The sequence below is a fragment of the Streptomyces sp. SAI-135 genome (genome assembly GCF_029893805.1).
GTDB lineage: Bacteria > Actinomycetota > Actinomycetes > Streptomycetales > Streptomycetaceae > Streptomyces.
The window spans coordinates 6,507,273-6,737,958 of record NZ_JARXYP010000002.1 but is presented as its reverse complement, the minus strand read 5'-3'; the positions used below and the strand labels follow the sequence as shown (position 1 = coordinate 6,737,958).

At 70.1% G+C, this 230,686-nt stretch carries 184 protein-coding genes, 1 tRNA gene, 3 rRNA genes, 3 pseudogenes and 1 riboswitch (2 of these 192 only partly in view); of the genes and pseudogenes, 69 read left to right on the top strand and 122 right to left on the bottom strand.

The features are described 5' to 3' along the window. The 5 genes from M2163_RS35045 to miaA form a co-directional block, all read right to left on the bottom strand. A protein-coding gene (locus tag M2163_RS35045) for a M1 family metallopeptidase (RefSeq protein WP_280895960.1) crosses the window boundary here: on the bottom strand, positions 1-1,391 show its 5' portion. Its footprint begins 166 nt before the window's first position; 1,391 of the gene's 1,557 nt are visible here — the first part of the coding sequence; its start codon is at positions 1,389-1,391; its stop codon lies beyond the left edge, outside the window. Positions 1,392-1,600: 209 nt separating this feature from the next. Beyond that, positions 1,601-3,952 (bottom strand): HD domain-containing protein, encoded by a 2,352-nt coding sequence (locus M2163_RS35040; protein ID WP_280895959.1) that lies wholly within the window; start codon positions 3,950-3,952, stop codon positions 1,601-1,603. A gap of 287 nt (positions 3,953-4,239) precedes the next feature. After that, positions 4,240-5,109, bottom strand: a complete 870-nt coding sequence (dapF, locus tag M2163_RS35035; protein ID WP_280895958.1) for a diaminopimelate epimerase — start codon at positions 5,107-5,109, stop codon at positions 4,240-4,242. Between the two features lie 747 nt (positions 5,110-5,856). Beyond that, positions 5,857-6,360, bottom strand: coding sequence for a hypothetical protein (locus M2163_RS35030; RefSeq protein ID WP_280854071.1), 504 nt, complete (start codon positions 6,358-6,360; stop codon positions 5,857-5,859). 108 nt (positions 6,361-6,468) lie between these two features. After that, positions 6,469-7,407, bottom strand: a complete 939-nt coding sequence (gene miaA / locus M2163_RS35025) for a tRNA (adenosine(37)-N6)-dimethylallyltransferase MiaA (RefSeq protein WP_280848927.1) — start codon at positions 7,405-7,407, stop codon at positions 6,469-6,471. 183 nt (positions 7,408-7,590) lie between these two features. On the opposite strand from miaA, the gene M2163_RS35020 reads away from it, so the two are divergent. Further along, entirely contained in the window at positions 7,591-7,938 is a 348-nt protein-coding gene (locus M2163_RS35020; protein WP_280895957.1) for a hypothetical protein, read from the top strand. Positions 7,939-7,963: 25 nt separating this feature from the next. Continuing rightward, entirely contained in the window at positions 7,964-8,230 is a 267-nt protein-coding gene (locus tag M2163_RS35015; RefSeq protein WP_280895956.1) for an antitoxin, read from the top strand. A 146-nt stretch (positions 8,231-8,376) separates the two neighbouring features. On the opposite strand, the gene M2163_RS35010 is transcribed toward M2163_RS35015, so the two are convergent. Genes M2163_RS35010 through miaB form a run of 3 tightly spaced genes read right to left on the bottom strand, consistent with a single transcriptional unit; the run spans position 8,377 to position 10,948 of the window. Continuing rightward, positions 8,377-9,084: a class III extradiol dioxygenase subunit B-like domain-containing protein gene (locus M2163_RS35010; protein WP_280895955.1), complete on the bottom strand. Its 708-nt coding sequence runs from the start codon at positions 9,082-9,084 to the stop codon at positions 8,377-8,379. A 10-nt stretch (positions 9,085-9,094) separates the two neighbouring features. Then, positions 9,095-9,394 carry a hypothetical protein gene (locus tag M2163_RS35005; protein WP_280895954.1) on the bottom strand — a complete coding sequence of 100 codons (300 nt, stop codon included), beginning with the start codon at positions 9,392-9,394 and terminating at the stop codon, positions 9,095-9,097. 27 nt (positions 9,395-9,421) lie between these two features. Then, complete coding sequence (miaB, locus tag M2163_RS35000; RefSeq protein WP_280895953.1) at positions 9,422-10,948, bottom strand: tRNA (N6-isopentenyl adenosine(37)-C2)-methylthiotransferase MiaB; 1,527 nt, start codon at positions 10,946-10,948, stop codon at positions 9,422-9,424. Between the two features lie 119 nt (positions 10,949-11,067). On the opposite strand from miaB, the gene argG reads away from it, so the two are divergent. The 3 genes from argG (at position 11,068) to M2163_RS34985 (ending at position 16,262) form a co-directional block, all read left to right on the top strand. Continuing rightward, entirely contained in the window at positions 11,068-12,522 is a 1,455-nt protein-coding gene (argG, locus tag M2163_RS34995; protein ID WP_280848933.1) for an argininosuccinate synthase, read from the top strand. A 290-nt stretch (positions 12,523-12,812) separates the two neighbouring features. Then, the gene (locus M2163_RS34990) at positions 12,813-15,701 is read left to right on the top strand and encodes a SpoIIE family protein phosphatase (RefSeq protein WP_280895952.1); all 2,889 of its coding nucleotides are present in this window, start codon (positions 12,813-12,815) and stop codon (positions 15,699-15,701) included. 99 nt (positions 15,702-15,800) lie between these two features. Then, on the top strand, positions 15,801-16,262 hold the full coding sequence (locus tag M2163_RS34985; RefSeq protein WP_280848935.1) for a hypothetical protein: 462 nt from the start codon (positions 15,801-15,803) through the stop codon (positions 16,260-16,262). Here the strand turns inward: M2163_RS34985 and M2163_RS34980 are convergent. Then, complete coding sequence (locus M2163_RS34980; RefSeq protein ID WP_280848936.1) at positions 16,249-16,902, bottom strand: response regulator transcription factor; 654 nt, start codon at positions 16,900-16,902, stop codon at positions 16,249-16,251. The two genes, M2163_RS34985 and M2163_RS34980, sit on opposite strands and share 14 nt — an antisense overlap. Further along, entirely contained in the window at positions 16,902-17,849 is a 948-nt protein-coding gene (locus M2163_RS34975) for a HAMP domain-containing sensor histidine kinase (RefSeq protein ID WP_280848937.1), read from the bottom strand. Before M2163_RS34975 ends, M2163_RS34980 begins: the two co-directional genes overlap by 1 nt. 161 nt (positions 17,850-18,010) lie before the next feature. Between M2163_RS34975 and M2163_RS34970 the strand changes: the two genes are divergently transcribed. The 3 genes from M2163_RS34970 to M2163_RS34960 all read left to right on the top strand — a co-directional run bounded on the left by M2163_RS34970 (position 18,011) and on the right by M2163_RS34960 (position 21,169). Beyond that, complete coding sequence (locus tag M2163_RS34970; protein ID WP_280895951.1) at positions 18,011-18,496, top strand: TrkA C-terminal domain-containing protein; 486 nt, start codon at positions 18,011-18,013, stop codon at positions 18,494-18,496. 5 nt (positions 18,497-18,501) lie between these two features. Beyond that, positions 18,502-19,731 carry a cation:proton antiporter gene (locus tag M2163_RS34965; protein ID WP_280895950.1) on the top strand — a complete coding sequence of 410 codons (1,230 nt, stop codon included), beginning with the start codon at positions 18,502-18,504 and terminating at the stop codon, positions 19,729-19,731. A gap of 442 nt (positions 19,732-20,173) precedes the next feature. Continuing rightward, entirely contained in the window at positions 20,174-21,169 is a 996-nt protein-coding gene (locus M2163_RS34960) for a TAXI family TRAP transporter solute-binding subunit (RefSeq protein WP_280895949.1), read from the top strand. Here the strand turns inward: M2163_RS34960 and M2163_RS34955 are convergent. Together M2163_RS34955 and M2163_RS34950 are read right to left on the bottom strand one after the other, a co-directional pair. After that, on the bottom strand, positions 21,159-22,541 hold the full coding sequence (locus M2163_RS34955) for a HAMP domain-containing sensor histidine kinase (protein WP_280848941.1): 1,383 nt from the start codon (positions 22,539-22,541) through the stop codon (positions 21,159-21,161). The two genes, M2163_RS34960 and M2163_RS34955, sit on opposite strands and share 11 nt — an antisense overlap. Before the next feature lie 332 nt (positions 22,542-22,873). Then, a complete protein-coding gene (locus M2163_RS34950; protein ID WP_123991996.1) occupies positions 22,874-23,560 on the bottom strand; it encodes a response regulator transcription factor in 687 nt (228 codons plus the stop codon). Positions 23,561-23,872: 312 nt separating this feature from the next. On the opposite strand from M2163_RS34950, the gene M2163_RS34945 reads away from it, so the two are divergent. From M2163_RS34945 to M2163_RS34920, 6 genes are all read left to right on the top strand, one after another. Further along, entirely contained in the window at positions 23,873-24,649 is a 777-nt protein-coding gene (locus tag M2163_RS34945) for an amino acid ABC transporter ATP-binding protein (protein ID WP_280848942.1), read from the top strand. 61 nt (positions 24,650-24,710) lie between these two features. Continuing rightward, positions 24,711-25,556 carry a glutamate ABC transporter substrate-binding protein gene (locus tag M2163_RS34940; protein WP_280848943.1) on the top strand — a complete coding sequence of 282 codons (846 nt, stop codon included), beginning with the start codon at positions 24,711-24,713 and terminating at the stop codon, positions 25,554-25,556. A gap of 108 nt (positions 25,557-25,664) precedes the next feature. Continuing rightward, positions 25,665-26,333: an amino acid ABC transporter permease gene (locus tag M2163_RS34935; RefSeq protein WP_280848944.1), complete on the top strand. Its 669-nt coding sequence runs from the start codon at positions 25,665-25,667 to the stop codon at positions 26,331-26,333. Beyond that, the gene (locus M2163_RS34930) at positions 26,330-27,244 is read left to right on the top strand and encodes an amino acid ABC transporter permease (protein WP_280895948.1); all 915 of its coding nucleotides are present in this window, start codon (positions 26,330-26,332) and stop codon (positions 27,242-27,244) included. The genes M2163_RS34935 and M2163_RS34930 overlap by 4 nt, the downstream gene beginning before the upstream one ends. A 188-nt stretch (positions 27,245-27,432) precedes the next feature. Beyond that, on the top strand, positions 27,433-29,037 hold the full coding sequence (locus M2163_RS34925) for an FAD-dependent monooxygenase (protein WP_280895947.1): 1,605 nt from the start codon (positions 27,433-27,435) through the stop codon (positions 29,035-29,037). Positions 29,038-29,291: 254 nt separating this feature from the next. Then, on the top strand, positions 29,292-29,828 hold the full coding sequence (locus M2163_RS34920) for a cysteine dioxygenase (RefSeq protein WP_280895946.1): 537 nt from the start codon (positions 29,292-29,294) through the stop codon (positions 29,826-29,828). 110 nt (positions 29,829-29,938) lie between these two features. Here the strand turns inward: M2163_RS34920 and recX are convergent, their stop codons facing one another. Both recX and recA read right to left on the bottom strand, forming a co-directional pair. Beyond that, on the bottom strand, positions 29,939-30,886 hold the full coding sequence (recX, locus tag M2163_RS34915) for a recombination regulator RecX (protein ID WP_280895945.1): 948 nt from the start codon (positions 30,884-30,886) through the stop codon (positions 29,939-29,941). 4 nt (positions 30,887-30,890) lie between these two features. Beyond that, entirely contained in the window at positions 30,891-32,015 is a 1,125-nt protein-coding gene (gene recA, locus M2163_RS34910) for a recombinase RecA (protein WP_280848949.1), read from the bottom strand. A gap of 505 nt (positions 32,016-32,520) precedes the next feature. Here recA and M2163_RS34905 point away from each other — a divergent pair. Further along, positions 32,521-32,733, top strand: coding sequence for a hypothetical protein (locus M2163_RS34905; protein ID WP_280848950.1), 213 nt, complete (start codon positions 32,521-32,523; stop codon positions 32,731-32,733). After that, the gene (locus tag M2163_RS34900) at positions 32,730-33,533 is read left to right on the top strand and encodes a hypothetical protein (RefSeq protein WP_280854072.1); all 804 of its coding nucleotides are present in this window, start codon (positions 32,730-32,732) and stop codon (positions 33,531-33,533) included. Before M2163_RS34905 ends, M2163_RS34900 begins: the two co-directional genes overlap by 4 nt. A 19-nt stretch (positions 33,534-33,552) precedes the next feature. Here M2163_RS34900 and M2163_RS34895 read toward each other — a convergent pair whose 3' ends face one another. After that, a complete protein-coding gene (locus M2163_RS34895) occupies positions 33,553-34,812 on the bottom strand; it encodes an AI-2E family transporter (protein ID WP_280848951.1) in 1,260 nt (419 codons plus the stop codon). A gap of 124 nt (positions 34,813-34,936) precedes the next feature. Next, on the bottom strand, positions 34,937-35,131 hold the full coding sequence (locus M2163_RS34890) for a DUF3046 domain-containing protein (protein ID WP_037708609.1): 195 nt from the start codon (positions 35,129-35,131) through the stop codon (positions 34,937-34,939). Positions 35,132-35,211: 80 nt separating this feature from the next. On the opposite strand from M2163_RS34890, the gene M2163_RS34885 reads away from it, so the two are divergent. From M2163_RS34885 to M2163_RS34870, 4 genes are all read left to right on the top strand, one after another. Next, positions 35,212-36,126, top strand: coding sequence for a hypothetical protein (locus tag M2163_RS34885; protein WP_280895944.1), 915 nt, complete (start codon positions 35,212-35,214; stop codon positions 36,124-36,126). 223 nt (positions 36,127-36,349) lie between these two features. Further along, positions 36,350-41,266: an ATP-dependent helicase gene (locus M2163_RS34880; RefSeq protein ID WP_280895943.1), complete on the top strand. Its 4,917-nt coding sequence runs from the start codon at positions 36,350-36,352 to the stop codon at positions 41,264-41,266. A gap of 325 nt (positions 41,267-41,591) precedes the next feature. Continuing rightward, positions 41,592-42,446 carry a DNA-formamidopyrimidine glycosylase family protein gene (locus M2163_RS34875; protein ID WP_280895942.1) on the top strand — a complete coding sequence of 285 codons (855 nt, stop codon included), beginning with the start codon at positions 41,592-41,594 and terminating at the stop codon, positions 42,444-42,446. 32 nt (positions 42,447-42,478) lie between these two features. Next, positions 42,479-43,243: an SDR family NAD(P)-dependent oxidoreductase gene (locus M2163_RS34870; RefSeq protein WP_280895941.1), complete on the top strand. Its 765-nt coding sequence runs from the start codon at positions 42,479-42,481 to the stop codon at positions 43,241-43,243. On the opposite strand, the gene M2163_RS34865 is transcribed toward M2163_RS34870, so the two are convergent. The 9 genes from M2163_RS34865 to M2163_RS34825 form a co-directional block, all read right to left on the bottom strand. Further along, positions 43,191-43,523 carry a hypothetical protein gene (locus tag M2163_RS34865; RefSeq protein ID WP_280895940.1) on the bottom strand — a complete coding sequence of 111 codons (333 nt, stop codon included), beginning with the start codon at positions 43,521-43,523 and terminating at the stop codon, positions 43,191-43,193. The two genes, M2163_RS34870 and M2163_RS34865, sit on opposite strands and share 53 nt — an antisense overlap. Before the next feature lie 204 nt (positions 43,524-43,727). Next, positions 43,728-44,108, bottom strand: a complete 381-nt coding sequence (locus M2163_RS34860) for a helix-turn-helix transcriptional regulator (RefSeq protein ID WP_007385114.1) — start codon at positions 44,106-44,108, stop codon at positions 43,728-43,730. 109 nt (positions 44,109-44,217) lie between these two features. Then, the gene (locus M2163_RS34855; RefSeq protein ID WP_280895939.1) at positions 44,218-44,763 is read right to left on the bottom strand and encodes a CinA family protein; all 546 of its coding nucleotides are present in this window, start codon (positions 44,761-44,763) and stop codon (positions 44,218-44,220) included. After that, positions 44,760-45,584, bottom strand: coding sequence for a CDP-diacylglycerol--glycerol-3-phosphate 3-phosphatidyltransferase (gene pgsA / locus M2163_RS34850; RefSeq protein WP_280895938.1), 825 nt, complete (start codon positions 45,582-45,584; stop codon positions 44,760-44,762). Before pgsA ends, M2163_RS34855 begins: the two co-directional genes overlap by 4 nt. After that, complete coding sequence (gene rimO / locus M2163_RS34845; protein WP_280848959.1) at positions 45,581-47,074, bottom strand: 30S ribosomal protein S12 methylthiotransferase RimO; 1,494 nt, start codon at positions 47,072-47,074, stop codon at positions 45,581-45,583. Before rimO ends, pgsA begins: the two co-directional genes overlap by 4 nt. 92 nt (positions 47,075-47,166) lie before the next feature. Further along, positions 47,167-48,003, bottom strand: coding sequence for a helix-turn-helix domain-containing protein (locus M2163_RS34840; RefSeq protein ID WP_280895937.1), 837 nt, complete (start codon positions 48,001-48,003; stop codon positions 47,167-47,169). Between the two features lie 245 nt (positions 48,004-48,248). After that, positions 48,249-50,993, bottom strand: a complete 2,745-nt coding sequence (locus M2163_RS34835; RefSeq protein ID WP_280848961.1) for a DNA translocase FtsK — start codon at positions 50,991-50,993, stop codon at positions 48,249-48,251. Between the two features lie 155 nt (positions 50,994-51,148). Next, the gene (locus tag M2163_RS34830; protein ID WP_280848962.1) at positions 51,149-51,829 is read right to left on the bottom strand and encodes a response regulator; all 681 of its coding nucleotides are present in this window, start codon (positions 51,827-51,829) and stop codon (positions 51,149-51,151) included. A gap of 244 nt (positions 51,830-52,073) precedes the next feature. Beyond that, entirely contained in the window at positions 52,074-57,545 is a 5,472-nt protein-coding gene (locus M2163_RS34825; RefSeq protein ID WP_280895936.1) for a HAMP domain-containing protein, read from the bottom strand. 396 nt (positions 57,546-57,941) lie between these two features. On the opposite strand from M2163_RS34825, the pseudogene M2163_RS34820 reads away from it, so the two are divergent. Continuing rightward, positions 57,942-60,696: pseudogene (locus M2163_RS34820) on the top strand (SpoIIE family protein phosphatase). 47 nt (positions 60,697-60,743) lie between these two features. Here the strand turns inward: M2163_RS34820 and M2163_RS34815 are convergent. The 8 genes from M2163_RS34815 to thyX form a co-directional block, all read right to left on the bottom strand. Then, positions 60,744-60,819: transfer RNA gene (locus M2163_RS34815), tRNA-Thr, on the bottom strand. A 75-nt stretch (positions 60,820-60,894) separates the two neighbouring features. Further along, the gene (locus M2163_RS34810; protein WP_280854073.1) at positions 60,895-61,557 is read right to left on the bottom strand and encodes a DegT/DnrJ/EryC1/StrS family aminotransferase; all 663 of its coding nucleotides are present in this window, start codon (positions 61,555-61,557) and stop codon (positions 60,895-60,897) included. A gap of 116 nt (positions 61,558-61,673) precedes the next feature. Next, positions 61,674-61,790, bottom strand: a 5S ribosomal RNA gene (gene rrf / locus M2163_RS34805). A gap of 69 nt (positions 61,791-61,859) precedes the next feature. Next, positions 61,860-64,980 (bottom strand): 23S ribosomal RNA (locus M2163_RS34800). A 284-nt stretch (positions 64,981-65,264) separates the two neighbouring features. After that, positions 65,265-66,790, bottom strand: a 16S ribosomal RNA gene (locus M2163_RS34795). Together the 16S, 23S and 5S rRNA genes form the textbook arrangement of a ribosomal RNA operon. A gap of 500 nt (positions 66,791-67,290) precedes the next feature. Continuing rightward, complete coding sequence (locus M2163_RS34790) at positions 67,291-68,976, bottom strand: ribonuclease J (protein WP_280848965.1); 1,686 nt, start codon at positions 68,974-68,976, stop codon at positions 67,291-67,293. Positions 68,977-69,131: 155 nt separating this feature from the next. Further along, a complete protein-coding gene (gene dapA / locus M2163_RS34785) occupies positions 69,132-70,031 on the bottom strand; it encodes a 4-hydroxy-tetrahydrodipicolinate synthase (RefSeq protein WP_280895935.1) in 900 nt (299 codons plus the stop codon). 211 nt (positions 70,032-70,242) lie between these two features. Further along, the gene (gene thyX / locus M2163_RS34780; RefSeq protein ID WP_037708746.1) at positions 70,243-70,983 is read right to left on the bottom strand and encodes an FAD-dependent thymidylate synthase; all 741 of its coding nucleotides are present in this window, start codon (positions 70,981-70,983) and stop codon (positions 70,243-70,245) included. A 190-nt stretch (positions 70,984-71,173) separates the two neighbouring features. Here thyX and M2163_RS34775 point away from each other — a divergent pair, with 190 nt between their 5' ends. Both M2163_RS34775 and M2163_RS34770 read left to right on the top strand, forming a co-directional pair. Further along, positions 71,174-71,413, top strand: a complete 240-nt coding sequence (locus M2163_RS34775; RefSeq protein WP_280854074.1) for a hypothetical protein — start codon at positions 71,174-71,176, stop codon at positions 71,411-71,413. A gap of 123 nt (positions 71,414-71,536) precedes the next feature. Beyond that, positions 71,537-72,091 carry a phage holin family protein gene (locus M2163_RS34770; RefSeq protein WP_280848967.1) on the top strand — a complete coding sequence of 185 codons (555 nt, stop codon included), beginning with the start codon at positions 71,537-71,539 and terminating at the stop codon, positions 72,089-72,091. Between the two features lie 69 nt (positions 72,092-72,160). Here M2163_RS34770 and M2163_RS34765 read toward each other — a convergent pair whose 3' ends face one another. The 6 genes from M2163_RS34765 to eccD all read right to left on the bottom strand — a co-directional run bounded on the left by M2163_RS34765 (position 72,161) and on the right by eccD (position 79,332). Continuing rightward, on the bottom strand, positions 72,161-72,616 hold the full coding sequence (locus M2163_RS34765; protein ID WP_280895934.1) for a hypothetical protein: 456 nt from the start codon (positions 72,614-72,616) through the stop codon (positions 72,161-72,163). Continuing rightward, on the bottom strand, positions 72,616-73,368 hold the full coding sequence (gene dapB, locus M2163_RS34760) for a 4-hydroxy-tetrahydrodipicolinate reductase (protein WP_280895933.1): 753 nt from the start codon (positions 73,366-73,368) through the stop codon (positions 72,616-72,618). Before dapB ends, M2163_RS34765 begins: the two co-directional genes overlap by 1 nt. A 25-nt stretch (positions 73,369-73,393) precedes the next feature. After that, positions 73,394-74,773 carry a pitrilysin family protein gene (locus M2163_RS34755; protein WP_280848969.1) on the bottom strand — a complete coding sequence of 460 codons (1,380 nt, stop codon included), beginning with the start codon at positions 74,771-74,773 and terminating at the stop codon, positions 73,394-73,396. After that, entirely contained in the window at positions 74,770-77,004 is a 2,235-nt protein-coding gene (locus M2163_RS34750; RefSeq protein WP_280848970.1) for a polyribonucleotide nucleotidyltransferase, read from the bottom strand. The genes M2163_RS34755 and M2163_RS34750 overlap by 4 nt, the downstream gene beginning before the upstream one ends. A gap of 322 nt (positions 77,005-77,326) precedes the next feature. Next, positions 77,327-77,614, bottom strand: a complete 288-nt coding sequence (gene rpsO, locus M2163_RS34745; RefSeq protein WP_020138875.1) for a 30S ribosomal protein S15 — start codon at positions 77,612-77,614, stop codon at positions 77,327-77,329. A gap of 254 nt (positions 77,615-77,868) precedes the next feature. Beyond that, positions 77,869-79,332 carry a type VII secretion integral membrane protein EccD gene (gene eccD, locus M2163_RS34740; RefSeq protein ID WP_280848971.1) on the bottom strand — a complete coding sequence of 488 codons (1,464 nt, stop codon included), beginning with the start codon at positions 79,330-79,332 and terminating at the stop codon, positions 77,869-77,871. 260 nt (positions 79,333-79,592) lie between these two features. Between eccD and eccCa the strand changes: the two genes are divergently transcribed. After that, positions 79,593-83,531 (top strand): type VII secretion protein EccCa, encoded by a 3,939-nt coding sequence (eccCa, locus tag M2163_RS34735; RefSeq protein WP_280895932.1) that lies wholly within the window; start codon positions 79,593-79,595, stop codon positions 83,529-83,531. A gap of 157 nt (positions 83,532-83,688) precedes the next feature. Here the strand turns inward: eccCa and M2163_RS34730 are convergent, their stop codons facing one another. The 6 genes from M2163_RS34730 to M2163_RS34705 form a co-directional block, all read right to left on the bottom strand. Beyond that, positions 83,689-84,558: a hypothetical protein gene (locus M2163_RS34730; protein ID WP_280895931.1), complete on the bottom strand. Its 870-nt coding sequence runs from the start codon at positions 84,556-84,558 to the stop codon at positions 83,689-83,691. Between the two features lie 14 nt (positions 84,559-84,572). Then, positions 84,573-85,694 (bottom strand): hypothetical protein, encoded by a 1,122-nt coding sequence (locus M2163_RS34725; RefSeq protein WP_280895930.1) that lies wholly within the window; start codon positions 85,692-85,694, stop codon positions 84,573-84,575. A 5-nt stretch (positions 85,695-85,699) separates the two neighbouring features. Beyond that, positions 85,700-86,950 carry a putative T7SS-secreted protein gene (locus M2163_RS34720; RefSeq protein ID WP_280895929.1) on the bottom strand — a complete coding sequence of 417 codons (1,251 nt, stop codon included), beginning with the start codon at positions 86,948-86,950 and terminating at the stop codon, positions 85,700-85,702. A gap of 51 nt (positions 86,951-87,001) precedes the next feature. After that, positions 87,002-87,289 (bottom strand): hypothetical protein, encoded by a 288-nt coding sequence (locus M2163_RS34715; protein WP_280848976.1) that lies wholly within the window; start codon positions 87,287-87,289, stop codon positions 87,002-87,004. Between the two features lie 112 nt (positions 87,290-87,401). Continuing rightward, positions 87,402-88,169, bottom strand: coding sequence for a hypothetical protein (locus M2163_RS34710; protein WP_280895928.1), 768 nt, complete (start codon positions 88,167-88,169; stop codon positions 87,402-87,404). Between the two features lie 153 nt (positions 88,170-88,322). Next, on the bottom strand, positions 88,323-89,045 hold the full coding sequence (locus M2163_RS34705) for a DinB family protein (RefSeq protein ID WP_280848978.1): 723 nt from the start codon (positions 89,043-89,045) through the stop codon (positions 88,323-88,325). Positions 89,046-89,249: 204 nt separating this feature from the next. Between M2163_RS34705 and M2163_RS34700 the strand changes: the two genes are divergently transcribed. The 6 genes from M2163_RS34700 (at position 89,250) to M2163_RS34675 (ending at position 97,903) form a co-directional block, all read left to right on the top strand. After that, on the top strand, positions 89,250-90,977 hold the full coding sequence (locus tag M2163_RS34700; protein WP_280895927.1) for a nucleic acid/nucleotide deaminase domain-containing protein: 1,728 nt from the start codon (positions 89,250-89,252) through the stop codon (positions 90,975-90,977). A 53-nt stretch (positions 90,978-91,030) separates the two neighbouring features. Beyond that, the gene (locus M2163_RS34695; RefSeq protein WP_280848981.1) at positions 91,031-91,603 is read left to right on the top strand and encodes an SUKH-4 family immunity protein; all 573 of its coding nucleotides are present in this window, start codon (positions 91,031-91,033) and stop codon (positions 91,601-91,603) included. Positions 91,604-91,608: 5 nt separating this feature from the next. Then, a complete protein-coding gene (locus M2163_RS34690; protein ID WP_280848982.1) occupies positions 91,609-92,385 on the top strand; it encodes a nucleic acid/nucleotide deaminase domain-containing protein in 777 nt (258 codons plus the stop codon). Between the two features lie 17 nt (positions 92,386-92,402). After that, entirely contained in the window at positions 92,403-94,214 is a 1,812-nt protein-coding gene (locus tag M2163_RS34685) for a hypothetical protein (protein WP_280895926.1), read from the top strand. 252 nt (positions 94,215-94,466) lie between these two features. Further along, a complete protein-coding gene (locus M2163_RS34680; RefSeq protein WP_280895925.1) occupies positions 94,467-95,975 on the top strand; it encodes a hypothetical protein in 1,509 nt (502 codons plus the stop codon). Beyond that, the gene (locus M2163_RS34675; RefSeq protein WP_280895924.1) at positions 95,975-97,903 is read left to right on the top strand and encodes a PQQ-binding-like beta-propeller repeat protein; all 1,929 of its coding nucleotides are present in this window, start codon (positions 95,975-95,977) and stop codon (positions 97,901-97,903) included. The genes M2163_RS34680 and M2163_RS34675 overlap by 1 nt, the downstream gene beginning before the upstream one ends. Positions 97,904-98,007: 104 nt before the next feature. Here the strand turns inward: M2163_RS34675 and M2163_RS34670 are convergent, their stop codons facing one another. Genes M2163_RS34670 through M2163_RS34660 form a run of 3 tightly spaced genes read right to left on the bottom strand, consistent with a single transcriptional unit; the run spans position 98,008 to position 99,994 of the window. Continuing rightward, positions 98,008-98,370, bottom strand: a complete 363-nt coding sequence (locus M2163_RS34670; protein ID WP_280848986.1) for a hypothetical protein — start codon at positions 98,368-98,370, stop codon at positions 98,008-98,010. Beyond that, complete coding sequence (locus tag M2163_RS34665) at positions 98,370-99,629, bottom strand: amidase domain-containing protein (protein WP_280848987.1); 1,260 nt, start codon at positions 99,627-99,629, stop codon at positions 98,370-98,372. The genes M2163_RS34670 and M2163_RS34665 overlap by 1 nt, the downstream gene beginning before the upstream one ends. Before the next feature lie 2 nt (positions 99,630-99,631). Next, positions 99,632-99,994, bottom strand: coding sequence for a type VII secretion target (locus M2163_RS34660; protein WP_280895923.1), 363 nt, complete (start codon positions 99,992-99,994; stop codon positions 99,632-99,634). A 230-nt stretch (positions 99,995-100,224) separates the two neighbouring features. Between M2163_RS34660 and M2163_RS34655 the strand changes: the two genes are divergently transcribed. After that, positions 100,225-100,809, top strand: coding sequence for a hypothetical protein (locus M2163_RS34655; protein ID WP_280848989.1), 585 nt, complete (start codon positions 100,225-100,227; stop codon positions 100,807-100,809). Positions 100,810-100,984: 175 nt separating this feature from the next. Here the strand turns inward: M2163_RS34655 and M2163_RS34650 are convergent, their stop codons facing one another. The 18 genes from M2163_RS34650 to M2163_RS34560 all read right to left on the bottom strand — a co-directional run bounded on the left by M2163_RS34650 (position 100,985) and on the right by M2163_RS34560 (position 120,587). Next, the gene (locus M2163_RS34650) at positions 100,985-102,436 is read right to left on the bottom strand and encodes a hypothetical protein (protein WP_280848990.1); all 1,452 of its coding nucleotides are present in this window, start codon (positions 102,434-102,436) and stop codon (positions 100,985-100,987) included. Next, a complete protein-coding gene (locus M2163_RS34645; RefSeq protein ID WP_280848991.1) occupies positions 102,433-103,563 on the bottom strand; it encodes a WXG100 family type VII secretion target in 1,131 nt (376 codons plus the stop codon). The genes M2163_RS34650 and M2163_RS34645 overlap by 4 nt, the downstream gene beginning before the upstream one ends. Further along, positions 103,560-103,883, bottom strand: coding sequence for a hypothetical protein (locus M2163_RS34640; protein ID WP_280848992.1), 324 nt, complete (start codon positions 103,881-103,883; stop codon positions 103,560-103,562). The genes M2163_RS34645 and M2163_RS34640 overlap by 4 nt, the downstream gene beginning before the upstream one ends. 420 nt (positions 103,884-104,303) lie before the next feature. Next, a complete protein-coding gene (locus M2163_RS34635) occupies positions 104,304-105,299 on the bottom strand; it encodes a hypothetical protein (RefSeq protein WP_280848993.1) in 996 nt (331 codons plus the stop codon). A 59-nt stretch (positions 105,300-105,358) separates the two neighbouring features. After that, a complete protein-coding gene (locus M2163_RS34630) occupies positions 105,359-106,048 on the bottom strand; it encodes a hypothetical protein (protein WP_280848994.1) in 690 nt (229 codons plus the stop codon). Beyond that, a complete protein-coding gene (locus M2163_RS34625) occupies positions 106,021-107,091 on the bottom strand; it encodes a DUF6571 family protein (RefSeq protein ID WP_348542161.1) in 1,071 nt (356 codons plus the stop codon). Before M2163_RS34625 ends, M2163_RS34630 begins: the two co-directional genes overlap by 28 nt. 1,231 nt (positions 107,092-108,322) lie before the next feature. Beyond that, positions 108,323-108,754, bottom strand: a complete 432-nt coding sequence (locus tag M2163_RS34615) for a hypothetical protein (RefSeq protein WP_280848996.1) — start codon at positions 108,752-108,754, stop codon at positions 108,323-108,325. A gap of 270 nt (positions 108,755-109,024) precedes the next feature. Beyond that, positions 109,025-109,789, bottom strand: a complete 765-nt coding sequence (locus tag M2163_RS34610) for a hypothetical protein (protein ID WP_280895920.1) — start codon at positions 109,787-109,789, stop codon at positions 109,025-109,027. A gap of 782 nt (positions 109,790-110,571) precedes the next feature. Then, positions 110,572-111,081 carry a hypothetical protein gene (locus M2163_RS34605; protein WP_280895919.1) on the bottom strand — a complete coding sequence of 170 codons (510 nt, stop codon included), beginning with the start codon at positions 111,079-111,081 and terminating at the stop codon, positions 110,572-110,574. Between the two features lie 385 nt (positions 111,082-111,466). Continuing rightward, a complete protein-coding gene (locus M2163_RS34600) occupies positions 111,467-112,810 on the bottom strand; it encodes a S8 family serine peptidase (RefSeq protein ID WP_280895918.1) in 1,344 nt (447 codons plus the stop codon). Between the two features lie 95 nt (positions 112,811-112,905). Beyond that, on the bottom strand, positions 112,906-114,222 hold the full coding sequence (locus M2163_RS34595) for a S8 family serine peptidase (RefSeq protein WP_280895917.1): 1,317 nt from the start codon (positions 114,220-114,222) through the stop codon (positions 112,906-112,908). 89 nt (positions 114,223-114,311) lie between these two features. Then, complete coding sequence (locus M2163_RS34590; RefSeq protein ID WP_280895916.1) at positions 114,312-115,736, bottom strand: hypothetical protein; 1,425 nt, start codon at positions 115,734-115,736, stop codon at positions 114,312-114,314. Between the two features lie 39 nt (positions 115,737-115,775). After that, positions 115,776-116,090, bottom strand: coding sequence for a hypothetical protein (locus M2163_RS34585; RefSeq protein ID WP_020122655.1), 315 nt, complete (start codon positions 116,088-116,090; stop codon positions 115,776-115,778). A 5-nt stretch (positions 116,091-116,095) separates the two neighbouring features. Continuing rightward, complete coding sequence (gene mycP / locus M2163_RS34580) at positions 116,096-117,277, bottom strand: type VII secretion-associated serine protease mycosin (protein WP_280849001.1); 1,182 nt, start codon at positions 117,275-117,277, stop codon at positions 116,096-116,098. A gap of 250 nt (positions 117,278-117,527) precedes the next feature. After that, positions 117,528-117,821: a WXG100 family type VII secretion target gene (locus M2163_RS34575; RefSeq protein ID WP_053850322.1), complete on the bottom strand. Its 294-nt coding sequence runs from the start codon at positions 117,819-117,821 to the stop codon at positions 117,528-117,530. 70 nt (positions 117,822-117,891) lie between these two features. Beyond that, positions 117,892-118,212: a WXG100 family type VII secretion target gene (locus tag M2163_RS34570; protein ID WP_053850321.1), complete on the bottom strand. Its 321-nt coding sequence runs from the start codon at positions 118,210-118,212 to the stop codon at positions 117,892-117,894. Between the two features lie 378 nt (positions 118,213-118,590). Continuing rightward, positions 118,591-120,156 (bottom strand): type VII secretion protein EccB, encoded by a 1,566-nt coding sequence (gene eccB, locus M2163_RS34565; RefSeq protein WP_280895915.1) that lies wholly within the window; start codon positions 120,154-120,156, stop codon positions 118,591-118,593. Positions 120,157-120,419: 263 nt separating this feature from the next. Then, positions 120,420-120,587: a hypothetical protein gene (locus M2163_RS34560; RefSeq protein WP_280897440.1), complete on the bottom strand. Its 168-nt coding sequence runs from the start codon at positions 120,585-120,587 to the stop codon at positions 120,420-120,422. Here M2163_RS34560 and eccE point away from each other — a divergent pair. The 4 genes and pseudogenes from eccE to M2163_RS34540 all read left to right on the top strand — a co-directional run bounded on the left by eccE (position 120,514) and on the right by M2163_RS34540 (position 126,278). Further along, positions 120,514-121,693 (top strand): annotated as a pseudogene (gene eccE / locus M2163_RS34555) (type VII secretion protein EccE). The gene M2163_RS34560 and the pseudogene eccE overlap by 74 nt on opposite strands. Continuing rightward, entirely contained in the window at positions 121,693-122,520 is an 828-nt protein-coding gene (locus M2163_RS34550) for a hypothetical protein (RefSeq protein WP_280849003.1), read from the top strand. The pseudogene eccE and the gene M2163_RS34550 overlap by 1 nt, the downstream one beginning before the upstream one ends. A gap of 137 nt (positions 122,521-122,657) precedes the next feature. Beyond that, the gene (locus M2163_RS34545) at positions 122,658-123,002 is read left to right on the top strand and encodes a DUF397 domain-containing protein (protein ID WP_280895914.1); all 345 of its coding nucleotides are present in this window, start codon (positions 122,658-122,660) and stop codon (positions 123,000-123,002) included. A gap of 294 nt (positions 123,003-123,296) precedes the next feature. After that, positions 123,297-126,278 (top strand): SCO5717 family growth-regulating ATPase, encoded by a 2,982-nt coding sequence (locus M2163_RS34540; protein ID WP_280895913.1) that lies wholly within the window; start codon positions 123,297-123,299, stop codon positions 126,276-126,278. A 56-nt stretch (positions 126,279-126,334) separates the two neighbouring features. Here the strand turns inward: M2163_RS34540 and M2163_RS34535 are convergent, their stop codons facing one another. The 9 genes and pseudogenes from M2163_RS34535 to rimP all read right to left on the bottom strand — a co-directional run bounded on the left by M2163_RS34535 (position 126,335) and on the right by rimP (position 138,316). After that, positions 126,335-127,285: a bifunctional riboflavin kinase/FAD synthetase gene (locus M2163_RS34535; protein WP_280849006.1), complete on the bottom strand. Its 951-nt coding sequence runs from the start codon at positions 127,283-127,285 to the stop codon at positions 126,335-126,337. Between the two features lie 146 nt (positions 127,286-127,431). Further along, positions 127,432-130,774, bottom strand: a pseudogene (locus tag M2163_RS34530) (S1C family serine protease). Positions 130,775-131,321: 547 nt separating this feature from the next. Beyond that, positions 131,322-132,227 carry a tRNA pseudouridine(55) synthase TruB gene (gene truB / locus M2163_RS34525; protein WP_280849008.1) on the bottom strand — a complete coding sequence of 302 codons (906 nt, stop codon included), beginning with the start codon at positions 132,225-132,227 and terminating at the stop codon, positions 131,322-131,324. Further along, positions 132,224-132,676, bottom strand: a complete 453-nt coding sequence (gene rbfA, locus M2163_RS34520) for a 30S ribosome-binding factor RbfA (protein ID WP_280849009.1) — start codon at positions 132,674-132,676, stop codon at positions 132,224-132,226. The genes truB and rbfA overlap by 4 nt, the downstream gene beginning before the upstream one ends. Before the next feature lie 32 nt (positions 132,677-132,708). After that, positions 132,709-133,002, bottom strand: coding sequence for a DUF503 domain-containing protein (locus M2163_RS34515; RefSeq protein WP_280849010.1), 294 nt, complete (start codon positions 133,000-133,002; stop codon positions 132,709-132,711). 134 nt (positions 133,003-133,136) lie between these two features. Beyond that, the gene (gene infB, locus M2163_RS34510; RefSeq protein WP_280895912.1) at positions 133,137-136,268 is read right to left on the bottom strand and encodes a translation initiation factor IF-2; all 3,132 of its coding nucleotides are present in this window, start codon (positions 136,266-136,268) and stop codon (positions 133,137-133,139) included. Between the two features lie 163 nt (positions 136,269-136,431). Continuing rightward, complete coding sequence (locus tag M2163_RS34505; protein ID WP_280895911.1) at positions 136,432-136,713, bottom strand: YlxR family protein; 282 nt, start codon at positions 136,711-136,713, stop codon at positions 136,432-136,434. 116 nt (positions 136,714-136,829) lie between these two features. Further along, complete coding sequence (nusA, locus tag M2163_RS34500) at positions 136,830-137,816, bottom strand: transcription termination factor NusA (protein WP_125193731.1); 987 nt, start codon at positions 137,814-137,816, stop codon at positions 136,830-136,832. 2 nt (positions 137,817-137,818) lie between these two features. Further along, a complete protein-coding gene (gene rimP / locus M2163_RS34495) occupies positions 137,819-138,316 on the bottom strand; it encodes a ribosome maturation factor RimP (protein ID WP_280849013.1) in 498 nt (165 codons plus the stop codon). 175 nt (positions 138,317-138,491) lie between these two features. Here rimP and M2163_RS34490 point away from each other — a divergent pair, with 175 nt between their 5' ends. Genes M2163_RS34490 through M2163_RS34480 form a run of 3 tightly spaced genes read left to right on the top strand, consistent with a single transcriptional unit; the run spans position 138,492 to position 140,435 of the window. Then, positions 138,492-139,031 (top strand): hypothetical protein, encoded by a 540-nt coding sequence (locus tag M2163_RS34490; RefSeq protein ID WP_280895910.1) that lies wholly within the window; start codon positions 138,492-138,494, stop codon positions 139,029-139,031. Further along, on the top strand, positions 139,028-139,507 hold the full coding sequence (locus M2163_RS34485) for a ferritin-like domain-containing protein (protein WP_280895909.1): 480 nt from the start codon (positions 139,028-139,030) through the stop codon (positions 139,505-139,507). Before M2163_RS34490 ends, M2163_RS34485 begins: the two co-directional genes overlap by 4 nt. Before the next feature lie 28 nt (positions 139,508-139,535). Next, the gene (locus tag M2163_RS34480) at positions 139,536-140,435 is read left to right on the top strand and encodes an aminoglycoside phosphotransferase family protein (RefSeq protein WP_280849017.1); all 900 of its coding nucleotides are present in this window, start codon (positions 139,536-139,538) and stop codon (positions 140,433-140,435) included. Positions 140,436-140,478: 43 nt separating this feature from the next. Here the strand turns inward: M2163_RS34480 and M2163_RS34475 are convergent, their stop codons facing one another. The 8 genes from M2163_RS34475 to M2163_RS34440 form a co-directional block, all read right to left on the bottom strand. Next, a complete protein-coding gene (locus tag M2163_RS34475; protein WP_280895908.1) occupies positions 140,479-142,182 on the bottom strand; it encodes a proline--tRNA ligase in 1,704 nt (567 codons plus the stop codon). A gap of 76 nt (positions 142,183-142,258) precedes the next feature. Then, positions 142,259-142,789, bottom strand: coding sequence for a GNAT family N-acetyltransferase (locus M2163_RS34470; RefSeq protein WP_280895907.1), 531 nt, complete (start codon positions 142,787-142,789; stop codon positions 142,259-142,261). Positions 142,790-142,821: 32 nt separating this feature from the next. Next, on the bottom strand, positions 142,822-143,670 hold the full coding sequence (locus M2163_RS34465) for a GNAT family N-acetyltransferase (RefSeq protein ID WP_280849020.1): 849 nt from the start codon (positions 143,668-143,670) through the stop codon (positions 142,822-142,824). Positions 143,671-143,902: 232 nt separating this feature from the next. Further along, positions 143,903-145,060 carry a flavodoxin-dependent (E)-4-hydroxy-3-methylbut-2-enyl-diphosphate synthase gene (gene ispG / locus M2163_RS34460; protein ID WP_280849021.1) on the bottom strand — a complete coding sequence of 386 codons (1,158 nt, stop codon included), beginning with the start codon at positions 145,058-145,060 and terminating at the stop codon, positions 143,903-143,905. A 293-nt stretch (positions 145,061-145,353) separates the two neighbouring features. Beyond that, complete coding sequence (locus M2163_RS34455; RefSeq protein WP_280895906.1) at positions 145,354-147,186, bottom strand: recombinase family protein; 1,833 nt, start codon at positions 147,184-147,186, stop codon at positions 145,354-145,356. Between the two features lie 181 nt (positions 147,187-147,367). Then, positions 147,368-148,660, bottom strand: coding sequence for a site-2 protease family protein (locus M2163_RS34450; protein ID WP_280897359.1), 1,293 nt, complete (start codon positions 148,658-148,660; stop codon positions 147,368-147,370). 8 nt (positions 148,661-148,668) lie between these two features. Further along, positions 148,669-149,925, bottom strand: a complete 1,257-nt coding sequence (gene dxr / locus M2163_RS34445) for a 1-deoxy-D-xylulose-5-phosphate reductoisomerase (RefSeq protein WP_280849023.1) — start codon at positions 149,923-149,925, stop codon at positions 148,669-148,671. A gap of 75 nt (positions 149,926-150,000) precedes the next feature. Beyond that, positions 150,001-151,932, bottom strand: a complete 1,932-nt coding sequence (locus M2163_RS34440) for an acyl-CoA dehydrogenase family protein (protein WP_280849024.1) — start codon at positions 151,930-151,932, stop codon at positions 150,001-150,003. 494 nt (positions 151,933-152,426) lie between these two features. On the opposite strand from M2163_RS34440, the gene M2163_RS34435 reads away from it, so the two are divergent. Then, positions 152,427-153,440 carry a LacI family DNA-binding transcriptional regulator gene (locus M2163_RS34435; RefSeq protein ID WP_280849025.1) on the top strand — a complete coding sequence of 338 codons (1,014 nt, stop codon included), beginning with the start codon at positions 152,427-152,429 and terminating at the stop codon, positions 153,438-153,440. Between the two features lie 97 nt (positions 153,441-153,537). Beyond that, the gene (locus tag M2163_RS34430; protein WP_280849026.1) at positions 153,538-155,586 is read left to right on the top strand and encodes a TIM-barrel domain-containing protein; all 2,049 of its coding nucleotides are present in this window, start codon (positions 153,538-153,540) and stop codon (positions 155,584-155,586) included. A gap of 64 nt (positions 155,587-155,650) precedes the next feature. On the opposite strand, the gene M2163_RS34425 is transcribed toward M2163_RS34430, so the two are convergent. The 8 genes from M2163_RS34425 to M2163_RS34390 all read right to left on the bottom strand — a co-directional run bounded on the left by M2163_RS34425 (position 155,651) and on the right by M2163_RS34390 (position 167,219). Continuing rightward, positions 155,651-156,271: a chorismate mutase gene (locus tag M2163_RS34425; RefSeq protein ID WP_280895905.1), complete on the bottom strand. Its 621-nt coding sequence runs from the start codon at positions 156,269-156,271 to the stop codon at positions 155,651-155,653. 35 nt (positions 156,272-156,306) lie between these two features. Next, positions 156,307-157,017 carry a hypothetical protein gene (locus M2163_RS34420; RefSeq protein WP_280849028.1) on the bottom strand — a complete coding sequence of 237 codons (711 nt, stop codon included), beginning with the start codon at positions 157,015-157,017 and terminating at the stop codon, positions 156,307-156,309. 37 nt (positions 157,018-157,054) lie between these two features. Beyond that, positions 157,055-159,277 (bottom strand): glycoside hydrolase N-terminal domain-containing protein, encoded by a 2,223-nt coding sequence (locus M2163_RS34415; RefSeq protein ID WP_280895904.1) that lies wholly within the window; start codon positions 159,275-159,277, stop codon positions 157,055-157,057. Next, the gene (locus M2163_RS34410) at positions 159,274-161,256 is read right to left on the bottom strand and encodes a beta-galactosidase (protein ID WP_280895903.1); all 1,983 of its coding nucleotides are present in this window, start codon (positions 161,254-161,256) and stop codon (positions 159,274-159,276) included. Before M2163_RS34410 ends, M2163_RS34415 begins: the two co-directional genes overlap by 4 nt. Continuing rightward, positions 161,253-163,445, bottom strand: coding sequence for a sialidase family protein (locus M2163_RS34405; RefSeq protein WP_280895902.1), 2,193 nt, complete (start codon positions 163,443-163,445; stop codon positions 161,253-161,255). Before M2163_RS34405 ends, M2163_RS34410 begins: the two co-directional genes overlap by 4 nt. A gap of 98 nt (positions 163,446-163,543) precedes the next feature. Beyond that, positions 163,544-164,470, bottom strand: a complete 927-nt coding sequence (locus M2163_RS34400) for a carbohydrate ABC transporter permease (RefSeq protein ID WP_280849032.1) — start codon at positions 164,468-164,470, stop codon at positions 163,544-163,546. Then, positions 164,467-165,528: an ABC transporter permease subunit gene (locus tag M2163_RS34395; protein WP_280895901.1), complete on the bottom strand. Its 1,062-nt coding sequence runs from the start codon at positions 165,526-165,528 to the stop codon at positions 164,467-164,469. Before M2163_RS34395 ends, M2163_RS34400 begins: the two co-directional genes overlap by 4 nt. Beyond that, positions 165,528-167,219, bottom strand: coding sequence for an extracellular solute-binding protein (locus M2163_RS34390; RefSeq protein ID WP_280849034.1), 1,692 nt, complete (start codon positions 167,217-167,219; stop codon positions 165,528-165,530). The genes M2163_RS34395 and M2163_RS34390 overlap by 1 nt, the downstream gene beginning before the upstream one ends. A 327-nt stretch (positions 167,220-167,546) precedes the next feature. Here M2163_RS34390 and M2163_RS34385 point away from each other — a divergent pair, with 327 nt between their 5' ends. Beyond that, positions 167,547-170,384 (top strand): glycoside hydrolase family 3 C-terminal domain-containing protein, encoded by a 2,838-nt coding sequence (locus M2163_RS34385; protein ID WP_280849035.1) that lies wholly within the window; start codon positions 167,547-167,549, stop codon positions 170,382-170,384. Positions 170,385-170,565: 181 nt separating this feature from the next. On the opposite strand, the gene M2163_RS34380 is transcribed toward M2163_RS34385, so the two are convergent. The 3 genes from M2163_RS34380 to M2163_RS34370 all read right to left on the bottom strand — a co-directional run bounded on the left by M2163_RS34380 (position 170,566) and on the right by M2163_RS34370 (position 176,023). After that, a complete protein-coding gene (locus tag M2163_RS34380; RefSeq protein ID WP_280895900.1) occupies positions 170,566-172,011 on the bottom strand; it encodes an aldehyde dehydrogenase family protein in 1,446 nt (481 codons plus the stop codon). Positions 172,012-172,119: 108 nt separating this feature from the next. Then, positions 172,120-173,760 (bottom strand): PucR family transcriptional regulator, encoded by a 1,641-nt coding sequence (locus M2163_RS34375; protein ID WP_280895899.1) that lies wholly within the window; start codon positions 173,758-173,760, stop codon positions 172,120-172,122. A 127-nt stretch (positions 173,761-173,887) separates the two neighbouring features. Further along, a complete protein-coding gene (locus M2163_RS34370) occupies positions 173,888-176,023 on the bottom strand; it encodes an ATP-binding protein (RefSeq protein ID WP_280895898.1) in 2,136 nt (711 codons plus the stop codon). Between the two features lie 254 nt (positions 176,024-176,277). Here M2163_RS34370 and gabT point away from each other — a divergent pair, with 254 nt between their 5' ends. The 4 genes from gabT to M2163_RS34350 all read left to right on the top strand — a co-directional run bounded on the left by gabT (position 176,278) and on the right by M2163_RS34350 (position 182,412). Then, positions 176,278-177,612 carry a 4-aminobutyrate--2-oxoglutarate transaminase gene (gabT, locus tag M2163_RS34365; protein ID WP_280895897.1) on the top strand — a complete coding sequence of 445 codons (1,335 nt, stop codon included), beginning with the start codon at positions 176,278-176,280 and terminating at the stop codon, positions 177,610-177,612. A 165-nt stretch (positions 177,613-177,777) separates the two neighbouring features. Continuing rightward, the gene (locus M2163_RS34360) at positions 177,778-178,593 is read left to right on the top strand and encodes a phosphatase PAP2 family protein (RefSeq protein ID WP_280895896.1); all 816 of its coding nucleotides are present in this window, start codon (positions 177,778-177,780) and stop codon (positions 178,591-178,593) included. 44 nt (positions 178,594-178,637) lie between these two features. Further along, positions 178,638-181,121 carry an AAA family ATPase gene (locus M2163_RS34355; protein ID WP_280895895.1) on the top strand — a complete coding sequence of 828 codons (2,484 nt, stop codon included), beginning with the start codon at positions 178,638-178,640 and terminating at the stop codon, positions 181,119-181,121. Between the two features lie 4 nt (positions 181,122-181,125). Then, entirely contained in the window at positions 181,126-182,412 is a 1,287-nt protein-coding gene (locus tag M2163_RS34350) for a hypothetical protein (RefSeq protein WP_280895894.1), read from the top strand. Between the two features lie 3 nt (positions 182,413-182,415). Here M2163_RS34350 and M2163_RS34345 read toward each other — a convergent pair whose 3' ends face one another. From M2163_RS34345 to M2163_RS34310, 8 genes are all read right to left on the bottom strand, one after another. Further along, positions 182,416-184,221: a glycoside hydrolase family 18 protein gene (locus M2163_RS34345; protein WP_280895893.1), complete on the bottom strand. Its 1,806-nt coding sequence runs from the start codon at positions 184,219-184,221 to the stop codon at positions 182,416-182,418. A 102-nt stretch (positions 184,222-184,323) separates the two neighbouring features. Continuing rightward, on the bottom strand, positions 184,324-184,779 hold the full coding sequence (locus M2163_RS34340; RefSeq protein ID WP_280849043.1) for a hypothetical protein: 456 nt from the start codon (positions 184,777-184,779) through the stop codon (positions 184,324-184,326). 119 nt (positions 184,780-184,898) lie between these two features. Beyond that, positions 184,899-186,317 (bottom strand): FAD-dependent oxidoreductase, encoded by a 1,419-nt coding sequence (locus M2163_RS34335; RefSeq protein WP_280849044.1) that lies wholly within the window; start codon positions 186,315-186,317, stop codon positions 184,899-184,901. 36 nt (positions 186,318-186,353) lie between these two features. Beyond that, on the bottom strand, positions 186,354-187,154 hold the full coding sequence (locus M2163_RS34330) for an ABC transporter permease (RefSeq protein ID WP_280849045.1): 801 nt from the start codon (positions 187,152-187,154) through the stop codon (positions 186,354-186,356). Continuing rightward, a complete protein-coding gene (locus M2163_RS34325) occupies positions 187,155-188,084 on the bottom strand; it encodes an ABC transporter permease (RefSeq protein ID WP_280849046.1) in 930 nt (309 codons plus the stop codon). After that, entirely contained in the window at positions 188,084-189,250 is a 1,167-nt protein-coding gene (locus M2163_RS34320) for an ABC transporter ATP-binding protein (protein WP_280849047.1), read from the bottom strand. Before M2163_RS34320 ends, M2163_RS34325 begins: the two co-directional genes overlap by 1 nt. Further along, positions 189,247-190,494, bottom strand: coding sequence for a spermidine/putrescine ABC transporter substrate-binding protein (locus M2163_RS34315; RefSeq protein WP_280895892.1), 1,248 nt, complete (start codon positions 190,492-190,494; stop codon positions 189,247-189,249). Before M2163_RS34315 ends, M2163_RS34320 begins: the two co-directional genes overlap by 4 nt. A 56-nt stretch (positions 190,495-190,550) precedes the next feature. Beyond that, complete coding sequence (locus M2163_RS34310; RefSeq protein WP_280895891.1) at positions 190,551-192,086, bottom strand: gamma-aminobutyraldehyde dehydrogenase; 1,536 nt, start codon at positions 192,084-192,086, stop codon at positions 190,551-190,553. Positions 192,087-192,297: 211 nt separating this feature from the next. Between M2163_RS34310 and M2163_RS34305 the strand changes: the two genes are divergently transcribed. After that, entirely contained in the window at positions 192,298-192,867 is a 570-nt protein-coding gene (locus tag M2163_RS34305; RefSeq protein WP_280895890.1) for an NADAR family protein, read from the top strand. Positions 192,868-192,913: 46 nt separating this feature from the next. On the opposite strand, the gene M2163_RS34300 is transcribed toward M2163_RS34305, so the two are convergent. Next, entirely contained in the window at positions 192,914-193,564 is a 651-nt protein-coding gene (locus M2163_RS34300; protein ID WP_280849051.1) for a DUF4190 domain-containing protein, read from the bottom strand. A 635-nt stretch (positions 193,565-194,199) separates the two neighbouring features. Between M2163_RS34300 and M2163_RS34295 the strand changes: the two genes are divergently transcribed. Then, a complete protein-coding gene (locus M2163_RS34295) occupies positions 194,200-195,270 on the top strand; it encodes an adenosine deaminase (protein ID WP_280849052.1) in 1,071 nt (356 codons plus the stop codon). A 26-nt stretch (positions 195,271-195,296) separates the two neighbouring features. After that, the gene (locus M2163_RS34290; protein ID WP_280849053.1) at positions 195,297-195,986 is read left to right on the top strand and encodes a glycerophosphodiester phosphodiesterase; all 690 of its coding nucleotides are present in this window, start codon (positions 195,297-195,299) and stop codon (positions 195,984-195,986) included. 67 nt (positions 195,987-196,053) lie between these two features. On the opposite strand, the gene M2163_RS34285 is transcribed toward M2163_RS34290, so the two are convergent. The 3 genes from M2163_RS34285 to M2163_RS34275 all read right to left on the bottom strand — a co-directional run bounded on the left by M2163_RS34285 (position 196,054) and on the right by M2163_RS34275 (position 198,865). Next, complete coding sequence (locus M2163_RS34285; protein WP_280895889.1) at positions 196,054-196,581, bottom strand: hypothetical protein; 528 nt, start codon at positions 196,579-196,581, stop codon at positions 196,054-196,056. Between the two features lie 63 nt (positions 196,582-196,644). Then, entirely contained in the window at positions 196,645-197,070 is a 426-nt protein-coding gene (locus M2163_RS34280; protein ID WP_280849055.1) for an SRPBCC family protein, read from the bottom strand. A gap of 355 nt (positions 197,071-197,425) precedes the next feature. Beyond that, positions 197,426-198,865: a gamma-aminobutyraldehyde dehydrogenase gene (locus tag M2163_RS34275; RefSeq protein WP_037708557.1), complete on the bottom strand. Its 1,440-nt coding sequence runs from the start codon at positions 198,863-198,865 to the stop codon at positions 197,426-197,428. A gap of 182 nt (positions 198,866-199,047) precedes the next feature. Between M2163_RS34275 and M2163_RS34270 the strand changes: the two genes are divergently transcribed. The 7 genes from M2163_RS34270 to M2163_RS34240 all read left to right on the top strand — a co-directional run bounded on the left by M2163_RS34270 (position 199,048) and on the right by M2163_RS34240 (position 205,810). Further along, complete coding sequence (locus M2163_RS34270; RefSeq protein WP_280849056.1) at positions 199,048-199,590, top strand: Lrp/AsnC family transcriptional regulator; 543 nt, start codon at positions 199,048-199,050, stop codon at positions 199,588-199,590. A 19-nt stretch (positions 199,591-199,609) separates the two neighbouring features. After that, positions 199,610-200,974, top strand: a complete 1,365-nt coding sequence (locus M2163_RS34265) for an aspartate aminotransferase family protein (RefSeq protein ID WP_280895888.1) — start codon at positions 199,610-199,612, stop codon at positions 200,972-200,974. A 190-nt stretch (positions 200,975-201,164) separates the two neighbouring features. Continuing rightward, entirely contained in the window at positions 201,165-201,905 is a 741-nt protein-coding gene (locus M2163_RS34260; RefSeq protein ID WP_280849058.1) for an ATP-binding cassette domain-containing protein, read from the top strand. An 855-nt stretch (positions 201,906-202,760) separates the two neighbouring features. Next, entirely contained in the window at positions 202,761-203,309 is a 549-nt protein-coding gene (locus M2163_RS34255) for a hypothetical protein (protein WP_280895887.1), read from the top strand. An 83-nt stretch (positions 203,310-203,392) separates the two neighbouring features. Continuing rightward, entirely contained in the window at positions 203,393-203,812 is a 420-nt protein-coding gene (locus M2163_RS34250; RefSeq protein ID WP_280849060.1) for a VOC family protein, read from the top strand. 36 nt (positions 203,813-203,848) lie between these two features. Continuing rightward, complete coding sequence (locus M2163_RS34245; RefSeq protein WP_280895886.1) at positions 203,849-204,970, top strand: LOG family protein; 1,122 nt, start codon at positions 203,849-203,851, stop codon at positions 204,968-204,970. Between the two features lie 147 nt (positions 204,971-205,117). Next, complete coding sequence (locus M2163_RS34240; RefSeq protein WP_280895885.1) at positions 205,118-205,810, top strand: LAETG motif-containing sortase-dependent surface protein; 693 nt, start codon at positions 205,118-205,120, stop codon at positions 205,808-205,810. A gap of 62 nt (positions 205,811-205,872) precedes the next feature. Here the strand turns inward: M2163_RS34240 and M2163_RS34235 are convergent, their stop codons facing one another. From M2163_RS34235 to rlmN, 5 genes are all read right to left on the bottom strand, one after another. After that, entirely contained in the window at positions 205,873-206,649 is a 777-nt protein-coding gene (locus M2163_RS34235; RefSeq protein ID WP_280895884.1) for a maleylpyruvate isomerase family mycothiol-dependent enzyme, read from the bottom strand. A 24-nt stretch (positions 206,650-206,673) separates the two neighbouring features. Continuing rightward, positions 206,674-207,699: an ABC transporter ATP-binding protein gene (locus M2163_RS34230; protein ID WP_280895883.1), complete on the bottom strand. Its 1,026-nt coding sequence runs from the start codon at positions 207,697-207,699 to the stop codon at positions 206,674-206,676. Next, entirely contained in the window at positions 207,699-209,300 is a 1,602-nt protein-coding gene (locus M2163_RS34225; protein WP_280854078.1) for an iron ABC transporter permease, read from the bottom strand. Before M2163_RS34225 ends, M2163_RS34230 begins: the two co-directional genes overlap by 1 nt. Before the next feature lie 44 nt (positions 209,301-209,344). Continuing rightward, on the bottom strand, positions 209,345-210,427 hold the full coding sequence (locus M2163_RS34220; RefSeq protein ID WP_280895882.1) for a thiamine ABC transporter substrate-binding protein: 1,083 nt from the start codon (positions 210,425-210,427) through the stop codon (positions 209,345-209,347). Then, a riboswitch (TPP riboswitch) is annotated at positions 210,424-210,531 on the bottom strand. (Overlaps the previous gene by 4 nt.) 23 nt (positions 210,532-210,554) lie before the next feature. Continuing rightward, the gene (gene rlmN, locus M2163_RS34215) at positions 210,555-211,661 is read right to left on the bottom strand and encodes a 23S rRNA (adenine(2503)-C(2))-methyltransferase RlmN (RefSeq protein ID WP_125193662.1); all 1,107 of its coding nucleotides are present in this window, start codon (positions 211,659-211,661) and stop codon (positions 210,555-210,557) included. Positions 211,662-211,994: 333 nt separating this feature from the next. Here rlmN and M2163_RS34210 point away from each other — a divergent pair, with 333 nt between their 5' ends. Next, on the top strand, positions 211,995-213,248 hold the full coding sequence (locus tag M2163_RS34210) for a RelA/SpoT domain-containing protein (RefSeq protein ID WP_280895881.1): 1,254 nt from the start codon (positions 211,995-211,997) through the stop codon (positions 213,246-213,248). 396 nt (positions 213,249-213,644) lie between these two features. On the opposite strand, the gene M2163_RS34205 is transcribed toward M2163_RS34210, so the two are convergent. The 3 genes from M2163_RS34205 to M2163_RS34195 form a co-directional block, all read right to left on the bottom strand. Next, positions 213,645-214,130 carry an NUDIX hydrolase gene (locus M2163_RS34205; protein ID WP_280895880.1) on the bottom strand — a complete coding sequence of 162 codons (486 nt, stop codon included), beginning with the start codon at positions 214,128-214,130 and terminating at the stop codon, positions 213,645-213,647. An 18-nt stretch (positions 214,131-214,148) separates the two neighbouring features. Continuing rightward, positions 214,149-215,366, bottom strand: coding sequence for a helix-turn-helix transcriptional regulator (locus M2163_RS34200; RefSeq protein ID WP_280895879.1), 1,218 nt, complete (start codon positions 215,364-215,366; stop codon positions 214,149-214,151). A 251-nt stretch (positions 215,367-215,617) separates the two neighbouring features. Next, positions 215,618-215,989, bottom strand: a complete 372-nt coding sequence (locus tag M2163_RS34195; protein WP_062043675.1) for a winged helix-turn-helix domain-containing protein — start codon at positions 215,987-215,989, stop codon at positions 215,618-215,620. A 150-nt stretch (positions 215,990-216,139) separates the two neighbouring features. On the opposite strand from M2163_RS34195, the gene M2163_RS34190 reads away from it, so the two are divergent. From M2163_RS34190 to M2163_RS34140, 11 genes are all read left to right on the top strand, one after another. Next, positions 216,140-216,493 carry a hypothetical protein gene (locus tag M2163_RS34190; RefSeq protein ID WP_280895878.1) on the top strand — a complete coding sequence of 118 codons (354 nt, stop codon included), beginning with the start codon at positions 216,140-216,142 and terminating at the stop codon, positions 216,491-216,493. Positions 216,494-216,495: 2 nt separating this feature from the next. Next, complete coding sequence (locus tag M2163_RS34185; protein ID WP_280895877.1) at positions 216,496-217,851, top strand: FtsK/SpoIIIE domain-containing protein; 1,356 nt, start codon at positions 216,496-216,498, stop codon at positions 217,849-217,851. 82 nt (positions 217,852-217,933) lie between these two features. Beyond that, on the top strand, positions 217,934-218,137 hold the full coding sequence (locus M2163_RS34180) for a hypothetical protein (protein ID WP_280895876.1): 204 nt from the start codon (positions 217,934-217,936) through the stop codon (positions 218,135-218,137). Further along, complete coding sequence (locus M2163_RS34175; RefSeq protein WP_280895875.1) at positions 218,137-218,820, top strand: DUF2637 domain-containing protein; 684 nt, start codon at positions 218,137-218,139, stop codon at positions 218,818-218,820. The genes M2163_RS34180 and M2163_RS34175 overlap by 1 nt, the downstream gene beginning before the upstream one ends. Positions 218,821-218,840: 20 nt before the next feature. Next, on the top strand, positions 218,841-219,032 hold the full coding sequence (locus M2163_RS34170; protein WP_280895874.1) for a mobile element transfer protein: 192 nt from the start codon (positions 218,841-218,843) through the stop codon (positions 219,030-219,032). A gap of 12 nt (positions 219,033-219,044) precedes the next feature. Further along, positions 219,045-219,200 (top strand): hypothetical protein, encoded by a 156-nt coding sequence (locus M2163_RS34165; RefSeq protein WP_280895873.1) that lies wholly within the window; start codon positions 219,045-219,047, stop codon positions 219,198-219,200. A 23-nt stretch (positions 219,201-219,223) separates the two neighbouring features. Then, positions 219,224-219,541 carry a SpdD-like protein gene (locus M2163_RS34160; protein ID WP_280895872.1) on the top strand — a complete coding sequence of 106 codons (318 nt, stop codon included), beginning with the start codon at positions 219,224-219,226 and terminating at the stop codon, positions 219,539-219,541. Positions 219,542-219,630: 89 nt separating this feature from the next. After that, the gene (locus tag M2163_RS34155; RefSeq protein ID WP_280895871.1) at positions 219,631-219,822 is read left to right on the top strand and encodes a hypothetical protein; all 192 of its coding nucleotides are present in this window, start codon (positions 219,631-219,633) and stop codon (positions 219,820-219,822) included. Next, positions 219,815-221,191, top strand: a complete 1,377-nt coding sequence (gene repSA / locus M2163_RS34150) for a replication initiator protein RepSA (RefSeq protein ID WP_280895870.1) — start codon at positions 219,815-219,817, stop codon at positions 221,189-221,191. Before M2163_RS34155 ends, repSA begins: the two co-directional genes overlap by 8 nt. Positions 221,192-221,243: 52 nt before the next feature. Further along, a complete protein-coding gene (locus M2163_RS34145; protein ID WP_280897358.1) occupies positions 221,244-221,390 on the top strand; it encodes a helix-turn-helix domain-containing protein in 147 nt (48 codons plus the stop codon). Next, positions 221,390-222,619 carry a site-specific integrase gene (locus tag M2163_RS34140; protein ID WP_280895869.1) on the top strand — a complete coding sequence of 410 codons (1,230 nt, stop codon included), beginning with the start codon at positions 221,390-221,392 and terminating at the stop codon, positions 222,617-222,619. Before M2163_RS34145 ends, M2163_RS34140 begins: the two co-directional genes overlap by 1 nt. Before the next feature lie 253 nt (positions 222,620-222,872). On the opposite strand, the gene M2163_RS34135 is transcribed toward M2163_RS34140, so the two are convergent. Next, on the bottom strand, positions 222,873-223,193 hold the full coding sequence (locus tag M2163_RS34135; RefSeq protein WP_280895868.1) for a hypothetical protein: 321 nt from the start codon (positions 223,191-223,193) through the stop codon (positions 222,873-222,875). Positions 223,194-223,846: 653 nt separating this feature from the next. Between M2163_RS34135 and M2163_RS34130 the strand changes: the two genes are divergently transcribed. Beyond that, positions 223,847-224,236, top strand: a complete 390-nt coding sequence (locus M2163_RS34130) for a hypothetical protein (RefSeq protein ID WP_280895867.1) — start codon at positions 223,847-223,849, stop codon at positions 224,234-224,236. 69 nt (positions 224,237-224,305) lie between these two features. Here M2163_RS34130 and M2163_RS34125 read toward each other — a convergent pair whose 3' ends face one another. The 5 genes from M2163_RS34125 to rpsB all read right to left on the bottom strand — a co-directional run bounded on the left by M2163_RS34125 (position 224,306) and on the right by rpsB (position 229,030). Then, complete coding sequence (locus M2163_RS34125; RefSeq protein ID WP_280895866.1) at positions 224,306-225,475, bottom strand: phosphatidate cytidylyltransferase; 1,170 nt, start codon at positions 225,473-225,475, stop codon at positions 224,306-224,308. Further along, positions 225,475-226,032 carry a ribosome recycling factor gene (gene frr, locus M2163_RS34120; protein WP_280849067.1) on the bottom strand — a complete coding sequence of 186 codons (558 nt, stop codon included), beginning with the start codon at positions 226,030-226,032 and terminating at the stop codon, positions 225,475-225,477. The genes M2163_RS34125 and frr overlap by 1 nt, the downstream gene beginning before the upstream one ends. Before the next feature lie 147 nt (positions 226,033-226,179). Further along, on the bottom strand, positions 226,180-226,938 hold the full coding sequence (gene pyrH / locus M2163_RS34115; protein WP_280849068.1) for a UMP kinase: 759 nt from the start codon (positions 226,936-226,938) through the stop codon (positions 226,180-226,182). 188 nt (positions 226,939-227,126) lie between these two features. Continuing rightward, the gene (gene tsf / locus M2163_RS34110; protein ID WP_280849069.1) at positions 227,127-227,963 is read right to left on the bottom strand and encodes a translation elongation factor Ts; all 837 of its coding nucleotides are present in this window, start codon (positions 227,961-227,963) and stop codon (positions 227,127-227,129) included. 158 nt (positions 227,964-228,121) lie between these two features. Further along, the gene (rpsB, locus tag M2163_RS34105; protein WP_280849070.1) at positions 228,122-229,030 is read right to left on the bottom strand and encodes a 30S ribosomal protein S2; all 909 of its coding nucleotides are present in this window, start codon (positions 229,028-229,030) and stop codon (positions 228,122-228,124) included. Positions 229,031-229,302: 272 nt separating this feature from the next. Here rpsB and M2163_RS34100 point away from each other — a divergent pair, with 272 nt between their 5' ends. After that, complete coding sequence (locus M2163_RS34100; protein ID WP_280895865.1) at positions 229,303-229,875, top strand: M23 family metallopeptidase; 573 nt, start codon at positions 229,303-229,305, stop codon at positions 229,873-229,875. Positions 229,876-229,957: 82 nt separating this feature from the next. Here the strand turns inward: M2163_RS34100 and M2163_RS34095 are convergent, their stop codons facing one another. Together M2163_RS34095 and whiG are read right to left on the bottom strand one after the other, a co-directional pair. Next, positions 229,958-230,515: a TetR/AcrR family transcriptional regulator gene (locus M2163_RS34095; protein WP_280854080.1), complete on the bottom strand. Its 558-nt coding sequence runs from the start codon at positions 230,513-230,515 to the stop codon at positions 229,958-229,960. 104 nt (positions 230,516-230,619) lie between these two features. Beyond that, positions 230,620-230,686, bottom strand: partial view of an RNA polymerase sigma factor WhiG gene (whiG, locus tag M2163_RS34090; RefSeq protein ID WP_280849072.1) — the 3' end only. The gene runs 776 nt beyond the window's last position; only the last 67 of its 843 coding nucleotides appear in the window; its start codon lies off the right edge, out of view — the gene reads right to left on this strand; its stop codon occupies positions 230,620-230,622.

The following is a 230,686-nucleotide window of genomic DNA, read 5'->3' as shown; positions in this document are numbered from 1 at the left end:
GCGGTCCCGTCCCGGTGTTCCTGCACCCAGGCCCGTTCCAGCTCCTCGAAGGACGTGCGGCCCAGTTCCTGGCGCAGGGCGTACAGGACCAGGGCGCCGCCGTCGTAGACGTTCGGCCGGAAGATGCTGATCTTCTGGCCGGGGTTGGGCGGCTTGGGCGCGGCGGGTGGCCCCCCGGCGGCGCGCCAGCGGTCGGAGGCCCCGTACGCGGCCTTCATCCGGGCCTCAAGGGTGCGGCCCGCCTTCTCCTCCGCGTAGAGGGCCTCGTACCAGGTGGCGTGTCCTTCGTTGAGCCACAGGTCGGACCAGGTGCGGGGGCTGACGCTGTCGCCGAACCACTGGTGGGCGAGCTCGTGGACCATGATCGACTCGACGTACCACTTGGGGTAGGCGGGTTCGGTGAAGAGGTCCTTCTCGAAGAGGGAGAGGGTCTGGGTCTCCAACTCGAAACCGGTGTCGGCGGCGGCCATGAGGATGCCGTACGTCTCGAAGGGGTACGGCCCGACCTTGTCCTCCATCCAGGAGAGCTGGCCGGGGGTCTTCTTCAGCCAGGGTTCGAGCGCGGCGCGGTCCTTCGTGGGCACCACGTCCCGGACCGGCAGCCCGTGCGGGCCGTCGCGGTGCAGCACGGTGGAGCGCCCGATGGAGACCTGTGCGAGCTCGGTGGCCATGGGGTGCTGGGTGCGGTACGTCCACGTCGTCGCCCGGGCGCCCCGGTCCACGTCGGTCGGCAGGCCGTTGGCGACGGCCGTGTAGCCGTCCGGCGCGGTGACCCGGATCGTGAACATCGCTTTGTCGGAGGGGTGGTCGTTGCACGGGAACACCAGGTGGGCGACGTCGGCCTGGTTGGCCATGGCGAGCCCGTCCGCGGTGCGCACCCAGCCGCCCTCCCGGTCCGCGGCGGAGACGGGGTCGCTCGTGTGCCGGACGGTGATCCGCATCCAGCTGCCGGCGGGCAGCGGTTCGTCGGGCGTGACGACGAGGTCCTCACCTGCGCCGGTGAAGGCCGCGGGTCGGCCGTCGACCTGCACCGACCGGACCTCGCCGTGCGCGAAGTCGAGGTTGACGCGGTCGAGTTCGGTCGTCGTCCAGGCGTCGATCGTGGTGACGGCGGTGAGCGGCTTGCTGTTGCTGCCGGAATAGGTGAAGGAGAGGTCGTACGACGCCACGTCGTAGCCCGGGTTGCCGAGGTGCGGGAAGAGGCGGTCGCCGACGCCGAGCGGCGCGGCCGGGGCGCTCGCGGCGAGCAGGCACACGGAGACGGCGGAGGCGAGCAGCGCGGCCGCCTTGCGCCTTCGGGCGCTTCCGGTACGGCGGTGGGGGGCGTCCGGGGCGGACCGGTCGGCGCGGGCGAGGGTGGGCCCGGTGCGGATGTGGGGGGTGAGCGGCATGCACCACCGCTACCAGCGCGCGCGTGCCCCACGTCGACGACGCGCGACCGGCCCACTCGAACGGGGTCCTCCGGGCCCGTTGCGGAGACGCGGGCGGTCGTGGACATGAGATCTGTCCGAGTCGAACGAGCCCTCAAGGACGTAGGCGCCGGGGACGCCCGAAGGCCCTGGGTCCAGCCAGGCCCCACCCCCGTCCCCCAAGCCGCCCCTCATGCCCCAGGCGTCTGCGCCCTGCTCACGTCGTAGACGCCGGCCACGTTCCGCATCGCCCTCATCAGCGCGGGCAGCTGGGCCGCGTCCGGGAGCTGGACGGTGTACGTGTGGCGCACCCGCTGCTGGCTGGGGGGTTCGACCGTCGCGGAGACGATCTCGGCGCCCTCGCCCGCCATGGCCTCGGTGAGGTCGGCGAGGAGGTGCGGGCGGCCGAACGATTCCGCGAACAGAGTGACCCGGCACTCCGCGGTGTCACCCCAGCGCACGTCGACCTCGCCGCGCCCGGTGCCCTTCATACGGGCCACCGCGGCGCACTCGACGCGGTGCACGGTGACCACTCCCCCGCGCACGGAGAAGCCGGTGATCTCGTCGGGCGGTACGGGCGTGCAGCAGCCGGCCAGCCGTACGGTCGCGCCCGGCTGGTCGACCAGCGCGACGGCGGCACCGGAGCGATCCGCGGCCTGACCGTCGGAGGACCGGTCGCTGGAAGCCCGGTCGTCCGAGGCCCGGTCGTCGGAGGCCCGGTCGTCGGAGGCCCGGTCGTCGGAGGCCCGGTCGTCGGGTGTTCGCGGCTCGGAGACGGTCCGACCCGCGCTGTCGGGCGTGTCGGCAGTCGGCGGCTCCGCGGCGGAGGCCCGGAAGGGGTTCGCACCGTCGGCCGTCGCGGCGGCCTTCACGTCGGCCGCCGTACCGGTAGTGCCGTTCCCCTCCCCCGTCTGCTGCCCTGTCCGCCCCGTCTGCCCCGTCTCCCCCTGCGTCTCGTGCGAGGGATGTGTCGCGATCCACCGCTGGATGGCGATCCGGGCGGCGGGAGTGTGTGCGTGCTCCAGCCACTCCTTGGACGGCTCGGCGGCCGGATCCTGGCCCATGAGGAGCTGGACGGTGTCGCCGTCCTTCAGGACGGTGCTCAGGGTCGCCAGACGCCCGTTGACACGAGCACCCAGGCACGCGTGCGCGTCCTCGCCGTACTGCGCGTACGCGGCGTCCACACAGGTCGCGCCCTCGGGCAGGCCCAGGGTGCCGCCGTCGGGCCGGAAGACGGTGATCTCGCGGTCCTGGGCGAGGTCCTCGCGCAGGGTGGACCAGAAGGTGTCGGCGTCGGGCGCGGCCGCCTGCCATTCGAGGAGCCGGGAGAGCCAGCCGGGCCGGGTGGGGTCCACCCGCTCGCCGTCGGCCGCACTGGGCTCGTCCGGCGGACCCACGTACGGATTGCCGAGGGCCACCACACCGGCCTCGGCGACCTTGTGCATCCGGTGGGTGCGGATGAGGACCTCGACGACCTGGCCGTCGCCGCGGGCCACGGCGGTGTGCAGCGACTGGTACAGGTTGAACTTCGGTACGGCGATGAAGTCCTTGAACTCCGAGACGACCGGCGTCATACAGGTGTGCAGTTCACCGAGGACGCCGTAGCAGTCCGCGTCCTCGGCGACCAGGACGAGCAGCCGGCCGAAGTCCGCGCCGCGCAGCCTGCCGCGCTTGCGGGCCGTCCGGTGCACGGAGACGAAGTGCCGCGGCCGGATGACGACTTCGGCCTGGATGCCGGCCTCGCGCAGCACCCCCCGGACCTCTTCGGCGATCTCGGCGAGCGGGTCGTCCGCGCGGGAGGCGTTGTCGACGATCAGCTCGCGTGTGTGCTCGTACTCCTCGGGGTGGAGGATCGCGAAGACCAGGTCCTCCAGTTCGGTCTTGAGGGCCTGCACGCCGAGGCGTTCGGCGAGCGGGATGAGGACGTCGCGGGTGACCTTGGCGATGCGGGCCTGCTTCTCGGGGCGCATCACGCCGAGGGTGCGCATGTTGTGCAGCCGGTCGGCGAGTTTGATCGACATCACGCGGACGTCGTTGCCGGTGGCGACGAGCATCTTGCGGAAGGTCTCGGGCTCGGCGGCGGCGCCGTAGTCGACCTTCTCCAGCTTGGTGACGCCGTCGACGAGGAAACGGACCTCCTCGCCGAACTCCTCACCGACCTGATCGAGCGTCACCTCGGTGTCCTCGACGGTGTCGTGGAGCAGGGAGGCCGTCAAGGTCGTGGTCTCGGCGCCGAGTTCGGCGAGGATCAGCGTCACGGCGAGCGGGTGGGTGATGTACGGCTCACCGCTCTTGCGCATCTGACCGCGGTGCGAGGACTCCGCCAGGACCCAGGCGCGGCGCAGGGGTTCGAGGTCGGCGTCGGGGTGGTGGGCGCGGTGGGCCTCGGCGACGTGGCCGATGGCGTCGGGCAGCCGGTCGCGGGCGGCGGGGCCGAGCAGCGCGGCGCGGCCGAGGCGGCGCAGGTCGATCCGCGCCCGCCAGCGGGCGGCCGGGCCTGCTACCGGACCTGGGGTCGCGGGGTTCGTCGCCTCCGCACTCATGGGCACCTCCGGCTGCGTGGACCGGCGGACGGGGTGCCCCATGGCGGACACGGCTCAGGGGATGGCATCTGTCCCCCGTCCGGGCCGGTGCTTGATGCTACCGAGCCCATCACGCCCGGCTGACCGCCTCTCGGCGAGCGTGAAACGGATCACCCATTCGAGCGAAGGTCTGTAGGTTTACGATTTTGCGCCACCTGACCTGCGACTGACTGCGGTTCTGCATCGCACAACGGGTCGGAGGCCGCAGTTCCACGCCTCCGAGGCTGTGATCGTTTCGATTCACAGGGTCAACGGACCGCGTTTTCAAGCCAGTCGGCGTCGATCTCGCCCTCGGCGACGATCACCGCGGGGCCGGTCATCTCGATCTCGCCGTCGGGCCGTTCGGTGATCACCAGGGTGCCGCCGGGCACATCGACGGTGTACGTCGCCGGGCTGCCGGTGGCCGCGGGGTCGGCGCCGTCCCTGCGTGCCGTGGCGACGGCGACGGCGCACGCGCCGGTGCCGCAGGAGCGCGTCTCGCCCGCTCCGCGCTCGTGCACGCGCATGGCGACGTGGCGGGGGCCGCGGTCGACCACGAACTCGACGTTCACCCCGCTCGGGTAGGCGGCGGCCGGGCTGAAGGGCGGCGGGGAGTACAGGTCGCCGGCGTGCGCGAGGTCGTCCACGAAGGCCACGGCGTGCGGGTTGCCCATGTTCACGTTCCGTGCGGGCCAGCTGCGGTCGCCGACGCTCACCGTGACGTCCCCTTCGGGGAGCAGCGCCTTGCCCATGCCGACGGTGACGTCACCGTCCTTCGCGATGTGCACGCTCTTCACACCCCCGCGCGTGGCCACCGCGAGGTCGCCCTCGGTGACGTGCCCGGCGCGCTGGAGATAGCGGGCGAAGACGCGTACGCCGTTGCCGCACATCTCCGCGACGGAGCCGTCGCCGTTGCGGTAGTCCATGAACCACTCGGCCTCCTCGGCCAGGTGCCTGGCCTCGGGGTGCTCGGCGGACCGTACGACGTGGAGCAGGCCGTCCCCACCGATGCCGGCCCGACGGTCGCACAGCGCGGCGACGGCGGCGGGGGGCAGGTCGAGGGCGTTCTCGGGGTCCGGGACGATCACGAAGTCGTTCTCGGTGCCGTGGCCCTTGAGGAAGGCGATCCGGGTGCGCATCCTTCGATCGTAAGGGAACGGGGGTTGTCGGCCGCGGGCCGGTGGAGGTCGGCGGCGGGCCGATGGATACCGGTGGGACCGGTGGATACCCGGTGGGCACCGGCCGCGGGCCGACGGAGGCTGCCGCGGACCGGATGGGGACTGGCCACAGGCCCCCAGGACGCTGATCGCGGCGGCCTCCGTCGGCCCGCGGAGCGACGGGGCCGGAAGAGGCAATTCACCGGGCGGTGGACGCTGGACGCCGGCCATCAGGGACCGGTCTCGGCCGGGTGCAGGCTGACGCGAACCGGTGAAGGCACCTCACAGGACGCTGAGGCCGCCGCAGGCCGACGGAGAGGGCCGCAGGACAGCAGAGGCCGACGCGGGCCGGAGAAGGCCCGCCACCAGACACCGGGGACTGCCGCCGGCCGAAGGAGAGTAGCCGCTAATCGGCGGCGACCAGCCACAGAGCGGCAGAGGTCGGCCGCGAGACGGCAGAGGCAGCCGCAGGCCAGTAGGGACCGGTCACGGCCCGGGGAGGCTGACGCGGACCAGTGAAGGCCGACCGCGGGACGGCGGAAGCCGCAGGCCGCAGGCCGAATCGGGATCGATCTCGGACCGGTAGGACCTCGCCGTAGGTCAGCAGGGCCGGTCGCCGCCCGGCAGGGCAACCCGGATCGGTGGACGTCGGCCGCAGGGGCCGGTCTCACCGCACCGCCCCACACCGCAGGCGTCACCGCAGTCGTGCCACCCGCCACACCGCACGCGTCACCGCAGTCGTGCCACCCGCCACACCGCGAGGACCACCACCACGGCCACCAGCAGCACGTACCCGGTCACGATCCGCCAGTCCGCGCGGCGGGCGGACCCCCGCTGCGGCAGCCCCGGCCACGTGTAACCAACGCGGCGCGCGGCCATCATGCCCCAGCCGGCCGCGCAGAAGCAGATCAGCAGGCCCAGCATCGCGATCACCGCTCCGCTGTCGCCGAAGTCGAAGGCCAGGGGGAAGGCGAACATCAGGGAGCCGACCGCGGCCAGCGTGACGATGGGGGCGAGCTGCCAGATGCGCAGACGGCGCTGCGGGCGCAGCTCGACCTCGACCTCTTCCCCGGCCGCGAACATCTCCTCGGGCTCGGGGCCGTCGTCGGTCACACCGTCCGGCACCTCGTCGGGCCCGTCGGGGCTCAGACGGATCCCGTCCTGCTCCGGTTCACCGCTCTCGGCGGTACGGGGCTCAGTGCCTTGTGCGGTGTCGCGAGGGCCGGCCTCCATCGCCACGCGCCCTCCCAACTCGGACTCCACTTGGTCGATCGAAGCTCGATGATGGCACGGCGCCGGAGGCCGGGATGACGGCCGGAGCGTCCCGATGCCAGGACGTGATCAGGCTGTAACCGGTCGTTCGACCAACGCCAGTGCGAGCTGGGGAAGTTCTGTGAGATCCGCCGCAGCCCCACTCAACCAGTGCACCCGCGGGTCGCGCCTGAACCATGAATCCTGACGGCGCGCGAAGCGTTTCGTGGCACGGACGGTCTCGGCCCGCGCGTCCTGCATCGTGCACTCCCCCGAGAGCGCCGCGAGTACCTGCTGGTACCCGAGCGCGCGGGAGGCAGTGCGCCCCTCTCGCAACCCTCGCGCCTCCAGCTCCCGCACCTCGTCCACGAGACCCGCCTCCCACATCCGGTCGACCCGGCGCGCGATGCGCTCGTCGAGCTCGGGCCGGGCGACGTCGACGCCGATCTGGACCGTGTCGTAAATGGAGTCGTGTCCGGGGAGGTTGGCGGTGAACGGTTTGCCGGTGATCTCGATCACTTCGAGAGCCCGGACGATGCGGCGGCCGTTGCTGGGCAGGATCGCCTGCGCCGCACCGGGGTCGGCGGCGGAGAGGCGGGCGTGCAGCGCGCCGGAGCCGCGCAGCACGAGTTCCTCCTCCAGCCGGGCCCTGACCTCGGGGTCGGTGCCGGGGAACTCCAGGTTGTCGACGGCCCCGCGGACGTAGAGCCCGGAACCGCCGACGAGGATCGGCCAGCGGCCCTCGGCGAGCAGCGCGTCGATCCTGGCGCGGGCCAGCCGCTGGTACTCGGCGACGGACGCGGTGACGGTCACGTCCCAGATGTCCAGGAGGTGGTGCGGGACGCCGTGGCGTTCCGCGGGCGTCAGTTTGGCGGTGCCGATGTCCATCCCTCGGTAGAGCTGCATGGAGTCGGCGTTGACGACCTCGCCTCCCAGTCGCTGGGCGAGGAAGACGCCCAGATCGGACTTTCCGGCCGCAGTGGGTCCGACGACGGCGATGACGCGGGGGGCGGGGGGTGCGCTGCTCACCGGCCCAGTCTCGCAAACCTTGGGACACCACCTCGAACGAGTTACGTGACGGCCCGGTTCGGGCGTCGTTGCCAGTTGCGTGGTTTCCGCCGCCCTGTTCCCGGAGGCGGCGATCTGGACGGCGCAAACGGGCGCACCGGATGAAGCGGGATTTCCCCCGCACGAGTAGCGTATGGAGTGGATATGGGCGTTTTCGCACGACTTCTCCGCAGGTCGAAGGCCACGGAGGAGGCGTCAACCGCCGAGGCGCAGGCCGACACCCGGACGGCCGAGTCCGCGGCGGACGAGACGGCAGTGGCGAAGGAGCCGACGGAGGCGAAGGCCGACGAGAAGGCCCGTACGGCGGCCGGTCCCGAGGCCGACGAGAAGGCCGGAGCCGAGGCCGGTACGGCGGCCGGAGCCGAGGACACGGACGCTTCGACGGCGACGGAGGCCGTCGAGGAGGCCGCCGCCGAGGACGTCGAGATTCCCAAGCAGCAGTCCGCCGAGGACGCGGCCGACCGTGAGGCCGGCGAGGGCGCCCGCACGTAACTGCCCCCGCGCGGGAAGGTGAACGATGGGTCTCCTGGACAATTTCAAGGCCAAGCTCAACCCGGCGAAGGACAAGGCCTCCGGCCTCGCGCAACAGCACGGGGACAAGATCCAGCACGGCCTCGACAAGGCCGCGAAGGTCGTGGACGAGAAGACCAAGGGCAAGTACAGCGGCAGGATCCAGACGGGCACGGGCAAGGCCAAGGACGCCATGGACCGACTCGCGCACAGGGACGGCACGGAGGGGCCCGGCGGCACCACGCCACCGGCCTCACCGCCGCCCGCTTCCTGAACGGCGGCACGGCACACCGACGGACGGCCCCGGGGCAGACGCCCCCCGGCCGTCCGCCGTTGTCCAGGCGCTCCCGGCCCCCTACCGCTCTTCCACGACCGTCACGAGCGCCACGACCGTCACGAGCGCCACGACCGTCACGACCGTCACGACCAGGTCGCGACCATGTACCCCACGCCGTACGGCGCGCCCTCGTACAGCAGTGAGCCGCCCAGGCCGGCACCCTCGGCCGCCCCCGCGAGGACCTGCCAGGGCGCCCTGCCGGAGGCCTTCAGCTCGTACGCCAGCTCGGTGTCCAGCGCGCGCAGGGCCGCCACGTCGGCCGCGCCCAGCGCCCTGGCGACCTCCGCGTCGAAGGGGGCCGCGCGCTCGTCCAGGTAACCGGGTGCCTTGAGCGTGCGGCAGGCGCTGGCGTCGCCCATCACCAGCATCGCCACCCGCTCGGCCCGGTCTGCGATGTCCCTCCCGGTCTGAATACACCGCTCGGGCTCCAGCGGTTCCCCCACGCCGAGTCCCTCGATCGGGGCGTCGGACCAGCCGGTGCGCTTCAGCAGCCAGGCGGCGACGGCGAGGGAGACCGGAAGCTCACGCCGGGAGTCGGCGTCCCTGCCGAGCCGTACGTCGAGATCCACTCCGAAGCCCCGGAAGGACCCGCGGCTGCCCTCCGGGAGCACGCCGCGCCCGCTCTGCTCGGCGGGCCCGACGACCACGAGGAGTTCGGGCCGCGCGGCGGCGAGCACGCCGAGCGCGTCCGTGCAGGCGGCTCGGGCGGCGTCCAGCTCGGGCGCGGCGCCCGCGGCGACCTCGGGCACGAGGAGGGGAGGACACGGGCATACGGCGGCGGCGACCAGCATGATCGGGAGCCTACCGCCAAGGGCGCTTCTGTTCGGGGCCCGTGCTCCACACCAGCTCGGCCAGCCGGTACGTGACGAGGAACGTGCTCACCCTGCCCTTGATCCGGGTGTAGTAGGCGTCCCCGTCACCGATCCGGTAGACCTCGCGGGCCTGCTGACGCAGTGCCTTGCGGGGCAGATGGGTGCAGGCGATCTCGTAGAGGCGGGCCCGGGCCCGGTCGCCGGTGTCCTCGAAGCGGGTGACTTCTTCGCAGACGTAGTCGTCCACGCCGTCGTTGCCGAACTGGACGATCACCACCCAGTGCGCCATGTGCGTCCGCCCCCCGTCGGTATGCGCTCAGTGCGCCGCGCAGCCGCCCGTCGCCGCCGGGAGCGGCTCGGGAACCCCGATCTTCGGCAGCCCCAGCATGACACCGGCCGACGTCGCGGCCTCCGCGGTGTTCCGCTTCTCCCACGCGTCCCCCGCGCGCGTGCGGCGCACATCGAGGACGGCGCCCTCGGCGAGGAGGTGGTGCGGGGCGGCGTAGGTGATCTCGACCGTGACCACGTCGCCGGGGCGGACCTCCTGGTCGGGCTGGGTGAAGTGGACCAGGCGGTTGTCGGGGGCGCGGCCGGAGAGGCGGTGGGTGGCACCGTCCTTGCGGCCCTCGCCCTCGGCGACCATCAGCTCCAGGGTGCGGCCGACCTGCTTCTTGTTCTCCTCCCAGGAGATCTCCTCCTGGAGGGCGACGAGACGCTCGTAGCGCGCCTGGACGACCTCCTTGGGGATCTGGTTCTCCATGGTGGCGGCCGGGGTCCCGGGACGCTTGGAGTACTGGAAGGTGAAGGCCTGCGCGAAGCGGGCCTCGCGGACGACGTGCAGGGTCTGCTCGAAGTCCTCCTCGGTCTCGCCGGGGAAGCCCACGATGATGTCGGTGGTGATCGCCGCGTGCGGGATGGCGGCGCGGACCTTCTCGATGATGCCCAGGTAGCGGTCCTGGCGGTACGAGCGGCGCATCGCCTTCAGGACGGTGTCCGAGCCGGACTGCAGGGGCATGTGCAGCTGCGGCATGACGTTCGGCGTCTCGGCCATCGCGGCGATCACGTCGTCGGTGAAGTCGCGCGGGTGCGGGGAGGTGAAGCGGACGCGCTCCAGGCCCTCGATCTGCCCGCAGGCGCGCAGCAGTTTGCTGAACGCCTCGCGGTCGCCGATGTCGGAGCCGTACGCGTTGACGTTCTGGCCGAGCAGCGTGATCTCGGAGACGCCCTCGCCGACCAGCGCCTCGATCTCGGCGAGGATGTCGCCGGTGCGGCGGTCCTTCTCCTTGCCGCGCAGGGCCGGGACGATGCAGAAGGTGCAGGTGTTGTTGCAGCCGACGGAGATCGACACCCAGGCCGCGTAGGCGCTCTCGCGCCGGGTCGGCAGCGTGGACGGGAACGCCTCGAGGGACTCGGCGATCTCGACCTGCGCCTCCTCCTGCACGCGCGCGCGTTCCAGCAGGACCGGCAGCTTGCCGATGTTGTGCGTGCCGAAGACGACGTCCACCCAGGGCGCCTTCTTGACGATGGTGTCGCGGTCCTTCTGCGCGAGGCAGCCGCCGACGGCGATCTGCATGCCGGGCCGCGAGGCCTTGCGCGGGGCGAGCCGGCCGAGGTTGCCGTAGAGCCGGTTGTCGGCGTTCTCGCGGACCGCGCAGGTGTTGAAGACGACGACGTCGGCGTCCCCGTCGGAGCCCTCGGGAGCGGGCACGTATCCCGCCTCCTCCAGCAGACCGGACAATCGCTCGGAGTCGTGGACGTTCATCTGGCACCCGTAGGTACGGACTTCGTAGGTCTTGGGTGATCGAACGTCCACTGCCGGGCTCCGGTCGCTGCTGCTGGTCATGGCTCAAGGGTAGGTGCTCGCGGTGCCGCGCCTGACTTGTCGGTCCGGATGACGTGAATCACGCGCGGAGCGACACCAGGGGCTTTGCATGACCATACGCAGTCATGCATAATCTTCCTATGTCCAAGGTCCTCACGTCCCTCCCCGCCGGCGAACGCGTCGGCATCGCCTTCTCCGGCGGTCTCGACACCTCCGTCGCGGTCGCGTGGATGCGCGACAAGGGCGCCATCCCGTGCACCTACACCGCGCACATCGGCCAGTACGACGAGCCCGACATCGACTCGGTGCCCGGCCGCGCGAAGACCTACGGTGCCGAGATCGCGCGCCTGGTCGACTGCCGGGCGGCGCTGGTCGAGGAGGGTCTGGCCGCGCTCACCTGCGGGGCGTTCCACATCCGCTCGGGCGGGCGGGCGTACTTCAACACCACCCCGCTGGGCCGTGCCGTCACCGGCACGCTCCTGGTGCGGGCGATGCTGGAGGACGACGTCCAGATCTGGGGCGACGGTTCGACCTTCAAGGGCAACGACATCGAGCGGTTCTACCGCTACGGCCTGCTCGCCAACCCGAACCTGCGGATCTACAAGCCGTGGCTGGACGCGGACTTCGTGACCGAGCTCGGCGGCCGCAAGGAGATGTCGGAGTGGCTGGTCGCGCACCAGCTGCCCTACCGGGACTCCACGGAGAAGGCGTACTCCACCGACGCCAACATCTGGGGCGCCACGCACGAGGCCAAGACGCTGGAGCACCTCAACACCGGCATCGAGACCGTCGAGCCGATCATGGGCGTCAAGTTCTGGGACCCGTCGGTCGAGATCGCGCCCGAGGACGTGACGATCGGCTTCGACCAGGGCCGCCCGGTGACCATCAACGGCAAGGAGTTCGGCTCCGCCGTCGACCTGGTCATGGAGGCCAACGCGATCGGTGGCCGGCACGGCCTCGGCATGTCCGACCAGATCGAGAACCGGATCATCGAGGCGAAGAGCCGCGGCATCTACGAGGCGCCCGGCATGGCCCTGCTCCACGCGGCCTACGAGCGTCTCGTCAACGCGATCCACAACGAGGACACGGTCGCCCAGTACCACAACGAGGGCCGGCGCCTGGGCCGTCTCATGTACGAGGGCCGCTGGCTGGACCCGCAGGCCCTGATGATCCGCGAGTCGCTCCAGCGGTGGGTCGGCGCGGCGGTGACGGGTGAGGTCACCCTGCGGCTGCGGCGGGGCGAGGACTACTCGATCCTCGACACGACCGGGCCCGCGTTCTCCTACCACCCGGACAAGCTGTCCATGGAGCGCACCGAGGACTCGGCCTTCGGCCCGGTCGACCGGATCGGTCAGCTGACCATGCGCAACCTCGACATCGCCGACTCCCGCGCCAAGCTGGAGCAGTACGCCGGTCTCGGTCTCATCGGCACCGGCAGCCCCACGATCGGCGCCTCCCAGGCCGCCGCGACCGGGCTGATCGGCACCATGCCGGAGCTCCCCGAGGGCGGCGCCGAGGCGATCGCCTCCCGCGGCGAGGTCTCCGAGGACGAGGCGCTGCTGGACCGGGCGGCGATGGAGTTCGGCACGGACTGACGCCTGGTGGACGCAAAGCCATGACCGGGAGGCCGGTCCGGTGCCCGACAACGGCACCGGGCCGGCCTCCCGGCCGTCCGGCGCCGATGAGCACCGCTGCGGACACCCGCCAGGGGCGCGGGGAACCGCGCGATCAGCCCCCACCAACCCGCACCGGCCCACGACCGAACCCGGAAAGCCCCCAACTTCCTGCGTGCTAGAGGCAGTTGAGGTGACGGAGTGCCGGAGTTCAGGCCGTCGGAATGTGTGAAGCAGGTTTCGAACGGAAACGGGAACGATAAGTTCCCTGCATGAACGCGCGGCTCGCTCTCCTCGGCACGGTCACCCCGGGTGCGACCGAGAGCGAGGTCTTCCGGCTGGCGCTCGGGCACGCGGTCGGTGAGCTGGGCGCGCTCGGCGGGACCGTGCACCTGCGCGGCCCGATGTCCGCCCTGCGCCTGGTGTCGTCGGTCGGTCTGCCGCCCGCCCTCACCCGCTCCTGGGAGATCGTCGACCAGGAGGGCCCCCTGGCCCCGGCCCGCGCGCTCCAGCAGGGCAGCGGTGTCTGGGTGCCGCTGCCCCAGGACCCTCCGCAGCAGGACCCCTGGCCGGGCACCGGCCTCGCCGCACTCCCGGTGTTCAGCGGCCGGCGCAGCATCGGCGCGCTGACCGTCCTGGCCGGTGAGGAGGGCGAACCCACCTCCGGGCACTGGGACTTCCTGCGGGACGTCGTCGCCTGGACCGAGGACCGGATGGCCCAGGCACCGCCCCCGTCGGGGCCCACCCAGGCGGAGCTGGGTGGCGAGCGGCTGCGGCAGGCGCTGAAGGAGGTCCAGGTCGGTTCGTGGGACTGGGACATCCGCAGCGGCGACCTGATCTGGGACGAGGCGGCGATGGGGCTGTACGGCACGCGGCCCGCCGACTTCACCGGCCGGATCGACAACTGGATGCGGATCGTCCACCCCGACGACCTCGCCCCCACCCTCGCGGCCGCGCAGCGCGCGATCCTCGACCACTCCGTCTACGAGGCCGAGTACCGCGTACGGCGCCTGGACGGCACCTGGGGCTGGACGCAGGCCCGTGGCCGGGCGACCTACGACGAGCAGGGCGAGCCCCTGCGGATGATCGGGGTCGGCTGGGAGAGCAACGAGTCGCGCACCGCCCGGGACGCCCTCGGCCGGGCCCTGAGACACATGAGCGACGGCTTCCTCGCGGTGGACGACGAGTGGCGGATCACCTTCGCCAACCTGGAGGCCGAACGCTTCCTCGGCTTCTCCGAGGAGGAGCTGTTCGGACGTCTGCTGTGGGACCTGCCGGCCGCCCGTCAGGTCCCGGGCCTGAAGGAGGGCTGTCTGAAGGCCGGGGCCGAGGAGAAGTCCGCCGGGTTCGACGTGTACGTCGCGGACTGCCGGCGGCGGCTGCACGTACGGCTGGTGCCGGGGCCCGACGGCCGCACCCTGTACTTCCAGGACGTCACCGAGAAGCGCCGGCTGGCGCAGGAGCGGCAGGCGACGGAACGGGCCGCGGCCGAGCGTGCGGTGCGGATCGCGGAGCTGACCACGGAACTCGCCAAGGCGACGACGTCCCGGGACGTGGTGGAGGCGGTCGCCCGCCGGGTACTGCCGCCGTTCGCCGCCTCCGGACTGATGGTCCAGGTCAGCGAGGGCGACCGGCTCCACCACGTGGGCGCGGTCGGTTACCCCAGGGACTTCGTGGCCCTCCTCGACAGCCGCCGCCGGGCGTCGACCGGCGACCCCGCCTGGGACACGATCGCCTCCGGCCTCCCGCTGTTCCTCTCCTCGGCGCGCGAGTACGCCACCCGCTATCCCGAGCTGGCCGACTTCCCCGCCCTCGGCGACAAGAAGTCCTGGGCGTTCCTGCCGCTGACGGCGTCCGGGCACACCTTCGGCGTCTGTGTGGTCTCCTTCGACCGGCCCCGGATCCTCGACGACGAGGAACGCGCGCTGCTCACCACGATCACCGCCCTCGTCGCCCAGTCCCTGGAGCGGGCACGGCTCTACGACGCCGAGCACACCCGGTCCCGGGAACTCCAGCGCAGCCTGCTCCCCCAGGCGCTGCCCGACCTGCCCGCCTGCACGGCGGCCGCCCGCTACCTGCCGGCCGGCCAGGGTGCCGACGTGGGCGGCGACTGGTACGACATCATCCCGCTGTCCGGCGGACGGGTCGCGCTGGTCGTGGGCGACGTGATGGGCCACGGCCTGCCGGAGGCGGCCACCATGGGCCGGCTGCGCACCGCGGTGCACACCCTGGCCGACCTGGAGCTGCCGCCCGACGAGATCCTCGGCCACCTCAACGACATCGTCGGCGGCATGGGCGAGGCGTCGTACGCCACCTGTCTGTACGCGCTCTACGACCCGACCACCCAGGTGTGCTCCCTCGCCCGGGCCGGCCATCCGCCGCCCGCCCTGGTACGGCCCGACGGAACCGTGCACTTCCCCGAACCGGACGCCGATCCCCCGCTGGGCGCGGCCAAGCCGCCGTTCGGGACGGCCGAGCTGGCGGTGCCCGAGGGCAGTCTGCTCGTGCTGTACACCGACGGACTGGTGGAGTCGGCGACACGGGAGATCGACGAGGGCATGGCCGAGCTGGCGCGGCTGCTCGGCGCCGCCCACGCCGACGGGACCGCCACGGATCTTGAACGGCTGTGCGACACGCTGACGGCCGGTCTGCTGCCCGCGGACCAACAGGCGGCGGACGACGCGGCGTTCCTGGTGGCCCGGCTGCACGCGCTGCCGGCCGACCGGATGGCCGCCTGGTCGCTGCCCCAGGACCCGAAGGCGGCGAGCCAGGCCCGCCGCCATGTCCGCGAACAGCTCGCGGCCTGGGCCCTGGACGATCTGTCCCCCACCACGGAACTCCTGGTCAGCGAACTGGTGGGCAATGTGGTCCGGCACGCCCGCGGCCCGGTCCTGCTGCGTCTGCTGCACACCACCGAGCTGATCTGCGAGGTCTACGACGGCAGCCAGACCATGCCCCGGATCCGGCACGCCGCGGACACCGACGAGGGCGGCCGGGGTCTGCAACTCATCTCGGCGCTCTCCCACCGCTGGGGCGCCCGGTACACCCCGACGGGCAAGTGCATCTGGACGGAACAGTCCCTGCGGGGTCCGGCCGAGCCGGCGGAGGTGCTGTTCCTGAACCCGGCGGACTTCGACGAGGACTGGGAAGCGCTGCTGTGAGACGCGAGCCCGTTCGGCCCAGCTCCACGGGCCGGATGCCGGGCGCGTCCCTAGATTCGCGGTGACGGCTGTTCCGGCCCCGCCCGAAAGGCACGACCCATGGCAATACGCATCACGCTCACCGGCGCCGCACTGGCCGTCCTGGCCACCGCCGGACCGCTGACCGGCGTCGCCCACGCCGAAAGCGACCTGGACTGCGCGGACTTCGTCTACCAGGAGGACGCGCAGGCGCAGTTCGACCTCGACCGCACCGACCCCGACCGGCTCGACGAGGACCGGGGTTCCGACGACGGCGTCGCCTGTGAGGCGCTGCCCAGAAGAGACACCGCCGAGGTGAGTGTCGCCACGCCGGTGATCACACCGCTCACCACCCCGTCGGCCACGCCCCTCGTCACGCCCGTTCCGACGCTCGGTGTCCAGGGCGGCTCCGGGGGCAGTGTGGGCCCGGCGGGTTTCGAGCGGGCGATCGGAGTGGCCCTGGCACTCGGCGGGGCCGGCCTCGCGGGGGCGTACGTGGTGCGGCGACGCCGTGCCACCCACGCCCGTCTCAGGGATCGATGAGCCCCGCCCGTATCGCGTACCGCGTCAGCTCCAGCCGGTCCCGCATCCCCAGCTTGTGCAGCAGGTTCGCCCGGTGCCGCTCGACGGTCTTCGCGCTGATGAACAGCAGCTCGCCGATCTCCTTCGTGGTGTGACCCTCGGCGACCAGTTTGAGGATCTCCTCCTCGCGTTCGGTGACGGCCCGCGCCGGCAGGCCGTCACCGCGCCGCAGCCGGTCGAGGTAGGAGCGGACGAGGGCACGCTCGGCCCCGGGGTAGACGAAGGACTCGTCGCGCACGGCGGCCCGGCACGCCTCGACGAGATCGCGGTCGGCGACGGACTTGAGCACGTATCCGCTGGCCCCGGCCTTGAGCGCCTCGAAGAAGTACTGCTCGTTGTCGTACATCGTCAGGATCAGGATCCGCAGGTCCGGCAGCCGCCGGGAGAGCTCCCGGGCCGCCTGGAGCCCGGTCATCCGCGGCATGGCGATGTCCAGGACCGCGAGATCGACCTCCCGCGCGCGGGCGAGCTCGACCGCCTCGGCGCCGTCCCCCGCCTCGGCCACCACCGTGAGATCCGGTTCCCCCTCCAGGATCAGCCGGACCCCTCGCCGTACGAGGGTGTGGTCGTCGGCGAGCAGTACCCGGGTCGGCCCGGCCATCAGCGCACCCCCGCCGGAACCGGTACGCGCAACCGCACGTCCGTCCCCCGCCCCGGACCGTCCTGCACCGAGAACACCGCCCCCACCAGCAGCGCCCGTTCCCGCATCCCCTGGATCCCGGCCCCTTCGGGCGCCCCGCCCAGTCCCTTGCCGTTGTCCCGTACGAGCAGCTCGACTCCCCCCGCGACCGGCTGGAGCCGGACTTCGGCGCGGTCGGCGGCGGAGTGGCGCGCGGTGTTGGTCAGACCCTCCTGGGCGACCCGGTAGACCACCAGTTCCGACTCCTCGGTCAGCCGGGGCAGCTCGCCGCCGACGTGATGGCGCACGGTCAGCCCGTGCGTGGTGAACTCACCCGCCAGAGACCGCAGCGCGCTGGACAGCCCGAGCTCCTCCAGCACCCCGGGCCGCAGCCGTCGCGCGATCCGGCGGATCTCGTCGAGCCCGGCGCGGGTCGCCTCCTGCGCCTGCCCCACGTCCTCCCGCAGCTCCTCCGGCGCCCGGTCGGCGACCCGCTTCAGCTGGAGCAGGACGGCCGTCAGCGTCTGCCCCACCTCGTCGTGCAGTTCGCGCGCGATGCGCTGCCGCTCCCTCTCCTGCGCGGAGAGCGCACGGGCCGCTCCGGTCGCCCGCTCGGCCTCCAGCCGGTCGAGCATGGTGTTGTACGTCGTGATCAGCGCGGCCGTCTCGGAGGGACCGGAGACGGGGGCGCGCACCCCGGGGCGCAGCAGATCGGCGGCGGCCATGGCCCGCCCCAGCCGCTGGAGCGGCACGAGTCCGACCCGCAGCACCAGGGCGTTGGCGACCAGCAGCAAAACGAGTCCGCCGAGGACGACGACGGCCTCCCCCCGCCGCACCGGAGTCGACACGGTGACGGGCCCGAGCAGCAGCGCGGCGGCGACGACGAGGCCCGCGGCGTTGAGCGAGAAGATCCGCCAGAACAGCGACACGGCCCTGCCCTCACTCCTCCCGTACGACGCCCGAGGTCCCACCCTCGCCGGTCGCCGCCGCTCGCGTATATCCGTCACGTCACCCATGTCGCCACCGTACGGGGGCCTGGCAGCATGCGAACCCGGCACCCGTGATCACTCGAACCACAAGGGGAAGAAACGTGTCTGCTCCACGCCTGAGGGCGACGCCGCTACCGGGCATCGGGGTCCAGTACGACCTCGTGACCCGCGAGGACCGCCATCTCTCCGTGGTGGCGCACCGCGACGGTGCCCGCACGGTGAGCGTGTACCGGGCCGACGACCCCGACTCCTGCGCCCAGTCGCTGCGCCTGACCGGCGCCGAGGCGGGCGCCCTGATCGACGCGCTGAAGCCCTCCCACCACAGCGCGAGCCTCCTCTACACCTCCGACCTGGGCCTGGTGGCCGAGCGCATCGAGGTGGCGGCCGGCTCCCGCTGGAACGGCCGGGTCCTGGGCGACACGAAGATGCGCACCGACACCGGAGCCTCCGTCGTGGCGGCCCTGCGCCGGGCCGAGGCGATCCCGTCCCCCGCGCCGGACTTCCGCCTGGCGGGCGGCGACATCCTCATCGTCGTGGGCACCCGCGAGGGCGTGGACGCGGCGGCGGCGATCCTCGGTCGGGAGTAGATCGCATGCACTCCGCGGTCCTGCTGATCGAGTTCGGCTCGATCATCCTCGGCCTGGGCCTCCTCGGCCGCTTCGCCGCCCGTTTCCGCCTCTCCCCCATCCCGCTCTACCTCCTGGCCGGCCTGGCCTTCGGCGAGGGCGGACTGCTCCCGCTCGGCGCGAGCGAGGAGTTCGTCTCGATAGGGGCGGAGATAGGAGTGATCCTCCTGCTCCTGATGCTCGGCCTCGAATACACGGCCAGCGACCTGGTCACCAACCTCAAGGCCCATTACCCCTCGGGCCTGGTCGACGCCGCCCTCAACGCCCTCCCCGGAGCGGCGGCCGCCCTGCTGCTGGGCTGGGGCCCGGTGGCAGCGGTCGTCCTGGCCGGCGTCACCTGGATCTCCTCCTCGGGCGTCATCGCGAAGGTCCTCGGCGACCTCGGCCGAGTGGGCAACAGGGAGACCCCGGTCATCCTCAGCGTCCTGGTCCTGGAGGACCTGGCCATGGCGGTGTACCTGCCCATCGTCACCGCCCTCGTGGCCGGCGCGGGCCTGCTGGCCGGGAGCCTGACCCTGGCCATAGCCCTCGGCGCGGCGGGCCTGGTCCTCTTCGTCGCCGTCCGCTACGGCCGACTGATCTCCCGTTTCGTGTCGAGCGACGACCCGGAGAAGCTCCTCCTGGTCGTCCTCGGGCTCACGATCCTGGTCGCGGGCGTGGCCCAGCAGCTCCAGGTCTCCGCGGCCGTGGGCGCGTTCCTCGTGGGCATAGCCCTCTCCGGAGAGGTGGCCGAGGGCGCCCACACCCTGCTGAGCCCCCTGCGCGACCTGTTCGCCGCGGTCTTCTTCGTCTTCTTCGGCCTCCACACGGACCCGGCGAGCATCCCCCCGGTCCTGCTCCCCGCCCTCGCCCTGGCCCTGATCACCGCGGCCACGAAGATCGCCACCGGCTACTGGGCGGCCCGCCGGGCCGGGATCTCCCCCAAGGGCCGCTGGCGCACGGGCGGCGCACTGGTGGCCCGCGGCGAGTTCTCGATCGTCATAGCGGGCCTCGCGGTCTCGGCCGGCATCGAGCCCTCCCTCGGCCCCCTGGCCACGGCCTACGTCCTCATCCTGGTCATCCTCGGCCCCCTCACGGCCCGCTACACAGAACCCCTCGCCACGAGACTGACGTCCCGCCGCGAGCCCTCTGGGAGCACATCCCGAGCCACGGAGCCGTCGGCGGACGGCGCCAAGGTGCTTGAGCGGGGCGCCTAGGGGGGTGCCGGGTTCGGTTGTGGGGCGGGTGCGGGCCGGTGGGGGCCGCTCGCGCAGTTCCCCGCGCCCCTGGGTAGGCGCAGTCACGCACGCCACGACGAACCGTTCGCCAGACCGCACGCCACGACGGCCGGTTGGCCGCGTACGGCGCGAAGGGGACGGGGTGGGGGGTGTCCGCCCGCAGCGGCCGGCGTCCGTTACCGAGGACAGATGGAGCAGCCGAGCCGCCGGACCGAGGACGGACACCCCCCACCCCGGCACCGACCCACCCACCGGACCGCACGCGCTACACAAGCCCCCACCGAAGCCGTCACGGGTCGCCGCAGGCATTCAGGGGCGCGGGGAACTGCGCAAAAACGCCCGCCCCCACCCAACCCGCACAAGAAGCGGCCCAACCGCCGGAGGTGGCCAGCCCCCCACACCCCCTGGCAGGATCACCGCCATGCCCAAGCCGTTCCCCCACCTCAGCCGCCGCCAGGCGCTCCAGACCGCGGTCGCCACCCTCGTGGCCCTCGGCCTGCTCCTGTGGTGGCTGCTCCCGCTGGGTGAGAGCCCCCCGACCGGCACGATCACGTTCAGCACGGGCACGAAGGCAGGCGTCTACCAGAAGTACGGCGAACTCCTGCGCGACGAGATCCACAAGGACATGCCGGACCTGAAGGTGGAACTGGAGACCAGCGCCGGCTCCCAGGAGAACGTCCGACTCGTGGCGATCGGAAAGTCCGACTTCGCCATCGCCGCGGCCGACGCGGTGGAGACCTACCAGCAGAACGGCGACCCCGGCGCCGACCAGCTCCGCGGCCTGGCCCGCCTCTACGACGACTACGTCCAGCTCGTCGTCCCCGCCGACTCGGACATCCGCACCGTCGCCGACCTGAAGGGCAAGCGGGTCTCCATCGGCGTCCGCAACTCCGGCGTACGACTGATAGCGGACCGGGTGCTCAGGGCCGCCGGCATCGACCCGGACAAGGACATCCAGCCGAGGGCGGAGGGCATCGACACCGGCCCCGAGCTCCTCGGCCACGGCCTGGACGCGTTCTTCTGGTCCGGTGGCCTGCCCACCGACGGTCTCAAGCAGCTGGCCGAACGCTCCGCGTTCCGCTTCGTCCCGATCGAACCGTCCCTCGTGGCGAAGCTGCACGCCGAGGGCGAGCCGACCCGCTACTACCGGGCCACCAACATGCCGGCGTCGGCGTACCCGTCCGTCCAGAACGGCACGACCGTCCCCACGATGGCCGTCTCGAACCTGCTGATCACCCGCAAGGACATGGACCCCGAGCTCACCGAGTGGCTCACCCGGACCGTGATCAAGAGCAGGGACGGCATCGGCCGGGACGTCCACTCCGCCCAGCTGGTGGACGTACGCACGGCGATCTACACCGACCCGGTCCCCCTCCACGAGGGCGCCCGCCGCTACTACCGCTCGGTCAAGCCGTAGGACGGCTGCGCGGCACGGCCACGGTGACGACCAGCCCGTGCGGCTCCTGGTGGCCGTACGAGATCGAGCCGCCCCCCGCGGCCAGCAGCGCCCGCGAGATGGACAGCCCGAGGCCGGAGCCCTTGATGTTCTGATGCCGCCCGCTGCGCCAGAACCGGTCGCCGACCCGCGCGAGTTCCTCGTCGGTGAGCCCGGGTCCCCGGTCGGCGACGACGACTGTCGAGGTGTCCCCGTCCGCGGCAACCGTGACCTCGACGGTCTCGTCCTTCGGCGTGAACTTGAGCGCGTTGTCGATGACCGCGTCGAGGGCGCTGGACAGGGTGACGGGGTCGGCCCAGGCGGTGGTCGGCGGGCAACTCCCCACCAGGCGTACCCCCTTGGCCTCGGCGGTCGGCGTCCACGCGGCGACGCGTTCGGCCGTGAGCTCCCCGATGTCGGTGACGCTCAGGTCCGCCTCGGTGTGCTCGGCGAGGGCGAGGTCGAGGAGGTCGTCGAGGACCTGGGCCAGTCGTTTGCCCTCCGCCTGCACGGAGGCGATCTCAGTGTTGCCCTCGGGCAGTTCGAAGGCGAGCAGCTCGATGCGCAGCAGCAGTGCGGCGAGCGGATTGCGCAACTGGTGCGACGCGTCGGCGACGAAGGCGCGCTGCTGCTCCAGCACGTCCTCCACGTTGTCCGCCATCTCGTTGAACGACTTCGCCAGGCGTCTGAGTTCGGGCGGTCCGCCGGCCACCGCCACCCGGGACTTGAGCCGTCCGGTGGCGATGTCGTGGGTGGTGGCGTCGAGGACCCGTACGGGCCGGAGCACCCAGCCGGTCAGCCGCAGCGCGGCGCCCACGGCCAGCAGCATTGCGGCGAGTTCGCCCGCGAAGATGACGAGCCAGTCGTGCAGGATCCGGGAACGCATCGGCCCGGTGGGCGAGTCGGTGACGACGACCGCGACGACGTCTCCGTCCCGGATCACCGGGGAGGCGACGACCAGCCGGCCGCGCTGCCAGGGCCACACCTGCTTGGGGTCCTGGCTGCGGCGGCTGAGGAGGGCTTCGCCGAACGCGTCGCGCACCTCGCCCTCCCTGGGGAGGAACCACCCCCGGGGCGCGGTGGCCATGGGCACATCACCGTCGTAGAAGACGCCGGCGCGGATGCCGTAGACCTGGTAGTAGCTGGCGAGTTCGCTCTCCAGGGTCTCCAGGCGCTCGTCGGAGGAGCCGGTGACGAACTGGGCGAGTGCGGCGAAGTGCGCGGTGTCGTCGATCCGGTCGACGACGACCTTCTGCTGCTCCGCGGAGGCCACTCCGATGGCGAGCGGCACGCCCAGGGCCATGAGCACGGCGGCCATGAGGACGATGAGCAGCGGAAGAAGACGGGTACGCACGACGCCTACGCCCCGCCCCGCGCCTGAGAGACCCGCCCCGCACGAGCACGGCCGGACACGGCCACAACCGCCCGATCGGATTGACCTGCCGGGCGGCAGGGTCGTCCCGCACCGCACGTCTGCACCGGGACTCCGTCCGGCCCCGCCGCGCCCCGCCACGACCGGCCACCGTCACCGCACACGCGGGCTCCCCGACCGCCCCGCTCACCCGCGCCCACAGCCACCGTCCCTCACCCGACCCGTCTCCGTCCCCCGAGCCTCGCACAGCTCCTCGCCCCGCACGTCCACCCCGGACCTCACGGCAGCCGCCGAGCCTCGCCGCCGCGCGGCCCTCAGACCCCGGGGGCCACCAGCCGGTACCCCACGCCCCGTACCGTCTCGATCAGCGCGGGCATCCGCAGCTTCGCGCGCAGGGACGCCACATGCACCTCCAGCGTGCGGCCGGTGCCCTCCCAGCTGGTGCGCCAGACCTCGCTGATGATCTGCTCGCGACGGAAGACCACCCCGGGCCGCTGGGCGAGCAGCGCGAGGAGGTCGAACTCCTTGCGGGTGAGCTGGACGACCGTGCCGTCCACGGTGACCTGACGGGTCGGCAGTTCGATGCGCACGGCCCCGAGGACCAGTGCCGTGTCCGCGCCGCCGGGCGCGTCCTCGTGGACGGTGCGCCGGCTGACGGCGTGGATGCGGGCGAGGAGCTCGCCCGTGTCGTACGGCTTGACCACGTAGTCGTCGGCGCCGAGGTTCAGGCCGTGGATGCGGGAGCGGACGTCGGAGCGCGCGGTGACCATGATCACCGGCGTGCTGGTGCGCTTGCGGATCTTGCCGCACACCTCGTAGCCGTCCTGGTCGGGCAGACCGAGGTCGAGGAGCACGACTCCGAAGCCGTTGCCCTCGGGGACGAGCGCCTGGAGTGCCTCCTCGCCGCTGCGGGCGTGCGTGACGTCGAAGCCGTGCCGGGCGAGCACCGCGGACAGCGCGGCGGCCACGTGGTTGTCGTCCTCGACGAGGAGAAGTCTCACCCCGGCCCCCTTTTATCCATCGGACGTACTATCTGTATATGCAGTGAACAGGTACAAATGTGCGAGCGCACGCGCGCGTGCGCACCGTGCAGTCATGCTGATGGATGAGGACGGCGTCAAGAGCGTTCCGGTTGCGCCGCGCTTCCGTTATCCGGCCGATACGCACACCGGATGCGCACTGGTGACAAGTGCTACGACACGTGTCTGATTGCTATCGGATCGTGATGCTCAGATTCCCCTCAAGACTGATGACGCTGGTCGCATGGGGTTACTACTGTCCTCCGAAACCGAGGAGGACGGAGCCAGAGAGCGATGACCGAAGTATCGGCGGCCAAGGAAGATGTGGCCGCGACCGGCGAACTGGTCGTCCTGAAGAGCGTCAACAAGCACTTCGGCGCGTTGCACGTGCTCCAGGACATCGACCTGACGATCGCCCGCGGCGAGGTCGTCGTGGTCATCGGACCCTCCGGGTCCGGGAAGTCCACCCTGTGCCGCACCATCAACCGCCTCGAGACGATCGACACGGGTTCGATCGCCATCGACGGCAAGCCGCTGCCCCAGGAGGGCAAGGAACTGGCCCGGCTGCGCGCCGACGTCGGCATGGTCTTCCAGTCCTTCAACCTCTTCGCGCACAAGACCGTGCTCGAGAACGTGATGCTGGGCCAGATCAAGGTCCGCAAGGCCGACAAGAAGCAGGCCGAGGAGAAGGCGCGCGCCCTGCTCGACCGGGTCGGCGTCGCCACGCAGGCGGACAAGTACCCCGCCCAGCTGTCCGGCGGCCAGCAGCAGCGTGTCGCCATCGCCCGGGCCCTGGCGATGGACCCCAAGGTCATGCTCTTCGACGAGCCCACGTCGGCGCTCGACCCCGAGATGATCAACGAGGTGCTGGAGGTCATGCAGCAGCTCGCCCGTGACGGCATGACAATGATCGTCGTCACACACGAGATGGGTTTCGCACGATCGGCCGCAAACCGCGTGGTGTTCATGGCGGACGGACGGATCGTCGAGGAGGCTGCGCCCGACCAGTTCTTCAGCAACCCGCGCAGCGACCGCGCCAAGGACTTCCTGTCGAAGATCCTGCACCACTGACGTGCCACCCGGATCGACCACCGACGGCTCTCCTGTCTTCACCACCCAAAGGATGTTCACCATGAAGCTCCGCAAGGTCACCGCCGCCTCGGCCGCCGTCCTCGCCCTCGCCCTGTCCGCGACCGCCTGCGGCGGCGACAGCAAGGACGACAGCTCCAGCTCGGGCTCCGGCGGCGGCGGCAAGATCAAGATCGGCATCAAGTACGACCAGCCCGGTCTGGGCCTGAAGGAGCCCGACGGCTCCTTCTCCGGCTTCGACGTGGACGTGGCGACGTACGTGGCCAAGCAGCTCGGCTACGACGCCGACCAGATCGAGTTCGTCGAGACCAAGAGCGCCGACCGTGAGAACGCGCTCGCCCGTGGCGACGTGAAGATCATCGCGGCCACCTACTCGATCACCGACGAGCGCAAGCAGAAGGTCGACTTCGCGGGCCCGTACCTGCTGGCCCACCAGGACCTGCTGGTCAAGAAGGACTCCAAGATCAGCGAGGCCACGGACCTCAACGGCGAGAAGCTGTGCTCCGTGACCGGCTCGACCTCGGCCCAGAACGTCAAGGACGACTTCGCCCCGAAGGCCCAGCTGAAGCAGTACGGCGGCTACTCGGAGTGCATCGCCGGCCTGCAGAGCGGCGCCGTCGACGCGGTGACCACGGACGACTCGATCCTCGCGGGCTTCGCCTCGCAGGACAAGTACAAGGGTCAGTTCAAGCTCGCCGGCCTCAAGCTGAGCAACGAGAACTACGGCATCGGCGTGAAGAAGGGCGACTCCGCGACCCTGAACAAGGTCAACGCCGCCCTGGAGAAGATGGTCAGCGACGGCTCCTGGCAGAAGGCGGTCGACGAGAACTTCGGCCCGGCCGACTACAAGAACGAGCCCGCCCCGAAGGTCGGCGTCATCGTCAAGTAACGCAGGGGTTCACCGGCGCGCCGCCGCCCGCCGCGATCAGGGCGGCGGCGCGCCGCGCCCGTCCACGTACGCCACACACACGCCACACACCCGGAAGCGCGGGAGATCGTGTTCGACTTTCTAGAAGGTTATGACGTCCTCGGGGCGTTCTGGATGACGGTGAAGCTCACCGCCCTGTCCGCCGTCGGCTCCCTGATCTGGGGCACCCTGTTGGCCGCGATGCGGGTCAGCCCGGTCCCGTTGATGCGCGGCTTCGGCACCGCCTACGTCAACATCGTCCGGAACATCCCCCTGACGGTCATCATCGTCTTCACCTCGCTCGGCCTCGCCGACATCTTCGGGGTGACGATGGGCGCGGCCGACAACTTCGACGTCCAGGGCTTCCGGCTGGCGGTACTCGGTTTCATCGCCTACACCGCGGCGTTCGTCTGCGAGGCGATCCGCTCCGGCATCAACACGGTGCCGCTCGGCCAGGCCGAGGCGGCCCGCGCGATCGGCCTCAACTTCAGCCAGACCCTGCGTCTCATCGTGCTTCCGCAGGCCTTCCGCGCGGTCATCAACCCGCTGGCCAACGTGCTGATCGCGCTGACCAAGAACACCACGGTGGCGGCCGCGATCGGCGTGGCCGAGGCCGCCCTCCTGATGAAGGAAATGATCGAGAACGAGGCTCAGACGCTCGCCATCGGCGCGGTCTTCGCACTCGGCTTCGTGGTACTGACCCTGCCGACCGGCCTCCTCCTCGGCTGGCTCGCCAAGCGACTGGCGGTGAAGCGATGAGCTCGGTCCTCTACGACACTCCCGGACCCCGCGCGAAACGGCGCAACGTCCTCCTGTCCGTCGTCTTCACCCTGCTGCTCCTGCTCGTGCTGTGGTGGGTGTGGCAGAAGATGGACGACAAGAACCAGCTCGAGTGGAACCTCTGGGAGCCCTTCACCACGGGTGCCGCCTGGACGACCTACCTCCTGCCCGGCCTCGGCAACACCCTCAAGGCCGCGGCGATCTCCATGGTCATCGCCCTTCCGCTGGGCGCGGTCTTCGGCATCGCCCGCATGTCCGACCACGCCTGGGTCCGGGGCGCCGCCGGCACGGTGGTCGAGTTCTTCCGGGCGATCCCGGTCCTGCTGCTGATGCTGTTCGCCAACGAGTTCTACGTCCGCTCCACGGACATCTCCAGCGAGCAGCGCCCCCTGTACGCCGTCATCACCGGCCTGGTGCTCTACAACGCCTCGGTCCTCGCCGAGGTCGTCCGGGCCGGCATCCTCTCGCTGCCCAAGGGGCAGACGGAGGCGGCCTACGCGGTCGGACTGCGCAAGGGCCAGACGATGACCAACATCCTGCTGCCGCAGGCGGTCACCGCGATGCTGCCGGCGATCGTCAGCCAGCTCGTGGTCATCGTGAAGGACACCGCGCTGGGCGGCGTGATGCTCGGCTTCCCCGAGCTGCTCAACTCGCGCCAGACCCTGGCCGCCAACTACGCCAACGTCATCCCCAGCTTCATCGTCGTGGCGATCGTCTACATCGTCCTGAACTTCCTCCTCACCAGCTTCGCGAGCTGGCTGGAGCAGCGGCTGCGGCGCAGCAAGAAGAGCACGGGGGCGGTGCTGGGCGAGGACACGGTGGAGGTCAACCCGGCCGCGGTGCGCGGCACCTACGGGACCGGCGAGAACACCGGTGGCGGCGGATTCTGACAGTCGGTCAATCGGCATGAACCGCATGTGAGAACGACACGGAGGCAGTGGCATGATCGCCACTGCCTCCGTCACTTGACGCAAGCACCGGCAATGGGTTGCATACGTTCTGTGATCGTGCACCCTGCTCCAACCTCCTGTTCACATACGTTCCCAGGGACTCCGCCGCGGGCAGGGGGCGCCGCGTCGTGGACCCGGTGATCATCGTCGGAGCGGGGCCCGTCGGGCTCACGCTCGCCCTGGCGCTGGCGCGTCAGGAGGTCCCCTCCGTGATCCTCGACGAGGGCCCCGGCAAGGACGAACCCCGCCTGGCCCGTACCGCCGTACTGCACGAGGACACCGCCGCCCTCATGTCCCGGCTGACCGGAGTGCCGGTCGCCGAGCTGGGAGTGCACTGGGCCGGATGGCGGTCCATGCGCCGCAAGCAGGTGATGCGCGAGGTCGACTTCGAGGAGGCCGGGGACGCCCCCCTGCATCTCGCCCAGCACGTCCTGACCGGCGCGCTGCGTGCCGCCCTCGCCGAGGAGCGGCTGGTCAAGCTCACCTCGGACAGCCGCCTCGACACCATCGAGCAGGAGCCCTCGGGCGTCACCGCCCACACCCGCGGCCCCAAGGGCACGTGGTGGCGCGGGAGTTACCTGGTCGGCTGCGACGGCACGCGCTCCACCGTGCGCAAGCTCAAGGACATCCGGTTCCCGGGCCGTACGGCCGTGGAACGCCACGCGGTCGCCGCGCTGCGCACGGAACTCCCCTGGGAGGACCGGGCGTTGCTCCACCGGATGCCGCCGTGGCGGACCTCGGGACCCTCCGCCGGGGAGATCACCGCCCGCCCTCTCCCCGAGGGCGTCTGGCGCCTGGACTGGCTGCTGCCGCCCGGCAAGGACCTGGTCACGCCCGAACTCCTGGTCACCCGCGTCCGGGAGACCCTCGCGGGCTGGACCGGCGGCCCGACACCGCCGTACGAACTCCTCGACACCGGAGTCCACACCGTGCACCACCGGCTGGCCCGCCGCTGGCGCGCCGGCCGGGTCTTCCTCGCCGGGGACGCGGCGCACTGCCTCGGGGCGCTGGGCACGCAGGGACTCGACGAGGGCCTCAGGGACGCCGACAACCTCGCCTGGAAACTGGCTCTGGCCTGGCACCACGGCCCGCACGAGGCGCTTCTCGACAGCTACCAGACCGAGCGGCGCGCGGTCGTCGCCGGACGGCTGCGCGCCGCCGACCAGGCGCTGCCGGTGCTCCGCGGCGGCGGGGGGCTGCGCTCGGTGGTCCCCGGCTCGGCGCGCGGCCACGACGCGCTGCTTACGGACGGTCACTTGGGGCGCGGCCCGCTCGGTGCGCCCGGGGCGTACGCCGACTCGCCCCTCGCGCCCCGGCACCTCGAAGGAGAGGTACCGGTCGACACGCTCCCGGGGTCGCCGGTGACGGACGTACGGGTCACCGCCGAGGACGGCACCTTCGTACGGCTGCGCGAGCGCCTCGGCCGAGGAGCGCTGCTCGTCGTCCTGATCGCGCCGGGCACCGGGGTGTGGGAGCGCAAGCACTGGGTGACCGCGGGAATCATGCCCCGCCTGGCCGCGGCGGTGAGCGCGCTCCCGCGCCCCGCCGAGCTCCTGGTCGCCGAGGAGTACCCGGGCGCGGCCCCGCACACGGTCCTTCTCGTACGGCCCGACGGTCACCTCGTCACGGCGCTGAGCGGGGTCCGCCCGGCCGATCTGTACTCGGCGGCCGAGACGGCGCTCGGCGGGCCTCCGGCGAAGACCGAGGCGAACGCGGGGGCCGGTTCACGTTGACGTGCTCACTGTCACTGTGCGTCCACATAGTGACAGTGAGTTGAAACAGCCGTCGGCGCCATGGTGTACTCCGGATCGTGACCGACACCTGTGTGCGCCTGTGGCGGAGGGTCCATATGGACCTCGTCCGCTATGCGGGCTGCGTGTGTCGCCCGTCCTGCTGAATTCGCCTTCTTCTCCCTTTGCGTGCCGCGCTCGTGCGTCGACCGGGCATCGACGGCACGCTCTCGCGAACTCTTCACAGGACGGTACCCGTGTCTGTCTCCCCCGCCCTCCCCTCGGTCTCCTCCGCCGTCGCGCCGCCCACCCAGGCCGAACTCCTCGACTTCGTACGGCGCACCGCCGCCGACACCGAGCTGATCGACTCACTCCCGCTCGACCCCGAGGGCCGCACCTGGGTGCGCCTGGAGGGGCCCGGCGGCAGCGAGGCCTGGCTGATCGGCTGGCCGCCCGGCACCGGCACCGGCTGGCACGACCACGCCGAGTCGGTCGGCGCCTTCATCACCGCGGCCGGGGAGCTCAAGGAGAACTCCCTCGCCGCCCGGCTGCCCGCCGACGGCTGGAAGACCCTCGAACTCTCCGACGACGTGGACCGCGAGCGCCGGCTGCCGGCCGGCAAGGGCCGTTCCTTCGGACAGCACCATGTCCACGAGGTCCTCAACGAGTCCACCGAGCTCCACGCGATCTCCGTGCACGCCTACTACCCGCCCCTCCCCCAGATCCGCCGCTACAGCCGCACGGGCCCGATCCTGCGCCTGGAGCACGTGGAACGCCCGGAGGACTGGCAGTAGGCGCGCCGCGTTCGTCGGCGGCACGGCCGTCGGGCGGGCAGGAGAGCGGTGCCGTGTCCCGGTGACTCGCGCCGGTGTCGGCCCGATGGCCCCGTGCGCGCACCCCCGCGTCAGAACCTCTCGTTCCCGAGGAACTCCGTCTCCTCCCCCTCCTCCTCCAGCGCCTGACGGACGACCCGCAGGGCCATCCCCTCGGAGTACCCCTTGCGGGCGAGCATGCCGGCGAGGCGGCGCAGCCGCTTGTCGCGGTCGAGGCCACGCGTCGCACGCAGCTTGCGCTCGACGAGCTCGCGGGCCGTCGCCTCCTCCTGATCGGAGTCCAGCTGTGAGACGGCCGCGTCGATCAGCGTGGAGTCGACGCCCTTGGTGCGCAGCTCCTGGGCGAGCGCGCGCCTGGCGAGCCCTCGGCCGTGGTGCCGGGACTCCACCCAGGCGTCCGCGAACGCGCTGTCGTTGATCAGGCCGACCTCCTCGAACCGCGACAGCACCTCCTCCGCGGCGTCGTCCGGGATCTCCCGCTTGCGCAGAGCGTCGGCGAGTTGCTTCCGCGTACGCGGGGTCCCGGTGAGCAGGCGCAGACAGATCGCCCGCGCCCGCTCCACCGGGTCCGCCGGAGGCTCCCCCTTCTCGGCCCTCGACAAGGAGGGGCCGCCTCCGTCCTCTCCGGGCGGTTCCCCAAAGCCGCGCCGGCGCTGCCGACGCCCTCGGGAGCCGCCCTCGCCGGGTGCTCCGCCGCCTCGACGCGTGCTCCGGCCGAACGCCCCGGAACCACGCGCCGCCCCGTCACCGGACTCGTCGCCGTACGTCTCACCGTCACTGTGGGAGCGCTCGCCGCGGCGGGACCGCCCGGAGCCGTGCGTGAATCCGTCGCCGAACGCTGCGTCGGCGTACGACACCGAACGGCCGTGTCCCCCGTCCGTTCCGTGCCCCGTGCCGTCGCCCCCGTACCCGGCGCCCCCGTACCCGTCGCCGCCCGGCCCGGCAGAACCCCCGTCGCCTTCACCGCCCCAGCCTCGCGGAGCGTCCTCGTACTCGGCCCAGTCGGTTCGCCGTGTCACAGGATCAGCTCTTGGCGGCCGGGGCCTTGGCCTTCGTCGCCTTCGTGGCCGCCGGAGCGGGCACCTTCACGGTGTCGTCCGCGGCAGCGGTCACCGCGGCGTCCGCACCCGGCTCGGCGGCAGGCTCCTCGGGCCGCACGCCGACACCCAGCTTCTCCTTGATCTTCTTCTCGATCTCGTTGGCCAGGTCGGGGTTGTCCTTGAGGAAGTTGCGCGCATTCTCCTTGCCCTGGCCGAGTTGGTCGCCCTCGTACGTGTACCAGGCGCCGGCCTTGCGGACGAAGCCGTGCTCCACGCCCATGTCGATCAGACCGCCCTCACGGCTGATGCCCTGGCCGTAGAGGATGTCGAACTCGGCCTGCTTGAAGGGCGGCGCGACCTTGTTCTTGACGACCTTGACCCGGGTGCGGTTGCCGACCGCGTCCGTGCCGTCCTTCAGGGTCTCGATACGGCGGATGTCCATGCGCACCGAGGCGTAGAACTTCAGCGCCCGGCCACCGGTCGTGGTCTCCGGGGAGCCGAACATCACGCCGATCTTCTCGCGGAGCTGGTTGATGAAGATCGCGGTGGTCTTGGACTGGTTGAGCGCGCTGGTGATCTTCCGCAGGGCCTGGCTCATCAGGCGGGCCTGCAGACCGACGTGGCTGTCGCCCATCTCGCCCTCGATCTCCGCGCGCGGGACGAGGGCTGCGACGGAGTCGATGACGATGAGGTCGAGGGCGCCGGAGCGGACCAGCATGTCCACGATCTCCAGGGCCTGCTCGCCGTTGTCCGGCTGGGACAGGATCAGGTTGTCGACGTCGACGCCGAGCTTGCGCGCGTACTCGGGGTCGAGGGCGTGCTCCGCGTCCACGAAGGCCACCTGGCCGCCGGCCCGCTGTGCGTTGGCCACCGCGTGCAGGGTCAGGGTCGTCTTGCCGGAGGACTCCGGTCCGTACACCTCCACCACTCGGCCGCGCGGGATGCCGCCGACGCCGAGCGCGACGTCGAGCGCGGTCGACCCGGTGGGGATGACCTCGATGGGCTCGTTCGGCCGCTCGCCCATGCGCATGACCGCGCCCTTGCCGAACTGCCGTTCAATCTGTGCGAGCGCGGCGTCGAGCGCCTTCTCGCGGTCGGTTCCTGCCATGGGTTCCACCCGATTTGCTTGAGTCGATCGCTTCACGTCAAAGACGCTAACGCCTGCCACTGACAATGCGCCCCGACGCCCGTCCGGCCTGTGGATAACTCGGGTACTTCTCCATGCAAACCATGTCGAAACGCCCGCCGTTGGCTTCGCCGGAGCTTCCATATGAATGGATGTTCGATTTTCGTGTCAAGCGCACCACGCGGCACCCGGGCCACTTCCTGCGGCCCTCCCGGGCGACTCCGCCCTGCCCCACTGGGGCGACTCCGCCCAGCCCCACTCGGCCGCCACCCAGGCCCGCGCGGAGGACCTCGTCGGGGCCGCCCGGGCAACCTTCCCAGGCCCGCGCGGACGAACCTCGCAGGCCGCTACGACGACCTCCTCATGCCCGCTCCGGCGACTTTCCCCGCCCCTCTTTCGCTTCCCCCTCCGGCTACTTCCCGCGGCGTACTCCAGGTGCCTTCGGCGGTACGACGACCGGCCGGCCCGTGGTCGCGAGTCTTGGGGCATGGAGACCACTACGAACACCCGAGAAGCGACCTCGACCACCCAACGGCGCCGGCGCTACCGCGGGACGACACGCCACCCCGCCGTGTTCGCGACCCTGTCCGCGCTGCTCCTGTCGGCCGCGTCCATCGCGGGCCGGATCAGGGCGCGTGGCCGCGGGCGGCGGCGTCCTGGTGATGCTGCCTGTCTCGCCCGAAAGGCAGCCCGCACCTGATGGAACCGACTGCGACGAATGCTCCCCCGGTGCCGGACCGGACGTCGCCCCCGCGGGCCGTCCCCGCCCGCCGCGTGGAGCGGCTCTGTCACGCCACCGGTCTTCTCCTGGTCCTCTCCGGGCTCGCGCACCTGGTGGTGTTCGCCGTGGACGGCGGCCCCTGGGACGGGCCGGTCTCCTGGCGCAAGCCGGTGACGTTCGGGGTGTCCTTCGGGGCGACCCTGATCGCGGTCACCTGGGTCACGTCGTGTCTCCGTATCGCTCCGCGGCCACGCGCCCTGCTCCTCGCGGTGTTCGCGGCGGACTGCGTGGTGGAGGTCGGTGGCATCACCCTTCAGGCGTGGCGCGGGGTGCCCTCGCACCTCGACATGGAGACCCCCTTCGACACGGCGGTGTCCATGACGCTCGCGGTGGGCGGCGGCGTCCTGGTGGTGCTGCTGACGGTGTTGGCGGTCGCCTCGTTCCGCCACCGGCCCTCGGGCCCGGCGGGCATGGACCTCGCGGTGCGGTCGGGGTTCGCGATCCTGCTGGTCGCGCTCGCCTCGGGCGCCGCGATGGTCGCGCGCGGTGTGGTCCTCACCCGCACCGGCCACCAGGAGGCGGCCTACCGCTCGACGGCCCCGCTCAAGCCGCTGCACGGCGTGAGCCTGCACGCGGTCCTGGTCCTGCCCGCGCTGGCCTGGCTGCTGTCGCGCACCTCCTGGAGCGAGCGGCTGCGGCGCCGGATCCTGTACGCGGCGATCGGCTCCTACGTCACGGCCGTCGTCGGCGCCGCGGTGTGGGCCGCCCTCACGTACTGAGCCCGGTGCCTGCCCGCCCTCAGGCCGACTCGTCGCCGTCGGTGGAGTCCCGCGCTCCCCGCCGTCGGCGCTCCCACAGCGCACGCACACGCGTGACCGGCGAGGGCCCTTCACCCCGCTTCCGGTGCCCGTGGACCCGCGGGTCGTCGGTGACGGCGTACCGCTTCACGTAGGCCCCGAGGAACGCCTGGAGCGTGGCGACCGCCGGAATGGCGATCAGGGCACCGACCGCGCCGAGGAGGGCGGTGCCCGCGATGACCGAGCCGAAGGCGACCGCGGGATGGATGTCGACGGTCTTCGAGGTCAGCTTGGGCTGGAGCACGTAGTTCTCGAACTGCTGGTAGATCACCACGAAGACCAGCACCCACAGCGCGTACCAGGGATCGACCGTGAAGGCGATCAGCATGGGCAGGGCGCCCGCCAGGTAGGTGCCGATGGTCGGGATGAACTGCGAGACCAGGCCGACCCACACGGCGAGCACGGGCGCGTACGGCACGTCCAGGGCCTGGAGCAGGACGAAGTGCGCGACTCCGGAGACGAGGGCCATCAGACCGCGCGAGTAGAGGTAGCCGCCGGTCTTGTCCACGGCGATCTCCCACGCGCGCAGCACCTCGGCCTGGCGGGCGGGCGGCAGGACGGAGCAGATCGCGCGGCGCAGCCGTGGGCCGTCCGCGGCGAAGTAGAACGAGAACAGCGCGATCGTCAGCAGCTGGAAGAGGCCGCCGAGGACCTGGGCGGAGACGTCCAGGACGCCGGTGGCGCTGTTCTGCACGTAGTTGCGCAGCCAGTCGGAGCGCAGCAGTCCCTCCTGGACGTCCACCCGCTTCAGCTCGGTGTGGAAGTGCCCGTTGATCCAGGCGATGACGGAGTCGAGGTAGTCCGGGAAGTCCTCGACGATCTTGATGATCTGTCCCGCGAGCATCGAACCGAGCAGCGTCACGAACCCGGCCGTCACGATCAGCACCCCGAAGAACACGAGGAAGGTGGCGAGCCCCCTGCGCATGCCCCGCGCGGCCATCTTGCTCACCGCGGGTTCGATGGCCAGGGCCAGGAAGAACGCGATGAGGATGTTGATCAGCAGGCCTATCAGCTGGTGGAAGACCCAACTGCCGAGCTGGAAGACGGCGATGAGAGCGAGCGCCAGCACCATGGCGCGCGGCAGCCAGCGCGGCATGCGGGCGTTCGGCCCGGCACCGTCGGCCGGAGGCCGGGCGGGGGGCGTCGTGCCGAGCGGAGATGTCTGCTGGGCTGCCTGCCCGGACTCGTCAGTGGGTGCCACGGTGCAAGTCTCGCCCACGCGACTGACAATGGCTGCCGTCCTGCGATCTTCGTGACCGGCCAGTGCCTCTTTCGTGAGATGTTCACACGAACTCGGCACTTCTCACCGGAACGTCCACGCCGTCTCAGTGCCGTTCGCCCGGAACGTTCATCACGGTGCAGACCACACGCCACACGTCCTTGGCGTCCCAGCCGGAGTCCAGTGCCTCGTGCACCGTGCGCCCACCGAGCTCGGCCATCACATGATCGCGCGCGAAGGTGTCGGCGTACCCCGGACCGAAGTGTTCCGCCATCCGCTGCCAGAAGACCGTCAACCGCATGACTCCAGTATCCCGCCCCTGGGGGTGGGCCTGGGCCGGGACCGCTCGTCGAGACCGCTTTCCGCCCTACGGTCTGTCGCATGCCCGAAACAGGAGCCTCCCCACTCCCCCAGACGCCACCGGCGCACTCCCCGCTCTTCCGCGCCGAGCACTTCGTCTGGCTCACCGCGCGCGTGCTGGAACAGCGTCTGTTCGCGTACCACTTCCTGAACGGCGGCCCCGACCCGGTGGAGACGGCCCTGGACGCCTACCGCAACACGGACGGCGGCTACGGCCACGCCCTGGAACCCGATCTGCGCGGTCCCGTCAGCCAGCCCCTGCACACCGCTCACGCCCTGCGGGTCCTGGACGCCGTCGGACGCTGCGGCGGACAGCGTGTGGAGCGCGTGTGCCGCTATCTCACCTCGGTGTCCACCCCGGAAGGCGCCCTCCCGACGGTCACTCCCGCCCAGCGGGGCTATCCGACGGCCCCTTTCCTGCCGGTGACGGACGCCCCTCCGAGCGACCTGCTCACCACCGGCCCCGTGGTCGGCCTGCTGCACCGCAACGAGGTGTGGCACGCCTGGCTGTTCCGGGCCACGGACTTCTGCTGGCAGGCGGTGGAGTCCCTCCAGGTGTCCCGCCCGGACGAGATCCAGGCCGCCCTGACCTTCCTGGACGCCGCTCCCGACCGCTCGCGCGCGCAGGCGACCGCCGACCGCCTCGGCCGCCTGGTACGCGACCAGGGCCTGGCCTCGCTGGACCCCTCGAACCCCGCCCCGGGCGCGCACCACTTCCCGCTCGACTACGCGAGCACGCCGGACTCCCTCGCGCGCGCATGGTTCACGGACGACGAGATCTCCCGCTCCCTGGACTTCCTCGCAGCCGCACAGCAGGAGGACGGCGGCTGGCCGACCCACCGCCAGTGGGCACCCACCGTCGCCCACGACACACGCCCCATGGTGACCATCACGGCCCTGCGGACCCTGCGCGCATACGGCCGCGAAGTGGGCTGACCCCCACGACGGACCGGCAGTCGCGCACGGCGGCAAGGGGACGAGCCCCCCCACCGGACCGCAACGGGCCGCCGCAGGCATTCAGGGGCGCGGGGAACTGCGCAGAAACGCCCGCCCCCACCGAACCCGCAGACGACCGACAACCGCACCCGCCCAACCACCGGAGCCCCCGCCCGACCGCCGGAGGCAACCCGTTGTCAGTGCCCGGAGGCAAGATGGACGCATGGTCAGCCCAGCACACCGAGCCCTGAACGGCTTCTCCCCCGCCACCCGCGGCTGGTTCACGGGTGCGTTCGACGCGCCCACCACCGCCCAGGCCGGCGCCTGGCAGGCCATCGCCGAGGGCTCGGACGTGCTGGTCGTCGCCCCCACCGGCTCCGGCAAGACCCTGGCCGCCTTCCTCGCCGCCCTGGACCAGCTGGCCTCCACGCCCCCACCCGCGGACCCCAAGAAGCGCTGCCGGGTCCTGTATGTCTCCCCCCTCAAGGCCCTCGCCGTCGACGTGGAGCGCAACCTCCGCAGTCCCCTCACCGGCATCCGCCAGGAATCCGTCCGCCTCGGCCTGCCCGAGCCCGAGGTCAAGGTGGGCATCCGCTCCGGCGACACCCCTCCGGCCGAGCGCCGGGCCCTGTCCACCCGCCCCCCGGACATCCTGATCACCACCCCGGAATCCCTGTTCCTGATGCTGACGTCGGCGACCCGGGACGCGCTGACCGGCATCGAGACCGTGATCCTCGACGAGGTCCACGCCGTGGCCGGCACCAAGCGCGGCGCCCACCTGGCCCTCTCCCTGGAGCGCCTGGACGAGCTCCTGGCGAAGCCGGCCCGCCGCATCGGCCTGTCCGCCACGGTCCGCCCGGTGGACGAGATCGCCCGCTACCTCTCCCCGCAGCGCAAGGTGGAGATCGTCCAGCCGAAGTCCGGCAAGGAGTTCGACCTCTCGGTCGTGGTCCCGGTGGAGGACCTCGGTGAGCTCGGCGGCTCCCCGGTCGCCGAGGGCAACGAAGGCGCGGAGCGCCCCTCCATCTGGCCGCACGTGGAGGAGCGGATCACCGACCTCGTCCAGTCGCACCGCTCCACGATCGTCTTCGCGAACTCCCGTCGCCTCGCGGAACGCCTCTGCAACCGTCTGAACGAGATCGCCTACGAGCGTGCCACCGGCGAGCCCCTGGAGGAGCACCACGCCCCGGCCGACCTCATGGGCGGCTCGGGTGCGGCCCAGGGCGCGCCCCCGGTCATCGCCCGGGCCCACCACGGCTCGGTCTCCAAGGAGCAGCGCGCCCTGGTCGAGGAGGACCTCAAGGCGGGCCGCCTCCCGGCCGTAGTGGCGACGTCCAGCCTCGAACTCGGCATCGACATGGGCGCGGTGGACCTGGTGATCCAGGTCGAGTCACCCCCCTCCGTCGCCTCCGGGCTGCAACGCGTCGGCCGCGCGGGCCACCAGGTCGGTGCGGTCTCCACCGGCGTGGTCTTCCCGAAGTACCGGGGCGACCTGGTCCAGGCGGCGGTCGTCACGGAGCGCATGCGGACCGGTTCCATCGAGTCCCTCAAGGTCCCCGCGAACCCCTTGGACGTCCTCGCCCAGCAGATCGTCGCGATGACCTCGATGGACACCTGGCAGCTCGACGACCTCCTGGCCACGGTCCGCAGGGCGGCCCCCTTCGCCTCCCTGCCCGAGTCCGCCTTCACCGCCGTCCTCGACATGCTCGCGGGCCGCTATCCCTCCGACGCCTTCGCCGAACTGCGCCCGCGCGTGGTCTGGGACCGCATCGCCGGCACGGTCACCGGCCGGCCCGGCGCCCAGCGCCTCGCCGTCACCTCCGGCGGCACCATCCCCGACCGCGGCCTCTTCGGTGTCTTCCTCGCCGGCTCCGACCCCAAGAAGGGCGGCGGAAGGGTCGGCGAGCTCGACGAGGAGATGGTCTACGAGTCGCGCGTCGGGGACGTCTTCACGCTCGGCACCAGCTCCTGGCGCATCGAGGACATCACCCGCGACCGGGTCCTGGTCTCCCCCGCCCCCGGCGTCCCCGGCAGGCTCCCCTTCTGGAAGGGCGACCAGCTGGGCCGCCCCCTCGAACTGGGCCGCGCGGTGGGCGCGTTCCTCCGCGAGGTCGGCTCCCTGTCCAAGGAGGACGCCCGCCTGCGCCTGCTCACCGCGGGCCTGGACGCGTGGGCCGCGGACAACGTCCTGGCCTACCTGGAGGAACAGCGGGAGGCCTGCGGCCACGTCCCGGACGACCGCACGATCGTCGTGGAGCGCTTCCGCGACGAACTCGGCGACTGGCGGGTCGTCGTCCACTCCCCCTTCGGTGCCCAGGTCCACGCCCCCTGGGCCCTCGCCCTCGGCGCCAAGCTCTCCGAGCGCTACGGCATGGACGCCCAGGTCATGCACGCCGACGACGGCATCGTCCTGCGGCTGCCCGACGCCGACATGATGAGCCTTGACCTCCTCGACCGGGAACCGTCCAGGACCGGCACGGAGTACGACGCCGAACAGGCTCCGGTGGGCGCAGCGGACGTCGTCTTCGACAAGGGCGAGGTCGACCAGGTCGTCACCGACCAGGTCGGCGGCTCGGCCCTGTTCGCGTCCCGCTTCCGCGAGTGCGCCGCCCGGGCACTCCTCCTCCCACGCCGCAACCCCGGCAAGCGCACACCGCTGTGGCAGCAGCGTCAGCGCGCCTCCCAACTGCTCCAGGTGGCGAGCGAGTTCGGTTCGTTCCCGATCGTCCTGGAGGCGGTCCGCGAGTGCCTCCAGGACGTCTTCGACGTCCCCGGTCTCGTCGAGCTGATGGGCGACCTGGAGTCCCGCAGGGTCCGCCTGGTCGAGGTCACCACCCCCGAGCCCTCCCCCTTCGCCCGCTCCCTCCTCTTCGGCTACGTCGCCCAGTTCCTGTACGAGGGCGACTCCCCCCTCGCCGAGCGCCGGGCGGCCGCCCTCTCCCTGGACTCGCGTCTGCTGGCCGAGCTGCTGGGCCAGGCGGAGCTGCGCGAACTGCTCGACGCCGAGGTCCTGACCGAGCTCGAGCGGGAGCTCCAGTGGCTCACCGAGGACCGCCGGGTCAAGGACGCCGAGGGCGTCGCCGACCTCCTCCGCGTCCTCGGCCCGCTCACCGACGCCGAGCTGGCCGAGCGGGGCGCCGAGCCGCACTGGGCCCAGGATCTCGCCGGAGCCCGCCGCACGATCAAGGTCCGGGTCGCCGGCGCCGACCACTGGGCGGCGATCGAGGACGCGGGCCGTCTGCGCGACGCCCTCGGCACAGCGCTTCCGGTCGGTGTCCCGGAGGCCTTCACGGAACCGGTCAAGGACCCTCTCGGCGACCTCCTCGCGCGCTACGCCCGTACCCACGGCCCCTTCACCTCGGCGACGGCCGCCGCCCGCTTCGGCCTGGGCACGGCGGTCACCGAGGGCGCGTTGCAGCGCCTGGCGGCGAGCGGACGCGTCGTACAGGGAGAGTTCCACCCGGCGGGCATCGGACAGGAGTGGTGCGACGCGACCGTGCTCCGCCGTCTGCGCCGCCGCTCCCTGGCGGCCCTGCGGCACGAGCTCGAACCGGTGCCTCCCCAGGCCCTCGCCCAGTTCCTGCCCCAGTGGCAGCACATCGGCAAGGGCCACTCCCTGCGCGGCATCGACGGGCTGGTGCGTGCCGTGGAGCAGTTGCAGGGCGCCTCCGTGCCCGCCTCCGCCCTGGAGAAGCTCGTCCTGCCGTCCCGCGTCACGAACTACGCCCCGGCCATGCTCGACGAGCTCACCGCCGCCGGAGAGATCGTGTGGGCCGGAGCGGGCGCCCTGCCCGGCAAGGACGGCTGGGTCTCCCTGTATCTGGCGGACGCGGCCCCCCTGCTCCTGCCCCCGCCCCACCCCTTGGAGCTGACGGCACTCCACCAGTCCGTCCTGGACGCACTGACCGGCGGCTACGGCTTGTTCTTCCGCCAGATCGCCGACCAGGTGCGCGCCACCACCCACCCCGACGCCACCGACCCCCAGCTCGCCGACGCCGTCTGGGACCTGGCCTGGTCCGGGCGGCTCACCAACGACACCCTCACCCCCATGCGCTCCCTGCTGGGCTCCGGCCGCACCGCAGGTTCCACCGCCCACCGCGCCAAGCGCACGATCCCGCGCGGCCGCTACGGCTCGCTCACCGCGGCCGCCCGCAGTGCCTCCCGCACCGGCCCGCCGACCGTCGCCGGCCGCTGGTCCCTGCTCCCGCCGCGCGAGGCCGACCCGACCGTGCGCGCCCACGCCCTGGCCCGCACCCTCCTCGACCGGCACGGAGTGGTCACCCGGGGAGCCGTGTCGGCCGAGGGCGTGGAGGGCGGCTTCTCGGCGACGTACCGCATCCTCTCCGCCTTCGAGGACAGCGGTCAGGCCCGCCGCGGCTATGTCGTGGAGGGCCTCGGCGCCGCCCAGTTCGCCATGGACGGCGCGGTCGACCGCCTCCGCGCGGTGTCCAACGCCCGCGACCGCGGCGAGGCGATGCCGGAGACCGGCGCTCCCGACATCTGGGGCTCGGACCCGGCACCGGCCGACCCCGCGGCCGAGGACCGGGACTGGACCCGCGCCTTCGACACCCCGGACGGCCCCGGCGGCGAAGCCGGCCCGGACTCCCGGTCCGGGCCCCCGTCCCCCGCCTCCCGCGACGAGTACATCTCACCGCGCGACTACCCGCCCCAGCCCGCCCCCCAGCACTGGCAGGGCACCCCCGCGTACGGTTCCGGCTTCGGCAACCGCGGGCAGCACGCCTCGGACGCCTCCCGAGCCGTCGTCCTGGCCGCCGCCGACCCCGCCAACGCCTACGGTGCCGCCCTCCCCTGGCCCGACCCGCCGACCGAGGCAGGCCACAAGCCGGGCCGCAAGGCGGGCTCCCTCGTGGTCCTCGTGGACGGCGAGCTCACGCTCTACATGGAGCGGGGCGGCAAGACCCTCCTGGCCTGGCCCTCCGCCCCCGACAACACCCCCACCGACGACCCCCGCCTCCGCGCGGCGTCCGAGGCCCTCGCAGCAGCTGCCAAGGCCGGCTCCCTGGGCACCGTCACGGTGGAACGCATCAACGGCACCTCGGCCCTGACCTCCCCCCTGGGCACCCTCCTGGAATCAGCAGGCTTCATCGCCACCCCAAGGGGCCTACGCCTACGCGCCTGACCCCTCACACGATGCGAACGTCCCACCGACACCCCCAGCGCCCTCCCCGCACCCGCACCCGCACCCGCACACCAACGCCGCCCCACCCACACCCGCACGGGCGCCCCCACCCCACCGGGGGCCACCCGCACCCGCCGACGGCGAACCCGCCCCACCGGGGCCACCCGCACCCGACCACGATTCCCGCACGGGTGGTGCGGGTGGGACCACCCTGGCCGAAGGCGAAGCCGAGGCCGAGCCACGACCACCCCGCACCTGCACCCGCACCCGCACCCGCACCCCGCCGCACCCCACCCACCCCCTCCCCCCATGACACCCTTGACCCATGCCCGAAGGAGACACCGTCTGGCAAGCCGCGAAGCGGCTCCACACCGCCCTCGCGGACAAGGTGCTGACCCGCAGCGACCTGAGGGTGCCGAAATTCGCCACGGCCGACCTCACGGGCCGCAGAGTCCTCGACGTCACCGCACGAGGCAAACACCTCCTCACCCGTATCGAGGGCGGCCTGACCCTCCACTCCCACCTCCGCATGGACGGCTCCTGGAGGATCTACACGGAGAACCAGCGCTGGACAGGCGGCCCCACCCACCAGATCCGCGCGATCCTGGCCAACACCGACCGCACAGCCGTCGGCTACCGCCTCCCCGTCCTCGAACTGCTCCGCACCACGGACGAGCCCAAGGCGGTCGGCCACCTCGGCCCCGATCTCCTCGGCCCTGACTGGGACCCCGAGCGCGCCCTCGCCAACCTCCTCCAGGACCCCGCCCGCCCCCTCGGCGAGGCCCTCCTGGACCAGCGCAATCTCGCCGGCGTCGGCAACGTCTTCAAGAGCGAGATCTGCTTCCTGCTCGGCGTCACCCCCTGGCTCCCCGTCGGCGCCCTCCCCGCGGACCGCGCCGCCCAGCTCCCCGCGCTCGCCAAGAAGCTCCTGGAAGCCAACCGCGACCGCCCGATCCGCAACACGACCGGCCGCCGCGGCCCGGACGTCTTCGTCTACGGCCGCGCTCCCCGCCCCTGCCTGCGCTGCCGCACCTCCATCCGCGTCGCCGACCAGGGCGACGGCTCCCGCGAACGCCCCACGTACTGGTGTCCGAGCTGCCAGATCGGCCCCGCCCCGAGCCCACAGCGCCGGGCACCGGGTGGAGCGCGCCCCGGAACCTCACGCCGTACGACCAATTGACGACCCGTCAATAACGCTCGTACCGTCGCCCCATGGCCGTCAGCGCGTACGACCTCACCGGACGCACCGCGTTCGTCACCGGCGCCGCCGGCGGCATCGGCCGCGCGACCGCCGTCCTGCTCGCCGAGGCGGGCGCCACCGTCCACTGTGCCGACCTCGACGCGGTCGGACTGCACGAGACCGCGACCCTGATCAAGGACGCCGGCGGCACCGCGACCACCCACCCTCTCGACGTCACCGACCGCGAACAGCTCCACCGGGCCGTCTCGTCCTGCGAGCGCCTGGACGTGCTGGCCGCGATCGCCGGGATCATGCACAGCAGCCCGGTCCTGGAGACCCGGGACGAGGACCTGGACCGCGTCCTGAACGTCAACTTCAAGGGTGTGCTCCACGCCTGCCAGGAGGCGGCCCGTCTGATGCTCGACCGGAGGACCGCGGGCAGCATCGTCACGATGGCCTCCGGCGCCGTGGACACGGGCGGCGCCGGCCTGCTCTGCTACGGCGCGGCCAAGGCAGCCGTCGTACAGCTCACCAAGACTCTGGCCACCGAGGTCGGCCGCTACGGCATCCGGGTCAACGCCGTCGCGCCCGGGTGGATCCGCACCCCCATGACCGACCGCCACGACGAGGACGCCCAGGCCCACACCGAGGCCCTCATGTCCCGCATGTCACCGCTCAAGCGCGTGGGCGAGCCGCAGGACGTGGCGCACGCCGTGCTCTACCTGGCCTCCGACGCCTCGTCCTTCATGACGGGCCAGATCCTCCGTCCGAACGGCGGGGTGGCAATGCCTTGGTGAGCAGCTCCGCCCGCCCCACCTCACCGTGCCGCCCGGCACGCCTGGCCCCCGAGGGTCCCCCCACCCGCCACGCCTGACGCCACCGCCCCGCGGCCACGGCTCCCGCGGCCCGCGCCTTCGGCACACAGTGCACCGGCAGCAGGCTCAGCCCCCAGCCTCCCGCCGCAACAGCCCCTTCGAGGGCCCCGGCGTCCGGCGCCAGTACCAGCCGCGCCGCGGCCCACCACCACAGCGCCCCGAACCCGAGAGCCATGCCCCGGCGTACTGTCGGCCCCGCCATGCAGCCACCTCCAGCCCGGACGCTAGACGGCCGCCCCATCTGGGGGGAGGGCGCACCGAGGGCACACGGACGCATCGACGCGGCCGTCGCTCCAAGATGCACGAAAACCCCGACCGGCGCCTCTCCAGACCAGCTGGAGAAACCCGTCCGGGGCCTCGCGGACTTCCTCTCGGCGAGCCGTCGACGGCACACCGAGCGCGAGCGTCACGCCGCTACGACGTCCACCGCTTCGCTCGGCGCCTTGATGGTCACTCGTTCCGGTGGCACACCCTTCACCGACACGGAACCCAGCATCGGGCGCACGGGCGCCGGTACGGGCTCGCTGGGGGTGGCCGCAGCAGACTGGGCCAGCTCGGCGAGAGCGAGCTCGTCGCTCACTTCTCGCATGAGCTCGGACATCCGTACGTCCAACGCGTCGCAGATCGCGGAGAGCAGTTCGGAGGAAGCCTCCTTCTGCCCCCGCTCCACCTCGGAGAGATAGCCGAGTGAGACTCGGGCGGACGAGGAGACTTCGCGCAGAGTACGGCCCTGGCGCTGGCGCTGCCGACGCAGCACGTCACCCAGCAGGCGACGGAGCAGAATCATCGGTGGCTCCCTCCTCGGACCGCGTAGCCGCATCCTTCACGCCCCACCGTACCGCCTTGCGCCGCGGCCGTGCGGGGAGCGATGTCGTGTTCACTCAGGGCTGCAAACATCAAAACCCCCCGTTCCGTTCCGTATCCTGTGCCCGCTCATTTCCGGTCTGTTCGCTCGCGATCTCCTCCAGGAGGAGTGCGAGTACGCTCCGTACACTCTCCATACGAATTTCCGCGCGGTCGCCGTTCAACCGCAGCGCGGCCACTTTCCCGCCACCCGCTGCCTCGGAAGCGTCCGCGGAGGGCCCGTCCACGGCCACGTAAACCGTCCCGACGGGCTTGCCGTCCTGCGGCTCCGGACCCGCGACCCCGGTGGTCGCGATGCCCCAGTCGGCGCCGAGCGCCTTGCGCACCCCGGCCGCCATCTGGGCCGCTACCTGCGGATCCACCGCACCTCGCTGGTCCAGCAGGGTGGCGTCGACCCCCAGCAGCTCATGCTTCAGTTCGGTGGCGTAGGCGGTCACCGAACCCCGGAACGCCTGGGACGCGCCGGGGGCCGCTGTGATTTCCGCCGCAACCAGCCCACCGGTGAGCGACTCGGCGACCGCGAGCGTCTGACCCTTCACGGTGAGTAGTCGCACCACTTGAGCGGCTGGGGAATTCACGCTTCCGTCTCCTCCAACGCCGCCTTGCGCTCGGCGATTCCCTGCCTGCGCAGCACAATGGCCTGTCTCACATAGTCCAGCCCGGTCGCGACGGTCAGCACGACCGCCACAGCCATCACCCAGAACCGCGCGGTGGCCAGCCACCCCGTCAGCGCCAGGATGTACATCCCCACCGCGATGCCCTGGCTGAGGGTCTTGAGCTTGCCGCCCCGGCTCGCCGGGATCACGCCGTACCGGATGACGAGGAAACGCAGGAGGGTGATCCCGAGTTCCCTGCCGAGGATGACGATCGTGACCCACCAGGGCAGGTCACCGAGCCCGGAGAGACAGATCAGCGCCGCCCCCATGATCGCCTTGTCGGCGATGGGGTCGGCGATCTTCCCGAAGTCGGTGACGAGGTTGTAGGTGCGCGCCAGGTGGCCGTCGAACAGGTCCGTGATCATGGCGATCGCGAAAGCCGCCCAGGCGAACGAGCGCCACGCGGGGTCGTACCCGCCGTCGGCCAGCATCAGGGCGACGAAACCCGGCACGAGGAGCAGCCGGAGCATGGTCAGCAGATTGGCGATGTTCCAGACGCTGGCCTGGTTGACGGCGGCGGCCGCGATCTTCTTCCCGCGCGCGGGCCTCGCGTCGGAGTCGACGTCGGCATCCGAAGCCGCTCCGGCCACGACCCCCACTCCGGGGACGACGGCAGCCGTACCGGAGACCACGTCCGAGGGGGCGCTCGGTGCCGGGCCGGAAGCGGCACCCGCGACCGCGCCCGCCGGTCCGCCCTTCGCGGCGGAGGGGCCACCCGCGGCGGACGCCGGAACTCCGGTCATCTGCCCGCCTCCTCACTACACGCGAGCGAGCCGTCGAGCGGCTCGGCCACCAGGTCGACACCTTCCGTACCGACCACCTTCGCCTCGACCATACGACCGACACTCAGACCTTCGCCGCTCGTGAGCAGCACCTGGCCGTCGGTCTCCGGCGCCTGGTGCGCGCCGCGGCCGTACACACCCTCCTCGTCGACGGACTCGACCAGCACGTGCACGGTCTCGCCGACGCGCTCCTCGGCGCGCTGCGAGACGAGTTCCTCGGCGAGCCGGGAGACCCGTGCCAGCCGCTCGGCGACGACGTCCTCGTCCAGCTTGTTCTCGTACGTCGCCGCTTCGGTGCCCTCCTCGTCGGAGTACCCGAAGACACCGATGGCGTCCAGTCGCGCGCCGTTCAGGAAGCGCTCCAGCTCGGCGAGGTCGGCCTCGGTCTCGCCGGGGAAGCCGACGATGAAGTTGGAGCGCACGCCGGCCTCGGGGGCCTTGCCGCGGATGGTGTCGAGGAGCTCCAGGAAGCGGTCGGTGTCGCCGAAGCGGCGCATCGCGCGCAGCACGCCGGGGGCGGAGTGCTGGAAGGACAGGTCGAAGTAGGGCACGACCTTGGGCGTGGAGGTGAGCACGTCGATCAGACCGGGCCGCATCTCGGCGGGCTGGAGGTAGCTGACGCGCACCCGCTCGAGGCCGTCCACCTCGGCGAGCTCGGGCAGGAGGGACTCCAGCAGACGGATGTCGCCGAGGTCCTTGCCGTACGACGTGTTGTTCTCGGAGACCAGCATGATCTCCTTGACGCCCTGCTCGGCCAGCCAGCGGGTCTCGTTGAGGACGTCGGAGGGGCGGCGGGAGATGAAGGAGCCGCGGAAGGACGGGATGGCGCAGAAGGAGCAGCGCCGGTCGCAGCCGGAGGCGAGCTTCACCGAGGCGACCGGGGAGCCGTCCAGACGGCGGCGCAGGGGCGCGCGGGGGCCCGAGGCCGGGGCGAGGCCGTCGGGAAGGTCGGCGGGAGCGGGGACGACCTCCTCGGCCGGACCATGGCCGGGCAGCGCGACGGACGCCGCCGACTGCTGCCGCTCGGCCGGGCTGATGGGCAGCAGCTTGCGCCGGTCGCGCGGGGTGTGCGCGGCGTGGATGCCGCCGCTGAGGATCGTCTGGAGACGGTCGGAGATGTCGGCGTAGTCGTCGAAGCCGAGCACCCCGTCCGCTTCGGGCAGCGCCTCGGCGAGGTCCTTGCCGTACCGCTCGGCCATGCAGCCCACCGCCACGACGGCCTGGGTTCTGCCGTGCCCCTTGAGGTCGTTGGCCTCCAGGAGGGCGTCGACGGAGTCCTTCTTGGCGGCCTCGACGAAGCCACAGGTGTTGACGACGGCGACGTCCGCCTCTGCGGCGTCCTCCACGAGATCCCAGCCGTCCGCCTCCAAACGGCCTGCGAGCTCCTCCGAGTCCACCTCGTTGCGGGCGCAGCCAAGAGTGACGAGTGCGACGGTACGGCGTTCAGGCATGGGCTCAAGACTACTTCGTCCCGCTGACACCCCATGTCGAAGGGGTTGGCCGATCCCGGCCAACCCCTTCGAAACGGAAACCGAACAGCTGCCTAGCCGACCTGCGGGTCGCCCTTCGTGTACGTCAGGCGTTCCACGGCGCCGGGCTGCCAGTCGTCGTCGATCTTCTTGCCGTTCACGTACAGCTGGATCGCACCGGCGTCACCGAGGACGAGGTTGATCTTGTCGCTGTCCTGGAAGGTCTTGGTGTCGCCCTGCTTGAGCAGTCCGTCGAAGAGGGTCCGGCCGTTGTGGTCCTTGGCGAGGATCCAGCTCTTGCCGTCGTCGGCGCTGATCTGCACGGTGACCTTGTCCTGGGGCGCCGCCGCGATGGCGCTGTCGGACGGCGTGGGCTTCGGGTCCTTGGTGGTCTTGTCGGACTTGGGCGTCGGGGACTTGCTGGTGGAGGGTGTGGTGCCGTCGGCCACCTGGGTCGTCCCACCGTCGTCGCCGCCCTTGAAGGCGGTGAACCCCACGAAGCCGACCACGGCGACGATCGCGGCGACCATGGCCGCGGTCCAGTTGGGTCCGCGCCGCTCGGGACGGATGCGTTCCGCCTCGAACAGCGGCGCGGCCGGGGTCGGGGCCGGACGTCCGCCGCCGTGATCGGCGGCGTACTGGTCCAGAAGGGGGGCCGGATCCAGGTGGACGGCCTTGGCCAGGGTCCGGATGTGACCCCGGGCGTACACGTCGCCACCGCAGGGGGCGAAGTCGTCCGCCTCGATGGCGTGCACGATGGCGATGCGGACCCTGGTGGCGTTGCTGACGTCGTCGACGGTCAGCCCGGCCGCGATCCGCGCCTGTTTGAGGGCGCGGCCGACGGAGAGGTGGGCTTCCTGCGGGTCGTCTTCGAACGGACGCTCGTCTTCAGGGGAGTTGCCGATGGACACGGGGGCGCCTTTCGAGCGTTTAAGCCACCTGTGCTGGAGGTTCAGTCTAGGGGGGGTGCGAAAGGGTGGGGCAACCGGGCGGTGGGACTTTGTACGCCATCGGAATGGCCGAACACGCCGATGGTGGGGCAGCAGCTTTTCGCTTCCCTCAACTTGACGTACGCCGAAGGGAAACGGTTGCTCAATGATCCCTTACGGGTGAGTCACGATCGAACATCGGTGGCCGCACCCGCTCCGGGCTCCCCTTAAGCCTCCCCGCGGATCACCGCGAGCACTCCGTCCAGCTCGTCAGCCTTCACAAGAACGTCACGAGCCTTCGACCCCTCACTGGGTCCGACGATGCCCCGGGACTCCATCAGGTCCATCAGCCGGCCCGCCTTCGCGAACCCGACCCGCAGCTTGCGCTGGAGCATGGACGTCGACCCGAACTGCGTGGAGACCACCAGCTCGGCCGCCTGGCACAGCAGGTCGAGGTCGTCGCCGATCTCCTCGTCGATCTCCTTCTTCTGCTTGGTGCCCACGACGACGTCGTCCCGGAAGACCGGCGCCATCTGGTCCTTGCAGTGCTGGACGATCGCCGCGACCTCGTCCTCGGTCACGAAGGCGCCCTGCATACGGGTGGGCTTGTTGGCGCCCATCGGCAGGAACAGCCCGTCGCCCTTGCCGATCAGCTTCTCGGCACCCGGCTGGTCGAGGATGACCCGGGAGTCGGCGAGCGAGGAGGTCGCGAAGGCGAGCCGGGAGGGCACGTTCGCCTTGATCAGACCGGTCACGACGTCCACCGACGGCCGCTGGGTGGCGAGCACCAGGTGGATGCCGGCCGCGCGCGCGAGCTGCGTGATCCGCACGATCGCGTCCTCGACGTCCCTGGGCGCGACCATCATCAGGTCGGCGAGCTCGTCGACGATCACCAGCAGATACGGGTACGGCTGGAGCTCGCGCTCACTGCCCTCGGGCAGTTTGACCTTGCCGTTCCTGATGGCCTCGTTGAAGTCGTCGATGTGCCGGAATCCGTACGCCGCCAGGTCGTCGTAGCGCAGGTCCATCTCCCGTACGACCCACTGGAGCGCCTCGGCGGCCCGCTTCGGGTTGGTGATGATCGGCGTGATCAGGTGCGGGATGCCCTCATAGGCCGTCAGTTCCACGCGCTTGGGGTCGACGAGGACCATGCGCACGTCCTCGGGGGTCGCGCGCACCATGATGGAAGTGATCAAGCAGTTAATGCACGACGACTTACCGGAACCGGTGGCTCCGGCGACGAGCACGTGCGGCATCTTCGCCAGGTTGGCCATCACATAGCCGCCCTCGACGTCCTTGCCGAGCGCGACCAGCATGGGGTGCTCGTCCTCCGCCGCCGCCGCGAGCCGCAGCACGTCACCGAGGTTGACCATCTCCCGGTCGGTGTTGGGGATCTCGATGCCGACCGCGGACTTGCCGGGGATCGGGCTGATGATCCGCACGTCCGGGCTGGCGACGGCGTACGCGATGTTCTTGGCCAGCGCGGTGATCCGCTCGACCTTCACGGCGGGTCCGAGCTCGACCTCGTAACGCGTGACCGTCGGCCCGCGCGTGAAGCCGGTGACGGCGGCGTCGACCTTGAACTCCGTGAAGACGGTCGTCAGCGAGGCGACTATGGCGTCATTGGCCGCGCTGCGCGCCTTGCCGGGCCCACCGCGCTCCAGGAGGTCCAGGGAGGGCAGCGCGTAGGTGATGTCGCCGGACAGCTGGAGCTGCTCCGCGCGCGCGGGCAGTTCGCTCGGCGCCTCGGGAGCGGGCTTGGTGAGGTCGGCGACCTCGACCTTGAGCTTCTCCTGCTTCGGACGAGCCTCCTGCTTCGGACGGGCCTCCTGCTTGGGCCGCGCGGCCGGGACCGGGGTGGGCACGGGCGTCGTCTCCACCCGGTCGCCCACGCTCACGCCCTGGGTGAGGTCCGCGACCAGCGGCGAGGGCGGCAGGCCGTGCATGACGACGCCGTCCAGGTCCGCGGCGGCGGCCGCCGCGATGTCCACGGCGTCCCTGCGCCGGTCCGGCGCGGGTTGCGGCACCGCGGACCGCCGGGGGCGCCCACGGCGCTGCGAGAGGGCCTCCTGCTCCGCTCCGTCGGGGTCGTAGGCGTCGGGCGCGGGCGCCGGGCCGCGCCTGCGTCCGCGCGCGGGCAGCGCCTCGCGCCACTGCTCGTCGTAGCGCTCGTCGTCCTCGCCGAACTCGTCCACCGGTTCGGGGAGGATCCCGAGCCGCACACCGAGCTCCCGCAGCCGCCGCGGGATGGCGTTGACCGGGGTGGCGGTGACGACGAGCAGTCCGAAGACCGTCAGCAGCACGAGCAGCGGTACGGCGAGGACCTCGCCCATGGTGTACGTCAGCGGCGTCGCCGCTCCCCAGCCGATGAGGCCGCCGGCGTCCCTTATCGCCTGCATGCCGTCGCTGCGGGCGGGCGAGCCGCAGGCGATGTGCACCTGGCCGAGCACGCCGATGACGAGCGCGGACAGACCGATCACGATCCGGCCGTTGGCCTCGGGCTGCTCGGGGTGGCGGATGAACCGTACGGCGATGACCGCGAGCAGTATCGGCACGAGCAGGTCGAGCCGGCCGAAGGCGCCGGTCACGATGATCTCGACGAGGTCACCGACCGGCCCGCGCAGGTTCGACCAGGTACCGGCGGCCACGATCAGACCGAGGCCGAGCAGCAGGAGTGCCACGCCGTCCTTCCGGTGGGCCGGGTCGAGGTTCTTCGCGCCCTGCCCTATCCCGCGGAACACCGCGCCGACGGCATGCGCGAGGCCGAGCCAGAGGGCGCGGATGAGGCGGAGGACGCCACCGGTCGGGCTGGGCGCCGGCCTGGGCGGCACGGCCTTCTTGGCCGCGGCCTTCCTGGCGGGCGCCTTCTTGGCCGGTGCTCTCTTGGCAGCGGCCTTCTTCGCCGGACCCTTCGCGGGAGCGGCAGCCTTCTTGGCGGGCTGCTTCTTGGCTGCGGAGGGACGTGAGGCCATAGGTGGGAGATTACCGGTGGAGGAGGCAACGGACACGTGTGCCCGGTGCTTCACCCGTTCGTGTCGCTTCCGAGAAGGTGCCGAGCTGACGCGGGCTCACTCGCGGGAGGCGCGGGAACACTTGCGCCGGCCGTCCGTCCGCTCGGTGGGTCCGGTCAGTTCTGCGAGGACACCGAAGGCGCGCTCCCGGTGCCCGGCTCCAGCGCGTCCAGCGCCCGCCGCAACCCCGTGAGTTTGCGTTCGAGATGGGCCGCGGTGGCCACCGCGGCCGCGTCCGCGGACTCGTCGTCCAGCTGCTTGGACAGCGCCTCCGCCTGCTCCTCGACCGCCGCGAGGCGCGCCGACAGCTCGGCGAGCAGACCCGCCGGCTCCTTCGCGTCCCCGACCGCCGCCTTGCCGCCGCCCTCCAACTGGAGCCGCAGCAGCGCCGCCTGCTCGCGCAGCTGGCAGTTCTTCATGTAGAGCTCGACGAACACCGAGACCTTCGCGCGCAGCACCCACGGGTCGAAGGGCTTGGAGATGTAGTCCACCGCGCCCGCCGCATACCCCCGGAAGGTGTGGTGCGGACCGTGGTTGATGGCGGTGAGGAAGATGATCGGGATGTCCCGGGTCCGCTCCCGCCGTTTGATGTGCGCCGCGGTCTCGAAACCGTCCATGCCAGGCATCTGGACGTCCAGCAGAATCACCGCGAAGTCGTCCGTGAGCAGCGCCTTGAGCGCTTCCTCCCCGGACGATGCCCGCACCAGTGTCTGATCGAGCGCGGAGAGGATGGCCTCCAGCGCCAGCAGATTCTCCGGCCGGTCATCGACCAGGAGGATCTTGGCCTTCTGCACCATGGCCCGCCCTCCTCGCCCCGGATGTGCACCGGGTGCCGCCCCTGGGGACGACTCCCTTTCGCCGCCCGTCCTTGTGCCGGTCATCGTAGCCGCACCCTGTCTGTCACCACACCCTGTCACCGTGATGTCACTGTGCACGTAGCAGAAACGTAGCGGGAGACCAGAAGGTTCCCCGAATCCCGTACTTCTACACGGCGTCGGGCACACTCAGTCAGCAACTCCGCGTGAACTTCGATGATTCCCCTCACTCCCCCCGCATCCACTGCTGCATGACCGAGAGCAGATGATCGGGATCGACCGGCTTGGTCACGTAGTCGGAGGCGCCCGACTCGATCGCCTTCTCCCGGTCGCCCTTCATCGCCTTGGCGGTCAGCGCGATGATCGGGAGCCCGGCGAACTGCGGCATCCTGCGGATCGCGTTGGTCGTCGCGTACCCGTCCATCTCGGGCATCATGATGTCCATCAGGACGACCGCCACGTCCTCGTGCTGTTCCAGCACCTCGATGCCCTCACGGCCGTTCTCCGCGTAGAGCACCGACAGTCCGTGCTGTTCGAGGACGCTCGTGAGCGCGAAGACGTTGCGGATGTCGTCGTCGACGATCAGCACCTTCTCCCCGCCGAAGCGGATGCCCCGGCGCGGCTGCGGCGCGGACTGGTGCTCCACCGCCGACCACTGGTCCGGCTGTCCGATCCGCTGTTCGAGGGCCGGTGCGGTCCTGCGCCGGCGCCGGAAGAGGGCCGCGGGACCGTTCTGCGTCTCCTGGTACGACTTCACCTCGGCCGGCGTCTCGACCTCGACGCCGGACATCCCGTTCTCCGACGTGGACGCCACCAGGTCACCGGCCTCCAGGGCGGGCATGGACTGCTGGTAGCCCTGCGGCGGCAGTTCGCTGGGGTGCAGCGGCAAATACAGCGTGAACGTCGATCCACGCCCCGGCTCGCTCTGCGCGTGGATCTCACCGCCGAGCAGCTGCGCGATCTCCCGCGAGATCGACAGCCCGAGACCGGTGCCGCCGTACTTGCGGCTGGTCGTCCCGTCGGCCTGCTTGAACGCCTCGAAGATCACCCGCATCTTGCTGGCCGCGATACCGATGCCGGTGTCGGTCACCGAGAACGCGATCAGGTCGGCGTCCGGGTCGCGCAGCGAACCCGCCTCCAGCAGCTGCTCCCGGATCGCCACCGGCACATCCCGGCCCGCGGGCCTGATGACCAGCTCCACGGCCCCGGAGTCGGTGAACTTCACCGCGTTGGACAGCAGGTTGCGCAGCACCTGGAGCAACCGCTGCTCGTCGGTGTGCAAGGTGGCGGGCAGCTCGGGCGAGACCCGCACGGACAGGTCGAGGCCCTTCTCCGCGGTCAGCGGCCGGAAGGTGGCCTCCACGTAGTCCACGAGCTGCACCAGCGCGATGCGCGTCGGGGAGACGTCCATCTTGCCCGCCTCGACCTTCGACAGGTCGAGGATGTCGTTGATGAGCTGGAGCAGGTCGGAGCCCGCGCCATGGATGGTCTCGGCGAACTCGACCTGCTTGGGGGTGAGGTTGGAGTCCGCGTTGTCGGCGAGCAGCTTGGCGAGGATCAGCAGCGAGTTCAGCGGTGTCCGCAGCTCGTGCGACATGTTGGCCAGGAACTCGCTCTTGTAGCGCATCGACACGGCGAGCTGCTCGGCGCGCTCCTCCAGGACCTGCCGCGCCTCCTCGATCTCGGTGTTCTTGACCTCGATGTCGCGGTTCTGCTGGGCCAGCAGCTCGGCCTTCTCCTCCAGCTCGGCGTTGGACGCCTGGAGGGCCTTCTGCCGGTTCTCCAACTCGGCCGACCGCTCCCGAAGTTGCTCGGTGAGCTCCTGCGACTGCTTCAGCAGCACCTCCGTCTTGGTGTTGACGGAGATGGTGTTGACGCTGGTCGCGATCATCTCGGCGATCTGGTTGAGGAAGTCCTTCTGGATCTGCGTGAAGGGGGTGAAGGACGCGAGCTCGATGACACCGAGCACCTTGCCCTCGAACAGCACCGGAAGGACGATCACCTGCGCGGGCGGCGCCTCTCCGAGACCGGAGGAGATCTTCAGATAGCCGCTGGGCGCGTTGTCCACCAGGATCGTGCGCTTCTCCTCGGCGGCCGTCCCGATGAGCGCCTCCCCCGGCCGGAACGACGTCGGCATGGAGCCCATCGAGTAGCCGTACGACCCCAGCATCCGCAGCTCGTACTGGTCCTCGGCCTCGGCGCTCATGTCCTTGCCGTCCAGGAGCGGCATCGCGACGAAGAACGCGCCGTGCTGCGCGGTCACCACCGGCGTCAGCTCGCTCATGATCAGCGAGGCCACGTCCTCCAGGTCCCGGCGGCCCTGCATGAGCGCCGAGATACGGGCCAGGTTGCCCTTGAGCCAGTCCTGCTCCTTGTTGGCGATCGTGGTGTCGCGCAGGTTGGCGATCATCTTGTTGATGTAGTCCTGGAGCTCCTGGATCTCGCCGGACGCGTCCACGTCGATCTTGAGGTTCAGGTCGCCCCTGGTCACCGCGGTCGCCACGCGCGCGATGGCTCGCACCTGGCGAGTAAGGTTTCCTGCCATTTCGTTCACGGACTCGGTCAGGTCGCGCCAGGTGCCGTCGACGTCCCGCACGCGTGCCTGGCCGCCGAGCTGTCCTTCGGTGCCCACCTCGCGGGCGACCCGGGTGACCTCCTCGGCGAAGGAGGACAGCTGGTCGACCATCGTGTTGATGGTCGTCTTCAGCTCCAGGATCTCGCCGCGCGCGTCGATGTCGATCTTCTTGGTCAGGTCACCCTTGGCGATGGCCGTGGTCACCATGGCGATGTTCCGCACCTGACCGGTCAGGTTGGACGCCATCTGGTTCACGGACTCGGTGAGGTCCTTCCAGGTGCCGGCCACGCCCGGCACCCGCGCCTGGCCGCCCAGGATGCCGTCCGTGCCCACCTCACGGGCCACCTTGGTGACCTGGTCGGCGAACGAGCTCAGCGTCTTCACCATGGTGTTGAAGGTGTCGGCAAGCTGCGCGACCTCGCCGCGCGCCTCGATCGTCACCGTCCGCGTGAGGTCACCGTTGGCGACCGCGTTGGCGACCTGGGAGATGTTGCGCACCTGCATGGTCAGGTTGTTGGCCATCAGGTTCACGTTGTCGCTGAGGTCCTTCCAGATGCCCGTGACACCCGGAACCCGCGCCTGACCGCCCAGCTGCCCCTCGGTGCCCACCTCACGGGCCACTCGGGTCACCTGCTCGGCGAAGGAGGACAGCTGGTCGACCATCGTGTTGACGGTGGTGACGAGCTCGAGGATCTCGCCCTTCGCGTCGACGGTGATCTTCTTCGACAGGTCACCCTTGGCGACCGCGGTGGTGACCTCGGCGATGTTGCGCACCTGAATGGTCAGGTTGTTCGCCATGAAGTTCACGGACTGCGTGAGGTCCTTCCAGGTGCCGGAGACACCCTGCACCTCGGCCTGTCCGCCGAGGATGCCCTCGGTGCCCACCTCACGGGCCACCCGCGTCACCTGGTCGGCGAAGCTGGAGAGCTGGTCCACCATCGTGTTGAGGGTGTTCTTCAGCTCCAGGATCTCGCCCCGGGCGTCCACGTCGATCTTCTGGGAGAGGTCACCCCGGGCCACGGCGGTCGCCACCTGGGCGATGTTCCGCACCTGGGCAGTAAGGTTTCCTGCCATTCCGTTCACGGAGTCGGTCAGGTCACGCCACACACCGGCGACCCCGGGCACCTGCGCCTGTCCCCCGAGACGGCCCTCGGTGCCCACCTCGCGGGCGACCCGGGTCACCTGGTCGGCGAAGGCGGAGAGCTGGTCGACCATCGTGTTGATGGTGTTCTTCAGCTCCAGGATCTCGCCCCGGGCGTCCACGTCGATCTTCTGGGAGAGGTCACCCCGGGCCACCGCCGTCGTCACCTGGGCGATCTGCCGCACCTGCGAGGTGAGGTTGCCACCCATGAAGTTGACGGAGTCCGTGAGCTCCTTCCAGGTACCGGAGACCCCCGGCACGACGGCCTGACCGCCCAGCCGGCCCTCGGTGCCCACGTCCCGGGCCATCCGCGTCACCTGGTCGGCGAACGCCGACAGCTGGTCCACCATCGTGTTCACGGTGTTCTTCAGCTGGAGCATCTCACCGGAGACGTCCACGGTGACCTTCTGCGACAGGTCACCGTTGGCCACCGCCGTCGTCACCTGCGCGATGTTCCGCACCTGCCCGGTGAGGTTCCTGAACGCCGTGTTGACGGAGTCGGTCAGGTCCTTCCAGGTACCGGCCGCCCCGGGCACCTGGGCCTGACCGCCCAGCTCACCCTCGACACCGATCTCACGAGCCACACGCGTGACCTCGGCACCGAACGCCGACAGCTGGTCCACCATCCCGTTGACGGTGTTCTTCAGTTCCAGCATCTCGCCGGCCACGTCCACGGTGACCTTCTGCGACAGATCACCGTTGGCCACAGCCGTGGTCACGGCGGCGATGTCGCGCACCTGCGTGGTGAGGTTGCGGAAGACCGTGTTCACCGAATCGGTGAGGTCCTTCCACGTGCCCGCCGCGCCCGGCACGTTCGCCTGCCCGCCGAGCTGTCCCTCGGCACCGACCTCGTTGGCGACGCGCGTGACCTCGTCCGCGAAGATCCGCAGCGTCTCGGTCATCTGGTTGATCGTGTCGGCGAGCTGCGCGACCTCGCCGCGCGCGGAGACCGTCACCTTCTGCGACAGGTCACCGCTGGCGACCGCCGTCGTCACCTGGGCGATCCCGCGCACCTGGGCCGTGAGGTTGCCGGCCATCAGGTTCACCGAATCGGTGAGGTCCTTCCACACGCCGGCCACACCCGGCACCTGCGCCTGGCCGCCGAGCTCACCCTCGACACCCACCTCGCGCGCGACGCGGGTCACCTCGGAGGAGAAGGAGGAGAGCTGGTCCACCATCGTGTTGACGGTGTTCTTCAGCTCCAGCATCTCGCCGGCCACGTGCACCGTGACCTTGCGGGACAGGTCGCCCTTGGCCACCGCGGTCGTGACCAGCGCGATGTCCCGCACCTGAGCCGTCAGCCGGTAGGCCATCGTGTTGACGGACTCGGTCAGGTCCTTCCAGGAACCCGACATGCCACGCACGCGTGCCTGCCCGCCGAGCTTGCCCTCGGTCCCGACCTCGCTGGCCACGCGGGTGACCTCGTCGGTGAAGGTCGACAGCTGATCGACAAGGTTGTTTACAGTCCGCCCGACCTTCAGGAACTCCCCGCGCAGCGGATGCCCCGTCCCGTCCGGCGCCTGGGTCCTGAGCTCCATCCGGGGCGACAGGTCGCCCTCCGCCACCGCGGACAGCACCCGGCCGACCTCGGAGACCGGCCGCACGAGATCGTCCACGAGCGCGTTGGAGGCGTCGATGGCGGCGGCCCAGGAGCCCTCACAGGCACCTGTTTCCAGCCGTTCGGTGAGCTTGCCCTCACGGCCCACCATCCGCCGTACCCGGGACAGCTCACCCGTCAGATGCAGATTGCGGTCGGCCACCTCGTTGAAAACCGCCGCGATCTCCGACATCGGGCCGTCGCCGGACACCGTGAGCCGCTTGCGGAAGTTCCCGTCACGCATCGAGACCAGCGCCGTGAGCAGCCGGTCCAGGGCGGCCGTGTCCACCGCGGTGGTGCCGCCCCGCGGTTTGCGCTGGCCGCTCGGGGACTGTCCGTCCTTCGCGCGCGTCCTAGTGCCCCGCGTCGCTGCGCCAGACTCCACTGTGTCCCTCCCGCAGGGGTCGACCATTACTGCTGTGCTCGGGTGGTACCGCGCGGCGCACCGTTGCTGCCGCGTTCTTCTGCTTACTACAGAGATATGTCAGCCAGGCATGCAGAGCCGCACGACGGGCTGCTGCCCGCCGTACGCGCAAGCCACTCGGCCTGCCCGAACCTTCTTCAGGAGCTTGCCCAGTGTTTCACCCCGGTTGAACCCGGCCATAACAGTTCGGCAGCTTCGCACATCGTCCGCACACCCTCCGGACGGAAACACTGCAGACCGGCATCCGCATGGCCGTCGAAGGTAAGTAACCTTGCATGCGGCTGTCCAGCCGAGCCGGTCCTGTCCGGCCTGGGCGGTGGCACGAGCACGAGCGGGCATCGGAGGGCGGCCGCACACATGACCACCGGACTGATCCCCGGGGGACAGAACCCGGATCCCCGGCCGACGGGCGGTCTGCCGCATCAGCGGCACGAGCCGGTCGGCCAGGCAGCCCTGCACGTCGACAACCGGTCGAGGAGTTCTGTGATCACCGCGCGCGCGGCCGCTAGCTTCGAACCCCTCGGACGATCGGTCGCGACCGCCCGCTCCTTCGTCCGGGACACCCTCCAGGGCTGGGGCTTCGCCGACATCGTCGACGACGCGGTGGTCCTCACCAGCGAACTCGTCACCAATGCCGTGGTCCACGCGGGCACCTCCGCCGACGTCCTGTGCCTGCGCAGCGACGACGGCGTACGGATCGAGGTGGCCGACCACTACCCCGAGCGGGAGATCCCCCTCCAGGGCCAGGCCGTCAACATGGGCAGCCTCGACCGCGAGGGCGGCCGCGGCCTCCAGCTCTGCGCCGCACTCGCCGCCCGCTGGGGCGTCGAGTACACCCCCACCCACAAGCAGGTCTGGTTCCAACTCGACCTGCCCGAAAGGCCGGTGGGCACCCGCACGGCAGGTCCCTCGCTGCCCGCGGACCTCCTCCCGCTGGCCGACGGCCGCGTCCGCGTCGCCGTCGTCCAGATCGACCGTACGTGCGCCATCACCTCGTGGAACGAGGACGCCGAGGAACTCTTCGGCTACGCCGCCGAACAGGTCATCGGCAAACCCCTCACCGACCTCGCGGCCTGGCCGCACACCCCGGGCACCGGCACCGGGATCGCCGAGGCACTGCAACTGTCCCGCTGGGAGGGCAGCTACGGCATCAGGGCAGCCAACGGCCGCGTCACCTCGGTCTACGCCTCCCACCTGCGCGTCCGCGACACCGGCGGCGAGCCCTCCACGGTCTGCCTCCTGGTGCGAGACCACGAACGCGCCGTACTCCAGACGCCGTTGCGCGTCCCCGCCTCCGACACGACCACCTCCGTCGACGGCCAGAGCACCGACCCCTTCGAGGTGTTCATCGGCTCCCCCGCCCCGGACGACCTCGACGGACTGCTCCAGCGCACGGTCGAACGCGCGCGCGACATGCTCGACGGCGACTCCGCCTTCCTGCTCCTCGCGACCGACGACGAGACGGAGCTGGAGGTCCGCGCCTCCACCGGCCTGCCCTCCGCCCGCCAGCGCTTCGCGCGCGTGCCCGTCGAGGGAGGCCCCGGCCGCTACGGCTCCGCCCGCATGCGCGGCCGTCCACGACGACCTGTCCGCCGTACCCGGCGCCGTGCCCCTCCTGAGCGGCACCGGCATGCGCTCGGTCGTCACGGTCCCGCTGAAGGTCGAGGGCCGCCTCACCGGCTCCCTGGGCGTGGCCGCCGAGGGCCCCGGCAGATACTCGAACGAAGAGGCCCTGCGCCTTCAGTTCGCCGCCGACCGCATCGCGCTGGCCGTCGAGTCGGCCCGCCTGGGCGAACTCGAACGCCTGCGCCGCGGCTCCCTGAGCTTCCTCGTCGAGGCCTCCGACCTCCTCGCCGGCACCCTGGACCGCGACCAGACGCTGGCCCTCATGGCCCAGATGACCGTCCCCACCCTGGCCACCTGGTGTGCCGTCTACACGATCGCCGACCAGGCCTCGGATCCCTATCTGTCGTACGTCCTGCACGAGGACGAGGAACTCATCGACGGCATCAAGTCACTGCTGTCGAAGATTCAGCCCCCGGACCCGGTCCCGACCCCCGGTGCCCGCGTCTGGTCGGCCCCCGGCGAAGCCGCCCACCAGGCGGCCCTGCGCAGCTCCATGCGCAGCCTCGGCCTCAGCGGGGGCCCCACCCACCAGATCGCCTCCGGGATCGGCCCCACGCTCGCCACGGCCTCCGCGGTGGGCGGCGAGACCGTCGTCCTCCCCCTGGTCGCCCGCAACCGCGTCATCGGCATGCTGACCCTCGGCAAGCCCACCGACGAACACTTCCGCCAGGAAATCCTGGAACTGGCCGAGGACTTGTCCCGCCGGGCCGCGCTCGCCCTCGACAACGCCCGCCTCTACTCCGAGCGCACCGCGATCAGCCAGTCCCTCCAGCGCAGCCTCCTGCCGCCCGAGCTCCCCCAGATCGACGGCGTCGAGGTCGAGGTCATCTACCGCGCGGCCGGCGAGGGCAACGAGGTCGGCGGCGACTTCTACGACGTCTTCCCCATCAGCGACGGCGCGTACGGCTTCGCCATCGGCGACGTCTGCGGCACGGGCCCGAACGCGGCGGCGGTGACCGGCCTCGCACGGCACGCCCTCCGCCTCCTGGCCCGGGAGGGCCTGAGCGGCCCGGCCGTCCTGGAGCGCCTGAACTCCGCGATCCTCGACGAGGGGGCCCGCAGCCGCTTCCTGACCCTCCTCTACGGCGAGCTGTGGCCGCAGGAGGACGGCAGCGCCCACCTGAAGGTCGTCTGCGCCGGCCACCCGCTCCCGCTCCGCCTGCGCCAGGACGGCACCGTCGAACCGGCAGCCGAACCCCAGCCGCTCCTCGGCGTCATGGACGACCTGGAGCTCTACGAGGAGACGGTCACCCTGGATCCGGGCGACGTCCTCCTCTGTGTCACGGACGGCGTCACTGAACGCCGCGAGGGCACTCGCATGCTCGGCGACGACGGCCTCGCCGACGTCCTCACCACCTGCACGGGCCTGACGGCCGGAGCGGTCGCGGCCCGCATCATGCGCGCGGTCGAACGCTTCGCCTCCGACGCCCCGTCGGACGACATGGCGATCCTGGCCATGCGCGTCCCGGGCCTGCAGAACGACTGAGAGAAAACACGAAAAGGCCCCGCCCGAATGGGCGGGGCCTTTTCGACTGGAGCCCCCTAACGGAATCGAACCGTTGACCTTCTCCTTACCATGGAGACGCTCTGCCGACTGAGCTAAGGGGGCCTGTCGCCTTTTCGAGGTTTCCCTCGCGGCAACGGAATAGATCATACCCCGAACAGACCCGTGCTCCCAACTCACTCAGAAAGCGGGCTGAAGCAGTCCCCCCAGCGCATTGCAGGCGGCCACCACGCGCTGCATGTCCCGCTTGGTCAGCGAGGCGTCCACGGGCAGCGCAAGCGTTTCGTCGGCGGCCAGCTCGGTCTCCGGCAGCGACACACAGCGCCGGAACTCCGGCAGCCGGTGCACGGGCGTCTTCACCGGCACACGGCACTCAACTCCCTTGCTCCGCAGGGCTCGTGCGAACGCGTCACGGTCCGGCCGCCCGTTGCCGGGTACCCGCACGACGTACTGCTGGTAGGTGTGCCCGTCTCCACCATCGGGCGTGCGCACCCCGCGCAACTTCCCGTCGAGATAGCAGGCCCGCTCCCGACGCTGAGCGATCTCGTCGTACGGCGCCTCGGACTCGCCCTCCTGCAGCACCAGCAACCCGTGCCGCTGCCCGATCGCCAGCAGCCGCGCCATGTCGGCCGGCCGCCCGAAGCGATGGACGACAACGACGGCCGCCGTGCGCGGAGTTACGGCCGCTTCGACGGCGGACGCATCAAGGCAGTAGCTGACCGGATGTATGTCCGCGAACACCGGAAGCGCACCCGCGAGTGTCACCGCCTCGGCGACCTCGACGTTCCCGAAGGCCGGTACGACGACCTCGTCACCGATGCCGACGCCGGCGGCCCTGAGCATTGCAGCAGTACCCATGCTGCGGATGGTGGTTGCGCAACGTGAACTTCAAGTGACGCCCAACAAAAAAGGGTTGGACCCCGAACCGAAGTTCAGGATCCAACCCTTTTTGAATAATTGTTCGGCGGTGTCCTACTCTCCCACAGGGTCCCCCCTGCAGTACCATCGGCGCTGTAAGGCTTAGCTTCCGGGTTCGGAATGTAACCGGGCGTTTCCCTCACGCTATGACCACCGAAACACTATGAAACTAGACCGGAAAAGACACGGTCATTGCCTCAGAACTAACACAGTGGACGCGAGCAAATATGGACAAGCCCTCGGCCTATTAGTACCGGTCACCTCCACCCCTTACAGGGCTTCCAGATCCGGCCTATCAACCCAGTCGTCTACTGGGAGCCTTAACCCCTCAAAGGGGGTGGGAATACTCATCTCGAAGCAGGCTTCCCGCTTAGATGCTTTCAGCGGTTATCCCTCCCGAACGTAGCCAACCAGCCATGCCCTTGGCAGAACAACTGGCACACCAGAGGTTCGTCCGTCCCGGTCCTCTCGTACTAGGGACAGCCCTTCTCAATATTCCTACGCGCGCAGCGGATAGGGACCGAACTGTCTCACGACGTTCTAAACCCAGCTCGCGTACCGCTTTAATGGGCGAACAGCCCAACCCTTGGGACCGACTCCAGCCCCAGGATGCGACGAGCCGACATCGAGGTGCCAAACCATCCCGTCGATATGGACTCTTGGGGAAGATCAGCCTGTTATCCCCGGGGTACCTTTTATCCGTTGAGCGACGGCGCTTCCACAAGCCACCGCCGGATCACTAGTCCCGACTTTCGTCCCTGCTCGACCCGTCGGTCTCACAGTCAAGCTCCCTTGTGCACTTACACTCAACACCTGATTACCAACCAGGCTGAGGGAACCTTTGGGCGCCTCCGTTACTCTTTAGGAGGCAACCGCCCCAGTTAAACTACCCATCAGACACTGTCCCTGATCCGGATCACGGACCCAGGTTAGACATCCAGCACGACCAGACTGGTATTTCAACGACGACTCCACAACCACTGGCGTGGCTGCTTCAAAGTCTCCCAGCTATCCTACACAAGCCGAACCGAACACCAATATCAAACTGTAGTAAAGGTCCCGGGGTCTTTCCGTCCTGCTGCGCGAAACGAGCATCTTTACTCGTAGTGCAATTTCACCGGGCCTATGGTTGAGACAGTCGAGAAGTCGTTACGCCATTCGTGCAGGTCGGAACTTACCCGACAAGGAATTTCGCTACCTTAGGATGGTTATAGTTACCACCGCCGTTTACTGGCGCTTAAGTTCTCAGCTTCGCCACACCGAAATGTGACTAACCGGTCCCCTTAACGTTCCAGCACCGGGCAGGCGTCAGTCCGTATACATCGCCTTACGGCTTCGCACGGACCTGTGTTTTTAGTAAACAGTCGCTTCTCGCTGGTCTCTGCGGCCACCCCCAGCTCACCGAGTAAATCGGATCACCAGTGATGGCCCCCCTTCTCCCGAAGTTACGGGGGCATTTTGCCGAGTTCCTTAACCATAGTTCACCCGAACGCCTCGGTATTCTCTACCTGACCACCTGAGTCGGTTTAGGGTACGGGCCGCCATGAAACTCGCTAGAGGCTTTTCTCGACAGCATAGGATCATCCACTTCACCACAATCGGCTCGGCATCAGGTCTCAGCCTCATGTGCGACGGATTTGCCTATCGCACGGCCTACACCCTTACCCCGGGACAACCACCGCCCGGGATGGACTACCTTCCTGCGTCACCCCATCACTCACCTACTGCAAGTCTGGTCCGTCGGCTCCACCACTCCCCTTTGCCCGAAGGCTCCGGGGCGGCTTCACGGACTTAGCATCGCCTGGTTCGATGTTTGACGCTTCACAGCGGGTACCGGAATATCAACCGGTTATCCATCGACTACGCCTGTCGGCCTCGCCTTAGGTCCCGACTTACCCTGGGCAGATCAGCTTGACCCAGGAACCCTTAGTCAATCGGCGCACACGTTTCCCACGTGTGTATCGCTACTCATGCCTGCATTCTCACTCGTGAACCGTCCACCACTGCCTTCCGGCGCAGCTTCACCCGGCACACGACGCTCCCCTACCCATCACAGCCTCCGTTGGGAGTATTGCTGCAATGACACGACTTCGGCGGTACGCTTGAGCCCCGCTACATTGTCGGCGCGGAATCACTAGACCAGTGAGCTATTACGCACTCTTTCAAGGGTGGCTGCTTCTAAGCCAACCTCCTGGTTGTCTCTGCGACTCCACATCCTTTCCCACTTAGCGTACGCTTAGGGGCCTTAGTCGATGCTCTGGGCTGTTTCCCTCTCGACCATGGAGCTTATCCCCCACAGTCTCACTGCCGCGCTCTCACTTACCGGCATTCGGAGTTTGGCTAAGGTCAGTAACCCGGTAGGGCCCATCGCCTATCCAGTGCTCTACCTCCGGCAAGAAACACACGACGCTGCACCTAAATGCATTTCGGGGAGAACCAGCTATCACGGAGTTTGATTGGCCTTTCACCCCTAACCACAGGTCATCCCCCAGGTTTTCAACCCTGGTGGGTTCGGTCCTCCACGAAGTCTTACCTCCGCTTCAACCTGCCCATGGCTAGATCACTCCGCTTCGGGTCTTGAGCGTGCTACTGAATCGCCCTGTTCGGACTCGCTTTCGCTACGGCTACCCCACCCGGGTTAACCTCGCAACACACCGCAAACTCGCAGGCTCATTCTTCAAAAGGCACGCAGTCACGAGGCAAGCACAAGTGCTTGCCCGACGCTCCCACGGCTTGTAGGCACACGGTTTCAGGTACTATTTCACTCCGCTCCCGCGGTACTTTTCACCATTCCCTCACGGTACTATCCGCTATCGGTCACCAGGGAATATTTAGGCTTAGCGGGTGGTCCCGCCAGATTCACACGGGATTTCTCGGGCCCCGTGCTACTTGGGTGTCTCTCAAACGAGCCGCTGACGTTTCGACTACGGGGGTCTTACCCTCTACGCCGGACCTTTCGCATGTCCTTCGCCTACATCAACGGTTTCTGACTCGTCCTGTCGCCGGCAGACGACAGAAGAGAGATCCCACAACCCCGCATGCGCAACCCCTGCCGGGTCTCACACGCATACGGTTTGGCCTCATCCGGTTTCGCTCGCCACTACTCCCGGAATCACGGTTGTTTTCTCTTCCTGCGGGTACTGAGATGTTTCACTTCCCCGCGTTCCCTCCACATACCCTATGTGTTCAGGTATGGGTGACAGCCCATGACGACTGCCGGGTTTCCCCATTCGGAAACCCCCGGATCAAAGCCTGGTTGACGACTCCCCGGGGACTATCGTGGCCTCCCACGTCCTTCATCGGTTCCTGGTGCCAAGGCATCCACCGTGCGCCCTTAAAAACTTGGCCACAGATGCTCGCGTCCACTGTGCAGTTCTCAAACAACGACCAGCCACCCATCACCCCCAACCTGAGCTGGAGTTCACTGGGGCCGGCATCGAAGCACAACCTTGCGGCCGCTACTTCAGACACCCAACAGCGTGCCCGACACCCTCGCCACTCGTGATCAGCGTTCCACGCTCCGAAGAGCAGTACTGGCAGCCCGAGATGACTGAAAGTGCCGAATAATCAACGTTCCACCCATGAGCTGACCGTGCAGAACATTTGCCTGCAATCGGTACTGTGCTCCTTAGAAAGGAGGTGATCCAGCCGCACCTTCCGGTACGGCTACCTTGTTACGACTTCGTCCCAATCGCCAGTCCCACCTTCGACAGCTCCCTCCCACAAGGGGTTGGGCCACCGGCTTCGGGTGTTACCGACTTTCGTGACGTGACGGGCGGTGTGTACAAGGCCCGGGAACGTATTCACCGCAGCAATGCTGATCTGCGATTACTAGCAACTCCGACTTCATGGGGTCGAGTTGCAGACCCCAATCCGAACTGAGACAGGCTTTTTGAGATTCGCTCCACCTCACGGTATCGCAGCTCATTGTACCTGCCATTGTAGCACGTGTGCAGCCCAAGACATAAGGGGCATGATGACTTGACGTCGTCCCCACCTTCCTCCGAGTTGACCCCGGCGGTCTCCTGTGAGTCCCCATCACCCCGAAGGGCATGCTGGCAACACAGGACAAGGGTTGCGCTCGTTGCGGGACTTAACCCAACATCTCACGACACGAGCTGACGACAGCCATGCACCACCTGTACACCGACCACAAGGGGGCGCCCATCTCTGGACGTTTCCGGTGTATGTCAAGCCTTGGTAAGGTTCTTCGCGTTGCGTCGAATTAAGCCACATGCTCCGCTGCTTGTGCGGGCCCCCGTCAATTCCTTTGAGTTTTAGCCTTGCGGCCGTACTCCCCAGGCGGGGAACTTAATGCGTTAGCTGCGGCACCGACGACGTGGAATGTCGCCAACACCTAGTTCCCACCGTTTACGGCGTGGACTACCAGGGTATCTAATCCTGTTCGCTCCCCACGCTTTCGCTCCTCAGCGTCAGTAATGGCCCAGAGATCCGCCTTCGCCACCGGTGTTCCTCCTGATATCTGCGCATTTCACCGCTACACCAGGAATTCCGATCTCCCCTACCACACTCTAGCTAGCCCGTATCGAATGCAGACCCGGGGTTAAGCCCCGGGCTTTCACACCCGACGTGACAAGCCGCCTACGAGCTCTTTACGCCCAATAATTCCGGACAACGCTTGCGCCCTACGTATTACCGCGGCTGCTGGCACGTAGTTAGCCGGCGCTTCTTCTGCAGGTACCGTCACTTTCGCTTCTTCCCTGCTGAAAGAGGTTTACAACCCGAAGGCCGTCATCCCTCACGCGGCGTCGCTGCATCAGGCTTTCGCCCATTGTGCAATATTCCCCACTGCTGCCTCCCGTAGGAGTCTGGGCCGTGTCTCAGTCCCAGTGTGGCCGGTCGCCCTCTCAGGCCGGCTACCCGTCGTCGCCTTGGTGAGCCGTTACCTCACCAACAAGCTGATAGGCCGCGGGCTCATCCTTCACCGCCGGAGCTTTCAACCACCACGGATGCCCGTGGCAGTGCTATCCGGTATTAGACCCCGTTTCCAGGGCTTGTCCCAGAGTGAAGGGCAGATTGCCCACGTGTTACTCACCCGTTCGCCACTAATCCCCACCGAAGTGGTTCATCGTTCGACTTGCATGTGTTAAGCACGCCGCCAGCGTTCGTCCTGAGCCAGGATCAAACTCTCCGTGAATGTTTACCCGTAATCGGGTTCGCACATCACGAGAGCGGAACCGCCACCGGAATAAGGCGGCAGTCCTCAGCGTCCTCGCTGTGTTTTCTTCAAAGGAACCTCGCCCCAGCAGATGCTGGAGACGGGGTATCAACATATCTGGCGTTGATTTTTGGCACGCTGTTGAGTTCTCAAGGAACGGACGCTTCCTTTGTACTCACCCTCTCGGGCTTTCCTCCGGGCTTTTCCCTTCGGTCTTGCGTTTCCGACTCTATCAGACCGTTTCCGGTTCCGATTTCCTCGGTGCTTTCCAGGTTCCCGCTTCCGCGTTTCCCTTTCCGGCGGCTCCGACTTTATCAGAAGTTCTGAGTCGGAATTCCCGCCCCCGGAGGCTGGCCCCGGAGCACGAAGCTGGCCGGGTTCCCCCTCGGGCGGAGCCGTAAACGTACTGGAGCGGGGCGCCTCGATGCAAATCGAGGCGCCCCGCTCCTGGTTCACTCGGACGGATGTCCGATGGTCCGTCAGACCTCCACGACCACAGGGAGGATCATCGGCCTGCGGCGATACGTGTCGGAGACCCACTTGCCCAGGGTCCTCCGCACCAGCTGCTGCAGCTGGTGGGGTTCGACCACACCGTCCTGGGCCGAGCGCTCCAGGACCTCGGTGATCCTCGGGATCACGTCGGCGAAGGCGGAGTCCTCGATACCGGAGCCGCGTGCCTGGATGTGCGGGCCACCCGTGATCTTGCCGGTGGACGAGTCGACGACGAGGAAGACCGAGATGATGCCCTCGTCGCCGAGGATCTTGCGGTCCTTGAGCGCCGGCTCGCCGACATCGCCGACCGAGAGGCCGTCGACGTAGACGTAGCCCGCCTGGACCTTGCCCGAGATCTTCGCCTTGCCCTCGACGAGGTCGACGACCACGCCGTCCTCGGCGATGACGATGCGGTCGTGCGGGACGCCGGTCAGGGCGCCGAGCTCGGCGTTGGCGCGCAGGTGGCGCCACTCGCCGTGGACCGGCATCAGGTTCTTCGGGCGGCAGATGTTGTAGAAGTACAGGAGCTCGCCGGCGGACGCGTGGCCCGAGACGTGCACCTTGGCGTTGCCCTTGTGGACGACGTTGGCGCCCCAGCGGGTCAGGCCGTTGATCACGCGGTAGACCGCGTTCTCGTTGCCCGGGATCAGCGAGGACGCGAGGATGACGGTGTCGCCCTGGACGATCCGGATCTGGTGGTCGCGGTTGGCCATGCGGGACAGGGCGGCCATCGGTTCGCCCTGCGAGCCCGTGCAGACCAGGACCACCTCGTGGTCCGGGAGGTCGTCGAGCGTCTTGACGTCGACCACCAGGCCCGGGGGGACCTTCAGATAGCCGAGGTCGCGCGCGATGCCCATGTTGCGGACCATCGAGCGGCCGACGAAGGCGACGCGGCGGCCGTACTCGTGGGCCGCGTCCAGGATCTGCTGGATGCGGTGGATGTGACTGGCGAAGCTGGCCACGATGATCCGCTTGCGGGCGCCCGCGAAGACCTGCCGCAGGACGTTCGAGATGTCCTTCTCCGGCGGGACGAAGCCCGGGACCTCGGCGTTCGTCGAGTCGGAGAGGAGGAGGTCGATGCCCTCCTCGCTCAGGCGCGCGAAGGCGTGCAGGTCCGTGAGGCGGCCGTCCAGCGGGAGCTGATCCATCTTGAAGTCGCCCGTGTGCACGACCATGCCGGCCGGGGTGCGGATGGCGACGGCCAGGGCGTCCGGGATGGAGTGGTTGACCGCGACGAACTCGCAGTCGAAGGGGCCGATGCGCTCGCGGTGTCCCTCCGCCACCTCGAGGGTGTACGGGCGGATGCGGTGCTCCTGGAGCTTCGCCTCGATGAGCGCGAGGGTCAGCTTGGAGCCGATCAGCGGGATGTCCGGCTTCTCCCGCAGGAGATAGGGCACGCCGCCGATGTGGTCCTCGTGGCCATGCGTGAGGACGATGCCCTCGATGTCGTCGAGGCGGTCCCTGACGGACGAGAAGTCCGGCAGGATCAGGTCGATTCCGGGCTGCTCCTCCTCCGGGAACAGCACTCCGCAGTCGACGATCAGCAGACGGCCGCCGTACTCGAAGACCGTCATGTTTCGGCCGATCTCGCCGAGACCGCCGAGTGGGGTGACCCGCAGGCCGCCCTCGGGAAGCGGCGGAGGCGGGGCCAGTTCAGGATGCGGATGACTCAAAAGACTCTCCTCACCACGCACGCCACGTACCGGTGGGGCACGTGGCGTGCGTGACGTTCGTGCGTGTAGCAGTTGTCGTTGTGGTGTGCAGGCACCGGTGGCCTGCGTATTCAGTTGTTGAGTCCGGTTGCGCGTCCGGCGCGCGAAGTCTGGTGTTAGAGCTGTACCCCGCCGGCGGCAAGATCGATCTTGAGCTGCTCGGTCTCTTCGGGTGAGAGCTCGACCATGGGAGCGCGCAGGGGCCCGGCGGGGAGGCCCTGGAGGGTGAGCGCCGCCTTGGTCGTCATCACGCCCTGGGTGCGGAACATGCCCGTGTACACGGGAAGCAGCTTCTGGTGGATCTCGGTGGCCTTCTGCACCTCACCCGAGATGAACGCCTCGACCAGGGCGCGCAGGTCCGGGGTGACGACGTGGCCGACGACCGAGACGAAGCCGACCGCGCCCACGGAGAGCAGCGGGAGGTTCAGCATGTCGTCGCCGGAGTACCAGGACAGGCCCGAGCGGGCGATGGCCCAGCTGGCCCGGCCGAGGTCGCCCTTGGCGTCCTTGTTGGCGACGATCCGCGGGTGCTCGGCGAGCCGGACCAGCGTCTCGGTGCTGATCGGGACACCGCTGCGGCCCGGGATGTCGTAGAGCATGACGGGCAGCTCGGCGGCGTCGGCGACGGCCTTGAAGTGCCGGTACAGGCCCTCCTGCGGAGGCTTGTTGTAGTACGGCGTCACGATCAGCAGACCGTGTGCGCCGACCTTCTCGGCGGACCGGGCCAGCTCGATGCTGTGGCGGGTGTCGTTGGTGCCGACGCCCGCGACGACGTGGGCGCGGTCGCCGACCGCCTCCAGTACGGCTCGTACCAGGTCCGATTTCTCCGCGTCACTGGTGGTGGGGGACTCGCCGGTGGTGCCGTTGATGATCAGGCCGTCGTTGCCTGCGTCCACCAGGTGGGTGGCGAGCCGCTGGGCGCCGTCGAGGTCGAGTGCGCCGTCCGCCGTGAAGGGCGTGACCATGGCGGTGAGGACCCGCCCGAAGGGGGTCTGCGGAGTGGAGGTCGGAGCCATGGGTAACACGCTACTCGTTGCGCAGGGCGGGGTCTGCTCTAGGGGGGCACGGAAAGTCCGGACAAATGCGGAGCCCGGCACTGCCTGCTCGGGGGTTCAAGCAGTGCCGGGTCCGTTTGATCAGGCTAGATGAACTTCTCTAAATGCCGCAATACGGACACTTCGCGAGGTGGACCCGCACATCTGTGCCCTGCGGGGAAACAGGCGTCCGTTACGGCGCCACTCGGCCGTTCGCATTGAAGGCCGCGTAGGTGAGCGGCATGAGCTTCGCCCACTCCGCCTCCATCTTCTCGCCGACCATCTCGATCTCCCGCTGCGGGAAGGACGGCACCTTCGCCTGTTCGTGCTGGGTGCGCAGACCGAGGAAGTGCATCAGCGAGCGGGCGTTGCAGGTGGCGTACATCGACGAGAACAGGCCGACGGGCAGGACCGAACGGGCGACCTCGCGGGCCACGCCCTGGGCGAGCATCTCCTGGTAGGCGCGGTAGGCCTGGCGGTACGACTCCTCCATGGCGCCGCCGACGGCCGCGTGCTGCTCGGGAGTGCCCTCCACGAAGACGTACTTGCCGGGGCGGCCCTGCTGGACGAGCTTGCGGTCGGGGCCCGGGACGTAGAAGACGGGCTGCAGCTCCCGGTAGCGGCCGGACTCCTCGTTGTACGACCAGCCCACGCGGTGCCGCATGAACTCGCGGAAGACGAGGATGGGGGCGCTGATGAAGAAGGTCATGGAGTTGTGCTCGAAGGGGCTGCCGTGCCGGTCCCGCATGAGGTAGTTGATGAGGCCCTTGGAGCGCTCCGGGTCCTTGTTCAGCTCGTCCAGGGACTGCTCTCCGACGGTCGACACCCTGGCGGCGAACAGCACGTCGGAGTCGGCCGCGCTGTGCTTGACCAGTTCGACGGTGACGTCGTCGCGCAGCTCGATCTTGAAATCGTCGTCGGGGGTGGGGGTCACGGTTCGGGGGGTCCTTCCCAGGTCGTTCGGTGGCGACGCCACTCTACGACCCGCCAAACGGGACTTTCAGTGGCGTGACCGAGTTAAGTCGGCGAAACCGGGCACCTTTTGCGGCAACCGCTCGTCTGTACAGACAGCAGCGATTCGTTCGCTCCCGCATTCGATCCCTGAAGGGAGAAGTACCCCCATGCTGTTGCGTCGGCGCGAACCCGTACCGTTCGCCTTTGTCGCCGAAGCCGACAGGTTCCGCAGCAATGTCACTCCTCCGCCCCCTGAGCGGGCGTCCGCCGGTGAGTTGGCCGGGCGCTGGCTGATGGGGCTCACCATCGTCGCCGGGCTCGTGGGATCCCTGGTCCTCGGGATGCCGGCGCTGTCGCAGGATCAGGCGCCGTCGCAGACACAGCAGTCCCAGGCATCCCAGGGACGCTGACTCGTCCCCCACCGGCCGAATGGCGTGGGAGGCACCCCCATCGGCCCCCGAAGGTGGCTCGCGGGGACACCGGCGGATAGCCTCACCGGCACAGCCCACGCATGGACCGAGTGAGGACCCGCCGTGCCCCTGCCCTTCCTGACGGCCGACCGCGCATTCGACACGACGGACGACGTCGCGCTGCCGTTCGACAACCGTGACCGCTGGCGGCGCCCCTACCGGCCCGGTCCGTGGCGGGTGGGGGTGGCGGCGGTTCTCCTGCTGCTCGCCTCGTACGTGTTGTTCGCCGCGGTGATCATCGCGCTGACCGACTCGCCGTCCGAGGCCGCGCTGGTGCTCGGCATCGCGATGCTCGTCATCGTCGGCGCGCTGCGGCTGCTGCGCATGGGGGTGTGGGTGAGCGCCCGCGGGGTGCGCCGGGTGGGCTTCCTGCTCACTCGCACGGTGTCCTGGGATCAGGTCGTGGCCGTGCGGACGGCACAGCAGCCGGTGCGCTGGCTCGGACTGCCGCGCACGGTCCAGGGCCAGGCCCTGACCCTCGTACGACAGGGGCGCGGGCCGGAGGACCTGCCGCCGCTGCTGACCACGCACAACGCGGACTTCCTCGCCCGCGGCCAGGCGTTCGACCGGGCCGCGGACGCGGTGGAGGCCTGGGCGGCGGAGCACGCTCGGGGCTGATCCGACAGGGACAGACGAAGCAGGGGGCCGGTCCGTGACAGGACCGGCCCCCTTCGACGTGCCGGGGCCTCAGAGCTGCTGGACGGACCTGCCGTCGTGCAGTGCTATCGCGCGCTGCATGGCCTTGCGGGCCCGTGGGGTGTCACGGGCGTCGTGGTAGGCCACGGCGAGCCGGAACCAGCTGCGCCAGTCGTCGGGGGCCGTCTCGGTCTCGGCCTTGCGCCGGGCGAAGACCTCGTCGGCCGAGTCGCGGTCGATCCGGCCGGAGGGCGTGCGCTTGAGCTCGTCGACCGGGAGGCCGCCCTCGGCGTCCAGTTCGGCGGCGAGGGCGTTGGCCCGGCGGACGAACTGGGTGTTCTTCCACAGGAACCACAGACCGATCACCGGCAGGACCAGCACCGCGACGCCGAAGGTGACGGTGACGAGGGTGCCGGACTGGATCAGCATGACGCCGCGGCTGCCGACCAGGACGAAGTAGAAGACCAGGACGGCGGCCGTGAGGAGGTAGGACAGCTTGGCGCGCATCAGCCCAGGTCCAGGAAGTTCTCCAGGCCGAAGGTCAGGCCCGGGGTCGTGACCACGCGGCGGGCGCCGAGCAGGATGCCCGGCATGAAGCTGCTGTGGTGCAGCGAGTCGTGGCGGATCGTCAGGGTCTCGCCCTCGCCGCCGAGCAGGACCTCCTGGTGGGCGAGGAGACCGCGCAGCCGGACCGAGTGGACCGGGACGCCGTCGACATCCGCGCCGCGCGCGCCGTCCAGGGCCGTCTCCGTGGCGTCCGGGGCCGGAGCCGTGCCCGCCTCCGCGCGGGCCGCCGCGATGAGCTGGGCCGTGCGGGAGGCGGTGCCCGAGGGGGCGTCCACCTTCTTCGGGTGGTGGAGCTCGATGACCTCCACCGACTCGAAGTACGGTGCCGCGATCTGCGCGAACTTCATGTTCAGGACGGCCCCGATGGAGAAGTTGGGCGCGATGAGCACGCCCGTCTGCGGGGAATCGGCGAGCCAGCCCTTCAGCTGCGCGAGGCGCGCGTCGGTCCAGCCGGTGGTGCCGACGACGGCGTGGATGCCGTGGCCGACGCAGTACTCCAGGTTCTCCATCACCGAGGCGGGCGTGGTCAGTTCGACAGCGACCTGGGCGCCCGTCTCGGCGAGGGTCTCCAGCTTGTCGCCCCGGCCGAGAGCGGCGACCAGCTCCATGTCCTCGGCGGCCTCGACGGCCTTGACCGCCTCGGAACCGATCCGGCCCCTGGCACCGAGGACCGCCACGCGCAGCTTGCTCATCTTCTTGCTTCCTTAAGGGGAGGGCTTACGCGACCGCTTCGTGCAGTCGGGCCGCCTGCTTGTCCTTCAGCGGGCCGATGACCGACAGCGACGGGCGCCGTCCCAGGATCTCGCGGGCGACCTCGCGGACGTCGTCCGGGGTGACCGACGCTATGCGGGTCAGCATGTCGTCGACGGACATCTGCTCGCCCCAGCACAGCTCGCTCTTGCCGATGCGGTTCATCAGCGCGCCGGTGTCCTCCAGGCCGAGGACCGTGGAGCCCTTCAGCTGGCCGACGGCGCGGCCGATCTCGTCGTCGGTCAGGCCGTGCTCGGCGACCTGGTCGAGTTCGTCGCGGCAGATCTTCAGCACGTCGTGGACCTGCGAGGGCCGGCAGCCGGCGTACACGCCGAACAGGCCGCAGTCGGCGAAGCCGGAGGTGTACGAGTAGACGCTGTACGCCAGTCCGCGCTTCTCCCTGACCTCCTGGAAGAGGCGGGACGACATCCCGCCGCCGAGCGCGGTGTTCAGCACGCCGAGGGCCCAGCGGCGGTCGTCCGTGCGGGCGAGGCCGGGCATGCCGAGGACGACGTGGGCCTGCTCGGTCTTGCGGCCGATCAGCTCGACGCGGCCCGCGGTGCGCAGGACGCGCCGGCCGTCACGCGGGGCGATGGGCGTGGCGTCGGGGCTCTTGAGCGCGCCGGCCTTCTCGAAGGCGGCGCGGACCTGTCGTACGACCTTGTCGTGGTCGACGTTGCCCGCGGCCGCGACCACGAGGTGCGTCGGGTCGTAGTGCTTCTTGTAGAAGCGGCGGATGCGGTCGGCGGTCAGGGCGTTGACGGTGTCGACCGTGCCGAGGACGGGGCGGCCGAGGGGATTGTCGCCGAACATGGTGTGCGCGAACAGGTCGTGCACGCAGTCGCCCGGGTCGTCCTCGGTCATGGCGATCTCTTCGAGGATCGCGCCGCGCTCGACGTTGACGTCCTCCTCGAGGATCAGGGAGCCGGTCAGCATGTCGCAGACGACGTCGATGGCGAGCGGCAGGTCGGCGTCGAGCACGCGCGCGTAGTAGCACGTGTACTCCTTCGCCGTGAACGCGTTCATCTCGCCGCCGACCGCGTCGAGGGCGGAGGAGATGTCCAGGGCGCTGCGCTTGGCGGTGCCCTTGAAGAGGAGGTGCTCCAGGTAGTGCGTGGCGCCGTTCAGCGAGGGGGTCTCGTCGCGGGAGCCGACGTGCGCCCAGATGCCGAAGGTCGCGGAGCGGACCGAGGGGAGGGTCTCGGTGACGATGCGCAGGCCACCGGGGAGGGTGGTCTTGCGGACGGTGCCGATGCCGTTCTCACCCTTGATGAGGGTTTGGGTACGGGCGACGGCCCGCGCCTCCGAGGAGGTGCGGGCCGTCGCCTTGGAGCCACGGGACGTCACTGGTCGGCGTCGTCCTTCTTCTCGTCGGAGGAGCCGCTGTTGGACTCGGCCTCACCCTCGATCACGGGGATCAGGGAGAGCTTGCCGCGGGAGTCGATCTCGGCGATCTCGACCTGGACCTTGGCGCCCACACCGAGCACGTCCTCGACGTTCTCGACGCGCTTGCCGCCGGCCAGCTTGCGGATCTGCGAAATGTGCAGCAGGCCGTCCTTGCCGGGGAGCAGCGAGACGAACGCACCGAAGGTGGTCGTCTTGACGACCGTGCCCAGGTAGCGCTCGCCGACCTCCGGCATGGTCGGGTTGGCGATCGAGTTGATCGTGGTGCGGGCGGCCTCGGCGGCCGGGCCGTCGGCGGCACCGATGTAGATGGTGCCGTCGTCCTCGATCGTGATCTCGGCGCCGGTGTCCTCCTGGATCTGGTTGATCATCTTGCCCTTGGGGCCGATGACCTCACCGATCTTGTCCACGGGGATCTTGACGGTGATGATCCGCGGGGCGTTCGGGGACATCTCGTCCGGCGTGTCGATCGCTTCCATCATCACGTCGAGGATGTGGAGGCGGGCGTCGCGGGCCTGCTTGAGGGCCGCGGCCAGGACGGAGGCGGGGATGCCGTCCAGCTTGGTGTCGAGCTGGAGGGCGGTGACGAACTCCTTGGTGCCGGCGACCTTGAAGTCCATGTCGCCGAAGGCGTCCTCCGCACCGAGGATGTCGGTGAGGGTGACGTAGTGCGTCTCGCCGTCGATGTCCTGCGAGATCAGGCCCATGGCGATACCGGCGACGGGGGCCTTCAGCGGCACACCGGCGTTCAGCAGCGACATGGTGGAGGCGCAGACCGAGCCCATGGACGTCGAGCCGTTGGAGCTCAGCGCCTCGGAGACCTGGCGGATCGCATAGGGGAACTCCTCGCGGGTCGGCAGGACCGGGACCAGGGCGCGCTCGGCGAGGGCGCCGTGGCCGATCTCGCGGCGCTTGGGGGAGCCGACGCGGCCGGTCTCGCCGGTGGAGTACGGCGGGAAGTTGTAGTTGTGCATGTAGCGCTTGCGGGTCACCGGGGAGAGGGTGTCCAGCTGCTGCTCCATGCGGAGCATGTTGAGGGTGGTGACGCCCAAGATCTGGGTCTCGCCACGCTCGAACACCGCGGAGCCGTGCACGCGCGGGATGGCCTCGACCTCGGCGGCGAGCGTACGGATGTCCGTGACGCCACGGCCGTCGATGCGCTTCTTCTCCTTGATCACGCGCTCGCGGACGAGCTGCTTGGTCAGGGAACGGTACGCGGCGGAGATCTCCTTCTCGCGGCCCTCGAACTCCGGGAGGAGCTTCTCGGCGGCGAGCGCCTTGACGCGGTCCAGCTCGGCCTCGCGCTCCTGCTTGCCGGCGATGGTCAGCGCGGAGGCGAGCTCCGGGCGGACGGCGGCGGAGAGCGCCTCCAGGACGTCGTCCTGGTAGTCGAGGAAGATCGGGAACTCGCCGGTGGGCTTGGCGGCCTTCGAGGCGAGGTCGGCCTGGGCCTTGCAGAGGACCTTGATGAAGGGCTTCGCGGCTTCCAGACCGGCGGCGACGACCTCCTCGGTCGGGGCCTCGGCGCCGCCCTTGACGAGCTGGATAGTCTTCTCGGTGGCCTCGGCCTCGACCATCATGATCGCGACGTCGCCGTCCTCCAGGGTGCGGCCCGCGACGACCATGTCGAAGACGGCGTCCTCGAGCTCGGAGTGCGTCGGGAAGGCGACCCACTGGCCGTTGATCAGCGCGACGCGGACGCCGCCGATCGGGCCGGAGAAGGGCAGACCGGCCAGCTGGGTGGACGCGGAGGCGGCGTTGATCGCCACGACGTCGTACAGGTGGTCGGGGTTGAGCGCCATGATGGTGGCGACGACCTGGATCTCGTTGCGCAGGCCCTTCTTGAAGGACGGGCGCAGCGGGCGGTCGATGAGGCGGCAGGTGAGGATGGCGTCCTCGGAGGGGCGGCCCTCACGGCGGAAGAAGCTGCCGGGGATCTTGCCGGCGGCGTACATCCGCTCCTCGACGTCCACCGTCAGGGGGAAGAAGTCGAGCTGGTCCTTGGGGTTCTTGGAAGCTGTGGTGGCCGACAGCACCATGGTGTCGTCGTCCAGGTACGCCACGGCGGAGCCGGCGGCCTGCTTGGCGAGGCGGCCCGTCTCGAAGCGGATGGTGCGGGTGCCGAAGGAGCCGTTGTCGATGACGGCCTCGGCGTAGTGGGTCTCGTTCTCCACTAGGTGCTCTCCGTTACTTTTCGTCTGCGTATCGTCTTTGTCCCGATCCGCCCGTGTGGCGGGGGGACGTGCGCGGAGAAGCGCTCCATCTGGTGCGGGCCGGTCTTCGATCGAAGCACCCGGGTTCGCAAGGCCCGGGGGCCACTACCGAGGACCGGCGGCGGCGAGGCGCACTTCTCCTCGTGGTTCTGCTTGCTACTGCGTTGTGCTACCACACTACAAAGCGGGTGTGACACTGCGCACGTTTCCGTACGTGCGGTGAGCACGTACGGCAAAGGGAGCGGCCCCCGATCGCTTCGGGAACCGCTCCCCTCACGGCGTCCTACTTGGCGCCCGCCGCACCGCGGCGGATGCCGAGGCGGTCGACCAGCGTACGGAAGCGCTGGATGTCCTTCTTCGCCAGGTACTGGAGAAGGCGACGGCGCTGACCGACCAGGATCAGCAGACCACGACGGGAGTGGTGGTCGTGCTTGTGGGTCTTGAGGTGCTCGGTCAGGTCCGAGATACGGCGCGAGAGCATCGCGACCTGGACCTCGGGGGAGCCGGTGTCGCCCTCCTTGGTACCGAACTCGGTGATGATCTGCTTCTTCGTAGCGGCGTCGAGCGACACGCGTACTCCTCGTAGTCTCTTGGGTAGCCACCGAGTGCCCCTGGTCCACTTCTCAGGGGAGCTTCCGTTACTCGGGAGGCGGGGATCCGCTGGGCGCGGCCTCCAGGGCGATCAGCTCCGGGGGTGCGTACACAAACGGCCGTCAGCCAGGGTATCAGCCCGGCGGTGGTGCCCCGGCCCCGCCGTCCTCGTACGGACGGCGAAGCGGCTGCCACCCGTGTGGGTGACAGCCGCTGTCAACGGTCGGAGCGGGGTCAGCTGGTCATGCCGCGGGCCGCCGCGTACAGGTCGAGGACCGCGAGGCACAGCGGGACGAGGGAGAGCAGCACCGCGCCCTCGCTCAGGTCGAGCATCCGGCCCCAGAACGGGGTGACGCCCTTGCGCGGCACGATCAGCGCGATGGCCACCAGGAGGGTGGCACCGAGGGCCACCGCGGCGGACAGCCAGACGGTGCGGATGTCGAGCGGAGCGCTGTTGTGGTCGTAGACGAGCTCCTTGATGATGTCGGCCGGCGGGTTCAGGGCGAGGCCCAGGACCAGCAGGCTGACCGTGATGATGCCCGACAGCATCAGGGTCACGACCTGGGACGTGTACAGGAAGAGGCGGGCCCGCATCAGCATGGCGAGGCCGGCCGCCAGCGACAGGAGCTGGGCCCAGCCGCTGCTGGAGAAGCCGAGGACGACGCCCGCGGAGGCGACACCGGTGACCGCGCAGCCGCCGACGAGGCCGAGCAGCAGTTCGTGGCCGCGGCGGGCCTGGTCGGTGATGAGCTGGTAGTCGACCGGCTCCTGCTCCTGCTGGTCCTCGGCGCGGCCGCGCTTGGCGATCTGGTCGGGCGAGCGGAAGCCGATGGGCAGCCGGGAGAAGCGGGCGGACCAGCCGGGCAGGAAGCCGATGACGGCGACCATGACGACGGCGGTGACGGCGGCGCTCTCGCGCGGCTCGGCCTCGGAGACGATCGCGGCGAAGGTGGCGAGGACACCGATGCCGGCGCCGAACGCGGCGGCGATGAAGGGCGCGTCGTTCTGCGGCAGCATCAGGACGAGCAGGACGGCGGCGACGAGGACGACGGCGAAGCCGACGAGGAGGTTGAGCCGCCCCGGGCCCTCGCCCGCGTCCAGGCCCATGACGCCGGAGCCGCCGACCATCAGGTGCGGCAGCGAGGCGAGTCCGAGGGCGACGGCCGCGTGGTGGTCGTCGTAGACACGCGCGCGTACGGAGGCCAGCGCGACCAGGACGACGCCGGTGACGCCGGCGATGACGCCGGGCAGGCCGTGCATGTCGTGGCGCAGCGGCTCGGAGAACCACAGAGCCAGCGCCATCATGGTCAGCAGCAGCGCGCCGGCGGTCAGGCCGACGACGCGCATCATGCCGTCGTTCCAGCTGCGCCGGTCGGCCTCCACGACGGCGGCCACGGCGTCGACGACGTCGTCGAAGACGGCGGGCGGCAGCGAGTCCGCGAACGGCCGCAGAAGCAGCAATTCGCCATCGCGTATCTGCTGTTCGGCGAGCGAGCGGCCGTCGTCGAGGACCGAACCGTCCCTGCGTACGAGGTTGTACCCGGTGGGCGCGGCCTCTTCGGGAGTCTGTCCCGACAGCCGCAGGATCTCCGGGTAGACGTCAGAGAGCGGCACGTCCTCGGGAAGTGCCACGTCGATCCGGCTGTTCGGTGCCGCCACCGTGACCCGGCAGAATCCGGTTGCTGAAACCGTACTCACCTGACGGTTCCCCCTAGTCCAGTACTCGGTGATTCGTCGCGGTTTGCCAGGGCGATTCCCGCTCCGCGCTTCGTTTGGAGCGTCACCCTACCGTCCCCTTGCGGCATCTCCTCATCCCCTCCCGGCTCAACGGGCCCGCAGAACAGTAGGATCAACGCCCGACTCATGAGTGGGCCGAGCCCCATGAGTCGATGAACGTACGGGGGCCGTCACGACGGGGGCGGTTCGACATTGCTATCGCGTGAAGGACTGGTGGATCGGTGAGCGTTGTCATCGTCAAGCGCCCGCCGCGGGTTTACCCGCCGGAGGTGCCGAGTGAGGAGGTCAAGCTCGAGTCCCCTCCCGAACTCCCTCGTACCGAGGACGACAGCCTGCTGATGAACCTGCTGCCCATGCTGGGCATGGGTTCGTCGGCGGCGTTCTTCTTCATGCCCGGTGCTCAGGGCTTCATGAAGATCATGGGCATGCTGATGATGGCGTCCACGGTCGCCATGCTGGTCGCCCAGATAGTGCGGGCCCGCAAGGGACCCTCCGGTCAGATGGCCGAGGCCCGCCGCGACTACCTCAAGTACCTGGCGCAGAAGCGTCGTGAGGTGCGGCGCACGGTGCACAAGCAGCGTGACGCCCAGTACTACCTGCACCCGGCGCCGGAGCAGCTGTGGGCGCTGGTCGCCGAGGGCTCGCGGCTGTGGGAACGCCGTTCCACGGACCCGGACTTCGCACAGGTGCGCATCGGCCTCGGCCCGCAGCAGCTCGCCACCCCGCTGGTCGCCCCCGACACCGCCCCCGTGGACGAGCTGGAGCCGCTGACCGCGCACGCGATGCAGCAGTTCATCGCGAGCTACGGCACGCTCGGCGAACTGCCGCTGGCGATCGGGCTGCGCTCCTTCTACCACGTGACGATCTCCGGCGACGCCGAGACGGTCTACGGCCAGACCCGTTCCGTCATCGGCCAGTTGGCCTCGCTGCACTCGCCCGAGGACGTGGTGATCGCGGTCGTGGCCTCGCCGGGCGCGGCGGTGGACTGGGAGTGGACCAAGTGGCTGCCGCACATGCAGCACAAGGAGTCCGACGGGGCCGGCAGCCGGCGTCTGCTCTGCTACGACCTGGGCGAGCTGGAGGAGATGATCGCCCACCAGCTGGAGGGCCGCCCGCGCTGGAGCCGGGACGGTTCGCCGGTGCTCGACCAGCCGCACGTGGTCGTCGTCCTGGACGGCGGCGGGGTGCCCGCGGACTCGGTGCTCGCCTCGGCGGAGGGCCTGCAGGGCGTGACCATCCTCGAGGTGGTGCCCGGTGAGCTCGACGAGGCGCGTGGCTCGCTGTCGGTGCGGGTGTGGCCGGACGCGATGGAGCTGGAGGCGGGTACGGGTGTGTTCACCGGCACCCCGGACGTGCTGTCGCAGGCGCAGGCCGAGTCGCTGGCCCGGCAGCTCGCGCCGCTGCGTCTCGGTGCCGCCGACGCGGACGAACCGCTGCTGGCGAACCTGGACTTCACCGACCTCATGCAGATCGGCGACGCGGCGAGCGTGGACGTCTCACGCACCTGGCGGCCGCGCACGCTGCACGAGCGGCTGCGGGTGCCGATCGGTCTCGGCGAGAACGGCGAGCCGGTCATGCTGGACATCAAGGAGGCCTCGCAGGAGGGCATGGGCCCGCACGGCCTGTGCGTCGGCGCCACCGGTTCCGGAAAGTCGGAGCTGCTGCGCACGCTGGTGCTGGGCCTCGCGGTCACGCACTCCTCAGAGACGCTCAACTTCGTCCTCGCGGACTTCAAGGGCGGTGCGACCTTCACCGGCATGGGCTCCATGCCGCACGTCTCCGCGGTCATCACCAACCTGGCCGACGAGCTCACCCTGGTCGACCGCATGCGCGACTCCATCACCGGTGAGCTGACCCGCCGCCAGGAGCTGCTGCGGACGGCCGGCAACTACGCCAACATCACCGACTACGAGAAGGCCCGGGCCGCCGGTGCCGCGCTCGACCCGCTGCCCTCGCTCGTCCTGATCATCGACGAGTTCAGCGAACTGCTGGCCGCCAAGCCGGACTTCATCGAGATGTTCATCCAGATCGGCCGGATCGGCCGTTCGCTGGGTGTGCACATGCTGCTGGCCTCGCAGCGGCTGGAGGAGGGCAAGCTGCGCGGCCTCGACACCTTCCTGTCGTACCGCATCGGTCTGCGCACCTTCTCGGCGGCCGAGTCCCGTACGGCGATCGGCGTGCCCGACGCCTACCACCTGCCCAACGTGCCCGGCGCGGGCATCCTCAAGTACGACACCGAGACGATGGTGCAGTTCAAGGCCGCGTACGTGTCGGGCACCTACCGGCCCAACGGCCCGATGGCGCAGGGCGGCGGGCGGATCGACCGCTCCCCCGTGCTGTTCACCGCGGCACCGGTGCCGGTGCGCATCCTCGCCGAGCCGGAGCCGGAGACCCGGAGCAACCAGATCGACGACGCGCTGGCCGACACCGTCCTCGACGTCATCGTCAGCCGTCTGGACGGTCAGGGTCCGCCCGCCCACCAGGTGTGGCTGCCGCCGCTGGACGAGCCGTTCAGCCTCGACCAGGTGCTGCCGGCCCTCAACATCAGCCCGGAGCGCGGTCTGCACGCCGAGGGCTACCACGCGCAGAGCAAGCTGATCGTCCCGGTCGGTCTGGTCGACAAGCCCTTCGAGCAGCGCCGTGACGTCATGTACGCGGACCTGTCGGGGTCCGCCGGTCACGCGCTGATCGTGGGCGGTCCGCAGTCCGGCAAGTCGACCCTCGTGCGCACGATGATCACGTCGTTCGCGCTCACCCACACTCCGGCCGAAGTGCAGTTCTACGCCCTCGACTTCGGCGGCGGCGGCATGCTCGCGCTGGAGAACCTGGCCCATGTGGGCGGCGCCGCCTCGCGTCTGGACCAGGAGAAGGTGCGCCGTACGGTCGCGGAGGTGCACGGCATCCTCAACGCCCGTGAGGAGTTCTTCCGCTCGAAGAGCATCGACTCCATGAACACCTTCCGCTCCCGCCGGGCGCAGGGGCACTACCCCGACCAGCAGTGGGGCGACGTCTTCCTCATCATCGACGGCTGGGGGACGTTCAAGAACGACTACGAGATGCTCGACCCGGTCATCGCGGACATCGCGACCCGTGGTCTCGGCTTCGGTGTCCACCTGATCATCACCGCGACCCGGTACACCGAGATGCGGCCGGCGCTGCGCGACCAGATCCTCAGCCGGCTCGAACTGCGGCTCGGTGACGCGATGGAGTCGGAGTTCGACCGCAAGCGGGCCGAGAACGTGCCGATGGGCAAGCCCGGCCGCGGCCTGTCCCCGGAGAAGCTGGACTACCTGGCCGCGACCCCCCGGATCGACGGGTCGACGCAGGTGGAGGACCTCGCCGACGGCATGGCGAACCTCGTGCAGAGCGTCAACAACGCCTGGCAGGGTCCGACGGCCCCCAAGGTGCGGATGCTGCCGACGATGCTGCACGCCTCCGAACTGCCCGGCGGCGGCGACTTCGGCAGCCGCGGCATCGCGATCGGCGTGGACGAGCTCACCCTGTCCCCGGTGTTCGTGGACTTCGAGACCGACCCGCTGTTCGTCATCTACGGCGAGAGCGAGTCCGGCAAGTCCTCGCTGCTGCGGTTCATGGCCAAGCAGATCTCGGAGCGGTACCAGCCCAGCAAGGCGCTGTTCGTGGTCTCGGACTTCCGGCGTGCGCTGCTCGGCCAGGTGCCCGAGAGCCACATGTACAAGTACTGCGCCTCGGGTCCGCAGCTCCAGGAGGTCATGGAGTCGCTGGCCGGCTCGATGAGCCGCCGTATGCCGGGCCCGGACGTGACACCGGACCAGTTGCGCAACCGCTCCTGGTACAACGAGCCCGACGCGTTCATCTTCATCGACGACTACGACCTGGTCGCCACGTCGATGGGCAACCCGATGTCGGTGCTCCTGGAGTACCTGCCGTTCGCGCGTGACCTCGGTCTGCGGATCATCCTGGCCCGCAGCACCTCGGGGGCCTCGCGCTCGTCCTTCGAGCCGGTGCTCACCCGGATCAAGGAGCTCGGCGCGCAGGGCATCGTCCTGTCCGGCGACCCGTCGGAGGGGCCGGTGTTCAACAACATCAAGGCCACTCCGCAGCCGCAGGGCCGGGGCCAGTTCATCTCGCGCCGGTCGAGCGGTCAGCTCGTCCAGACGGGGTACCTGCCGGAGAGCTGAGCCGGCAGTGGTGAAGGGGCGGGCCGTGTCTGCGGCCCGCCCCTCTCGTTTCGGCCGCGACCGGACCGGGACGGCCGTGCGGAGACGACCGGAGATGCCGATACGGCGACGGCGGCACCCGGAGAGGGTGCCGCCGTCGCCGTCTGTGTGCCGCGGGTCAGAGTCGTGTGTCCAGCAGCTTGCGCAGAGGTGGGGAGAGCTCGTGCACGGGTGCGCCGGCGGCCTGCGACCTGGTCAGCTCGTCGAGGTACCGGCGGGCCGCGCGGGACAGCTCCTGCTGCCGTCTGCCGAGGCGGTGGCCGGCGATCCAGGTCAGGATGCCCAGACCGACGAGGAGGACCGACGCGTACGCCGCGGGCAGGTCCTCGGCCACGGCGTAGCCCACACCGACGGCTCCCGCGACGACGAGGGTCCAGCCCGCCTCGTCGTGCCAGCCGCCGTGCTCGGCGATCCGCTCGTACTCCTCGACCTCGGCCGGCTTGGGCGGCGGGGCCACCGGGGCGGTCCCTTCGCGCGTGGACGGTGCGCCGGCCGGAGCGGCGTACGACGGCAGCGGGGCGACGTCGAGCTGTGCGCCGCCCCGGCCGGTCAGCCAGGCGGGCACGAAGGCCACGGGGGCACCGTGGGCGAGCGCCGCCGCGAGGACGTGCCGGTAGCCCTCCAGGAAGGGGTGGCGGAGTCCGCGCCTGCCCTGGAGGTTGACCTGGACGAAGGCGGCGAGCGCCAGGACCAGGACGGCGGCAGGGGGTGCCACGGCGACGGCCATGTCGTCCGGTGTTCGGGTCGCGGCCCACACCAGCCAGACGATTCCGACCGCGGCCGCGAGGGAACCGGCCCAGACCAGCCCTCCGCGCCCGAGCCGTCGTAGGGCGGCCCGGTGTTCGGCGAGGGTCCTTGCGACCGCCGCGTCGTCGAAGTAGTCGTAGCCGTAGGTGCTGCCGAAGTCCCTTACGGCCGCGGCGAGTCGGGGGTCCGCGGACAGTGCGTGGGCACCGACCGGGAGGAGGTCGCCCGGGTGGTCCGTCATGCGGGGCCGCTCCCCTATCCGAAGACGGAGTCGCCCGGCCCGCGCACCGTGCGGGTGCAGGGGGCGACGACCTCGACGACGAGCCGCTGCCGGCCATGGATCACCGTGACGTTGACCCGGTGGCCCGCGCCGCTGTCCGCGGCCAGGGACACGCTCTCCCCCGGTGCGCCCGCCAGCTTGAGCCAGCCCTGACTCTGCAGAGCCGTGTCCAGTCGGCCGACGGCGGCGGCGAGTTGCTCGTCCGGGACGCCGTCGATCTGCCAGAGATGGCGGGCCGTGCACACGGTCGTCAGGCCCTTGGACCAGCAGTCGGCGCAGGTCACCGAGGACACCACGTTGCCCTCGTCCATCCTGCCGCGCACACCGAGGCCGTCCAGGACCCGGCTGGAGAAGGAGTAGAGCTCCTGGACGACGGCCGGTTCCGGTGCCACGTCCGGGACCGGCTGGGCCTGGGAGAGGGCGGCCTCCATCTCGGCCTGCTCCTCCGTCGCCCAGTCCAGCGTCCGGACGATCGTCGCGAAGAGCTCCGAGTAGAAGTCCCAGTCCTCCATGCAGGGCGTGGACAGCTCGAACGCCAGCAGGTCCGCGTTGTTCGGCAGCGGGATGTACACCTGGATCTGGCCGCGCGGCACCTGAAGGGGCTCCCCGGTGGGAGAGGCCTCGGCGGTGAGGGTGAAGGGGGCCTGGCCGATCCGTACGACGGCCCGGGCGTCGCCCTTGCCGGAGGGCAGGGTGCTGATCCGGACGTCGTCGTCGGGGTAGGCGCGCTGGAGGCCGGTGAGGGCCTCCGAGAGCACGTCCTCGGCGGTGATGTCGTGCAGCGGCATGCGGTAGACGGCGACGGTGGCCGTGCTGGGGCGGCCGTCGAAGTCCAGGTTGCAGAAGCCCGCGTACACCGCTCCGGCGTTCCGCAGGTCGTCGAGGATGCCGGCGTAGGTGACGAACATGCGGAACCGGTCCTGGTCGGTGCCGCCCGGCAGGACCCTGTGGACCGTGGCGTAGAGCTGCTCGCCCGCCTCGTCGACGTCGTCCGTCCCCAGGGGGAGTTCGTGGAAGAACGGCGGGACCACCCAGCCCACGTGGAGCCCTGGCTTCTCCGCCTCCGTGGCCGGGGCGGCGGTGATGGTGTCGGTCATGGTGCTCAGGCCGCCAGGGTCTGGTGGAACTTGTCACCCGAGGCCGGCCACGGCATCGTCGTGACCTGGGGTTCGGGCCGGGGCTGACCGGTGGCAGGGGCCGGCTGGGTCGAGACCTCGGGCCGGCTGCCGCCCTCGTCCCCGCCGGAGATGAGGTGGCCGAGGCCGAAGCCGGTGGAGAAGCCCTTGACGCCGCCGGTGATGAGGGAGGGGTCGACGGCCTTGCCGAACTTGCCGAGCCCCCAGTTGATGACCTTCGTGCTCATCGGGTTCTTGATCTGGTTCATCATCGTCTTGGCACCGGAGGCGATCGCGCCGGCCTCCCGGGCCCCGGTGAAGAGTGCCTTGCCGCCGGAGAACAGCGCCTTGCCCGCGCCGCCGACACCGGGAATGACACCGAGCGCGTCGAGGCCGACCTTCCACATCGGAGCGCCGCCCATCCAGTGACCGGCCATCGCCGCGCCCGCGAACGCGACCGAGCCGGCACCCAGGATGGCGGACGCGACCTGACCGCCGACCGGGATGACGTTGACGACGATGGCGGCTGCGGCGAGCGCGGCGGAGATCGTGGAGAACAGGTCCGCGTTGTCGATCAGGAAGTTCTTGAAGCCGTCCCAGGCGCCCTTGAGACCGTCCGTGATCTTGTCCCAGATGCTGATGTCCGGCGGCCGGTTGTTCGCGGCCTCACGAATGGCCTTCTCGGCCTTCGCGGCCTGCTCTTCCCAGTACTTGCGCAGCGCCTCGCCGTTCTCGATGAGGAGCTTGAGGTCGGTCGCGGCGTCCTGGGCCGCGCGCGAGGCGGAGTCGGCCTCCTCGGAGAGGGCCTTGGCCTGCTGCTCGGTGAGCTGCTGGAACTGCGCGCCCTCGATCTTGACGTTGACCCGGTCGACGTCGGCGTTCTTCTGGTCGAGCCGCTTGCGGGCCTCGACCGCGCGCTCCTCCAGGTTCTTGGCCTGGCGCTGCATGGTCTCCAGCTCGTCGTGCCAGCCCCTGAGCGCCCGGGAGCAGGCGTTCATCGACTCGTGGCCCTGCTGGAGGTACTTGGGCAGTTCGCCGATCTTCTCCTGGAACTTCTTGGCGGCCTCGCCGTCCCAGATGCCGTCCGTCCGGCCGATGTTGACGAGCATCTCGCGCATCTCGTCGAGTTCGTCGCCGACCGTCTTGACGTCGTACGCCAGCGACTCGATCGTGTGCAGGTCACCCTTGGCCGGGTTGAACGTCAGTCCGGGCCAGCTGGGATCGTCGAACATCCCCATCGTCTTCTCCCCGTTGTGTGCGTGTGCGAGTTGTCGGTGCGGCGCTGCGGGCTACTTCTGGCTGAAGCCCTTCTGCAAATCCTGGTCGGTCGTCTGATACGCCTCGAGCGTCTTCTGGAGTCCCTCGTGCAGCTGCTTGGCGCCGTCGGCGATCCGCTTGATGCCGTCGCCCCAGTCGTCCTGGAAGTCGTCGCAGGCGTTGTCGAGACCGTCCGTGCCCAGACCCTTGGGGCCGACCTTGTTCAGCCGCTCCTGGGCGCCGCGCATCCGGTCGTCCACCTGGTCCAGCCGGTTGATCAGAGTCTTCATGCGATCGACATCGATCTGGAAGTCCGCCATCGCCGTGTGCCTCCCCGTAGCGTGGTCCGTGATCGCCGGTCAGACTATCGGAGCAGCAACTTCCGGCCCACCCGTCGATGTTCGCTGTCGCCAATCTGTGGCATGCGCACGCTCACCTACGGTCCCACACGTGCAGGACGGCCTGCGCATAGGCCAGCCTGGGGTCCAGCCGGGGTGAGGCGAGCCGGTACTTGCGGCCCGTCTGGTACTCGATGGCGGCCTCCGCGGCCCCGGCCTGACGCCAGCGCGTCCACGTCGGGGGCTCCATCTCCCAGGCGGCCTCCTTCTTCGCCTCGCCCTTCTCGCCGAGGAGCAGCCAGATCGCCCCCTGCGCGGCCATCACCGCCCAGCACACGAAGTACAGAGGGGAGATCAGCACGAACACCGTCCATGCCTTGCGGGTGCCGACCTCGCCCGCCAGCGGTTCACCGCCCTGAGCGGGCTGCACGCTCCAGTGCACGCGCCGCGGCCACGGCAGGGTCCGGCCGCCGCGCCGGGTGATCCTGCCGATCGGGGCGCCGTCACCGCCGTAGACCTCGTAGACGCCTGACCCGGCGGAGCGCACCGAGCTGAGCGGCTGGCCGTTCGGGGCGGTCACCGTGAAGGACGGCCGGGCCCGGCGTCCGCCCTTCGGGGCGTCCCGGGGGACGTGGACGTACGCGAGCGGCTCGCCGTTCGTGCCGGGGCCGGCCCGCCGGATCGTGACCGTCTGCTCCCCCGGCTCGACCTTGTCGTACCTGTGCAGCCTCTTGTTGGGGACCTCGATGACGGTCTCCACCGGGTTGTGGGCATGCTCGTACGGTCCCGGGCGCTGCGGGGGGTACTGCGGCTGCCCCGGCCGCTGGGCCTGGGAGGACCGTTCCTGGCTGCTGTGGTTCATGGCCGCCCAACTGTCGATGCCGTTGACGATGACGGGCGCCAGAATCTCAAAAGTGGGTCGGCCGTGTCGCGGGGTGGTCGATGTCGCGCCGCACGACGACTCGTCCACCGGACGTTCACGGAACCTCCCCGTAAGGGTTTCTCCGTGGAGGCGTTACAGCGACGCCCGGTCGCCCCGCGCCTGCCACAGATCCCGCAGCAGCGCGATCTCCGCCATGTGATGGATGAGTTCCAGGTTCGAGCCCCACAGCACGGAGATGTACGGCTCGTCAGGCGCCGAGCCGTACGGGTACTGGGAGAAGCCGATGGTGTCGAGCTGTTCCTCCGTCACCTTGCCGACCTCCTCGCGCCAGCGGTCGAGCAGCGGCCAGAACCGGTCGAGGGCGAGGGACGCGGAGGGCGTGAAGTCGACCAACTGCTTGGGATCGCGGCGGCGTTCACCGAAGGTCCACTCGTACTCGCCGGCGAAGCAGGAGTGCAGGTGCCCCAGCCGCCAGGCGATGGTCGTGACCGGCGTGACGTCGGGTTCCACCGGGCCGGTGTGCGCGAGGACCTCCTCGACCCGTTCGACGCTCACGCTCCAGTCCTCGGCGATCCTCTCGACGCTCATGCCGTCGGCGGCCTGCCGGGCGACCTCGGCGTACTCGCCCGCCGGGATGTCCGGGGCGCCCTGGTCGAGCAGCCACTCGCCGGGGCCGTACGCCCTCGGGGTGACGGCCTCGCTGCGGCGCCGGACCGACCAGCAGCCGGGGACCGGCTCCCAGAGGTACTCCTCGTCGCCGAGCCCCTCCAGCCGGACCTGCGCCCGCTCGCGCACGCAGTCGAACTGGTCCAGCAGTACGCCCAGTCGGTCGGTCCGTATCCGTCCCGTCTCCATGCCCGGCTCCCCTCACGGTCCCGTCCGCGCGGAGGCTAGCCGCCCGCCCCCAGCAAGCGCGACGGATTTACGCGGCCCCCGGTTCCACGCGGAAAGGTCTGCGCCAACTGAGCCTCAGATCAAGTCATGTGACACCGGTTCAACTTGTTTCATCGAATCGATCAAAGTTACGTTGCCCCGAGAAACTTTCGAACGGGGGTCCCTGTGGGTGTAGTCCTGCCGAGCGAGCTGGATGCGGCCCTGGACCTGATAGGCATCAACTGGCCCAACGTCGACGAGGACGACTACCGGGACATGGCCCAGGCCATGCGGGAGTTCGCCGACGACATCGACGACGGCGCCGCCGACGCGCACCGGGCGATCACCGATCTGATCGGCGGCAACGAGGGCCTCGCGATCCAGGCGCTGGAGAGGCACTGGGACCTCGTCAAGGGCAAGCACCTGACCAACCTCGCCGAAGCGGGCCGCGTGGCGGCGACCGCGCTGGACGCGGTCGCCGTGCTGATCGAGGGCGCGAAGATCGCGGCGATCGCCCAACTCGGCATCCTCGCAGCCGAGATCGCGGCTGCCATCGCGGCCGCGCCGGTCACCTTCGGGCTGTCCACGCTGGGCGGCATCGCGGGCACGCAGGCCACCCGGATCGCGGTGAAACGCATCTTCCAGGAGGTGTGCGAGGAGATCGCCTCGCGGATCATCGAGGTGGCGACGGGCCCGATATTCCAGGCCCTCGGCGCGATGGCGGGCGACCTGGTCCTGCAACTGGGCGGCAACGCCCTGGGGACGCAGAACGGCGTCGACCTCGGCCAGACCGCGAAGGCGGGCCGGGAGGGCCTGGACGAGGGCGTCGACAGCCTCAAGTCGGGCGGGGGCATGCAACTGGCCAGCGCGGGCGGGAGCTCGGGCGGTTCGATGCAACTGGCCGGTGCGGGTGGGGACGGCGGGTCCAGCAGCGGTGGCGGCGGCGGCCAGTTCAGCATGGACCTGGAGTCCTACGACCGCGCGGGCAACGGGCTCAAGAGCGCGGGCGGCAAGATCCGCGACGGAGCCGGCAGCAAGCTGGACCGCGCGAAGTCCTCGCACGGCCGCGCCCGGGGCAAGGACGCGCTCACCAACCTCCTCGACCCCATGGTCGACGAGCTCATGGAGGGGATCGGGAAGGGCGTCAAGCGCTCCGCGTCCCACCTCGACGAGAGCATGACCGGCGGCCTCAAGCAGATGGCCAAGCGCCACAAGGACAACGACGACGAGACCGCCCTGTCCTTGAAGCAGCTCCAGAAGGGCAACGACGGCAAGACGCCGATGTACCTCATGAGCGACGACGGCACGCTCAAGAGGCTGCGGACGGACGGCGGGACCGACAAGCTGACCCAGGACGACCGGGACCGCATCGGCCTCAATCTCACCGGCGACAACGCGGGCCGGCCGCTGCCGGGCGAACCGAACCTCAAGCTGCACGGCAAGCAGCGGCCGCGTCCCCTCAGCAACTCGGAGCAGGTGGAGCTCGGGAGCACACCCCTCTCCCAGGCCGTACAGCTCGCCCGGCACTCGGACAAGAGCTACGGCAACCACAAGCAGGTCAACGGGCAGGACAAGTTCGAGAGCAACAACTACGCGGCCGCCCGGTTCGACAGCGCCAAGAAGGACGACGGCAACTTCATCATGGTCGCCCGCAGTTCGGGATTCCGTCACTCCGAGCGCATGATCGGGTTCCCGGTCCTCCGCGACGGCGCCGGTGGCCGGATGACCGAGCTGTACACGGAAAGGGCTCCCTGTTCGTCCGCGCCGAACTGCAGCGCGTGGATGAAGGAAAGACTTTCCCACGTCGACGTGACGCACAGCATCGATTACGGGAACACCAAGGAATCCAGAGCCCAGGGCAACGCGGAAATGATGGATTATCTGGACCGCCTCAAGGCGAACCGGCACAAATAGGCACATGCTAGCATCGGGCACTCCGATCATTCGCAAGGCAGGCAGGTCACGAGATGACGTCCCCCATCGACCGGGAGACCCTGGAATCCGAGTTCGATCCGGAGGAGCTCACCACCTTTTCCGCGGCGGCGGTGGCAGGCGTCCGGCACGGGCCGAGTGCGGACTTTCTTCGCAATGTCGGCATCCCGGCCCGTCCGAATCCCTGGTTCGACCTCGTGGACGGTTCTCCGGAGCAGGTCAGGACGCTCGGGGACGCCTATGACGACCTGCGTGAGCGATGGACGGACCTGCCCGAAGGCGCCGAGGGCTGGCTGCTGCTGGGCATGGTGCCCTACGACGACATCGCCCTGGACGTGACCTCCGGAGTCGTGTACTGCCTTCCCGGCGACGAATCCGAGATCTATCCGCTGAACAAGGATCTCCCCTCCTTCGCCCACTTTCTCTATCTGCTGGAGAAGGAGCGCCCGAACTACGACTTCGAGTCGGAGCTCGAGGATATCGACCCGGAAAGTGCGGCGGCCCGCCTCACCGAGCGGATGCGGGAAATCGACCCGGCCGCACTTGACGTGAGCAATTCCCGCTGGCACGACATCCTGGAGTATGTCGCCGAACCCGAGGCGAGGTAATGGCGATGAACGGCAGCGATATCCGGCACATCGGGGAGATCGCCCTGCCCCTGACCGTCGGCCCGTATTTCACGACGGCCGCGTCCGACCCCGTCCCCCTCGCCGAGTTCGCCGGGTCCGTCGGGCGTACGGTCGTGCTGGACGAGTGCCGGGAGTGGGCGCGGTTCGGGTCGGACCGCGGGTTCGAGATCTGTGCCGACCAGGAGGGCGTCGTACGCGCCGTGCTGCTCGACTGGACCGAGGAGTCGCGGTTCGTGAACGCGAGCGCGGAGGCCTTCGCCCAGTCGCTCACCGCGCTCGACCAGGCCCTCGCCGCGATCCTCGGCACCGACGAGCCGCAGGAGGCGGCCGCCGCCTTCGCGGAGTTGGAGCAGCGGCTGCGGACCCTCGACCCACGGGCCTTCGAGGGGCGGGAGCACTGGTGGCCCCTCGTCCTCGACGACATCCGGGACACCGCGAGCGCGCAGTGGTTCACCGCCTTCGAGTTCGTCAACGACCAGGGCGAGAAGCAGATCGTCACGCAGGCCGGTGACATCGGCGTCCACCCTGAGGAGCGGCTGTGGGCCCGGTTGCGGGCCGCGGGTGTGCAGCCGGAGCAAGTGCTCCGGGTCCACACCGAGTTGGAGGCCTGCTTCATGCCGGGGCACTACTGCTCGCTGTGGCTCGGGCAGGTCTTCCCCGAGGCGCAGCTGACCCACAACTTCCCCTACGGGGAGACGGCCGAGTCCCGCGCCGAGGGCATCCGGCAACTGCGTGAGGCAGCGGCCCAGCAGCCGCAGTAGAGGGGATCCAGCACATCATGACCGTCGGTACCGTCCCGCCGGACATCGCTTCCTGGCCGCCGTTGGCCGACGACAGGCGGGCCGTGGGGCAGCAGTTGCTCGACTGGGCCGCCGACGGCGACGGACCGCGGCTGTGTCTGCTGCGGGGCGCCGCGGGCAGCGGCAAGAGCGGACTGCTCGCCTGGTTCCTGGCCGGGACCGTCGGCCGTCCGGGGCTCACCGTCCATGCCACCGTGCCGTCCGAGGGGCTGACGACCGAGAGCTTCGCCTGGGAACTGGGACGCCAGCTCGGTTACGGCCCCCTCTCCCCCGGCCGACTGCTCGACCAGGTCCGTGCGGACGAGCGACCGCTGCTGATCCTCGTGCCCGATCTGCACCGGGCCGGGGCCGGCCCCGCGGACCTGCCGGCGGCGGCACCGCAGACTCTGGTGGCCGAGCTCCTCGAGCCGTTGCTGGCCCTGCCCCATCTGCGCGCGGCCGTCGAGATAGGGACGTCGGGGTTGCTGGCCGCGGACGGCGCCGAGGTCGTCGATCTGGGCGCCGGGGACGGCGCGAGCGCCCCGCCGGCCACGTACACCGAGCTCGTCGCCGCCGTCCCGCACACGGCCGACGGCCGCCCCGACTGGTCCCAGGCCCCCGACACGGTGCTGCGGCACGTCCTCGGCGCGGCGCTGCGCACCGACGGCCCTTACGGCCAAGGAGGCGCCGTGCGCGGCCTGCTGGCCGACCCGGGGTTCCTGGTGCACGGCTCGGCCACCGCGCTGACCGCCGTCCTCGCCGACGAACGCGTGCCCGTGCCCGGGCGGCTGCGCGAGGTGTGGAAGCGCGCCGCGCCCGAACTGACGGCATATCACACCGACAGCGCCGAACGGGCCGCCCTGCTGCACGCCGCCGCCGTCGACACGGACCCGGATCTCACCGAGTACCTGCGGCCGCTGGCCCGGCAGCACTGGTGGTCCACGGTGTGGGCCCGGCGGGACCTCCCGGTGAACGCGCTGGCCCTGGTGCCGGGCGTGGAGCGAGGACTGCTGACCGCGGACCCGACGGGACGGCTGCGGACGTACGACGTAGGGAGCGGTGCGGCACTCCCCGCGCCCGGCGGGGACGCGCCGTCGTCGGTCGGCGCGTCCGACGGAGCCGCGGCACCCTCCGCCCGCTCCGCCTCCGTACGGCCGCGCTCCCTCGCCCCTCGTGACGCCCGCTCGGCGCTGCTGCTCGACCGGTCCGACGCGCTGCTGCCGCTCGTGACCGAGGACGACCCGACCGCCGCGTTCGCGCTCGAGCGGATCGCCGAGTACCACGGTTCGGCCGCGCTCGCCGGGGAGGAGTCCCTGGTCACCGCCCTCGGCAGCGGCGGCACCACGAGTCCGTACGCGGTCGTCGGCGACCGGGGCGGCACGGTGCACGTGTGGTCCCTGGGCGAGTACCAGGACGTGCCGCACTCCTGCCGTGTGCACGAACACCCGGTCACCGCCGTCACCTGTGCCGGCACCGCCGACGGGCTGACGCTCACCTTCAGTGCCGGGGCGGACGGCTCGGTACGGCTGTGGGAGACCTCGGCCGAGCCGATGCCGGTGCCGGTGCAGCAGCGCCGGTACCGGACCACCGCGCTCGCCGCCGCGGACACCCCCGCAGGTCCGGTGCTCGCCGTGGCCTGGGACGACGGCGAGCTGCATCTGTGGCACGTGCTCACCGGCAGGGTGCGCGTACTGCCCTGGCTGCGGGGCTGCGACGCCCTCGCGCTGACCCCCGAGGGCCTGCTGGCCGTCGGGGACACCACGGGGACGACCGCCGTACGGCTGCGGCTGGACGTGCTCTGGGAGCAGTGAGACGCCCTGCCGGTCAGTGAACCTCCGAACGCACCGGGGCGCCATCGGCCGGAACCGGCGTACTTGTAGGGTGTCATGAGCATTACGGGGGAGCTGTTGATCAGTTGAGCGCAATGTTCCATTTCGCTGCGGGCTCCCCCCTGTCATCGACACTCATGGGGGACCTAGTTCATGTCTTACCCTCCGCCGCCCGGAGGGCCGGGCGGCACGTATCCACAGGGGCAGGGAGGGTGGCCGCCGCAGCAGACCGGCGTGCCGTATCCGCCGCAGGCCGCGCCGGGTCCGTACGGCTATCCGCCGCAACCGGCCGCCCCGGTTCAGGGCTGGCCCGGCCCGCCCCACACGCCGTACCCGCAACTGCAGCCGCAACCTCAGCCTCCGGGCGCAGGCGGCGGTAGCGGTGGCCAGGGCGGCAGCGGTCTGAAGAAGGCCGTCATCGGGGTCGTGGTCCTGGCCGTCCTCGCGGTGCTCGGGATCGGCGGTCTCGCCGCCTACCGGGCCTTCGGCGACGGCGAGTTGCCCATGGCGGCCGGTGGTGCGCAGGGCGAGCAACTGCTCGACGAGGACGACATCGAGGAGTTGCTCGACGGCCGCAGTCAGGCGCTGAGGAGCGGTGACGAGGACACGTATCTCGCGCCCTTCACCGGTGCGGCCAAGGACACGCAGAAGAACCTCTACGAGAACCTGCGCAAGATCCCCTTCGCGCAGGCCGAGTACTCCGTCCTCAGCAAGACCGGTACGGGCACCGACGAGTACGGCGACGGAGCCACGGTCGCCCTGGACGTCGCCTTCGTCCACAAGATCCAGGACGTGGACGTCCGGCCGGTGTCCGAGTGGTACCGGTGGATCATCAAGCGGGACTCGAAGGACGCGGAGCCCCGGATCACCAAGGTGGGGCCCGCGCCCGGTGCCTTCGGTGCGAAGAACTACGTGTTCTATCCGGCGCCCTGGGACCTCTACGCGGACATGCACGTCGTCAAGAAGGCGCACACGCTCACGATCTCGGACAAGAAGCACGCCGCCGACACGGACCGCTACGCGCCGTACATCGAGAAGGCCGCCGCCGACGACATCGCGCTGTGGAAGGCGGACGGCCCCGAGGACACCGAGACACCCACGGGATTCGTGACCGTCCTCGAACCCGACCGCAAGACCTACTCCTCCCTGTACGGCTCGCCGTACGTCGAGTGGGAGGCCGGACAGAGCGTGGCGATGCCCACCTTCGACGCCGGCTTCGGCGGGGACAAGAAGGATCTGGAGTACGGCGGCGCCCGGATCAAGATGGACATGTCCGGGAGCCGCTTCACCAACGCGACGTACTGGCCCAAGCTCGTGAAGGAGATCTCCCACCACGAGTTCGCGCACGCCATCGTCCAGCCGCTGGAGGCCGCGTCCGGCGGGTTCGCCGCCGAGTCCAACACCCGCTGGTGGGTCGTGGAGGGCTTCGCCGACTACATGGCGTTCCGCTTCGACACCGAGCTCGGCGAGTGGAACGTCCGCAACGACGTCACCGGCAAGGAGTTCAGCGGCAAGCTGCCGGGCTCACCCGGATTCGGGGACGAGGTCGGCACGGGCTACACGGTCAGTTACCTGGCCATCCGGTTCATCGCCGAGAAGAACGGCGACACAGCGGCGCTGCGGTTCGTCGCCGAGCACTACCGCGCCCCCGGCCGGCTCGACCAGCAGCTGCGGGAGGCCACGGGCATGGGGGAGAGCCAGTTCCAGGCCGCCTGGGCGAGTTATGTGAGGAGCCACAGCTGATGAGCACAGACGGCATGCAGGGGGCCGCCGGCGGAGGCTACGGCCATGAGCCCGGGACGGGGACCCCGCAGGTGCCTCCGGCGGCGCCGGTGCCGGGGCATCCGGCGGGGTCGCCTTCCGGGCCGGTGCAGGGGCCGCAGCCGGGGTACGGCTATCCGCAGCAGCCGCCGGCCCCGCCGCAGGGGGCGGTGCCGCAGGGCCCCGGGCCGCAGGGATCGACGCCACCGGGCCCGGGGCCGCAGGGTTCGCCGCCGCAGCCGTACGGCTACGGGTACGGCGGTCCGCAGCCTGCCGCGCCGCCGCAGGCACCCCCCGCCGGGTACGGCGCCCCCGGGTTCGGGGCCCCGCAGGCGCCGCAGGCACCGTCGCCGTCGCCGTCGCCGGGGTACGGTCCGCCGCAACAGCCGCCGCCGGGTTACGGGTTCCCGCCGCAGCCTCCGCAGCCCGCGCAGCCGTACGGTCAGCCCGCGCAGGGATACGGTCAGCCCGGTCCGGCGTACGGCCAGCCTGCGCAGGCGTACGGCGGGCCCGCGCAGGCGTACGGTCAGCCCGGCTCGGTGCACGGCGGGCCCGTAGGGCCGGTAGGCGCGCCGCAGCCGGGGGCCGGGCGCAAGAAGCCGGTCGGGATGATCGTGCTGCTCGTGACGGCCGTGCTCGTGCTGAGCGGGGCCGGCTTCGGGGCCTGGTACATGCTCGTCGGCTCGGCGAGCAACAACGTGCTGTGGAGCGTGGCCGGCAAGAAGAACGGCGACGACACCGCGGCGGTCCTCGGCGCGAAGACGCGCGGCACGTGGTTCACCGACAAGGCGGTGATCCAGACCATGCCCGACGGTGTGAAGGCGTACGACCTCGCCAGCGGCAAGCAGATGTGGGCCACCGCGCTCCCCGGCGACAGCAGCGAGGCGTGTGTCGCACCCGAGAACTCCGCCGGCGACATCGGGATCGTCGCCTACGGCGAGGGCAAGGCCTGCGACCACGTCGTGGCCTACGACCTCGACTCGGGCAAGGTGCTCTGGGACAAGGACCTCAAGCCCGGCGACACCACGTCGAAGGACCAGGTCTCGGTCGCCCGGGCCGGCGATGTCGTGGTGATCAACGCGGCGAAGGTGACGCTGGCCCTGAAGGCGGCCGACGGCACCACGGCCTGGGATCCGAAGAAGTTCGCGACCGAGGACTGCCCCAGCGGCGAGTTCACCGGCGGTAAGGCGCTGATCCGGGTCCGCGGCTGCCAGATCAACGACTTCGACGACCCCGACTGGGGCCGGAACTGGGACGAGGTCTCACTGATCGACCCGGCCACCGGCCGGCCGCGCTGGACGTACCACCACAAGGTCCCCGAGGACAGCTTCGGCGAGCTCGACGGGCGTGACGTCGTCTCGACCTCCCCCGTCGTCCTGATCCGGCACGGCGACGACGGGGAAGCCCTGTTCTCGCTCGACGACGAGACGGGGAAGGTGCGCAGCCAGTTCTCCCCCGCCACACCGTCCGAGTACGTCATGACCAGCGACTCCCGGGGCGGCCCCTGGTCGGAGGCGGGCACCTTCGGGAACACCTTCGTCATCAGCACGTCCGGCAAGAAGAGCGAGCACCTGCTGGCGGCCTACGACCTCGACAGCGGCAAGCAGCTGTGGAAGACCGACGCGGTCGAGTTCCGCTCGTTCTACCCGCTGCCGGCGGCCGGCGGCGACCGGATCCTGGCCTACAAGTCCAGCGACTCCAGCGACAAGGGGCCCGAACTGGTCCAGTTCGACGCCGAGGACGGCACGATGAAGACCGTCGTCGAGTACCCGGTCGACATCCGCAAGGGCATGTCCATCACCGCCCGGCCGTACTGGCACGACGACCGCCTCTACGTGTCCGAGCCGAACCCGTCGGTCGTCTACGGGGAGACGCCGTACACCCTGGTGGCCCTGCCCACCACCGACTGAGCACCGGCCGCGGTACGGCGGAAGCTCCCGTCGCCCGGTCCTTTCGGACTGTCGGCGACGGGAGCTTCCGCGTACGTCACTCGGGACGTCGGCCTCACCTCACCTCAGTGGTGAGCGGTGATGCGCGTCAGCCCCGAGCAGTCCTGCCCACCGGCCGGGTCCGGCTCGTACACCCAGTACAGGGCGGCGAGTTGGGCCAGCAGAAGGACGGGGACGAGACAGGCGGCGGCCAGGGCGGGTCCTCCCGGTCGCCGCCCGCGCCGGCGCAGCAGCACCAGTGTGAGCAGGGCCGCGAGGGCACATGCGGGGGCGGCCCAGGCGGTGACGTACATGCGGGTCGAGGGGCCCAGGTAGCGGCAGTTCTGGAAGGTGTCGCCGTCGAAGGAGAAGTGGGCGGCGAGGAGGCCCGCCGAGGCGAGTACCAGGGCCGGGACCGCCCAGGACCCTCGTCGGGTGGGAGTGCTCATCAGTACCAGTCCGGGTTGGGTCGGACGATCCGGATGTTCTGCTGGCCTTCGTGCTGCTCGGTGGCGGGGAGCCGCCCCTCCAGGCTGACGTTCTGGTACGAGTCGCTGTGCTGGGTGTACTTGATCTCGCCGTCCGGCATCACCGCGGTGACGATCGCCGCGTGGTGCGTGTTGCCCTTCTCGATGGAGTCGTTGGGCCCGGACTGCTCGTAGTAGATGATGTCGCCGGGCTTCACGTCGGAGCGCGGGACCTCGCTGCCGCCGTGCTTCAGCATGAAGTTCTGGTTGTTCTCGGCTGCGGCCCAACTGTCCGAGTAGGCAAGGCGCTTGTCGACGCCGTCGGCGCCGGTGCGGTTGCCGATCATCCAGGAGTCGTCGTCGGACGTGCCCCAGATGCTGGTCTTCTCCTTCATCCCCGCGTGCAGCAGGGCGTTGGAGACGAAGTTGGTGCAGTTGTTGCCGAAGTCGGTCGGGTCGTCCTTGTCCCAGTTCGCGAGGGCGTACTCGACCAGCTTGACCCGGTCGTACTTGCCGTTGCCGCGCAGTTCCTGCCGTACGTCGGCCGGAATGCCGTCGAGGTTGGCGACGGCGACGGGCTGGGCGAGCATGAAGTCCTTGCGCTGCTGTGCGCTGAGGCCGTTCCACCACTGCCGGACGGTGGTCGGGTCCTCGCCGACCGGGATGTCGCCCGCGAGCATCTGCATCTGGACGTGCGAGGCGTGCGTCTGGAGGTCGTTCAGCGCCTTGCCCGGATCGGTGAGTCCGGTCTGGCCGCCGAGCTTCGTGAACTCCTCGGCCGCCAGCCTGTCGGCGGCGGTGACCTGTTCGACGGCCTGGTCGACCAGGTCCTGCACCTGGGCCCTGTACGGCCCCATCTCCTCGGCCTCGGTACGGCTGCGCGGCGGGGGCCCCGTGACCGTCCCGTCGACGCCGATCTCGAGGCCGTACCGGGCGGCGAGATCCACGGCGGCACGCATGGTGCTGTGCGCGGTCTCGATGGTCGTCGTCATCCCGTCGGCGACCATGTTGACGGACAGGAGGATGTCGTAGGCCGCCTCCAACTGGTTGGCGAGCAGCTCGAATTCGGCGGCTGCGGCGGCGCCGACCTCGTCGGTCCAGTTGTCCTTCAGCGGCTTCGCGCCGTACTCCCGCAGGTCCTTCGCCGCGTCCAGGGAGTACTTGGCGAGGGCGTGCCACTCGTCGGCCGCCGTCGCCCAGGTCTTGGGGCGGGCGTTGTTGATTCCTTCGTACGACACCATGGTCAGGCCCTTCCGAGATCGTTCAGCCCGGACCGCAGCCGCGACTCGGCCTCGGCGTCCGCGCGGTCGTAGCCGTCGACGGACTCCCGCAGTTTCCGGCTGAGTTCGCCCATCCGCCGGGCGAGGGAGACCATGTGCTCCTCCCACTTCTCGGCACAGACCTTGAGCCGCACGGGGCTCTCCCAGCCGTTGCCGAGGTGGGCGCCGTACACCTCGTCGCTGGTGTCGAGCGAGTGGCTGAGACGCTTCATCGTCTGCTGGGACAAGGACTCGGTGTCATCGGCCGCGGCGCGTACGCGCACGGCGTCGATGTCGATGTCGGCCATGGACAACTCCCCCGATGTGAACTGGCTGTCGACGATCATGTTACGTCCGCGCCGGGACCCTTCACACGGCCTGCTCCCTCCTCCTACGCGCTCCCCTTGATCCGGCGGATACGCTCCTTCCCCTGTTCTTCTTCTGCTTGTTCTGTTCGAGAACCTCGGGGGATCCCATGAACCAGTCACCGTTTCCACCACCGCCGCAACAGCAGCCGCCGCAGGGGGCGCACGGAGCGCAAGGGGCGCAGGGGGCGCAGGGTTTCCACAACCCGTACATGCAGCCCGCTCCCCCGCAGCCGGGCTTCGCACCGCCCCCGGCCTACGGGCAGCCACTCATGCACCCGGCCCCGTCGTCGTTTCAGCCACCGCCGCACCCCTCCGGCCACCAGCCGAGCACCCGCGGCAACCCGGTCGGCGCGATCGTCCTCGGGCTCGCGGCCTCGGTGGTCGTCTCGCTGCTCTACACCGGTCTGATCGCGGCCACGTACAGGGACCAGACGGTCCCGGTGGCCAACACCCTGTACCTGGCCCATGCGTTGCTCAACGGAGCGGTCGTAGGTGCCCTGATCGGCAAGACGGCCGGTGGCACCCTCGGCACCCGGTTCGCCGCACCGGCCATCGCCGCCCTCGGCACGTTCTTCGGCTACACCAACGCTCTTCCCCTGATCATCGCCATCGAGGAAACCCCCCTCGCCGCCTGGCACTTCCTCCAGGCCAACCCCTTCTTCCCCACGAAGGCATGGTGGAACGACGAGGCCTCCGGCGGGGTGGACTGGTTCTCCCCGCTGGGTGTTGTGGTCGCGGGGGTGGTGGCGTGGGGGTTGGCGCATGTGATCAGCGGGAGGCGCCGAGAGGGGTGACGCCCGGCCGGGGTACGGCGACCCGGTTGCGGTCCGGGTGGCCGGCGTGCCCCGGCCACGCTTCAGAGCCCGCTCCGGTGTCCTGGAGCGGGCTTCCGGGCGTCACGCCGGTGGTGCACCCGTTAGGGACTGCTCTTCCGACGGCGGTAACGCCTGCTCTTTCCCCCGGTGTCCCTCACCCGCCGGCCGTGTCCCCACCGCCGTGCTCCATCCGCGCCACGGCCTGAACGGCGAAACCGACAAGGGGCGCCAGGACGCCCGCCACGGCCGTCCACACCCGCCAAGCACCGCCGTCCGGGACGAGCAGGAGTCCGGCGAGACACCCCAACGCCACGGCGAACCCCACCACGACGGGCCAGGACGCGGTCACGAGCCAGCCGGCGCCGAGATCCAGGGTCCGGACCCGCCGCTCGGGGTCCGGCTCGGCGGATTCCATGACGCCGGCTGCCTCGACCCGCTCGGCCATCTGGACCGGGACGGCACCGGGCAGCTGCCAGCCGTCATCACCGACGAACTCGGCCAGCACGTCCCGGCCGCGCCGCTGTTGCGGGTGCCAGAGGAGCCAGCCTTGAGCGCCGGTGAGGACGGCACCTGCGGCTTCGGCCGCCATCTGGGAGTGGAAGGGAACCTCCTGTCCACAGCCCTCCAGCACCAAGGACCGCAGCCGTCGGGTGTTCTCCCGGCGCTTCTTCTCGTCGGCCGCCTCCGGACTGCCGGGCGGGGGCGCGTCGATGTGCAGGCCGGATCCGGTGACGGAGACGCGCAGCGCCTTCCAGCCGGGGCCGACGGTGCGCTCGGGGCGACGCATGCTCTCCTTCCTCCACCAAAAGCCGAGTGGGCCGAGAGTCGCCAGCGCCCAGAAACCAGCGATCGCCCACGCGTCGCCGACCTGTACTGCTCTCCCCGCCAGTTGACGCTCCACATCCGCACGCTGATCGTCACCGATGGCACCCAGTTCGGGATGCCCGGGGACGTAGGCCACGTAAAGTTCGCTGCCGACTTCCCGACGGTAGTTCGTGGTCGCTTCGAAACCCGCGGGCACACCCTCACCTGTCGGCGAAGGAAGCAGAACGGTGAAGTCCGCTGTGGCATCGGCGGTGCTGTGACGACTCGCGGCCACCTCGTTCTCGATCCTCACGATGGTGCGCTGCTCAATCACCGCACCGGCCTCGGCCAGCACTGCACCGGTACCGGTTCCCCGCATGTCGACGGCGGCGAGGGTCACCCACAGAGCCAACATCGCGGGAACGGCAACCATGGCGCCGGCGAGACGGGCGGACATCCAGCGCGTGCCGCCCAGCCGCAACGGCACCGCACGCGCACCGCGGTCCGGGGTGGTCGAAGCGGTGCGCACAGCCCACCGGTAGGTCTCGCGACTGGTCTGTCCGCCCCCACGCACCACCGCCACGCCCCAGAGCACCAGACAACCGGTCAGAAGCACCGGCGCACCCCACACGACAGCCGCGCGCACCGGCGTGGCCCCCAGGAAGAGCCAGGCTGCCGTCGACGCCACGAGTGCGATCGGAGCAACTGCGGCGATGAACCTCCCGCAGCGGGGGAAGACGCGCAGACCGGCGACATCGGCTGCGTCGTTCGCGTCCTTGTCCATGGTCCATTCAGTGCTCACCCGAACGCTCCATACCTCTGCGGGTCGGGTCCTGCCCGCAGCGTGCCGACGTCGTCTCCAGCGTCTCTCTTCGCGTCGGCGACTGCACCGGGACGGTCCTTGCCCTCCTCCGCATTGGGATTGCCGTTGACCAGTCCGTCCACGTCCTTGGAGATGTTGCCTCCTGCTCCCAGCCCGAAGCTGATGGGAGCGTTGGTGGCCACATCCCCCACCAGCTGGTGCGCCCCGGAGAACGTCCGTCCCTCCGTGGCGCGATGTACGGCCGCGCTACCGGAGCCCCCGGTCAGCCCTCCGGCCACGGCTCCGAGGGCCATCTGAGAGGCGTCGAACCGCTCTCTGCCGTGAAGGTTGTTCAGGGTGTCACCGACGACCGAAGAGGCGGCCCCCACCACCGCGCCGTCGGCGGCCACGGCCCAGGCACCGCCCCCCAGCCTCGGAGCCAGCAGACCAGCCCCGTACTTCCCGCCCAGTGCACCCACGAAGCCGTTGACTGCGTTGTTGGCGAGCTCCGGATCCTTGCCCATGGCCAGGTTGGTGGCGATTCCCGTGCCAGTCCCCGCGCCCCACTGCACGCCCAGCTCGACGATCAGCCGCCATGGCCCGTTGCTCCTGGCCAGCCCGCGAACGTACCGGAACAACCGAGCGGCGCTACCGAGCAGGCGCCCCAACCTGGACGCTGCACTTCCCGCCTGCGCCGCCAACCGCACCGCATTCGCCGCCCCCGCCGCCGCCGAGAACCCGACCGTGACGAAGGACAGCGCGACGGACGCCGCGATCGAGACACCGATCTCGAGGTAGATCTGATGGATCTCGTCATTGATCTCCTCGATGTTGTCGGCGGCCTCCTCAAGCCCCCTGGCCGCCTGCTCGAAGAGCGGCACGGTCTCCTCGACCGCCCGGCCGACCTTCTCCCAGTACGCGCGGAAGGCCTCGGCGGACTCCCCGCGCCAGTGCTCACCGAGTACGCCCCGCACCCGCCGGTCGAGCCCTCCGTACGCCTCCTCCAGCTCCTCCCCCATCGTGCGCCACCCCTTGGCCGCCGCACGCAGCACATCGGGACGGCCGCCGGGATTCACCACCTCGATCCCGGCCTCGTAGACCTTCTCGGCGACGCTCTCCTCGCTCACCTCTTCCCGCCCTTGAACAGCCCGGCGAGAGCGTCGTCCGCCGCGGCGGAGTTCCTCGCGTTGTCCTTGACTGCCCGGCTCAACTCGTCGAAGTTGCGGGCCAGGTTGCCCAGGGACTCGACCATCCCCGCAGCCAAGTCGACGTAGGCCGACGTGACTTCCTCGGACTCCGTCAGAAACCCGAACCCGTCATGGATCTGCTCCGCCCCCGTCGTCCGCTCAAATGCCCTGACGGCACTCGCCATGTCATGGGCCCGCGTCTCGAACGCACCGGCCAGTCCTGCCATTTCGCGCGGGTCCAAGTAGAAGTCACCAGTCATGCGTCGCTCCGTACACCCATCCCTCGACGACCTTTGACGTGCACTTCCGCAACCGCACACCGCCCGAAGAGTCACGGACCGGCACACGATGGGGGGATACGGTCAACTCGGCTCCAGTGGGCCGTCGGGCCGACGGCGGCTGGTGCTCGGCACGCCCTGCTCTGAGCTCCGGGGCAGCGCAGTCGTTCTCATCACCTGGACGGCGTCGGCCGGCTGTGCACCTCGCCCTCGGGCCCATTCGGTGAGACGTTCCTCAGGTCGCCACCGACGTCCGGCAGCAACCCGCCGCGGGCACGGCTGGACTGCGCTTGAACAAGACGATCGGCAGCCCGATGAGCTGCCGATCGCCCGACCTGTCACGTCCTCTGGCCCACTGCCACCCCGCGACGCCTGCGGATTCGCCGTTTCTGAATCAAGGAATCAGGAGGGCACGGCCTCCGGTGCGCCGCAGCCGTGGCGGGCCGCCGACTGTTCCGCGAAGTGCCTCAGATCCGCCCGCTCCTTCTCGGTGAGCGGGTCGGACGTGAACCTCCGGACGCTGCCCCCGACCGGCGAAGCGTGGTAGTAGCCGGTACCCAGGGCGCCCGGGCAGGTGGCCGACGTCCAGGCCGTGGACCTGTCGATCCCCGAGGGCTTGTCGTTGCCGCCGTACTTGCCGTTGACGACGGCTGCGGACGCGTCGCTGAACGGACCGTATGCGGCGACGAGCCGCAGATCGTCCACGAGAACGCACGCCTCCACCGGCGATTTCGCAGCGGCCGTCTCGCGCACCGTCGGCGCCGACGTCATCCCTTCACAGGTTCCGGTGGCGGCGCCGGCCGACACGGTCCGTGCGCCGGCCGCAGGAGCGGTCACCTTGCCCGCATCCCCCGGCTCAGTCTCGCAGCCGGTCTTGTCCGCCGCGCGCTGCGCCGTTGCCGTAGCGGCCCGGGCGAGCTTGAGCCGTATGGCTTCCGTGACCTCGACGTCGAACGGCGAATCGGCCGTCACGAGGATTCCGCTGCCCTCGTTCGGTGACCAGTTCCTGCAGCTGAGGAGCACCGACGCGGTCGCCTCCTCGCCGTCGGTGACCATGAGCCCCTGCCATCCGCCGCTCAGCGGTACGGGAGAGGCCTTCTCATCGTCCTGATAGGCGCCGTACGCGTTCTGGGCGCCGGCCGTGGTCTCGACGGCGATCTCGATGCCGTCGACCATGCAGCGCGTCGCCAGGCCGGCAGGCTCCTTCACATCGCCCGACACGTCGAACTTCCTGCTGGAAACGTCGAATCCGAGACCGAGCACGGACAGCCCCGACTTCCCCGCGAGGTCCAGTACCGGGTCGGCCGCGAGCATCCCACTGCACGCCCTTGCGGTCCTGGCTGCCGGGTACTGGAGCTGGAATCCGTAGTACCCGGCCCCCAGGACGGCCAGCGTCACCGCGGATCCGACAAGCCGCCGCGTCCTCCCGCCGAACAGGGGCGATCTTGCTGAGTCACTCACGTCGACGCACTGCCCGAAGGGCTCGGGGAACTCGATCCGAGGCTCTCCGTGGGGTGCATCGCGGCGCACTTGAACACATCGCCGCCGATATACCGCGCGGCGATGGTCGCGGCGGAGGCGAACGTCTCGCGCTGACCACTGTCGAGGGTCCGGCTCGGCGGCATGTTCGCCACCTCGACCTCGAGCAGTTCGTGCTTGCTCACCGACCGCCCCTCGAAGGCGCAGGGGATGGCGACAAATGCGCGGTTCTTCTCCACGTACCCGACCGCCGAGTCGACCTTGAACGACTTGACGGTGGAGGCGTTGGGCGACCGGTACCTGTCGAGGTCGTCGAGGTCGTCCGAGTGCCAGAGATAGTCGATCCGGACGGAGTCCTCCTTGCCGTAGAGCTCGCACCTCCCCGCAGCCGTCCACTTCGCGGGAGAGAACTTGCTGGTCTTCTCCGAGACGACGCCGTCGTCACCCACCAGCGTCGCGAAGACCTGCCCCTTGAGGGTGCCGTCGCACACCGAGGTGCTGCGTTCGTCGACGCTGTCGCCACCTTGGCCACTGCACCCGGCCGAGACCAACACCGCCACTGTGACGACGGCCAGCGCCCTGAGGCGCTGTCGAAGTCCACGGGCGGCACCCTGCTCACGAGGACTCAGCACCGTCGACATCATCGTCCGCTCCCGGAAGAGTTCCACGTCGCTCCCGTGGTGTGCCCGTCGTCCGCCGCCCGCGCCGCGGACTCGGCCAGTGTGTCCAGCTTCTGCGGGGGCATGTCCACCCCCGCGTTCCTGATGGCTTCGCGGAGCGAATCCGCAGTGGAGTCCCGCACGGCAGCCCTTCCTTCCGCGTACCTGGTGTACGCCTCTTTCTGGGCCTCGTCGGTGGTGTCCTGCTGGACCTGGCCCACCACCATCGCCTGGATGTCCTCGACGGCCCAGCCCGCGATGATCCCGACGATCGGAGCCGCTGTCCCCGTCGCCGCGCCGACCGCCATGCCAAGGCCCCGCCCGGCCCACTTGTCGCCGGTCGCCACGGCATCGTTGAAGTCCTTGTCGGACGCCGAGTGCTCCTCGAAGATCGCCTGATCGCGGGCGTCGCTGAGGATCCCGGCGACGATGCCGCCCGGATGCGCCACGTTCTCCATCGCGGGAGTCATCTCGTCGTAGCCGGGGTGCTGCTTCGCCACCTCTTGCATCCAGATGGCAGTGTTGGCCTGCGAGGACTCGCTGATCGCGACATAGGCGTCCGGGTCGCGCCCGACGTTGGCGAGGAAGGGCACGAGGGTGCCGGTCTCGAATCCCTTGGGCGGATTGACGGGTTCGCCGAAGGGCTTGATCGTGCCCTGCTCGTTCCCGAACGCGGCTTGGACGTCCGCCATGTACTCGGCCGTCATGTTGCCCAGGCTGTCCCGCATCTCGTCCCGGGGAGAGCCACTGATCAGGTCAGGGTCGCCGCCGATGGTGTTGACGAGTTCGTTCATCAGCGCCGCGCGCTCGGCGGTGTGCTTCACCGGGGCTCCGTCGCTGTCGAAGGGGCGACCCGAGGTGGCGGATTCCATCGCGTGGCCCAGGTTGTTGTAGCCGCTGGGGTTCCCGGAGTCGCCCGTGTAACCGGCCCCCTCCGGCCAGTGCCGGTCCTTCAGCAGGTAGTCGAGGTGATCCACCTTCTCGCCGTCGATGGTGGCCTCGGAGGTGAGGAACTCGGTGGAGGCCTCCGGGTTGTGCCCCAGGGCGTCCATGAACCCGGTCATGGGGTCGAGCGCCCCGATGTTCGTCGAGCCCAGTGTCCGCGGGTACCCCCCAGTAGGCGTCGGGGTTCTGCCCGGCATTGGCGCCGTTCTTCTCCGCGGTGATCAGCGCGTCGCCGTAGTCCTGGAGGAAGTCCTTGTCCCACTTGCCCTCGCTCATCAGGCTGCTGGTGAGCTGGTAGCCGCTGAGGCCGTACGGCGACTCGGTGGGGTTGGCGTTGAAGTCGCGCTGGCCCGCCTTGAGGAGGTCGTTCTGGAACTTGGTGATCTCCGGGTCGGGGCCGCCCTTGCGGTGGTCGTCCGACGTGGTCGCCGTGCCGATGGTGGTGCCCAAGTTGGACTTGAGCTCCTTGAGTTGTGCGAGCTGCGCCTTGGAAAGCGTGGTGCCGGCGGGCGGGCTCATGAGCTCGTTGTACTTGCCGAGCATGTTCTCGCCACCGGTCTTGACCGCGAACTCCCGGGAGAACTCGGGGTTGTTCTTGTTGGCGGAGAGCAGCAGGTTGAGCTTGGTGATCTCGGCGTCGGAGAGCCGGCCCTTCTTGTTCATCAGGGCGGCTGCCTGGTCGGCCTCGACGGCGTCGAGGGTGGTGTAGACGCTGGTGTTGAAGCCCTGACCGTCCCCGTTGGCGTCGCGCTCCAGGGCCGAACTGGCCGCCTCGTCCGCCGCGGTGGCCGCCTCCAGGACGCGTGTCAGGCGGGAGACCAGCGAATCCAGCTTCGTCTTGCGTTCCTTGGCGAGACCCGGCGAGGCGGAGGCCGTCGGACTGTCCCACCGCGGGTCCACGTCCTCGACACGGCCGTCGTCGTAGACCTTGTAGTGGTCGTTGCGGGCCTCGTCGAGCAGGGCGTGCAACTGCCGCTGAGATGCGGCGAATTCACCGTGCGCGTCCAGCAGCAGCTTGGCGATGCGCTCCGCCTCGGTGGCGGCGTTCTCGTACTCCGTGCGGGCCTTGCCCATGGTGGTGAAGGCGGCCTCGGCCGCGTCCCCCTCCCAGTGGCCCTTGAGGTGGTTGACGACCCGCTGCTCGAACTCCCGCTGCAAGGCCTCGTACTTGGCCGGCAGGGCTTTCCAGGATGCGGCGGCATCGGCCAGTGGGGCGAGGTCGGCCTTGTCGAGGTAGGGGATGGAGACCATGTGCGACTGCTCCTTGTGAGGGGGTTCCGGTACGACTCGGCGGCTCGCCCGGTCGCCGCGCCACGGCGACGTCCCGGGCGGCCCAACTCACCCGAAGGGCGTGCTGATCGAGCGCTGCCGGGCCTGCTCCTCCTGCTCGGTGCGGGTGTAGTGACCCGTGGTGGTGTGGAGCTTGTCGCTGATCTCCTGAAGCAGGCTCTTGAGATGAAGGACCTGGGAACCCCAACGGACGTCCATCGTCACCAGGGAGCCCGCGGTCGCCCAGGAGCCCGCCTCGGCCATGCCCCCGGCGCTGTGCTTGTTCAGCCCCCTTGAGGCGCTCAGGCAGTCGTCGTCGGCACCGTTGTCCACGTTCTCGGTGTCGCCGCGCAGTTCTACGAGCGCGTTGGCGGCCTCGTCGAGGCGCTGGGTGTCGACGTTGGTACCGCCGCCTCCTCCGCCTCCGCCGCCTTCCGCGGGCACGGAGTTCAGCCGCGTGTGAGTGGATCCGCTGTGCGGCGCATCGAAGGGAGTACTCATCCCTTGTCCCATCCCCGTTGTGAAAGTGGCGGACATGCCCGGTTCGCCCACTCGAGCACGGAGGCCGTTGCGCCCGTACGACGTGAGATGCCCACTCCGGCCGAGCCTCGCGCCCGGCGACCTAGGCAAGGACATGCCAATCAGCAGGCCGAAAGATACCGGACCTTCCTTTGCGTGGCCCACCGCGGGCCGCAGTGTGGGACGCGCCGGTGCACGCAAACGGCTCGGCGGGCCGCCTGCCCACCGAGCCGTCACCCGCTCCACTGATCCTCAGCCCTTCGGTGCCTCGCCAACCTCCCCCGACGGCGCCTTCGCACCCACCGCCTCGCCGAAGTCGGAGTCCGTCAGGTCCTGCATGTCGTCTCGGCTGCTGTCCTGCTTGATGAAGTAGGGCTTGCCGGTACTCGCCACGTACCAGGTGACGGACTCCCCCTTGCCCGCCAGCACGACCGGTACCGCCTGCTGACCGTCCACCGTCGTGACCTTGCCCTTGGTCGCCTTGCTGCCGGCGTCGAGCGTGTCGGGGGCACTGAGCTGCTCCTGGTGACACCAGCCGGCGAGCTTCGCCATAAGCGCGTTGCTCGACGTGCCGTGGGTCCACTTCTCGGTGGAGAACGACTCCTCCCCGAGCGCGGAGTTCATGCCGCCGGCGAATGTCGCATCGGGCTTGACCCAGATGTCCTTGCGGATACGAATGACCTCGAAGGAACCCTTCTCCGCGATGTCGACTGTGCCGACACATTCGGAAGCGGAGAGCCGCAGATCACTCTTTCCGCCCCCGCTCTCCATCTTCTCGTGGAACGATCCCGCCTTGGCATTGGTCTTCATGCCCGTGTCGTAGATCTCCTTCGCGGACAGCTTCTCGATGCCGTTCGGCTCCGCGGCGGGACTGGCCTCCGAGGTCTTGGAGGGCGTGGCACCGGCTGCGCTCCGAACTGCATCACTGCCGCCTCCGCAAGCCGTAAGTGCCACGACCGCCGCGGCGCAAGCGAGGGAGGCGGCCGCACGGCGGGCAGACAGAATGTGTGTCTTCATAGGAAACCCCGTGAGTAATCCGTTTTCGGGCGAACTCCGTGATCATCTACCAACGATCACCCGCAACGCCAACTCGCCCCCACTCCGGCGCAGTTACCGTGGGCGCCCTGCAGGGCTACTTCTCCCGTACGCACGTTTGGAATCCCGCAGCGCGGCTAGCACTGCGGTCCGAGAATCGCCCTGCGGAGAGACCCCTACCGAATATCGACGCGACCAGTGACCGCGGATCCCGTGGATTGACGCCCGGTCCGACGTCCCCTGTGTCCTCCGCGACGGCGCCCCGAAAGACGAGGCTTTGGTCGCGGAGTGGCGGTTGCCGGAGCCGGCGTGGCAGACCTTCTTCGTCCAGTCCCAGCTGTGGCGCACCATCCGCATCCGCATCCGCATGCGCCCGGACCCACAGGTCCCCTTGGTACGCGCACTGGAAGAAAGCTGGGGGGCAGCCGCGTTGGGAACCTGCCGAGGCTCAAGGCTTCATCGCACTACACACGCGAACCGAGCAGGACCGTCTCCACCCCCTGGAGTCCCCGGTGAGGAGGCGACGACAGGTCGGCAGCGACGCAGACCTTCCACCTCAACAGCGCGGACCTGGTCGATCCTTTGCGAGACACCGACCTCGCGGCAGGCTGGATCTGGCGGGGGAGGGGTCTTCGGCAGACTGCGAGGCCGAACGGCCCTGGTGGACCCGTATCGACCGCACCGACGCACACGGGGCGTCCCTCACCCGCGAGACGGGGACACCGGCACCGACACCGTCACGGCCTGGTCGGCGGCCGACAAACTCATGGGCACCGCAGCTGCAACCACCCCGGCAGCTTCTTCTCAAAACCATCAGCCGGCACCCAGCCGTACTCGTGATGGGCGATGTCCAGAGCTCGCCTCGCGCCCAGGAGACGGTAGTAGCAGTCATCGATGCCCAGTCGATGCTTGCCCCCCGAGCAGGGAATCGGCGCAGGCACCCCAGGTCGCGGCGGCACACAGTTCAGGCGATGGTCGGCGAGGAACTGCCGCAACTCGCGCTCCTGCACCTGTGGGTCACGGATCCGTTCAAGACGCAGACGTTCCCTGTCCACCCAGATTCGGCGCCGCCAACGAGGTTTCCTGGCACGCCCGGTTACCGAACTCGGCACGTCGACCTCGAGAACAGCCAACAGAAGGAGCGGAATACGCGCCAGCACCCAGACCGGCGGGCCCCAGAGCCATTGCAGGAAATAGCGCGTCCACACACGCGGCACCGATTTGGGCGGCCTTGGGCCCCACTCTGCACCGGAACCGCCGGGAATTGCGCTCATCCGAATGCTCCAAGACCTCGATCGGGTATTTCCTTCGATTTGGATAAGCCGCACCGCATCAGCTGGGCACGTTGAGACTCTGCTTTGTAGCTGCTACCGAGGCGACCACTATCCGTGAGGCAGAGCCACTCTGTCGCATCTGCCGCTGACATGAATTCTGCTGCGGAGGATGAGACTGCTGGCCTTTCCATTTACGATGACACCGGCCGGACGCGTCGCATCCGACCTCGCCAGGATGACCACGCTTATCAATACCGTGTCACCTGCAGTGCGCACCATTCACGTGAAACCCATTCAATTCCCTAGACCCAACAAACTAGGCGTGACCGTAAGGCCACGCCTACTCAAGCTCAAGACAATCTTTGCGGAAACACAGTCCGCACCTCTACTGCTGCGGAGGCCATTGGCCGGGGGGCGGGGTGGGCTGCTGTTGGTACGGATTTTGCTGGGCCGCAGTAGGCTGCTGGTACGGGTTCTGCTGTGGCGGGGCGAACTGCTGGCCGCATTGCACGTGTCCGGGCGGGCCACCCGTGCCGTCGTTCTTATTCCTGTTGCGTTGGGACAGTTTCACGATCAGAAGAACGATCAGACCAAATACAACCAGTGCGACGACACCAAGGACGATGAAGAAAATCATCTGCTTTTGGTCTGCTTTCTCTTGTTCTGCAGAGTTCTCCATACCGGGCGTATTTGCAGTTGCCGCAGCAGATGGGCTGTCAGACCCTGCCCCCGGCACCTTGAGCGGTCCGTACTGAGAACCTGCGGGAATGTCATCCGTCAGCGCTGCGAGGGGACGAATGGTTCCATAACCATACTTCTCGTCCGGGAGGGAACTCTGCTTGACGGAATGCGGCAGGACGGCGGTCTTGACGAGACGATTCGCGATCTGCCCAGCCGTGAGATTAGGAAATTTTGATCGAAGCAGGGCAGCTGACGCTGACACGAAGGCGGTAGCATCTGAAGTCCCGTCCCCGATGGAGAGCTTATTACCGGGCCACGCTGCATGCACAATATCAGTGGCAGGCGCGCTCAGCATAACTTGGGGACCATAGTTGGAATCTCCCCAGACAGTACCGCTTTTGGTTACCCCTCCTACAGCCAAAACGCCGGGAGCTCTAGCGGGGAACGCGACACTATACTTCCCGTCATTCCCCGAGCCGGCCACAATCAAAACGTCATGCTTTAGGGCGTAGGAGATAGCTTCCAGATCTTCAGGCGACCCTCCGGCCGCATACAATTGATCAGTAATATCCATCGAAATATTAATGACGGATGCCTTCTGATCCACTGCATAGCGGATCTCGTCGGCGAAACTCGCAAGATCCGCGCGAATGGGGAGAATTTTTGCTTCCGGCGCAAGTCCCATAACCCCGTCCGCTGATCCCGGCCCGTGCCCGTGCCCAGCAATCAGCGAAGCCATCGCCGTACCATGCGAGGCTTGATCATCCGTAGCCTCCGGCGAGGCATCGTCATCCCCGTCGACAAAGTCCCTGCCCTTGAGCACATTGTTTTGCAGATCAATGTGCTCGGCATTTACACCCGTGTCGATGACGGCAACGGTAACGCCTTTACCCTTCGAAATCGTCCAGACAGAATCCGACTGCAGTGTTGTAAGCGCCCACTGGTCACGTCTGGTTTGGTCGGCAGAGGCAACAGGAGCCGCCGCCAGGATCAGCGCGCCCATCAATGTTGCGGCGCTCAAGGCACGCACCGTTCGCGTGATGGCCATTCCATCTTTCCTCTCCCGTACCGAACGTGGGCGCGGCCCGAAGGCCACGCCCACGCAGATTCAATCACAACAGCCACAGCGAACTAATGCGTCACCTATTGCTGAGGCGGCCACTGCTGCTGATACGGGTTTCCGTGAGAATTAGCGTCCTGCTGGTACGGGTTCTGCTGCGGAGGCAAGGGCTGCTGCCCATACTGCGGATATGCGGTAGGCCCATCAGGCCTGCCGTTGTTTTTCTTGTTACGACGGGACAGTTTAATGATCAGCAGAACGAGTAGACCGATCACGACCAGGGCTACAACTCCGAGGACCACAAAGAAGATCATTTGCTTCTGATCTGCTTTCTGTTGTGCTGCAGAATCCTCGGAATCAGACGATCCATTCGTTGCGGCAGCGGATGGGCTTTCAGATCCTGTGGTGGAAACCTTCAGCGGCCCATACTTCGAACCTGCAGGGATGTTGTCAGTCAATGCGGCCAGCGGGCGAATTTCGCCGTACCCGTACCTTTCATCGGGCAGCGAAACTCCCTTGGCCGAAGTGGGGAGCGCGGCAGTCTTAACAAGCCGGTTGGCAATCTGACCAGCCGTCAATTCTGGGTACTTCGAGCGCAACAAAGCCGCCGCACCGGAAACGAACGCGGTCGAGTTTGATGTTCCGTCTGAAATTCGAAGCTTATTTCCAGGCCAACCAGCGCTCACGATCCGAGTAGCGGGGGCCGACAGCAGGACTTCTGGCCCGCTGTTTCCACCGTCCCAACTCGTCCCATCCTGTGTCACTCCGCCAACGGCCAGAACGCCGGGATACTTTGCAGGGTACTGAATCAGTGGGTCTTTGTTTTGGTTCCCTGCCCCGGCCACAACCAAGACATCGTGTTCCAGTGCATAAGCAATGGCTTCACGATCGGCGACGTTGTCTTTGGTAGTGAACCCCGAAATATTGATGACCGAGGCATCATGGTCCACTGCGTAGCGAATTTCATCAGCGAAACTGAAGTCGCGGTCGGTGTCGTCCCTGATTGGTAGAATCTTGGATTTCGGGGCCAACCCCATCACACCGTCATTGCCGTCTGCCCCATGGCCGTGGCCAGCAATAACCGCCGCCATTTCAGTGCCGTGTGAAGGGTCGTCCTCGGAAGCGTCAGGCGATGCATCGTCGTCGCCGTCAGTGAAGTCTTTCCCCTGGAGGACATTTCCCTGCAAGTCCACATGCTCAGAATTCACGCCAGTGTCGATTACAGCAACGGTGACACCATTACCTTCTGAAATCTTCCACGCATCCTCGGCCTGCAGCGTTTGCAGGGCCCACTGAGCCTGTCTCGTCTGGTCGGCGGAAGCAGCGGGAGCCGCTGCCAGGACCAGCGCGCCGGTCAGTGCAGCGGCGCTCAGTGCGCACATCTTTCGCCTGGAGGCCATTACCGTCTTCCCTCTCCCAGTGACGAGCGTGGGCGTGGCTTTGTAGCCACGCCCACGCATCTTGTCACGTGCCCGTGAGCACCTAGCGACTACTCAATCACTCGAGGCGCCGCGTTGGTCTGCGGAGTCCAGGTCTCCTCGTCCTCGACCAGGTAATCCGGACGCTCGCCCTCGTGCTGCTCGTCTTCCTTGCGTCGCCCGGTGCGGGCCCCGGGCGCACCCGCAATGCCGCCCTTACGGACAGCGCTGGCTCCCTTTCCTGCGGCCCCGCGACTGCTGTGCAAACCCGAGCCGCCGGCGGTGCCCCTACCGGCGCCCGCACCGGACTTGGGCGTGCCACCCACTACGCCACCACGAGCCGTGCCGCCGACACGTCCGGCCGCGCCCTTGGCGGCACCCGCGCCACCTACACCGCCGGCACCGGCGCGTCCGGCCATGCCACCGGCGCCAGCGCCTGCGGCGGCTCGACCAACCATGCCGCCACGGGCTGCGCCAGCTCCAGCCGCTCCGCCAACCGCACCGCCGACAAAACCAGCACCCCCTCCGATGCCCCCTCCGCCAGCCGATCCGCCAGCGACTGGGCCGACACCTCCAGTCGAAGGTGCACCTGCGCGACCACCGGAAATGCCGTCAATCGCGGTGTTGACTTGAGGTTGCGTCGTGGACGGCTTGTGTGCGCCGCCCGTGATGCCGGAGGGCGGAGCTACAGACTTCGAGGAGCCGATTGCGCCAACCTGACCGCTGCGAGCGGTGCTTGAGGCTACGGCCTTCGGGCTTCGCGGAGTCGCCTCCGTTGGCATGATCACAGGAGCGGGTGCCACACCACCCGGATCACCAGGCCAGTCATCGCCATCGCTGATGGTGCCTGCGCCCGGCTTGGACGACGTCTTCCAAGACCCCATCTCCGCAGCCCGACTGTTATAAGCCGCCCCCAACGCCTCCATCTTCACAGCCATCCGAAGCTGCGCCTCGCGCCCCTCCGACAAGCTGCCCGCGTTGCCGTCGAGGGCCTCCTGGGAGCCGGCGCCGCTCTTGAGGGCGTTGTTCGCGCCCGAGTCGTCGCGGTCGCCCATGTTGCCGACGTAGTCGAGGGCGCTGGAGACCTTGCCCGGCTTCTCCATCGCCAGGACTTCGGGCTTGATCTCTTCCAGCTTCGCGGCGGCACCCCGCAGGGAGACCGACGTGTTGGTGGCGTACTTCGAGCTGTCCGTGATCTTCTTGCCGATCACCTGCGCCCGCGCCCTGAACAGATCCGCGCTCTGTCCTTCCCAGTGGGCGAGAACGTGCTCGACAGCAGCGTCGAGGCTCTCCTTGATCCCACCCGGCCCGACCAGGTCCTTGCTGAGAGCCTCCCAGGCCGTCGCGACCCTCTTCACGGTGCCCGGGTCGGCGTCACGGACCATGTCCTTCATCTGGTCCATGTCGTAGTTGAGCCCGAACGGCGTGGTGTGCTTCGCCGAAATGCACTGGTTCGTCTCGACGTACTCGAAGTCGTCGATGTCCTTGTCGCCCATGTCTACAGCCCCCTCGTATCCCCGTAGCAGGACATCCCGTTACTTCCTGTTGAACGCCGCATAGTTCTCCGCCTCAGCATCGCTGAACGCGTCATGCGTCCTCTTCGTCTTCTTCCCGAAGTCGTCCAGCACGTCTTCCAGGTGCGCGACGATCTCGTAGAGACGCTCCTTCATCGCTTCGTGGGCGTCGTACAACGCCTTCGCCTCACCGAAGCCCGTACCCAGCGCGCCCTGCGGCAGGTACGTGTTGCCCATGCAGCTCGACTTGGACGTCGTCATGTCCCTGATGACGCCGTTGAGCTTGGTGATCGTCCCCTCGATCTCACTCAGATCGACCTTGTACTGCTCAGCCATAATGCTCAGCTCCCCGTTGACTCCACGTTGTTACCCACACCCTGCTTGCGCCGCCAGTCGCTCAGGACCCGTCCGCCTCCGAACAGCAGCAGCACCAGGGCGAACCCCGCCGCCAGGACGTACAGCGCGTACCGTTCCGTGCGTTGCTGCTCCGACTCGCCGAGGACCAGTGTCGCGGCCTGGACGTTGGCGGAGTCGCCCGCGGGGCCGACCGAGTCCGGCTTCGGGCCGTCGGCCGAGGGCGTCGTCGTGTCGTCGTTGACCGCGGCGGCCGGGTCGATGACACCCCAGCCCACGAAGTCGTCGCGGCCCGCCTTGGTCCGGTCCGCCGTCTGCTCGATCTGCGTGATGACCTGCTCGTAGCTCCACTCGGGGTGCTTGGCGCGGATCAGCGCCGCAACCCCCGAGACGTACGGGGCCGCGAAACTCGTGCCCTGGTCCACGCAGTTGCCGCCGACCGGGACGGTCGAGACCATGTCGATGCCCGGTGCCGCGACGCCCACGAACGGGCCCGACTGGGAGAAGGGGGCGCGGGCGTTGTTGCGGTCGGAAGCCGCGACCGCCAGCACGCCCGGGTACGCCGCCGGGTACGTCTCCTTGACCTTGCCGTCCGCGCCGTCGTTGCCGGCCGCCGCGACGATCAGGGCGTCCTTCTGCTCCTGGGCGTACTTGATGACCGCCCGGAAGGCCGCGTCGACCGTCGGGTTCATCTTCGAAGCGGTGTCCTGCGAGATGTTGATGACCTTGGCGCCGGCGTCGGCCGCGTACTTGATCGCCTGGATCATCGTGCCGACGTTGCCGCTGCCCTGGTCGTCGTTCTGACGGACCGGGATGATCGTCGCTTCCGGGGCGAGACCGACGAATCCGGTGCCGTCGAGCTTCCTGGCCGCGATGATGCCCGCCACCTTGGTGCCGTGGCCCACCTTGTCGGTTCTGCCGTTGCCGCCGGGGTGCAGGTAGTCCTTGCCGTTGGCGACGGCGCCGCCCTTGAGCTGCGCGTTGACGGTGTCGACACCGGTGTCGATGACGGCGACCTTGACGCCCTTGCCCTTGGTGTCCTGCCACAGCTGGTCGAGGACCACGCGCTGCAGCGACCAGGGCGTCCCCTTGATGATGTCGGACGGGAACGAGCAGCTGGTGTCGTCGACCTGGAAACGTACGTCGTCGTCGGCCAAGGTGGTCCGCACGCGCTCGGCGGCGATGCTCGGTGTGGCCCCCGCCAAGGGCAGCCCACAGGCCAGAACCGCCACGGCGGCGGTGCCTGCGGCGCTCCGACGCGCGACGCGCGATGCCCCGGATCCCACTGTCTTACGTCCTCCCGTTTTGTTCCTGTCCAGGACGCATGAACCGGCTATGAGCGGAAAAGTCCATACGCCCCGTGAACCGCCGATGGGGGCGGGTGCGCGACAGCGCACCCGCCCCCATCAGGCGATCACGTCAGCCGCCCCAGATCTGGGCGTTCTTCGACTCGGTCGCCTGGTAGTTCTGGGCGGCACCGTCGAGGGCCTTGGCGATGGCCTCCAGCGTCTGCTGCATGGAGGCGGCGCGCTGGTCCCACTCGGCCTGCTTGGCGCGGTAGGCCTCCTGCGCCGAGCCTTCCCAGCTGGTCGAGATCCGCTTCACGCCGCTCTCGAGGTCGTCCAGCTGCTGGCGGATCTTCCCCGCCGTGCTGCGGACGTCCTGCGCGGCCTGGGAGATCGTGGCGAAATTGACAAGGATCTGCCCGGACATGTCTTTGTTGTCTCCTCAGTTGTGGGAATGGTCGGTCATACGACACGCACGCCGAAGCGCACGGGACCGATCATCCGAACGGGGACTGCGCAGCGATGTTCTGGATGGACGCGCGCTGCTCTTCTTCCGACGCCGCGTAGGCCTTGGTGCTCTGGTCGATCGCTTCCTTGATGTCGCCCAGGATCTGGTTGATCTTGGTCGCATCCTGGTTGACCTGGTTCTGCAGGTTGTTGTACGCGGTGGCCGCCGAACCCTTCCAGCCGCCCGTGATCGTGTCGATCACGGTCTGCAGCCGGCGGATCTCGGACTGAATCGAGGAGCTGACCGTGGAGATCTGGCCGCTGAACGCAACCATCTCCTCCTCGGTCATGGTGAACTGCTGTCCAGCCATGCTGTGTCCCCCATGAGACGTAGGAGTTCTAGGTAGACCCACACCTGGAGCGCCACCGCCGAAGGGCGGCAGGCGTACCCAGTCTGGTCCGGCACCACTCTAGTCGCATCCGCCGACAGAACGAACATCCGAAGGGTTCTGTAGCAAGATCGCGATGAACTCAACTCACCTTTTTCACAAGTTGTTTGCTACGCGCGCGCGACGCGCGTGATCCACGACGAGGGGCGCTCGACCAACCGCGCTGACTCACGCCGGACCCCTCCCGCAGGCACCGGAACACACCACGAGGGGCCCTCCCCCGGCCCAACCGGCTGAAGCAGAGCCCCTGAGGCAACAAGCGGCAACGCGGTGCAGCGGTGCCCCGGCGATGCCGCCCGTCTACGACCCCTGCGCCTGCTCCGCGTTGCCGCTGCTCAGTTCCGGGCCCGCCGCCAGCAGGTCCGCCCACGCCGCCGGTACCGCCACCGGCTTGATCTTGCCGTAACCGAGCCTGACCTGGGCGGTGTTGGTCTGCTGGGTGTCGGCCTTCTCGCCGCCGGTGACCGCGCTGTCGTTGCGTGCGGGAACCGAGTAGCGCAGGCCCGTGTCGGTGACGAGGAAGGTGCTGCCGCCACCGGCGTTGGCGCCCGTCAGGCGCTTCAAGAGCAGGCCGCTGCCGGGCGAGACGTAGGTCCGCGAACCGCTCTGGGAGAGGTCCTTCGGGTAGTCCTGGCCGGACCACACCGACATCAGCGGCAGACCGGTCCGCTCGTTCTTGGCACCGCCGTGCCAGACGCTGCACGAGATCTTGTTGCCGCCCTGCTCCCAGTGCGTGTTGGCCTGCACCACCGGCTCCTCGGGCCACCGCATCTCCTGCATCCACTCACCGGTCTCCGGGTGGATGTCGTTGAAGCCGACCTCGACCGCCTCCGGCTTCCGGCTCGCGTACACGGAGCTGATGAAGGGGCTGCGCAGCCACATCTGTGCCGCGAAGTCGGACACCGGCTGCACCTTGTTCTTCAGCACGATGTACTTCTGCTCGCCGGCGCCGGAGCCGGCTTCGAGGACCATGCCGACCTTGGAGAGATCGGGAGCGAGGCCGTCGACGTTCGCGTCCGCCCCCGCCTCCTCCGCCATGTTGGGGAACTCGAGGGTTCCCGCGACGTTCAGCGTCTTGAGGAAGTCCGGGCTGACGCTCTGCGGCTGCTTCCCGTCGCCGAACACCGCCCGCTCGATGTCCTGGAGGGAGTTCTTGCTGGCGAGCCGCCAGGCCTTGCCGCCGACCAGATAGGCGCTGCCGTCCGCGGTGACCATGTACCGGGGGCCGTTGCCGCTGAGCGAGGTGGGGTCCTTCGGGCCCTCGATGTAGAGGACCTCGCGCTGGTTCAACTCGCCCTTGTTGTGCAGGAGTTTGTTGTAGTCACCCTTGTCCAGCACGTAGGTCGCGCTGACGGGCTGCCCGTCCTGCCCGGGCGACTGGCACAGCGCCCAGGTCTTGACGGTCTCCGCGTCCGAGGCGGACGGCAGCCGGTCAGGGGCGAAGGGGATGCCGACGGTGGCGCCCATCGGGTACTTGCTGTTGTCGAGCACCGACTCCTTGATCTTCATGACCTGGGGGTTCTCGCCGTTCAGCAGGAGCTTGGCGGACGCCAGGTTGAGGACCGGGTGCAGGCTGAGCTTGTTCTCGCCCTTGGTCTTCACCAGCACGTAGCGCGTCGTCGACTCGCTGCCGACGAGGATGTTCTTGCCCTGTTCGTCCCAGCCCTTCGGCGCGGTCGGGCTGAGCATGCCCCAGGCGCCGAATCCGATGAGCACCAGCGCAGCCACCCCGAGACTCGGCAGGACCGTCTTGAGCGGACGCGGCGCGGCCTCTTCCGAACCGTGCGGGGACGGCTGAAGAAACGCCGCCACCGTGCGCCTGCGCGCGAAGGAGTAAGCGTTCAGCTCATCCCGACGTGTCGCCATCGATGGGTCAACTCCCCGTTTTTTCGCTTTGTTGCCGAATGCGGAACTCCCCAGGGCCGCCCGGTACTCCGTGGCGTTTGCTCCTGCAGGGGCCTCTACTATGCCGTGTGACGATCGCACCGTACGGTACGGGGTACGGTGATCCGCCGCCAGCTCGAGTCGCGGCCAGACAATGCAAAGGGGTTGTACCGGGGGATGAGCACTGCGACCAGGTCCCGGCGCCATAACGGCAGCCGTCGTACCCAGGAGAACCAGGGGCCCGGTCAGGTGCCCGAACCGGCACAGCCGGCCCCGGCCCGGAGGCCCTCCAGTCCGGCCTCGCCGTCGCTCGCCCGGCGCCCCGGCAGCATCGGCCCCATCCGGGTCCAGCAGCTGGTCGGCTTCGAACTGGCCGCCGCGGTCCTGCTGATCGGCTGGCTGCTGCGCCCCATCGGACTCACCGTCGGCATCGTGCTGGCCGTACCGCTGGTCCTGGCCGGACTGCTGCGCCGGCGCGGGCCGCCCGCTGCCCGAGTGGTTCAGCACCGCCCGCGCGCTCCGCGACCGCCGCAAGCGCAACGCCGAGCCCGTACCGCCCGGCACCGACCCCGGATTCGCCCCGGCCGTCGAATGCGACCCGGCGCTGCGCACCTACAGCTTCCAGGACCGCGAACAGCGCGAGATCGGGATGCTCGGCGACGGCACCTTCCTCACCGCGCTCGTCCAGGTGCAGGCCGCGGACACCCCCCTGCGTCCTTCCTACGGCACCGGCGACATCTCCCTCGACCTGCTCCAGGGCCTGCTGGAGGTGGACGACATCCGGCTCGCCTCGGTCCAGGTCGTCCAGCACACCCAGCCCGCGCCCGCCCCGCACCTGCCCCCGCAGGCCATGGCGGTCCGTTCCTACGGGCCGCTCCAGGCCCAGAGCATGACACCGGGGCTGCGCATCACCTGGGTCGCGCTCAAGCTCGACCCGGAGCTGTGCCCGGAGGCCGTGGAGGCCCGCGGCGGCGGCATGCAGGGCGCCCGGCGGGCGCTGCTGCGCGTCGCCGACCAGCTGGCGAGCCGGCTCATGGGGGCCGGTATGCAGGCCAAGGTGCTGAGCGAGGCGGACATCTGCGGGGCCATCGCGACCTCGGCCTGCGTCAACCCGATGGCCACGACCGGCGGCGCCGCCCTGGACGGCAGCCGCTCGGGCCGCCGTACGGCCGAGACCACCCGTACCTGGCGCTGCGACGACCGGCTGCACACCACCTACTGGGTCTCCAAGTGGCCGCAGTTCGGCGGCGGCGGACCGGCGTTCCCCCGGCTGGTCGGCGCGCTGACCTCCGCGCCCACGCTCGCGAGCACCTTCTCGCTCACCATCAGCAGGCGGCGGGGCAAGGTCCTCGCCCTGTCCGGACACGTCCGCCTGACCGGTCGCGGTGAGAACGAACTGGGCGAGGCCGCACAGCACTTGGAGCGCGCGGCGTCCGCGTTCAAGCTCGGTCTCGTCCGGCTCGACCGTGAGCAGCTGCCCGGAGTCCTGGCCACCCTGCCGCTGGGAGGTACCCGCTGATGTCCACTCCCACCATGCGTCCCTCGGGCCGCTCCGGCTTCGGGTCGTCCACCCCGGGCTTCCCCGGGCAGCGTCCCGGGCATCTGCCCCGTTCCCCCGAGCCCGCCCGGCTGGGCCCCGAACGGCGTCTGCGCGCGGCCTTCGGTCTGCTCGGTCCTCGCCGTGAGCGCCATCTCGTCGACGCGGACGTGCTCGCGCAGCTGACCCTGCCGGTCGGCGACGACGGTCTGATCCTCGGCATCGATCCCGACAACCGGCCCGCGGTGCTGGGGCTGTGCCGTCCCACCCGGCTGGACATGGTGCTGGTGGGCGGCACCTGGCTGGCCCAGGTCATCGCCCTGCGGGCGGCGGCGATCGGCGCCCGCGTGGCCGTGGAGACGGCCCGCCCGCAGCTGTGGGCGCCGATGGCGCAGGCGGCCGGCGGCGGCCAGCAGTGCGTGACGGTCCACCAGGTGGGGCGGATCGCCCCGCAGGGCCCGTCCCCGGCCAGCCCGGTCCTCATCATCCGCGACCTGGGCATCCGTCCGCCGCGCAGCCGTCTCACCACGGCGCCCTGGCAGTCGGTGCTGACCCTGCTCCCCTATCTCGGCCCCACCGCGCCGCGTCTGCTGGCCAACGCGGACGTCGTCGGCGTCCAGCGGATCTCCCCGCAGGAGTCCGAGGTCGTGGGCAAGTCGATGCGGTTGCCGCAGGGGGACGCGGCCTCCCTGCCGTCCCTGTCCGACAACGTCGCCCTGTGGTGCACGCAGAAGCACCGGCAGTACGTGATGACCCAGCCCACCGACGCGGAGACCGGCCTGCTCGGGGCTCCCCGCCGCATGGACTGACGGGCGGCCTCGGGGTGCGGCCAAGGTCTCGGCCCCTCACGCGAGTTCGTGATCGAACCGTTGCGCCGTGTGAGGGGCCCCAGGCCAAGTAGGGTGCTGCTGCACGAGGTTCGCTCATGAGAAAGGGCCCGCCGACCATGACTGACGCGGACGACATCGCCGCAAAGACACCGGACGAGGACGTCAGGGCGCGAAAGGCGAGGGAACGGGACGAGCTGTACGGCCTGGACATCTCCGGCGTCGAATGGCACAGCGCGCCCGGCACCGAGGAACACGAGGAGCGCGTCGAGATCGCCTACCTCCCCGAGGGCGCGGTGGCCATGCGGTCCTCCCTGGACCCGGACACCGTGCTGCGGTACACGGAGGCGGAGTGGCGGGCCTTCGTACTGGGCGCCCGCGACGGCGAGTTCGACCTGGAGCCCGCCCCGCACCAGGGCGGACCCGCCACCGAGCAGGCCGAGCAGGCCGAGCAGGCGCAGTAGACAGTCCGGGGCCGGGACGGAGCCGGCCGTCCCGGGCCGCCGGAGACAGACAACCGTCACAAGGGCGACATCAAGGCAGGCACCGCTCCGTCGCGTGCGAGCGCACAGCGGACGGGCCTGCCCCGCCGAAGCCTGTGGCGTTTACGCTTGATGCGGGTGCGGCGTAGGAACCCACGGGTGGGTTGTTCGCGTCCAGGGGACTCAGTGGGATCGGACAACAGGAACGGTCGCCCCCAGCCCGGCACATGAGTGCCCCCACACGGCACGAGGGTGCTCGACCAACCAGGAGGAATTGTGCAGAGCGATCGGGACGGGCTGCGCGCGGGCTGGACCACGCCCAGCGACGACCAGTCCGACGCGGAGTCCGCCACCGAGATGACGGGCGAGTTCACCATCGACTACGCCGCCCCTGCCTGGTACACGCAGAGCGCGGCGCCCGAGGCCGAGCCGGCGCCTCCCGCGCCCGCCCCTGCCCCCACCGCGCCTGCACAGCACCCCGGTTACCCCGATACGTCCGGTTCCGCACCGTCGGCTCCCGCTCCCGGCCCGCAGCTCGACCCGTCCGCGGGCACGTCCGGTGCGACCCCGCCGCCTCCGCCGCCGTGGGCGGGAAACCCCACGGCCCCGCAGCCGCCGGCTCCTCCGAACCCCCAGAGCGGCTACGGCTACCCACAGCCGCCCGCCCCCCCGAACCCGCAGGCCGGGTACGGCTACCCGCAGCCCCCCACACCCCCGAACCCCCAGAGCGGCTACGGCTACCCACAGCCGCCCGCTCCCCCGGTGCCCGCGGCCCCCGCGCCCCCTGTGGCCCCGGCGGCCCCCACTCCTCCCGCGACCCCCGCGCCCGCCACGGCGTCGGCGACGCCCGCGCCTCCGGTCGCCCCCGAGCCGCCCACGGCCCCCGTGCCCCCCGCGCCCCCGGTCGCCCCCGAGCCGCCCACGGCTCCCGTGGCGCCCGCGCCCCCGGGGCCGCCCGCCGCTCAGAGCGGCACCGACACCGCCGCGCCGTCGACCGGCGAGGCCGCGGAAGGCCGTACCGACACCCCGTCCGCCGCCGCTACGACGGCGAGCGCCCCGCAGCCGCCCGCCGCCCCGTCGGCGGACGCGTCCACCGCACCCGAGCCGACGTCCTCCGGCGAGGCTCCGCAGGCGACCCCGGAGGCAGGCAGCCCTGCCCCCACCTCGGGTGAGACGGCATCCGGCGCCGACGACGAGAGCACGGACACCGCCCTGACCCCGTCCGGCGCCGAGGCCACGGACCCGGAGCCCCCGGCCTCCGCCGACGACACCGGAACCGGCGCGGACCCGCGGACCCCCGCACCGGAGGCCCCGGCCGCCCCCGCTGCCCAGACGGCCGCTGCGGAACAGCCCCCGGCCGCCCCGAACTCCGCTCCGGAGCAGCCCGAGGCCGCGCAGCCCCCCGTACCGGAGCAGCCGGAAGCCCAGCAGGACGGCTGGCGGCCGCCGCCGGCCCCGCAGGGTGCCGTCCCGCCGCTGCCGCCCCAGTTCGCGTCGGCGGACTCCGGTGCGGCGCCGCCGTCGGCCCCGGAGTGGACGACGGGCGGACAGCCTCAGCCGGCCGCCGCGCAGCCCGGCACCCCGCAGCCGCCCGCCCAGCCGACCGCCGCCCCTGCCCAGCCCCAGGCGCCGCAGCCCGCGCCCGCCGGCTGGCCGGCCACCCCGCCGCAGCCCGACGGCCCGGCGGCACAGGGCGGTTACGGCTTCCCGCAGCCTCCCGCGCCCCAGCCCCCGCAGAGCGGCTACGGCTTCCCGCAGCCGCAGCCCCCGGCCCCGCAGCCCGGCCAGAGCGGTTACGGCTACCCCCAGCCGCCCGCTCCCCCGAACCCGCAGGCCGGGTACGGGTTCCCGCAGCCCACCCCGGGCGGTTACGGCTACCCGCAGCCCCAGCAGCAGGCCCCCGGCCAGCCCGTGCCGCCGGCCCAGCCCGTGCCGCCGGCCCAGCCGGGACAGCAGCCGCAGCCCCCGCAGGCGCCCCAGCCGAACCCCTACGCGGGCGCCCCCGGCCAGCCCGGCGTGGACCCGCGCACCGGTGCCGCCTGGCCCGCCGCCGTCCAGCACGACCAGCGGCAGCAGGTCGCCGGCGCGGGCGCTCCGCTCGGTTACAACGCCGCGGTCGAGCTGACCTCGGACAGGCTGGTCAACAGCAAGAAGCAGAAGGCGAAGAGCAGCCGTCCCACTCCCGGTGGGTCGAAGTTCAAGCTCGGCGGCAAGAAGGAGGAGCAGGAGAGGCAGCGCAAGCTCGACCTCATCCGCACCCCGGTGCTGTCCTGCTACCGGATCGCGGTGATCAGCCTCAAGGGCGGCGTGGGCAAGACGACCACGACGACCGCGCTGGGCTCGACCCTGGCCACCGAGCGGCAGGACAAGATCCTCGCCATCGACGCCAACCCGGACGCCGGCACGCTCGGCCGCCGGGTGCGGCGCGAGACCGGCGCGACCATCCGTGACCTCGTCCAGGCGATCCCGTACCTCAACTCGTACATGGACATCCGCCGGTTCACGTCCCAGGCGGCCTCGGGTCTGGAGATCATCGCCAACGACGTCGACCCGGCCGTGTCCACGACGTTCAACGACGAGGACTACCGGCGCGCGATCGACGTGCTGGGCCGCCAGTACCCGATCATCCTCACGGACTCGGGCACGGGTCTGCTCTACAGCGCCATGCGCGGGGTGCTCGACCTCGCCGACCAGCTCATCATCATCTCGACGCCGTCGGTGGACGGCGCGAGCAGCGCCAGCACCACGCTGGACTGGCTGTCGGCGCACGGGTACGCGTCCCTGGTGTCGCGGTCCATCACCGTGATCTCGGGTGTGCGCGAGACCGGCAAGATGATCAAGGTCGAGGACATCGTCACCCACTTCGAGCAGCGCTGCCGCGGTGTCGTCGTCGTGCCGTTCGACGAGCATCTGGCGGCCGGTGCCGAGGTCGACCTCGACATGATGCGGCCGAAGGTCCGGGAGGCGTACTTCGACCTCGCCGCGATGGTGGCCGAGGACTTCGTGCGGGCCCAGCAGGAGCAGGGCCTGTGGACCGGGCAGGCCGGCCACCAGCCGCCGACCATGGCTCCCCCGATGCCGGGCCAGCCGCAGCCCCAGGCCCAGTCCCCGGCCGCGCAACCGCCGTTCCAGGGCTTCCCCGGCGCCCAGCCCGGCCAGCCGTGGCAGACCGGTCAGCCGGGTCACCCCGGTCAGCCGCAGCCCGGTTTCCCGCAGCCGCCGTACGACCCGAACGCGGGTCAGCCGCCGCAGCAGTAGCCCACGAAGAGGGGGCCGGCACCTTCACGGTGCCGGCCCCCTCTTCCATGCCTTGCTCAGACGTCCGCTTCCTCGATCAGCTCCCGGCACCGCTGCACATCGGCGGCCATCGCCTCCAGCAGCGCGTCCAGCGAGTCGAACTTCTGCTGCCCGCGCACATAGGCCAGGAAGTCCACCGCCACGTGCAGCCCGTACAGGTCGAGCCCGACGCGGTCGATGGCGTACGCCTCCACCGTGCGCTCGGTGCCGTCGAACTGCGGGTTGGTGCCGACGGAGATCGCGGCCGGCATCGCCTCGCCCTGTGTGTGCAGCCAGCCGGCGTAGACGCCGTCGGCGGGGATGGCGGTGTGCGGGAGGGTCTCGACGTTGGCGGTGGGGAAGCCGAGTTCACGGCCGCGCTGGGCGCCGCGGACGACCACGCCCTCGACCCGGTGCGGACGGCCCAGGATCTCCCCTGCGCCCTCCACGTCGCCCTCGGCGACCAGCCGCCGGGTCAGGGTGGAGGAGAACGGCTCGCCGCCGCCCGCCGCGCCGGTCACGTACAGGTCGACGACCTCGACCTCGAAGTCGTACGTCTTGCCCTGCTCGACGAGGAAGTCGACATTGCCCGCGGCCTTGTGCCCGAAGCGGAAGTTGGGGCCCTCGACGACCGCCTTGGCGTGCAGCTTGTCGACGAGGACCTTGACGACGAACTCGGCGGGCGAGAGCTTCGAGAACTCCGTGGTGAACGGGAGGATCAGCAGTGCGTCCACACCCAGCTCGGCCATGAGTTCGGCGCGGCGGTGGTGCGGGGCGAGCAGCGGCGGGTGGCTGCCGGGGCGCACGACCTCGCTGGGGTGCGGGTCGAAGGTGACGACCACGGACGGCACGCCCAGCTCGCGCGCCCGGTCCACGGCATGCCGGATGATCAGCTGGTGCCCGCGGTGGACCCCGTCGTAGGAACCGATGGTGACGACGCTGCGCCCCCAGTCCTCGGGGATGTCCTCCAAGCCACGCCAGCGCTGCACTGTGACCGCTCCTCGTCGAACCCGTGTCCGTATTGACTCTTAAGACTTGCGCAGGTCTAAGGGTGCCATGCCGCGTGCCCGTCGCTCGCATCGGCATGGGGGCTGTGACCCGACGCACGCGCCCGTGGGGCTTTCGCGTCACCGGCTCAGGCCGGGACCCGGACCCCCGCGAGGTTCTCGATCATCCGCCGGGTGCCGGGGCCGACCACCGCCGCCCACTCCCGCGGGCACTCGGCGAGCCAGCCGGCCACCAGCCCGGCGAACCCGGGGACATGCCGGCCGAGGTCGACGAGACCGCGGTCGAAACGGTCGGCGCCGTCCGGGGTGCGGACGAGGAGGAGGCCGATGCGGTGGACGAGGTCGCGGACGTCGGCGTCCGCGCGGGCGGCGACCGCGGGCAGCAGGGCGACCAGGACCGCGGGCTCGCTCTCGTGGTCCATGAGGAGGTCGAGGAGTTCCTGGCGCAGCGGGCGGGAGGCGGGGGCGCCGGGCCCGGCGAGTACGGCCGCCAGCGCGGCGCGCACCCCTTCCGGACCGCCGTCCAGCAGACCGGTGACCAGCGGGAGCAGCACGGCCCGGGCGGCGGGCCCCTGGTCCAGACGCCGGTCGACGTACGCGGCCACATCGCCCGCGGTCTCCGGGCGCCGCTCCACCACCTCCCGCACGAGCCCGGCCACCCGGCGGGCCAGCGCGGGCGTGGTGACGTCGGCGAGCGTGCGCAGCGCGTCCCCGGCGCCCGGCCTGCGCAGCCGCTCCCGGAAGGCTTCCAGGACCGGACCGGGGTCGGTGGCGAGCGCGGGGACCAGTGCGCTCGGCGGGAACTGCGGGTCACCGGCGGCGAAGTGCCCCAGTGCCTGCGGGAGATGACGGGCCCGCGTGCGGGGATCGCGGACCAGCAGGGCGAGCGCGCCGCCGTGCAGGGTGCAGTCCTCGGGGCGGGCCAGCAGGGCGAGGGCCGTGTAGCGCAGGAGTTCGCGGTCGGCGTCGGTGCGCACGTGCGGGGCGGCACGCAGTCCGTAGGCCACCGCGGCCACCCTTCTGGCGGGCCGCTCGTCGTGCGCCCACCGGTCCACGGCCCGGCACACCGCCGACGGCTCGTCCTCGGCCAGCACGGCGAGCAGTTCGTCGGCCCGCCGGTGCGCACAGCCGACGAGCACCTCCGCGAGGTCGTCCAGGGCCCGGCTCCGGTGCGTGTGCAGCAGCGCCTGCGCGGCCTTCGCCACGGTCGCGTGCGGAGTCGCGGGCAACGGCCGCTCGTCGTCGAACCAGCGGGCGAGATGCGGCTGTACGGCGGTGGGGTCGGCGGCGAGCAGCTCCGCGACGGCGTCCAGGAACCGGGGGCCGGGTTCGTGCGGCGGCCCGTCGGCGAGGAGGAGACGGCGCAGCAGCTCGAAGCGGGTGCCCGGCGAGAGCCGCAGGGCGGTCCAGAAGGCGGGCCCGAACACGGGCGGGACCGGCTCCTCCTGGCGGCGCCGGGCCACGAGGCGGTCGGCGAGCTGCCTCAGGACGTCGGTGTACGGCGTCGCGTCGGGCACCCGCAGCAGAGTCTCGGCGAACAGGCGGGCCGCCCACCAGGACTGCGGGTCGGCGTCGAGGGCGTGCAGCAACTCCTCCAGCCGGTACGCCAGTTGCGGTGTGCCGTGCTGGCGGGCGACCAGGAGCAGGGCCTGGACGACGGGACCGATGCGGTGGTGCGGGACGGGCAGGGGGTGGGCGGGGCCGGTGCGGCGGCGGTGGACCAGGACGCGCAGGGCCTCGTCCAGGTCCAGGTGCATGCCCTGGATCCAGTCGGCGAGCTCCTCGTGGGCGAAGCGGTAGCCGCTGCCGGCGGGGACCAGGAGGCCCTCGGCGAGGACGGCGGAGGCCCAGCCGGTGCCGCCGAGCCGCTTCGGGGCCCGGCCCCAGGGGAACACCGCCTCGAACGACTCCCGGTCCAGTGCGCCCTGGCCCGGGCCGAGGCTGCGGCGGGCGGCCTCGTGGACCTGGCCGGAGACCTTCGCGGCGAGCCGGCGGACGGCGGTGCCGCGCAGACCGCTCGGGCCGGCCAGGCGTACCGCGATGCGCAGGCACATGAGGTCGAGGTGGGCCTCGAAGACCTGGTCGCGGTCCACGGGCGGGTGGGGGGCGTGCGGGAGGGCGGCACGGACCTCGGAGAGGAGGCGGAGGGTGAGGGGGTGGCGGGCGTCGGAGGCGGTGAGCGCGCCGTCGGGGAGGGCGTGGCGGGCCCGGGCCCGGCGGGCCTCGTCGTCGGAGAGGTCGCCGAGCCGTACACAGGGCGGGACGTGCCCCTGCGGCTCGCCGTACAGCAGCTCCTCCGGGAACCCGGCCCCCTCCCAGTACTCCGCCCGGCACGCGACCACCAGCCCGCGCTCCGGTCTCCTCCAGCCATGTCGCCGTGCCCTTCGTCCACTCGGCAAGGCGGTGGGCGAGGACCGGGGGCATCTCCTCAGGGCCGTCGAGGAGGAGGAACAAGGGGCGGCCGGCCGTGCGGGAGAGCCGGGCCAGCCGCTCGGGGGTGGTGTCGCCCAGGTCGGCGGGGGCGGTGTCCGCGGCGGCCGCCACGATCCGGGCCGCCCTGGTGAGCGCGCGGCGGGCCGCGTCGGCCACCGAGGTGTCGGTGTCCTCCAGGTCGGCGCCGCGCAGCCAGAGCGTGGGTGCCGGGGCGGGGCCGCGGTGACGGCGGGCGGCGAGGGCCGCGAGCTGTGTCGTGCGGCCGCTGCCGGGTGGTCCGACGAGGCCGAGGACGGGGCTCTGGCCCTCGGTGAACGAGGTGAACTCCCGTGTGATCGCGGCCCGTTCGACCGGCTCCGCCGTGTCCGCGCGGCCCGCGAGGGTGCCCGGCGGGCCGTCCTGGCCCACTGAGGTGGCCGTCAGTTCCAACACACCGGCGAGGTTGAGGTCGGCGCCGTACGCCGGGACGGTCGTGGCGTTCTCCGCGAGCAGGTCGGCGAGGGGGCCGGTGCGGACGGGACCGAGCGGGACCGCGTAGCCGCTGTCGCGGTGGCCGCTGTGCAGGGCGGTGCCGAGGACGGCGACCACCGCGCCGGTGTCGGCGTCGAGCACGGGTCCCCCGGCGGCCCCTCCGCCCAGCCGCAGGGCGTCCCGGCCCGCGGTGCCGATCGCCAACTCCAGGGCGTCGTCCAGGAGATGGAAGCGGTCGGTGGCCGCGTACGTGACGGAGGCGGCACCGAGCACGCGGGCCTCGCGCCAGCAGCCGGCGGGCAGCCGCACATAGGCGCCGGGCCCGACGGTGTCACGCACGGAGACGGGCAGCGGGTCCACGCCGAGCCCCTCGGTCCGCACGAGCGCCAGGTCCAGCTCGGGCAGCGGGGTCACCGCGTCGGCGCTCACCACACAGCTGCGGTCACCGGCGCGCAGGACCAGCCGGGACAGCCCGTCGACGGTCTCGTGACTGGTGACGAGGGTGCCGTGGTGGTCCCCGACGAAGCCGGTCCCCCGCAGTCGTCCCGCCAGATCGTGGATCCGCACGAGTTCCGGGTCCCGCACGGCCCCGGACGAGAGCTGCTCCCCGGGTTCGCCGCGGCGATCCCGCGCGGGCTGATCTCGCTCGCCACGGCGACCCCACCGGTGCCTCTCACACCCCGTCAGCGGCTGCCCGTCCTCCGCGGTGGCCGCCCGGCCGCCCCACCGGGCCCACGGACCTGCCCCGCGCCCCTGCGGCCCGGGCATCTCCCGCGCACCTGTGACGTCCCGCCCCGAGCCCTGCGTGCCGGAGACGGACGGCACGGCTCCGTCGACGGAGTCACCCCCTGCCGCCATGGCCGAACCTCCCCGCCGTACGCACGTTCCTGTGCTCGACGGTAGGCGTGCGGTGATCGGCGGGACAGATCGCGTGGTGAAAGCGCCCCCTTCCACTCCCCCGGTTCACTCCGAGCGCCTGCCCGGGCGGGTGAATGGAAGGGGGGCGGCGGATACACCCTAGGGGTGGGGGAACCGAGGGGGGACCGTGGAGCGGCGGCACAACCCCGTGATCGCCGCTCCACGGGCAGACGCCCTCGGCCCCCACGGCCCGGCCTCAGCCGAAGACGGCGAGGCTCTTCGCCTTGCCCTTCTGTTCCTCGACCAGCGCCAGGAACCGGCCCTCGGGATCGAAGACGGCCACCGTACCGGCGCCCGCGTACTCCTCGGGCATCTCCAGCCGTACGCCGTTGAGGAGCAGCTTGGCCCGGCGGCCGTCGACGTCCCAGCGCCGGAAGGCGGCCGCGGCGGCCTCGGCGATCGGCATCACCGTCAGCTCCTGCTGGAGCTGGTCGAGGGTCCTGGCCGAGTCCAGCTTGTACGGGCCCACGCGGGTGCGCCGCAGAGCCGTCAGATGGCCGCCCACGCCCAGGTCGGCGCCCAGGTCACGGGCGAGGGCCCGGATGTAGGTGCCGGACGAGCAGACCACGGAGACCACCAGGTCCAGGACCGGGGTGCCGTCCTCGGCGACCGCGTCCCGGACGTCGTGGACCGCGAAGGACGAGACGGTGACCGGCCGGGCGGGGATCTCGAACTCCTCGCCCTCACGGGCCCGCTTGTACGAGCGCACCCCGTCGATCTTGATGGCGCTGACCTTGGACGGCACCTGCATGATGTCGCCGGTCAGCTTGGCGATCCCCGCGTCGACGGCGTCACGGGTGACCTTCGAGGCGTCCACCGACCCCGTGATCTCGCCCTCGGCGTCGTCGGTCAGGGTCGTCTGGCCGAGCCGGACCGTGCCCAGGTACTCCTTCTCGGTCAGCGCGAGGTGCCCCAGCAGTTTGGTCGCCCTCTCGACGCCCAGGACCAGCACCCCCGTCGCCATCGGGTCGAGGGTGCCCGCGTGTCCGACGCGGCGGGTCCTCGCGATCCCGCGCATCTTGGCGACCACGTCGTGCGAAGTGAAGCCCGACGGCTTGTCGACGATGACAAGGCCGTCGGGCGTCCGGTTCTTCTCGGTCATTCGGCGGCGTCGTCCGTCTCGTCCTCGTCGCCCGGCTTGCGGTACGGGTCGGCTTCGCCGGCGTACTTGGCGCCGGCCGAGACCTCGCGCACCTTCTCGTCGGACTGCCGGGCCTTGTCGAGCAGGTCGTCGATGGTCCTGGCGGTGTCGGGCAGCGCGTCCGCGACGAAGGTCAGCGTCGGCGTGAACTTCACGCCCGCCGCCGCCCCCACGGCGGACCGGAGGACGCCCTTGGCGCTCTCCAGCCCGGCGGCCGCGGCCGCCCGCTCCTCGTCGCCCCCGTACACCGTGTAGAAGACGGTCGCCTCCCGCAGGTCGCCCGTGACCCGGGTGTCCGTGATGGTGACGTGTGAGCCGAGCCGCGGGTCCTTGATCCCGCGCAGCAGCTTCTGGGCCACCACCTCTCGGATGAGGTCCGCCAGCCTCTTGGCGCGCGCGTTGTCGGCCACTGGTCCGTCTCCTTAAGTACTTACTTGTTGCTTCAGTCTTCGTCGCTGTGGAGCCTGCGTCGAACCGAGAGCAGTTCCACCTCGGGCCGCGCGGCGACCAGCCGCTCGCAGCGGTCCAGTACGTCGGTGAGGTGTCCCGTGTCCCCGGACACCATCGCCAGCCCGATCTCGGCCCGGCGATGGAGGTTCTGGTTGCCCGTCTCCGCCACGCTCACCGCGTACTTGCGCTGGAGCTCGGCCACGATCGGACGGACGAGAGAGCGTTTCTCCTTCAGCGAGTGCACGTCACCGAGGAGGAGGTCGAAGGACAGAGTCCCCACATACATGTGTGTCCGGATGTCCCGCCGGTTCGGGGTACGGGCGCCGCGTCGACGCCGATACGGGAACCGTACACGCAACGGCCGGGGCCGATCGACGGATATTACGTCCGCCGACCGGCCCCGATCGCGTGCTGTGCAGGTCAGCCGCGCGGCTTCTCGCGCATCTCGTACGTCGCGATGACGTCGTCGACCTTGATGTCGTTGAAGTTTCCGAGGTTGATACCGCCCTCGAAGCCTTCGCGGATCTCGGTGACGTCGTCCTTGAAGCGACGCAGACCCTCGATGTTGAGGTTCTCCGCGACCACCTTGCCGTCGCGGATGAGGCGCGCCTTGGTGTTGCGCTTGACCTCGCCGGAGCGGATGAGAACACCCGCGATGTTGCCCAGCTTGGACGACTTGAAGACCTCGCGGATCTCCGCCGTGCCGAGCTCGACCTCTTCGTACTCCGGCTTGAGCATGCCCTTGAGGGCCGCCTCGATCTCCTCGATCGCCTGGTAGATGACCGAGTAGTACCGGACGTCCACGCCCTCGCGCTCGGCCATCTGCTGCGCACGCCCTGCGGCGCGCACGTTGAAGCCGATCACGATGGCGTCCGAGCCCATCGCCAGGTCGATGTCCGACTCCGTGACCGCACCGACACCGCGGTGCAGGACGCGGATGTCGACCTCTTCGCCGACGTCCAGCTGGAGCAGGGAGGACTCGAGCGCCTCGACGGAACCAGAAGCGTCACCCTTGATGATGAGGTTGAGCTGCTGGACCTCGCCGGCCTTGAGCACCTTGTCCAGGTCCTCGAGGGAGACGCGGCGCGTGCGCTTGGCGAAGGCCGCGTTGCGCTCGCGGGCGGCACGCTTCTCGGCGATCTGACGGGCCGTACGGTCCTCGTCGACCACCAGGAAGTTGTCGCCGGCGCCCGGGACGTTGGTCAGACCCAGCACCTGGACCGGCGTGGACGGACCCGCCTCGGCGACGTTGTTGCCGTTGTCGTCGAGCATGGCGCGGACACGGCCGTAGGCGTCGCCCACGACCATCGTGTCGCCGACCCGCAGGGTGCCTCGCTGGACGAGGACCGTCGCCACGGCACCGCGGCCGCGGTCGAGACGGGACTCGATCGAGATGCCCTGCGCGTCCTGGTTCGGGTTGGCCCGCAGGTCGAGCGAGGCGTCCGCGGTCAGGACGACCGCTTCCAGCAGGGAGTCGATGTGCAGACCCTGCTTGGCGGAGATGTCGACGAACATGGTGTCGCCGCCGTACTCCTCGGCCACCAGGCCGTACTCGGTCAGCTGACCGCGCACCTTGGTCGGGTCGGCGCCCTCGACGTCGATCTTGTTGACCGCGACGACGATCGGGACCTCGGCCGCCTTGGCGTGGTTGAGCGCCTCGACCGTCTGCGGCATGACGCCGTCGTTGGCCGCGACGACCAGGATCGCGATGTCCGTCGACCGGGCACCACGGGCACGCATGGCGGTGAACGCCTCGTGACCCGGGGTGTCGATGAAGGTGATCGCACGGTCCTCGTCGTTGACCTGGGTCGAGACCTGGTAGGCACCGATGTGCTGGGTGATGCCGCCGGCCTCGCCCGCGATGACGTTCGTCTTGCGGATGGCGTCGAGGAGTCGGGTCTTACCGTGGTCGACGTGACCCATGACGGTCACGACCGGCGGACGGACGACCAGGTCCTCGTCGTCGCCCTCGTCCTCACCGAACTCGATGTCGAAGGACTCGAGCAGCTCGCGGTCCTCCTCCTCGGGGCTGACGATCTGAACCTCGTAGTTCATCTCGCCCGCGAGGAGCTGCAGCGTCTCGTCGGAGACGGACTGCGTGGCCGTGACCATCTCGCCGAGGTTCATCATGACCGCGACGAGCGACGCCGGGTTGGCGTTGATCTTCTCCGCGAAGTCGGTGAGGGAGGCACCGCGCGACAGGCGAATGGTCTCGCCGTTGCCGCGAGGCAGCATCACACCGCCGACCGACGGGGCCTGCATGGCCTCGTACTCCTGGCGCCTCTGCCGCTTCGACTTGCGACCGCGACGCGCGGGACCGCCGGGACGGCCGAAGGCGCCCTGCGTGCCACCACGACCGCCCGGACCACCGGGACGACCGCCGAAGCCGGGACGACCGCCGCCGCCACCGCCGGGACCACCGGGACGGCCGGCGAAGCCGCCGCCACCGCCACCGGGACCACCCGGACGGCCGGCGAAGCCGCCGCCACCGGGACCGGCCGGACGACCGGCGAAGCCGCCGCCACCCGGACGACCGCCGCCGCCACCGGGACGACCGCCGCCACCGGGACCGCGGCCGCCGGGGCCGCCGCCGGGACGCGGGCCGGCAGCCGGACGCTGCGGCATCATGCCGGGGTTGGGACGCGGGCCGCCGGGGCCGCCGCCGGGACGGGGACCGCCCTGCGGACGGGGCATGCCGCCCGGGGTGGGACGGGCGCCGCCCGGAGCCTGCGGACGGGGACCGCCCGCCGCGCCCTGGGGACGGGGACCGCCCTGGCCCTGACCCTGCGGACGCGGGGCGCCGCCGGGAGCGCCACCGGGGCCACCAGGACCGCCGGGACGCGGGGCACCGCCCGGACGGGGCGCCTGGGGGCGCGCCATGCCGGTGGAGCCACCAGAGGTGAACGGGTTGTTGCCCGGACGGGGACCGGCCGGACGAGCACCGGGACGTGCGCCCTGGCCGCCCGGACGCGGAGCGCCGGGACGGTCGCCGCGGTCACCACGGCCCTGGCCGCCACCCTGACCGGGAGCACCGGCCGGACGCGGAGCGCCCGGACGCGGGGCCTGGCCGGCCGGACGCGGAGCACCCGGACGCGGGCCGGAGCCCTGTCCCTGGCCCTGCGGGGCCGGGGCGGCGGGAGCCGACGGCGGTGCCGTGAACTCGGGCGTGGTCGGAGCCGGGGACGCCGGGGCGGGCCGCGGCGCGGGCTTCGGGCCCGGAGTGGGACGGGGGCCGGGAGCGGCCGGGGCGGCGGGAGCCGCGGGCCTCTCGGCGGCGGCCGGCTTGGGAGCCGGCGGGCGCGGGGCGGCCGGACGGGCAGCCTGCGCCGGGGAGGGGGCTGCCGGCCTGGCCGGGGCAGCCTTGCGTGCGGGGGCGGGCTTGCCGCCTCCGTTGCCCTGCTGGAGGGCGTCCGTCAGTTTGCGGACGACGGGCGCTTCGATGGTCGAAGACGCCGAACGGACGAATTCACCGAGTTCCTGGAGCTTGGCCATGACGACCTTGCTCTCCACACCGAACTCCTTGGCGAGTTCGTATACCCGGACCTTAGCCACTTCGCTCCTTTTAGGTCCGGGTTGCGTCCGGACCGTCGCTACTTCATGGGCGTACTCATCGCGTGCTCATCGAGTGCTCATCGCAATCTCGACCTACTTCCAACTCGCGGGGTACCTGGGCCGCACGGGGGTTCCGCGCGACGCTTCTTACGGTGTTGCCTGCTCAGCAACTGTCTGTCTGCTCGACGTACTGGCGCAACGCCTTTGTGTCGAGCGTTCCCGGGGCGCGCAACGCCCGCGTGAACGCCCGGCGGCGTACCGCCTGGTCGAGACAGACCAGGGCGGGGTGGATGTACGCACCCCGGCCGGGCAGCGTACCGCGAGGATCAGGGACGCATGCGTCCTCGATCACCACGATGCGCAGCAGATCGGTCTTGGCCGCTCGCTGCCTGCATCCCACACAGGTGCGTTCAGGGCATGCTCGGGCGGGCGTCCGGCCAGACACTCTTAAGTCTACCTCCCCGTACCGACCTCACCCCTTGGGGGCAGCGATCGAACGGTTGTTGTCGTGATCTAAGCCACCTGCGGCTTGGATCTATTCCCCTGCGCTGTTCCGCAGCGCTACTCGGCGGCCTGCTCGGTGTCCGGACGGATGTCGATCCGCCATCCCGTGAGCCGGGCCGCGAGCCGGGCGTTCTGCCCTTCCTTGCCGATGGCGAGGGAGAGCTGGTAGTCGGGGACGGTCACGCGCGCGGAGCGGGCGGCCATGTCCACGACCTCGACCTTGGAGACGCGGGCCGGCGAGAGGGCGTTGGCCACCATCTCCGCCGGGTCGTCCGACCAGTCGACGATGTCGATCTTCTCACCGTTCAGCTCGCCCATGACATTGCGCACACGGCCGCCCATGGGGCCGATGCAGGCGCCCTTGGCGTTCAGGCCCGAACGGGTGGACCGTACGGCGATCTTGGTGCGGTGACCGGCCTCGCGGGCGATCGCGGCGATCTCGACGGAACCGTCGGCGATCTCCGGCACCTCCAGGGCGAAGAGCTTCTTCACCAGATTGGGGTGCGTGCGGGAGAGGGTGACGGACGGACCGCGCACACCCCTCGCCACGCGTACGACGTACGACCGCAGCCGCATGCCGTGCGGATAGGTCTCGCCGGGCACCTGCTCCTGCACCGGCAGGATGGCCTCCAGCTTGCCGATGTCCACCAGCACGTTCTTCGGGTCGCGGCCCTGCTGGACCACGCCCATGACGATGTCGCCCTCGCGCCCCGCGTACTCGCCGAGCGTCGCGTCGTCCTCGGCGTCGCGCAGCCGCTGCAGGATGACCTGCTTGGCGGTGGTGGCGGCGATACGGCCGAAGTCGGACGGGGTGTCGTCGAACTCCCGGGGCTCCTGGCCCTCTTCGAGCTCCTCGGGGTCCTCCTTCGCCCACACGACCACGTGTCCGGAGTCCCGGTCGAGCTTCACGCGCGCGTGGCGGTGGCTTCCCTCGGTGCGGTGGTAGGCGATGAGGAGGGCCGACTCGATCGCCTCGACCAACAGGTCGAAGGAGATCTCCTTCTCCCGTACCAAGCCCCGCAGGGCACTCATGTCGATGTCCACGGCTACGCCTCCTCTTCGTTCTTGTCCTTGCGGCTGAACTCGACCTGCACGCGTGCCTTGTCGAACTCGGAGAAGGCGAGCCGGCGGGCGGTGGCCTTGCGGCCCTTCACACCGGGCACCTCCAGGTCCAGGCCCTCGTCGTCGACCTTCAGGATCCGGGCGACCAGTTCCCCGCCCTCGGTGAGCTGGAACTTCACCAGGCGGTCCACGGCACGCTCGTAGTGCCGGTGTTCCTTGAGGAGGCGTTCTGCGCCCGGGGTGCCGACCTCGAGGGTGTACTCCCCTGCGCCCATCGCGTCGGTCTCGTCGAGCTTCGCCGAGAGCGCGCGGCTCACATCGGCGATCTGGTCCAGGTCGGCCCCGGTGTCGGAGTCGACGACCACGCGCAGCACCCGCTTTCGTCCTACGGAGTCCACTGCGATCTCTTCGAGATCCAGGCCCTGGGCGGTGACGAGCGGTTCCAGGAGCTCTCGCAGCCTCTCGCTCTGGGTGGTGCTCATCCGGGTGACTCCTCGGCCGCGTGTGCTGTTGTGGGTAGGTCGCGTGTCTGGTCAAAGGGTATCCGCTCGCGGAGGGTGTTGCTTCCAGGTGACCGCGGATGCGCGGGTACCGTGATCGCCGGCGGGCCCGACCTCCCGCCCGTGTGTTCGTACGAGCTTCCTGAGGACGTCTGCCGTGCCGTACCCGCCTCCGTCGCGCGTCCCCCCGGGGCCGCGGAGAAGATCCCTGCTCGCCTCGGTCGCCGGGGGCGCCCTCCTCGTGGGGTGCTCCGACGGGTCCGGAAGCGTCGAGGACGGAACCGCCGGAAGTCCGTCCGTCGTCGAGCGGGTCCGCGTGGGCGCGGCCCGGGACAGCCGGGGGATCGTCGAGCGCTACGACGCCGTCCTGGCCGCCCATCCGGCGCTCGCGGAGCGGGTGGGGCCGTTGCGCGCGGAGGCGGTGCGGCACGCGGAGGCGTTCGGGGAGTCGGTCACGGCGGGCTCCGCTGCGAGTCCGTCGGGCAGCGCCTCGCCCGCGCCATCACCGTCGCCGTCGGTCGTCGTGCCCGCGACCGAGACGGACGCCCTCGCCCAGCTCGCCGCCGCCGAGCGCGAGCTCGCCGACCGGCGGGCCAGGACCCTGCTGGAGGTGCCGGGCGAGCTGGCCCGGCTGCTGGCCTCGGTGGCGGCGGCCGGCGCGGCGCACGCCTATCTGCTGACGGAGCGTGCCCGATGAGCGAGAAGCAGGAGCTGGCGGCCCTCCAGAAGGCGCTGGCCGCCGAGCACGCCGCCGTCTACGGCTACGGCGTCGTCGGCGGCCGGATCGACGAGGGCCGGCGCGCGGAGGCCAGGGCCGCCTATGACGCCCACCGGGCCCGCCGGGACGCCCTCGTGCGTGCGGTGCGCAGCCTGGGCGGGACGCCGGTGGCCGCCGCGGCGGCGTACGCGCTGCCCTTCCCGGTGCCGGACCCGGCCGCGGCGGTACGGCTCGCCGCCGGCCTGGAGGACCGGGTGGCCGGGGTGTACTCCGACGTGGTGCGGGCAACCGGGGGCGGGTGGCGGAGCAGGGCCGCCGAGGCGCTGCGGGAGGCCGCGGTGCGGGCCGTGCGCTGGCGCGGCGAGAGCGTAGCCTTCCCTGGGCTCGCCGAGCGGGCGGACACGGGGTCGTCCCCGTCCCCGACCTCGGTCTCCTCGGCGGCTCCCCCGGCGTAACGCGGTACTGGAAGGGAACGACTCGCGCATGGCTTTCGAACCACCGCAGCGGCTGGTGCGGGCGCTCGGCGAGAGCGGACCGGACGCCGACGACTGGGTGGACGAGTTGCCCGGGACCGCCGGACAGGCCGTCGCGCTGCGCGAGTTGACCGTGGAGCGGGTCCAGGTGCCCGGCGGCCGCAGCAGCCTCGTCGTGCTCGTGCGGCGGCCCGACGGGACACCGGCCGTGCTCAAGCTGGCCCCGCCCCGGGCCCGTCCGGAGAGCGAGCGGGCGGCTCTCGCGCACTGGGACGGGCGGGGGGCCGTACAGCTCCTGGAGCCCTTCGTCACGGAGGGGGCGCTGCTGCTCGAACGGCTGCATCCCGATGTCTCCGTGCGGTCGCTGCCGGAGGCGAAGGCGTTGCTGGAGGCGGCCGGGACCCTGCGGCGGCTGTGGGTGGAGCCTCCCGGCGACGACAACGCCCATGTCTTCGAGACGGTGGCCGAGCGGACCGGACGGCAGGCGGCGGCCATGCGGAGCGCCTCCGCGGAGGTGGCGGGGCTGGTGAGCGCGGCTCTGGACGCGCGCGAGTCGTTGCTGGCCGCGCCGCCGGAGGAGCGGCTGCTGCACGGCACGTTCCGGCAGAGCAAGGTGCTGGCGGGCACCCGGGCCCCCTGGCTGGCCGTGGGTCCCGACCCCGTGGTCGGCGAGTGCGCGTTCGATCTCGCCCGGCTGGTGCGGGACCGCGTGGAGGACCTGATCGCCTCGCCCTCGGGGGCGGCGACCACCCGGCGGCGCGTGAAGCGGCTCGCGGAGTCGCTGGAGGTGGACCAGGAGCGGCTGCGCGGGTGGACGCTGTTCCGGGCCGTGGAGTCCGGGGTGCGGGCGCTGCGGGTCGGGCGGCCCCGGGACGCCGAGCTGCTGCTGGAGTTCGCCGGGTGGCTGTGAGGCGGCGCCCGATCACGCCGCCCCACCCTGTGCCGGTTTTCCCCTAGGCGGTCAGGCGGGCGATCGCCTCGTCCACCGTCAGCTCCTCGCGCTCACCGGTGCGGCGGTCCTTGAGCTCCAGGACCCCCTCGGCGGAACGGCGGCCCGCGACCAGGATCTTCGGTACGCCGATGAGCTCGGAGTCCGTGAACTTCACGCCCGGGGAGACACCGGCGCGGTCGTCGACGAGGACCCTCAGGCCCGCCTCGCGCAGCTTCTCGGAGACGTCGAGGGCCAGTTCGATCTGGAGGGCCTTGCCGGCGGCGACGACGTGCACGTCGGCCGGGGCGACCTCGGCGGGCCAGCACAGGCCCTTGTCGTCGGCGGTCTGCTCGGCGAGGGCGGCGACCGCGCGGGAGACGCCGATGCCGTAGGAGCCCATGGTCACGCGGACCGGCTTGCCGTTCTGGCCGAGGACGTCGAGCTTGAGGGCGTCGGCGTACTTGCGGCCGAGCTGGAAGATGTGGCCGATCTCGATGGCGCGGTCCAGCTTGAGGCCGGTGCCGCACTTCGGGCACGGGTCGCCCTCCTGGACGACCACGACGTCGACGTACTCGTCGACCTCGAAGTCACGGCCGGCGACGACGTTCTTCGCGTGCGTGGCGTCCTTGTTGGCGCCGGTGATCCAGGCCGTGCCGGGCGCCACCCGCGGGTCGGCGATGTACTTGAGCTTCTCCTGCCGGCCCTGCGGACCGAAGTAGCCGCGGACGAGGTCGGGGCGGCCGGTGAAGTCCTCCGCCGTCACCAGCTCCACGGTGGCCGGCGCGAAGTGCGCCTCGACCTTGTCCAGGTCGACCTCGCGGTCGCCGGGGACGCCGACGGCCACGATCTCGCCGTCGACCTTCACGAGAAGATTCTTGAGGGTGGCGGAGGCCTCGACGCCGAGGTGGGCGGCGAGGGTCTCGATGGTGGGGGTGTCCGGGGTGGGGATCTCTTCGAGGGCGGGCACGGCGGAGCCGTCCACCGGCTTCAACTCGTAGGTGATCGCCTCGGTGTTGGCCGCGAAGTCGCAGTTCGGGCAGTCGGCGAAGGTGTCCTCGCCGGCCTCGGCCGGGGCCAGGAACTCCTCCGACTTGGAGCCGCCCATCGCACCGGCGGTCGCGGCGCAGATGCGGTAGTCGAGGCCGAGGCGCTCGAAGACCTTCTGGTAGGCCTGGCGGTGCAGGGCGTAGGACTGGGCCAGTCCCTCGTCCTCGGTGTCGAAGGAGTAGGAGTCCTTCATGAGGAACTCGCGGCCGCGCAGGATGCCGGCCCGCGGGCGGGCCTCGTCACGGTACTTGTGCTGGATCTGGTAGAGGATGACCGGCAGGTCCTTGTAGGAGGACGCCTGGTCCTTCACCAGCAGGGTGAAGATCTCCTCGTGGGTCGGGCCGAGGAGGTAGTCGCCGCCCTTGCGGTCCTGGAGCCGGAACAGCTCGGCGCCGTACTCGTCCCAGCGGCCCGTCGCCTCGTAGGGCTCGCGCGGCAGCAGGGCGGGGAGCAGCACCTCCTGGGCGCCGATCGCGTCCATCTCCTCGCGGACGATCCGCTCGACGTTGGCCAGCACCTTCTTGCCCAGCGGCAGCCAGGACCAGATGCCGGCGGCGGTCCGGCGGACGTACCCGGCGCGCACGAGCAGCTTGTGGCTGAGGACCTCGGCGTCCGCCGGGTCGTCGCGCAGCGTCTTCGCCATCAACTGGGACATGCGCTGGACCGGTGCGTTGGCCATGATTCTCGTACTCCTGCCGGGAAAGGGTGATGGCTAGGAGGTTAGCCGGGCGCGCGGTGGGGGCGGAAATCCGGTGTCAGCGGCGCCGCAACGGCAGCGGGGCGCCCATCACGGCGTACGGCTTCGGGGCGCTCGGGAAGAGGACCTGGCGGGCGAGGTCCTGGTAGCCGAGCGAGTGGTAGAGGCCGCGGGCCGGGCTGTCGGTGTCGATCGCGGAGAGGATCGAGCGGGGCTCGGTGGCGCTGTCGGTGATGGCGGTGATCAGGGTGCGTCCGATGCCGCGGTTCTGGTGGTGCGGGTGGACGTGCAGCTCGGTGATGACGAAGGAGTCGTCGAGCCAGATGTCGTTGTGCCGGGCGCGGAGGTAGGGCTCCACGACGGTGGACCACCAGTGGGTACGGTCGTTGGGCATGCCGTAGACGAATCCCACGAGCTCGCCCTCGACCGTGGCGCCGAGTGCTCTGGCGCCCGGGTAGGACATGTGGCGCAGGACGATCTGGCGGCGGACCGCCACCTCGTCGGCGCCGAGACCGAAGGCGACGGCCTGGACCGCGAGGGCCTCGTCCACGTGGGCGGACAGGTCCAGGGGGCCGATGACGAGGTCCATGCGGGGAGCGTACAGGCAGGCGGCCGCGGACTTCAGAACAGGACGCTCATGAACGCGCCCACCTCCTGGAAGCCCACCCTCGTGTACGTCCTTCTCGCCGCCGTGTTGAAGTCGTTGACGTACAGGCTGACCACCGGGGCGACGTCCGCGAGGGCGTAGCGCAGCACCGCGGCCATGCCGGGCGCGGCCACCCCCCTGCCCCGGTACTCGGGGGCCACCCACACGCCCTGGATCTGGCAGGCCCGGTCCGTCGCGGCGCCGATCTCCGCCTTGAAGACGACCTTGCCGTGTTCGTCGAGGCGGGCGAAGGAGCGGCCGGCGCCGACCAGTTCGGCGACGCGCGCCTGGTAGAGGAGGCCGCCGTCACCGGCCAGCGGGGAGACGCCCACCTCCTCGGTGAACATCGCCACGCAGGCCGGCATGATCGTCTCCATCTCGTCCTTGCGGACGCGGCGGACGTACGGATCCGGGGCGATGTCGGCGGGCATGCGGTCGGTGACCATGAGGGGCTGGTGGGCGCGGACGTCCCGGGCCGGGCCCCAGCTGGGTTCGAGCAGCCGCCACAGCTGTGCGGTGGGTTCGGCGGGGCCGACGATGGAGGAGCAGCGGCGGCCGGCCCTGCGCGCCCGGTCGGCGAAGGCGCGGACGGCTCGGGGGGTCGCGCAGATCGGGACGAGGTTGGCGCCGGCGTAGCAGAGGGACGTCAGCATGCCGTCCTCGTACCAGCCCCACATCTCGCCGCCGAGCCGCCACGGGTCGAGGCCGGCGACCTGCACCCTCGACGTCACGAAGGCGTTCGCGACCGGCTCGCGGTCCAGGACGGCGAGCGCGGCGTCCAGGTCGCTCGGTTCGAGGACCCGGGAGGTCGTCTGGGTCAACACGGGCGGGGCCTCACACTGGGGTCTGCTGATCTCCGCACTGTACCTGCGGAAGCTGAGCCGTGCCGAGCCGCGTCAGGGTGCCGTTTCCCTTCCGGTGACCGTAGACCCACCGTGCCGTCCCTGGGGGCTGCGCCCCCAGACCCCCATCGGCCTGAACGGCCTCGTCCTCAAACGCCGGACGGGCTGAGTGGACTGAACCGGCGTTGAGGAGCCCCGGCCCCGAAAGGGGCCGTCAGCCCGCCACCGACACCGACGGCTCGCCCGACTCCACACCCGCGTCCTGCATCTGCTCGGCCAGCTTCATGGCCTCCTCGATGAGGGTCTCCACGATCTTGGACTCGGGGACGGTCTTGATGACCTCGCCCTTGACGAAGATCTGGCCCTTGCCGTTGCCGGAGGCGACGCCGAGGTCGGCCTCGCGGGCCTCACCGGGGCCGTTCACCACGCAGCCCATGACGGCGACGCGCAGCGGGACGTCCATACCGGTCAGGCCCGCCGTGACCTCCTCGGCCAGCTTGTAGACGTCGACCTGGGCACGGCCGCAGGACGGGCAGGAGACGATCTCCAGGCCGCGCTGCTTGAGGTTCAGGGACTCCAGGATCTGGTTGCCGACCTTGACCTCCTCGACCGGCGGAGCGCTCAACGACACCCGGATGGTGTCGCCGATGCCCTGGGAGAGGAGGGCGCCGAAGGCGACGGCCGACTTGATGGTGCCCTGGAACGCCGGGCCCGCCTCCGTCACACCGAGGTGCAGGGGGTAGTCGCACTGCGCGGCCAGCTGCTTGTACGCCTCGATCATGACGACCGGGTCGTTGTGCTTCACCGAGATCTTGATGTCCCGGAAGTCGTGCTCCTCGAAGAGGGACGCCTCCCACAGGGCCGACTCGACGAGCGCCTCGGGCGTCGCCTTGCCGTACTTCTGGAGCAGACGGCGGTCCAGGGAGCCCGCGTTGACCCCGATGCGGATCGGCGTGCCGTGGTCGCGCGCGGCCTTCGCGATCTCCTTGACCTTGTCGTCGAACTGCTTGATGTTGCCCGGGTTGACGCGGACGGCCGCACAGCCGGCCTCGATGGCCGCGAACACGTACTTGGGCTGGAAGTGGATGTCCGCGATCACCGGGATCTGCGACTTGCGGGCGATGGTCGCGAGCGCGTCCGCGTCGTCCTGCGTGGGACAGGCCACACGCACGATCTGGCAGCCGGACGCGGTGAGCTCGGCGATCTGCTGGAGGGTGGCGCCGATGTCGGACGTGCGGGTCGTCGTCATCGACTGGACCGAGACCGGGGCGTCGCCGCCGACCGCGACGGTGCCCACCTGGATCTGCCGGCTCTTGCGGCGCTCGGCAACCCTGGTCGGAACGGACGGCATGCCGAGAGAAATCGCAGTCATCTGCTGTGCAACCCCAAGTCGTGGATCAAGGTCCAGGTCCCGTCAGCGGCGGGCTCCAGGCTTCGAGATTACGGCACCGACCGGCCCACGAGCACATCGCGGCCGTCAAACCCACCCAATGGAGAACGGCCCGGCACGCAATGCGCCGGGCCGCCTCGAACGCCGTATGGCTAGGAGATTCTCACCGGGTTAACCGCGCGGTCACCCAGCGAAATACCCGACTGCGTCCCAGCGATCCGACCCGAGCAGATGGACAGTGCCGGAGCGGTTGCGTGGCTCAGTACAGGAGTGCCTTACCCCTCCTCGCTGAGGATCTCCACGATCTCCGCCCACACGCCGTCCGCCAGCCAGGTTCGCTGCCGCAGCCGGACCTTCCCAGCGGCGCCGAAGCGCTCTGGAAGATCACGCCACAGGATCCCCGTGCGCAGACGATGGAGCATCCCCGTGAGCGCAGCCCGCAGATCGAGCGGCGAACGGAAGTGGTGTGGCCGGTACCTGGAGCGGAGCAGCCCGTCGACGCGGGCCCACGAACTGTCTGTGGGATCGGCAGGAACAGGCACCCCTGTGCGCTCGTGCCACTGGGCGGCCGAGCACTTCGTCCCCTCGCGGTACCGGAACTCGGCGTCCACGATGTCGACGCGCACCTGGAGCTGCCCGATCAGGCTTCGCTGCTCCGAAGGCAGCAATGCCTGACTGTCCGGTGCGGCTGCCCCGAGGACATCCGTGAGCCGGACATCCCTGAGGACTCGGGCCTCAAGCTCCGCCCGCCAGTCCCGCGCGTGGGCGAGGACTCGCTCCAACGCTCTCTGGTCAGCATCAAGCTGCCGCAGCGCAGCTGCAACGACACGACTGTTCTGGGCCTGGCACCGCAATCCTTCCAGTTCTTCCGCGCACTGCGCCGCAAGCCGCTCCAGGAACCTCACTCGCTCGGCATGCAGGTCCAGTCGCCTCTGCGTCTCGGAGGCGGCGGGAAGCATCGGCCGAGCATGGGGTGGCATGGATGCAAGCAGAGCATTGACGTGCTGTGCCACCTGTGGCTCGACATGATCAGCCCGCAGAAAGACACAGCCGCAGGACACGGTTGCCTGCCATCCCGAACAGCGGTACGTCCGCACTGCGTCGTCGCTGCGGAAGCACCCGACATAGGGCCGTCCGCACGGCCCGTGGATTCGCCCGGTGAGTGGATACTCCCCCAGGGGAATCCTGCGCGGTCGGGCCAGCTCGGCCAGTTCTTGCTGAAGGGCACGGGTCCGGTCAGCCGAGAGGATCGGAGGCAGCGGGATCACCACACTCTCGCCGTACAGGGGCCTTCCGGAACCATCGAGCCTGGTGCAATGGCCACCCCATTGCTTGTCGGAGCGGCGAAAGACGACTGCTCCGAGAAACGCCGCGCTCTTCAGCCGGCGATGGAGATTCGTCGGCGTCCAGCGCTTTCCGCTGCGGGTGAGAATCCCTCGCCGGTTCAATTCCCCGGCAATGTCCGTGACAGTGCGACCGCCCTCGATCACCAGATCGGCCACAAGCCTGACCACAGCCGCCTCCGCTGGATCGACTGCGAGAGTCGAGCCAAAAACGCCCTTCCCGCTGATCCTGTATCCGTAGGGAGCCGGACCACCTGGCCAACCGCCATCGACTGCCTTCAGCTGCCGACCTGCCTGTGTTCGCGCGACAATGCGCAGGTAGTCGGTTTCCACACTTCGCGCGAGCCGGTCGATCGTGAGCCATCTGTCGAGGCCCGGTTCTCCCAGAACCTCGTTGCAGCACTCGACCTCTGCGCCGGCATCCTGGATCTGCCAGATGCAACGCCAGATGGCGGCTTCGGTCCGGCCCAGACGGTCAAGGCTATGCACAACAACGACGTCGGCTCGACCTGCGGAGATCTCCCTGAGCAGCTGATCGAGCCCAGGCCTGGAATCCGTCGAGCCTGATTCGCCGGCGTCTTCCCAGGAACCTGCGAGTCGCCACGTCGCCCGCTTCTCCAGGAACACCTCAATGGCGTCGGCCTGAGCCGGAATCCCGTACTTGCCTCTCTGTTCCGCTGTTGATACCCGCATGTACGCGGCGACGGCGATCGGCTTGGAGTCGCTGCTCTTGTCTTCTGCGCACGGCACAGTACCTTGCTGCATGTCAGTCCCTTCCAGACTGGCCAGACCCCAGGGTGTTGGCGCACCGCTGGGGTCACCCATGAACAGCAACAAACGTACGAAGCCCGCGCATACGTCGTATCGACAAGCCTCGCCTTTCACTCGTCCGAGGTAGACGAGCGAAAGGCGCAACCTCTCACACGTGACAGAAAATGACCGATTCTCAGCTGATCCGGACCGGATTAACGACATCCGCGATCAAAACGAGGACGGTAAAGCAAATGAAGATCCCCGCCACCACATAAGCCACCGGCATCAGCTTCGCCACGTCGAACGGGCCCGGGTCCGGGCGCTTGAGGATCCTGGCCAGGTTGCGGCGCAGGGACTCCCACAGGGCTCCGGCGATGTGGCCGCCGTCCAGGGGGAGCAGCGGGAGCATGTTGAAGAGGAACAGGGAGAGGTTGAAGCCCGCGACCAGCATCAACGCCATGGCGAGTTGCTGGGTGGGCGGGATGTCCAGGGTGAAGATCTCGCCGCCGACCCGTGCCGCGCCGACCACGCCCATCGGGGAGTCCGGCTCACGCGGGGCGTCGCCGAAGGCCGCGTTCCACAGGGCCGGGATCTTGCCGGGGAGGGCGGCGAGGGAGTCGACGGCCTCGCCTACGCGGTCGCCCATCCAGACCACGGAGTCGCCGAAGTCCTGCTTGACGATGCCGGTGGCGGCGCTGAAGCCGAGGAAGCCGGCGGTGACGTACTCGCCCTGGACGTACTGGCCGCTGGAGTCCTTCTTGGCGACCTGGTTGCTGGCGATCTTCGCCGTCAGGGTGAGGTCCTTGCCGTCGCGCTCGACGACGATCGGGACGGTCTTGTCGGGGTTGGCGCGGATGAGGTCGGAGAGCTTGTTCCAGTCGTCCGTGCGCACGCCGTCGAAGGCGACGATCTTGTCGCCCGCCTTGAGGCCGGCGGCCGCGGCCGGTGATGCGGGATCGGATGCCTTGCAGGTCTCGCGGTTCTGGCTCTGCGCGATCACGCACTTGGAGACCGAGCTGACCGTGTTGGTCTGCTGGGAGATGCCGAAGCCCATGAGGACCGTGAGGAACAGGGCGACCGCGAGGATGAGGTTCGCGAAGGGGCCCGCGAACATCACGATGACGCGCTTCCAGGGCTTGCGGGTGTAGAAGAGGCGCTTCTCGTCGCCGGGCTGGAGCTCCTCGAAGGCGGCCGAGCGGGCGTCCTCGATCATGCCGCGCCAGGGCGAGGTGGAGCGTGCGCTTATCCGGCCGTCGTCGCCGGGCGGGAACATGCCGATCATACGGATGTAGCCGCCGAAGGGGACGGCCTTGATGCCGTACTCCGTCTCGCCCTTCTTCCGCGACCAGACGGTCGGGCCGAAGCCGACCATGTACTGCGGTACGCGGATGCCGAAGAGCTTGGCGAAGGACAGGTGCCCCAGCTCGTGCCACGCGATCGACACCAGGAGGCCGAAGGCGAAGAGCCCTATGCCGAGGAAGAACATCAGGGTCGTCATGCACGGGCCTCCGCCGTCTGTGCCGTCAGTTCCCGGGCCCGGGCCCGCGCCCAGGTCTCCGCTTCGAGGACGTCCGCGACGGTGAGCGAGGTTCCCCCGCGCGGGGTGCCGTGCTCGTCCACCACCCGGGTCACGGTCTCCATGATCCCGTTGAACGGCAGTGCGCCGGCCCGGAAGGCCTCGACGCACTCCTCGTTGGCGGCATTGAACACCGCCGGGGCCGTGCCCGCGAGCTCTCCCACGTGTCGTGCGAGGTTCACCGAGGGGAAGGCGTCGTTGTCGAGGGGGAAGAACTCCCACGTCGACGCCTTGCTCCAGTCGAAGGCGGGCGCCGCGTCGGGGACGCGCTCGGGCCAGCCGAGACCGATGGCGATCGGCCCGCGCATGTCGGGGGGCGTCGCCTGGGCGATCGTGGATCCGTCCGTGAACTCAACCATCGAGTGGACATACGACTGGGGATGCACGACCACCTCAATGCGGTCGAAGGGAATGTCGTAGAGGAGGTGTGCCTCGATCACCTCCAGGCCCTTGTTGACGAGGGTCGCGGAGTTGATCGTGATGACCGGGCCCATGGCCCAGGTGGGGTGGGCGAGGGCGTCCTCGACGGTGACGTGCGCGAGTTCTTCCTTGGTACGGCCGCGGAAGGGGCCTCCGGACGCCGTGACGACCAGCTTGCGCACATCCGCGCGCGTCCCGGAGGCCAGGGACTGGAAGAGGGCCGCGTGCTCGGAGTCGACCGGGATGATCTGGCCGGGCTTGGCGAGGGCCTTCACCAGCGGGCCGCCCACGATGAGCGACTCCTTGTTGGCGAGCGCGAGGGTGCGGCCCGCCTCCAGGGCGGCGAGGGTGGGGGCGAGTCCGATGGAGCCGGTGATGCCGTTGAGGACGGTGTGCGCGTCGGAGGCGGCGGCCTGTGTGGCCGCGTCCGGTCCGGCGAGGATCTCGGGGAGCGGCTCGCCCGCGCCGTACAGACCGGTGAGCGCCTCGCGCAGCTGCGGTACGACGTCCTCGCGGGCGACCGCGACGGTCCGCACCTTCAGCCGGTGCGCCTGCTCGGCGAGGAGCGCCACGCGCCCGCCGTTGGCGGAGAGCGCGGTCACCCGGAACCGGTCGGGGTTGCGCAGCACGAGGTCGATGGCCTGGGTGCCGATCGAGCCGGTGGAACCGAGGATCACCACGTCCTTGGGGCCGTCGCCCGCTACGGGGTCGTAGACCAGGTGCGGGTCGGCGAGAGGGGCTGGACTGTCGCTCATCCCTCCATTGTGGCCGTAAGGGCGGCGTAGGAGGACAGCGCGTCCCCCTCCCGGGGGGCGCGCTGTCGTGCGGGGTCAGCGGACGGGGCGGTGGACGTTCTCCTTCTCGGAGGGGCCGGGGGTCGCGTCCGCGATCCAGGCGCCCTCGCCCGAGGGATCGACGATGCCGTCCTCCAGCCAGGCGTAGGTGCCGGACAGGACGCCCTTGACGACCTTGCGGTCCTGGTCGTCGGTGTTGTTCCACAGGCGGCCGAAGAGTTCCTCGACGCGCAGTCGGGACTGGTGGCAGAAGGCGTCGGCGAGCTGGTAGGCCTCGCGGCCGTGGGCCTCGGTGGTGTACAGGAGTTCGGCGCGTACGCAGGCCGCGCTCATCGCGAAGAGCTCGGCGCCGATGTCGACGATCCGGCCGAGGAAGCCCTGTTTGCTCTCCATGCGGCCCTGCCAGCGGGACATGGCGTAGAAGGTGGAGCGGGCGAGTTTGCGGGCCGTGCGCTCGACGTAGCGCAGGTGCGGCGAGAGGTCGACCTCGCGCTTGAACTCGCTGTAGGAGTTGGGCAGTTGGCCCGGTCCCGCGACGAGCTTGGGGAGCCACTTGGCGTAGAAGACGCCCGCGTTCGCGCCCGCCTTCGCCTTGTCGCCGAGGGATTTCTCCGGGTCGATGAGGTCGCCGGCGACGGACAGGTGGGCGTCGACGGCCTCGCGGGCGATCAGCAGGTGCATGATCTCCGTCGAGCCCTCGAAGATGCGGTTGATGCGCAGGTCGCGCAGGACCTGTTCGGCGGGGACGGCCTTCTCGCCGCGGGCCCTGAGGGAGTCGGCGGTCTCGAAGCCGCGGCCGCCGCGGATCTGCACGAGTTCGTCGGCGACGAGCCAGGCCATCTCGGAGGCGTAGAGCTTGGCGAGGGCGCCCTCGATGCGGATGTCGTTGCGGTTCTCGTCGGCCATCTGGGAGGACAGGTCCAGGACGGCCTCCAGGGCGAAGGTGGTGGCCGCGATGAAGGAGATCTTGGAGCCGACGGCCTCGTGGTGGGCGATGGGCTTGCCCCACTGCTCCCGGGCCGCGGACCATTCGCGGGCGATCTTCAGGCACCACTTGCCGGCGGCGACGCAGGAGGCGGGGAGCGAGAGGCGGCCGGTGTTGAGGGTGGTGAGGGCGATCTTCAGGCCCTGGCCCTCCTTGCCGATGAGGTTCGCGGCGGGGACCCGGACCTGGTGGAAGCGGGTGACGCCGTTCTCGATGCCGCGCAGGCCCATGAAGGCGTTGCGGTTCTCGACGGTGATGCCGGGCGAGTCCGTCTCGACGACGAAGGCGGTGATGCCGCCCTTGTGACCTTCGGTCTTCGGGACGCGGGCCATGACGACGAGGAGGTCGGCGACCACGCCGTTGGTGGTCCAGAGTTTCACTCCGTCGAGGACGTAGTCGTCCCCGTCGGGCACGGCCGTGGTGGCGAGGCGTGCCGGGTCGGAGCCGACGTCGGGTTCGGTGAGGAGGAAGGCGCTGATGTCGGTGCGGGCGCACCGGGGCAGGAACTTCTCCTTCTGCTCCTGGGTGCCGAACAACTTGAGCGGCTGCGGTACGCCGATCGACTGATGGGCGGAGAGCAGCACGCCGATCGCGGGGCTCGCGGAGCCGACGAGGGCGAGTGCCTTGTTGTAGTACACCTGGGTGAGGCCGAGGCCGCCGTACTTGGTGTCGATCTTCATGCCGAAGGCGCCGAGTTCCTTGAGGCCGGCCACGACGTCGTCGGGGATGCGGGCCTCGCGTTCGATGAGGGCGCCGTCGACCTTGGTCTCGCAGAAGTCGCGGAGCCTGGCCAGGAACTCCTCGCCGCGCCGGGCGTCCTCCTCGGGGGGCATCGGGTGGGGGTGGATGAGGTCGAGCCGGAACCGGCCGAGGAACAGTTCCTTGGCGAAGCTGGGCTTGCGCCAGTCCTGCTCACGGGCGGCCTCCGCCACCTCGCGGGCCTCGCGCTCGGTGACGACGGGCTTGGTGGACGGTGCGGACATCAGGCTCACCTCGTCGTGAATCGGGATCTTGGGGGCCGTATGGTTACCGACGGGTGCTACCCGATCGTATGTACCTGATCCGGGGCGAGGTCACCACCCCTCGCGCGGCCGTTCAGCCGATGTCGACGCAATCCCTTCCGGACCGGCCCGGGTGCACGGCGGTGCCCGACCCCGCCGACGACCGGCCGCGCGCCGGGTTGTCGGGCGGCTGCGGGTGCGTTGTGGCTGGTCGCGCGGTTCCCCGCGCCCCTTGGGAGGTGCAGCCGCCGATGCCCCGAAGGGTCCCCACCGAGCCGGACGGGCCGCCGCGGGCGAACAGGGGCCCGGAATGGAGGTACGGTGCCCATCCCGGGGAGCCTGGCCCCGAGTGACTGTCGAAGCGCTTCGACAACCTATGGACACCCACTCCCGGGGGAGCTACTGTCGAACCACCCCCACCCGCACCTGTTCGTCCTGCGCACTGTCGAAGCGCTTCACACATCTTGGAGAGCTGGATGGTCACCCTCGCCGAGGTCGCCCAGCACGCCGGAGTCTCGGCGAGCACGGTGAGCTATGTCCTCAGTGGCAAGCGGTCCATCTCGACGAGCACCCGGCAGCGGGTCGAGGAGAGCATCCGCGAACTCGGCTACCACCCGAACGCGGGCGCCCGTGCCCTCGCCAGCAGCAGGTCGAACATCATCGCGCTGATGATCCCGCTCCGCACCGACATGTACGTGCCGGTGATGATGGAGATCGCCATCGCGGTGGCCACCACCGCCCGGACCCACGGGTACGACGTCCTGCTGCTCACCGGCGAGGAGGGTCCCGACGCCGTACGCCGGGTCACCGGCAGCGGACTCGCCGACGCGATGATCCTGATGGACGTCGAACTCGACGACGAGCGGCTGCCGTTGCTGCGCGGCACCGACCAGCCGTCCGTGCTCATCGGCCTCCCCGCCGACACCTCGGGACTGACCTGCGTCGACCTCGACTTCCGGGCCACCGGAGCCCTGTGCGTAGAGCACCTCGCGAAGCTCGGTCACCGCGACATCGCTGTCATCGGCGAGGCCCCCGCGGTCTACGAACGGCACACCGGTTTCGCCGAGCGCACCCTGGACGGACTCCGTTCGCGGGCCCAGGAGTTGGGCGTCCGGCTGCTGCACCGGCCGTGCGACGGAGGGTACGACGCGATGGCCGTGACCCTCGCCCGCATCCTCGACGAACGCCCGTCCACCACGGGCTTCGTCGTGCAGAACGAACAGGCCGTGGAGCCGCTGCTCGCGCTGCTGCGCCAGCAGGGCCGGGCCGTCCCCGAGGACGTCTCGGTGGTCGCGATCTGCCCCGAACAGGTCGCCGTCCAGGCCTCGGTGCGGCTGACGTCGGTCGCCATCCCCGCCCAGGAGATGGGCCGGCACGCCCTGGAGCGTCTCGTCGCCAAGCTGGAGGGCCGCGGTGAGGACGAAGTCGTCCTGATCGAGCCCGAGTTGACGGTCCGGGCGAGCACGGGCCCGGCACCCTCGGCGTCCTGACGCCTCCCTTACCGGACACCACGCACCCCGGACACACACCCCGCGTTCCGTTCCTGTGCGGCACGCCCCTGTCTGCATTCCTCCAGGAGCACTCCTCGTGAATCAGCCTGCCGAAATACAGCCCAAGGTCAGTCTCGCGCAGTCGTCCCCCACCGTCGGCACGTTCCGGGAGCGGGACGGCGCGCTGGAGTGGAGCGGGCGCCAGGAGACCGTACGCGTCGAACCGTGGGGCCCGGACGCGGTGCGGGTGCGGGCCCGGCTCGGCGGGCCGGTCCTGGAGGGGCTGCCCGGTGCTCTGCTCGACGAGCCTCCCGCCACCGAGAGCACGGTCAAGATCGGTGACGGGGAAGCCCGGTTGACGGTGGGCGCGCTGACCGTCCACGTCGACGCCGAGGGACAGCTCCGCTTCCTGCGCACCGAGGACTCGGCCGAGCTCCTCGCGGAGGCCCGCGCCCACTTCTGGTGGCCCGGCTCGCGCCTGTACACCGCCGTCGGCAACGGCCACCACCGTCTGGAGCAGCGCTTCGCCGCCTACGACGACGAGAAGCTGTACGGCCTCGGCCAGCACCAGCACGGCAAGCTGGACCAGAAGGGCCTGGTCCTCGACCTGATCCAGCGCAACGCCGAGGTCGGCATCCCGGTCCTGGCCTCCAGCCGCGGCTACACCCTGCTGTGGAACAACCCGGCGATCGGCCGGGTGGAGCTCGCCCACAACGGCACCCGCTGGGTGGCCGACTCGGCCCGCCAGATCGACTACTGGATCACCGCGGGCGACCTGGCGGACGGGCAGCGCCGCTACAGCGCGGTGACGGGCCGTACGCCGATGCTGCCGGAGTGGGCGGCCGGCTTCTGGCAGTGCAAGCTGCGCTACCGCACCCAGGACGAACTCCTGGCCGTGGCACGGGAGTACAAGCGGCGCGGGCTGCCGATCTCCGCGATCGTCTGCGACTTCTTCCACTGGACGCACCTCGGTGAGTGGAGGTTCGACCCGGCCGAGTGGCCCGACCCGGCGGCGATGGTCCGCGAACTGGAGGAGCTGGGCATCAAGTTGGTGGTCAGCGTCTGGCCGTCGGTGTCACCGCTCAGCGAGAACCACTCCCTGATGGAGCAGCGCGGCTACTTCATCGGCACCCAGTACGGTCCGATGGCGCACGCCGACTGGCCGGACAAGGGGGTCGCCTCGACCGTCCAGGTCGCCTTCTACGACGCGACGAACCCGGAGGCCCGGGAGTTCATGTGGTCGCGCGTGAAGGAGAACTACCTGGAGCCGTACGGCATCACCGCCTTCTGGCTGGACGCCTGCGAGCCGGAGCTCAAGCCGGGCTTCCAGGAGAACCTGCGCTACTGGGCGGGCCCCGGCCTGGAGGTCGGCAACATGTACCCGGCCGAGAACTCCCGCACCTTCCACGAAGGGCTGAGCGCCGCCGGGGAGGAGGTCATCACGCTCAACCGCTCGGCCTGGGCGGGCAGTCAGCGCTACGGGGCCGCGCTGTGGTCCGGTGACATCGGCACCGACTTCGCCACCCTGCGCACGCAGATCGCGGCCGGCCTCAACACCGCGATGTCCGGCATCCCGTGGTGGAACACCGACATCGGCGGCTTCCACGGCGGCGACCCGGACGACCCGGCGTACCGCGAGGTGATGGTCCGCTGGTTCCAGTTCGGCGCCCTGTCCCCGCTGATGCGGCTGCACGGCTTCCGCGACCCGGGCATGCCGCTGGGCCCGGACATGACCGGCGGCCCCAACGAGGTGTGGTCGTACGGCGAGGAGGCCGGCGCGATCCTGGAGAAGTACCTGCGGCTGCGGGAGCGGTTGCGGCCGTACGTGCTGCGGGTGATGCGCGAGGCGCACGAGGAGGGGCTGACGCCGATGCGGCCGCTGTTCCTGGAGTTCCCGCGGGATCCGGCGGCCTGGGGGGTCGACGACGCGTATCTGTTCGGGGCGGATGTGCTGGTCGCCCCGGTGCTCACGGCCGGGGCCACAGCCCGGACGACCTACCTTCCGGCGGGTTCGTCGTGGACGGACGCGTGGACGGAGGAGACATACGACGGTGGGACCACGGTGACCGTCGACGCCCCGCTGGACCGGATTCCGCTGTTCCTGCGGGATGGGGCGCGGTTGCCGATTCAGGATGTGCCGCGGTAGGTCGTTCGTCGAGTGCGGCGCCGTCGTGGCTTGTCGCGCAGTTCCCCGCGCCCCTGAAAGGCCGTCAGTCCCGGCAGATGGAGGGCAGGGCGCGGATCAGAGCCCGGGTGTGCAGAGCGTCCAGGTGGTCCTCGTGGCGGACCCGGAGGGCTGCCAGGGCCAGTTCGGGGCGGCACGCGAAGGTGCCGCGGGCCGCGGAGGTGTCGGCGAGGGCCTGGACCAGCGCGCTGGTGATCCGGTTGATCTCCTGGCGTACGACGCTCAGGTCCGGCTTGGTCGTCGGGGCCTGGTCGGGATGGTCGGTCCAGCGCTGGAACAGACCCCGCTGGACGACCTTGTTGGCCTCGATCTGGTCGCGGAAGATCACCCGGATCTCGTCCGGGTCGGCGCCGAGCTGCCGGGCCTGGGCGGCCACGTTGTCGAGGACCTGCTGTTCGCGGGCGGGGTCGTCGATGGGGCTGTCGGTGCCCCACTTGGCCGCGGCGACCAGGTCGGCGGTGGCGAGGCGATCGGCGGCGAGTTCGACGACGGGGCGCAGCGGGGACAGGGAGAGGGCGGCCGTGTGGGGGGCCGTCGCGGTGCCGGGGTCCGGAACCGCGACCGCGGAGCCCGTCGCGGTGAGGACGACGGCCGCGGTCGCGGTCACGGTGATCAGGGCACGTCGGAGGGGGGTGGTGGTACGCATGCTCCCATCAAAGCCGACGCTGCCCCATGATCAGGTCAACTGCTGCTTACGGTCAGGTTGTTGGTGGTGAAGTTCAGGCCGCCGGACGAGCTGGTGATCTCGAAGCCGAACTGCACGTCCCCGATGGTCTCGTTGCCGAACCAGCCCTTGGTGTCCTTGATCCACTTCAGGATCGGCAGGATGTTGACCGTGCCGGAGCCGGAGTTGGAGGTGCGGACGAAGGAGAAGACCTCGTTCGCGCCGTTGCTGCCCTTGTAGACGGTCCAGGTGTGGCCGCCCAGCGTCACGTTGCCCTGCGAGGTGCCGAGCGGGCCGACGGCTCCGGTCTTGTTGACCCAGAGCATGATCTCGTAGTCGTAGTCGGTGTCCCAGATGTCGTACGAGGTGTTGTACGCGCCCGACGAGGGGACCGTGACGTTGTAGTTGCTGGAGAGCGAACCGAGCGAGGTGATCGACTTGTTGATCACCTTCTTGGAGTTCGGGTAGGACTTGATGCCGCCGGTGTTGGGGTGGTCGGCCCAGACGCCCCAGTTCGTGCCGGAGTTGGCCCAGATGCACTGGCTGCCGGCACCGGAGCCCCAGATGTTGTTGTAGAGCGTGTAGCCGTTCAGGCTCGTGTTGGCCCACTGGTCGCAGGAGTTCCAGACGGCGGCGGAGGCGGGGGCCGAGGCGAGTCCGACGGTGGCGCCGATGGCCATCGCCGGGGCCAGCACTGCCATGGTGATCTTGCGCAGGGTGCTTGCCATGGTGTCCCTTTCCATGGGTGGGGGGAAATGCGGGGGGTTACCACGCCTCCAGACGGAGGACGTGGTCTTCCCCGGCGACGAGTTCGAGGGGCTCGGCGCCGGAGGAAGTCCGGAGTTCGACGCGGTGGGTGCGGGTGGGGCGCAGCACCGCCGTCGCTTCGGTGGGGCTCCAGGTGAGGTCGAGTTCGGCCCCGAACCTGGTGCGGACGCCCCGTAGCGCGCCTCGGGGGCAGGTGGCGGGGACCGCCGGGAGCAGCACCAGCCGGTCCGGCGTCGACTGCACGAGCATCTCGACGAGGACGGCGGGCAGGGTGTGGGCGGCGTCCGCGTTGTAGACGTGCCGGTGCGGGTAGTGGGCGCTCATCAGCGAGGCGTGGAAGAAGTCGCCTCCCAGGACCTGGCCGAGCGCGTGCGCGACCCGTTCGCCGTCGCGCAGCCGGGCCGCGACGAGGGCGTGGTGCAGGTGACCGTGGGCGGAGTCGTTCTCGGAGCCGCGCAGTGCGAGGGCGCGACGGGCCGCCTCGGCCAGGTCCGGGGTGTCGTAGGGGGTGATCTCGTCGAGCGGCCAGACTCCGTAGAGGTGGCTGAGGTGGCGGTGGTCGTAGGTGTCGTCGAGGCCGGGCCAGGCCCATTCGGCGAGGGCGCCGTCGGCGTTGATCCGGTGGGGCGGGAGGCGGTCGGCGAGGGCCCGCCAGGCTTCCGCTCGGTCGGGGTGGTAGGCGGCGGCCGTGCGCAGGGCGTGCCGGGCGGCGGAGAGGTCCATGGCCGCGTTGATCGCGCCCCAGCCGGCGTTCGCGGGGCGGTTCTCGGGCGAGTAGGAGGGGACGACGACGAGATGGCCGTCGGCGTCCGTCCGGGTGAGGAAGTCCTCGTAGAACCGGGCGACCTCGGCGAGGGCGTGGGCGGTGCGCGGGTCCCGCGCACCGCGGGTCTCGTCGTGGTCGACCAGCGGTTTGAGCAGCCAGTCGGCGCCCGCGGTCCACAGGTGCAGCGGGTACTCCCGGCTGAAGTGGTACGTCAGCCCGGACTCGCCGTCGGAGTGCGGCGGCGCCACGACACCCCGGGCGCCGAAGATCTCGCGGGCGTTGTCCTGCCAGTCGGGTATCTGGCGGTGGACAAGACAGGCCAGGGCTTCGGTGACTTCGGGGAGAGCGGCGCACGCGGCCGACGCCGTCTGGAGGTTGACGTTGGCGTCGTTGGTGAACGCCCCCGACCAGGCGGTGTCCCAGTCGCCGGTCCACAGGCCAGTGAGGCGAGGCGGGAAGAGGCCACTGGCGGAGAGCAGGTGGTAGCGGCCGGCGGCGAACAGGCGTTCCAGGAGTGCCGGGCTGTCGGGCTTCGCCAGCAACTCGGAGCCGGGCAACGCCCGTTCGGCGGGGTCGGCGCCGAGGTCGAGGGTGACGCGTTCGTAGGCGGGGCGGTGCAGCAGGACGTGCCGGTCCAGGAGCCGGGCGTACGCGTCGGACGCGGACTCCGTCTCGGACGCGGTCTCGGGCTCGGGGACCAGGTCGCGCAGGGCCTCGACGTGGGGGGTCGTGTCGAGTTCGCCGGTGTGGCGCACGACGCGGGTCAGGAGCAGGACGGAGTCGGCGCCGGTGACATGGGCGCCGGGTGCCACGAGCGCGGTGCGGCCGCCGCCGGTGGGGACGACCAGGGTGATGCCGGTGTAGCGGCGGTCGCTGTCGGGATAGCGCACGCGCAGGGTGAGCAGGGCCCCCTCGGCGGCGCGGACGATGCTCTGTCCGACCCTCAGGGTGTGAGGGGCACCCGGCAGCCGGTGGTCTAGCGCGACGACCAGGTCGGTCGCCTCGACGTGCTGGACGACGACGTCGTCGGCGCGGGAGACGAAGACCTGTCCGTGCCCCTCCTCGCACTCCGTGCGCAGCACACCGGTGGTGAAGTCGACGGACCGGCGGTATCCGGACGTGGCCGTGCGCGGGCGGCGCAGCCGGATCTGGAAGGCGGGGTGGAAGGGCTGCACCCACTGGAGCGGGCGGCCATCCGTGAAACTTTCGGCCGCGTCGAGCTCACCGGCGAGCAACCGGTCCTGGAGCGCCGGGAGTTCGGCGGCCAGGCGGGGCGGCCGGGCGTGTTCGGCGCCGTTGGGGCGGACCAGGGTGTGGTGGGTGACGACGACCCGCTCGTCCTGCGGGTCGCCGAACACGAGGGCACCGTGGTGGCCGTTGCCGCTGAGGAAGCCGTCCTCCCAGCGTGCGGCGGGTCTGGCTTCCCAGGTGCCGTGGACGGGTCCGTCGGTCATGGCCTGAGCACCGCCGCCCCATACCGTCCCAGGACCACCTCGTCCGTGACGGTCCTCCCGGTCAGCAGGTCGTGGTGGGTGCCCGGCACGGTGACGGTCACCGGCTCGCGCCCGTGGTGGAGGAGGAACAGCAGCTCGCCGCGGCGGACCGCTTCGACCCGGTCGGGCAGGGCGTCCAGGACCGGTCGGACGCCGGCGTCGGCGGCGATCCTCGCGAGCAGGCGGCGCAGCGCGTCGGGCTCGGGAAGCGTGGAGAGGTACCAGGCGCGGTCCTTGCGCAGCACGGCGGGCAGGCCGTCGAGCTCACCGCCCTTGTAGGCGGCCTCGGTCGTCCCGCCGGCGGTCTTCTCGATCTCCTCCGACCACAGGGTGCCCCGGAATCCGCCCGAGGGGCCGTCGCACTCGGCGTGCTCCCCCGCGTCCAATGGCCACCACTCGTGCAGGACGCGGATGCCGAACAGCTCGCGCAGCCGGGCGTCCATACCGCCGGGGCGTACCCGGTCGTCCTCGTCGGCGACGCCGGTGAGGAAGCCGGAGACCAGGGTGCCGCCCTGGCGGACGTACGCGAGGAGGTTGTCGATCGCCGGGTCGGTGAGGGCGTAAAGCTGGGGGACGACGACCACCTTGTAGGCGGTGAGGTCGTGTGCGGGGTGGGCGAAGTCGGTGGTGAGGTGGGCCTCCCACAGGGCGCGGTGCCAGGCACGGAGGACGTCCGGGTAGTCGACCTCGCGGGAGAGCCGGCCCTCCTGGGCACCGGCCCACCAGGCCTCCCAGTCGTGCAGGACGGCGATGTCGTTGACGGTGTGACTGCCCGTCACATGCTGGGACAGCACGTTCAGTTCGGCGCCGAGCTGCTTGATCTCCTGGTAGGTGCGCCCCTCCTCCCCGGCGTGGCTGACCATCCCCGAGTGGAACTTCTCCGCGCCCTGCCGGGACTGGCGCCACTGGAAGTAGCAGACGGCGTCGGCACCGCGGGCGACCGCCTGGAGGGACCAGAGCCGGTTCAGGCCGCGGGGTTTGGGGTGGTTCACACCCCGCCAGTTGACCGGCCCCGCGGCCTGCTCCATCAGCATCCAGGGGCCGCGCGCCTGCGAACGGGTCATGTCCTGCACGAGCGCACCCTGTTGGGCCCCCAGCGGATCACGCGGATCGGGGTAGAGGTCGACGGAGACGACGTCCTCCTCCGCGGCCCAGCGCCAGGCGTCCTGACCGGCCCACAGCGGCATGAAGTTGCTGGTCACCGGGGTGTGCGGGGTGATGCGGCGGACGATGTCACGCTCCGCCGCGTAACACTCCAGGAGCATGTCGGAGGTGAACCGCTTGAAGTCCAGCACCTGGGTGGGGTTCTTCATGTAGTGGGCGTGGCGGGGTGTGTGGATCTCGGCCCAGTCGCCGTAGCCCTGGCTCCAGAAGGCCGTGCCCCAGGCGGAGTTGAGGGCGTCGAGGGTGCCGTAGCGGCTCTGGAGCCAGGTGCGGAAACGGGCGGCGGCCTCGTCGCTCCAGTCGTAGGTGCAGTACTCGTTGTTGATGTGCCACAGGGTGAGGGCCGGGTGGCCGCCGTAGCGGGCGGCGAGGTCCTCGGTGATGGCGGCGGCGTAACGCCGGTAGGTGGCGCTGGAGTGCGAGAAGTGCTGGCGCCCGCCCCAGTGCTCGGTGCGGCCGTCCTCGGTGACGGGCAGGGTGTCGGGGTGCAGATGGCCCATCCACGGCGGCGGCGAGGCGGTGGGCGTGGCCAGGACGACCCCGATGCCGTTCTCGTGCAGGAGGTCCATCAGCCGGTCCAGCCAGCCGAAGTCCCGCTCCCCCGGCCGGGGTTCGAGCCTCGCCCAGGAGAACACGCCGAGGGTGACGGAGTTGACGCCGGCGGCCTTCATCAGCCGGACGTCCTCCAGCCAGATCTCCTCGGGCCACTGCTCGGGGTTGTAGTCGCCGCCGTAGAGGATGCGGCCGCGGGTGGCGTCCTGGAGTCCCGGGGTCATGCAGGCTCCCCGTACTGGATGCCCCGGCCGTTGGTGGCGATGTACACACGGCCGTACACGCGCGGGTCACCGGTGATCGTCTCGCCGGTCCAGCCCCACTGGTGCCGGTCGTCGTTGATGCGCACCCAGCTCCCGGCCTCGTCGTCGGAGCGGTACACGGCGGTGATGGTCCCGGTGGAGCCGACCATGTAGAGCGCCGGGTAGCCGGCGCCCTCGGCCGCCCTGCCGAAGCCGAGCGTGTGCGAGGCCGAGCAGGTGGCGACCTCGGTGAAGCTCGCGCCGCCGTCCGTGGAGCGGCGGAGCCCGTTCGCCTTGGCCGAGAGCCACAGGTCGCCGGTGCGTCCGGGCGCCGCGACCAGTTCGAACTGGGTGTCCCCGGAGGGCAGCCCGCTCGCGCGCGCGGTGAACGTGAGGCCGCTGTCGGTACTGGCGTACAGCGTTCCCGTGTCGGTGTCGTACGCGTAGAAGCGGGCCGGGTCGGCCGGGTCGGCGACCGGCGTGGCGCCCTTCGGGAAGGAGGGGATCTCGGCCCAGGTCGCCCCGTTGTCCGTGGAGCGGTGGGCGGGGTACTTGGTGCCGTCCCAGTGCACGAAGGTCCACAGCAGCACGCTGCCGTCGCTGTTGACGGCGATCGGGCCCGGGGCGTCCTTGGCGAGGTCCGGCTGGGTCGCGAAGGGCGCCCAGGCCCTGCCGCCGTCGTGGGAGAAGGCGCCGTTGCCGTGGTCGCCGAAGCCCGTGCGGACGACGTACGAGGGCTTGGCGGCGGCCTGGGCGAGGCCCGTCGCCGTCCCGAACACGGGGTTCGAGGCCATCCCGCGCGACGGCGAGGCGGTGAGCCGCTCGTGGTACATCACCCCGATGTCCCCCAGGCCGCTGAGCAGGTGTGCCTCCCCGGTGGGCGGCGAGATCAACTGGCGCACGGAGGTCTCCTCCAGGCCCCGGATCTGCGGGGCCCAGTGTTCGAGGTCCCGGGTGCCGTAGAGGGTGGCCCCGGTGCCGTAGACGATGTGCCGGGAGTCGTACGGGTCGACGGCGAGTGCCTGGATCCACCAGCCGAACTTGGGCGCGTCGGCGCCGAAGGTGAGGAAGGGGGTCTCGGAGACGTCGAGGACCGCGGAGTCCTTGAGGGACGTCCAGGTGCGGCCGCCGTTCGTGGTGCGGTACAGGGTGTCGACGGCCGACCAGCGGTTGTTGGTGGAGACGACGACCGTGCCGGGGCGGCGGGCGTCCACGGAGACGCCCCCGTACCCGAAGGTGTCGCTGCCACCGGGCTTCACCGGTGTGACCTCGGTCCACGTGCCGGAGGCGACGGCCAGCTTGTGCACACTGCCGTCGGACTGCCCGTTGGGCCCGGGCGCGTCGGCGTAGGTGACGTACAGCTCGCGGGTGTGGCAGTCGTAGGCGGCCCGGATCGGCACCTTGGCGTTCGTGCCGGAGGGCTGCCCGGGGACGGCCTCCCAGGTGGTGCCGTCGGAGGTGCGGTACAGGTTGGCGGAGGTGCCGTCGGAGTCGCCCCAGCCCGCGTAGAGGACCCGCCCGGCGGCGACGAGCAGGGTGACGCCCTGACCGCTGCCGCTCGGCGTGCCCGGGAAGCCGCTCGCCGCGGCCCAGGTGGCGCCCCGGTCGGTGGACTTGAGCAGCCCGTCGTGCCGGGTGCCGAGCCACAGGGTGTCGCCGTCCCGGGGATCGACGAGCAGCCGCTCCCCGGTCCCCCTGCCGTCCTCGTTCCCGCCCAGTTTCACGGCGAGGTCGGTCCGCGCCCAGGTGGCGCCCCGGTTCTCGGAGCGCAGCACGGCGCCGTTGCCGGCCCAGGGCTGGGCGTAGGTGCCGAGTGCGAGGTAGACGCGGTCGGGGTGGGCGGGGTCGACGGCCATGGCCTCGACACCGAGGAGGTTCCAGTCGTCCCACCCGAGATCGTCGTTGAGCGGGATCCAGCGCGCGCTCCGGTCGTCCCAGCGGTAGGCCCCGCCGATGTCGGTACGGGCGTAGGCCAGCCCGCGGACGGAGGGGTGGAAGAGGACTCCGGTGACGAACCCGGTGCCGCCGATCACGACCTGGCGCCAGCGGTAGGAGGGGGCGGCCGAGCCGGCGGCCACGGCGACCGCCGGGAAGGCCGGCACGACGGTGACCGCGGCAGCGGCAGCGGTCGCGGAGAGAACGGCACGACGACTGGGACCAGACGCACGCATGACACACCTCGCTGTGTGAGGAAGGGTGGACGCACCCACCCAGGGGCGCGGGGAACTGCGCGGCCCGCCACGACGCGGCCGCGGACAACAGACGGCCGTCAGCCCTTGACCGCGCCCGTCAGCATCCCCTTCTTGAAATGCCGCTGCACGAACGGAGAAGCCACCGCCACGGGGATCAACGCCAGCACCATGACGGCCATCTGCAACCCCAGCGCCGACAACTGCCCCGTCCGCACCGCCTGCTGCAACCCCGTGGGGGCCTCCGTGTGCTTCTGCACCAGCTGGATGAGCACGTTCTGCAGCGGCATCATGTCCTGGTCGCTCAGATAGATCGACGCGTTGAACCAGGCGCTCCAGTAACCCACCGCGTAGAACAGGGAGATGACGGCCAGCACGGCCCGGGACAGCGGCATGATGATGGTCAGCAGGATCCGCAGGTCACCGGCCCCGTCGATGCGCGCCGACTCGGTCAGTTCGGGCGAGATGCCCATGAAGAAGGCCCGCAGCACCAGGATGTTGAAGACGCTGACGGCACTCGGCAGGATCAGGGACAGATAGGTGTCCGTCAGACCGAGCGACTGCACCAGCAGGTAGGTCGGAATCAGGCCGGCCCCGAAGAACATCGTCGCCATCATGGTCATCAGGAAGAACCGGTGCCCGAGGCTCCCCGGCCGCGACAGGCCGTAGGCCGCCAGCACCGACACCGCCATCGAGAAGAGCGTGCCGACGAGGGTCACCCCGACCGAGACCATGATCGCCCGGCTCACCTGGCCGCCGCTGAGCAACTCCGTGTAGTTGACGAAGGTGATGCCCTGCGGGATCACGACGAGGCCGCCGACCCGGTCGATCACCGGTTTCGGGGAGAGGCTGGTGACGATCACGATCCACAGCGGACCGAGCACGCCCAGGCAGCACAGGAGCAGCAGGCCGCCCTTCGCCGTGAGTCCCGCCCTGCTGGGCTCCTCCTCCCACGCGGGCCGGGGAGGAGCCTTGAGGCTGCGGACGAGCTGCGTGTTGAGGCTCACTTCTGGTACACCCCCTGCTCGCCCAGCAGATGCGCGAACTTGTTCGCGGCCAGGACGAGACACACTCCGATGACTCCCTTGACGAGGCCGACCGCGGCCGCGTAGCTGAAGTCGCCGTTCTGGATACCCATGTTCCACACGTAGGTGTCGAGGACCTCGCTGGCCCCCACACCGACCGCGTCCCGCTGGAGCAGGAACTGCTCGAAGCCCACGCTCAGCGCGTCGCCCACCCTCAGCACCAGCAGCAGCGCGATCACCGGGCGCAGCGCGGGCAGCGTCACGTGCCACATGCGACGCCAGCGTCCGGCGCCGTCCATGGCGGCGGCCTCGTACAGGTCGGTGCTGACGGCGGCCAGCGCGGCGAGGAAGACGATGATCCCCCAGCCGGCGTCCTTCCAGACGGCCTGCGCGGTGACCAGGTACTTGAACAGGCCCGCGTCGGTCATCAGGTCGAAGCCGCTCCAGCCGTGGTCCTCCAGGGTCTGGGCGATGATGCCCGCGCCGCCGAGGATCTGCTGGAACACGGTGACGACGAGCACCCACGAGAAGAAGTGCGGCAGGTACATGATCGCCTGTGCCACGGCCCGGACCCGCGGCCGGATCACGCTGTTGATGAGCAGCGCGAGGGCGATGGGGATCGGGAAGAACAGCACCAGCTGGAGCACGAACAGCACGATGGTGTTCTTGGTGGCGTCCCAGAACAGCGGGTCGTCGACCATCCGCGAGAACTGCTCCACCCCGACCCAGGGGCTGTGGAAGATCGCGGTGATGCCGTTGCTGGAGATGTAGGGGTCGTAGTCCTGGAAGGCGACGACGTTGCCCAGCAGCGGGACGTAGTTGAAGAGCAGGAGCAGGAGGATCACGGGCAGCGTCATCAGGATGAGCGTGCGGTCGCGCCGCAGCCGGACCCGGAAGGGAACCCGGCCCGCCCTGGCCGCCTTGCGCGGCGCCCGCCCCTTCGCCGAAGCCGCCACCGCGGTGGTGACCGCGGCCGCCGGTTCCTCGACGGCCGCGGGGGGACGGGTCCCGTCGGGCCGGCTCCCGGCCGCGAGGGACATCAGGCGCCGCTGCCGTTCTTGTCGAGGAGCTGCTTGTACCAGTCGCGCAGCTTGTCGCCGCCGGAGGACTTCCAGGTGGAGATGGCGGCCTGGACGTCGGAGAGCTTGCGGTTGCCGCGCACGTAGTCGATCTCCAGCTGCTCGAACTGGCTGGAGAGGTTGGCGTAGCGGGTCGGCTCGACGATGTTCATGCCGAAGGTGGACGTCTTCTTCATGAAGGCGCCCATCCGCTGCTGCCACTCGACCTGCTTGCGGGCGACCTCGGGGAAGTCGGGGTGGGCGTAGTAGGCGGCCGGCGCGGCCAGCATCACCCAGGCGTTGATGACCTCGGAGTTGCCGAGGTCGTTCTTGACCGGGACGCCGTCCTTGACCGTGTAGTGGGTGCCCTCGACGCCGTAGTCGACGAGCATCCGCTCCTTGGTGCCGTAGGGCGCGGCCGCGAAGTTGGCGGCGGCCAGCGCGTTCTCGACGGTCGTCTTCGAGGCGCCCTTGCGGATCAGCGACCAGATGGAGGCGGGCGAGGAGGCGTACAGCTTCGGATTGCCGCCGTCCGCGCCGAAGAGGTCCATGGCCTCGATCTTCAGGTCCGGGTTGGACTGGGCCTGTTCGGAGACCTTCCCGTACCAGTCGGCGATGTTGGTGTTCCAGACCAGGATCTGCCCGGCGGTGAAGCGCTGGCCGGCGTCGCCCGAGCGTGCCTTGTCGTCGGGGTGGACCAGACCCGCGTCGAACACCTTGCGGACCCACTCCAGGGCCTCGAGGTACTCGGGCTGCTCGATGCGGTACGTCAGCTTGCCGTCGGAGCCCATGTCCCAGCCGATCGGCCCGGAGCCGCGGACGCCGAAGAAGCTCCACGCCGACCAGGTCAGGTTGCCGTCGCAGGCCCACACCTTGGCCTTGGCGCTGGTGGCGTCCTTGGCCCAGCTCATGAACTCGTCGGCCGACTTGGGTACCGCGTAGCCCTTCTCGTCGAAGACGTCCTTTCGGTACAAGGGCGCGATCCCGCTCGCGGTGGCGGTGGGCATCGGGATGCCGCGCAGTGCCCCGCCGAAGATGCCCATGCGCCAGGCGTCGGAGGGGATCGCGGCCAGGTTCGGGTACTTCTTGATCTTGTCGCCCGCGAGGTAGGGGCCGAGGTCCATGAACTTCGCGGTGACGGCGTTCGCGATCTTGCCGACCAGTTCCCAGCTCGGCACGACGACCATGTCCGGTATGGAGCTGGAGGCGAGGACGGCGCCGAGCTTCTGGCCGTAGGTGTTGCCGTCCTGGTTCTGCCAGGTGATCTTGGTGCCCGCCGCCGCGTCGAGTGCCGTGTAGTAGGCGCAGTCGGCCTTCGGCGGGGAGCCCCAGAACGGGGACATGATCTTGAAGGGGGCGCCCGTGCCGAGCTTCTCCGGGACCGAGGCCTGGAGAGCGGCGAGGTCGACCTTGCCGGTGTACCCGGCGGCCGAGCCGTTCTTGGAGGGCAGGTCCGGGTTCGCGACCGTGCTGGCGACGAACGCCGGGAGCAGCTTGTCCGCGGCCTTGCCCGACGTGGTTCCTTCGCGCTCTCCGCTGTCCGAGCCGCCACAGGCGGCAAGCAGCGGCATCCCGCCCGCCACCGCGGCGGTGGCGACCGCCGTCGAGGCGAGGAAACTTCTCCGACTGGGCCCGGAAGGACCGGAGGAGGGGGAAGCGGCGTTCGGCGTCATTGCGTCAACCCTTCATGGCGCACCAGGACACCCGGCGGTGGAGCCGTCGGCTGCGGTGTCTTGAGTGGAACTGGCTGAGCTGAAGCGATGCCTCGACCGGTGTGGCGGAATCCGTAGTCGAAGCGCTTCGATGTTGCTGTGAGGTTAAGTGAACCCCCCGGGGTGCACAAGAGTCGTTCCCAAGATTCCTCCGGGGTACGGGAGGTGACCTTTTCTTATGCACCGCTTGAAGTGACGGTGTTGATCCCTTGACACCCGCCCTGGTGTCGAATGAGCATCGAAGCGCTTCGAAAGCATCGAACCGATCCATCGCAGGGGGATCCCCACGTGACCGCACACCCGCCGCACACTCCGCCGTTCCGCGATCCGCACCTGCCGTTCGCGAAGCGCATCGACGATCTGCTGTCGCGGCTGACCCTCGACGAGAAGATCGGGTTCCTGCACCAGTTCACGCCCGCCGTGCAGCGGCTCGGCATCGCCGCGTTCCGCACCGGCCAGGAGGCCCTGCACGGCGTCGCGTGGATGGGGCCGGCGACCGTCTTCCCGCAGGCGGTCGGCCTCGGCGCGACCTGGAACACCGATCTCGTACGACGTGTCGGCGAGGCGGTGTCCAAGGAGGTCCGGGCGATGCGCGCCCGCGACGACCGGGTCGGCCTCAACATCTGGGCGCCGACGGTCAATCTGCTGCGCCATCCCCTGTGGGGTCGCAACGAGGAGGGCTACTCGGAGGACCCGAAGCTCACCTCGGCCATCGCCGTCGCCTACACCCGCGGGCTGCGCGGCGACCACCCCACGTACTGGCGCACGGCCCCGGTGCTCAAGCACTGGCTGGCCCACAACAACGAGACGGACCGGGCCACTTCGTCGAGCTCGGTGCGTCCGCGCGTGCTGCACGAGTACGACCTGCGGGCCTTCCGCGAGGCGGTAGAGGCGGGCGCCGTGGCCGGTGTGATGCCGGCGTACAACCTGGTCAACGGCCGCCCCAACCACGTCTCCCCGTACCTGCGCGAGCACCTGCGCGCCTGGACCGACGAGGAGCTGCTGGTCTGCTCGGACGCGGGGGCGCCCTCCAACCTGGTCGATCACGAGCACTACTTCGACACCCACGAGGAGGCCACCGCGGCCTCCCTGAGGGCCGGTGTCGACAGTTTCACGGACCACGGCACGGACAGCTCGCAGATGATCGCCCGCATCCAAGGGGCCCTCGACCAGGGCCTGTTGACCGAGGCCGAGATCGACACCGCGGTCCGCCGGCAGCTCTCGGTGCGCTTCCGGCTCGGCGAGTTCGACCCGGACCACGACCCGCACGCCGACGTCACGGACTTCGACACCCCGGAGCACCGCGCGCTCGCCCTGGAGGCCGCCGAGCAGGCGATCGTGCTGCTCAGGAACGACGGTGCGCTGCCGCTCGCCCCCGGCACCCGGCTCGCCGTGGTCGGTCTGCTCGCCGACGAGTGCAAGCTCGACTGGTACAGCGGCACGCTCATCCACCGCTCCACCCCGCTGGAGGGACTGTACGAGCGGTTCGGCGCCGAGCGCGTCGCGTTCGCGGAGGGCGTGGACCGGGTCCGCCTCAAGACCTCCGCCGGGACGTTTCTGCACGTCCTGGCCTCCGAGCACGGCGAGGACGAGGTGCGCGGCGCCGAGGGGGCCCTGGACCCGGCGCTCCTCGCCGGCCGCACCGATCTGCCCGCGCTGACGACCGACGCGACCGGCACCGAGTTCGCGCTGATCGACTGGGACGAGGGCGTCCTCACGCTGCGCGCCCCCGACGGCCGCTATGTGTCCGTCGCCGAGGACGGTTACCTGCGCGCCTCGGCCGACCAGCCCGGGGGCTGGGTCGTCCAGGAGACCTTCCGCCTGGAGCAGCACGGCAGCGGTCACCTCCTCAGGCACATCGGCACGGGCCGCCACGTCACTGTCGCCGCGGACGGAGTGAAGGTTGCCGACGAGAATCCGGAGACCTTCCAGCTGATCATCGTCGAACGCGGCGAGGACGCAGTGACCCGCGTCACCTCCGAGGCCGACGTGGTCCTGGTGGTCGCGGGCAACGACCCGCACATCAACGGCCGCGAGACCGAGGACCGCACCTCACTGCGCCTCCCGCCGCACCAGGAGCGCCTGCTGCGGGCGGCGCGCGCGGCGAACCCCCGGACCGTGCTGGCCCTGGTCTCGGCCTACCCCTACGCGGTGGACACGTCCGGCCTGGCCGCGGCCCTGTGGACGGCCCACGGCGGCCAGGCGGCCGGCACCGCGCTGGCCCGCGTCCTGGCCGGGGACGTCTCCCCCGCCGGCCGCCTCCCGCAGACCTGGTACGAGAGCGACGCGGACCTGCCCGGCCTCCTCGACTACGACGTCATCGGCAGCCGCCAGACCTACCTGTACTTCGAGGGCGCACCGCTGTTCCCGTTCGGCCACGGGCTCTCCTACACGTCCTTCTCGTACGCGGGACTGGAGGCGCGGACCGACGACACCGCGGTCCGCGTGTCGTTCACGATCACGAACACCGGCGACGTCACCGCCGACGAGGTCGCCCAGCTCTACGCCCGCGCGATCGACCCGGCCCTCCCCCGCCCGCGCCGCGAACTGCTGGCCCACCGGCGCGTGACGCTCGCTCCGGGCGCCGAGGAGGAGCTGTCTTTCGAAGTACCGCTGTGCGCCTTCGAGTTCTGGGACGTGGCACAGGGCCGGTGGCGGCTGGAGCCGGGCCCGTACGAGCTGCTGGCGGGTGCCTCCAGCGAGGACGTCCGGCTGCGGACGACGGTCCTGCTCGACGGCGAGCCCGGTGCGCCGCGTCCCGTGGTCCGGCGCGGTCTGGACGGCGCGGACTTCGACGAGCAGAGCGGTGTCGAGATCGTCGACCGGACGCGGGTGGCGGGCGACGCGGTGACGGCGGCCGAGGGCCGTACCGGCGAACTGGTCTACCGGGACTGCGACTTCGGGGACGGTGTCACCGAGGTGACGGTGACGGTGGCCGGCGAGGGCTCGGTCGAACTGTCCCTGGACGGGGGCGCGGTGCTCGCCGGCTGGGAGGTGGCGGAGTCCGGCGCCGGACCGTACGACTACACCGCTCTCGGTGCCGGGATCGTCGCCGAGGGCGTGCACGACGTGCACCTCAGGCTGCGCGGCCCGCTGCGGCTCGCGCACGTCGGCTTCTCCGGTTGAGGGTCCGGAACGGCCGGCACACAAGAAGGGGCCCGGCACCGGAAGGCATCGGTGCCGGGCCCCTTCGGGGCGGCGGGTCAGCGTCGCTGCCCCAACACTACATGAAAATGGTTCCCATTTACCAGAGGGCTCTTCCGGAGGGCTCTCCCAGAGGGCGCGCCTGGACGGCCCGAAGGGCTCCCTAGAGGGCGAGACCGGTCAGCACCAGCACCCGCTCGTACGTGTAGTCGTCCATCGCGAACCGAACGCCCTCGCGGCCGACACCGGACTGCTTGACCCCGCCGTACGGCATCTGGTCGGCGCGGTAGGAGGGGACGTCACCGATGACGACACCGCCGACCTCCAGCGCGCGGTGGGCGCGGAAGGCGGCCTGGAGGTCGTGGGTGAACACGCCCGCCTGGAGACCGTACTTGGAGTCGTTGACGGCGGCGAACGCCTGCGCCTCGCCGTCCGCCTTCTGGACGGTAAGGACGGGTCCGAAGACCTCCTCGCAGGAGATCGTCGTGTCGGCCGGCACGTCGGCGAGGACGGTCGGCGCGTAGGAGGCGCCGTCCCGGTCGCCGCCGGTGAGGAGGGTGGCGCCCGCCTCGACGGCCTCCTTCACCCAGGACTCGACGCGCACCGCCGCGTCCTCGCTGACCAGCGGGCCCACGTCGGTCCTGTCGTCGCTCGGGTCGCCGGTGACCTGGGCCTCGACGGCGGCCACGATCCGCTGGAGCAGCCGGTCGTACACCGACGCGTCGGCGATCACCCGCTGCACGGAGATGCAGGACTGGCCGCCCTGGTAGTTGGAGAAGGTCGCGATGCGGGTCGCGGCCCAGTCGAGGTCGGCGTCGGAGGCGTAGTCGCCGAGCACGACCGCGGCGCCGTTGCCGCCCAGCTCCAGCGTGCAGTGCTTGCGGGGCACCGAGTCCATGATCGCGTAACCGACCTTCTCGGAGCCGGTGAAGGAGATCACGGGCAGCCGCTCGTCCTGGACGAGGGCGGGCATCCGGTCGTTCGGGACGGGCAGGATGCTCCACGCGCCGGCGGGCAGCTCGGTCTCCGCGAGGAGCTCGCCGATGACCAGCCCGGAGAGCGGGGTCGCCGGGGCCGGCTTCAGGATGATCGGCGCACCGGCCGCGATCGCCGGGGCGATCTTGTGGGCGCAGAGGTTGAGCGGGAAGTTGAAGGGCGCGATCCCGAGCACGACCCCCTTGGGGAAGCGCCGGGTCAGCGCGAGCCGGCCCTGGCCGCCGAGGTCGGTGTCGAGGCGCTGGGCCTCACCGCCGTTGAACCGCCGGGCCTCCTCCGCGGCGAACCGGAACACGGAGACGGCACGGCCGACCTCGCCCCGGGCCCACTTGACCGGCTTGCCGTTCTCGGCGGAGATCAGCTGGGCGATCTCCTCGGTGCGCTCGACGAGCCGGCGGCTGACGTGGTCGAGGGCGGCGGCGCGGACGTGCGCGGGAGTGGCGGCGAACTCGTCCCGTACGGCGTACGCGGCGGCCACGGCCTCCTCGATCTGCGCGTCGTCCGGCACGGCGACCTTGCCGACCAGCCGGCCGTCCCACGGGGAGGTGACGTCGAAGGTGTCCTCGCCGGTGACCTGGCGGCCGGCGAGCCAGAAGGCGTGGGTGGAAGTCATGCCCCCCACGGTAGGGCCGGGAGGCCGGGATCGAATTTGTCCGGGGTGTAGCAGTGGGCCCCCCGGGCACTCCGGTTCGGCACTGCGGTGCGGCACTCCCGGCGGCGTCTACTCCGCCGACACCGCCTTCAGCGCCAGCCACAGCTCCATGCGTACGTCCGGATCGTCCAGGGAGCGGCCCAGGATCTCCTCGACGCGGCGCATCCGGTACCGCAGGGTGTGCCGGTGGACGCCCAGGTCGGCGGCGGCCGCGTCCCACTGGCCGTGCCGGGAGAGCCAGGCCCGCAGCGAGGCGACCAGGTCGCCCCGGCCGGTCGCGTCGTGCTCGTGCAGCGGCCGCAGCAGGCCGTCCGCGAAGGCCCGCACCGCGTCGTCCGCGAGCAGCGGCAGCACCGATCCGGAGGCGAGCTGTTCGTGCTCGACGTAGATCCGGCCCCGCCGCCGGGCGACCGAGAGCGCCTGTTCGGCCTGCTTGTAGGCGGCAGCGGCGGCGATCGGTCCCGCGGGGGCCGAGACGCCGACGACCAGTGCGGCCTCGTCTCCGGCACCCGCCTGCTCGCGGGTCCGCGCCGACTCCAGCGCCACCGCGTACTCCGCGCCCGCGGTGACGGCGGCCCCGCCGTCCGCGGCCAGCACCACCAGCCGCTCCCCCTCGGGCACCACGAGCACGGCCTCACCGGAGCGGGCCGCCGCGGACTCCAGGATCTCGGTGAGCGCCCCGAGCGGATCGCCGTTAGCGCCGGCGGCCCCCGGGACCCGGGCGGGGGCGTCCGCGGCGATCCGCACCGACGAGACGGCGGCCGTCTCCGCCACGATCAGCCGGAAGGGCGCGTCCAGGAGTCCGCCGTACAGGTCGCCCGCGACCGTGCGCGCGTGTTCCGGCTCCCCCGCGAGCAGCATCCGCACCACGGCCGCCCCGATCCGCTGCTCGGCGGCGTACAGGGAGCGGGAGCGCTCGGTGGTGAGGGTCAGCAGTGCGATCGCCGAGTGCACCGCGTACCGCTCCGCCGTGCCGAGCGCGGAGGCCGTCCCCACCGCGAGCGCGGCCCGCGGCCGCCGCCCGGTGCCCAGGGAGTGCAGCTCCACGCGGTCGTCGTTGTCGGAGGTGCCGGAGCCCCCGGCCACGGACGAGGCGGGCGCGGGCCGCTCCCGCAGCCGCTCCACGTCGGCGGTCAGGCGCGCGGCCCGGCGGCCGGCCCACTCCGGTGCGGCGGCGACGACGGCGCCCGAGGCGTCGTAGAGCGCCGCCCAGCCGTCGACCTGGGAGGCGAGCGCGGCGAGCAGCCCCTCCGGGCCGTCGGTCAGTGCCTGCCTGGTCAGCTCGCGCTGGGCGGCGAAGCCCGCGGTGACGGACCGGTACTGGTCGGCCGCGATCGCCGCGGAGACGGCCTTGCTGATGGCGAGGAAGGGGGTGCGGCGCGGCACCTCGAGCAGCGGGAGCCCCTCCTCGCGGGCGGCGCCGACGAGGGCCTCGGGGATGTCGTCGTAGTTGACCCCGACGGCGAAGCCGAGCCCGACCACCCCCGCCCCGGCCAGCCGCCTCACGTACCGCCGCATCGCCTCCGGGTCCTCCGCGTCCAGCTTGAGCGCGGTGATCAGCAGCAGTTCCCCGCCCTCCATGTAGGGGACGGGGTCGGCGAGCTCGCTGACGTGCGCCCAGCGGACGGGCACGTCCAGCCGGTCCTCGCCCGCGCGCACGGTCAGCTTGAGCGCGGAGTGGTGGACTAGCGAGGCGAGGGTGGGAGGCATGCGGCCTTCAGGGCTTCAGGGCGTCAGTGCGTCAGGGAGCAGTGATCGTCGGTCGCTGCGATCTTTTGGCCGCCGTGTATGAACGACCTGTGACGATTCTGCCTCACCGTACGGCCCCGAGGTCACGTCATCCCCGCAGATCCACCAGCAGCGGCGGCGCGTGCTCCCCCGTCACCGTGGTCAGCGACAGCACCGCGTGCCCGGGCGGCACCCCGTGCGCCAGCTCGGACGCGGACCACCGCTCCCGCTCGACCTGCCGTACGGTCACCGCCCGCGCGGTCGGCGCCTTGCCGGTGATGACCCGGCGCACCGCGTGCAACGCCTTGCCGGCCGGGGTCTCGGCGATGATCTGCCGGTCGGTGACGTCCCGCGCCTCGATCCACTCCTTGCCCCACACCTCGGCGAAGTCCTGCCCGTCCCACGGGGTGAGCCCGGACAGCGCCATCCGGCACCCGATGGCCCCGAGCAGGGGCCCGCGCAGCGGCCGCGGCACATCGTCCAGCGTGCGCAGCGTCAGCACGACACCCGCGTTGCCGGACCGCAGCCGCTGCACGCCCCGCACGGCCTCCGGGGTGACGATGCCCGTGGCGTCGTCGACGACCAGACAGGCGAACAGCGACCGGTCCTCGCGCACCGCGACGCTCGCCGTGAACTGCGCGAGCACCAGCCGCGCCAGGATCCGGGAGGCGTCGGCGTGTCCGCGCTGGGGCAGGTCGATCCGGACCCGGACGGGGTGGTCGAGGGCCTTGAGCGAGAACGGCCGCGACCCTCCGGACGAGTCGGGGTCCGCGCTCTGGAAGAAGGTGGCGAAGGCGGGCCGGTCGAGCAGCGCGACGCGGTCCGCGAGGGTGCCCCCGACGTCCCCCGGATGCCCCATCTGCCGCTCCCGCGCGTCGAGTTCCCGCAGCAGCGACTCCTGCCCGGAGTCCTCCAGGCCCTTGCGCAGCGCGGCCAGCGGCCCGGGCGCGCCGTCGAGCAGCCGGCGCAGCTCCGGTACGGACGGGAAGCGGCCGTGCACCGCCCGGAACGGCCCGAGGAGCTGGGCGAGCACGGTGGTGGACCGCCGGGTGTCGCCCCCCTGATGCGGCTCGGCGAGGTCCCCGACGAGCGCCTCGGCGAGCACGGCGGCGGCTTCGTCGGGATCGGTCGTGCCCCCGTACAGGTCGAGGTCGTACACCGACTCCGGGTTCCCGATCTGTACGACGACGTCGTAGGCGTCGGCCGGTCCGAGCCCGGCGCCCGCGGCACCGACCACCACGACGGCGGCCCGCCCGGCGAGCGCGTGCAGGCACAGCGACTCGGCGATCGGCCTGACGACGGTCCCGGTCTTCCCGGACCCGGCCGGGCCGACCGCGAGCAGCGAGGTCCCGAGCAGCTCGGGCCCGAGCCCGAGCCCGGCGCCCCGGTAGGCGTACGGGTTGCGGGCGTCGTCGGCGGTGGTCCCCAGCCGCACCTGGCCCGTCAGGAGGTCGTGCCGGGCGAGCCGAGCGGGCAGGTCCCTCGCCCCGGAGGGGTGCACACAGGCGGCGGCACCCTCCTGGAGCACGGCGCCGGTGAACGTGGCGAGACTGAACCGGCCACTGCGCACGCCCTGCCAGGCCCGCGCGATCCGGGCATGGTCCACGTCCCGCATCAACCCGGCCCTGGCTTCGGCAGCGAGCCGCTCCGCGGCATCGACGGCACCGGCGGCACGCAGCTCGGGGTACTCGGCGGGGTCCTGTTCGGGGGTGGGAGGCGGCTCGTGGGCGGGGACGGCCGGACGCCAGGCGGGGGGGCCGAAGCGGCGCCAGACCTCGCCCCAGCGACCGAGCTTGCCCACGACGACCATGATGATCAACGCGATGAGCACCTCGTAACCCCTGTACAGGAAGGCGGTGCCCGTCTGGCCGAGGGCGCCGTCGGCGCCGCGCCATGAGTCAGGGGTGACCAGCAGAAGCGGAACCCACCACCAGCTGCCGACATAGCCGTTCTGGAGCAGCGACCAGACGAGCCAGCCGACGAGAAACGCGATCACCGCGCCCGTCAACAGCTGCTGCGTCGGAATCCGCTCCGGCTCCTCCTCCGGCCGGACCCGGTGGCCGAACCGCCACACACCGGGCGCGGCCTCGGGGCGTGGCGCCCGCAGCCAGGTCAGGAACGCCGAGCCGTCGGGCAGCGGGGGCGTCCCGGGCGCCCGGGACGGCATCGGCGGCAGCGCCCCCCGTGCCCGCGGCACAGGATTCGCATGCGTACCCCGCGCGTCCTGCGTCCCGTCGCTGTCCATCGCCCCTGCTCCCTGACCAGCCGTTCCGTCCACCATCAGCGGCCAATCTAACGCGCCCGCAAAGGGAGTTCACCGATTGCGGGGCCGAGCCGCCACACCGTCCGAGAAACCGGCTATGTCCACCACGGACAACCCGCCTCCTCGACACCGCCCACATGGAGCATGCCCACCCCCCGTCCGCCGTCCTAGCCTGCGAGAAAAGACTGGACAGAGTCCGCTGGAAATCTCCGCCCGCAACACCCCAGGAGCCCCTCATGACCGCACTTCCGCAGGAGCGCCGCGTCGTCACCGCCATCCCCGGACCCAAGTCGCAGGAGCTGCAGGCCCGCCGGGTCGCCGCGGTGGCGCAGGGCGTGGGGTCCGTACTGCCCGTCTTCACGGCGCGCGCGGGCGGCGGGATCATCGAGGACGTCGACGGGAACCGGCTGATCGACTTCGGTTCGGGCATCGCCGTGACGTCCGTCGGCGCCTCCGCCGAGGCCGTCGTGCGCCGGGCCTCCGCCCAGCTCGCCGACTTCACTCACACCTGTTTCATGGTCACCCCCTATGAGGGCTACGTGGAGGTCGCCGAGGCGCTCGCCGAGCTGACCCCGGGCGACCACGCCAAGAAGAGCGCCCTGTTCAACTCCGGCGCCGAGGCCGTGGAGAACGCCGTCAAGATCGCGCGGGCGTACACCAAGCGGCAGGCCGTCGTCGTCTTCGACCACGGCTACCACGGCCGGACCAACCTCACCATGGCGCTGACCGCGAAGAACATGCCGTACAAGCACGGCTTCGGACCCTTCGCCCCCGAGGTCTACCGCGTCCCCGTCGCCTACGGCTACCGCTGGCCCACCGGCCCGGAGAACGCCGGCCCCGAGGCCGCCGCCCAGGCCATCGACCAGATCACCAAGCAGGTCGGCCCGGAGAACGTCGCCGCGATCATCATCGAGCCCGTCCTCGGCGAGGGCGGCTTCATCGAGCCGGCGAAGGGTTTCCTGCCGGCGATCAGCGAGTTCGCCAAGGCCAACGGCATCGTCTTCGTCGCCGACGAGATCCAGTCCGGCTTCTGCCGCACCGGCCAGTGGTTCGCCTGCGAGGACGAGGGCATCGTCCCGGACCTGATCACCACCGCCAAGGGCATCGCCGGCGGTCTGCCGCTCGCCGCCGTCACCGGCCGCGCCGAGATCATGGACGCGGCGCACGCGGGCGGCCTCGGCGGGACCTACGGCGGCAACCCGGTCGCCTGCGCGGGCGCGCTCGGCGCGATCGAGACGATGAAGGAGCTCGATCTCAACGCGCGGGCGAAGGCGATCGAGGCCACGATGAAGGCCCGGCTGACCGCCATGCAGGACAAGTTCGACGTCATCGGTGACGTCCGCGGCCGCGGCGCCATGATCGCCATCGAGCTGGTCAAGGACCGTACGACCAAGGAGCCGAACCCGGAGGCGACGGCGGCGCTCGCCAAGGCCTGCCACCAGGAGGGCCTGCTGGTGCTGACCTGCGGCACGTACGGCAACGTCCTGCGCTTCCTGCCGCCGCTCGTCATCGGTGAGGACCTGCTCGACGAGGGCCTCGACATCATCGAGCAGGCCTTCGCCCGCATCTGACCCACGGCCCCGGCGCCTTGGGATTCCGGGGCTGGGGTGGCGAGCGGCAGAGGGTGTGAAGAAGGTGTGCGAGGTGGTGGTGGGGTTGGGATTCTGCCTGTCGTACGCCGCCGCCCTGTCGTAGGTTCTACCCAGATGAGAGATACACCCCGCCCACAGGGGACTGTGGGCGACATCAGGCCGGGGCCTCCCCAGCTTCGACCTGGTCGTGCCCTCGCGCACACACATGGAGCCTCCGGCTCCGGATCTCCTCACCGATCGGACAGTCGCCCGCCCCAAACCCCCCGGGGCGGCCGGCGAACCGATCTGATCGGCCGCCCCGGAACCACCCCCCCTGTTCCGGGGCGGCCGGCCTTCCTCACCCTCCTTCTCGGAATTCCGGCCCTCCTCTTCGCCCTGATCACCTGGCAGGTCGTGGAGGACGGGCCGCTTCTGCGTGCCGACGAGCGGGTCAGCCGCGCCCTGGTCCACCCGGACCGCCTCGGCGACGGTCTCTCCGACCTGGGCAACGTCCAGGTGGCCGTCCCCCTCCTGGTGGCGGCGCTGGCGTACGTGACCTGGCGGCACCGGCGCACGGGTACGGACCGCTGGTGGCTCCCGGCCACCGCGGGCGCCCTCCTGATGGCCCTGCTCCCGGCGATCCTGGTCCCCCTCAAGATCTGGACCGCCCGCTCCGGCACCTCCGTGGTCCCTCCGGGCACCGGCTACTTCCCCTCGGGCCACACCGCCACCGCGGCCGTCGCCTACGGCACCGCGACCCTCTTCCTCCTCCCCCTCCTCCGCACCCCCCGCACCCGCCGGGCCCTCGTCACCCTCTGCACCCTCCTCGTCCTCGCCGTCTCCTACGGCCTGATCCGCCGCGGCTACCACTGGCCCCTGGACGTCCTGGCAAGCTGGTGCCTGTCCACCCTGCTCCTCCGCCTCCTGGTGACACTCGTCAGGCGATACGGTCTGAAGCCGACAGAGAACGCGAAGAGGTAGGTAGCCGGTCACGGGGCGGTGGCCGGTACCCGGGGGGAAGAGCCATGCCGGACGAGAAGGACCAGGTGACGGTCGCCTTCGAGAACCACGACTTCGCGCTGACACCGTCACCGGGCGAGGTGATCCTCCCTCTCTACGGCCGCAAGATCCACCACGACTCGAAGTGCGGCCACCTCACCGATGCCGACAGACTCCCCCGGTTCCCGGACCCGGACCGGCTGCTGTGGCGGCGGCTCATCGACTCCGCGCCCTCCCACGACACGGCTGCCCGCGCCGAGTTCGCTCGGTCCACAGGGCTGCTCGGCGGCTCGGGACAGCCCCTCACCAGCGCGTGCAGTTGTGTTCTGCGCCCCGTTTCCCCGCATCAGGCCGCCACGATGCGGCCGTGGCCGCTGGACGAGGCGGTGCGTGCCTTCGACAGGGACCGCTTCACGGCAGAGCTGCGCGCGATGGAAGGGGCCGCCGAGGAGGTACGCCGTGACTTCCCCTGGGAGGACTGGCCGACACTGCCTCTGGAGCGATACGCCCTCGGCCAGGGAGACAGCGCCCACACCCGGCCCTACTGCTATCTGATGGAGTTCGGCAGCAAGGCCCTCGGCAGCATCGCCGGCGGCTCCTCGACCAAGCACCTCATCTACCAGCGCAACCAGGACGGTTCCTGGTGGCACGACTCGCGCTACGCCGACGAGAAGGAGGCTTGGCAGGCGGTGCGGTCCGGGATCGTCGCGGCCGTGACCGCGGCCCGCGAAGGACGAACCGCCGACATCGACACCATCGACGCCGTACGTTCGGGTCCCGCCCTGGTCGCCAAGACACTGAGGGTCTACGCGCCCGACGTCGCCCTGGCGGTCTACGGCCACGACGTGGTTCGGCACTTCGTGCAGCAGCTCACCGGCGCGCCTGTCCCCAAGCTGGACCGGTTCGCCCTCCAGGCACGACTGAAGGAGGTCATCGACGGCGAGCAACGGTTCGCAGGCTGGTCGTACGACCTGGTGGTGCTGTTCCTGTACTGGTGGACCAATCCCGTCCGTACGCAACAGATCGTGAAGATCGCACCCGGCGCGAACGCCTCGCTGTGGGACGAGTGCCGAGCCGGTGGTTTCATCGCGGTCGGCTGGGACGACGTGGCGGACCTGCGGTCCTTCGCCGACAAGGACGAGTTCCAGGCAGCGTTCGCCGCCGCCTACGCGGACGAGTACAACGGCTACCAGTCGAAGATCTCCGCGAAGGCCAACGAAGTCTGGAAGCTGCAGAGTCTCCGGCCCGGCGACCTCGTCGTCGCCAACAAGGGCACGAGCGAGATCCTCGGTGTGGGCCGGGTGGCGGGCGACGGTTACACCTGGCGGGAGGACCGCCCGCTCTACCGGCACACGGTCGAGGTCGAGTGGGACGAGAGCTACGCGGGCCGGCTGGAGGAACCCGAGCGGTCCTGGGCGACCGTCACTGTCAAGGACGTGTCCGCACAGGTGTGGAGCAGGATCCGGAAGGCCAAGGCGGCCCCGTCGTCCGTCGGGGACGATCCGGCCCCCGACACCACCGACGCCGTGCTGACCACCCGCCCTCTGGACGCAGGGCTGGTCCCGCTCGCCGAGGCCCTCGATCGGCGGGGGCAGGCGGTGCTGTACGGGCCCCCGGGTACGGGCAAGACGTACACCGCCCTTCGTTTCGCGGTCCGTTGGCTGGGTGAGCTGGCCGGCGACCTGTCGGATGTCGACCCCTACGCAGAGCCCGGTACCCCGGCCTTCCGGCGCACGCTCGACGCCCTGACCGCGGCAGGCCGGCTGACGATGGTCGCCTTCCACCCCAACTACGGCTACGAAGATTTCGTGGAGGGCTTCCGGCCGGTGAAGGGCGGATCCGGCGGCCTCATGCTGGACCGGGTCGACGGGGTGTTCAAACGCGTGTGCCAGGCCGCCGCAGCCGACCAGGGCCGCCCGTACCTGGTCGTCGTCGACGAGCTCAACCGCGGCAACCTGCCCAAGATCTTCGGCGAGCTGATCACCCTCCTCGAGAAGGACAAGCGGGGCTGCCAGGTGCTGCTGCCACTCAGCCAGGAGCAGTTCACGGTGCCGGACAACGTGTACCTGGTGGGCACCATGAACACCGCCGACCGCTCCATCCGGATGCTGGACGCCGCCATCCGCCGCCGTTTCGCCTTCCTGGAGCAACTCCCCGACTCCGCGCCCCTTCAGGGATGCCACGTTGAGCAGTTGCACCTCGCGGACCTGCTCGACGCCCTGAACCAGCGCGTGAGGACCCATCTCGATCGCGAGAAGCAGATCGGGCAGGCCTTCTTCCTCCCGAACGGCGCTCCGGTCGACACCGTGCCGGGCCTGGCCGCGATCGTCCGCGACGAGATCCTGCCCCTGCTCCAGGAGTACGCCTACGACGACTACTCCCTGCTCGCCACCTTCCTCGGCGAGACACTGGTCGACCTCGAGGCACACACGGTGCGAGAGCTCAGCGACGAGGGTCTGGTCACTGCCCTGTACACGGAACTCCAGGTCAAGAGCGGGGCGTTGGAGTAGCCGCGTGTCACTGCGGGAGTTCGAGCTGCGTGAGTACGAGACCAAGGTCCTCGACGGTGTCCGGCTCAGCCCTGCCGACCGCGCCCTGTGTGCCACCGAGCAGCTCACCGCACGTCTGAAAGTCCGGGAACTCGCGGGCGGAAGGACGGAGGTGAGCGCGGGTCCCTGTGTCGGGGTCGTCCGGTTCGACGCCTGCGAGATACGGATCAGGCCCAAGTATCTGGGCGGTGACCTCGATGTGTTGCGCATGCTCGAGTACGCGGCGGGCCGTGGGCTCCCGCCGCTCGACGCCTCACGCACCGTGCGCGAGGGCGACCCGCATCTGCGGGACCTGGTCGCTTTCATGCTCACCGAGGAGTGCGAACGCCTGCTGTCTCGCGGATTGCGGCAGGACTACGTCTCCTCCGAGGACGACCTCCCGGCCGTACGCGGCCGACTCCTGCCCGACCGACAACTCCTGCGGCACTACGGACGCATGGACCGGCTCGCCTGCCGTTTCGACGAGCACGACACCGACATCCTGGACAACCGGCTCTGCGGTGCCGCGGTCGACCTCGCGGCCCGCACAGCGCGCAGCCCGGCTGTACGCGCACGGGCCCGTCGCGCCGCCACCAGCTTCGCGCGGATCGCTCCGACGCGGCTGGGCGACCTCCGCTCAGCCCTGGCCGGGCTCGACTACCACCGGCACAACTCCCACTACAGAAGCGCCCACCGCTGGGCCACCCTGCTCCTGTCCGGCGGCGGTGTCGCCGACCTCCTGACGCCCGGCGCGCTGGCGTCGCGGGCCTTTCTCGTGGACATGAACGTCCTGTTCGAGGCCTTCCTGACCCGTCTGCTGCGGGAGGCAGCCGTGGGCACCGGACTCACCGTCCGTGATCAGGCCCGGCACCGCGGGGTGCTGTACGACGAGCGAACGGAGCGCCCTTACGGCGAGGTACGCCCGGACGTCCTGGTCACGGGCAGCGTCGACGGTGAACCGCTGTGCCGTCCGGTCGACATGAAGTACAAGCTCTACGACAGCAGGAAGCTGAGCCCGTCCGACCTCTACCAGGCATTTCTCTACGCTCACGCACTCTCCCGGCAGCCCTCCGGCGGCCTGCCGACATGTGTGCTGCTCCACCCCGGAGACTCCTCGACGGCACGGACGAACGTCTCCGTGCGGCGAGGGGACGGGACGCCCTCGGCTCGGGTGCGTTCGGTGGCCCTGCACCTTCCCACCGTGCTCGGCGCCCTCGGGGACGCCGAGCGGGCTCCCGTGCTCGCGCAGCTCTTGGCTGCGGTGTTCGAGTGATCGTCAGCCGAAGTAACCGTCGAAGGTCTTCTGGAACTCTCCGCCGGAGTAGCGGTCCCAGTTGATCGACCAGGTCATCAGGCCGCGCAGGGCGGGCCAGGTGCCGTGGGTGGGGTACGAGCCGCAGTTGGTCCTTCTCGTCAGGCAGTCGAGGGTCCTGGTGACCTCCGCCGGGCTGACGTAGCCGTTGCCCGCGTTCGTGGAGGCGGGCATGCCGATGGCGAGCTGGTCGGGGCGCAGGGGCGGGAAGACGTTCGCGGGGTCGCCGGCGACCGGGAAGCCGGTGAGGAGCATGTCGGTCATGGCGATGTGGAAGTCCGCGCCGCCCATGGAGTGGTACTGGTTGTCGAGGCCCATGATCGGCCCCGAGTTGTAGTCCTGGACGTGCAGCAGGGTGAGGTCGTCGCGCAGGGCGTGGATCACCGGGAGGTAGGCGCCGCAGCGCGGGTCCTGGCCGCCCCACTTGCCCGTGCCGTAGTACTGGTAGCCCATCTGCACGAAGAAGGTCTCCGGGGCCATCGACAGCACGAAGCGGGACCCGTACTTCGCCTTCAGCGTCTTCAGCGCCGAGATCAGGTTCACGACCACCGGGGTCTTCGGGTTCCTGAAGTCCGTGTCGTCGGCGTTCAGCGAGAGGGAATGGCCCTCGAAGTCGACGTCCAGGCCGTCGAGGCCGTAGGTGTCGATGATCGAGGAGACCGAGGAGACGAAGGCGTCCCGGGCCGCTGTCGTCGTCAGCTGGACCTGGCCGTTCTGGCCGCCGATCGAGATGAGCACGTTCTTGCCCGCCGCCTGCTTCGCCCTGATCGCCGCCTTGAAGTCGGCGTCGGACTCGACGCCGGGGCATTCGGTGACCGGGCAGCGGTTGAAGCGGATGTCGCCGGAGGTGACCGAGGTGGGCTCGCCGAAGGCCAGGTCGATGACGTCCCAGCTGTCCGGGACGTCGGCCAGGCGCGTGTAGCCGGAGCCGTTGGCGAAGCTCGCGTGGAGGTAGCCGACGAGGGCGTGGGCGGGGAGGCCGGTGGAACTTCCCGCGGTCGTGGTCACGTTGACGGCACCCGACCTCGCCGACTCCCCCGCGTCGTTGACCGCCGCGACCTGGAAGCCGTACGCCGTCGAGGGCGCGAGCCCGCTCACGGTGGCCGAAGGCCCGCTCACCGTCTGGATCTTGACGCCGTCCCGGTAGACGGCGTAGCCGGTGGCTCCCGTGACCGCCGTCCAGGACAGGGCCACGCTGGAGGACGTGACCGTGCCCGCCTTCAGATCCGTGGGCACGGCGGGCGGCTGACCGGTGTCGGCGCCCGGCCCGGTGAGGGACACGTCGTCCGCGTGGTACGCACCCGTCCCGTACCAGCCGTGCGTGTAGAGGGTGACCTTGGTGGTGGACGGGCCGGTGCGGAAGGTCGTGGTGAGCCGCTGCCAGTCGGGGGCGGACTGGGTCCAGGTGGAGACGTCGGTGGTGCCGGTGCCGCTCGCGCCGAGGTAGACGTAGGAGCCGCGGACGTGTCCGGCGAGCGTGTACTGCGCGTCGGGCCGCACGGTCACCGTCTGGGCGCACTGGGCGAAGTCGCTGCCGGCCGGGGTCGCCCGCAGCGCCGAACTCCCACTGTGCACAGGGCTGTTGACCGTGGCACCCGCGGAGCAGGTCCAGCCGTCGAGTCCCGCTTCGAAGCCTCCGTTGCGTACCAGGTCCGCGTCGGCCGCACGGGCGGCCGACGAGAGCGCGGTGATGCCGGGCAGGGCCAGCAAGGCGGCCGTCACGGCGGCGAGGACGGATCTGACGGATTTGTCGGGTCCGGTGCGTTCCACAAGGGCCTCCGGGCTTGGGGGAATTGGAGGGTGGAGCGCGCCCAACTTGGTCCAGACCAATCCGGGTTGTCAAGACCTCCCGTCGCAACCACCGGCTCGCCCTCAGCCGTCGCCCTCCGTCGCCAGACCCGCCGCCGCCTCGTGCATCGCCAGTTCGAGCAGGGCCGGGTCGACGAGGACCCCGGAGCCGTCCGGCGGGACCAGCCAGCGCACCCCTCCCCCGGCCACCCGGCCCGGATAGGGAACGACGATCCAGGTGCCGGCGCCGGCCGTACGGATACCGGTGCCGAGCCAGCGGGCCGCGGTGCCCGGGGGCACGAAGAACCCCATCCGTGCGTCGCCGAAGTCGACGAGCACCGGGCCGAGCTGGTCGAGGATGCGGGTCAGGACGTCGAGCGTCGGATAGCCGAGCTCACCCGGCAGGATCAGCACGTCCCAGGCCTTGCCCGCCGGAAGCAGCGCCACCCCGAGGGGATTGCGCTCCCATTCCCAGCGGCAGGCCTCGGGATCCGGTGCGACGGATGCCAGCCACTCGACCGCCGTCTTCGCCCCTGTCATGAGAAGACCTCCTTCTCTCTCGTCGACGCTGTTCGCGTCACGAGGGAGAGGAGGTTTCCCGGCGGGCATTACGCGGGTTCTGACCACCCGTTGGAGTGAATCAGATCACCTACGATCGTTCAGCTGTCGAATCCCAGACCGAGTCTGTCCATGGTCCGCAGCCACAGGTTGCGCCGCCCGCCGTGCGAGTCCGCACGCGCCAGCGACCACTTGGTCAGGGCGATGCCGGTCCAGGCGAAGGGCTCCGGCGGGAAGGGCAGCGGCTTCTTGCGGACCATGGCCAGCGAGGTCCGCTCGGTGCTCTCCCCGGCCAGCAGGTCCAGCATCACGTCCGCGCCGAAGCGGGTCGCGCCGACTCCGAGGCCCGTGTAACCGGCCGCGTACGCGACCTTGCCCTGATGCGCGGTGCCGTAGAACGCGGAGAAGCGCGAGCAGGTGTCGATGGCGCCGCCCCACGCGTGCGTGAAGCGCACCCCCTCCAACTGCGGGAAGCACGTGAAGAAGTGCCCGGCGAGCTTGGCGTACGTCTCCGGCCGGTCGTCGTACTCGGCCCGCACCCGGCCGCCGTACGGGTAGACCGCGTCGTAACCGCCCCACAGGATCCGGTTGTCGGCGGACAGCCGGAAGTAGTGGAACTGATTGGCGCTGTCCCCGAGCCCCTGCCGGTTCTTCCAGCCGATCGACGCGAGCTGCTCACCGCTCAGCGGCTCGGTCATCAGCGCGTAGTCGTAGACCGGCACGGTGTACGCCCGCACCCGCTTGACCAGGTTCGGGAAGACGTTGGTGCCGAGCGCGATCTTGCGGGCGCGCACGGAACCGTACGGGGTGCGGACGGCCATGCCGGCGCCGTACGGCTTCAGGGTGAGGGCGGGGGTGTGCTCGTAGAGCCGGACGCCGAGCCTCAGGCAGGCCCGCTTCAGTCCCCAGACCAGCTTCGCCGGGTTGAGCATGGCCACGCCCCGGCGGTCCCACAGTCCCGCCTCGAAGGTCGGTGAGGCGACCTGCTCGCGCACCGCGTCGGCGTCGAGGAAGTCGATCCCGTCGGCGAGGCCCTTCTCCTGGAGCTCCTCGTACCAGTCGCGCAGCTCCCGGGCCTGGTAGGTCTCGGTCGCCACGTCGATCTCGCCGGTGCGCTCGAACTCGCAGTCCAGGTCGTGCCGGGCGACCGCCTTCTCGATCTCGTCGAGGTTGCGGGCGCCCAGCTCCTGAAGCCTGTGGATCTCGTCGGGCCAGCGGGTCAGCCCGTTGGGCAGCCCGTGGGTGAGGGAGGCGGCGCAGAAGCCGCCGTTGCGGCCGGAGGCGGCCCAGCCCACCTCGCGGCCTTCCAGCAGGACGACATCCCGCTCGGGGTCGCGCTCCTTGGCGTTGAGCGCCGTCCACAGCCCGCTGTAGCCACCGCCGACGACCAGCAGGTCGCAGGTCTCGGCGGAGGTGAGGGCGGGCTCGGGGTGGGGCCTGCCGGGGTCGTCCAGCCAGTACGGGACCGGCTGGGCTTCGGAGAGTGCCTTGGTCCAACGGCTCATGGCGCTCGGGGCCATGATTTCAACTCCCTACAGAAGATTCCGCGAAAAGGCCTATGCCTTTTGCCTGTTGCGGCGGTTGCTGACGACCATGGAGGTCAGCACCAGAAGGACGGCGACGAGGAACATCGTCGTGCCGATGACGTTGATCTGCACGGGCGTTCCGCGCTGTGCCGAACCCCAGACGAACATGGGGAAGGTGACGGTCGAGCCGGCGTTGAAGTTGGTGATGATGAAGTCGTCGAAGGAGAGCGCGAAGGCGAGCAGCGCGCCCGCGGCGATTCCGGGCGCGGCGATCGGCAGGGTGACCCGGACGAAGGTCTGGAAAGGACCGGCGTACAGGTCCTGCGCGGCCTGCTCGAGGCGCGGGTCCATCGACATCACACGTGCCTTGACCGCCGTCACGACGAAGCTCAGGCAGAACATGATGTGGGCGATGAGGATCGTCCAGAAGCCCAGCTGCGCGCCCATGTTGAGGAACAGGGTGAGCAGCGAGGCCGCCATGACGACCTCGGGCATCGCCATCGGCAGGAAGATCAGCGAGTTCACCGCGCCGCGGGCGCGGAAGCGGTAGCGGACCAGCGCGAAGGCGATCATCGTGCCGAGGACGGTCGCGCCGACCGTCGCCCAGAACGCGATCTGGAGGCTGAGGGAGAGCGATCCGCACATGTCGGCGACCCCGCAGGGGTCCTTCCAGGCATCCGTGGAGAACTGCTGCCACTCGTAGTTGAAGCGCCCCTTCGGTTTGTTGAAGGAGAACACCGTGACGACGACGTTCGGCAGCAGGAGATATCCGAGCGTGACCAGTCCCGCGATGACGACGAGATGACGCTTGAGCCAGTTGACGAAGGCCATTTAAACCAGATCCTCCGTGCCGGACCTACGGATGTAGAAGGTGACCATGAAGAGAATCGCGGCCATCAGGATGAAGGAGAGGGCCGCGGCCGTCGGATAGTCCAGGATCCGCAGGAACTGCGACTGGATGACGTTGCCGACCATGCGAGTGTCCGTGGAGCCGAGCAGATCGGCGTTCACGTAGTCGCCGGCCGCCGGGATGAAGGTCAGCAGCGTCCCGGAGACCACGCCCGGCATCGACAGCGGGAAGGTGACCTTGCGGAAGGTGGTGACGGGCTTCGCGTACAGGTCGCCCGCCGCCTCGTGCAGCCGCCCGTCGATGCGCTCCAGGGAGGTGTACAGCGGCAGGATCATGAACGGCAGGAAGTTGTACGTCAGACCGCAGACCACCGCGAGCGGGGTGGCCAGGACGCGGTCGCCGGTGGTCCAGCCGAGCCAGCTGGTGACGTCCAGGACGTGCAGGGTGTTGAGGGCGCCGACGACGGGACCGCTGTCCGCGAGGATCGTCTTCCAGGCGAGCGTGCGGATCAGGAAGCTGGTGAAGAACGGCGCGATCACCAGGACCATGATCAGGTTCCGCCAGCGTCCCGCGCGGAAGGCGATCAGGTACGCGAGCGGATACCCCAGCACCAGGCAGAGGATCGTCGCGGCACCGGCGTACAGGATCGAGCGCAGGAACTGCGGCCAGTACTCGGACAGGGCGTCCCAGTAGGTGGCGAAGTGCCAGGTGACCTTGTAGCCCGTCTCCAGGGAGCCCGTCTGCACGGACGTGGAGGCCTGGTAGATCATCGGCAGGGCGAAGAAGATGAGCAGCCAGAGGATGCCGGGCAGCAGCAGCCAGTACGGGGTGAAGCGGCCCCTCCTGCGCGGCGGCTTCTTCTCGGGCGCGGTCGGGGAGAGCGGCGGGGGCGCCTCGGTGAGCGTCGCCATCAGACCGTCGCCTCTTCCTGGATGCCGGCGTCGATGTCCTGGGCGGCGTCCAGTCCGAAGGTGTGCGCCGGGTTCCAGTGCAGGACGACCTCGGCGCCGGGCACCAGCCGGTCGTCGCGGTCGATGTTCTGGGCGTAGACCTCGAACTCGGGACAGACGGGGCTGTCGATGACGTACTGCGTGGAGACGCCGATGAAGGAGGAGTCGGCGATCTTCCCGGTGATCCGGTTGCGGCCCACGGGGATCTCCCCGGCCTGGTCCGCGTGCGTGAGGGAGATCTTCTCGGGACGCACGCCCACGAGCACCTTGCCACCGGTCGCGGTGGGCCCGGAGTAGCGCGCCTCGGGCAGGACCAGCTTCCCGCCGCCCGCCTTCAGCACGATCTCGCCGCCGCTCTTGGAGTCGACCTCGGCCTCGATCAGGTTGGAGGTGCCGAGGAAGTTGGCGACGAAGGTGGTCTGCGGGTTCTCGTACAGGTCGGTGGGCGAGCCGAGCTGCTCGACACGGCCCGCGTTCATCACGGCGACCGTGTCGGCCATGGTCATGGCCTCCTCCTGGTCGTGCGTGACGTGCACGAAGGTGATGCCGACCTCGGTCTGGATGCGCTTGAGCTCCAGCTGCATCTGGCGGCGCAGCTTCAGGTCGAGGGCGCCGAGCGGCTCGTCGAGGAGGAGCACCTTGGGCGTGTTGATCAGCGCCCGCGCCACCGCGACACGCTGCTGCTGGCCACCGGAGAGCTGGTGCGGCTTCTTGCGGGCCTGCTCCCCCAGCTGTACGAGCTCCAGCATGTCCTCGACCTGCTTCTTCACCGACTTGATGCCGCGCCGGCGCAGACCGAAGGCGACGTTCTCGAAGATGTCGAGGTGCGGGAAGAGGGCGTAGGACTGGAAGACGGTGTTCACCGGGCGCTTATAGGGGGGCAGCCGGGTGACCTCCTGGTCGCCGAGGTGCACGGTGCCCGTGGTGGGCTCCTCCAGACCGGCGATCATGCGCAGGGTGGTGGTCTTGCCGCAGCCGGAGGCGCCGAGCAGGGCGAAGAAGGAGCCCTGGGGCACGGTCAGGTCGAGCGGCTGCACGGCGGTGAAGCCGTTGTCGTAGGTCTTGCTGATGCCGGCGAGGCGGACGTCGCCGCTGCCCTCGGTGTTCTTGTTCGTCACGGTGATCACGCCCCAGTCAGCTTCGCGAACTTCTCTTCAAAGGCCGTCTCTTCCTTCGAGCTCAGCGAGCGGAAGGCGTGCGACTTCGCGGCCATGGCCTTGTCGGGGATGATCAGCGGGTTGTTCGCCGCATCCGGGTCGATCTTCGCCAGCTCGGGCTTCACGCCGTCGACGGGCGACACGTAGTTGATGTACGCGGCGAGCTCGGCGGCCGGCTTCGGCTGGTAGTAGAAGTCGATGAGCCGCTCGGCGTTCGTCTTGTGACGGGCCTTGTTGGGGATCAGCATGTTGTCCGTCGACGTCATGTATCCGCTGTCCGGAATGATGAAGTCGATGTCCGGGCTGTCGGCCTTCAGCTGGACGACGTCACCGGCCCAGGCGACACAGGCGGCGAAGTCGCCGCTGGTCAGGTCGGAGGTGTAGTCGTTGCCGGTGAAGCGGCGGATCTGCCCCTTGTCGACGGCCTTCTGGAGACGCGCGATGGCCGCGTCGTAGTCGTCGGCGGTGAAGTTCGCCGGGTCCTTGCCCATGTCGAGCAGGGTCATGCCGATGCTGTCGCGCATCTCCGACAGGAAGCCGACCCGCCCCTTGAGCTTGGTGTTGTCGAGCAGGTCGGAGATCGACTTCACCTCCTGGCCGTCGAGCGCCTTCTTGTTGTAGGCGATGACGGTCGAGATGCCCTGCCACACATAGGAGTACGCCCTTCCCGGGTCCCAGTCGGGATCACGGAACTGCGCGGACAGGTTGGCGTAGGCGTGGGGCAGGTGGGAGGCGTCCAGTTTCTGGACCCAGCCGAGCCGGATGAGCCGCGCGGCGAGCCAGTCGGTGAGCACGATGATGTCGCGCCCGGTGTCCTGCCCCGCCGCGAGCTGCGGCTTGATCTTGCCGAAGAACTCGACGTTGTCGTTGATGTCCTCGGTGTACTTGACCGAGATGCCGGTCTCTTTCTTGAACTGGTCGAGCGTGGGGTGGTGCTTTTCGCTCTCGTCCACGTCGATGTACTCGGTCCAGTTGGAGAAGTTGACGGTCTTCTCCTTGGCCGAGTGGTCCTCCGCGGAGACCCCGCCCTGGGTGGTGCCGGCCGCGGGGATCCCGCAGGCGCTCAGCGTGCCGAGGCCGCCGACCGCGAGCGCGCCGCCCGCGGAGGCGCGCAGCAGGGACCGCCGGGTCATGGCGGCCCGACCATTGCGGAGACTGCGCCGCATGGCGGCCACTTGGGCCGGTGACAGGCGGTCGGGCTCGTACTGCTCCATGCGCTGGTGCCCTTTCGGGAAAGTGTGCGGCCGCGGGTCAGGCGGCCTGAATACGGCTATCGGTCCCCGAAGATCGTGCGGTGCCAGTCCTTCCTGACGACCGCCGTGTTGTCGAACATGACGTGTTTGATCTGGGTGTACTCCTCGAACGAGTACGAGGACATGTCCTTGCCGAAGCCGGACGCCTTGTACCCGCCGTGCGGCATCTCGCTGATGATCGGGATGTGGTCGTTGACCCACACGCACCCGGCCTTGATCTCCCGCGTGGCCCGGTTCGCCCGGTAGACGTCCCGGCTCCAGGCGGAGGCGGCAAGCCCGTAAGGGGTGTCGTTGGCGAGCCGGATGCCCTCGTCGTCGCTGTCGAAGGGCAGCACGACGAGGACCGGCCCGAAGATCTCGGACTGGACGATCTCGCTGTCCTGCGCGGCGTCGGCGACGAGGGTGGGCTTGTAGTAGGCCCCCTTGGCGAGCTCCCCGCCCGGCGCCTCCCCTCCGGTCACCACGCGCGCGTAGCCGCGCGCACGGTCGACGAACCCGGCGACCCGGTCCCGCTGGACGTGCGAGATCAGCGGCCCGAGATCGGTGCCGGCGGCGAAGGGATCGCCGAGCCGGACGCTCTCCATCAGCGCGCCGGTGCGCTCCACGAACGCCTTGTAGAGCGGCCGCTGCACGTACGCGCGCGTGGCGGCCGTGCAGTCCTGCCCGGTGTTGATGAGCGCGCCCGCGACGGCCCCGTTGACGGCGGCCTCCAGGTCGGCGTCGTCGAAGACGAGGAAGGGGGCCTTGCCGCCGAGCTCCAGATGGAGCCGTTTGACGGTGGCGGTGGCGATCTCGGCGACCCGCTTCCCCACGGCCGTCGACCCGGTGAACGAGGTCATGGCCACGTCCGGATGCCCGACCAGCCGCTCCCCCGCCTCCTTCCCGGTCCCGGTGACGATGTTGACGACACCGTCCGGGATCCCCGCGTCGGTGGCGGCCTGGGCGAAGAGAAGAGAGGTCAGCGGAGTGATCTCGGCGGGCTTCAGAACGATGGTGTTGCCCGCGGCGATCGCCGGGAGGATCTTCCAGGCGGCCATCTGCAGCGGGTAGTTCCAGGGCGCGATGGACCCGACGACACCGATGGGCTCACGCCGCACGTACGACGTGTGGTCGCCGGAGTACTCCCCGGCGGACTGGCCCTGGAGGTGCCGGGCCGCACCCGCGAAGAAGGCGGTGTTGTCGATGGTCCCGGGGACGTCGAACTCCCGAGTCAGCTTCAACGGCTTCCCGCATTGCAGCGACTCCGCGCGGGCGAAGTCCTCGGCACGGTCGGCGAGCACGGCGGCGAACCGGTGCAGGGCCTCGGACCGCTCACCGGGGGTGGTGGCCGCCCACCCCGGGAAGGCCGCACGAGCCGCGGCCACGGCGGCATCGACATCCTCGACGCCCGCGAGCTCGTAGGTGAAGACCTCCTCACCGCTCGCGGGGTCGACGACCGCGTGCGTACGGCCTGAGGTCCCCTTGGTGAGACGCCCTGCGATGAACTGCGCGCCCGCGGCGAACCGCTCCTGCGCCGCGAACCGGTCCGGGATGGCACTGCCCGGGTTGTGCATGTCGCTCTCCTCCGCCGTCACCCCGCGGCGAACGCGGGCGGGTGGCGTAGCTCCAGCTCGATTTGAGTGCCGATCCTGACAGAGCAATGACACTCCTACAAGTGATTCCGTTGTTGCCTTTCGGTTACGCGACGGAATCTGTCGACCAGGTGTCGAGTCGCCCCGGAAAAGGAAGGACGGACTGTCAGTGGTTCCTGCCAGACTCGCGTGCATGGGGAAGATCACGGGGAAGATCGATTCACAGGATGCCCTGGTCAGACGGGTCCGGGCCGGAGCCAAGCTCAAGTTTCTGTACTTCTGGGGCCACCGCCCGCGTCCGGACGGCCGGGTCGGCGCGAGCTGTCTGAGCCAGTGGTGGCCCTCACCGTTCGTGGTGGACGGGGTGACCTATGCGACCGCCGAGCACTGGATGATGGCGGGCAAGGCACGGCTTTTCGACGACCCGGAGGCCGAGCGCCGCATCGTGGCCGCCGGACACCCGTCCCAGGCCAAGGCGGCGGGCCGCCTGGTCCGCGGCTTCGACGAGCAGATCTGGCGGCGCGAGCGCTTCGGGATCGTCGTGGAGGGCAGCGTCCACAAGTTCGCGGCCCACGAGGACCTGCGGCAGTTCCTCCTGAACACCGGCGACCGGGTCCTGGTGGAGGCCAGCCCGGTGGACCGGGTGTGGGGCATCGGCCTCGCCGCGGACGACGAGGCGGCGGGCCACCCGGAGCGCTGGCGCGGCCCGAACCTCCTGGGCTTCGCCCTGATGGAGGCGAGGGACCGCCTCAGAAACGCGTGAAGGGGACCACCGGATCCGGTGGTCCCCCGTTTCCGCTCCGGGGCGCCTACCCCACGTACCCGGTCGCCACGGCGGCGAGGGACCCGTCGTAGTAGTCGGAGTCGTCCTCCGAGTTGATGGCGGCGGTGATCCCGATGGCGAGCAGCACGATCACCGCGATCCCGAGGATCGTCCCGATGATCCCCATGATGAACCCGGCCTGCGCCTGCCCGTGGTTGGTGGCCTCACCGAGCTCGGCCCGCTTGCGTCCCTTGATTCCGAAGATGATGGCGAGGACCCCGAGCACCAGCGAGAGGATGCCGTACATGCAGAACAGGGCGCAGGACAGGATGCCCAGCACCATCGCGGCGACACCCATGCCGTTCTGCGGTGGCTTCGGCGGGGCCCAGCCGCCGTACCCCTGGGGGCCCTGCGGGTAGCTGGGGTAGCCGTAGCCGACGGGAGCGCCGGGGCCCTCCGGTCCGATGGGCGGGGGCGGCACGGGGTAGCCGTATCCCGGGGTGGGGGCGGGCGGGGCGGCGGCCGGAGGCGGGAAGCCGTAGGCGTCGTTCGGCCCGGACGTCATGGTGGGCTGATCATGCACGGAGGGCGACGGCGGCTGCCCGGCACCGGGCGAGGGGCTCTTCTCCAACGACGGCCCACTCTCCGGCGGCGCCCACGGGTCCCGGTCCCCACCCGACTGCGTTCCATCCGTCATGCTCACGTCCCCCTAGGTCGTTCGTGCGGCCATGTTACGGGGGGCGGTCTGGGGGCCCGGCGCCGAGGGGGGTGCGGGGTTCGGTTGTCGGGCGGGTGCGGGCCGGTGGGGGCTGACCGCGCAGTTCCCCGCGCCCCTGGGCAGGTGCAGTCACCTGCGCCACGACGGACCGTTCGTCACCTCATCCGCCGGATGTGGGGCGGCTGCGGGTCCGCCGTGGCCGGTCGCGCAGTTCCCCGCGCCCCTGGGTGGGACATGTGGACGCTCGTGCAGACGCCGACGGCGGCAAGGGGACGGGGTGGGGGGTGTCCGCCCGCAGCGGCCGGCGTCCGTTACCGGGCCCCTTCTTCGAGGGACCGAGCCGCCGGACCGAGGACGGATACCCCCCACCCCGGCACCGACCCCACCACCGGGCCGTATGCGCTACGCACGCCCCCACCGAAGCCGTCACGGGCCGCCGCAGGCATTCAGGGGCGCGGGGAACTGCGCAAAACGCCCGCCCCCACCCAACCCCCAGCCAGACGACAACCCCACCCGCCTACCATGTTCCGCATCGATCAGCCGATCACCGCGCCGCCCCCCGCACACCACCGCACCGAACCCGGCGGGCGCGCGCCCAGCAAGGGGAGGCCCCCATGACGACGCCCACCGGCCACACCGGCCACACCGACCGCACCGACCACCTGCACGCCTTCATCGCCGACCTGCCCAAGGCCGAACTCCACGTCCACCACGTCGGCTCCGCCTCCCCCCGCATCGTCTCCGAACTGGCCGCCCGCCACCCCGACTCCAAGGTCCCCACGGACCCCGAGGCACTCGTCGACTACTTCACCTTCACGGACTTCGCCCACTTCATCGACGTCTACCTCAGCGTCGTGGACCTGATCCGCACCCCCGAGGACGTCCGGCTCCTCACCTACGAGGTCGCAAGAGACCTCGCCCGCCAGCAGGTGCGCTACGCCGAGCTCACCATCACCCCGTTCTCCTCGACCCGCCGCGGCATCGACGAGCGCGCGTTCATGGAGGCGATCGAAGACGCCCGCAAGGCGGCCGAGTCCGAGTTCGGCACCGTACTGCGCTGGTGCTTCGACATCCCCGGCGAGGCCGGTCTGGAGGCCGCCGAGGAGACGACGAGGCTCGCCACCGACGACCGCCTCCGCCCGGAGGGCCTCGTGAGCTTCGGTCTCGGCGGCCCCGAGATCGGCGTCCCGCGCCCCCAGTTCAAGCCGTACTTCGACCGGGCGATCGCCGCCGGCCTGCGCTCGGTGCCGCACGCCGGCGAGACGACCGGCCCGGAGACGGTGTGGGACGCCCTCACCCACCTGCGTGCCGAACGCATCGGCCACGGCACGAGCTCCGCTCAGGACCCGGCGCTCCTCACCCACCTCGCCGAGCACCGCATCCCGCTGGAGGTGTGCCCCACCTCCAACATCGCGACCCGAGCCGTCCGCACCCTCGACGAGCACCCGATCAGGGAGTTCGTGAAGGCGGGCGTCGTCGTCACGATCAACTCCGACGACCCCCCGATGTTCGGCACGGACCTGAACAGCGAGTACGCGGTGGCGGCGAGGCTGTTGGACCTCGACGAGAGGGGCCTGGCCGCACTCGCGAAGAACGCGGTCGACGCGTCGTTCCTCGACGAGCCCGGCAAGACCAGGATCAAGGACGAGATCGACACCTGCACCAGCACCTGGCTCGCCCCCTGACCCGTACGCCCCACCACAATGGGCGCATGCAGAAGCTGACGGCCGTGGCACACCGCGGCGACCCCTACCGCGTCCGTGAGAACACGATCGACTCCCTGCGTTCCGCGCTCGACCGGGGCGCGGACGCGGTGGAGATCGACGTACGGCTCACCAGGGACGGCGTCCCGGTGCTGCTCCACGACGACACGCTGAAGCGGTTGTGGGAGCACGACCGTCCCCTGCTGTCCCTGTCGGCGGACGAGGTGCGCGGGCTGACGGACGGCCGGGTGCCGACCCTCGCGGAGGCACTCGCGGCCACCGACGGCCACCGTCTGATGCTCGACCTGCCCGGCACGAGGGAGGTGCGGGTCGCCCGCCGCGTGGTCGACGTGGTCCGCGAGCAGGGCGCCCAGGACCGCGTCTACTACTGCGCCGACGCCACCGCCATGCTCGCCGTCCGCGCGGCCGACCGGTCCGCGGAGATTGCGCTCACCTGGACCAGCCTCGCGCCCCCGCGCCCCGCCCTCCTGGACGCGGTCAGGCCGCGCTGGCTGAACTACCGCTTCGGTCTGATGGACCGGGACCTCGCCGACCGCATCCACTCGGACGGCTGTCTGATCTCCGTCTGGACCCCCGACACCCGCCGCGCGATGCGCCGCCTCGCCGCGATGGGCGTCGACTCGATCACGACGAACCGGGTGGACGTGCTCTGCGCCCTGCGCGCGAACGCGGCGTAGCCCTGGCCGGTGTCGCGGACCAGGCGCCGTAGCGCTTGACGGCGCTCGAGCAGCGGAAGGGCGGCGCTCACGTTGCGGGCACGGCGGGGGCGCCGGGCGCGGAGTCGTACGGGGCGAGCGCCTCCAGCCGCTTGATCCTCCGCCGTACGACGTACAGGGGGAGCACTCCGAGGATCCCGAACGACATGTCGAGCACGCTCCACCAGAACGGGATGCCCCGGATGGGCCCGCAGATCAGGGCGAGCGGGATGATCCCGGCGCAGGCGATCATCCCGAACTCGACGACCCAGATGTTGCGGACCGGGTCGCGGTAGGGGCCGTAGAAGGCGACCGCGATGACCAGGTGGGCGAAGGCCAGCCAGTCCGTGCCGTAGAGGAGGAAGGGGTAGTCGCTGTCGGCGGTGTCGAGCCCGCGCCGGACGCGGGTGATCCACTCCGTCAGCGCGTCCGGCGCGGGCAGGTGCCGCAACAGGTCCTCGGTCCAGCGCAGTTCGTGGACCAGTGGGAAGGCCGTGGCACCGCTGAGCACCAGGCAGACGACGAAGAAGACCAGCCATGCGCGAATGCCCCTGAGTTGGGCGGCTCTGTCGCTCATGGCAGCAGCGTACGCCTAGAATTGAACATGTTCAAAAGATTTGGGCGGGCGGGCCGACGGTGGTCAGGACGTGGCCGCCGTCTCGGCCAGTTTCTGGAACTCGCCGAGGTCGTAGTTGGCGAGTGCCGAGTCCAGGTTGGTCAGCGCGCCGAGGTGCTCGACGAACCCCTGCGGGTCGTACTCGATCTGCAGGGTCACCCGGCTCGTGGTGTCACTGAGCCGGTGGAAGGTGACCACGCCCGCGTGGTGGACCCCCTCCACCGTGCGCCAGGCGATGCGGTCCTCGGGGACGACCTCGGTGAGCTCGGCGACGAAGTTCTTGTCGGCACCGGGAAGTTGCAGCTGCCAGGCGAAGCGGCGCTCGTCCATCCTCTCCACCAGGCGTACGTGGCTCAGGAAGGCCGGCCACCGGGTCACATCGCTCCACAGGGCCCAGGCGACAGCCACGGGAGCCTCGATGTCGACCGTTTCGACGAGGGACGCGGACATGCGGTACCTCTCCTTCTGGCGGGCCGCGTCGGCAGGCCCGACGGTTGCGGTGCGAGGCGGATACCCCCGTCGGGACGGCACACACGACGAAGGGGTGCCACGGCAGCGGACCAGCGCTCGGCGCACGCCCCCGTGGCCCCGTACGCGGCGGGCACCCCGCGCCCGGCGAGCCCGCCCCACACCGCCCCACCACCGAGCGCGCGCAGCAGGGTCCTACGGGAGGGCGGGGACGGGAACCGACCGGCCCTTCCCGGCACCCGCCCACCCCAACTCCCCCAGGGGCGCGGGGAACTGCGCGACCAGCCCCCACGCACCCGCAGGCCGAAGAGCCACACGCGTCTGCCGTGTAAAGGATCTACGCGTCCAACGAAGTCATCACGTGCTTGATCCGCGTGTAGTCCTCGAACCCGTACCCCGACAGATCCTTGCCGTAGCCCGACTTCTTGAACCCGCCGTGCGGCATCTCGGCGACCAGCGGAATGTGCGTGTTGATCCACACGCACCCGAAGTCCAGCTTCTTGGACATCCGCATCGCCCGGCCGTGGTCCTTGGTCCACACCGAGGAGGCGAGGGCGTACTCGACCCCGTTGGCCCACGACACGGCCTGCTCCTCGTCCGTGAAGGACTGGACGGTGATGACCGGCCCGAAGACCTCCTTCTGGATGATCTCGTCGTCCTGCTTCAGTCCGGACACGACGGTCGGCGCGTAGAAGTACCCCTTCTCACCGACCTGGTGGCCGCCGGCCTCGACCTTGGCGTGCGCGGGCAGCCGCTCGATGAATCCGGAGACCTGCTTGAGCTGGTTCGGGTTGTTGAGGGGACCGAACAGCACGTCCTCGTCGTCCGGCTGCCCCGTCTTCGTGTCGGCGGCGGCCTTCGCCAGCGCCGCGACGAACTCGTCGTGGATCGAGGACTGCACCAGCACCCGCGTGGCCGCCGTGCAGTCCTGCCCGGCGTTGAAGAAGCCCGCCACGGAGATGTCCTCGACGGCCTTGGCGATGTCGGTGTCCTCGAAGACGACGACCGGGGCCTTGCCGCCCAGCTCCAGGTGCACCCGCTTCAGGTCCTTGGACGCGGACTCGGCGACCGACATGCCGGCCCGCACCGACCCGGTGATGGACGCCATCGCCGGCGTGGGGTGCTCGACCATCAGCCGCCCGGTGTCACGGTCGCCGGTGACGACGTTGAAGACGCCCTTCGGCAGGATCCCGCCGATGATCTCCGCGATCAGCACGGTGGACGCGGGCGTCGTGTCCGAGGGCTTCAGCACCACCGTGTTGCCGGCGGCGATCGCCGGCGCGAACTTCCACACGGCCATCATCATCGGGTAGTTCCACGGCGCGACCTGCGCGCAGACACCCACCGGCTCGCGCCGCACGATGGAGGTCAGGCCCTCCATGTACTCGCCGGCCGAGCGCCCCTCCAGCATCCGCGCCGCACCGGCGAAGAAGCGGATCTGGTCGACCATCGGCGGGATCTCCTCGGACCGCGTGAGCCCGATCGGCTTGCCGGTGTTCTCCACCTCGGCCGCGATGAGTTCCTCGGCCCGCTCCTCGAACGCGTCCGCGATCTTCAGCAGGGCCTTCTGGCGCTCGGCGGGGGTGGTGTCGCGCCAGCCGGGGAAGGCGGCGGCAGCGGCGGCCATCGCCGCGTCCACGTCCGCCTGCCCGGACAGCGGGGCGGTCGCGTACGCCTCACCGGTCGCGGGGTTGACCACCTCGGTGGTGCGCCCGTCGGCGGCGTCCCGGAACTCACCGTCGATGTAGTTGCGCAGACGACGCAGCTCGGTGCTCACTGCCGACCTCCTGGGGGTTGAAGCTGGGGGGTTGAAACTGTCCACTCACTGAGACACCCACCCTAATCGCCAGGCCCACGTTTTCAACACCCCCGATCCCGCCAGGACTGCGAAATCCGCAGGTCTCAGTCACGTAAACAACGAATTTCATCGCCCCGACCTTGCGAAACCGACGAGACGTCGTGCACAGTGAGCTCGTGGCCAGTCGAAGCGCAGACCCCAGGGACTCCCGCGAGTCCAGGAGCGAGTCAAGGAGCGAGTCCAGGAACGGCAGCAGCCCGAACCTGGACGCCGTCTCCCTCGCCATCATCGAGCAGCTCCAGGAGGACGGCCGCCGCCCGTACGCCGCGATCGGCAAGGCCGTGGGCCTGTCCGAGGCGGCCGTGCGCCAACGCGTCCAGAAGCTGCTCGACCAGGGCGTGATGCAGATCGTCGCCGTCACGGACCCGCTCACCGTGGGCTTTAGGCGCCAGGCGATGGTCGGCATCCACGTCGAGGGCGACGTCGAGTCCGTGGCCGACGCGCTGACCGCCATGTCCGAGTGCGAGTACGTCGTGATGACCGCCGGCTCCTTCGACCTGATGGTGGAGATCGTCTGCGAGGACGACGACCACCTGCTGGAGGTCATCAACCGCCGCATCCGGGCCATCCCCGGAGTGCGCTCCACCGAGAGCTTCGTCTACCTGAAGCTCAAGAAGCAGACCTACATGTGGGGAACCCGATAACCGTGAGGACCCGATAACCGTGAGCTCCAAGGACCTCAGCCGCACCGCGTACGACCACCTGTGGATGCACTTCACCCGCATGTCCTCGTACGAGAACTCCCCGGTCCCGACCATCGTCCGGGGCGAGGGCACCTACATCTACGACGACAAGGGCAGGCGCTACCTCGACGGTCTCGCGGGCCTGTTCGTGGTCCAGGCCGGCCACGGCCGCACCGAACTGGCCGAGACCGCGTTCAAGCAGGCGCAGGAGCTGGCGTTCTTCCCGGTGTGGTCCTACGCCCACCCGAAGGCCGTCGAGCTCGCGGAGCGCCTCGCGCAGCACGCGCCCGGCGACCTGAACAAGGTCTTCTTCACCACCGGCGGCGGTGAGGCGGTCGAGACCGCCTGGAAGCTCGCCAAGCAGTACTTCAAGCTCACCGGCAAGCCGACCAAGCACAAGGTCATCTCCCGCGCGGTCGCCTACCACGGCACCCCGCAGGGCGCCCTGTCCATCACCGGTCTGCCGGCCCTCAAGGCCCCCTTCGAGCCGCTGGTTCCCGGCGCTCACAAGGTGCCGAACACCAACATCTACCGCGCCCCGATCTTCGGCGACGACCCCGAGGCGTTCGGCCGCTGGGCCGCCGACCAGATCGAGCAGCAGATCCTCTTCGAGGGCCCGGACACCGTCGCCGCGGTCTTCCTGGAGCCGGTGCAGAACGCGGGCGGCTGCTTCCCGCCCCCGCCCGGCTACTTCCAGCGGGTGCGCGAGATCTGCGACCAGTACGACGTGCTGCTCGTCTCCGACGAGGTCATCTGCGCCTTCGGCCGCCTCGGCACCATGTTCGCCTGCGACAAGTTCGACTACGTCCCGGACATGATCACCTGCGCCAAGGGCATGACCTCGGGCTACTCCCCGATCGGCGCCTGCATCATCTCCGACCGCCTGGCCGAGCCGTTCTACAAGGGCGACAACACCTTCCTGCACGGCTACACCTTCGGCGGCCACCCCGTGTCGGCCGCGGTCGGTCTCGCCAACCTCGACCTGTTCGAGCGCGAGAACCTCAACCAGCACGTCCTCGACAACGAGGGCGCGTTCCGCTCGACCCTGGAGAAGCTGCACGACCTGCCGATCGTCGGCGACGTCCGCGGCAACGGCTTCTTCTACGGCATCGAGCTGGTGAAGGACAAGGCGACCAAGGAGTCCTTCAACGACGAGGAGACCGAGCGCGTCCTGTACGGCTTCCTCTCCAAGGCCCTCTTCGACAACGGCCTGTACTGCCGTGCCGACGACCGCGGCGACCCGGTCGTCCAGCTCGCCCCGCCGCTGATCTCCGACCAGGGGACCTTCGACGAGATCGAGCAGATCCTGCGCGCGACCCTCACCGAGGCCTGGACGAAGCTCTAGCACTCGGCGGTTCAGCCGCTTGTACGACCCGGGGTGCCCCCGTCCGAGTGACAGGGGCGCACCCCGGGCCGTGTGCTGTACGGCGTCCCGCCCCCGCCTCCTTAGCGTGCCTGGTAACCGATCGGCCCTGCTTTCGTTCCCCCGCTCGGGGGATTGCAAGGCACAACGGACCAGAACGAGGTGTACGCCCATGGAGGCCCCGCCGGACAACGATGTGCTCTGGGCACGCTCCCTGCACTTCACCCACCGCGACGGCTCGCCCGCGCTCCAGGGCGTCTCCCTGGGCGTGCGCGAGGGCGAGATCCTCGCCGTGAGCGGCCCGCGCGGCAGCGGCAAGACCGCGCTGCTCAGATGCCTGTCGGGACTCGCCCCGGCCCAGCGCGGCGAGGTCTGGTTCAACAGCGTGCCGGTGCACACCATGGGTCCGATGACCCGCGAGCGCCTGCGCCGCGACCGCTTCGGCTGGATCGATCCGGCCCCGGTGCTCGTCCCCGAGCTCAACGCCTGGGAGAACGCCGCCCTCCCCCTCATGCTCCGCGGCACCGGTCGCCGGCGCGCCCGGACGGCCGCCCTGGAGTGGCTGGAGCGCCTGGACATCGGCGACCGCACCCGCTGCCGTCCGCACGAGCTGACCCAGTCCGAACGCCAGCGCGTCTGCGTCGCCCGCGCCCTGGCCCCGGCCCCGTCGGTCCTGTTCGCGGACGAACCGACGGCCCCGCTGCACCGGGCGGACCGCGCGCACGTCCTGCGCACGCTCACGACGGCCGCCCGCTCCCACGGCATCACCGTGGTCCTGGCGACGCACGATCCCGACACCGCAGCCCTGGCGGACCGCACGGTCACCCTCCTGGACGGACGCCGGGTGAAGACCGTGCACCTGCCCCCGATGGCCGACTCGGAAGGCCGTACCGCGTGCTCGCTCTCCGTCTGACCCGGGGCGCCCGTCCCGCCGTGCAGCTGCGCCGCCTCCTGGTGGCGCTCGCCTCGGCGGGCACGGGGTTCCTCCTCCTGTGCACCCTCGGCCACGCGATGAGCCACCCCGAGGACTCGTCGGGCTCCGTGCTGCGCCTGGCGTGGTGTCTGACGCCGCTGGCCGCGACCGTCCACTTCGCCCTGGCGGTCGCCCGGACCGACCCGGGCACCCGGCCCCGCCCCGGTCTCGCGGCGATCGGCCTCGGCCCGGCCCGTCTGATGGCCGTCACGGCGGCGACGACGGCCCTGTCGTGCACCCTCGGCTCGATGCTGGCGCTGCTCTTCTTCCTCCATCTGCGGGGCGACCTGACGGGCATGCCCTTCGACGGGGCGGCGGCGGACTTCCTCGCGGCGGACGCCTCCCTGCCGTTGCCGGCGGCGCTGACCCTGCTGGGCCTGGTCCCGGTCATCGCGTCGGTGACGGTGGGACTCGTCCTGCGGCCCCGGGACGACCGGCCCGCCGCGGCGAGGCGGGAGGCACGGTCGTACGGCCGCTTCGGGGCGTACGGCAGGACGACGGCGAGGGAGCCCTTCGGGGCGTACGGCCGTTTCCGCGCGCGCCGGACCGCGGGGGAGCCCGCCGGGGACGGCACCGCCGAGACGGCTCACGAGCCGAAGCCGGCCGGCACCCCGTCGGCCCGGACCGGAGAGGACGTGTCCGCCGCGCCCCCGGCCGGGGGCGCGGACATCTCAGCCGCGCTCCCCCGCCCGGGACAGCCGGAGCGAGGACCTCGGCCCGGCGGTCCTTCCCGCCCTCGGCGAAGCGCCCAAGGGCCTCCCCTGGGGCATCGCCGTCCTCGCCGCGGGCCTGGCCGTGGAGGCCTACGCCAACCGGCAGGGCGCCACCGCCGCCACCCCGCTCCCCGGCGGCCTCGCGGGCGCGCCCTCCGTCCTGGTCGGCTGGCTCCTCACGGCCGTCGGCCTGGCGGTCGCCGGGCCCGGCCTCACCCATCTCTGCGGCCGTCTCCTGCAGTCCACCCGGCCCGGCGCCCTCCGCCTCCTCGCCGGACGGGTCCTCATGGCCGAGGCCGCCCGTATCGGCCGCCCGCTGGGGATCGTCTGCGCGGTGGCCTCCGGCACCTACGCCATGGCCGGCCTGTACGACGCCACGGGCCCCGAGGTCGGCCCCCTCACCACCCTCGGCCTGCTCCTCGTGACGAGCTGCACGATCGCCACACTGCTCACCGCCGCGGTGGAGGCGAAGCACGCGCGGTCGGACACAACGGCCGCGCTCGTCCGCCTCGGCGCCCCCGCGACGATGCTCCGCAGCGCGGCGGCCCTGCGCGCCGGCGCCCTGCTGGCCCTGTTCGGCCCGCTCACCCTGGTCGTGGCCGAGCTGGCGGCGCTCCCCCTGACGTCCTGAAAAAAATCTCTCCCCACCGATGAGTTCCGCCGCACCCGCCCGTCTACCCCCCGTACCGCACGCACCCGATGGGAGAGACTCCGATGACTGCGCCGGCCTACCAGCAGATGATCTTCGTCAACCTGCCCGTGAACGACCTCGACGCCTCGAAGAAGTTCTACACGGAGCTCGGCTACACGCTCAACGAACAGTTCAGCGACGACAAGGCGGCCTCCGTCGTGATCAGCGAGACGATCGTCGCGATGCTGCTCACGAAGCCGTTCTACGCGACGTTCACCAAGAAGGAGATCGCGGACGCGACGAAGACCAGCCAGGTGCTGCTCTGTCTGAGCGCCGAGAGCCGCGAGAAGGTGGACGAGCTGGTCGAGAAGGCCGTCGCCGCGGGGGGTACGGCCAACGACGACGTGCAGGACCAGGGCTTCATGTACGGCCGTTCCTTCAACGACCTCGACGGCCACGGCTGGGAGGTCGTGTGGATGGACCCGGCGGCGATCCAGGGCTGACCCCCGGGCCGGAATCCGGCGTGCGAGCATGGGCGGGTGCAGACGAGCCCCGCCCACGCGGCACACCACGACGACCGTGAGATCGAGACGGTCGAGGAGTTCGACGCGGTCGTCTCGGCCCGCGGCACCCTCACCGGATTCCGCGTCCAGTCCGTCGATCTGACGGACCGGACAAGGGAGTTGCTCGCCACCGACACCTCGGGCGCCGTGTTCCTCGGCTGCCCGATGCGGGAGAGCGCCGCGCGGAAGCTCCGCGCGGACGGCGCGCTGGTCTTCCCGCCCGTCCCGCACCTGCCCTTCGACCCGTACCGCGGACTGCTCTACTCCCCGGACGAGTTGTTCGACGGACTGGAGAAGGGCTACGAGCAGACTCCCGACGCCCTCGCCTACGCCTGGTTCCAGCGGACCAGGGCCGACGGCGACATATACGCGTCGATGCTCCGCGCCATCCATGACGACGCCGTCTCCGACGCCCTCGACGAACTCCTGCGCGGCGCACGGGTCGTGGGGGTCATGGGCGGCCACAAGATGGCCCGCGGCACGGAGGAGTACGCCGGCGCCGCGCGCCTGGGCCGCGCACTGACCCGCGCCGGGCTCACCGTGGCCACCGGCGGCGGCCCGGGCGCGATGGAGGCGGCCAACCTGGGCGCCTACGCGGCCCCCTTCGAGGACGCCGTGCTCGACGAGGCGTGCCGACTCCTGGCCGCGGCACCGTCGTTCACCCCCTCGATCACCGACTGGGCGCGGGCCGCCTTCGAGGTCCGCGCCCGCTGGCCCCGGGGCGGCCGTTCCGTCGGCATCCCGACCTGGTTCTACGGCCACGAGCCGCCGAACGCGTTCGCGTCGCACATCGCCAAGTACTTCGCCAACGCCACCCGCGAGGACGGCCTGCTCGCCCGCTCCGACGCGGGGGTGGTGTTCCTGCCGGGCGCCGCCGGCACCGTGCAGGAGATCTTCGACAACGCGACGCCCAACTACTACGAGTCGCGCGGCGAACCGACTCCGATGGTGCTGGTGAACCGCGCGCACTGGACGGAGAAGCTGCCCACCTGGCCGCTGCTCCAGGCGCTGGCCCGGGAGCGGTCAATGGAGTCCCGAATCGCCCTGGTTGACCGGATCGAGGACGCTCCGGCGGCGCTGAAACGTCTCGCCGGGTAATAAGACAGTAAAGCCAACGGTTGTAAGGCGCCTACACGTTGACACTTCTTATGCAGCGCTTATAGACCTGTGAGACTCCTGGGGATGGTGATGTCACATCACCACCCCGTCAACCCCCCGCATCTGCGCACCCCGTGAAGGATGAACGTGGCATTCACGCCCATATCCCGCCGCACCTCCCGCGCCGCGCGCTTCCTCGGCGTCGCCGCCGCGTCGACCGCGATCGTGCTCAGCGCCTCCAGCAACGCCCTTGCCTGCAACATCAAGGAGTTCTCCGCCGAGGCCAAGTGTGACGGCGAGAAGGGCATCATCACCGTCACCGACGTGGACAAGGCCGGCGTCGAGGCCACCGTCTCCGTGTACCTGCAGAACAACGGTGCCGACGCCAAGAAGGTCGGCGAGCAGAAGGTGAAGGGCTCTAAGGAGGGCACCACCATCACCTTCGAGGAGGACTGGGCGCCCAACGCCGAGTACCGCGTCCACGTCGAGGCCCTGCCCTACATCAAGGGCGAGGACATCAAGCCCAACCTGACCACCCCGGCGACCGCCTGCAAGACCGAGGACACGCCGACCCCGACGCCCACGCCCACCCCGTCGGACTCCGCCAGCACCCCGGCCGAGGAGTCCCCGACCCCGACCCCGTCGGCCTCCGAGGGCACCACCGCCCCGGCGCCCGCCGAGAGCAACGCCCCGTCGCCCGCGGCCGGTGACTCCAACCTCGCCGAGACCGGTGCGAACTCCAACACCGGCCTGATCGCGGGCATCGCCATCGCCCTGGTCGCCCTCGGTGGCGGCGCGGTGTTCTTCGGCCTGCGCCGCCGTGGCGCCGGCAGCCGCTGACGCCGCACCTGAACGACAGCTGTGGCCCGTCCCCGGTCCGGGGGCGGGCCACAGCCGCGCTCTCACCCGAACGTGGCCCGCTCCAGCCAGAACTCCAGCAGCTCCCGCTCCCCGATCACCTCCAACTCCGGGCTGTCCAACGGCAGTCGACGGTAGAAAGCGAGCAGGACGGCGGTCAGCGGCCCGCGCAGGGTGACGGTCGCCTCCCCGTGCCCGCGCCGCCGGACAATGACGTCCTCGGTGAGCTCGACCACCGTTCCCCACGGTCCGTCGGTGGCGTGCAGATGGATACTGCGCCCGGGGCCGCGCAGTTCCCTCGCCGCGTCGTCCGGCATGCTCCGCTGGGCGAACTCCACGATCTGGAGCCACTCGTCGATGGCGTCGGCGGCGATGTCCGCAGCGACCTCGAAGGACTGCCCGACGGCGAGTGCGGCGTCGGCGCGGTGAACGGTCAGCTCGTGGGCCATCCGTCGGGCCCAGAAGCCCGACGTGGGAAGGCCCGCCCAGGACCACACGGGGGCGTCCGGCCCGGCCTGACGGAGCGCGGCGACGAGCATCTCGCCCGTTTCGGCGAGCCACGCGTCGAGATCGGCGACGTCCTCGGGCCCCTCCCCCAAGGGCACCCGGTCCTCGGGCACTTCCGCCCGGGCCCGCGTCCGCACCATCAGCTCCACCCAGCGCAGCGCGCCGCCGGTGTGCCGCACCAGGTGCTCCAGCGACCAGGCCGGGCAGGTCGGGACGGTCACGGACAGATCGGCCCCGGAGGTCACCACGGCCCTCAGCAGACCCACCTGGTGGGCGATCTCGTCGCAATAGCGGTCGTGCGGGAGCGGCGTCATGCCCGCACCCTAGGCCCGCCCCTGTCAGTCCAGCACCACGATTTCGGCCGGGTCGAACTCCACCCCGACCGTGTCCCCGACCTCCGGCGCCTCGCGGAGCGCACACGCGGCCTCCAGCCGCGGTGCGTCGCCTTGCGCGGGATGCAGATGGACGGCGACATGCGTGCCCCTGAAGGTGCGCGCGCCGACCGTGCAGCGCAGCCCCTCGTCGGCCGCCACCAGCCGCACCCCCGCGGGCCGCACCAGCACGCTGCGCATCCCCTGGGCGGCTCCCGGGGGCACCGGCACCTTGCCCCACACGGTGTCCGCGGCCTCGCCCGTCACCGTTCCCTCGACGACGTTCTCGAAGCCGAGGAAGCGGGCCACGAAGGCGTCCGCCGGCCGCTGCCACACCTCCAGGGGCGTACCGGACTGGGCGATCCGCCCGTCCCGCATCACCACGACCCGGTCGGCGAGCGCGAAGGCCTCCCCCTGGTCGTGCGTGACCGCCAGCACGGTGGTGCCCAACCGCCCGAACAGCTCCCGCAGTTCGACGACGAGCCGCTCCCGCAGCGACCGGTCCAGCTGTCCGAGCGGCTCGTCGAGCATCAGCAGCCGGGGCCGGGGCGCGAGGGCCCGGGCCAGGGCGACCCGCTGCTGCTCCCCACCGGAGAGCGAGGCGACGGCCCGCCGGGAGGCGCCAGGAAGGCCGACGAGGTCGAGCAACTCCCCGACCTGCTCCTCCTGTTGCGCCCGGGACACTCCGTGCATCCTGAGCCCGAAGGCCACGTTGGCGCCGACGTCCCGCTGCGGGAACAGCTGATGGTCCTGGAACATCAGCCCGACCCCGCGCCTGTGCGCGGGCACCCCGCCCTGGTCGCGCCCGTCGAGCAACACCCGCCCCGAGTCCAGCGGTTGGAGCCCGGCCACCGCCCGCAGCAGGGTCGACTTCCCGCTCCCACTGGGGCCGAGCACACACACGATCTCGTGCTCGGCGACCTCGAGACCGACCTCGTCGAGGACGGCCCGACCGCCGAAGCGGACCGTCGCGTCCGCAAGGCTCAGCAGCATCAGAACTCCCCGGTCCGGTCGGTCCGCAGCCGTTCAAGGACCAGCAGCGCCACCGCGCACACCACCATCAGGATCGTCGAAAGGGCCATCGCCTGGCCGTAGTTGAGGTCCCCGGCCCGTCCGAGCAGCCGGGCCACGGCGACCGGCAGGGTCGGGTTGTCGGGCCGCGCGATGAACACGGTCGCCCCGAACTCGCCCAGCGACACCGCGAAGGCGAAGCCCGCCGCGATCAGCAACGCCCGCCGCACCATGGGCAGATCGACCTCCCGCCACACCCGCCACGGCGAGGCCCCGAGCACGGCGGCGGCCTCCCGCAGCCGGTGGTCCACGGCCCGCAGCACGGGCAGCATGGTCCGCACCACGAACGGCACCCCGACCAGCGCCTGCGCGAGCGGCACCAGGATCCAGGACTGCCTGAGGTCCAGCGGCGGCTCGTCGAGGGAGATCAGGAACCCGAAGCCCACGGTCACCGCGGACACCCCGAGCGGGAGCATCAGCAGCGCGTCGAAGCCCCGCACGAAGCGCCCCGCGTCCCGCCGTGTCAGCGCGGCCGCGGCCAGCCCCCCGACCGCCACCGCGATGGCGGTCGCGACGAGGGCGTACTCCAGGGAGTTCCCGACCGCCTCGATCGGCGCGACGAGGAAGACCCCGCCGTCGGCGCCGGTCAGCGCCCGGTAGTAGCCGAAGTCGGGGGCGCCGAGCGACCGCTGGACGAGGACGGCGAGCGGCAGGAGAAGGAGTACGGCGATGATCGCGACGACCCCGGCCAGCAGCCCCCACTCCCCCGCCCCGCGCGGCCGCCGGGCAGTCACGGACGCGTCCACGAGCCGCAGCGCGGTCTCCCGGCGCCGCACGGTCCACGCGTGCACGGCGAGGACCGCGCCCACCGCGACGAACTGGATCAGCGTCAGCACGGCGGCCGTGGACAGGTCGAAGATCTCGGAGGTCTGCCGGTAGATCTCCACTTCCAGGGTCGAGAAGGTCGGCCCGCCGAGGATCTGCACGACTCCGAAGGAGGTGAACGTGAACAGGAAGACCATCAGCGCGGCAGCGGCCACGGCGGGCGCGAGGGCGGGCAGGGTGACCGTCCGCCAGGCCCTGAGCCGGGACGCGCCCAGCATGCGCGCGGCCTCCTCCTGGCGCGGGTCCAGCTGGGCCCACAATCCGCCGACGGTCCGTACGACCACCGCGTAGTTGAAGAAGACGTGCGCGAGCAGGATCGCCCACACGGTGGTGTCCAGCCGTACGCCCCACCACTCGTCCAGCAGCCCGCCGCGGCCGACCAACGCCAGGAAGGCCGTGCCGACGACGACCGTCGGCAGCACGAAGGGGACGGTGACCACGGCCCGCAGGAGCTGCTTGCCGGGGAAGTCGAAGCGCGCGAAGACGTACGCGCCGGGGAGCGCGATCAGGAGCGTGAGCGCAGTGGAGGCGAGCGCCTGCCAGGTGGTGAACCACAGCACGTGCCGGATGTCCGGCTGGGCGAGGACCTCGGTGATCCGGCCGAACTGCCAGGTCCCGCCGGCCTTGAGCCCGCGCGTGACGATCGCGGCGACGGGATAGGCGAAGAAGACGGCGAAGAACGCGACGGGCACGGCCACGAGTGCGAGCCGCGCCGCCGCGTTGTGGAGGGGCTTGCGGGGCCTTACTTCAGAACCAGCGAGGTCCACGACTTGACCCAGTCGTCACGGTGGTCGGCGATCTTCGCCGGGTCCATGGTCTCGGGATCCTTGGCCTGCGGACCGTACTTCGTGAACTCGGCGGGCACCTGGGCGCCCTCGACGACCGGGTACACGAACATGTTGAGCGGCATGTCCTCCTGGAACTCCTTGGTGAGCAGGAAGTCCAGGAGCGCCTTGCCGCCCTTGCTGTTCTCGGCGTTGCTGAGCAGCCCGGCGTACTCGGTCTGCCGGAAGCAGGTGCCGTCCGCGACCCCGGTGGGCGCGGTGGTGGGCTTCGGGTCGGCGTAGATCACCTCGGCGGGCGGCGAGGAGGCGTACGAGACGACGAGCGGCCGGTCGGCCTTGGCCTTCTTGCCTCCGGCCGACCCGGAGAACTCCTCGTTGTAGGCCTGCTCCCAGCCGTCGACGACCTTGACGCCGTTGTCCTTGAGCTTCGCCCAGTAGCCCTCCCAGCCTCCATCCCCGTACTTCGCGGCGGTCCCGAGCAAGAAGCCGAGGCCCGGCGAAGAGGTGGAGGCGTTCTCGGTGACGAGGAGGTTCTTGTAGGCGGGCTTGATCAGATCGTCGTACGACGTCGGCGGCTGGAGCTTGTGCTCGGTGAACCAGGCCTTGTCGTAGTTGACGCAGATGTCGCCGGTGTCGACAGGGGTGACCTTGTCGCCGTCGACGCGGTACCCCGCCTTGATCGTGTCGGCGCCCTTGGCCTCGTAGGACTGGAAGAGCCCGTTGTCGAGCGCGCGGGAGAGCAGGGTGTTGTCGACGCCGAAGAAGACGTCGCCCTGCGGGTTGTCCTTGGTGAGGATGGCCTTGTTGACGGCCTGCCCGGCGTCGCCGTCCTCCAGGACCTTGACCTTGTAGCCGGACTTCTTCTCGAAGTCGGCGAGGACGTTCTTGGAGACCGCCCAGGAGTCGTGGCTGACCAGGGTGACGGTCTTGGAGCCGGAGCCGGAGCCGGAGCCGGTGCTGTCGTCGGACGAGGATCCGCACGCGGACAGCGTGACCAGGCCGAGGCCGACGACGGCAGCGAAGAACTTCTTGTTGTTCACGGTGATGACCGAACTTCCTACCCAGAATGACCTGGGCGAGGTTCAGAGGGTCTGCGGCCCGATCGCCGCACTCTCAGCGCTGTCGCGCTCCCCTGTCGGATATGCAGATGTACGTACGAACGTCAGACTACCGCTCGGTGGCGGCGAGCTGACCACAGGCCCCGTCGATCTCCTGACCACGGGTGTCCCGGATCGTCACCGGCACGCCATGGGCGGCGATGGCCTCGACGAACGCCTTCTCGTCCTCGGGCCGGGAGGCCGTCCACTTCGACCCCGGGGTGGGGTTCAGGGGGATGAGATTGACGTGCACGGGCTTGCCCTTGAGCAGCCGCCCGAGCCGGTCCCCGCGCCACGCCTGGTCATTGATGTCCCGGATGAGCGCGTACTCGATGCTGAGCCGCCGCCCGGACTTCTCGACGTACTCGAACCCGGCGTCGAGGACCTCGCGCACCTTCCACCGTGTGTTCACGGGGACGAGGGTGTCGCGCAGCTCGTCGTCGGGGGCGTGCAGGGAGATCGCGAGCCGGCACTTGAACCCTTCGTCGGCGAACCGGTGAATGGCCGGCACGAGCCCGACGGTCGACACAGTGATGCCGCGCTGCGACAGCCCGAGCCCGTCGGGGGCGGGATCGGTGAGCGCGCGGATGGACTGCGTCACCCGCTTGTAGTTGGCGAGCGGCTCGCCCATCCCCATGAAGACGATGTTGGAGAGCCGCGCCGGTCCCCCCGGAACCTCCCCGTCCCGCAGCGCCCGCATCCCGTCGACGATCTGGTGGACGATCTCGGCGGTGGACAGATTCCGGTCCAGCCCCGCCTGCCCGGTGGCGCAGAAGGGACAGTTCATCCCGCAGCCGGCCTGCGAACTGATGCACATGGTCACCCGGTCCGGGTACCGCATCAGCACCGACTCCACGAGCGTCCCGTCGAACAGCCGCCACAGCGTCTTGCGCGTGGTCCCCTGGTCGGTCGACAGATGCCGTACGACGGTCATGAGCTCGGGAAGCAACGCCTCCTGCAGCTTGCCGCGCGAGCCGGCCGGGATGTCCGTCCACTCCGCCGGGTCGTGCGCGTACCGCGCGAAGTAGTGCTGCGAGAGCTGCTTGGCACGAAACGGCTTCTCCCCGATCCCGGCCACGACCTCCTTGCGCTCGGCAGGAGTGAGATCAGCGAGATGCCGCGGCGGCTTCTTGGCTCCGCGGGGGGCGACGAAAGTGAGTTCTCCGGGTGCAGGCATAACCCTTCCAGTGTGGCAGATCAACGGCGGGGGCCCAGGCCGGAGCGGGGTGGGGGTGGTCACCCGTGGGTACCGTCTGTCGGCGTTGGCTGGCTTCGGACGGCCCAGGGACGGCCCAGGGGGCTGGCTCAGCGGTCGCGGGCACAATCTGCGGCACGCGACTCTCCGCTCAGAGGGAACTTGACCGTGACCTCCGCTTCGAGCTGGCGTAGGTCAGCCGTACAAGGGCACCTTGTAGGGCGTTCACCCTCCGCGCCAGCCCCTCCTTACGGCATCCTACGTGTACGCGTAGGAGCAGAACCGAAAAGCTGAAGCTGTGCCTGTGGGGGAGCCATGGAAATCGTTGATCACTTCCTTGCACGCTATGCAAAGGAGTACGACTTCTACAACCGGGCAGCAGAACTAGTTGCTCAAGCCCTGGAAAGAGACCTCAAGGAGTCAGGTGTCCGCTGTATCGTCACTCACCGCGCGAAGGACATCAAGCGCCTAGAAGAAAAGTGCCGCCAACGAGCACCTAAAAAGAAGTACACGAATGTAGAAGACGTCTACGACGATATCGTCGATCTGGCGGGCGTCCGCATCGCGCTCTATTTCCCAGGTGAACAAGACCAGGTAGAAAAAGCCGTCAATCGCCTGCTCGACGTGACGGAGAAGAAGGATTTTCCTGAATCGAACGAGAGGCCACCCGGAAAAGAGTTCTCCGGATATTCGGCAACCCACTATCGAGTTAGGCTCAAGGAACGCGAGCTAGTCGATTTGGATAAGCGATACGCGAAGGCGCGTGTCGAAGTGCAGGTCGCTTCAGTACTTATGCACGCATGGTCAGAGGTTGAGCATGATCTCGACTATAAGCCACTGTCGGGCGAATTGTCCGACGCAGAAAAGGCGATCCTAGACCAACTCAATGGTCTGGTGATCGCTGGCGAGATGTCGCTCAAAATGCTGCAAGAAGCGAGTAAGAATCGAGTCGCCAGAAGTGGACGATTCCTCAACCACTACGAATTGGCCGCATATCTGCTGAGCCAGGCGGGGAAGATTCTGAACGAGCCGGTTGGAGACTCGGGCTTGGGGCGAGTTGACCTCCTATTCAATTTCTTGAGGAAACTGGAAAAAGAGTCACCTGCCGATCTGGCTCCGTATCTAGCATCACTGCACGACAACGTCGAGATGCGTCCTCTCGCAGAGCAAGTCATCGATGCTCTTCTCGCCGAAGACCCTTCGCGATACGAGCATTTCAACATGGTTCAAGTTGACGCAGATACCGCTTCACTTGATCCCCTTTCTCCGAGCGCACGAATGCATCAACAGATCGGCCATTTCCTTACAAGTTGGGTAGAGCTAGAAGAGTCTTTGCGCAACCTGGCACCGCAGGAAGATGGCGAGCGGATCGCGCCACCGATCTTCAGAATCCTCGACCGTCTACCGATGCTGGACACGGAGACTCGCCACGAAATCGATTTGTTGCGCAGGGTGCGTAACAATGTGGTTCACGGGAGGGATGTGCCAGCCTCCAGCTACCTAGCCGAAGCTACTGAGCGAATCCAAGAAATCACGAAAAGAGTGCGCCACTTGCTCTCCTCTCGATGAGATGGAAATTGCAGCTCTACGGCCATCGCTGGAAAATTAGGTCGGTGGAGCGGCTTTGGGCTGGAGCTGCTTTGGGGCGAGTGATCATGGCCCCGTAAGCTTCCGGCGAGTCGGGCAGTCTGTGGACCTGCCCGTTAAAGCACGACGTTGGGGCCATGATCTTAGAGGCTCGCCCCAAAGTGGCTGCCTAAAGCCGTGGAGCCGACCGCCCCAGCCACAGAGGGTGTCTCCCCCGCTTCATGCCCGCAGCCGTCGAGCGCGCCGCCGGGCGCGGCCAGCCGGGGCGCAGACAGGAGGCAGGCCGCGCCGCAGAGGCGGCGCGCGCCCGCGCCGTGCGCGGGCCTTGATGAAGTAGGGAAAGTCTTATCCCGCTGGGATGAGGGCCTTCGGTCTCGGCTACGCCGCTACATCGCTCGGCGCCTGGCCATGCTCGAGGTACACCGGGGCGCTCGCCGCTCGGGCATCGATCGCCGCAAGGATGCGTCGGGCCAGGCGTGGGATCGTACGGTCCGCGATCTCGCTCGGGGCGACGAACATGACGCTCTTCAGCTCCTCGGCCTGGAGGCGGATCTCCTCCACGGTCTCCGGTGCAAGCTCGCCGCCGTCGAACAGGTACAGCACCTTGTCGCCCTCGGTAGCGCTGGGCGCCCAGTCGACGGCCAGTAGGCGGCCGAGCGTCGGTGTGATGTCGAGTTCTTCCCGTACCTCGCGGCTGGCAGCCTGAAGCGGAGACTCACCGGTCTCGACGTAGCCCCCGGGGATGTCCCAGTAGTCCTTGTACGTGGGCACCACCATGAGGACGCGCCCGCCGGCATCAAAGAAAAGCGCACCCGCTGCCATACGCGGATGCGCCATCTTCGCTTCATGCTCGTTCGCTGCCATGCAGCCGAGCGTACCCACCTAGACCACATGCAGCCGTTCGGCGAGATCCGCCATGGCCCGGCTCGGTCGGCTGCGCTGGTTGCGCACCCACGTGAGTACGAGTTCGCGGGCCATGTAGTGGCTCCGCACCTGCTCGGGTGCCCAGGACTCGGCTTCGAGGATCATCGCCAAGGCGTCGTCGACACGGTTGTGTGCGCTGAGGGCACGGGCCACCTCGATGTTGTGCCGCGTCCGGCGCTCCGTCGGCAGGCTGCTGGTGTCGATACGCGGACCGAGATCGACGGCTACCTGCATGTCGCCCAGCTCCCCCGCGGTCGCCACGCGGTGGATGTCGACGTTGGTCGGTCCGAAGGCGGTCCACATGTGGTTCGCGTCCTGTCCGAGTTGGCTGGCTGCCTGGTCGGCCTCGGCAAGGAACTCGCGCACGGTCGAGCGCTCCTCGGCGCGGGCGGCCGCAATCGAGCCAGCGAGGAAGAGCGACCCGTAGATCGACAGGAACTCCGGGCTGGCGGTCCCAGAGAGACCCGGGCGTAGGTAGTCGGACGCATCGCCGATGAGCTGTACGGCGGCGTCGAAGCGGCCAGTCGACAGAAGGCAGTGCCCCACGGACCGGAAGAGCGAGCCGATGACCGCCGGGTTGCCGGACTGCTGCGCCGCGCCCAATCCGCGATCGGCGGCGATCCAGGCGAGGTCCACCTCGCCCACCTTCCCGAGGACCATGGCCGCGCTCTGATACGTCAGCGCGAGCAGCTCGTTCGCCTCCTCACGCTCACGGCCGTCGTAGGACTGCGCTGCGATGAGAGCGTCTGCCAGCACCAGGGGCAGGCGCCGGGTCGCGAAGCCGTAGCGGGAAGCCTGGTAGGCGTCCATGATCTCTACGACGCTGGTGCGAAGCTCGTCCAGGGGCGTGGGGTCACCCTCGGTCGGCACCCCCAACAGCGGGGTCAGCTGGCGGTAGTTCATCAGCGCCGACCGAAGTGCCGGCACCGTGCGGTTGCCGCTGTCGGCGGTCCACTCCATGAGCGTGGGTTCGGCGAGCAGGTCGCCGAGGGACACGTCCAGGGCATCGGCCAGGGTCTTGATGACCGAGAGCCGGTCAAGCTCCATGCGGTTGTTCTCGGCCCTGCTCAGCCAGTCGACCGTGCGGCCGACGAATCCGGCCAACACCTCTTGGGACATGCCGCGCCTACGGCGGTACCAAGCGACTCGCTCACCGATCGTCAGGTTCGTCGTCATTCCTCGCATGGGAAGAGCGTCCACCCGTCTGTCTCTGCGGACCCGGAAAAATTTTCTGGGGGGAAAATCCTTCCGGGTCGGTGAGTTCTTTCGGCCCTACCGTTGCTCACAGGCCGAGGGGCTGTCAGATCGGAAGGGCGACGAAGGGGCTGTGACCGTGCTGAGCCCGGGAGAGAAGCGAGAACTGATCAACCAGGTAAGGGGACTTGGGGAAGAGCTGGCAGAGGTAGCGCGTCGAGCCGACGCCTTGGTCATCGCCCTTGGGCCTGCTGTCGAACCAGGTCCTCCAGCTGGTCCATCCGCTCAGCCAGGCGGCGCACATCCCGACGGACCTCGGACAGGTACTCCGTGATCTGCTCGAACTCGGGGCTGCGCTTGGCGGAACCGCCTTCGCCCGGCAACGCAGCGAAACTGCCCTTGCCCTGATGAGAGATGGCGTAGCCGTCCTCGCGGAGACGGGAGATCGCCTGCCGGGCGACTGTGCGAGAGACGGAGTGCTGCGCCATCAGGTCCGACTCTGAAGGGAGCTTGTCCCCCGGGGTGAGCTCTCCGTCGCGGATCCGGCGCTTGAAGTCGTCCGCGATCTGCAAGTACGCGGCACGTCCGGCGGTGAAGTCGGCCATAGCCCCTCTCAGTGGTTGTCGTACCTAGTGCAGCACATCCCGCTGACAGGCGTCGAGACATCCACTTGACACACCAAGTAGTACAGGTTCATGCTCTAACTCAAGATAACGTACTAAGTACGTTAGGTTCATCGATCCCAGGAGCGCGTCATGCGTCAGATTCCCGTCGACACCTCCAACGCGACCGTGATGGTCGCCAAGGCTCCGCAGCCGAAGGTCAAGGACCGCCGTACCGGTGAGATCGCCCTCGACAAGGACGGCGTCACGCTGATGACCGTGGAGGTCATGTTCTCCACGCCGGACGAGGTGGAGATCCTCAAGCTCACCGTCCCGCAGCCCGGAGTCTCCGAGGACCTGGCCATGGGCACCCCGGTCGCGCTGACCGGCCTGGTCGCCTCGGCATGGGAGAACGAGTTCAACGGGCAGAAGCGCCACGGCATCGCCTTCCGCGCGGTCGCCGTGACCTCGCTCGCCGAGGCTGCCTCGAAGCCCAAGGCGGCCTGACCATGACCTGGTTCATGGTTGCGCTGGTGCTGGTCGTCGCCACTGCGGGTCTCCTGCGGTGGCGGCGCCCCGCCTGGTACTGGATGACCTTCGGGGTCACCCTCGCCGCCCTGCGGGTCCTGGTCCGCTATGCCTCCGTCATGGACGCCTGTGGCCTGACCGTCCCGCCCTCGCGCTGGCGCCTTGCTCTCGCCCGGATGACCAACCGTCCGGCCCCCGAGTCCCGTGCCCCGCGCATCCTGCGACTGCGGCCGACCCGTACCGGTCTGGTGCTCCGGCTCAAGCTCCGCCCCGGACAGGACGCCTTCGACGTCTCCGCCGCAACAGATCGGCTGCGTCACTCCTTCGGCCTGTACGGCGTCACCTCCCGTGAACTTCGCTCCGGCGTCGTCGAGTTGCGGATGACCGGCTACGACGTGCTCAAGCGGGTTCAGATGCCTGCCAAGACCGAGACCCAGCCCATGCGGGTTCCGGTCGCCCTGCGCGAGGACGGCGCGGTCCACTACCGCGACTACCGCGCTGTCCCGCACGGCCTCACGCTCGGCGCCACCGAATCCGGGAAGTCCGTCTACCAGCGCAACCTGGTTGCCGGGCTAGCCGCGCTGGATGTCGCCCTGGTCGGTATCGACTGCAAGCAGGGCGTCGAACTCTTCCCGCTGGCCCGCCGCTTCTCGGCCCTCGCCGACAACCCTGACACCGCCCTCGACCTCCTCGAAGCGCTCGTCACTCACATGGAAGGCGTCTATCAGCTGATCCGGGCCAACCAGCGGATCACGGTCGACGTGCCGGATTCCGAGATCGCTGCCGACATCTGGGACCTGCCCGCCGACATACGTCCTATCCCGGTCGTGGTCCTGGTCGACGAGGTGGCCGAACTCGCTCTGTTCGCCACCAAGGACGACGAAAAGCGCCGCGACCGCATCATCACCGCCCTGGTCCGCCTCGCCCAGCTCGGCCGCGCCGCCGGCATCTACCTGGAAATCTGCGGCCAGCGCTTCGGCTCCGAACTCGGCAAGGGCATCACCATGCTCCGCGCCCAGCTCACCGGCCGCACCGCCCACCGCGTCAACGACGAATCCTCCGCCAACATGGCCTTCGGCGACATCTCCCCGGACGCCGTCCTCGCCGCCATCCAGATCCCCACGGACACCCCCGGCATCGCCGTCACGGGTGACGCCTCCGGCGGCTGGGCCCGCATCCGCGCCCCGCACACCTCGCTGCGCGAGGCCGTCAACATCTGCAACAAGCACGCCGAACGCACCCCGGACCTGCCCGCCCTGGCGGCCTTCCGCCCCGCGGTTGCCCCGCTGCCCTCGGCCCGTGTGCCGCTGTCCAAGACAGCCCCCGCCACCGCCTGAGCCTCCCTGCTCCACCGGTCGGCGCGACCGCCTTCGCGCCGGGTCCCTACCCGCCCCATGCCTGCTGAAGGGAGAGCACGTCATGTGCCCCAACTGCGAGGACTTCGCCCGCACCGTGCTCCTGCTGGGTCAACTCGCCCTCTACGCCGACGTACTCGACGCTGACCCCGGCTTCATCGAGGCGGTGGGCCCGTCCCTCGCCGCGTCCCTGCCCGAGCCGCCGCTCGGTACGTTCCCGCCCGGCTACGACCCCACCGACGGCCCCGACTACCCCGGCGGCTCGTGATGGCCCGCCCCGCATTCCGCGTGGACGCCGTCCTCGTCCAGGCCGTCATCGCCGGAGCGCTGTCCTTCGCCCACCTTCACGACCTCGCCGCCGCTGCCGAACAGGACGGCTGGAAAGCCTGGGCCTACCCGATCTCGGTGGACCTGCTCCTGGTCGCCTCTTGGCGGCGCCTGCGCAGTGAGGGACCGTCCCGGCTGGCCTGGTCCTGGTTCCTGATCGCCCTAGTGGCCTCGCTCGGCGCCAACGTCGCGACGGCCGGACTCCTCGACCTCCAACAGGTCCCGGCCTGGCTGCGCATCCTCGTCGCCGCCTGGCCCGCGCTGGCCTTCATGGGCGGCACGCTCCTCGCCCACTCCGCCACCGACCGCCCGGTACCCGAAGTGCCGGCCACCGCGCCCGAGCCCGAACCGGTCGCTTCTCCCGGTGCCGAGACCCTCCCCGCCGCAGTCACCGAGCCCGAAGAAGCCCCTGCGCTCCCGGCCGCCGAACCACCGGCACCCGAGCCCGCCGCGCCTGCTGCCCCGGCTGCGCCCGCTGTTCCGGTCGCTCTGGTTGACCACGCCCGCAAGGTCGCCGACGACTACCGGACCCGCACCGGAACACCGATCGACGCCGACACCCTGCGTGCCCGTCTCGGCGTCCCGCCCCAGCTCGCCCACGCCATCGCCGCCCAACTCGCCTGAGCCGAAAGGACACGACCTCGATGCCTGCCCGCGACCACTTCCACTCCGTCATGCGGATCGGCCCCGTGCAGATCGGCACCCACCGCGACCGCCACGGCCAGACCAAGCACGCCGCCGTGTGCACCAACGATCGCTGCGGCTGGTCCTCCGACTACTCCAGCCAGTCGGCCGCCCAGCTCGCCGCCCGCACCCACCGCTGCCGCGTCCGCTAGGAGGCACCACTCATGGACGTTCCTCTCTGGTTCGCCCTCGCCGTCGTCGGCTACCTCGGCTGCAAGCTCATCCGCCCGCCGCTCTGGCTGGTCCTGGTGCTGCTCCTGGGTGGCTACCTCATCGCCGAGAGCTTCCTCGCCCCGGTCATCGACACCGCCGTCAAGTAACCACCCGCGAAAGGAGATCCGCCATGATCCGTCCCAAGATCCCCGCCATGCCCCAGCCGACCGGCCTCGTTACGCCGTCCGCCGTCGAGCCGACCACCGTCATCCAGCAGCCGACCTCCGCGCCCGCTCCGGTCGCCCCGGTCACGGCGTCCGCCCGGCCCACCGTCCAGCTCACCCCCGGGGCTGTCGTCGCCCTGCTAGGTGGCGGGACGGCCGTCGTCCTGGTCGTCGGCGCGGTCCTGGTCTCGATGCTCCTCGCGGTCGCCATCACCGGCGCCTCGGTAGCCCTCTGCGCCCTGGTCATCCGCTCGCTCATCAACACCGAGGCCAAACGACGCTGACCGGCCCCCGGACGGCCTCAACCGCCAAGCCTCCGCCGTCCGGGAGCCGTGCCCACTCCGAACCCGAAGATCCGGAAGGAACCTCCAGCATGACGCACCGCGCCACACCGCCGCCCCGCATCTGCCCCAACTGCGACGGCTTCGCCTCCGCCGCCATCACCCTCGGCGGCCGCGACCCGCACGGTCGCCTGCGCACCATCACGGCTCACTGCCCGGCCTGCCAGGGCACCGGCACCAGTCACCGCCGCACCCACCGCACGCGGGAGGGCGCCCGTGCCTGACCTGCTCCTCGACCCGGCCACCCTCGGCGACCTGCTGAGGGTGGCCTCGGCCGATGACTACGACCGCTGGAACGAGCAGATCCGCCGCACCGGAGGTTGCGCCGACCCGATCCACCTGACCGGCTGGACGATCGCCAAGGACAAGACGACCGGCGAGACCCTGCACCACTACTCCACGGAGAACGAACCCGGCGGACGCCTCAGGGTCGCCTGCGGCAACCGCCGCGCCTCCCGCTGCCCCTCCTGCGCCTGGACGTACGCCGGAGACACCTACCACCTCATCCGCACGGGCCTGGCCGGAGACGACCGCCGCGACATCCCGTCCACCGTCCGCGACCACCCCCGCGTCTTCGCCACCCTCACCGCCCCCTCCTTCGGCCCGGTCCACAACCGGCCCGACCATGGCATCTGCCGCTGCGGCACCCGTCACCCTGCCGACGACCCCGCCCTCGGTACCGCCCTGAACTCGACCACCTACGACTACGCGGGCGCCGTTCTCTTCAACAACCACGCGGGCAATCTGTGGCAGCGCTTCACCACCCGCCTTCGCCGCGAGATCGCCGCCCGCGTCGGCATCACCCGTCGCGAACTGGCCGACCACGCACGCGTCTCGTACGGCAAGGTCGCCGAGTTCCAGAAGCGCGGCGCCCTCCACTTTCACGCCGTGATCCGGATCGACGGCCCCGAGGGACCAGACACCCCTCCCCCGGCCTGGGCCACCGTGCAGCTGCTCGACGACGCGATACGCGCGGCCGCCACGCACTCGTACACCTCGGTCTCGGTGCCGGCCGCCGACGACCAACCCGCCCGCACCTTCCGCTGGGGCACCCAACTCGACGTACGCCCGATCAAGGCCTTCGGCGACGGCTCCGACATCACCGAACAGGCCGTCGCCTCCTACGTCGCCAAGTACGCCACCAAAGCCGCCGAGAACACCGGCACCCTCGACCGCCGCATCGGCGAACTGTCCGAGCTCGACCGCCACCAGGTCCCCGACCACACCCGCCGCCTGATCGAAGCCTGCAAGCTGCTCGACCCCCTGTACCCCGACCGCCGTATCTGGGCCTGGGCCCACATGCTCGGCTTCCGGGGCCACTTCAGCTCCAAGTCGCGCCGCTACTCGACCACCCTCGGCGAACTCCGCCAGGCCCGCGCAGACTTCCGCGCCGCCCAGGAACGCGAAGCCCTCGGCCTGGACGACCGCGAGCCGGACACCGTCCTCGTCCTCGCCGACTGGCAGTACGCCGGACACGGCCACTCCCCCGGCGAATCCGTCCTCGCCGCCACCATCGCCCGCGACCTCCAGCACAACCGCGAGACCGCCCGTGGAGCCCTACGCGACCAATCCGCCGACGAAAGGGAGTGGTGACGTGACCTCCGAGCTGCCGAGCCGCTTCCTGACCCCCGACGACCTGGTCGACATGTTCGAGCTGCCCAGTGTCGAGACGGTCTACCAGTGGCGCCGCAAGCGCACTGGCCCCCGCGGCTTCCGCGTCGGCCGGCACCTGCGCTTCGACCCGAGCGACGTACGGGCCTGGGTCGACTCCCAGATCGGGGAGGCTGCCTGATGGCCGGGCACATCCAAGACCGTTGGTACAAGACCGAACAGGGGCCGGACGGCAAGCCGGTGAAGGTGAAGACCGAGCGCTACGGCAGCGGTCTCCGCTACCGGGCCCGGTACGTCGGGCCAGACGGCACCGAGAAGAGCAAGTCGTTCCCCGACCGTCAGAAGCGCCGGGCGGAAGAGTGGCTGTCCGAGACGGCGGCCGACATGTCCCGTGGTCAGTACGTCGATCCCAAGGCTGCCCGGATGACCTTCCAGCAGTACGCGGAGCGCTGGATCACCGGGCAGACGACTGATCTGAACACCCGTATCGGAGTGGAGACGCGGCTCCGGCGGCACGCCTTCCCCCGCGTCGGGGCGCGTCCGCTCGGGTCCTTCCGGCCGGTCCACATCCGCGAGTTCGTGCGTGACCTGGAGACCGACTCGACGATAGGCGACAGCTACGCCCGCAACATCTACGCCAACGTCCGCGCGGTGCTGTCGGCCGCCGTGGATGACGGCCACCTGGCCCGGAATCCATGCTCGGCAGCATCGGTCCGCCCGCCGTCCGTCTCGGCCGCCCGGGTCGTGCCCTGGCTCCCGTCCCAGGTGCGGGCAGTCCGCGACGCGCTGCCCGAGCGCTACCGGGCCATGGTTGACGTGGGGAGCGGTTGCGGTCTCCGCCAGGGCGAGATCATCGGCCTGGCGGAGGACGCCTTGCGGTTCGACGACGACACACTGCGGGTCACCACTCAGGTCAAGCTGATCCGGGGCACAGCCGTCTTCGCTCCGCCCAAGGGCACCAAGGAGCGGGACGTGCCGCTGCCCTCCTCGGTGGCTTCCGTCCTGCGCCGACACATGGAGCGTCACCCGGCCGTGGGCATCAAGCTGCCATGGAGCCGCCCGGACGGCCCGCTCACCGAGCGGCGTCTGATCTTCACCAACACGGTCGGCGGGATCGTCTGGCGGAGCAACTTCAACTTCCACGAGTGGAAGCGCGCCCTCGCCGCGGCCGGTCTCATCCCGACGCCGGAATCCGGCAAGCCGCACGCCTCCGCCCGGCAGCACGGAATGCACGCCCTTCGCCACTTCTACGCCTCGGTCCTCCTGGACGCGGGCGAGAGCATCAAGGCCGTGAGCGAGTACCTCGGGCACTCCGACCCAGCGATGACGTTGCGGGTGTACGCCCACCTGATGCCGAGCAGCGGCGAGCGCGCCCGCCGAGCCCTGGATGACGTCTTCGATTCACCCTAGGAGCCCTAACCGCCTATAGCTATAGCTGACCAAACGGGCGTAAGACGGCCCCCTACTGGCGACGGAATCGCTGGTAGGGGGCTGCCTTGTTCTCGGATCACACACTTCTCTGCACTTCGGCACTGCCTCTAGACCGTCCCCGACACGTAGCCCTCGAAAGACGAGAGAACGAAGCGGGTAGTCATCGGCGAGGGTTCCATGACCACCCATCCCTGTACTATCGGATCAGCCTAGGCGAGCTAGCACTTCTTGCTCAGTAGGGCTGCCACCAGCAGAAATCTCCCGAGGCGAAGCAGGCACACACAATGGCCCACCTGGCTCCTGGCATCGCCGCAACGACGCCAGGCGGACCGCCGGAGGGCTGTCGGACAACCACAGTCGCTACTTCGCTTCCATCGACGTCATAAGCCTTCCAGTCAACTGCACGCCCTTGAACGACCTCCACGACGAGCTTCCGGCCGTCGTCCTCGAAGACGACATGCTCACCATCCTCTTTCGAGATCCGCGAGAGCTTCTCGGCTAGATTGCCTCGCGGCCTACGCTCAACGAGGGTCAGCTTCGACTCGATCTGCATTTGCCCCCCTAGCTTTCGGATGACTGCTTCGGAGGCTATTAGGACAGGATCAGGCCGACAACTACGGCATTTCGTACTGCAATCGCGCTCGGGACTTTGACGCAGCTGGCGCAGGGCCAACGCTTCCAGAGACGTGTGAGGCACAGGACGGGAAGGCCGTCGCCAGTTGACTGAGCTAGGGACACAGCCACGTTAGCGATGTACCACGGCCCAGAGGCGGCCCTGCGCTCCGTGGATGCGAGACAATGGAAGAAAAGCCCTGGTCACGGCACTGATGGTCACAGACTGCATCAGTTCTCCGGGCTTAGGCATGGCTGTACCAGTGTCGCAGATCAAATGGTGTGACCTGCTGCCGTCGAGACGGGACTCCCTCGGACGACCCGCGGACAGCCCGGCCTCGCCGGCCGTTGGGCGCGTGCAGTCAGGTCGCCACCCCTCGCACCACTACTCGACAGGCGATGGACACCGCACAGCGCTGCCGCTCCGCGAGTCTGAAAATGACGCGATCCAACTCGATCCGGATCACTGGAAGAAATTGCGGGACAGATTTCGACAATATGTTTTCGTTTTGAATGAAGAGTCACCCATGTGAGAATCATTGACCAGCAGCAGCCACAACTCGACACCTTCCTGAAGAACAGATCGGAACGTGCATGTCGCAGGAATTTTCTCCCGATGAGCTACACGACAAGTACAAGCCGTTGTGGCTCGTCAGCTGGGGCGTCCTGGTACTCGCCACTCTTGCGCTTGCACACGAAGCGCTCTCGATGGTGCCCAAAGACGTACGCCTGATCGGGGCCGGAATCGCCGTAGTAATTTGCTTGATCATCCTCTACCCCTTCCGCAGTAAAGGGCGCCTGCACCTGCGCGCGGCATACCAAAGCGGGGTGCGCCGCGGCATTGAAATGGAGAAACAGCGCGCAGCAGCGCTCGATGCCACCGATGACGGCCGGGAGTTAACTCCGACCCGCACTCGCAGAGTAGCGTTTCGCACCAGCTGCGCGACTGGAATCCGCCGCCACCCCACAAGCGCCCTCCCCTGAAACGCGACTCCAACGACTAGGCCCCCGCCCTGAGAACAGGACGGGGGCCGTAAAGCCGTACGGGGAAGGTCAGCCCGAGCCCACGAACAGCACCAGCAGCAGCCACACCACCGGTGCCGTCGGCAGCAGGGAGTCCAGGCGGTCCATGATGCCGCCGTGGCCCGGCAGCAGCGTACCCATGTCCTTGATGCCGAGGTCCCGCTTGATCATCGACTCGCCGAGGTCACCCAGCGTCGCGCTGGCCGCGACCGCGAGCCCGAGCAGCAGGCCCTGCCACCACGCGCCGTCGTCGATCAGGAACTCCATGCACAGCGCGCCCGCCGCCATGGCGAACGCCACCGCTCCGACCAGGCCCTCCCGGGTCTTGCCGGGGCTGATGCGCGGCGCGAGCTTGTGGGTGCCGAAGCGCCAGCCGACCGCGTAGGCGCCGGTGTCGCTGACGACCGTCAGGAGCAGGAAGGTCAGGACACGTGCCGCCCCGTCCTCGGCCGTGAGCATCATGGCGACGAACGTGGCCAGGAACGGGACGTAGAAGGCCGCGAAGACACCCGCCGTGACGTCCTTGAGGTAGCCCTCCGGCGGCTCCGTCATCCGCCAGACCAGGACCGCCAGAGCCGTGAGCGCCATGGCCACCCACGCGCCCTCCGCGCCCCGGACGTACCCGGAGACGACCATCGCGGCCCCACCGAGCGCCAGCGGCACGAGCGGCGCCTTGATGCCCTTGCGCTCCTCCAGCCGCTTCGTCAGCTCCCACAGTCCGACCACGACGGCGACCGCTATCACGCCGACGAACGCCGCCTTGACGAAGAACAGCGACGCGATGATCACCACGCCGAGCCCGACCCCGACCCCTATGGCCGCGCCCAGGTCCCGCCCCGCGCTCTTCTTCTGCGGCGCGGGCGCCGGCTGCGAGGAGTCGGGCATGGGCTCCGGATTCTGCGTCTGCGGTGCCGCCGGGTAGGGCTGCGCCGATGCGGTCTCTTCGCGGAACGTATCGCTCCGGAACGTCTCGTCCCGGAACAAGGGACCGCTCAGCCGAGCGGCCCCCCGGTCGTCATCCTGGTCGTCGCCGTATCGGGGTGCGGCGGGTCCGTCGGGCACGATGGGCATGGGGCGAGTGTGCTGCGCGTCATGCGCATCGTACGCGGGACCCGCCGGGGCAGCCCCCTGGACAGGCCCCTGGTCGGTCGGCCCCCAGTACCCGGCGTCTGGCGGCGTCGCCCAGGAAGAGTCGTTCATCAGACCTCGAGCAGCTCCGCTTCCTTGTGCTTGAGGAGCTCGTCCACCTGAGCGACGTACTTGTGCGTCGCGTCGTCGAGCTCCTTCTCCGCACGGCGGCCCTCGTCCTCGCCGACCTCGCCGTCCTTGACGAGCTTGTCGATCGCGTCCTTGGCCTTGCGGCGGACCGAGCGGATGGACACGCGCGAGTCCTCGGCCTTGCCCCGGGCCACCTTGATGTAGTCGCGGCGGCGCTCCTCGGTGAGCTCGGGGAACGTCACGCGGATGATGTTGCCGTCGTTGCTCGGGTTGACGCCCAGGTCGGAGTCGCGGATCGCCTGTTCGATGTTGCGCAGCGCGGTCTTGTCGAACGGGGTCACCACGGCCATGCGCGGCTCCGGCACGGAGAACGAAGCCAGCTGGTTGATCGGCGTCGGCGCACCGTAGTAGTCGGCCACGATCTTGTTGAACATCGCCGGGTGCGCACGCCCGGTGCGGATCGCGGCGAAGTCCTCCTTGGCGACCACGACGGCCTTCTCCATCTTCTCCTCGGCCTCGAGGAGGGTCTCTTCGATCACCACTTGCTCCTGCGTGTCTTGAGTAGGCCCGGCTGCTGTTCCATGTGCCTGGGGGCGGCGGCCGGCTGCGTCGCGTCTTCTTCCTGCACGGTTCCCGACCGGCAGGACATTGTCCATCCCCCGGTCAGGGACCGGGTGTGTCCCGGGTCAGTCCCGGCTGCCCTGCTCACCCACAAGCGTGCCGATCTTCTCACCCTTGACGGCTCGCGCGATATTTCCCTCCGCCAGGAGCTCGAACACCAGGATCGGGAGCCTGTTGTCGCGGCACAGCGTGACGGCCGTGGCGTCGGCCACCTTCAGGTCACGCGTGATGACCTCGCCGTATCCCAGGGAGTCGAACTTGACCGCGTCGGGGTTGGTCTTCGGGTCGGAGTCGTAGACCCCGTCCACGCCGTTCTTGCCCATGAGCAGCGCCTCGGCGTCGATCTCCAGGGCGCGCTGCGCGGCGGTGGTGTCGGTGGAGAAGTACGGCATGCCCATACCGGCGCCGAAGATGACCACGCGGCCCTTCTCCAGGTGGCGCACGGCGCGCAGCGGGATGTAGGGCTCGGCGACCTGGCCCATGGTGATGGCGGTCTGCACCCGGCTGTCGATGCCCTCCTTCTCCAGGAAGTCCTGGAGGGCGAGGCAGTTCATCACGGTGCCGAGCATGCCCATGTAGTCCGAGCGGGCGCGGTCCATGCCGCGCTGCTGGAGTTCGGCACCGCGGAAGAAGTTTCCGCCGCCGATGACAACCGCGATCTCGGCGCCGTCCCGGACGACGGCGGCGATCTCACGGGCGATCTTGTGCACCACGTCGGGGTCCACACCCAGGCCCCCGCCACCGGCGAACGCCTCTCCGGACAGCTTCAGCAGAAACCGGCCGCGTACTTTGCCGTCGTCGCTCTTCTGGGCCTTGGTGGTCATGGGGATCCCGCCTCTTTCACCTGTTGCACATACGAGGAGGCCACTGCCGGTTGGGAACTGGTTCGCATCCCATGCTCGGCAATGGCCTCCTCGTCAGATCTGCTGTCGTCCGCCACGCGCGCGCGTGGCGGCGTACCGGACGACTGCTGACGACCCTATAGGGCCCGCGCGTCGCTCGCGGTACGGACTCAGATGCCGACCTTGATACGCGTGAAGCGCTTCAGGGTGACACCGGCCTCGTCCAGGACCTTCTGGACCGACTTCTTGGGGTCGAGCGCGTACGGCTGACCGAGCAGCGTGGCGTCCTTGAAGAAGCCGTTGACGCGACCCTCGACGATCTTGGCGATCGCGGCCTCGGGCTTGCCCTCGGCGCGGGTGGTCTCCTCGGCGATGCGGCGCTCGGACTCGACGACCTCGGCCGGCACGTCCTCCTTGGAGAGGTACTTCGGCGCGAAGGCGGCGATGTGCTGGGCGACACCGCGAGCGGTCTCCGCGTCCGGCTTGTCCAGCTCGACGAGGACACCGATCTGCGGGGGCAGGTCGGGCATCGTGCGGTGCATGTACGCGGTCACGTAGCCGTCGGCGAACTGCGCGAAGCGGTCCAGGACGATCTTCTCGCCGAGGTTGGCGTTGGCCTCGTCCACGAACGCCTGCACGGTCTTGCCGGCCTCGATCTCGGAGGCGAGCAGGGCCTCCAGGTCGGCCGGGGAGGTCGCGGCGACGTGCTGCGCGATCTGGTTGGCCACGGCCTGGAACTTCTCGCCCTTGGCGACGAAGTCCGTCTCGCACTTCAGCTCGACCAGGACACCGGAGGAGTTGTCGTCGGCGATGATCGAGACCACGGCGCCGTTCTCGGCGGAGCGGCCCTCGCGCTTGGCGACGCCCTTCTGGCCCTTGATCCGGAGCGCCTCGACGGCCTTCTCGACGTCGCCCTCGGCCTCGTCCAGCGCCTTCTTGCAGTCCATCATGCCGGCGCCCGTGAGCTCACGGAGCTTCTTGACGTCGGCGGCGGTGTAGTTCGCCATGAGTCTGTGAATCTTTCTCGAAGTCTGGAAGATCGAAGATCTACGGGGTCCGCGGTCCCCATCTGACACGGGGCCGCAGACTCTCCGCTGACCTACGGGTGAACGGCGGGAGCGGAGTTGCTGCCCCCGCTCCCGCCGTCACCCCTGACGCTGACGGGTCAGGCCTGCTCGGCGTCCGCGGCCGGAGCGGCCTCGGCGGCGGGAGCCTCAGCAGCGGGGGCTTCCTCGGCGGCCGGGGCCTCAGCGGCCTCGGCGGCGGGAGCCTCAGCGGCCGGGGTCTCCTCGGCCTTCTTCTCGCCACCCTCGAGCAGGTCGCGCTCCCACTCGGCGAGCGGCTCGCCCGCGGCCTTCTCGCCCTTGTCACCGGTGGCGACGCGCGAGCGGCTGATGAGGCCCTCGGCGACGGCGTCGGCAATCACACGGGTGAGCAGGGTGACGGAGCGGATCGCGTCGTCGTTGCCCGGGATCTTGTAGTCGACCTCGTCGGGGTCGCAGTTGGTGTCGAGGATCGCGACGACCGGGATGTTGAGCTTCCGGGCCTCGCCGACCGCGATGTGCTCCTTCTTGGTGTCCACGATCCAGACGGCGCTGGGCACCTTCTGCATCTCGCGGATACCACCGAGGGTCTTCTCGAGCTTGGCCTTCTCACGCGAGAGGACCAGGAGCTCCTTCTTGGTCAGACCCGAAGCGGCGACGTCCTCGAAGTCGATCTGCTCGAGCTCCTTGAGGCGCTGCAGACGCTTGTAGACGGTCGAGAAGTTGGTGAGCATGCCGCCCAGCCAGCGCTGGTTGACGTAGGGCATGCCGACGCGGGTGGCCTGCTCGGCGATGGCCTCCTGCGCCTGCTTCTTCGTGCCGACGAACATGACCGTGCCGCCGTGGGCGACGGTCTCCTTGACGAACTCGTAGGCGCGGTCGATGTACGACAGCGACTGGAGCAGGTCGATGATGTAGATGCCGTTGCGCTCCGTGAAGATGAAGCGCTTCATCTTCGGGTTCCAACGACGGGTCTGGTGACCGAAGTGGACGCCGCTCTCCAGCAGCTCCCGCATCGTGACGACGGCCATGGCCGTTCTCCTTGGTGTTCTCGGTTGTACCGCGGGTACCGGAAGGCACCCGCGCCTGACGCCCGCGACGCGCCTTGCCGCAAAGGACCGAGAGGCGCTGACACCGACCGCGTGACGGCCTGATGTCGGGGCGTGCGAAGTCGACCCGGTGACCCGGATCGCCAGAAGAAGTGTACGGGACCGGCGAGGTACCGGGTGACGCCGCTGTCCACAACCGGGGAGCAGTCCACAGGTCCCGGCCATGATCGGTGCGGGTACGGGACTGTTTCCGCATGCGAGCGAAGCGATGCGGGCGATGGCTTACGTGGCTGGTGCTGGGCTTTCTGCTGTTCCTGGCACCACCGGCCCCCACGCCCGGGCCCCCCCTTCTCACCCCGGCGGCCACGGACCCCTCGGTACCGGCGATCGGCCGCACCTGGCCGGTGGGCGCCCGCCCGGCGGTCCTGCGGGGCTGGGAGCCCCCGGCGACGGTGTACGGCCGCGGCCACCGGGGCGTGGACCTGGCGGCACCCGCCGGAACACCGGTACGGGCAGTGGCAGCCGGCCGGATCTCCTTCGCGGGCAAGGTGGCGGGGAAGGGTGTGGTGTCCGTGGAACTGACGGGCACAGACCTTCGAACGACCTACGAGCCGGTGACGGCGCCGGTGCACAGGGGCGCCGAGGTGGAGGCGGGCGAGGTGATCGGCACGGTGGACGCGACGGGTTCCCACTGCATGACCGCATGCGTCCACTGGGGTTTGAGAAGGGGCGAGACCTACCTGGACCCACTGTCCCTGCTACCGCCCTGGCTCCTGCGCAGGGGGCCGTCGAGACTGCTCCCCGTCCTCGGAGTTCCTCTGCCCTAGCTGCGGGCAGTCGTGCCGCCGGGGCGGCACGGGTGGGCGCAGCGGCACCGGGCGAGCGCCGGCGAGCGAGCCCACCCCACCCTCAGCCCCGCACACCCCGCAGCGCCATCGAGACCGCGGCCTCGGTGATCACCGAAGGCTCCTCCGCCGCCCCCAGCTCGATCCTCCGCACCGCCGCGTCCACGACTCCCTGCACCAGCATCGCCGCCAGCCGGGGCTGCGCGTGCCCCATCTCCTCGAGCGCCGAGACGATCATCGCCACCAGCCCTCCGTGCGCCGCCCGGATCTTCTCCCGCGCCCCCGCGTCCAGCTCACTGGCGGAGATGGCGACGACGGCCCGGTGCCGCCGGTCGCCCACCAGCGCCAGCTGCTGTCGCACATACGCCTCGACCTTGCCCTCGGAGGAGGGCGCACGCTCCATCGCCGCCGACACCTCCGCGGCCCACACCGGGAAGTCGACCTGGCACAGCTCCTCGACCACGGCGGCCCGCGACCGGAAGTACTCGTACACGGACGAGCGCGCGAGGCCCGTCCGCTCGGCGAGAGCCGGGAAGGTCAGCGCCTCCGTCCCGCCCTCGGACAGCAGAGAACGAGCCGCGTCCAGCAGGGCGGCTCGCTGCATCGACCGGTGCTCGGCCACGGAGGCCGCTCGAATCCTTGGCACGTCAACCACTGTACGGACGCGCCGGTGCCGACGGGAGTCACTCCCCCGACCAGCCGCGACAGACGAGCCGTACGACCAGGTCAGCGACCAAAACCGGCCAGCTTCGCCCGCAGCTGCAGGACGGACTTGGTGTGGATCTGGCTGACC

Coding starts and splice junctions, on each gene's coding strand:
- M2163_RS35040 (WP_280895959.1), bottom strand. CDS start 3,952: ATGAGTGCGGAGGCGACGAACCCCGCGACCCCAGGTCCGGTAGCAGGC.
- dapF (WP_280895958.1), bottom strand. CDS start 5,109: ATGCGCACCCGGATCGCCTTCCTCAAGGGCCACGGCACCGAGAACGAC.
- M2163_RS35030 (WP_280854071.1), bottom strand. CDS start 6,360: ATGGAGGCCGGCCCTCGCGACACCGCACAAGGCACTGAGCCCCGTACC.
- M2163_RS35020 (WP_280895957.1), top strand. CDS start 7,591: ATGGGCGTTTTCGCACGACTTCTCCGCAGGTCGAAGGCCACGGAGGAG.
- M2163_RS35015 (WP_280895956.1), top strand. CDS start 7,964: ATGGGTCTCCTGGACAATTTCAAGGCCAAGCTCAACCCGGCGAAGGAC.
- M2163_RS35010 (WP_280895955.1), bottom strand. CDS start 9,084: ATGCTGGTCGCCGCCGCCGTATGCCCGTGTCCTCCCCTCCTCGTGCCC.
- M2163_RS35005 (WP_280895954.1), bottom strand. CDS start 9,394: ATGGCGCACTGGGTGGTGATCGTCCAGTTCGGCAACGACGGCGTGGAC.
- miaB (WP_280895953.1), bottom strand. CDS start 10,948: ATGACCAGCAGCAGCGACCGGAGCCCGGCAGTGGACGTTCGATCACCC.
- argG (WP_280848933.1), top strand. CDS start 11,068: ATGTCCAAGGTCCTCACGTCCCTCCCCGCCGGCGAACGCGTCGGCATC.
- M2163_RS34990 (WP_280895952.1), top strand. CDS start 12,813: ATGAACGCGCGGCTCGCTCTCCTCGGCACGGTCACCCCGGGTGCGACC.
- M2163_RS34985 (WP_280848935.1), top strand. CDS start 15,801: ATGGCAATACGCATCACGCTCACCGGCGCCGCACTGGCCGTCCTGGCC.
- M2163_RS34980 (WP_280848936.1), bottom strand. CDS start 16,902: ATGGCCGGGCCGACCCGGGTACTGCTCGCCGACGACCACACCCTCGTA.
- M2163_RS34965 (WP_280895950.1), top strand. CDS start 18,502: ATGCACTCCGCGGTCCTGCTGATCGAGTTCGGCTCGATCATCCTCGGC.
- M2163_RS34960 (WP_280895949.1), top strand. CDS start 20,174: ATGCCCAAGCCGTTCCCCCACCTCAGCCGCCGCCAGGCGCTCCAGACC.
- M2163_RS34945 (WP_280848942.1), top strand. CDS start 23,873: ATGACCGAAGTATCGGCGGCCAAGGAAGATGTGGCCGCGACCGGCGAA.
- M2163_RS34940 (WP_280848943.1), top strand. CDS start 24,711: ATGAAGCTCCGCAAGGTCACCGCCGCCTCGGCCGCCGTCCTCGCCCTC.
- M2163_RS34930 (WP_280895948.1), top strand. CDS start 26,330: ATGAGCTCGGTCCTCTACGACACTCCCGGACCCCGCGCGAAACGGCGC.
- recA (WP_280848949.1), bottom strand. CDS start 32,015: ATGGCAGGAACCGACCGCGAGAAGGCGCTCGACGCCGCGCTCGCACAG.
- M2163_RS34905 (WP_280848950.1), top strand. CDS start 32,521: ATGGAGACCACTACGAACACCCGAGAAGCGACCTCGACCACCCAACGG.
- M2163_RS34890 (WP_037708609.1), bottom strand. CDS start 35,131: ATGCGGTTGACGGTCTTCTGGCAGCGGATGGCGGAACACTTCGGTCCG.
- M2163_RS34885 (WP_280895944.1), top strand. CDS start 35,212: ATGCCCGAAACAGGAGCCTCCCCACTCCCCCAGACGCCACCGGCGCAC.
- M2163_RS34880 (WP_280895943.1), top strand. CDS start 36,350: ATGGTCAGCCCAGCACACCGAGCCCTGAACGGCTTCTCCCCCGCCACC.
- M2163_RS34875 (WP_280895942.1), top strand. CDS start 41,592: ATGCCCGAAGGAGACACCGTCTGGCAAGCCGCGAAGCGGCTCCACACC.
- M2163_RS34870 (WP_280895941.1), top strand. CDS start 42,479: ATGGCCGTCAGCGCGTACGACCTCACCGGACGCACCGCGTTCGTCACC.
- M2163_RS34865 (WP_280895940.1), bottom strand. CDS start 43,523: ATGGCGGGGCCGACAGTACGCCGGGGCATGGCTCTCGGGTTCGGGGCG.
- M2163_RS34860 (WP_007385114.1), bottom strand. CDS start 44,108: ATGATTCTGCTCCGTCGCCTGCTGGGTGACGTGCTGCGTCGGCAGCGC.
- pgsA (WP_280895938.1), bottom strand. CDS start 45,584: ATGACCGGAGTTCCGGCGTCCGCCGCGGGTGGCCCCTCCGCCGCGAAG.
- rimO (WP_280848959.1), bottom strand. CDS start 47,074: ATGCCTGAACGCCGTACCGTCGCACTCGTCACTCTTGGCTGCGCCCGC.
- M2163_RS34835 (WP_280848961.1), bottom strand. CDS start 50,993: ATGGCCTCACGTCCCTCCGCAGCCAAGAAGCAGCCCGCCAAGAAGGCT.
- M2163_RS34830 (WP_280848962.1), bottom strand. CDS start 51,829: ATGGTGCAGAAGGCCAAGATCCTCCTGGTCGATGACCGGCCGGAGAAT.
- M2163_RS34810 (WP_280854073.1), bottom strand. CDS start 61,557: ATGCTCAGGGCCGCCGGCGTCGGCATCGGTGACGAGGTCGTCGTACCG.
- dapA (WP_280895935.1), bottom strand. CDS start 70,031: ATGGCTCCGACCTCCACTCCGCAGACCCCCTTCGGGCGGGTCCTCACC.
- M2163_RS34765 (WP_280895934.1), bottom strand. CDS start 72,616: ATGCGCGCCAAGCTGTCCTACCTCCTCACGGCCGCCGTCCTGGTCTTC.
- dapB (WP_280895933.1), bottom strand. CDS start 73,368: ATGAGCAAGCTGCGCGTGGCGGTCCTCGGTGCCAGGGGCCGGATCGGT.
- M2163_RS34730 (WP_280895931.1), bottom strand. CDS start 84,558: ATGACGGACCACCCGGGCGACCTCCTCCCGGTCGGTGCCCACGCACTG.
- M2163_RS34725 (WP_280895930.1), bottom strand. CDS start 85,694: ATGACCGACACCATCACCGCCGCCCCGGCCACGGAGGCGGAGAAGCCA.
- M2163_RS34720 (WP_280895929.1), bottom strand. CDS start 86,950: ATGGGGATGTTCGACGATCCCAGCTGGCCCGGACTGACGTTCAACCCG.
- M2163_RS34715 (WP_280848976.1), bottom strand. CDS start 87,289: ATGGCGGACTTCCAGATCGATGTCGATCGCATGAAGACTCTGATCAAC.
- M2163_RS34710 (WP_280895928.1), bottom strand. CDS start 88,169: ATGAACCACAGCAGCCAGGAACGGTCCTCCCAGGCCCAGCGGCCGGGG.
- M2163_RS34705 (WP_280848978.1), bottom strand. CDS start 89,045: ATGGAGACGGGACGGATACGGACCGACCGACTGGGCGTACTGCTGGAC.
- M2163_RS34695 (WP_280848981.1), top strand. CDS start 91,031: ATGACGTCCCCCATCGACCGGGAGACCCTGGAATCCGAGTTCGATCCG.
- M2163_RS34690 (WP_280848982.1), top strand. CDS start 91,609: ATGAACGGCAGCGATATCCGGCACATCGGGGAGATCGCCCTGCCCCTG.
- M2163_RS34685 (WP_280895926.1), top strand. CDS start 92,403: ATGACCGTCGGTACCGTCCCGCCGGACATCGCTTCCTGGCCGCCGTTG.
- M2163_RS34675 (WP_280895924.1), top strand. CDS start 95,975: ATGAGCACAGACGGCATGCAGGGGGCCGCCGGCGGAGGCTACGGCCAT.
- M2163_RS34670 (WP_280848986.1), bottom strand. CDS start 98,370: ATGAGCACTCCCACCCGACGAGGGTCCTGGGCGGTCCCGGCCCTGGTA.
- M2163_RS34665 (WP_280848987.1), bottom strand. CDS start 99,629: ATGGTGTCGTACGAAGGAATCAACAACGCCCGCCCCAAGACCTGGGCG.
- M2163_RS34660 (WP_280895923.1), bottom strand. CDS start 99,994: ATGATCGTCGACAGCCAGTTCACATCGGGGGAGTTGTCCATGGCCGAC.
- M2163_RS34655 (WP_280848989.1), top strand. CDS start 100,225: ATGCAGCCCGCTCCCCCGCAGCCGGGCTTCGCACCGCCCCCGGCCTAC.
- M2163_RS34640 (WP_280848992.1), bottom strand. CDS start 103,883: ATGACTGGTGACTTCTACTTGGACCCGCGCGAAATGGCAGGACTGGCC.
- M2163_RS34625 (WP_348542161.1), bottom strand. CDS start 107,091: ATGGACGCCCTGGGGCACAACCCGGAGGCCTCCACCGAGTTCCTCACC.
- M2163_RS34615 (WP_280848996.1), bottom strand. CDS start 108,754: ATGAGTACTCCCTTCGATGCGCCGCACAGCGGATCCACTCACACGCGG.
- M2163_RS34610 (WP_280895920.1), bottom strand. CDS start 109,789: ATGAAGACACACATTCTGTCTGCCCGCCGTGCGGCCGCCTCCCTCGCT.
- M2163_RS34605 (WP_280895919.1), bottom strand. CDS start 111,081: ATGAGCGCAATTCCCGGCGGTTCCGGTGCAGAGTGGGGCCCAAGGCCG.
- M2163_RS34600 (WP_280895918.1), bottom strand. CDS start 112,810: ATGGCCATCACGCGAACGGTGCGTGCCTTGAGCGCCGCAACATTGATG.
- M2163_RS34595 (WP_280895917.1), bottom strand. CDS start 114,222: ATGGCCTCCAGGCGAAAGATGTGCGCACTGAGCGCCGCTGCACTGACC.
- M2163_RS34590 (WP_280895916.1), bottom strand. CDS start 115,736: ATGGGCGACAAGGACATCGACGACTTCGAGTACGTCGAGACGAACCAG.
- M2163_RS34585 (WP_020122655.1), bottom strand. CDS start 116,090: ATGGCTGAGCAGTACAAGGTCGATCTGAGTGAGATCGAGGGGACGATC.
- M2163_RS34575 (WP_053850322.1), bottom strand. CDS start 117,821: ATGTCCGGGCAGATCCTTGTCAATTTCGCCACGATCTCCCAGGCCGCG.
- M2163_RS34570 (WP_053850321.1), bottom strand. CDS start 118,212: ATGGCTGGACAGCAGTTCACCATGACCGAGGAGGAGATGGTTGCGTTC.
- eccB (WP_280895915.1), bottom strand. CDS start 120,156: ATGGCGACACGTCGGGATGAGCTGAACGCTTACTCCTTCGCGCGCAGG.
- M2163_RS34560 (WP_280897440.1), bottom strand. CDS start 120,587: ATGGGGCGCAGCAGCCAGCCGATCAGCAGGACCGCGGCGGCCAGTTCG.
- M2163_RS34550 (WP_280849003.1), top strand. CDS start 121,693: ATGTCCACTCCCACCATGCGTCCCTCGGGCCGCTCCGGCTTCGGGTCG.
- M2163_RS34545 (WP_280895914.1), top strand. CDS start 122,658: ATGACTGACGCGGACGACATCGCCGCAAAGACACCGGACGAGGACGTC.
- truB (WP_280849008.1), bottom strand. CDS start 132,227: ATGACCGAGAAGAACCGGACGCCCGACGGCCTTGTCATCGTCGACAAG.
- M2163_RS34515 (WP_280849010.1), bottom strand. CDS start 133,002: ATGTATGTGGGGACTCTGTCCTTCGACCTCCTCCTCGGTGACGTGCAC.
- rimP (WP_280849013.1), bottom strand. CDS start 138,316: ATGAGCACCACCCAGAGCGAGAGGCTGCGAGAGCTCCTGGAACCGCTC.
- M2163_RS34485 (WP_280895909.1), top strand. CDS start 139,028: ATGAGCGAGAAGCAGGAGCTGGCGGCCCTCCAGAAGGCGCTGGCCGCC.
- M2163_RS34480 (WP_280849017.1), top strand. CDS start 139,536: ATGGCTTTCGAACCACCGCAGCGGCTGGTGCGGGCGCTCGGCGAGAGC.
- M2163_RS34475 (WP_280895908.1), bottom strand. CDS start 142,182: ATGGCCAACGCACCGGTCCAGCGCATGTCCCAGTTGATGGCGAAGACG.
- M2163_RS34470 (WP_280895907.1), bottom strand. CDS start 142,789: ATGGACCTCGTCATCGGCCCCCTGGACCTGTCCGCCCACGTGGACGAG.
- ispG (WP_280849021.1), bottom strand. CDS start 145,060: ATGACTGCGATTTCTCTCGGCATGCCGTCCGTTCCGACCAGGGTTGCC.
- M2163_RS34455 (WP_280895906.1), bottom strand. CDS start 147,186: ATGCAGCAAGGTACTGTGCCGTGCGCAGAAGACAAGAGCAGCGACTCC.
- M2163_RS34450 (WP_280897359.1), bottom strand. CDS start 148,660: ATGTTCTTCCTCGGCATAGGGCTCTTCGCCTTCGGCCTCCTGGTGTCG.
- dxr (WP_280849023.1), bottom strand. CDS start 149,925: ATGAGCGACAGTCCAGCCCCTCTCGCCGACCCGCACCTGGTCTACGAC.
- M2163_RS34440 (WP_280849024.1), bottom strand. CDS start 151,932: ATGTCCGCACCGTCCACCAAGCCCGTCGTCACCGAGCGCGAGGCCCGC.
- M2163_RS34435 (WP_280849025.1), top strand. CDS start 152,427: ATGGTCACCCTCGCCGAGGTCGCCCAGCACGCCGGAGTCTCGGCGAGC.
- M2163_RS34425 (WP_280895905.1), bottom strand. CDS start 156,271: ATGCGTACCACCACCCCCCTCCGACGTGCCCTGATCACCGTGACCGCG.
- M2163_RS34420 (WP_280849028.1), bottom strand. CDS start 157,017: ATGGCAAGCACCCTGCGCAAGATCACCATGGCAGTGCTGGCCCCGGCG.
- M2163_RS34415 (WP_280895904.1), bottom strand. CDS start 159,277: ATGACCGACGGACCCGTCCACGGCACCTGGGAAGCCAGACCCGCCGCA.
- M2163_RS34410 (WP_280895903.1), bottom strand. CDS start 161,256: ATGACCCCGGGACTCCAGGACGCCACCCGCGGCCGCATCCTCTACGGC.
- M2163_RS34405 (WP_280895902.1), bottom strand. CDS start 163,445: ATGCGTGCGTCTGGTCCCAGTCGTCGTGCCGTTCTCTCCGCGACCGCT.
- M2163_RS34395 (WP_280895901.1), bottom strand. CDS start 165,528: ATGTCCCTCGCGGCCGGGAGCCGGCCCGACGGGACCCGTCCCCCCGCG.
- M2163_RS34390 (WP_280849034.1), bottom strand. CDS start 167,219: ATGACGCCGAACGCCGCTTCCCCCTCCTCCGGTCCTTCCGGGCCCAGT.
- M2163_RS34380 (WP_280895900.1), bottom strand. CDS start 172,011: ATGACTTCCACCCACGCCTTCTGGCTCGCCGGCCGCCAGGTCACCGGC.
- M2163_RS34375 (WP_280895899.1), bottom strand. CDS start 173,760: ATGCCTCCCACCCTCGCCTCGCTAGTCCACCACTCCGCGCTCAAGCTG.
- M2163_RS34370 (WP_280895898.1), bottom strand. CDS start 176,023: ATGGACAGCGACGGGACGCAGGACGCGCGGGGTACGCATGCGAATCCT.
- gabT (WP_280895897.1), top strand. CDS start 176,278: ATGACCGCACTTCCGCAGGAGCGCCGCGTCGTCACCGCCATCCCCGGA.
- M2163_RS34355 (WP_280895895.1), top strand. CDS start 178,638: ATGCCGGACGAGAAGGACCAGGTGACGGTCGCCTTCGAGAACCACGAC.
- M2163_RS34340 (WP_280849043.1), bottom strand. CDS start 184,779: ATGACAGGGGCGAAGACGGCGGTCGAGTGGCTGGCATCCGTCGCACCG.
- M2163_RS34335 (WP_280849044.1), bottom strand. CDS start 186,317: ATGGCCCCGAGCGCCATGAGCCGTTGGACCAAGGCACTCTCCGAAGCC.
- M2163_RS34330 (WP_280849045.1), bottom strand. CDS start 187,154: ATGGCCTTCGTCAACTGGCTCAAGCGTCATCTCGTCGTCATCGCGGGA.
- M2163_RS34325 (WP_280849046.1), bottom strand. CDS start 188,084: ATGGCGACGCTCACCGAGGCGCCCCCGCCGCTCTCCCCGACCGCGCCC.
- M2163_RS34315 (WP_280895892.1), bottom strand. CDS start 190,494: ATGGAGCAGTACGAGCCCGACCGCCTGTCACCGGCCCAAGTGGCCGCC.
- M2163_RS34310 (WP_280895891.1), bottom strand. CDS start 192,086: ATGCACAACCCGGGCAGTGCCATCCCGGACCGGTTCGCGGCGCAGGAG.
- M2163_RS34305 (WP_280895890.1), top strand. CDS start 192,298: ATGGGGAAGATCACGGGGAAGATCGATTCACAGGATGCCCTGGTCAGA.
- M2163_RS34300 (WP_280849051.1), bottom strand. CDS start 193,564: ATGACGGATGGAACGCAGTCGGGTGGGGACCGGGACCCGTGGGCGCCG.
- M2163_RS34295 (WP_280849052.1), top strand. CDS start 194,200: ATGACGACGCCCACCGGCCACACCGGCCACACCGACCGCACCGACCAC.
- M2163_RS34290 (WP_280849053.1), top strand. CDS start 195,297: ATGCAGAAGCTGACGGCCGTGGCACACCGCGGCGACCCCTACCGCGTC.
- M2163_RS34285 (WP_280895889.1), bottom strand. CDS start 196,581: ATGAGCGACAGAGCCGCCCAACTCAGGGGCATTCGCGCATGGCTGGTC.
- M2163_RS34280 (WP_280849055.1), bottom strand. CDS start 197,070: ATGTCCGCGTCCCTCGTCGAAACGGTCGACATCGAGGCTCCCGTGGCT.
- M2163_RS34260 (WP_280849058.1), top strand. CDS start 201,165: ATGGAGGCCCCGCCGGACAACGATGTGCTCTGGGCACGCTCCCTGCAC.
- M2163_RS34250 (WP_280849060.1), top strand. CDS start 203,393: ATGACTGCGCCGGCCTACCAGCAGATGATCTTCGTCAACCTGCCCGTG.
- M2163_RS34235 (WP_280895884.1), bottom strand. CDS start 206,649: ATGACGCCGCTCCCGCACGACCGCTATTGCGACGAGATCGCCCACCAG.
- M2163_RS34230 (WP_280895883.1), bottom strand. CDS start 207,699: ATGCTGCTGAGCCTTGCGGACGCGACGGTCCGCTTCGGCGGTCGGGCC.
- rlmN (WP_125193662.1), bottom strand. CDS start 211,661: ATGCCTGCACCCGGAGAACTCACTTTCGTCGCCCCCCGCGGAGCCAAG.
- M2163_RS34210 (WP_280895881.1), top strand. CDS start 211,995: ATGGAAATCGTTGATCACTTCCTTGCACGCTATGCAAAGGAGTACGAC.
- M2163_RS34205 (WP_280895880.1), bottom strand. CDS start 214,130: ATGGCAGCGAACGAGCATGAAGCGAAGATGGCGCATCCGCGTATGGCA.
- M2163_RS34200 (WP_280895879.1), bottom strand. CDS start 215,366: ATGACGACGAACCTGACGATCGGTGAGCGAGTCGCTTGGTACCGCCGT.
- M2163_RS34195 (WP_062043675.1), bottom strand. CDS start 215,989: ATGGCCGACTTCACCGCCGGACGTGCCGCGTACTTGCAGATCGCGGAC.
- M2163_RS34190 (WP_280895878.1), top strand. CDS start 216,140: ATGCGTCAGATTCCCGTCGACACCTCCAACGCGACCGTGATGGTCGCC.
- M2163_RS34185 (WP_280895877.1), top strand. CDS start 216,496: ATGACCTGGTTCATGGTTGCGCTGGTGCTGGTCGTCGCCACTGCGGGT.
- M2163_RS34180 (WP_280895876.1), top strand. CDS start 217,934: ATGTGCCCCAACTGCGAGGACTTCGCCCGCACCGTGCTCCTGCTGGGT.
- M2163_RS34175 (WP_280895875.1), top strand. CDS start 218,137: ATGGCCCGCCCCGCATTCCGCGTGGACGCCGTCCTCGTCCAGGCCGTC.
- M2163_RS34170 (WP_280895874.1), top strand. CDS start 218,841: ATGCCTGCCCGCGACCACTTCCACTCCGTCATGCGGATCGGCCCCGTG.
- M2163_RS34165 (WP_280895873.1), top strand. CDS start 219,045: ATGGACGTTCCTCTCTGGTTCGCCCTCGCCGTCGTCGGCTACCTCGGC.
- M2163_RS34160 (WP_280895872.1), top strand. CDS start 219,224: ATGATCCGTCCCAAGATCCCCGCCATGCCCCAGCCGACCGGCCTCGTT.
- M2163_RS34155 (WP_280895871.1), top strand. CDS start 219,631: ATGACGCACCGCGCCACACCGCCGCCCCGCATCTGCCCCAACTGCGAC.
- M2163_RS34145 (WP_280897358.1), top strand. CDS start 221,244: ATGTTCGAGCTGCCCAGTGTCGAGACGGTCTACCAGTGGCGCCGCAAG.
- M2163_RS34140 (WP_280895869.1), top strand. CDS start 221,390: ATGGCCGGGCACATCCAAGACCGTTGGTACAAGACCGAACAGGGGCCG.
- M2163_RS34135 (WP_280895868.1), bottom strand. CDS start 223,193: ATGCAGATCGAGTCGAAGCTGACCCTCGTTGAGCGTAGGCCGCGAGGC.
- M2163_RS34130 (WP_280895867.1), top strand. CDS start 223,847: ATGTCGCAGGAATTTTCTCCCGATGAGCTACACGACAAGTACAAGCCG.
- M2163_RS34125 (WP_280895866.1), bottom strand. CDS start 225,475: ATGAACGACTCTTCCTGGGCGACGCCGCCAGACGCCGGGTACTGGGGG.
- pyrH (WP_280849068.1), bottom strand. CDS start 226,938: ATGACCACCAAGGCCCAGAAGAGCGACGACGGCAAAGTACGCGGCCGG.
- tsf (WP_280849069.1), bottom strand. CDS start 227,963: ATGGCGAACTACACCGCCGCCGACGTCAAGAAGCTCCGTGAGCTCACG.
- rpsB (WP_280849070.1), bottom strand. CDS start 229,030: ATGGCCGTCGTCACGATGCGGGAGCTGCTGGAGAGCGGCGTCCACTTC.
- M2163_RS34100 (WP_280895865.1), top strand. CDS start 229,303: ATGCGAGCGAAGCGATGCGGGCGATGGCTTACGTGGCTGGTGCTGGGC.